The sequence below is a fragment of the Cellulosimicrobium sp. GQ32 genome, from assembly GCF_059758455.1.
The window spans coordinates 1-229,513 of record NZ_JCAXEP010000007.1 but is presented as its reverse complement, the minus strand read 5'-3'; the positions used below and the strand labels follow the sequence as shown (position 1 = coordinate 229,513).

The following is a 229,513-nucleotide window of genomic DNA, read 5'->3' as shown; positions in this document are numbered from 1 at the left end:
CCGCCCCGCATCGTCGGTGAGGACGCTGCCGCCGTCGGGACGGCGTCCGGCACCGGAGCGGCCCAGGCCGCGGCCTCGGCACCCGCACGACCCTAGGCTGGGGCCATGCACGCGATCGTGGCCCGCGCGGCGGGCGGCCCCGAGGTCCTCGACTACACCGAGCTGCCTGACCCCTCGCCGGGTCCCGGAAAGCTGCTCGTCCGGTCCGCCGTGGCGGGCGTGAACTTCATCGACACGTACAAGCGCTCCGGCGTGTACGCGATGGAGTACCCGCACGTCGTGGGGAGCGAGGGGGCGGGCATCGTCGCCGGGCTGGGCGAGGGCGTCGAGGGCTTCGCCGTCGGCGACCGCGTCGTGTGGACCGAGGCGCCCGGGTCGTACGCGGACCTCGTCCTCGTGGACGCGGCGCAGGCGCTGCACGTCCCCGACGCCGTGTCGCTCGAGGACGCGACCGCCGTCGCGCTCCAGGGACTCACGGCGCACTACCTGTGCACGTCGTCGTACCCCGTGCGCCCGGGCGACCGTGTGCTCGTGCACGCGGGCGCGGGCGGCGTCGGGCTGCTCCTGACACAGATGCTCGTGGCGCGGGGCGCGCACGTGATCTCCACGGTCTCGACGCCCGAGAAGGCGGAGCTGTCCCGCGGCGCGGGCGCCGAGCACGCGATCCAGTACACGGCGTTCGCCGACCTCACCGCCGAGCTGCCCGAGGTCGTGCGCGGGCTCACGGGCGGCGAGGGCGTCGCGGCGGTGTACGACTCGGTCGGCAAGGACACGTTCGACGCGTCGCTCGCATCGCTGCACCGCCGGGGCACGCTCGTGCTCTACGGCGGCTCGTCCGGGCAGGTCCCGCCGTTCGACCCGCAGCGCCTCAACGCGGGCGGGTCGCTCTTCCTCACGCGGCCCAAGCTCGCCGACCACACCGCGACGCGCGCCGAGCTCGTCGAGCGCGCGACCGAGGTGCTCGGCGCGGTCGCGGGCGGCACGCTGCACGTGCGCGTCGGCGCCACGTTCCCGCTCGCCGACGCCGCGGACGCCCACCGGGCGCTGGAGGGCCGCGCGACCACGGGCAAGGTCCTGCTCGTCCCCGACACCGCGTGAGCTGGGACTGGGTGCCCGCGAGGCCCGGCGAGGAGGACGGGTCCGACGGCGGACCCTCCCCCGCCCTGCGCCGCGCCGTGACGGTCCTCGCCGTCCTGCTCGCCGCGGCGCTCGCCGTGTACTGGGTGACGGTCGGGCTGCGCCAGCAGGCGGACGCGTGCGTCGCCGACCGCCCCGACGGCGTCGCGATCCGTGACGTCGACGCGCGGTGGCGCTGGGTCCCACCGGGCTACGAGTGCGTCTACGCGACGGCCGAGGAGGACGTGACGCGCGCCTGACCGACGTGACCGCTGCTCGCGCGCCGTCCGAGCGTCAGCGCGGCACGACGGGCGACGAGGCGTGCAGGTGGTCGACCGGGCCCCGGCCCGTCCCGACGCGCAGCGCCGCGCCGCCACGCAGCGCACCGGTGAGCCACTCCTTGCCCTCGCGCGCCGCGTCCTCCCAGCTCTCGCGCTGGGGCCGCAGGGCAGCGAGCGCCGCGGAGAGCGAGCACCCGGTGCCGTGCGTGTGGGGCGTGTCCACGCGCTCCGCGTCGAACGTCGTGACGGTCGGCACCCCGTCCGCCGACGGAGCAGACGGCACGACGAGGGCGTCCGGCGACGTCGCGCCGGTGAGGTGGCCGCCCTTGAGCAGCACGACGGCGCCGCTCGCCGTCGCGTAGGACGCGGCCTGCGCCAGCGCGTCGTCCCACGTCGTCGCGACGTCGCGTCCCGCGAGGACGGCGAGCTCGGGCAAGTTGGGCGTCACGACGTCGGCCCGGGCCGCGAGGTCGCGCACGGCCTGCTCCGCACCCGGGTCGAGCAGTCGGTGCCCCGACGTGGCGACCATGACGGGGTCGAGCACCACCCAGGGCCGCGGGACCCCGGCGTCGGACCGGGCCGCGGCGAGAGCGTCGAGCCATGCCCCGATCTCGCGCGCGTTCGCCTCGTCGGCGACCATGCCGATCTTCACGGCGTCGATCTCGACGTCGTCGGACACCGCGTCGAGCTGCGCGCGCAGGAACGCGGGGCCGGGAACGTGCACGGACCGCACGCCGTGCGTGTTCTGCGCGACGAGCGCCGTCGTGACGGCCATGCCGTAGGCGCCGTGGGCGGCGAAGGACTTGAGGTCCGCCTGGATGCCCGCCCCCCCGGTCGGGTCCGTCCCGGCGATCGACAGGACGCGCGGCCGCGAGGGCCGGGCGCCGGTGTCGACGTCCGGACCGGGCGTGCGGCCGGCCTCGGGCCGGGGGGCGCTGTCGCGCCGGGGAGCGGGGTCGTGCTGGGGCAGGGCGAGCGTCATCGCCGGACATCCCTTCGCTGGTACGAGCCAGAGCAGGTTCGACGGGTCTCATCTCAGCCCTCGGCGGGGCACCCCGTGTCGCGCGCCATGCTACGTCCTGCGCGCCCGAGGGTTTCACCCGGTCTCGCGCGCGAGAACGCGTGCGCGACCGCGTCCTCCTGGGTATGCCGCACCACCGACCTTCCCGCCGCCCCGTGCCGGGCTCCTCCGCGACGCCGCTGCGCCCTCCGGTCCCCGCCCGCTGGTCGACCGTCGACCGCCGCGGGCGCCGCGTCGTGCTGGCCGGCGTCCTGACGCACGACGACGGCGACCGCGTCGCGTTCGAGCACGTCCACCCCGTGCGCGGCGTGTGGCACGTCTGGGTCGACCGTGCGGCGGTCGTGCTCGACGCACCCTGACGGACGGGACGTCAGCCCTGGTGGATCGCCTCGCCCGCGATCTCGAGGCCGATCTTCTTGCCCACGAGGAACCCGCCGGTCTCGAGGAGCACGTTCCAGACGAGGCCGAAGCTCTCCCGGTCGATCTCGCCCGCGGCGTGGAAGCCGAAGATGTCCCGGCCGTACGGGTCGCGGCGCGCGCCCCCGTACTGCATCGAGAGGACGGTCCGGTGGGTGACGCCCCGGACGGTGAGCAGCCCGTGGACGAGGAACCGCCCCGACTGCGCGGCCCGGGGCTGCACGCGCTCCGGCGCGAGCTCCGCGCGCTCGGGCGAGCGGTTCCGCAGTCGCGCCCACGCGAGGATCTGGTCCTGCTGCTCGCCCTGCCAGTCGACCGAGGTGCTGCGGAACTCGATCGTCGGGTACGCGTCCACGTCGAGGAAGTCGGGGCTGCGCAGGTGCGCGTCGCGCTCCTCGTGGTGCGTCGTGAGGCTCGCGGTCTCGATGGTCGCGGAGACGGCCGACGCGCACGGGTCCGCACCGACCAGGATCGTCGCGCGCGCCCGGGTGAACTCCCCCGCACGGGCGACACCATCATGTGCATCCCGGTGAACCCGATGCGCTTGTGCGCCTCGTCGAGGGCGTAGGTGCCGGCCTCGGGGACGGTCAGGCCGTTCCACTGTCGGACAGGGCGTGCGGTCGTCATACGTCGCTCCCGGGCGTCGTCGAGCCGCGACGTCGGTGTCCGCCCGGTACTGGTCAGGTGTCCAGGACAGCATCCCCGATGACTGAGTGAAGCTTCAACTAGATGCCGGGTGATCTCCTCCTCGTGCCCGCGGTCCACGGCTCCGCAAGTCACCCCCAGGACGCGCGAGCGCCGCCCGACCGGTGAGGTCGGGCGGCGCTGCGGGTCCGGAGTGCGACGGGCCTGCGACGCGTCCGGTGCGCGACGCCGCGGAGCGTGCCACGACCGGTCGCCCAGAGGTCAGCGGGCCGGGAGCTCTCCCGGCATCGGGTCGTCCGCGCCCCAGCGGGTCACGCGCAGCCGGCGCGCGTCGGGGCCCGGCAACGAGTCCCCGCGGCGCGCGGCCTCGTCCGCCGCGGCCCGCAGGGACTCCGGAGAGTCGTGCGTCACGCGGACGAACGCGCCCGAGAACGCGTCGAGCTCGCCCCGGGCGATCGCGACGACCATCTCGACCGTGCGCTCGACCGGGGTCCACTCGGTGCGGCCCTCGTGCATGGCCATCGACGCGGTCATGTCGGTCTGCACCACGCCGGGCGAGACCTCGAACGTGCGCAGCCCACGCGCGTGGCCGGAGCGGTGGAGGTTCGCCCCCAGCCGGAGCAGCGCCGTCTTGCTCGCGTTGTACGCGCTCGCGCCGTCCATGTCGTGCGAGCCCGCGCCGCTGTTGAGGTCGACGACGCGGCCCCCGCCGCGCGCGAGCATCCCCGGCACCACGGCGCGCGCGAGGAGGAACGGGCCGCGCACGTTGGTCTCGACGATCGCCCACCACTCGTCGGGGTCGGCCTCCCAGAGCGGCACCTCGGCGTCGACCCGACCCGCGTTGTTGACGAGGAGGTCGACGCCCCCGAGCTCGCCCTCCGCCTCGGCGACGGCGGCCGCGACGGCCGCGGCGTCGGTGACGTCCGCCGTCACCACGACCGCACGCCCGGCACCGCTGCCGTCGAGCGCCGCGATCTCGTCGGCCACGCCCGCGAGCCGGTCCGCGTCGCGCGCGAGGAGCGCGACGTCGAGGCCGGCCGCAGCGAGACCGACGGCGATCGCGCGGCCGATGCCGCGCGACGCGCCGGTGACGAGCGCCGTCCGTGCGGCATCGACGGCGGCCGGGCCCTCCGCGCTCACGCCCGCAGCTCCGCGCCGACGCGCTCGCGCGCCGACGCCACGGCGCCCTCGCGGACGCGCGCGACGTCGTCGGCGGTGAGCGTGCGGTCCGCCGCGCGCAGCCGCAGCGAGAACGCCAGCGACTTGCGGCCCGCGCCGACCTGCTCGCCGGTGAAGACGTCGAAGAGCGCGATCTCCTCGACCAGGTCGCCGGCACCCTCGACGATCGCGTCGCGCAGCGCCTGCGCGGTCACGTCGGCGTCCACCACGAACGCGAGGTCCTCCTTGGCCGCAGGGAAGCCCGAGACGGGCTTCGCCTGCACCGGCGCGTCGGACGAGCCCTCCACGAGCGCGGTGAGGTCGACCTCGAACGCCACCGCACGCGCGGGAAGGCCCAGGTTCTCGACCACCTTGGGGTGCAGCTCACCCGCGTGCCCGACGACCGTCCCGTCCGCGAGCTCGAGGCGCGCGCAGCGCCCCGGGTGGAACGGTGCCCGCGCGGTGTCGGCGACCACGGTCACGTCCGCGTCGCCCCGGAGGCCCGCGCGTTCCACGACGCGTCGCGCCGCGGCGAGCGCGTCGGTCCAGTCCGCCGCGCGGCCCGGACCCCACCAGCCGGCACGCTCGCGGCGCCCGACGAGGACGCCGGCCACGTGGCGCGGCTGCGACGGCAGCGCGGCATCGATCGCAGCGAGCTCCTCGTCGCTCGGCCGGACACCGCCCGGCAGGGCGGGTGCGGCAGGCGCGTCGGGCCGCGGGTGCGTGACGAGGCCGATCTCGAAGAGCGCGACGTCGCCCAGCCCCCGGCCGACGTTGCGGCGCGTGGTCTCCAGCAGCGTGCTCAGCAGGTCCGTGCGCATCAGCGGGCGGTCGTCGGCGAGCGGGTTGAGCAGGCGCAGCGCACGTCGGCGGGCGTCGTCCGCGGGCAGGCGCAGCGCGTCGAGCTCCGCGGTGCCGACGAACGGGTAGCTCAGCGTCTCGACGAACCCGTCCTCCGCGAGCGCCCGCGCGACCGACCGTCGAACGCGCTGCTCGCGCGTGAGCCCGCGACCGCCGGGCGCCGCGGGCAGCAGGGACGGGATCTCGTCGTAGCCGACGAGGCGCGCGACCTCCTCCACGAGCTCGGCCGGCTCCGTGAGGTCGGGGCGCCACGACGGCGGGGTGACCACGAGCACGCCCGTGGCCTCCGTGCCGTCCGCGTCGACCGTGCACCCGATCGCGCCGAGCGTGCCGACGACCTGCTCCAGCGTGTACGGCACGCCGACGAGGCGCTCGGCCTCCCCGACCGGGAGGCGGATCGCGGTGGGCGCCGGGACCCGGTCGAGATCGCTCACCGCGTCGTCAGCCGTGCCGCCGCCGAGCTCGACGAGCAGGTCGACGACGCGCTGCGCCGCGACCGCGGGAAGGAGCGGGTCGACGCCGCGCTCGAACCGCTTCGCCGCCTCGCTCGACAGCTTGTGGCGGCGCGACGTGCGCGCGACCGTCACCGGGTCGAAGTGCGCGGCCTCGACGAGCACGGCCGTCGTCGTCGGGCCGACCTCCGAGGAGGCACCGCCCATGACGCCCGCGAGCCCGAGCACACGGGAGGCGCGCACGCCGTCGGGGCTGTCCGTGATGAGCAGGTCCTCGGGGTCGAGGGCACGGTCGACGTCGTCGAGCGTCGTGAGCCGCTCCCCCGACGCCGCGCGTCGCACGACGATCGGCGCCGCGACCTTCTCGAGGTCGTACGCGTGCAGCGGCTGGCCCAGGTCGAGCATGACGTAGTTCGTCACGTCGACCGCGAGTGAGATCGGGCGCATGCCCGACGCCGTGAGGCGGCGCTGCATCCACGCGGGCGTCTGCGCCGCGGGGTCGATCCCGCGCACGACGCGCGTCACGAAGCGGTCGCACCCGACGACGCCGTGGACCGGCGCCGCGTCGTCGACCTCGACGGGGAAGCCGTCGGGAGTCGCCGCGGGCGGCGGCGTGGACAGCGAGCCCGGCAGGCCAGGGTCCGTGAAGCGCGCGCCCGTCGAGTGCGAGAACTCGCGCGCGACACCACGGTAGGAGAACGCGTACCCGCGGTCGGGCGTCACGTTGATCTCGAGCACCTCGTCGCCGAGCCCGAGCAGCGCGACCGCGTCCTGCCCCGGGGACAGGTCCTCGGCCGCATACCCGAGCCGCGGCAGCACGATGATGCCGTCGTGGTCCTCGCCGAGCCCGAGCTCGCGCTGCGAGCAGATCATGCCGTCGGACACGTGCCCGTAGGTCTTGCGGCTCGCGATGGGGAACGGCCCGGGCAGCACGGAGCCCGGCAGCGCGACGACGACGAGGTCGCCCGGCGCGAAGTTGTGCGCGCCGCACACGATGCCGCGCGCACCACCCGTCGGCACCTCCGCAGGATCCACGCCCTTGATCTCGGCGGCGTTGTGCTCCGGGCCGACGTCGACCAGGCACCAGTTGATCGTCTTGCCGTTCTTCTGCGGCTCGGGCGTCATCTCCAGGACGCGCCCGACGACGAGGGGACCTGTCACGGCCGCGCCATGGATCGCCTCCTCCTCCAGGCCGACGCGGACGAGGTCGGCGGCGAGCCGCTCGGCGGTGAGCCCCGCGGGCAGCTCGACGTGGTCGCCCAGCCAGTCGATGGCGACGTAGGGCATCAGATCTCCGTTCCGAACTGGGCGGAGAAGCGCGCGTCGCCCTCCACCATGTCGTGCATGTCCGCGATCCCGTGGCGCAGCATGAGCGTGCGCTCGATGCCCATGCCGAACGCGAAGCCCGAGTACACGTCGGGGTCGACGCCGACGGACCGCAGCACGTTCGGGTTGACCATGCCGCAGCCGCCCCACTCGATCCAGCCGGGGCCGCCCTTCTTCTGCGGGAACCACAGGTCCATCTCGGCGCTCGGCTCGGTGAACGGGAAGTAGCTCGGGCGCAGGCGCGTGCGCGCCTCGGGACCGAACATGGCGCGCGCGAAAGCGTCGAGCGTCCCCAGGAGGTTCGCCATGGTCAGTCCCTCGTCGATCGCGAGCCCCTCGACCTGGTGGAAGACGGGCGTGTGGGTCGCGTCGAGCGCATCGGTGCGGAACGTCTTGCCCGGGCACGCGACGTACAGCGGCACGCCGCGCTCGAGCAGCGAGCGCGCCTGGACGGGCGACGTGTGGGTGCGCAGCACGAGGTTCGACGGCGCCGCAGCGCCCTCGGAGCCGCCCGCTCCGGCCACGTAGAACGTGTCCTGCATCTGCCGCGCCGGGTGGTCGACGCCGAAGTTCAGCGCGTCGAAGTTGAACCACTCCGCCTCGACCTCGGGGCCCTCCGCGATCTCCCAGCCGAGGCCGACGAAGAAGTCGGCCACGCGCTCCTGGAGCGTCTCCAGCGGGTGCCGTGCGCCCGACGGCACGCGGTCGACCGGGAGCGTGACGTCCACCGCCTCCTCGACGAGCACGCGCTCGTCGCGCTCGGCCTCGAGCTCGGCCTGGCGCGCGGCGAGCGCCTGGTTCACGCGGCCGCGGAGCGGACCGAGGAGCTTGCCGGCGGTCTTCTTGTCGGCAGGCGCGAGCGAGCCGATCTGGCGGTTCGCGAGCGCGAGGGCGCTGCGGTCCCCCGTGTGCTCAGTGCGCACGAGCTTGAGCGCGTCGAGGTCGCCGGCCCCGGCGATCGCGGCGAGGGCGGCGTCGAGCGCGCGCTGGAGCGCGTCGGCGTCGAGCGGGGAGGGAGCGGTCGGGGTGTCCGGGCCGCCGTCCCCCGTGACGGGGGTGACGACGTCGGCGTCAGGGCTGGACATGCGTGCCTTCCTGGCGAGGGCGGGACTGCGGGAGCGGGCGACGACCCGGGCAGGACCCTCAGGGGTGGCCTGGACCGGTGTCGCCTCGCGGGGCGCGACGCACGGGGCGCGCGCGGGCGCGCGCTCGTGCGCGCGTCGCGGTCATTCTAGGGCGCCCGTCCCGGACCGGTCCGTCCCGCCTCAGGCGGCAGGTGTGCACGCGTCAGTCGCGCGGGCCCGTGACGGGCCCGGGAAATCGACGACCACCGTGCATGCTCATGACCGCCATCCTCGCACAGCCGTCGTATGGGTGCCGGGCCGGTGCCCGCGCGGGTCCGGCTCTCGCGGAGACCGGTGTCGCCCTCCCGACGCCGTGGTCGTCAGCCGCGCGCGGCCGCCCCCGCCAGCGGAAAGGTCTCGACCGTGCGGTACACCCGCCGGCCCGACGTGTCACCGGGCAGGTCGCCGGACGTCGACTCGAGCAGCAGGAGCTCGTGAGCGGTCCAGTCAGGGCCCGCGTAGACGGACAGCGCCGCGGCCGGACCGGCGAGCGGGTCACCGGCGGTGCGGTCCATGATGCCTCCCCGGGAGGGTCGCACGCGTGCGCGGCGTCGGGCCTGCCGGGCCCCGGCGGCGGCGCGCGCGACGGTGAGGTGAGCGCGCTGCCGCGGACGGCAGTCCACGCGGACGCCGGCCTCCCCGGCCGCCTCGGCCACGGCCGTGCTGAGGTCACGGAGCGCGTCGGCGCCCACGCCTCCGACGCCGACCCACAGCACGCGTCGGTCGAAGACGCCGGCGCCGCGCAGGCGCAGCGAGAGCGGTGGCGTCTCGCGCGCCACCGACGCGAGCGCGGCGGCGAGGTCGGGCACCGTCCCGTCCGGAACTGGCCCGAAGAACGAGACGGTCACGTGCCACAGCTCCGGCGGGGTCCACCGCACCAGCGGCGCGCCGTCGGGCCGGCGCGCCTCCTGGGCCTGCGCGCCCGAGAGCGCGAGCGCGAGATGGTCGAGCGCCGCGGCGCTCGGGCGGAGCGCGGCGAACAGGCTCACAGGCCGGCGCCTCCTGCCGCGGCCGGACGCCGGGCGGGTCGGTGCGCCCGGCTCGACGCGTAGAGGCACACCGTCGCGGCGGTCGCGAGGTTGAGCGACTCGGCGAGCCCACGGATCGGGACGCGCACGACCGCGTCGGCGAGCGCCCGGTCCTGCTCGGGCAGGCCCCAGGCCTCGTTCCCGAAGACCCAGGCGGTCGGGGCCGCGAGGTCGACACGCCGCTGCCCGTCGTCGAGCACACCCTCGCCCGCGGGACCGGCCACGTCGAGCAGGTCGTCCAGGTCCAGGTCGCCCGCGCCGTCGGCGGCGAGCACGGTGAGCCCGGCATCGCGCAGCGCGGCCACCGCGTCCGCGAGGCTCACGCCCGTGACGACGGGCAGGTGGAACAACGAACCCGCGGTGGAGCGCACGACCTTGGGGTTGTGCACGTCCACGCTCTCGCCCGCGAGCACGACCGCGTCCGCGCCCGCCGCGTCGGCGGCCCGGATCACGGTCCCGGCGTTCCCCGGGTCGCGCACCGTCACGAGCACCGCGACGAGGGCGGGCCGCTCGCGGCCGGGACCGGTGAGCGTGGCGACGACGTCCTGGACCGTGGGCTCCTGCGTGCGGACCACCGCGAGCACGCCCTGCGCGTCAGGGCTCATCGCGGTGAGCACCTCGGCCGTCGCGACGTGGACGTGCAGACCCGCGGCGCGGGCGTCGTCGACGATCTCGGGGTGCCGCCCGCCGGCCGTGGGCGTCACGTACACGTCGCGGACGCGCTCGGAGGCGTGCCGCACGGCCTCGCGCACGCCTTGCGGCCCCTCGACGAGGAGCTGTCCGTGCCGGGAACGCGCCGGACGCCCGGCCAGCGCACGGACCGCCTTGACCCGGTCGCTGCGAGGGTTCGTCAGCGTGGGGTCGAGCGGGTCGTGCGCCGTCCGGGCGTCCGTGGCGCGAGGGGCGCTGGTCAGGCTGCGGCCTTCGGCGCGTTGACGTCCTCGGGGAGCGCGTCCTTGGCGACCTGGACGAGCGCGTTGAACGCGGCCACGTCGTTGACCGCGAGCTCGGCGAGCAGGCGACGGTCGACCTCGACACCCGCGGCCTTGAGGCCCTGGATGAGGCGGTTGTACGTCAGGCCCTGCGCGCGGGACGCCGCGTTGATGCGCTGGATCCACAGCTTGCGGAAGTCGCCCTTGCGCGCCTTGCGGTCGCGGTACGAGTAGACGAGGGAGTGGGTGACCTGCTCCTTCGCCTTGCGGTAGAGGCGCGAGCGCTGGCCGCGGTAGCCGCTGGCGCGCTCGAGGGTCGTACGGCGCTTCTTCTGGGCGTTGACCGCCCGCTTCACGCGTGCCACGTGATGCTCCTTGCAGTTCGGGGCTCAGGGGTGAGCCGGTCGGTGGCGGGTTCCGCCACCTGCCGGGTCACTTGCCGAGCAGCTTCTTGATGGTCTTGACGTCGGCGGGCGAGACCACCTGGTCCTGGGCGAGGCGGCGCTTGCGCTTGGTGGCCTTGTGCTCGAGCAGGTGTCGAGCGTTGGCCTGCTCGCGCATGACCTTGCCGGTACCCGTGATGCGGAAGCGCTTCTTGGCACCCGAGTGCGTCTTGTTCTTCGGCATGACTGCCGTCTCTCCTTGTGTCCGGTCAGCCGCCTCGCGGCGGCCGACGTGTTCGGGTCCTGGCCGGTGGGCCCGGACCCCGAGCAGGGTCGGTCTGTGCTGCCGGCCGTCAGCCGGCCTTGCCTCGCGGTGCCGGCTTGGGCGCGGGGCGCGGGGCGCTCGGCTTGGGCGCGGCAGGCTTGGGAGCCGCCGGCTTGGCGCCGGACGCCGGCGCGGACGGAGCCGCCGGTGCCGGACGGGGAGTGGCCGGGCGCGGCGCCGCGGGCTTCGAGTCCGCCGCCGGTCGGGCAGCGGGACGCGGTGCCGTGGCCGGGCGCGGCGCGGGAGTCGAGCGCGGGCTGGCAGTCTTCGGCGCGGGCGCGGCCTTCGGCGCCGGAGCAGCCTTCGGCGCGGGCGCCTCCTCGACCGGAGCCTCGACGGGCGCCTCGACCGACACAGCCGCCTCGGCGGGGGCCGGGGTGGCCTCGACGGCCGGAGCCTCGGCGACCTCCACGGTCTCGGGCGCGTCGACGTCCTCGCCCTCCGGGCCGTCGACCGTGCGCGCCGCGGCGCGCTGGGCGGACTTCGTCAGCCGAGGCTCGGCCTCCTGCGCCCGCTTGCGCTGCTCGCTCTTGGCGTCGGCCTTCTTCTTCACCGGGCCGAGCACCATGGTCATGTTGCGGCCGTCCTGCTTCGGCATCGACTCCACGAAGCCGAGCTCAGCCACGTCGTCCGCGAGGCGCTGGAGCAGACGCACGCCCATCTCGGGGCGGGACTGCTCGCGCCCGCGGAACATGATCATGACCTTGACCTTGTCGCCGGCGGCGAGGAAACGCTCGACGTGGCCCTTCTTGGTGCCGTAGTCGTGCGGGTCGATCTTCAGGCGGAAGCGGATCTCCTTGAGGACCGTGTTCGCCTGGTTGCGCCGCGCCTCACGCGCCTTCATGTCGGACTCGTACTTGAACTTGCCGAAGTCCATGAGCTTGGCGACGGGGGGCCGGGCGTCCGGGGCGACCTCGACGAGGTCGAGGTCCGCGTCCTGGGCAAGGCTCAGGGCAACCTCGGTGCGGACGACGCCGACCTGCTCCCCGCCGGGACCGATGAGTCGGACCTCGGGGACGCGGATCCGATCGTTGATGCGAGGCTCGCTGATGTGATGCTCCTAGGAAGTCGTCGGTAGACCACCCGGGACGAAGAAGGCCTCCGTCCCTGAGCGCAGGGCGGAGGCCATCAGGTCGGGACGTCGCACCGGGCGACGACCACGGCGGAACGCCCCCAGGAGGGCGCGTCCCGGACCAGGACCCGGCCTCTGTCGCGACGTTCGTCGGCGGTCGAGACCCGGGTGGGATGAGATCCACTTGCGCACTCGTACCCCTCCCGTCGCCCAGAACCGGACGAGGAGACGCGCACGAGTCGGTCAGCCATCAAGGATAGCAGAGGCGGACCGGAGCTCCGCACCTGGCGCGAGGACCGAACTCCGGATCGCCTCCATCATTGGAACTCTTCCAGTCTACGTGGTTAGAGTGGGGTCATGACGACAGCAGCGACGCCCGGCGCGGGGACGAGCCTCGACGACGGGCCGCGACGCGCCCGCCACGAGGGCGAGCTGCGCGAGCACGGCCTGCGCGTCACCGCCGCCCGGCTCGCCGTGCTCGACGCGGTCGAGCTCCAGCAGCACGCCGACGCCGACGACGTCCTGCGGGCCGCGCGCGCGTCGCTCGGCTCCGTCTCGGTCCAGGCGGTCTACGACGTCCTGCACACGCTCACCGACAAGGGGCTGGTCCGCCGGATCGAGCCCGCGGGCCACCCGGCGCGCTACGAGCGCCGCCTCGGCGACAACCACCACCACGTGGTGTGCCGGGGCTGCGGCGCCGTCGCCGACGTCGACTGCACGGTCGGCCACGCTCCCTGCCTGACCCCCTCCAGCACGTCGGGGTTCCAGATCGACACCGCCGAGGTGACGTTCTGGGGCCTCTGCCCCGACTGCGCGGACTGACTGACCACCCCCATCCCGCTCCTCGCACCTCGCGCATCCGGAGCGCGCCCTTTTTCTCACGAAGATCCCGGTATGAGAACACCCAACGGGCCGCGACCGCGGCCCACGGAAGGAGACCCATGACCGCCCCCTTCACCACCACGAACGCCGGTGCCCCCGTCGCCTCGGACGCCCACGCCCAGACCGTCGGCGCCGACGGGCCGATCGTCCTGCACGACCACTACCTCGTCGAGAAGCTCGCCCAGTTCAACCGCGAGCGCGTGCCCGAGCGCGTCGTCCACGCCAAGGGCGGCGGAGCCTTCGGGACGTTCACCGTGACGAACGACGTCAGCGCCTTCACGCGTGCCGCGCTCTTCCAGCCCGGCACGACCACCGAGATGCTCGCGCGCTTCTCCTCCGTCGCGGGCGAGCAGGGTTCCCCCGACACGTGGCGCGACCCGCGCGGCTTCGCGCTGAAGTTCTACACGACCGAGGGCAACTACGACCTCGTCGGCAACAACACGCCCGTGTTCTTCCTGCGCGACGGCATCAAGTTCCCCGACTTCATCCGCTCGCAGAAGCGCCTGCCCGGATCGAACCTGCGCGACAACGACATGCAGTGGGACTTCTGGTCGCTCTCCCCCGAGTCGGCGCACCAGGTGACCTGGCTCATGGGCGACCGTGGCCTCCCGTCGAGCTGGCGCCACATGGACGGGTTCGGCTCGCACACCTACCAGTGGATCAACGCGGCGGGCGAGCGGTTCTGGGTCAAGTACCACTTCAAGACCCAGCAGGGCATCGACAACCTCTCCGCCGACGAGGCCTCGCAGCTCGCCGGGTCGGACTCGGACCACCACATCCGCGACCTGTACGAGCACATCGAGTCGGGCGACTTCCCGCGCTGGACGCTCTCCGTCCAGGTCATGCCGTACGAGGACGCCAAGACGTACCGCTTCAACCCGTTCGACCTCACGAAGGTGTGGCCGCACGCGGACTACCCGCTGGTCGAGGTGGGCGTCATGGAGCTGAACCGCAACCCGGAGAACTACTTCGCGCAGATCGAGCAGGCGACGTTCGCGCCGAGCAACTTCGTGCCGGGCATCGCCACGAGCCCGGACAAGATGCTGCTCGCGCGCATCTTCTCCTACGCGGACGCCCACCGGTACCGCGTGGGCACCAACCACGCACAGCTCCCCGTGAACGCCCCGCACGCGGCGAGCGAGGGCGGCCACTCCTACGCGAAGGACGGCGCCATGCGCTACTCCTTCTCCTCCGCGACCACGCCGGTCTACGCCCCCAACAGCCAGGGTGGTGCCCACGCCGACCCGGCCCGCGCCGCGGAGTCTGCCGGCTGGGAGGCCGACGGCGAGCTGACGCGCTCCGCTGCGACGCTGCACCCGGAGGACGACGACTTCGGCCAGGCGGGCACCCTCTACCGCGAGGTCTTCGACGACGCCGCGCGCGACCGCTTCCTCGCAACGATCACCGGGCACGTCGGCGCCGTGCGCAGCGACGAGATCCGCGAGCGGGCGATCGCGTACTGGACGAACGTCGACGCCGGCCTCGGCGGCGCGCTGCGCGTCGCGCTCGCCGCCACGGGCGCACCCGTCGAGGGCGGCCAGCCCGGCACCGCGGCGGAGCCGGTGCGCGTCTGAGCCTGGGGTCCGGGGCGGTCACGAGCCGCCACCTGCCACGCCGGCCGTCGTCCCCTGCGGGGCGACGGCCGGCGTCGTCGTGGCACGCCCCGCACGGGGGCGCGCTCCGCCGTCGCCGGATGGAAAGATGGTCGCCATGAGTACCGAGAACGCCGCCGTGCCCGACCCCGCCGCCGACGCCGTGCGCGACATCGCCGACGTGGCCGCCGTGGAGGTCATCACGTCCGCGGCCGTCCACCTCATGAGCGCCGCGGCCGTCAAGTGCGGCCTGGCCGAGGACGCGCAGGAGCAGGGTCACCTGGACCTCGACGAGGCGCGCAAGCTCATCAACGCGCTCGCCGCGCTCGTCACGGCGAGCGCTCCCGACATCGGCAACCAGCACGCACGGTCGCTGCGCGACGGGCTGCGCTCGCTCCAGCTCGCGTTCCGCGAGGCGTCGGTCTACCCCGACGCCCCCGGCGAGGGCCCGGGCGAGAAGTACACGGGCGCCGTGAGTTGAGCATGCCCCCGGTGCCTCCGCCGCACGGCGGGTCCTCCGAGCCGCCGCCGGGTCCGCCGCCGTCGCCGACCATGCCGGACAGCGTCCCGCGGGGGACCACGCCGCCCGCGGTCCCGGGCGCTCCCTCGTCGGCCGGTGGACCGCCGTCGTTCACCCCGGCCTCCGCGGCGCCACACGTCACGGCATCGGGTGCTTCGCCTGGCACCGTCGGCGCGGGCGCGCCCCTCGGGGCCACGGTCACCCGGAGCGTGGGCGCACCCGGCACCGCTGCACCCGGACCGGACGGGGTGCCGTCCGCCGCCGTGAGCACGGCGCCGCGGCGGCGCCGCCGCGGCGCCGTGGTGGCGATCGTGGTGCTGTCCCTCCTCCTCGCGGCCGCCTTGGGGGTCGGCGCCTATCTGTGGCTCACCACGACCCGCTGGCAGGAGTCGAGCGCGGACTGGGAGGGCGAGGCCCGCGGCCTGGGCGAGGACGTCGCCCGGCTCCAGACCGAGCTCGACGGCGTGAACGCGGAGCTCGAGTCCGCGCGCACCCAGCTGACCGCCGCGCAGGACCGCATCAGCGACCTCGCCAACGAGAAGGCGCAGCTCGGCGACGAGAACGAGGCGTCCCAGCAGTACCTCGACTACCAGAGCCGGGTCTCCGAGGCGGCAGGCAAGGTCGCGGCCGCGCTCGGCCAGTGCACGACGGCGCAGACACAGCTCATCGGCTACCTCAACAACCGGGACGCGTACGACCCCGCGGACCTGGAGCGCTTCGCCGACCAGGTCGACCTGCTGTGCCAGGAGGCCACGGACGCCAACGCGCAGCTCCAGCAGGAGCTCGCCGGATGACCCGGCGCCGAGCCTGGCCGGCCGCCAGGGACGACTCCGGACGCCTCGTGCGCCGCCGCGTCGTCCGGTCGCTCGTCGGGTCGCTCGCCTCCGTGGCCGTGCTCGCCGGCCCGCTGGCGGCGTGCGGCGTCCTCCCGGAGCTTCCGGAGCCCGTGCCCGACTCGGTCGTGCCGTCCCTCGTCGCCCCCGACGACCCGGCGGGGTCCGAGAACCTCTCGCCCGATGGCTTCGACGCCGTCCGGCGCATGGCCGTGCGCATCCGGAACGTGCGCTGCGACGGCCTGTCGACCGGCTCGGGGTTCGCCGTGGACTCGCGCACGCTCATCACCAACAAGCACGTGGTCGACTCGTCGCGCTCGTTGCAGCTCCTCACCTACGACGGCCGCGACATCGCGGCCCAGACCGCGAGCGTGGCCGGCCTCGCGGACCTCGCGATCGTCCGGACGGCGGAGGACCTCCCGTCGGCCCCGACCCTCGCGGCGGCCGACCCGGCGCCGGGCGACCCGGTGACGGTCGTGGGCTACCCCGAGGGCGGCCGGCTCACGGTGACGCAGGGCTCGGTCATCGGGACGACGACGGATCCGCTGCACGAGAACCTCGGCGAGGTGCTGGTCACCGACGCGCCGGTCGAACCGGGGAGCTCCGGCTCCGCCGCGCTCAACGACGCCGGCGAGGTGATCGGCGTCGTCTACGCCAAGACGTCGACCGACAAGTCGCTGCTCGTCCCGGTGAGCACGCTCCAGACGATGCTCGGGGACGAGTCGGCGTTCACCGCCCTCCCGGAGTGCGACGCCTGACCAGTACCGTCGCGGTGGGTCGCGCGTCCTCGGCGCGACCCACCGAGCCGCCCCCGCGCGCACCCTTGACCCCGGGTCTACCCTTCCTGCCATGAGCACACACGCGAGCTCGGACACGCCCCCCGTCGACCCGGCGCACATCACCCACGCAGCGCGCGACACGCTCACGGTGCGTCGCGTCTTCGGGGAGTCCTACGAGCGTGACGGCACGCTCGTCATCCCCGTCGCGACCGTCTGGGGGGGCACCGGCTCGGGCTGGGGTTCCGGTGCGGGAGAGCTCTCCGGCAAGGGGGCCGCCGACTGGCGCCGCCGCGTCGGGGCGGTCGCGGCCCCGGAGGCCGAGCAGACGTCGACGACGACCGACGCGAGCGGTTCGTCCGACCCCGGGTCGGGCAACGCCGGCGGCGAGGCGGGCGGCGAGGGCTCGGGTGGCGGTGGCGGCTTCGGGGTCCGGGTCGTCGCCAAGGGCGTCTACGTCGTCGACGACCAGGGCGTGCGCTGGCAGCCCGCGCTGGACCTCAACCGCGTGATCCTCGGCGGGCAGGCCCTCGGCGCGGTCGTCGCGTTCTCGGCCGCGCTCGCGTGGGGTCTGAGCCGCCTGCGCCGTCGCTGAGCGACCCGTCACGCAACGGGACTGGTCAGTCGGCGCGACCGACCCGCAGCTCGAGCCCGTCGACGCGCTCCGACACGACGGCGTCCGTCGCGAGCGCGGCGTTGACCTGACCGAGTACGGCGTCGAGCCCCGCCCGGTCCAGCCCCGCGTCGATGCGCAGCACGACGGCCACCTCGGCGCGCCGTCCCGGCTCCGCCCAGACCCGCGCGACGTGCGGGATCCCGGCGAGGGCGCCCTGGACCGCGGCGACCACCTCGGGGACGACGGTCCCGTCGACGACCGCGGGCGACCAGTCCTTGCCCTGGGCGAGCGCCCACACGGCCGGGCGCGGCACGAGCGCCGTCACCGGTCCGCCCGGGTCGAGGACGAGCAGCGACCAGTCCTCGCTCACGGCGGACAGCGCCGCCCGCCGGGCGTCCACGGGCACGGGCCGCGCGCTCGCGCGCCACGCCGCCATCGCCGCGACGGACGTGAACACCGGGAGCGCGCGACGCCCGTCCGGTGCCTCGATCGCGACGACCCCCGCCGAGGCCTCCTTGTCGACCGTGTGCCCGTGCTCGCCCTCCCCCGCGCTGTCGAGCTCGGCGAGGATCGGCACGAGGACGCGCGTGTCGGCGAGCCGCGCGACGACGTCGGCGAGCGACGCCGATCCGCCGGCGTAGGTGTCGAGCAGCGCGGCCAGCGCCGGGTCGGCCGACCCGTCGTCGCCCGCAAACCCGGACGACGGCGGGAGCGCCTTGCCCGGGGAGTCCGGGCCCACCGTCACGGCCGGCCCGCGACGTCGAGCGCCTGGGGCAGCGTGAACGCGCCCGCGTAGAGCGCCTTGCCCACGATCGCACCCTCGACGCCCGCCGGGACGAGCGAGCGCAGCGCCTCGAGGTCGGCGAGGCTCGAGATGCCGCCCGATGCGACGACCGGCGCGTCCGTGCGCGCGGCGACGTCGCGCAGGAGATCGAGGTTCGGCCCGCGCAGCGTGCCGTCCTTGGTCACGTCCGTGACCACGTAGCGCGCGCACCCGGCGGCCTCGAGGCGGTCGAGGACCTCCCACAGGTCGCCGCCCTCCTGCGTCCACCCGCGCGCGGCGAGCGTGGTGCCGCGCACGTCGAGGCCGACGGCGATCGCGTCGCCGTGCTCCGCGATGACCTTCGCCGTCCACCCGGGGTTCTCGAGCGCCGCGGTGCCGAGGTTGACGCGGCGCGCGCCGGTGGCGAGCGCCCGCTCGAGCGACGCGTCGTCGCGGATCCCGCCGGAGAGCTCGACCTGGACGTCGAGGCGCGCGACGACGTCGGCGAGCAGCTCCGCGTTCGAGCCGCGGCCGAACGCGGCGTCGAGGTCCACGAGGTGGATCCACTCCGCACCGCCCGACTGCCAGTCGAGGGCGGCGGCGAGCGGGTCGCCGTACGAGGTCTCGGAGCCGGCCTCGCCCTGGACGAGGCGGACGGCCTGGCCGTCGGCGACGTCGACGGCGGGGAGCAGCACGAGGCGGTCGGTCACGAGGGTCTCCATCGGTGTAGGCGGTGGCGCGTCGCTCGCGCCGGGTGGTGCGCGCCGGGCGGTGTGCCTCGGTGCGCAGACGGTCAGAGCGAGCGGACCCAGTTCTCGAGCAGGGTCGCGCCGGCGTCGCCCGACTTCTCGGGGTGGAACTGCGTGGCGGACAGCGGGCCGTTCTCGACGGCCGCGACGAAGCGGCCGCCGTGGTCGGACCACGTGACGAGCGGTCGCCGGATCGGCGAGTCCGCGGGCAGGTCCTGACCCGTCGTGAAAGAGCGGGCCGCGTAGGAGTGGACGAAGTAGAAGCGCTCGTCCTCGACGCCGCGGAACAGCACGCTGCCCTCAGGGACGTCGACCGTGTCCCAGCCCATGTGCGGCACGACGTCGGCCTCGAGCCGGTCGACGAGGCCGGCCCACTCCCCCAGCCCGTCGGTCAGGGTGCCGTGCTCGTCGCCCTGCTCGAACATGACCTGCATGCCCACGCAGATGCCGAGCACAGGGCGGCCGCCGGCGAGGCGGCGGCCGACGAGCTCGTCGCCGCGGACGCCGCGCAGGCCCGCCATGACCGCGGCGAACGCGCCGACGCCCGGGACGACGAGGCCGTCCGCCTCCTGGGCGCGCGTGCGGTCCGCGGTGAGCTCGACGTCCGCACCGACGCGCTCGAGCGCGCGCACGGCAGAGCGGACGTTGCCGAAGCCGTAGTCGAGGACGACGACGGACGGGCGTCGTGCGCCCGACGTCTCGCGGGTCGCCGGCTCGCTCATGCGCCGTCCTTCCGGGCGCGGCGGGCCGCCGACGTGAGCAGGCGCATCGCCTTCCAGCGGGAGATCGACGAGCTCGCGACGACGCCGTCCTGGTCGGCGAGCGTCGTCGTGCCGGTGAGCAGGTCCTCCAGCGCCTCCGGCGCGCCGCCGAGCACGAGGCCCGGCGCGAGGCGGTCGCCCTGCGCGCCGTCCGCCCAGCGCGTCATCGTGAGCTGCTCGCCGCTGCGCTCGACGAGCACGAGCGGGACGCCCTTGACCAGCGTGGTCAGCGCGGCGGCGGCGTGCGCGGGCGCGTCACCGGCCGTGTCCCGCAGGACCGCGACGGCGCCCACGTCGGTCGGCACGACGTCCGCCTCGACCTGCGCGAGCGAGCACGCGGCGGCGAGGGGCTCGGCCCCGGCGATCTGCGTGATGAGCGCGACGAGGTCGGGCCGCGCCGGGCCGGTCAGGGACGAGAGGTCGTCCGGGATCTCGACGCCGTCCAGCGCGTCGTCGCCGTGCGTGCTCACAGGGCCCCCTTCGTGGACGGGACGCCCTCGACGCGTGGGTCGGGGGCCACCGCGGCGCGCAGCGCGCGGGCGAGCGCCTTGAACTGCGCCTCGACGATGTGGTGCGGGTCGCGACCAGCGAGGACGCGCACGTGGATGCAGATGCCCGCGTGGTGCGCGATCGACTCGAGCACGTGGCGCGTCAGGGACCCCGTGAAGTGCCCGCCGATGAGGTGGTACTCCTGGCCCTCCGGCTCGCCCGAGTGCACGAGGTAGGGTCGCCCGGACACGTCGACGACCGCGAGCGCGAGGGCCTCGTCGAGCGGGACCGTCGCGTCGCCGAAGCGACCGATGCCCGCCTTGTCGCCGAGCGCGACGCGCAGCGCCTCGCCGATCGTGATCGCGACGTCCTCGACCGTGTGGTGCGCGTCGATGTGCGTGTCGCCCGTCGCGACGACCTTGAGGTCGATGAGCGAGTGCTTGCCCAGCGCCGTGAGCATGTGGTCGTAGAACGGGACGGTCGTCGAGATCTCCGTCCGTCCGGTGCCGTCGAGGTCGAGCTCGACGAGCACGCTCGACTCGGACGTCGCGCGCTCGATGCGCGCGGTGCGCTTCACAGTCCTGCCACCTCCACGAGGGCCTGTCGGAAGGCCCGCATCTCCTCGCCGGTGCCGATCGACACCCGCAGCCAGCCGTCGGGACCAGTCTCCCGGATGAGCACGCCCCGCTCCAACATCGCCGACCAGACCGCGTGCCGGTCCTCGAACGTGCCGAACAGGACGAAGTTGGCGTCCGAGTCGGCGACGTCGAGCGGGCGGCCGTCCGGGTGCCGGAGCGACCGCAGCCACGCGACGGTCTCGTCGCGGCGCTCGCGCAGCTCCGAGACCTGTGCGAGCAGCTCCCCGGAGTGCGCGAGGGCCGCGCGCGCGACCGCCTGGGTCACGGCCGACAGGTGGTAGGGGAGGCGGACGACCCGGAGCGCGTCGACGAGCTCGCGCGACGCCGCGAGGTAGCCCACCCGGGCGCCCGCGAGCGCGAACGCCTTGGACATCGTGCGCGTCACCGCGAGGTTCGGGTACCGCTCGAGCAGCTCGAGCGCCGACGGCGTCCCGGTGCGGCGGAACTCGCCGTACGCCTCGTCGACGACGACGACGGCCGGCGCCTCCTGCCCGTCGGGCAGCGGGACGCGCACCGCGAGCGCCGCCTCGCAGACCGCCTCGACGGTCGCGGCGGGAAGCGCGGTGCCGGTCGGGTTGTTGGGGCTCGCGAGCAGGACGACGGAGGGCTGCTCGCGCGCGACCACCTCGCGCGCGTGCTCGGGGTCGAGCGTGAAGTCCTCGGCGCGGCGCCCGACGACCCACGCGGTGTGGGTGTCGCGCGCGTACTCCGGGTACATCGAGTACGTCGGCGCGAAGGAGACGGCGGTGCGTCCCGGGCCGCCGAACGCCTGGAGCACGTGGAGCATGATCTCGTTCGACCCGTTGGCGGCCCAGAGCTGGTCCGCCCCCAGCGCGACGCCCGACTCCGCGCCGAGGTACGCCGCGAGGTCGGCGCGCAGCCCGAGGAAGTCGCGGTCCGGATAGCGGTTCAGGCCCGCGGCGGCGTCGCGCACGGCCTGCGTGATCGTCGCGACGACGGCCTCGCTCGGCGCGTGCGGGTTCTCGTTGACGTTGAGCAGGACCGGGACGTCGAGCTGCGGCGCGCCGTACGGCTCGACGCCGGCGAGCTCGGGGCGCAGCGGGAGCAGGGGCCGTCCCGCGACGGAGGGTGGGGTCACCCGGACAGTCTACGAACCGCGCGCGCACCGACGTCCGTGACGTCCGGCACGCGGGCAGCGGCGCCCGCCGCCACACGCGGACCGCGCAGGCCCGGGTCGCCGCGTCAGGCCGAGGTGACCTCGCCGCCGTCGACCGTCACGGGCACCTCGGGCAGAGGCGACGGCGCAGGACCGCCGAGCACGGCACCGGTCGCGAGGTCGTAGCGGGAGGCGTGGCACGGGCAGAGGAGCTCGCCGTCCCCGGGCGCGACCGTGCACCCCTGGTGGGTGCAGATCGCGCTGAAGGCCGCGAACGTCCCCTCCTCGGGCTGCGTGACGAGCAGCGGCGCGCCGTCCACGCTGACCGCGAGCGCCCCGCCGACCGGGACGTCGTCGACGCTCGCGAGCGCCTTCCCGGGTCCGACGTCGGGCCCGCCGCCCTCGAAGCCCTCGCCGCCGCTCGTCCCGTCGCTCTGCGCCCCCGTGGGCCCGCCACCGCCGCACGCCGCGAGCAGCGCGAGCGCGGCACCCGCTCCCGACCCGGCGAGGACGACCCGTCGCGTCGGCGTCGCGCCGCGCGGGACGCGGAGGACCGGGCCGGGGCGCCGGACCCGGGTGGCGTCGAGAGTGCCGCCGCGGGTGTCGACCGCGTCGCCCGGGGGGACGGCGGGGTGCGGTGCGTCCATGTCCGGCCTCCTTGCGCGGTGCGTGGGCGGACGGGCCTCGACCCGCCCGGGCCGCCCGGCGTGCGGGACGTCGCCGTCGGGCGGTTCCAGTGAAGCACCGCGGTGCGGGGCACGCCCCCCGACCGCACCGGGCGGAGGCGACGACGACGATGTCCATGACCCCGGGGCCGCCGACACCACCCGTGCGCGAGGGCCGAGCGCTCGGTGCGTGGGTGCCGTGGGCTTCTTCGGCGTGCACGAGACCGTCGGGGGGACGCAGCGGGTCCTCGCTGCGGTGAGCGAGCGGGTCGTCGTGGTCGCCGGTCGCCCTCGTCGTGGAGAGGCGAAGGACGCGAGCCGCGCGGCCCTGAGTCGTCGATGCCGCCGCTCACCGTGCCGACCCTCCCCGGCGCGCGTAGCGTCGAGGACGAGGCAGGACCACCGGCACGGCCCGGCCGCCACTCTCCCCGAGAACCGAGGTGATCGTCATGCCCACCATGCGTGCCGCCGTCGTCCGCTCCTTCGCAGACCCGCTACGCGTCGACGAGGTCGAGGTCCCCACCCCCGGACCGCACGAGGCCCTGGTCAAGGTCGACTACACCGGCGTGTGCCACACCGACCTCCACGCCGCGCACGGCGACTGGCCCGTCAAGCCCGCACCGCCGTTCGTGCCCGGCCACGAGGGCGTCGGCACGGTGGTCGCGGTCGGTGACCAGGTGACGCGCGTCCAGGTCGGCGACACGGTCGGCAACGCATGGCTGTGGAGCGCGTGCAGCGAGTGCGAGTACTGCGAGACGGGGTGGGAGACCCTGTGCCCGAACCAGAAGAACGGCGGCTACTCGGTCGACGGCTCGTTCGGCCAGTACATGCTGGTCGACTCGCGCTACTGCCCGGTGGTCCCGGACGGGGTCGACCTCTCGGCCGTCGGCCCGATCCTGTGCGCCGGCGTCACCGTCTACAAGGGGCTCAAGGTGACGGACACGCAGCCCGGTGAGTGGGTGCTGATCTCCGGGATCGGCGGCCTCGGGCACATCGCGGTGCAGTATGCGCTCGCGATGGGCCGCCGCGTCGCCGCCGTGGACGTGGACGACGAGAAGCTCGCCCTGGCGCGCAAGCACGGCGCCGAGGTCACGGTCAACGCCGCCACGTCGCCCGACGCCGCGGCCGAGATCCAGGAGCAGACGGGCGGCGGCGTCCACGGCGCTCTGGTCACCGCCGTCAACGCGCACGCGTTCCCCCAGGCCGTGGGGGCGCTGCGCCGCGGCGGCACGGTCTCGCTCGTCGGGCTCCCGCCGGAGAAGTTCCCGCTCGACATCTTCACGACCGTCCTCTTCGGGCTGACCGTGCGCGGGTCGATCGTCGGGACCCGCAAGGACATGGCGGAGGCGCTCGACTTCTTCGCCCGCGGGAAGATCAGCCCGACGTACACGGTGCGCCCGCTCGACGACATCAACGCGATCTTCTCCGAGATGGAGGAGGGCAGGATCGACGGTCGCGTGGTCATGGACATGCGCTCCTGACGTCCTGCGCCCTCGCTCTTGCGGCCCGCGACCCCGTCCCCGGGGTCCGCGGGCCGCGGCCTGTGCACGACGACCCGAGGGTCGGCGGGTGCGCCTACGATCGTGCGGGTGAGCCCCACCGACCCGTACGCCGACCTGCCCTTCGACCCGGCCGACGAGCCGCCGCTCGACGAGCCCGCAGACCCGTTCGGCGACCCGTGGGCCGGGGCCGCTCCGTCGGGGCCCGCGCGGGAGACGGAGCAGCCCGCGGTCGCCGGGTCGCGCGCAGCGGCACCGGTCGACGGAGGTGCCCCCGCCGCGGCGCCCGACGGCGGGGAGGCCGCCAAGCGGGCCAAGCTCGCGATGCTGCGCGGCCTCCTCGACGGGCAGTCGCTGCGCGAGGACGCCGAGACCGCGCTGCGCGCGCTCGTCGGGCGCGACGGCGCGGTGCTGCGCGAGGACCAGTGGCGTGCGATCGAGGCGCTCGTGGCGTTCCGGCGCCGCGCGCTCGTCGTGCAGCGCACCGGGTGGGGCAAGTCCGCGGTGTACTTCGTGGCCACGCGCCTGCTGCGCGACCGCGGCGCCGGGCCGACCGTCATCGTCTCCCCGCTGCTCGCGCTCATGCGCGACCAGATCTCGGCCGCGGCCCGCGCGGGCATCAAGGCCGTGACCATCAACTCGGCCAACGTCACGGAGTGGGACGACGTCCACCGGGCGATCGCGGCCGGCGAGGTCGACGTGCTGCTCTGCTCGCCCGAGCGCCTGAACAACCCGGGCTTCCGCGACGAGGTGCTCCCCCGGCTCGCGGCCGACGCCGGACTCGTCGTCATCGACGAGGCGCACTGCATCTCGGACTGGGGTCACGACTTCCGTCCCGACTACCGGCGCATCCGCACGCTGCTCGCAGACCTCCCGCCGGGCATCCCCGTGCTCGCGACGACCGCGACGGCGAACGCGCGCGTGACCGCGGACGTCGCCGAGCAGCTGGGCGTGACGGCGGCGCACGCCGCCGGCGGCACGGGCGGCGAGGCCGGGCACGAGGACGTCCTCGTCCTGCGCGGCGGGCTCGACCGCGAGTCGCTCCACCTCGCCGTCCTGCGCCTGCCCGACCAGCCGACGCGCGTCGCGTGGCTCGTCGAGGCGCTCCAGGACGTCGACGGCTCGGGCATCGTCTACTGCCTCACCGTCTCCGCGGCCGAGCAGGTCGCGAGCCAGCTTCGCGCCGCGGGCCTCGCCGTCGCGTCGTACACGGGCCAGACGGACCCGGCCGAGCGCGAGCGCCTGGAGGAGGATCTCAAGGAGAACCGGGTCAAGGCGCTGGTGGCGACCTCGGCGCTCGGGATGGGCTTCGACAAGCCCGACCTCGCGTTCGTCGTGCACCTCGGAGCACCGAGCTCCCCCATCGCCTACTACCAGCAGGTCGGGCGCGCGGGCCGTGGCGTGGACTCCGCCGTCGTCGTGCTGCTGCCCGGCGAGGAGGACCGGCGCATCTGGGAGTGGTTCGCGTCGACCGCGTTCCCGCCGCAGGCGCAGGTCCGCACGACGCTCGACGCGCTGAGTGCGGGCGGGACGCAGTCCGTCGCGCAGCTCGAGACGCAGGTCGACCTCAAGCGGTCACGCCTCGAGGGCATGCTCAAGGTGCTCGACGTCGACGGCGCCGTCCGGCGCGTCAAGGGCGGCTGGGAGGCCACGGGCGAGCCGTGGACGTACGACGCGGAGCGCTATGAGCGCGTCGACGCGACGCGCACGGCCGAGCAGCAGGCGATGCTCGACTACGAGGCGACGGACGGGTGCCGCATGGCGTTCCTGCGCGCCGCGCTCGACGACCCGGAGCTCGAGGACGGGTGGCGGTGCGGGCGCTGCGACACGTGCGGCGGGGTGACCCTGCCCGCGCTCCCGGACGCCGAGGCCGTGGCCGCCGCCCGCGCCGACATGGACCGCCCCGGGGTGGAGGTCGTGGCACGCCGCCAGTGGCCGAGCGGCATGGACCGCCTGGGGCTCGACCTGCGCGGTCGCCTCGGCGCCGACGAGCTCGCGGAGACGGGGCGCGCCGTCGCGCGGCTCGACGGGCTCGGCTGGTCCGCCCCGCTGCGCGAGCTCTTCGCCCCCGCGACGCCCGACGGCGACACGCCCGTCGCGCTCCGGCGCGCAGCCGCACGGGTGCTCGACGAGTGGCCGGAGCTGTACGAGGCCGCCCCAGAGGTTGCGCCGGGTGCGAACGCCGACGAGGACGGCGCGGCGAGCGCGCCGGAGCGGCGGCTGCTCGTCGACGGCGTCGTCGCGGTGCGCTCCGTGACCCGCCCGCGCCTCACCTTCCACCTCGCGAACGGGCTCGCGAGCTATCTCGGCAAGCCCCTCATCGGCGCCGTCGGTCCCGTCCCCGGGCGCGAGGAGCCGGGGCGCCACGACGTGAACTCCGCGACGCGCCTCGCTGGTGTCGCCGGCCGCCTGCAGCTCGAGCTGTCGGACCCCGCCCGGACCGGGCTGGCCGGGCGCCGCGTGCTCCTCGTCGACGACTACACCGAGTCGGGCTGGACGCTCACGGTCGCGGCGCGCCTGCTGCGGCAGGCCGGCGCGGCGGCGGTGCACCCGTTCGTCCTCGGCGTGCGCTGAGGCGGCGAGGGCGCGTCACCACCGCAGGCGCAGCTCCGTGTAGGTCGTGTCGACGAAGCCCAGCGCGCGGTACAGCGACTCGCCGTCGGCCGTGGCATGGAGCGAGACCGAGTCGGCGCCGCTCGCGCGCGCCCAGTCGAGGGCCGCGACGACGCACGCGCGCGCGTAGCCCTGCCCCCGCGCTCCGGGCACCGTGCAGACGTTCGACAGGTGCGCCGTCGTGCCGTGCGGGTTCCGCGCGGACGGCACCGACCGGTGCAGCTCGACGAGCGCGCACGCCTCGACCTGGCCCGGTCCGTCGACGACGAAGGTCACGACGTCGTCCGAGCCGAGCATCCGGGCGAACCACTCCCTGGCCCGGTGCTGCCACACCGCGTCCTCGGCGTCCACCTCCCCCATCGCCCGCATGAGGTGGACGCGCAGGGCGACGAGGTCGTCGGCGTCGCGGGGGACCGCACGCCGCACCGGCGCACGGTCCTCGCGCGCGCCCGTCACAGGAACCGCGCCCGCACCGCCTCGCCGTGGGCCGGGAGGTCCTCGTCGTTCGCGACGGCGACGATCCGGTCGGCCAGCTCCTCGAGCGCTTCGCGGTCGTACTCGACGACCTGGACCGCCTTGACGTAGCTGTGCACCCCGAGGCCGCTCGAGAAGTGCGCGCAGCCACCGGTCGGGAGCACGTGGTTGGACCCGGCCATGTAGTCGCCGAGCGAGACGGGCGACCACGGGCCGACGAAGATCGCGCCCGCGCTCGTGACGCGCTCGGCGAGCGCCGCGGCGCCGTCCGCCTGGATCTCGAGGTGCTCCGCGCCGTAGGCGTCGACCACCTGGAGACCGTGCTCGAGGTCGTCCACGAGCACGATCGCGGACTGCGGACCGGCGAGGGACTGCGCGACGCGCGCGGCGTGCTTCGTGGCCGTCACGAGGTCCGCGAGGCGCGCCTCGACCGCGGCGGCGAGCTCGACGGACGGCGTGACGAGGACGGCCGCCGCGAGCGGGTCGTGCTCGGCCTGGCTGATGAGGTCGGCCGCCACGTGTCCCGGGTCGGCGGTACCGTCCGCGAGGATGGCGATCTCCGTCGGACCGGCCTCGGCGTCGATCCCGACGACGCCCCGGACGAGCCGCTTCGCCGCGGCCACGTACACGTTCCCCGGTCCGGTCACGACGTCGACCGGCTCGCAGAGCACGTCCCCGTCCTGCGGCTCGCTGCCCGCCGCGCCGTACGCGAACATCGCCACGGCTTGCGCGCCGCCCACCGCGTAGACCTCGTCGACGCCGAGCAGCGCGCACGCCGCGAGGATCGTCGGGTGCGGCAGTCCGCCGTTCTCCTTCTGCGGCGGCGACGCCACCGCGAGGCTGCGGACGCCGGCCTCCTGGGCCGCGACGACGTTCATCACCACCGACGACGGGTAGACCGCGAGCCCGCCCGGAGCGTAGAGCCCGACGCGACGCACCGGCACCCAGCGCTGGCGGACCTGCGCACCGGGCCCGAGCTCGACCGTGAAGTCCTGCGGGCGCTGGGCGGCGTGCACCAGCCGCACCCGACGGATCGCCTCCTCCAGTCCCGCCCGGACGTCCGGGTCGAGGCGTGCGAGGGCGTCGACGAGCGCGTCACCGGGGACGCGCAGGTGCTCGGGCCGCACGCCGTCGAACCGCTCGGCGTACTCGCGCAGCGCGTCCGCGCCGCGGGCGCGGACCGCCTCGACGATCGGGGCGACCCGATGCGCCGCGTCCTCGACGCCGAGCTCTGCGCGCGGCAGGGTCTCGACGAGCTCGCGGGCGGACAGGGAACGTCCTCGAAGATCGATGCGGGTGATCATGTGTCGAGTCTAGGAGCCCGCGCGACCCCGCGACGAGGCGTTTCGCCCACCGGTCGCACCGCGCAGGTCGCGGCACGCCACGTCGCGCCCACCCGGCGCGAGCGGGGAGAATGGGCGGCATGAACGCCCCTCACGACGCCCGCCCGGTCGAGATCTCCGACGACGTCATCCGCCTCGGGCAGTTCCTCAAGCTCGCCGGCCTCGCCGAGTCCGGCGCCGAGGCGCGCGAGCTCGTCACGGAGGGCGAGGTCCGCGTCAACGGCGAGGTCGACACGCGCCGTGGCCGCCAGCTGCACCGCGGCGACGTCGTCTCGGTCGACCACCCCCAGGGCACCGAGAGCGCGACCGTCGCCTGAGCGGACCGTCAGGCCATGTAGGTCGAGGCCATGACCTTGTCCGGCGTGAGCCGGAGCACGACGCGCTCAGGGTTCGGCGAGAGCGCCCGGTAGCGACGGCCGTACCGCACGACGGCGTCCGCGACCTCGTCCGGGTCGTCCACGACCTCGATCGTGCCCTCGAGCGTGATCCACCGGCCGCCCTCGACCTGGCACACCGCGGCTCTCGGGGCGCCGCCGTCCGCTCCCGGGAGGCGAGCGTTGCGGGCCTTGACCGACCCACGGTTCGTCGTGATGCGCAGCACGCCCGCGTCGGCGTCCCACGTGAAGGCGACGGGCACGACGTGCGGCGTGCCGTCGGCGCGCAGCGTGGTGAGGGTCGCCAGGTGGCGCTCGGTGACGAAGACGAGCTGTTCGGGGTTGAGGCGGATCACGGCGTCGAGCCTACGGCTTCGTCGCCGGGCGCCGCAGGCGCCCGGCCACCGGACCCGGTGCGTGCGCGGCCGGTCGCCCGGTGTCAGGCGTCGAACCCGAAGGTCATGACCGGCGGCACCACGCCCGCACGCAGCGCCCGCAGGACGTGAAGCTCGTGCGGGACGACAGGCTCCGGAAGCTCGTCGAGCGTGAACCACCGCAGGTCGGCCGCCTTGTCCCGCTCCTGGAGCACCGCGTCGCCGTCCCAGGCCTCGGCCGTGAAGAAGAAGTCGGCGCGCTGCTCGAGCGCCGGCCCTCCGGGCACACCGCGGTGCAGCACGGTGAGGGGCAGCAGGTCGGCGGGGGCGATCTCGACGCCCAGCTCCTCCCGCGCCTCGCGCGCCGCGGCGGCCACGACCGACTCCCCGGGCTCGACGTGGCCGGCCGCCGCCGCGGCCCAGTACCCGTCCCGGTAGCCCGTGCCCCGCCGGAGCTGGAGCAGCACCTCCCCGCCCCGGCGCAGCAGCACGTACGCCGCGGGGACGACCCGGAACCGGTGCGACGCCGAGCCGTCGTCCCACGACCTCCCAGCGGGGCGGTCGACGGCCTCCCTCGTCATCTGCCTCAGCCGACCAGGCACGACGGCCCGAGCAGGGCCTTGAGGTCGCCGAACAGCGCCGGAGACTTCTCGACCCGCAGCCCGTCGCCCGCGCGCACGACGGTCGTCTTGCCGGGCTCGAGCACCTGCACGTGCACCTCCGCCGACCCGGGGTGGGTCGCGAGCACCTCCCGCAGGCGGAGGATGATCGGCTCCACGCAGCGCGTGTGCGACACCTTCACGGCGAGCGGCGACTCCGCGCCCACGGTGATGTCGGGCAGCGACACCTCCATGGCCTGGAGCTGCATCGTGTCGTCCCGACGCCGCACGCGCCCGCGCAGCACGACCACCTGGTCCTCGGCGAGGATCGTGGAGTAGGCGAGGTACGTCTCGCCGAAGAACATGACCTCCACGGCGCCCTCGAGGTCCTCGATGGTCACCGCCGCCCACGGGTTGCCGTTCTTGCTCATCTTGCGCTGGAGCGACGTCACCAGACCCGCGATCACGACCGTCGACCCGTCCGGGCGCCCCTCGTCGGCGAGCAGGTTCGCGATGCCGGTGTCCGCCGCCCGCGTGAGCACGTGCTCGAGCCCGGAGAGCGGGTGGTCCGAGACGTACAGGCCGAGCATCTCGCGCTCGAACGCGAGCCGCTGCTTCTTGTCCCAGTCGGGGAGGTCGGGCACGTCGACGGAGAACGACATGCCGTCCTCGGCGTCGCCGCCGAAGTCGGCGAACAGGTCGAACTGCCCCTCGGCCTCCTTGCGCTTGACGCTGATGACCGAGTCGACGGCCTGCTCGTGCACGACGAGCAGCGCGCGCCGGGGATGACCGAGCGAGTCGAACGCGCCCGCCTTGATGAGCGACTCGATCGTGCGCTTGTTGCAGACGACGGCCGGGACCTTGTCGAGGAAGTCGGTGAACGACGTGAACGCGCCCTTCTCCTCGCGCGTCCGGATGATCGCGTCGACCACGTTCGCGCCGACGTTCCGCACGCCCGTGAGGCCGAAGCGGATGTCGTTGCCCACGGCCGTGAACTTCGCCGCCGAGTCGTTCACGTCGGGCGGGAGCACCGTGATGTGCATGCGCCGGCACTCGTTGAGGTACAGGGCGAGCTTGTCCTTGTCGTCCCGCACGCTCTGCAGGAGCGCCGCCATGTACTCGGTCGGGTAGTTCGCCTTGAGGAACGCCGTCCAGTACGCGACGAGGCCGTACCCCGCCGAGTGCGCCTTGTTGAACGCGTAGCCCGCGAACGGGACCAGCGTGTCCCACACCGCCTGGATCGCGCCGTCGGAGTACCCGCGCTCGCGGCAGCCGGCCTGGAAGGGCACGAACTCCTTGTCGAGGATCTCCTTCTTCTTCTTGCCCATCGCACGCCGCAGCAGGTCGGCCTGGCCGAGCGAGTACCCGGCGAGGATCTGCGCGGCGCGCTGCACCTGCTCCTGGTAGACGATGAGCCCGTAGGTCTCGTCGAGGATCTCCGCGAGCGGCTGCTCGAGCTCGGGGTGGATCGGCTCGATCTTCTGGAGGCCGTTCTTGCGCAGCGCGTAGTTCGTGTGCGAGTTCATGCCCATGGGGCCGGGGCGGTACAGCGCGATGACGGCCGAGAGGTCGTCGAACTTGTCCGGCTTCATCTGGCGCAGCAACGCGCGCATCGGCCCGCCGTCGAGCTGGAACACGCCCAGCGTGTCGCCGCGCGCCAGGAGGTCGTAGGACGCCTTGTCGTCGAGCGTCAACGACTCGATCTCGATCGGGTCCTTGCCGTTCATCTCGATGTTCTCGAGCGCGTCGTCGAGGATCGTCAGGTTGCGCAGCCCGAGGAAGTCCATCTTGATGAGCCCGAGGCCCTCGGACGTCGGGTAGTCGAACTGCGTGATGACCGCGCCGTCCTGCGGGCGGCGCATGATCGGGATGATGTCGATGAGCGGGTCGCTCGACATGATGACGCCGGCGGCGTGCACCCCCCACTGCCGCTTCAGGCCCTCGATGCCGCGCGCGAGCTCGACGACGCGCTGCGCCTCCGGGTCGGTGTCGTGGAGCTGGCGGAACTCCGCGGCCTCGGGGTAGCGCTCGTGCTTCGGGTCGAAGATCCCCGACAGGGGGATGTCCTTGCCCATGACGGCGGGCGGCATCGCCTTGGTGAGCTTCTCCCCCATGGCGAAGGGGAAGCCCAGCAGGCGTGCCGAGTCCTTGAGGGCCTGCTTGGCCTTGATCGTGCCGTAGGTGACGATCTGGGCGACGCGGTCGTCCCCGTACTTCTCCGTGACGTACCGGATGACCTCTCCACGCCGACGCTCGTCGAAGTCGACGTCGACGTCGGGCATCGACACGCGCTCGGGGTTGAGGAACCGCTCGAAGATCAGGCCGTGCTCCAGCGGGTCGAGCTCGGTGATCCCCATGAGGTAGGACGCCATCGACCCGGCCGCCGAGCCACGGCCCGGCCCGACGCGGATGCCCTGCTCCTTGGCCCAGTTGATGAAGTCGGCGACCACGAGGAAGTACCCCGGGAAGCCCATCTGGATGATGACCTCGGTCTCGTACTGCGCCTGCTTGCGCGACGCGTCCGGGATCCCGTTCGGGTACCTGCGGTGCAGCCCGCGCTCGATCTCCTTGACGAACCAGCTCGTCTCGTCCTCGCCGTCGGGGACGGGGAACCGCGGCATGTAGTTCGCCTTCGTGTCGAACGACACCTCGCACTGCTCGGCGATGAGCAGCGTGTTGTCGCACGCCTCGGGCAGCTCCGCGAACACGCGGCGCATCTCCGCCGCGGACTTCACGTAGTAGCCGGTCCCGTCGAACTTGAACCGGTCCGGGTCGTCGAGCGTCGAGCCGGAGTTGATCGCGAGCAGCGCCTCCTGGCTCGACGCGTCCTCCTCGCGCACGTAGTGCAGGTCGTTCGTCGCGACGAGCCGCGCACCGATCGTCTCCGCGAGGCGCAGCAGGTCCTGCGTGACCCGGGTCTCGATGTCGAGACCGTGGTCCATGAGCTCGACGTAGAAGTTCTCGCGCCCGAAGACGTCCTGGAGCTCGCCCGCCGTCCGGACCGCCTCGTCCCACTGGCCGAGGCGCAGGCGCGTCTGGATCTCCCCCGACGGGCAGCCGCTCGTCGCGATGAGGCCCTTGCCGTAGGTCTGGAGGAGGTCCCGGTCCATGCGGGGCCACTTGCCCATCTGCCCGTCCAGCGACGCCAGCGACGACGCCCGGAACAGGTTGTGCAGCCCCTCGTTGTCCTTGGCGAGGAGCGTCATGTGCGTGTACGCACCCCGCGCGGAGACGTCGTCGGACTCCTGCCCCTGCTGCCCGAACCGCACGCGCGTCTGGTCGAACCGGCTCGTCCCGGGCGTGATGTACGCCTCGACGCCGATGATGGGCTTGATGCCCTTGGCCTGCGCACGGGACCAGAACTCGAACGCCCCGAACACGTACCCGTGGTCCGTCGTCGCGATCGCCTTCTGGCCCAGCCGCTCGACCTCGTCGAACAGGTCCCCGATCCGCGCCGCGCCGTCCAGCATCGAGTACTCGGTGTGGACGTGGAGGTGGACGAAGTCCTCTGCGGCGGTCGGCATGCACCGATCCTAAGTCGCCCCACCCACGCCCTCGGGCACCTTCGGCGCTCTCCGGTGTGCCACGTCGCACAGCCGTCGTCGGCAGCCTCGACCGGTTCGGGGTCCGCGTCCGCGAGGCGTGTCAGAAGTCGGTCGTGAGGGTCTTGGCGGCGTCGCGGTGGTCGATGCCCGCGTCGAGGTAGACAGGACCGGACACGGCGTAGCCGAGCCGCTCGTAGAAGCCGATCGCCTGGACCTGGGCGGAGAGGAGCACGCGCACGGCGCGGCGTCCGTCCGGTCCCGGGACCGCGTGCTCGACGAGCGCGATCTCCTCCAGCGCGCGCATCACCACGGCGCCCGCACCGGCGCCTCGCGCGGTCGCGGACACCGCCACCCGGCCGATGTGGACCTCGCCCGGGTGCGCCGGGTCCGTGAGGAGCCGACCGGTGCCGACGACCGCACCGTCCTGCTCGCGGTCGCGGACGAGGACGTGCGTCGTCGTCGCCGCGGTGTCGAGGTCGTCGATCTCCTCCTCGACAGGCACGCCCTGCTCGTCGACGAACACGGCGAGCCGCAGCGCGTGCGCGGCGGCCAGCCCGGCGTCGTCGACCACGCGCTCGACGACGAGCCGGCGCGTGCGCGTTCCGGGGACGTCGTCGCTCACGCGTACGCCCCCCGCAGGACCTCGAGCGCGTGCGCGAGGTCGTCGGGGTACTCGCTCGTGAGCTCGAGCCACTGCCCGGTCGTCGGGTGCTCGAACCCGAGGCGGACGGCGTGGAGCCACTGGCGGGTGAGGGCGACGCGCGAGGCGAGCACCGGGTCGGCGCCGTACGTGAGGTCGCCCACGCACGGGTGGCGCAGCGCCGAGAAGTGGACGCGGATCTGGTGCGTGCGCCCCGTCTCGAGGTGTACCTCGACGAGCGACGCAGCCGGCAGCATCTCGAGGACCTCGTAGTGGGTGACCGACGGCTTGCCCTCTGCGGTCACCGCGAACTTCCAGTCGGCGCTCGGGTGACGCCCGATGGGCGCGTCGATCGTCCCGGTCGTCGGCTCGGGATGCCCCTGGACGAGCGCGTGGTAGACCTTCTCGACCGTGCGCTCCTTGAAGGCGCGCTTGAGCGCCGTGTACGCGACCTCGCTCTTCGCGACGACCATGAGGCCCGAGGTCCCGACGTCGAGGCGGTGCACGATGCCCTGGCGCTCGGCGGCGCCGGACGTGGAGATCCGGTAGCCCGCCGCGGCGAGCGCGCCGACGACGGTCGGGCCGGTCCACCCCGGCGAGGGGTGCGCCGCCACGCCGACGGGCTTGTCGACGACCACGACGTCATCGTCGTCGTAGACGATCCCCATGCCCGGCACGGGCTCGGCGACGACCTCGACCGCCGCCGGTGCGGCGTCGGGCACGTCGACCTCGAGCCACGCCCCCGGGACGAGCCGGTCGGACTTGCCGACCTCCCGACCGTCGAGGCGGACCGCGCCGTCCGCCGCGAGCTCCGCCGCGCGCGTCCGGGAGAGGCCGAGCAGGCGCGACAGTCCGGCGTCGACCCGCTCGCCCGCGAGGCCGTCCGGGACCGGGAGGGAGCGCAGGCTCACCGATCCTCCTCGTCCTCGGCGCGCGCCGTCGTCGGGGTCGCCTCTGCCGCCGACCGGGTGCCGGTGTCGCCCTCGGGCGCCTCGTCGCCCCCGTGGCGCGTCCCGTCGATCCCGATGCCGAGGATCGAGAGCACGGCGATCATCACCGCGGCGGCGACGATCGCGATGTCCGCGACGTTGCCGACGAACCAGTTCGCGTAGGCGATGAAGTCGACCACGTGGCCGCGCGCGAAGCCGGGCTCCCGGAAGAACCGGTCCACGAGGTTCCCCAGCGCCCCGCCGAGGAGCAGCCCGAGCGCGACCGCCCAGGCGCGCGAGCCGATCCGGCTCACCATGCGCACGATCACGACCACCACGGCGACGACGACGATCGTCAGGAGCCAGGTCATCCCCGTCGCGATGGAGAGCGCCGCACCGGGGTTGTAGATGAGCCGGAGTCCCAGGAGGGAGCCCAGGAGCGGGATCGTGTCGTCGCCGAGCGTCAGGCTGGACTCGGCCCACCACTTGGTGAGCTGGTCGAGCACCAGGACGAGGGCGGCGAGGACGACGGTCCAGACCACCAGCACGCGCCGCGGACCGCGGTGTGCCGTGCTGGTGTCGGTGCTGGACGCGGTGCCGGGATCGGTGCCGGCGACGGCGTCAGCGGGTTCGGTGGGCTCGGGGCGCGCGGAGGTGGACATCGGCGGCAAGTCTGCCACGTCGGCCCCGTCCTCGGCGCGCCCCCTGCCCGACCGACGGGAGGACGGAGCTCAGCGGCGCTCGGCGCGCTGCTTCGCCTCGACGGAGAGGTTGGCCCGCGGGAACGCCTGGAGGCGTGCCTTGCCGATCGGCAGGCCCGTCTCCTCGCACGTCGCGTAGGTTCCCGCCGCGATGCGGTCCAGGGCGTGCGACGTCTGCGCGAGGAGGTCCCGCACGTTGTTGACGAGGGTCAGCTCCTGCTCGCGCTCCAGGGCGCTCGAGCCGGAGTCCGCCTGGTCGTCGCCCGCCCCGTCCCCGGAGTGTCGCAGCAGGTTCGAGAGCTCCTCGTCGGCGGAGGCCAGCTCCCCCTCCAGGCGCTCCTTCTCCGAGAGGAGCTCGGCGGCGAGCTCCTCGACCTCCCGCAGGGTCCAGGGCTCCTCCCCGTCGCGGACGGGGAAGGACTTGACGTCCTTCGCGAGGTTCGGGAATCGGTCGCGCACGGCCGTTCGGGCCGCGGTGGTGAGCTTGGTCATGTCGCCCCTCCAAGTTCGAGTCACGCGAGAGTAGACGCAGCGGCCGGTACGCACAACACACCACGCCGGACCGCCGAGGCGGGAAGACGCAGGTGCGAGGCGTACCGGCCGCTGCCGGACGGTCGACGCTGGTGCTAGATGCCGGGTGCGAGGTCGCTCGTGCGGCTCGCCCCGCCGACGTTGCTCCGCGGCGGGAGGGCGCTGCCCCGGTTGTCCAGGTCGCCCAGCAGGTTCTGGAGGTAGCTCTTCAGGCGCGTGCGGTAGTCGCGCTCGAAGATGCGGAGCTCGTCGATCTTGCGCTCCAGGAGCGAGCGCTCCTGCTCGAGCTGCGACAGCGTGCGGTGCGAGGTCTCCTCGGCCTCGCGCACGATGCGCGAGCCCTCCTCCTTCGCCTCTGCGATGAGCCGGTCGCCCTCCTCCTGACCCGAGCGCACGTAGTCGTCGTGCAGCTTCTGGGCGAGCTGGAGCATGCCGGTCGCCGACTCGGGCTCGGCGCCGTTCTTCGCGACGACGGCCTGCGAGATCGGTGCGACCGGAGCGGGCTCCGGCTCGGGCGCCTTGGGCGCCTCGACGACGGCGGGCTGCACCGCAGCGCTGGACGCGTCGGCCCGGCTGAGCTCGGCGATACGACGCTCCGCGGCAGCGAGCTTCGACTTGAGGTCCTCGTTCTCCTCCTGCACGGAGTTGAGGGTCCTCACCACCTCGTCCAAGAAGTCGTCGACCTCTTCGACGTCGTAGCCCTCGCGGAACTTCGTCGCCGAGAACTTCTTGTTCAGGATGTCCTCTGCAGTGAGCAGTGCCATCGGTTCACCTCATAGCGTTTGCGTGTCGGTCCGGGCGACCTCGCGATCACCAGAGTCCAAAGTAGCGGAGATTGCCCGTGGGGGCCGGGAGCGGCCGTGCGTTCGCGCGCCGCGCGCCCGTGTGGATGACGTGACGGTCCGGCGTCGGGCCGGTCGTGGTCGGGGCGAACCGGACGTAGCGCACCACGGTCGGCGGGGCGCACGCCCAGGGCGCGTGACGTGCGTCTCAGAGCGACGAGACGACCTGCGCGGCGATCGTCACCGCGAAGAAGAGGATGATGAACGCCAGGTCGAGGCGCACCTGCCCCAGCGAGAGCGGCGGGATGAGACGGCGCAGCGCACGCAGGGGCGGGTCGGTCGCCGAGTAGATCACCTCGGCGACCACGAGCATGACGCCTCTCGGTCGCCAGTCGCGCGCGAAGAACTGCACCCAGTCGAACACGAGCCGACCGATGAGCAGCAGCAGGTAGAGCCAGAGCAGGAATCCGACGATCCCTGTGATGAGGTCCCAGATCACGGGTCAACTGTGCCAGACGTACGTCCCGCGTCCGGGCACGGGACACGCACCTCCCGTGCGCGCAGCAGAAGAGGGACGGACGTGTCGCCACGTCCGTCCCTCTCTGCCGTGCGCGGGGCGCGTGCTCGGCGGGCGCGGCGCGCCCCGCACGTCGTCAGCTCTGGTTGTAGAACCCGGCGCGCCCGGGAGCCGGCGCGGCGGCCTGCTCCTCGCCGGTGATCTCCACGTGCTCGGGCGAGAGCAGGAACACCTTGTTGGTGACGCGCTCGATGGCTCCGTGGAGCCCGAAGATCAGGCCCGCGGAGAAGTCGACCAGGCGCTTCGCGTCCGCGTCGTCCATGTCCGACAGGTTCATGATCACGGGCGTGCCACCGCGGAACGCCTCCCCGATCACGCGCGCGTCGTTGTAGGAGCGCGGGTGCACCGTCGTGATCCTGCGCAGCTCGGCGGCCGACATGCTCGTCTGCGGCACCTCGCGCGGCCCGAGCGCGCGGTGCAGCGGCGTCACCTGGGCCTGGTAGTCGTGCGACACGTCCGCCCCCGTCTCGTCGAGCTCGTCGACGTACTCGTCCTGCTCGTCCTCGCCGCGATCATCAGCGAGGCCCAGATACAGCATGGTCTTGCGCAGCGCTCCCGCCATGGGCCTTGCTCCGTCCTCGATCGATCCGTCGGTCCACCGGCCGTCGGACCGGTGCGTTCACGCTAACCGAGGGCGCCGGACGATCCGGGGACGACACGCCCGGGGTCCTCAACCTCACCCGGAGGTCGAGACCGGGACGGTCACGCGGCGGACAACGCCACCAGCCCGGCGAAGCGACCGGTCGTCGTCCCGCCGCGAGCGGCGCGCCGGTGCGAGAAGAACCGGTCGTCCTCGATCGTGCACGCGTCGACGTGCACGACGTCCTCGACCCCCGCTGCGAGCAGGTCGGCGACCACGCCCGCCGGCAGGTCGAGCGCGGGGGTGCCCCACGAGGTCGTGGACCGCGTGGCCGGCCGCGCGAGCGCGACGTCGTCGCGCATCGTCGCGGGGACCTCGTAGCACCTCCCGCACGCGCTCGGCCCGACGGCGGCCCGGACGTTCCCGGTCCGGGCTCCCGCCTCCCGCATCGCCTCGAGGACCGCCGGGACGACGCCGTGCGCGAGCCCGCGTCGTCCGGCGTGCGCGACCCCGACGACACCCGCGTCGGCGTCCGCGAGGAGCACCGGCACGCAGTCGGCCACGAGCACACCGAGCCCCACGCCCGGCGCGGTCGCGACGATCGCGTCGGCCTCGCCCACCGAGTCGACGGGCGCACCGTCAGCGTCCCGGGGCGGGGAGCCGAGCCGCACGACGTCCGTGCCGTGCACCTGGGAGGAGAAGGCGACCGGAGCCCTGAGCCACGCGGACGCGCGCGCACGGTTGCTCCGGACGCGCGTCGCGTCGTCGGTCACGTTGAGGCCGAGGTTGAGCGAGTCCCACGGCTCCGGTGAGACACCACCGGTGCGAGTCGTGAACCCGGCACGCACGCCGGGACCGAGATCCACCTCGAGTACGACGGGAGGGGCGGCGTCGAGGACGCCATCCCTCCCGCCGGACGCGGGCCGGGTGCTCATCGGGATCGGCCCTGGGTCAGCACCGGGTCACTTGAGGAAGTCGGGGACGTCGAGCTCCTCGACCTTGCGGCGCGCGGGCTCCTCGTCGAAGATCCGCGGCGGCACCTCGACGCCCGCGTTCTGGCCGCCCGGCACCGCGTCGGCGTTCTGGTTCGCCGCGTCGCCCGAGCCGACCACCGTGAACGTCGGGGCGGGCGTCGGCTGGACCGGCACCGGGCCCGAGCCGCCGTCGAGCGTGACGGGCACGTCGTCGGCCTCCGGCTGGATCGGCACCACCGGACGGGGCAGCGTGTGCGCGCCCGTCGTCGGTGCCGGCGCCGGCGGCACCGGGCGGGCCGCCGGGACGACCGGGATCGCGCTCGTCGCCGGGCGCTGCGGCCCGGCCACCTGGCCGAGCGCGCGGGCGTCGCCCCGGACCTGCGGCGCTCCGCCGTCGAAGCCCGCGGCGATGACCGTGACGCGCACCTCGTCGCCCAGGGCGTCGTCGATCACGGCGCCGAAGATGATGTTCGCCTCGGTGTGGGCCGCCTCGTGGACGAGGCGCGCCGCCTCGTTGATCTCGAAGAGGCCGAGGTCGGAGCCGCCCTGGATCGACAGGAGCACGCCGTGGGCGCCGTCGATGCTGGCCTCCAGCAGCGGCGACGAGATCGCCATCTCGGCGGCCTGGACCGCACGGTCGTCGCCGCGCGCGTTGCCGATGCCCATCAGGGCGCTGCCCGCTCCCTGCATGACCGACTTCACGTCGGCGAAGTCGAGGTTGATGAGGCCCGGCGTCGTGATGAGGTCCGTGATGCCCTGCACACCGGAGAGCAGCACCTGGTCGGCCTGGTGGAACGCCTGGAGCGCGCTGACGTTGCGGTCGGACATCGACAGGAGGCGGTCGTTGGGGATGACGATGAGGGTGTCGACCTCGTTGCGGAGGTTCTCGATGCCCTGGTCGGCCTGGACGGAGCGGCGGCGACCCTCGAAGGTGAACGGCCGGGTCACGACGCCGACGGTGAGCGCGCCCAGCGAGCGCGCGATCCGCGCGACGACGGGCGCGCCGCCCGTACCGGTGCCACCACCCTCGCCCGCGGTGACGAAGACCATGTCCGCGCCGCGCAGTACGTCTTCGATCTCCTCGGCGTGGTCCTCGGCGGCCTTCTTGCCGACCTCGGGGTCCGCGCCGGCACCGAGCCCGCGCGTCAGCTCGCGGCCGACGTCGAGCTTGACGTCGGCGTCCGACATGAGGAGCGCCTGCGCGTCCGTGTTGATGGCGATGAACTCGACGCCCTTGAGGCCGACCTCGATCATCCGGTTGACGGCGTTCACGCCCCCACCGCCGATGCCGACCACCTTGATCACTGCTAGGTAGTTCTGCGGAGTTGCCACGTCAATGCCTCTCGATCGGTCAGCCCTGAACCTTCACCCTCAACTAGAGGGTTATAGTTATGTCAGGTCGTTCATGGGTCGACCGTAGGTGTCGACGTGCCCATCATCAACGACCGCCTCGCGCGTGTCGGGTATCGCCGTCCACGGCGCTCTCTTGCTGCTCATCGCGTCACCGGCATCGTGGGTGCCGAGACGTCGTAGAGCGTCACGCCTGCGTTCTCCGGGACCGCCCGCAGCGTCTGGAGGACGCGCACCTTGAGCGCCGCCTCCTCCGCGCTCCCCCACTCAACCACGACGCCGTCCCGCAGCGTCATCCGGACCGCGTCGCGCGTCGGGGCCGAGACCTCGGCGACCTGCGCGTGGAGGTCCGCGGGGAGCGCGTTGAGGAGCACGAGCGCCGCGTCGAGCGCCTTCGCCCCGCGCTCGTCGAGCGGGGCGTCGATCTCCGGTAGGCCCTCGGGGACCGCGGGGTCGGTCCGGACCTGGACGCCGTCGGCATCGAGGAGCGCGAACCCCCCGTCCACCGGGACGGCGACCACGGGCTCGCGCGACTCGAGCAGCACGCTCAGCCCCGTGGGCCAGGACCGGCGGATCTCGACGTCGCGGACGCCGTTGAGGGACAGGACCCGCTCGCGCAGCGCGACCGTGTCCAGCCGCGGCAGCGGCACCCCGGCGGACTCCGCGACGACGGACTCGACCTGGGCCGGGTCGATCACCGTCCCCTCTCCCGAGATCGTCACGTCCTCCGGGTCGAGCCCGAGCACCGACGAGAAGAAGGCGACCCACACGAGCGCGGCCACGACGAGGACGCCCGTCGCCCACCCCAGGACGCGGGTGCGCACCCGGTGCCGACGCATCGCGTCGCGCTCGGCCAGGCGCTCGGTCATCCCGTGCGAGACGACGCCGACCGGAGCCGTCGGTGTCCCGCGCGGCGCGGTCGGCGTCCTGGCGCTGCCGCTCCCGCGCCCCCCGCCGCTCCGCGGGCCTGTCGACCGGCCCGTTCCGGGACGCTCGGCGGTCGACGGCACGAGCTCGCGCCCGGACGCAGCCACCCGCCGGACCGGTCGCGTGGGGGTCTCCTCGGCAGGAGCCCGGGGAACCGGCGTCGAGGTCCCGGATCGCGACGTCCCCGGAACCGGCTGCCGCGCGGCACGCTCCCCCGCGCCGGACCGGTCCGGTCGGGGCGCGGCGGGTCGGGGCCGGGGCGGCGGACGCATCAGGCCTCGCCCCCTCCGGAGGTCCCCGCGCCGGCGGCCCGCTCGGCGATCCGGGCGAGGACGACCGTGCCGAGCTCCGTCACGTCGCCCGCGCCGACCGTGAGGACGAGGTCGCCCGGCCGCGCGGCGTCCGCGACGCGGTGCGCGGCCTCGACCCGGTCCTCCACGGCCGCCACGACCACGTCGGGGGCGCCCATGAGGTCGGTGATCGTGCGCGGGCCCACCTCCGGGTCGGGGTCCTCGCGCGCCGCGTAGACCCCCGTCACGACGACCTCGTCCGCAGCGCCCAGCGCCTCGGCGAACTCGCGCGCGAACGTCGCGGTGCGCGAGTACAGGTGCGGCTGGAAGAGCACCAGCACCCGGCCGCCCGCGGCGACCGGTCGCGCGGCGGCCAGCAGCGCCGCGACCTCCGTCGGGTGGTGCGCGTAGTCGTCGACGACGCGCACCCCGCCGGCCTCCCCGCGCGCCTCGAACCGGCGCCCGGTGCCGAGGAAGCCGTGCGCCGCCGCGACCGCGGCCGACGCGTCCACGCCGAGCACGACCGCCGTCGCGACCGCGGCCGTGGCGTTGAGCGCGTTGTGGTGGCCGGGCACGCGCAGCCGGAGCTCCAGCCCGTCGAGAGCCGCGGTGCCGACGGCCCCCGTCAGCGACGCACGCACGCCCGGACGCCCGTCGTCGGTGGTCGGGCGCACGTCGGACACGCGGAGGTCGGCGTCGGCGGACGTGCCGTACGTGACGACCGCGCCCCCTCCCTCGGTGTGGGTGGCCGCGAGCGCCCGGGCCCCCGCGTCGTCGGCGCAGACGACGAGCGTCCCGCCCGGCGCGATCCGCGCCGCGAAGTCGACGAACGCCTGCTCGAACGCCGTGCGCGAGCCGTAGTGGTCGAGGTGGTCCGGCTCGACGTTCGTCACGACGGCGACGTCGGGCGCGTAGTTGAGGAACGAGCCGTCGGACTCGTCCGCCTCGGCCACGAGGACGTCCGACCCGAGGTGCCCCCCGGCGACGGGACCGTCCGCCGTGAGCACCGTCCCGCCGATCGCGAACGACGGGTCGAGACCCGCGCCGCGCAGGACCGTCGCGATCATCGCGGACGTCGTCGTCTTGCCGTGCGCGCCCGCGACCGCGACCGCGCGGCCGCGCACCATGAGCGACGCGAGCGCCTGCGAGCGGTGCAGCACGCGCAGCCCAGCGGCACGTGCGGCGGTGAGCTCGGGGTTCGACTCGCGGACCGCGCTCGAGACCACCACGGTGTCGGCGTCCGCGACGTGGGCCGCGTCGTGCCCCGCCCAGACCCGCACGCCGTCGGCCCGGAGCGCGGCGAGCGTCTCGCTCTCGCGCGCGTCCGAGCCCTGCACCCGGACGCCGTGGCCGGCGAGGAGCCGCGCGACCACGGACATGCCGGCGCCGCCGACCCCGACGAGGTGGACGGTGCCGAGCTCCTCGAGCGGGACCGGGGCGGCAGCGCCGTGGGTCGTCACGAGCGTGCCCCGGTCTGGCCGGCGGCGGCGACCGCCTCGGCAACGAGGTCGGCGACGCGCGCAGCACCGTCTCGCACCCCCGCACCCGCCGCCGCGCGCGCCATCGCGTCGAGCCGCCCCGGGTCGCCGAGCAGCGCCGGGACCTCGCGCGCGACCCAGGCAGCGTCGAGCTGCGCGTCGTCGACGAGCAGGCCCCCGCCCGCAGCGACGACCGGGCCGGCGTTGAGCCGCTGCTCGCCGTTGCCGATCGGCAGCGGGACGTACACGGCGGGGATCCCCAGCGCCGCGAGCTCGCCCACGGTCCCGGCGCCCGCACGGCACACGACGAGGTCCGCGACGGCGAGCGCGAGCTGCATCTCGGCGAGGTACTCGCGCACGTCGTACCGCGCACCGGGGCGCGCGGCGACGGCGGCGGCGGCCGCGTCGCGGACGCCTGCGTCCTTGCCCTTGCCCGTCAGGTGGAGCACCTGCGCGCCCGCGCCGAGGAGCGCGTCGGCCGCCCCGGAGACGGCCTCGTTGAGGCTCTGCGCCCCGAGCGAGCCGCCCGTGACGACGAGCGTGCGTCGACCCGGGTCGAGCCCGAGCCGCGCCGCGGCGTCCGCACGCACGGCTCCGGCGTCGGCCGCCCGGGCGGCCACGAGGTCCTGGATCTCGCGGCGCAGCGGCAGGCCGGTCACCACGCCGCCCTTGAGCGGCGTGCCCTCGAACGTCACGCCGACGCGCGCGGCCCACCGGGCACCGAGCCGGTTGGCGAGCCCGGGCCGCGCGTTCTGCTCGTGGATCACCACCGGGACGTCACGGCGGCGCGCGGCGAGGTAGGCGGGGGTCGAGACGTAGCCGCCGAAGCCCACGACGACGCGTGCGTCCGTCTCGTCGATCACGGCGCCCGCGGCGTCCACCGCCGACTTGAGCCGCCCCGGGAGGTTGACCCACTCGGCGCTCGGACGCCGCGGGAGCGGGACGCGCGGCACGTGCCGCAGCGGGTAGCCGCGCGCGGGCACGAGGTCGTCCTCCAGCCCGCCCGCGACCCCGAGCGCGGTCACCACCACGCCGGGCTCACGCGCCCGCAGCTCGTCCGCCACCGCCAGAAGCGGGTTCACGTGCCCCGCCGTCCCGCCGCCTGCGAGCACCACCGAACCGATCGTCGTCACGTACCTCGTCGTCCTTCCCTGCGGCGGCTGCCGCGTCCTTGCTGTGGTCTGAAGCTGTGGGCCACCCGGCCGGGCGTCGCCCGGTCCCCGGGCGAGGTCATCGCGTCCGGCGCCGGGGCCGCGCCGCCCGGCCGACGACCGCGAGCGAGCGCCGTACGACGCTCCCTCGCGCCGCCAGAGCCTCGGCCGCGCCGGGCTCGGTGCGCGCGAACGAGATCACGACGCCGAGGGCGGCCATGGTCGTCACGAGCGCCGTGCCTCCGGCGGAGACGAGCGGCAGCGGGACGCCGATCACGGGCAGGAGCCCGATCACGACGCCGATGTTGATGAAGGCCTGCCCGACGATCCAGCAGCCGATGGCGGCCGTCGCGATCTTGACGAACGGGTCAGGGTGGCGCCGCACGATCCTGCTCATCGCCAGTCCGAGGACCACGAACAGTCCGAGGACCAGCAGCGTCCCGAAGAGCCCGAGCTCCTCGCCGATCACGGCGAAGATGAAGTCGTTGTGCGCCTCGGGCAGGTACAGCCACTTCTCCCGGCTCGCGCCGAGCCCCACGCCCGTCAGCCCTCCGGTGCCGAGCGCCCACTGCCCGTGCAGGGACTGGTAGCACTCGCCGAGCGGGTCCGTGCACTCCCCGTACGCCGACGCGATCCGGCCGAGCCGGTCGCCGCCCTCCTGGAGGTAGATCAACCCGTAGCCCACGGCGAAGGCCGCGACCGCCGCACCCAGCCCGAGCAGGCGGCCGCTCGCCCCGGACACGACGAACGCACCGGCCGCGAGCATCATGATGACGAGCGCCGTGCCGAGGTCGTGGCCGGCGAGGACGAGGCCGACGACCGCGAGCGCCCCCGGCACGGCGGGCACGAGGACGTGCCGCCACTCGCCGAGCAGCCGCTGCTTGCGGCCGAGGACCACCCCGAGCCAGAGCGCGAGCGCGAGCTTCGCGAGCTCGGAGGGTTGGAACCGGAACCCACCGATCGGGAGCCAGTTCTGGTTGCCGCCGGTCGCGTCGCCGAACACGACGACGGCGGCGAGCAGGCCGACGGCGACGACCAGGCCGGGCCAGGCGAGTCGCTTGTACCAGCGGACGGGGACGCGCGTGGCGATCAGCAGGACGGGAAGACCGATGAGCGCGAACCGCGCCTGCTCGACGAACGCGTCGAACGGCGACTTGCCCGCCGCGATCTGCGTGACGGCGGAGCTCGAGAACACCATGACGAGCCCGATGATCGTCAGCAGCGCGGTCGCGCCGACGAGCAGGTAGTAGCTCGTCACGGTGCTGTTCCACTGCCCGAGCCAGGGCCGCTCGGTCGGGACGGCGGTCGTGCGCGGGCGCGCCTCGCGGCCCGTCGGCGACTTCGCCCGGCCATGCGTCGTGCTGCGGCCCGCGCCCGTGCGAGGGGTCGTGCGCGCCGACGGCGCCCCTCGTCCGTTCGCGGTCTGTGTCATGGCCGGACCGGCCTACCCGTGGTCGGGGCGCAGCGCGCGCGCCGCGTCGGCGAACGCGTCGCCGCGCGCGGCGTACGAGCGGAACTGGTCCATCGACGCACCGGCCGGGGCGAGCAGCACCGTGTCGCCGGCCTGCGCGAGGCGGCGGGCGGAGTCGACGGCGCGGGGCATCACGGTCCCAGTGTCGCCAGGATCGACCCGGACCACCGGGATATCGGGCGCGTGTCGGGCGAGCGCGCCCGCGAACGGCTCCGCGTCGACGCCGATGAGCACCACGGCGCGCAGCCGGTCGGCGCGCGCGGTGACGAGCTCGTCGAACGAGGCGCCCTTGGCGAGACCGCCCGCGACCCACACGACCGTGCCGGGCGCGAACGACGCGAGCGACGCGGACGCGGCGTGCGCGTTCGTCGCCTTGGAGTCGTCGACGTAGGCCACACCGTCGACCGACGCGACCTGCTCGATGCGGTGCGAGCCCGTCCGGAAGGCGCGCAGCCCGTCGCGCACGGCCACGGCGGGCACGCCGTGCGCCCGGGCCAGGGCGGCCGCGGCGAGGGCGTTGGACACCACGTGCGCGGGCACGACGCCGTCGGCACCGGCCAGGTGGGCGAGGTCGCCGAGCGTCGCGAGCTCGGCGGCGTGGGTGTGCCGGTCGGGAGCGTCCGCGGGCGCGTGGAACGCGCGGTCCACGAGCACGTCCTCGATGACGCCGAGCTGGCCGCGGGCGGGGGCGCCGAGCGTGAAGCCGACGGCGCGCGCGCCCTCGACCACGTCGGCCTCGCGCACGAGCGCCTCCGTGCGCGGGTCCGCGGCGTTGTAGACGCACGCGACCTGGGCGTCCTCGAAGACCCGGCCCTTGTCCGCCGCGTACGCGTCGAGGCCGCCGTGCCAGTCGAGGTGGTCCGGCGCGACGTTGAGCACCGCACCCGCCTCGGGCGACGTCGTGTGCGTGAAGTGGAGCTGGAAGCTCGAGAGCTCGACGGCGAGCACGTCGAGCGTCAGGTCGAGCGCCGCCTGCACGACCGGCGTCCCGACGTTGCCCACCGCCGCGGCGCGCAGGCCCGCGGTCCGCAGGATCGTCTCGAGCATCTCGACGGTCGTGGTCTTGCCGTTCGTCCCGGTCACGGCGAGCCAGGGCGCGGGCCGACCGGACGGGCCGTCGACGCGCAGCCGCCACGCGAGCTCGACCTCGCTCCACACCGGTACGCCCCGCTCACCCGCCGCGACGAGCAGCGGGTGGGACGGCGGCCAGCCGGGCGAGACGACGACGAGGTCGGTCGCCGCGAGGTCGACCTCGTCCGCGTCGCTCAGGTCGGCGTCCGCGGCGCGGTCGTCGAGCGTGACGACGGTGGCGGCACGGGGCGCGAGCGCTGTGGCGGCGGCCCGGCCCGAGACGCCGAGGCCGGCGACGACGACACGCGCCTCCTCGAGCGGGACCGCGAGGTCGTGACGGTCGCGTGCCACTAGCCGACCACCCACTCGGCGTAGAAGATGCCGATGCCGAGCGCGGCGAACAGCCCGGCGATGAGCCAGAAGCGGATGACGATCGTGACCTCGCCCCAGCCGGACAGCTCGAAGTGGTGGTGCAGAGGGGCCATCTTGAACACGCGCCGGCCGGTCATCTTGAAGAAGCCGATCTGGATGACGTCGGAGAGCACGATGATGACGAACAGGCCGCCGATGATGAGCGCGAGGAACTCGGTCCGCGTGAGGATCGACAGGCCGGCGAGAGCGCCACCGAGGGCGAGCGAGCCGGTGTCGCCCATGAAGATCTTCGCCGGGCTCGCGTTCCACCACAGGAAGCCGAAGCACGCGCCGACGATCGCCGCGGCCACGATCGCGAGATCCTGCGGGTCTCGTGTCTCGTAACAGCTCGGGCCCGCCGAGGCGAGCCGCTGGCACGTCTGGTTGAGCTGCCAGATCCCCACGAGGACATACGAGCCGAACACGATGAGCGAGACGCCCGTCGCGAGTCCGTCGAGGCCGTCGGTGAGGTTCACCGCGTTGGACCACGCCGTGATGAGGAAGTTCGCCCAGATCACGAACAGGATCAGACCGACCGTCGCACCCGCGAACGCGAGGTCGAGGTTCGTGTCGCGCAGGAACGAGATGCGCGTGGACGCGGGCGTCCGACCGTGCTCGTTGGGGAACTGGAGCGCGAGCACCGCGAACGCGATGCCGACGGCCCCCTGGCCGATGATCTTGGCGCGCGCCGTGAGCCCGAGGCTGCGCTGCTTGCGGATCTTCGTGAAGTCGTCGAGGAACCCGACGATCCCGAGCCCGGTCATGAGGAACAGCACGAGCAGGGAGGACACGCTCGGGAACCGCCCTGAGACGACGTACGACATCGCCCAGCCGAGCAGCGTCGCCCCGATGATCACGACCCCGCCCATGGTGGGCGTCCCACGCTTGGTGAAGTGCGCCGTCGGGCCGTCCTGGCGGACGAACTGCCCGTAGTTGCGGTGGACGAGGAACCGGATGAACAGCGGCGTCCCGAAGAGGGCGACGAGCAGGGAGACGCCCGCCGCGACGATGATCGCGATCATGCGCGGTCACCTCCGGACGCGTCGCCACCGGCCGCGGCCAGCTCGTCGCCGAGCCGCCACAGCCCGGACCCGTTCGAGGCCTTCACGAGCACGACGTCCCCTTCCCGCAGCTCGTCGCGCAGCAGCGCGGACGCCGCCTCCACGTCGGGGACGAACCGGGTCTCGTCGCCCCACGACCCCTCCTGGGTCGCGCCGTCGTGGATCCCGCCGGCGCCCTCGCCGACCACGACGAGCAGCTTGACGTTCAATCGGACCACGAGCCGGCCGAGGTCGTCGTGAGCGACGCGCGAGTCCTCGCCGAGCTCGAGCATCTCGCCGAGCACGGCGACCGAGCGCCGGTCGCGCCCCGCCATCACGGCGAGCGCCTTGAGCGCCGCCCGCATGGAGTCGGGGTTCGCGTTGTACGAGTCGTCGATCACCGTGATGCCGTCCGGCCGTTCGGTGACCTGCATCCGGTGCGGGCTCAGCGCGCGAGCGTCGGAGAGCCGCGCGGCGACGTCGGGCAGCGCGACACCGAGGCGCAGCGCCGCCGTCGCGGCCGCGAGGGCGTTCGTCACGTGGTGCTCGCCCACGAGGCCGAGGGTCACGCGCGCGCTCGTGCCGCCGCCGTGCGTGGCGTCGCCCGACGCGCCGGGGCGCACGCGCAGCGTGAAGGACGCCCGGCCGGTGCGGTCGATCCCGAGGTCCTCGGCGCGCACGTCGGCGGCGGGGATGGTGCCGAACGTGACGACCTCGCCCGGCGCGCGGTCGGCCATCGCAGCGACCCGGAGGTCGTCGGCGTTGAGCACCGCGACCCCGCCCGGCGCGAGCCCCGTGACGAGCTCGGACTTGGCGCGGGCCACGGCCTCGATCCCGCCGAACTCCCCGAGGTGGGCGCTGCCCACCACGAGCACGACCGAGACGTCGGGGGGTGCGATGCGCGTCAGGTAGGTGAGGTGACCGACGCCGCTCGCACCCATCTCGAGCACCAGGAACCGCGTGGACTCGTCCGCCTCGAGCACCGTGAGCGGGAGCCCGATCTCGTTGTTGAACGAACCGCGCGGCACGACCGTCTCGCCCTCGGGCCGCAGGAGCTGACCCAGCAGGTCCTTGGTCGTCGTCTTGCCGACCGAGCCGGTCACGGCCACCACGCGCAGGTTGCCGCGCTCGCGCAGCGTCGCGAGCACGTGCCGGGCGAGCTCGCCGAGCGCGGTCTGCACGTCGTCGACGACGACGCACGGCACGTCGAGCTCGCGCGCGGCGAGGACGAGCGTCGCGCCCGCCTCGACGGCACCGGCGGCGTAGTCGTGCCCGTCGACGTGCTCGCCGGGCAGCGCGACGAAGAGCGATCCCGGCGCGACCCTGCGCGAGTCGACGACGACGGGCCCCCCGACCCGCACCTCCGGGTCGGCGGACAGCCGTCCGCCGGTCGCTGCGGCCACCTGCGCCGCAGTGAGCTCGATCATGCGTGGTGCTCCTTCAGGTCGGGGGTGTCGTGAGGCGGCGTCGTCGCCGGGCGCTCCTCGAGGGCTGCTCGCGCCTCGACGCGGTCGTCCAGGGCATGGTCGACGCCGGCGATCTCCTGCCACACCTCGTGGCCGCGGCCTGCGACGAGCACCGTGTCTTCGGGGCCGGCGGCAGCGATCGCCTCGCGGATCGCCCGGGCGCGCGGCGCGACCTCGAGCACGACGACGTCGCGCGGCTCGGGAGCGGCGGCAGCCGCCTCGCGCGCGGCGTGCGCGCCCGGCAGCACCTCCGCGCGGATCGCGGCCGGGTCCTCGCCGTGCGGGTCGTCGTCCGTCACGACGACGACGTCGGCCCCCTCGACCGCGACGCCGCCCATCGTGGGCCGCTTGCCGCGGTCGCGGTCGCCCGTGGCGCCGAACACGACGACCAGGCGACCGCCCGTCGTCGGGCGCAGCGCGTCGAGGGCGAGAGCCAGCGCGTCCGGGTTGTGGGCGAAGTCCACGACCACGCGCGGGCGGTGCGGCGGGCGCGAGACGAGCTCCATGCGCCCGGGCACGGCCGGCGCGAGCCCGCCGGCCGCCTCGAGCGCCGCCTCCACGTCGCGCGGGTCGTTCCCCGCCTCGAGCACGAGCGCGAGGGCGAGGGCCGCGTTGGCGACGTTGAACGCACCCGGCAGGACAGTCGTCGTGCGCACGCTCCGGCCGTCGCGGTGCCGCAGCGTGAACGTGGAGCCGCCCGCTGCCGAGGGCTCCACGTCGTGCACGGTCCAGTCGGCGACGGGCTGCTGGTCCGCCGCGCCCCGCGCACCGACGCGCAGCGTCGCGACCGGGATCCGGGCGGCCGCGACCATGCGCTCGCCCCACGCGTCGTCGACGACGACGACACCGCGGCGGGCGTGCTCGGGCGTGAACAGGAGCGCCTTCGCCTCGAAGTACTCCTGGAGGTCACCGTGGAAGTCGAGGTGGTCCTGGCTGAGGTTGGTGAAGCCCACGACGTCGAACACGAGCCCGTCGACGCGGTGCAGCGCGAGCGCGTGCGACGAGACCTCCATCGCGAGGGTGCGCACGGCGTCCTCCCGCATCGCCGCGAGCAGCGCCTGGAGGTCGGCGGCCTCGGGCGTCGTGAGCCGGCTCGGCAGGACGCGGTCGCCCGACCGCATCTCCACCGTGCCGATGAGCCCGCCCTTCCAGCCGAGCGCACGCAGCGCGTGGTCGACCAGGTAGGTGGTGGTGGTCTTGCCGTTCGTGCCGGTCACTCCGAACGTCGTGAGGTCCTGCGCCGGGCTGCCGTAGACCCACGCGGCGACCGGGCCGAGCAGCGCACGCGGGTCCGCGGCGACGAGCACGGGGACCTCGAGGCCCGCCTCGGCCACGAGCACGGCGCCCTGCTCGTCCGTGAGGACGGCGTGCGCCCCGCGCGCGACGGCGGCGGGCGCGAAGCGCGCCCCGTGCGCGCGGGCGCCGGGTAGGGCGACGAAGAGGTCGCCCGCGTCGGCCGCCCGGTCGTCGGACGCGACGGACCACACCTCGACGCCGCCCGGTGCGGGCGAGCCGTCGGGCCCGCCACCTGCGCGGACGTCGAGACCGAACCGTGCTGCCAGGTCCTCGACCGACCGACGGGTGGTCGCGGCAGGACGAAGGCGGTCGATCGGGGATGTCACGTGTAGAACCTACCGTGCCGCGACGGGCACCCTCGCAAGCGGTGGCGCCCCGGACGCCACGCGGGAGCGCGCTTCACCGGACCTTCACCGACGGCGCGCCCCGGCTCCCGCGACCTGGTGAGGTTCACCACGTCGTCGGGAGCGGCACGTACGGCTCCGTGCTCGGCTGCACGCCCTCGTGCTCGAGCGTGAAGCCCATGATCTCGCTGAACACGGGCGCCGCCACGACGCCGCCGTAGATCGACGAGTGGGGGTTCTTGAGGAACACCGACACCGTGTAGCGAGGGTCGTCCGCGGGGGCCACGCCGATGAACGACGCCATGATCCCCGACAACCGGCCGTCGTCCCCGGCGGCCTCCGCGGTCCCGGTCTTGCCCGCGACACGGTAGCCGGGTACCGCCGCGCTGGACCCCGTGCCCTCCTCGACGACGGACTCCATCATGTGCAGCACGGTGTCCGCGGTCGCCTGCGAGACGACACGCACCGGGTCCGGACGATCCGCGGGCACGAGCTCGCCGCGCTCGTCCGTCGTGCCCGCGACGATGCTCGGCGTCGCGCGGACGCCGCCGTTGGCGATCGTCGAGAAGACGCTCGTTGCCTGGATGGCGTTCACCGACACGCTCTGGCCGAAGAGCACGGCGTACTCGGTGCGCCCGTCCCAGGCGTCGGCGGGGTGCAGGATCCCGGCGGACTCACCCGGCAGGCCGAGACCGGACTTCTGCCCGAAACCGAACTTGTGCAGGTAGTCGTAGCGCACCTGCTTCGGGATCTTCTCCCCCACCTGGACCGTGCCGGTGTTCGAGGACTCGGCGAGGATCCCCGCGAGGGTGAGGCGCTGCACCGGGTGGTCGTGCGAGTCCTTGAACGTCTGTCCGTTGGGCGTGGTGTAGCGGTCGGGCACCTCGAACTGCGTGCCCGCGTCCGCGTAGCCGCCCTCGATCGCGGCGGCCATCGTGACCACCTTGCCCGTCGACCCCGGGTCGAAGACGTTCGACACGGCCCGGCTGGGCCGGGCGACGGCGTCGGTCGTGCGGTCGTTCGGGTTCACGGTCCCGGAGTCCGCGAGCGCGAGGACCTCGCCCGTCCGGACGTCCTGCACGACGGCGATCGCGTACTCCGCACCCGTCTCGCTCACCGCGCGGTCCACCGAGTCCTGCGCCTTCCACTGCACGTCGCGCGCGATCGTGAGCTGCACGTTCCGCCCGGGCACGGCGTCCACGACGTCGCACCGGCCGGTCGGGATGACCTGGCCGCCCAGCCCGGCCTCGCACTCGCGCGACCCGGAGACGCCTGCGAGGACGTCGTCGTAGGACGCCTCGACACCGCCGCCCCCCGCCTGCTCCTCGTTGACGAACCCCACGAGGTTGCCCGCGACCGTCCCCGCCGGGTACGTCCGCTCGCTCGTCATGGTGGTGCGCACGTAGGCCGAGAGCTGGAGGTCCGCGATCTGGCGCTGCACCTCGGGCGTGACGTCCTTGGCGAGGACGACGTACCGCGACGTCCCGTTGAGCTGCGCGGCGAGCTCCGGGGAGGACTTCCCGAGGATCGGGGCGAGCAGCTTGGCGACCCCCACGGCGCCGCCTTCCTCGAGCGGCTCGCCGTCGACGAGGTCGGCGCTGCGGGGCTTGAAGTCGGCGATCGTCTTCGGGTCTGCTGCGACCGTGTACCGGTCCACGGACGTCGCGAGCACCACGCCGTCGGCGTCGGTGATGTCGCCGCGGTGGGCCAGCAGGGTCGAGCTGCGCGTGCGGTCGGCGCGCGCGTCGGCAGCGAGCGCCGGCCCGCGCAGCACCTGGACGTTGACGAGCTGGCCCACGAAGACCGCGGTGATCACGCCCGCGACCACGATGAGCCAGCGCTGGCGCCGCTCGGGTCGTCCCGGCTCACGGGTCCCCCGGGCGGGGCGCGCGGGCGGGCGCCCGCCGCTCCTCGGCGCGCGGGGCACCGTCGTCCGAGGCGAGCGGGCGGGTGCGGACGCGGCGCGCGTACCGGTCCCTCGCGCGGTCGCGGCGGCTCGCGTGCCCGAGCCGGCACCCGTTCCGGCGGCCCCACGAGCGGCACCGGAAGCACTGCGACCTCCCGGCGCGGGCCGGGAGGTCGTGGGGGTCGGACGCGACTTCTGCGTGCTCGCGACCGGACGGGACCGGCCGGCTCGTCCTGCTCCGGTCTCTCGCGTCACTGCCCGGCCTCCTCCTGCGCGCCGCCGAGGACGGTGCCGTCGGACAGCCGGACCATCGCGGGGTCCTCCGCGGGCACCATGCCGAGCGAGGCAGCGGTGTCCGGCAGCGAGGTCTCCTGGGCGTCGACCTGCGCCTGCAGGCTCTGCGTGTCCTGGGCCACGCGGCTCACCTCCCGGCGCAGCTCCGACATCTCGTAGGAGTTGCGCGCCATCGTCGTGTTCACCAGGAGAGCACACAGGAGCGCGGCACCGAGGATCGACATGCAGACGACGAGGAACGGGATCTTGGACCGTGCCTGGAGCGGCGCCCGGACGAGCTCGAGACGCGAGCGGAGCGCGCGCTCGGACGCGCCGCCGGGCAGCGCCGTGAGCGACGGGCGCGCAGCGGGCGTCGGGCGCGCCGGGCGCGGGAGCGGGCGGGCGGCGGTCGACCTCTGTGCGCTCATCGTGTCCTCTCCCCCGGGTCGTGCGGTCGGTCGGTCGGTCGGTGCGTCGGGCGGCGGTGCGGCGGCGTGGGCCGGGTGCGCTCGGCGGCGCGGAGCCGCACCGACGCCGAGCGCGGGTTGGACTCACGCTCGGTGGCCGACGCCTCCTCCGCGCCCCGGGTGAGGAGCCGCAGGTACGGCTGGTCCTCCTCGGGCACGACGGGCAGCCCGGGCGGCGCGCTGATCGTCGCCCCCGCAGCGAGCACGCGCTTGACGATCCGGTCCTCGAGCGAGTGGTACGACTCGACGACGAGGCGGCCGCCCACGGCGAGGACGTCCACGGCGGCAGGGACCGCGCGCTCGAGCACCTCGAGCTCGCCGTTCACCTCGATCCGCAGCGCCTGGAAGGTCCGCTTGGCCGGGTTCCCGCCGGTCGTGCGCGTCGCGGCGGGGATCGCGCCGCGCACGACCTCGACCAGCTCGGCGCTGCGCTCCCACGGGCGCTGCTCGCGACGGCGGACGATCGCCCGGGCCACGCGCTGCGCGAACCGCTCCTCGCCGTACTCGCGCAGGATCCGGGTGAGCGCGCGCTCGTCGTAGGTGTTGAGGACGTCGGCGGCGGTCGAGCCGGTCGTCGGGTCCATCCGCATGTCGAGCGGCGCGTCGTGCGCGTAGGAGAACCCGCGGTCGGCCTCGTCGATCTGCAACGAGGACACCCCGAGGTCCATGAGCACGCCCTGGACCGGCCCGCCGACGACGTCGGTCACGACCTCGCCGATCTCGTCGTACACCGCATGGACCGCGCGGAACCGGTCGCCGAACCGCTCGAGACGGCGCGACGCGCGGGCGATGGCCTCGGGGTCGCGGTCGATGCCGACGACGCGCGCCGTCGGGACCTGCTCCAGGACGGCCTCGGTGTGCCCGCCCATGCCGAGCGTGCAGTCGACGAGGACGGCGCCGGGCTCCGCGAGCGCGGGGGCGAGGAGGTCGACGCACCGCTGGAGGAGGACCGGGACGTGCCGCTCGGCGGCGTCGTCGGGGGTGCTCGTCATGTCCGTCCTCCTCTCCGTGCTGGTCGTGGCCGGGTCGTGCCGTCCGGTGCTGCGCCTCGTCCGACCGGTCCCCGTACGGTCAGGTCTCCCTCCGCGTCCTTTCTGGCGCCGGGGAAGTGCGTCAGACCGGGCGGGAGGAGGCCTCACCGTGCGGGAGCCGTGGGTCGCGCTCTAGAAGCGCAGGTCAGGGAACACCTCCTCCGCGGTGTCGGAGTACGCCGACTCCTGCTCCGCGAGATACGTCTCCCAGGCCTGCGCGTCCCAGATCTCGACCCGCGTGCCGGCGCCGATCACGGCGACGTCGCGGTCGAGCCCCGCGTACGCCCGCAAGGGCGCGGGGATCGAGACACGTCCCTGCTTGTCCGGGATCTCGTCGCTCGCCCCCGAGAGGAAGACGCGCAGGTAGTCCCGGGCCTGCTTGCTCGTCACCGGCGCCTGCCGGATCTGGTCGTACATGCGCCGGAACTCGTCCATCGGCAGCAGGAACAGACAGCGCTCCTGCCCCCGCGTCATGACGAGACCCGGTGCGAGCCGCGACCGGAACTTCGCGGGGAGGATGAGCCTCCCCTTGTCGTCCAGACGTGGCGTGAAGGTGCCCAGGAGCAGGCCGGAGGAACCACCGAGCACGTCGTCCATGAAGCCGGACATGCACCTGGCACCTCCCCTCCTGCTCCCTTCTCCTCCACGGTACTCCACTTCCCTCCACCGCTCTCGGTGAATCCACGGGCTTTCACCCGCCTTCGCAGGATCTCCGCAGGTCACGCCGGGTGGAGCTGGGTGGAGGGGAGCACTCCCCATGGCGCGTCGCGACGTCCGTCCGGGGCGAGGCGCGCGTGACGGCCGTACGGCTCGCGGGGCGTCCGGCGGTCGCGCCTGTCCTCGCGCCGGCGCTCGGCGCAGGGCCGGCGGTCCACTAGGCTCTTCCCACCCGCGGTCTCCCTGGTCCGCGGCACTGCGCCACCGACGACGGAGGTCTCCGTGCTCCCCGACATCGCCCCTGTCGCGCCCTCCGGCGAGCCCGGGGGCGACGCCCTCGCCGGCCTCGACGAGCTGGTCGAGACCACGGGCCGGATCCGCTCCGGCATCGAGTCCGTCGTCACGGGCCGTCCGGACCTCGTGACCGTCACCGTCGCCGTCCTCCTCGCCCAGGGCCACCTGCTCATCGAGGACGTCCCCGGCGTCGGCAAGACGACGCTCGCCAAGGCGCTGGCCCGCACGATCGACTGCAAGGTCGGCCGCATCCAGTTCACGCCGGATCTCCTGCCCAGCGACCTCACCGGCGTCAACATCTACCGTGCGGCGAACCACGAGTTCGAGTTCCGTCCAGGACCGGTCTTCTCCAACATCGTCATCGGCGACGAGATCAACCGCGCATCCCCCAAGACGCAGTCGGCGCTCCTCGAGTGCATGGAGGAGGGCCAGACCACGGTCGACGGGACGACCCACCCGCTGCCGAGCCCCTTCCTCGTCGTCGCGACGCAGAACCCCGTGGAGATGGAGGGCACCTACCCGCTCCCGGAGGCGCAGCGCGACCGCTTCATGGCACGCCTGACCGTCGGCTACCCGGACGTCGACGCCGAGCTCCGGATGCTCGACCGGCAGGAGTCGGACAACCCGCTGGCCCACCTCCGCCCCGTGACCACCGGCGCGGCCGTCCTGCGGTTCGCCGAGGTCGCGCGCGCCGTCTACGCGTCGACCGCCGTCAAGCGGTACGTGCTCGCCCTCGTCACCGCGACGCGCGAGCACCCCGGCCTGCGGCTCGGGGCGTCGCCCCGGACGACGCTCCAGCTCCTGCGTGCGGCGAAGTCCCTCGCGGCGATGGCGGGGCGCGACCATGTGCTGCCCGACGACGTGCAGTACCTCGCCGTCCCCGTCCTCGCGCACCGGCTCGTCATCACGACCGAGGCCCGGCTCTCGGGCCAGGACGCCGAGGCCGTCGTCGCATCGATCGTGGCGCAGACGCCGATCCCCGCCCTGGACGCGACCGAGCGTCGCTGACGTGCGCGCCCCGTCGTTCCTCGCACGGCTCCGCGGCAGGGGCAGGAGCCTCGCCAGCGCGCGCCTGACCCGCCGCGGCACGGCCGTGCTCGGCGCCGGCGTCGCGCTCGCCGTCCTGGGCGTGACGCTCGGGCTGCCCGACCTCGTCGGGCTCGGAGTCGCCGGGGCGCTCGCCGTCGGCGCCGCCTGGTGCTGGATGGCCGTCCGCCGGATCGACCGCGGCCGTGGCGCCCTGCACGTGACGCGCCGCGTCCAGCCGAACCCCGCCGTGCGCGGGCAGTTCACGACGGCACGCCTCACGGTCGCGGCCGCGCGGGCGACGTCGTCCACCGCCACGACGCTCGCCCGCCTGCGGATCAGCGAGCAGGCGGCGCACGAGCTGTGCGACCAGGGCTCCCTGCGGGCACAGGTCGCGACGGTGGGCGACCACATCGCGGTCCGCTACCGCCTGCGCCCGCTCCGCCGCGGCCGGTGGCCGCTCGGCCCGCTCCTCACGACACGGGTCGACCTCTTCGGCCTGGTCAGCGCGACCCAGGAGCTCGGCGACCCCACCGCCGTCGCGGTGTGGCCGCGCACGGTCGAGCTGCCCGTCCGCGGTTCGCGGGCGTTCGGCGAGCACGAGCGCTCCGCGTCGGGTGCTCGGCTCGCGTCGAGCGACGACTCGGTGCTGCGCGACTACGTCGCCGGCGACGACCCGCGGCGCGTGCACTGGGCCAGCGCGGCCCGGCACGGACAGCTCATGGTCCGCGCGGACGAGAGCGCGGGCCTGCCGCCCGTCAGCGTCCTCCTGGACCGCGGTCTTCTGCCCCACCCGGAGCTCGCCGCCTCGAGCCCGCGCGCCCTCGCCGACGGCGAGTGGGCGGTCGAGTGCGCGGCGTCGATCGGCGTGTCGCTCCTCCAGGCAGGTCACCCCGTCCGGCTCGTCCCGACGTCGCTCGCGCCGGTCGTGTCAGGCACCGGCTTCCGCGTCAACCGCTCGGGCGAGGGGCCCGCCGACCTCTTGGACGCCACCGTCGACCTCCACGGGCACCACGTGGTCGCGGACGCCGACCGCTCCGTCGTCGCAACCTCCGAGGCGCTGCGGCGGGACCGGCGCCCGGGCGAGATCACCGTCGCGGTGCTCGGCCCGCTCGGCTCCGTCGCCCGGCACACGGTCGCGGCCATGGCCGGGGACGGCCTGCACCGCGCGCTCGTCGTGAGCGCCCGGCCCTGGGCGCCCGAGCACGCCGACGCGGTCGAGACAGTGGCCGCCCTGCGGTCCACCGGGTGGCACGCGGCGCTCGTCGACCCGTCGGCGTCCCTGGAGCACGCCTGGACCCTGCTCGTGGAGGGCTCGCGATGACCACGTCCCGACCGGACCCCTCGACCGCCGTCGCCTTCCGCGTGCTCGCGACGAGCGGGCTCGTCGCCGTCGCCGTCGTCGCGTCGACGTACGCGCTCGGGAGCGTCATCGGGCCGGGTGGCTGGACCGGCACCGCCGTGCGCACCGTCGCGGTCCTGGCGCTCGTGACCGGGATCTCGCGCTACGCCCTCGAGCGGGGCCACGCCGCACGGGGCGAGGTCCTCGCCCCGCCGGCAGCGCTGCTCCCCTCGCTCGCGGGTCTCGTCGTCGGCCTCTGGGCCCTGCTCGGGCTCTACGGGGGCCCGACCGACCGCTTCTCGCTCCTCATCGGCCTCTCCAACGTCGACCGGGTCCTGTCCCGGCTCTCCACCGCGCGGGACCTCACGCTCGCGGAGGTCGCCCCGATCGACCCGAGCCTGCCGATCGCGCTCATGGCGGTCGGGGGCGCGGTCGTCGTCTTCCTCGTCGCCGACCTCATGGCGGGCGGGCTGCGCCTGAGCGCCGGGGTCGCGCTGCCGCTCCTCGCTCTGTGGGTCCCGGGGCTCGTCATCATGGGCGAGATCCCGCCCCTGGCGTTCGTCGTGACCGTGGTCGCGCTCGTCCTGCTCCTCGCGGTCGACAACCCGCACCGCACCGTGCGGCGCGGCGCGTCCGCGCGCCGCGCGGAGGACCGTGCGGCCGGCGGCCTGCGGGCCGCCGGCGCGCTCGTCGTGGCGGTCGCCGTCGCGGTCGTCGCCCTGGGTCTCGGTTCGGCGAGCGCCTCGCTCCCCGAGGTCGCGTCCGCGTCGTGGTCACGCCTGTTCTCCTCGACCGGGCAGACGGTGCGGCTCTCCGACGACCTCGACATGCGGCGCGACCTCGCGGAGCGCTCGGGCGAGGTGGTGCTGCGCTACCGGACCGACGCGGGCGAGGTCGGCCCGCTCCGCGTGTTCACCCTCACGGGCTTCGACGGGACGAACTGGCGGCGCGGCGCGGACCGCGACGGCACCCCGATCGAGGGCGCGGACCAGGTGCTGTGGCCCACCGACCCGGCCGGGCTCGAGGAGCCCGCGTCGGTGCGCGTCACGCTCGAGTCGCTGCGGGACACCAGGCTCCCCGTCCCGACCGAGCCCCGCGCGGTGGACATCGACGGCGACTGGTCGTACGACGACGTCCGCGACGAGGTGCTCGGGGACCGGCCCACGGGCGCGGGCACCGCGTACGAGCTCGCGGTCTTCCCCCGCCCGCTGGACGCGGCGACGCTGCGCGGGGCGACCGGCGCGGACCCGGACGACCCCAACTATCTCGACGTGCCCGCGACGGAGCACGAGCAGGACATCCGCGACCTGGCCACCGCCGTGGTCGACGGAGCGCCGACGCGCTACGACCAGGCGCTCGCCCTGCAGACCTACTTCCGTGACGTCTCGCAGTTCACCTACTCGACCGAGGTGCCGCCGGGCGACTCCGGCGACGCCGTCTGGGACTTCCTCCAGGACCGGACGGGATACTGCGTCCAGTTCGCGACCTCGATGACGATGATGGCGCGGACCCTCGGCATCCCGGCACGGCTCGGCGTCGGCTTCCTGCCGGGCGAACGCGTCGACGACGCAAGCTTCCAGGTCACCGGTCGTGACTCCCACGCCTGGCCGGAGCTCTGGTTCCCGGGGCAGGGCTGGGTGCGGTTCGAGCCGACCCCGGCCCAGCAGACGGGCCCCACCCCGCGGTGGGCGACGCCCGTGGCCGTGACGCCGGGGGGCCCGGGAGACCCGGGCAACGTGCCGACGCCGGGCGCGACGACCGCGGCGCCGTCCGCGCCCGCGAGCCCCGTGCCCACCACGCCCGGCACGGGCGGGACGACCGGCGGCTCTCAGGACGACGGGGCACCCTGGCCGCTCGTCGTGGGAGTCGCGCTCCTCGTCGCGATCGCCGTCGGCGGGGCGCTGTGGCTCGCGCTCCGTCGCCGGTCCGAGACGCAGAGCCTGCGGGACGCCGAGGACGCGTGGGCGGAGCTCACCGACCGGCTCGGGGCGCTCGAGGTCCGGTGGCCGACGTCGACGACACCCCGGCGCGTTCCCGCGGCGGTCGTCGCGGCGCTGCAGGCCCGTCGCGGGCAGCACCCGCGCGACGAGGACGTCGCCGAGGCCGTTGCCGGGCTGGCGTCGGCCCTCGAGGCCGAGCGCTACGCCCCGGAGCCGCGGACGGTCACCCGCCCCGACCGGCTCCAGGAGCTCGTCGACGCGGCGGTCGACACCGTCGAGGAGTCGCTCAGCGACCGTCCTGCTCGCGCCGACGGTCCCAGCGCTCTTCCAGTCGGCTGAGGAGCGGCTTGCGGGAAGGCTTGCTCGGCGCGGCCGGGCGGACGGTGCCGTCCGCCTCGACGGTCCCCACCGGTCCCTTGCGCGACGAGCGCGGAGACTGGAAGACCAGGACGACGCCCCCGAACATGAGGACGAAGCCGATCACCCCGAGCCAGGTCTGCGAGAGCGCAGCACCCAGCACGAGGAGGAGGAGACCGCCGACGACGCCGACTCCGGCCAGGACGTAACGCAGCGCCGAACGTCGCCGTGGCGCCTGGAGCGTGTTGGCCAACCGCGGATCGTCCGAGGTGAGCGCGCGCTCCATCTGCTCCAATACCCGCTGCTCGTACTCAGACAGAGGCATGAGCACCCCGTTTCTCCACGTGGTCGTGTGTCACCCTCAGGATAGATCGACATCCGCGGGGGTGGTAGTCGAGCGGGCCCTCGCCGGCCCCATGGCGATGGATCTCACCCCGAACCGCCCTCGGACCGCGTCGACCGCCTCCTCCACCCGACGCCGGACCGCGCCCGCCTCCTCGACGGCTTCCTCGAGCGTGGGCTGCACGACGGCCTCCGCACGCGGTTCGAGACCCTCGGCACGGACGCCCACGAGCCGGACGGCGAGGCCGCGCAGGTCGACGCTCGCGACGAGCTCGCGCGCCACGAGGTAGATCTCGCGCGCGACGTCCGTCGGGGCGCCGAGGGTCCGCGCTCGGGTCACGGTGCGGAAGTCGCTCGTCCGGACCTTCACGCTCACGGTGCGCGCGACGAGACCCTGGTGACGCAACCGGCCGGCGCACCGGTCCGCGAGCTCCAGCACGCGCGCCTGGACCGCCGTGAGGTCGCGCAGGTCGTGCGCGAACGTCGTCTCGGCACCGATGCTCCGCTCCGACCGCTCCGGCTCGACCGGCCGGGGGTCGCGCCCCCACGCGAGGTCGTGCAGGTGCGCTCCCGCGACCTTGCCGACCGCCGTCTGGAGCGACGCCACGTCCGTGTCGGCGAGCTCGGCGACCGTGCGGATGCCCCACTGCGCGAGCACGCTCTCGGTCCGCTCCCCCACGCCCCACAGCGCGCCGACGGGCAGCGTGCGCAGGAACGGGACGGTGGCGGCCGCCGGCACGAGGAGCACGCCGTCGGGCTTGGCATGCGTCGAGGCCAGCTTGGCGACGAACTTGTTCGTCGCGATCCCGACCGAGCAGGTGATGCCGTGCTCGGCCCGCACGCGACGCCGGAGCTCGGCCGCGATCCGCGTCGGGGGCCCGAGGCGCCGCCGCGCCCCGCTCACGTCGAGGAAGGCCTCGTCGACGCTCACCTGCTCCACGAGCGCGGTGATCTCGCCGATCGCCGCCATGACCGCGCGGGAGACCTCGTAGTAGCGCGTGTGGTCCGGCGGGACGACGATCGCCTGCGGGCACAACCGGCGCGCGGTCACCATCGGCATCGCCGAGTGGACGCCGAACGCCCGCGCCTCGTACGTCGCCGCGAGGACGACGCCTCGTTCCGCGCCGCCGACGATGACCGGTCGTCCCACGAGCTGAGGCCGCCGGGCGAGCTCGACGGACGCGAAGAACGCGTCCATGTCGACGTGGAGGATGGAGCACCCGTCCTCGTCGTCGCCCCAGTCGCGGCGGACGACCGCGCGCGGCCCCCGGCTCATCGCCGCCTCATCGGGCGTTCGACGCAGGCGGCGCCACGGTCACGACGCCACCGTCCGCAGACCGGGCAGCCGGACGAAACCGGCGTCCGGGTCGACGAGCATCGCGACCTCGTCGCGAAAGTCCTCCGCGCACGCCATGAGCTCGTCGGCCCGGCGCGGGTCGACGGCGTCGAACCGACCCGCGTCGACGGCAGCGCGGACGCGCGCCCCGCTCGCGAAGTAGCCGGACCAGGCTGCGAGCGACGGCTCGGCGTCCGCGAGCTGGTCCCACACTGAGCGGGCCCGTCCACGGCGCACCGGCCGGGCGCGCAGGGCGACGACCGCCGCCGCGGCGCGCAGGGCACCGAGGTGGGCGTGCACGAACCGCTCGCCCGCGTCCTGCGCGATCGCCGCCGCGACGAGCTCCGCGTCCGCGCGGTCCAGCAGCCGACGGACCTCGGCGGGGACGGCGACCGCCCCCCTCGCGCCTGCTTCGTTCGACATCGCGCACCTCCTCCTCCACTATCGAACACCTGTTCGATCCTGTCAACGCCGGGCGGCCTCCAGCCCGTACGGTGGGCACATGGCTCACCGCACCTCCCGACGCTCCTCAGGGTCCTCCGCGCCACCCACACCGTCCCGGCGGCGGGGAAGCGGGGGCCGCGGCGGGGCCGCCGGGACGGAGCTCCCGACCAGGCCCGTGCCGACGTCGACGGGGACCGCGTACGTCGAGCGCGACCCCGACCTCCCGTCGGCCGTCACGCTCTTCGTCAACGGCGTCCCGAGCTCGTACCTCGACCTCGACGACCCCGGAATGCTCGCGTTCGAGTACATGCAGCAGATGGCGGCCGTCATGGACGAGCTCGGCCCGGCGCCCCTGCGCGCGCTGCACCTCGGCGCGGCGGGGTGCAGCCTGCCCCGCTGGGTCGAGCACACCCGGCCGGGGTCGACCCAGCTCGGGGTCGACCTCGACGCCCGTCTGCTCGAGCTGGTGCGCACGTGGTTCGACCTGCCGCGGGCACCGCGCCTCCGGCTGCGTCCCGACGACGCGCGGCACGCGGTGGCGAGCCTGCCCGACGCCTCGTACGACGTCGTCGTGCGCGACGTGTTCGACGGCGACCGCACCCCCGACCACCTCACGACCCTCGGCATGGCGGTCGAGGTGCACCGCGTCCTGCGCCCGGGCGGCGTCTACCTGGTCAACTGCGCCGACCGTCCGCCGCTCACGACGGCACGCCGCGAGGCCGCGACCCTCGCGGCAGCGTTCGGGGAGCCGTCCGCCGCGGAGGGCCGGGTCGCGGCGATCGCGGAACCCGCGCAGCTCAAGGGCAGGCGCTACGGCAACGTCGTGCTCGCCGCGGTCCGTGCCGGGTCAGGCGCGCCGAGCCTGTCGAGCACGACGCTGGCGCGCGCCGTCCGCTCGCTCGCCGTCCCGGCGCGCGTCGTCACGGGCGACGAGCTCCGCGCGTTCGTGGGCACCGCGCCGGTGCTCGACGATCCCGAGGAGGTGGCGACCGGCGGCACCGTGGCAGAAGGGTCGTGAGACGCGACAGGAGCCGCGCCCGAGGGGCGCGGCTCCTGCACTGCTGCGACGACCGGGTGGCCCGGCCGTCAGACGTCGTGGACGTCAGAGCGGACGAACCTTCTCCGCCTGCGGGCCCTTCGGCCCCTGGGTGATCTCGAACTCGACCCGCTGCGCCTCGTCGAGCGTGCGGTACCCGTTCGACTCGATCGCCGAGTAGTGCACGAAGACGTCGGCACCGCCGCCGTCCTGCGCGATGAAGCCGTAGCCCTTCTCGGCGTTGAACCACTTCACAGAACCCTGCGCCATGCTCTTCCTCTGACCTTCTGTCCATCCGGGGACATCAGCGAGCGGACCCTTCGTCCACCCCCGTGCGCCGCAATGCCATGTCCCACGTCCTTCGCCGGCGCCCCGGCCGTGTGCGGCCGGCAGGCCCGACGCCGGACCACCCCGCCGGGCGGACCCACGTGCCGGCCCTGCACCGGGTCGTGCGCAAGTACGTCACTGCAACGGGTGACAGTGTGGCACGGACCACGTCCGGTCCGCCATGGAACTCGCCACCTCTCGTGGTGATTTTTGGGGACATTCCACCCCGGTCCGCGAGACCGGGGTGGACCGGGTCGACGCGGCTCAGTCTCCCGACTGCTGGGCGAGGAAACGCTCGAACTCGGCACCGAGCTCGTCCGCCGTCGGGATCGGCGCGGACTCCGCCAGCAGGCTCGTTCGCCCGACGGAGCGCGCGAACGCGTCGTACTGCTCCTCGAGGGCGCGCACGACCGCGGCGACCTCCTCGGAGTCGCGCACCTGCCGCTCGACCTCGGTCGTCGCGTCCTGCACGGCCTCCGCGAGCCCGCTGGTCGCGAGGTCCAGGCCGGTGACGCGCTGCACGTGCTCGAGCGCGACCACAGCAGCCGGAGGGTACGACGACTGCGCCAGGTAGTGCGGCACGTGCACGGTGACGCCGAGCGCGTCGTGCTCCGCCCGGCCGAGCCGCAGCTCCAGCAGGGCCGCCAGGCTGGCCGGCACCTTCACCGTGCCGAACCACGACGTGTGCTCCCCCAGCAGCTCCGGCCGCGTCGCGTGGGCGGTGACCGACAGGGGTCGCGTGTGCGGGATCCCCATCGGGATGCCGTGGAAGCCGACCGTGAGCGACACGCCCAGGCGCTCGACGACGTCGCGCACCGCGGCGACCACGCGCTCCCACTGCACGTCGGGCTCGGCGCCGTGCAGCAGGAGGAACCCCGTCCCCTCGGCGTCGCGCACGTGGTCGATCACGAGGTGCGGCTCGTCGTAGTCGGACCAGCGGTCCGTGCTGAAGGTCATCGTGGCGCGCTTGGATCGGTAGTCGAGGAGCTGGTCCACGTCGAACGTCACCACACGGGTGACCTCGCCGATCCCCAGCAGGTGGTCGACCGCGACCTCGCCCGCGCTGCCCGCGTCGACGAACCCCGCGACCGCGTGCAGCAGCACGGGCCCCGCGCCCGGCTCGGGCGGCGTGGGCCACAGGCGTGCCACGGCCTGCTCGTCGAGCTCGTAGATCCCGCGAGGGTCCAGCATGCATCCTCCTCGTGACGTCCTTCGCCCGTGCGCTGCCGACGGCGCGCGACGGGCCTGACGAGGACAACACGGCTCGTCCCGCGGTTCTTCCCGACCCGGCGAGACCGGCTCGTGCTCTCGGAGGGTCCCCGGACCGGCCCGCGCCCGGGTCAGCGACCGGGCAGCCGCACCACGGAGACGAAGAAGTCGTCGATCTGGCGCACGACGTCGATGAAACGATCGAAGTCGACCGGCTTGGTCACGTAGGCGTTGGCGTGCAGCGAATAGCTGCGCACGACGTCCTCCTCGGCCTCGGACGTCGTCAGCACGACGACGGGGATCTTGCGCAGTGCCTCGTCCGCCTTGAGCTCGGCGAGGACCTCGCGCCCGTCCATCCGGGGCAGGTTGAGGTCGAGCAGGATGAGGTCCGGCGTCGGGGCGCCCTCGTGCTCGCCCTCCTTGCGCAGGAACTGGAGCGCGCTCACCCCGTCGGAGACCACCGAGAGCCGGTTGGTGACCTTGTGGTCCTCGAACGCCTCGCGCGTCATGAGCACGTCGCCGGGGTCGTCCTCCACCAGGAGGACGTCGATCGGCTTGCTGCCGTGGCTCATGCGGGGTTCTCCTCGTCGTCGTGGCGCGCGCGGGCCGTGCCGCCCAGGGGTCGGTCAGGTGTCACTGCTCCGCGCCGTCGTGGTCGGAGCGAGCGTAGCCGACCTGCGCGTGCACGTACGCGTGGGCGAGCGTGAAGCGGATCGTCGTCCCGCCCTCGCGCGGCTCGATCCAGATCCGGCCGCCGTGGTACTCGACGATGCGCTTGCACAGGGCGAGGCCGATCCCGGTGCCCTCGTACACGTCCTTGGCGTGCAGCCGCTGGAAGATGACGAACACGCGCTCGGCGTACTGCGGGTCGATCCCGATGCCGTTGTCCTCGACCGAGATCTCCCAGTGCGTGTCGCGTGCGAGCACGCCCACGTGCACGACCGGCGGCCGGTCGGGGTCGCGGAACTTCAGCGCGTTGCCCACGAGGTTGGCCAGGAGCTGGTGCAGGAGCGCCCGCTCGCCGACGACGACGGGCAGCGGGTCGTGCGTGATGCTCGCCCCCGTCTCCGCGATCTTCTCGGACAGGTCCTCGAGCACGCCCTCGAGCTCCTGCTCGAGGTCCACGTCGACGCGCTCGTTGCCCGTCCGACCGACCCGTGAGAAGCCGAGCAGGTCCTGGATGAGCCGCTGCATGCGCTTGGCGCCGTCGACCGCGAAGTCGATGTACTGGTCCGCGCGGTCGTCGAGCTCGCCCCCGTACCGCTTCTTGAGGAGCTGCGTGAAGCTCGCGACCTTGCGCAGCGGCTCCTGGAGGTCGTGGGACGCGACGTAGGCGAACTGCTCGAGGTCGCGGTTGGACCGCTCGAGCTCGCGCGCCTGCTCCGCGAGCAGCTCGTGCGAGCGGGCCGCGTCCTCGTGCGACGCCTTGATCTCGGCGACCTGGTTGACGAGCTCGACGCGCATGTGCTCGACGTCCTGGGCGAGGTCCGCGATCTCCGCCGGGCCGGAGGTGACGACCGGCTCGTCGAGGCTCCCGGAGCTCACGAGCCGCACGCGGTGCGCGAGCTCGGCCATCGGCTCGGTGACCCAGCGCTTGAGGCACACCCAGAGGATGATCCCGACCGCGAGCGCCGAGCCCACGAGGACGAGGACGCTCCCGAAGAGGGCCCGGCTCCAGCGGTCGAGCGTGTCGAGCCGCTCGATGCGCTCGGCGCGGATCGCGTCGACGTACCGGGCGGTGTCGGCCCGTGCGTCGGCGAACAGCTCGGCCCCGTGCGCCTGGTCCACGGCGCGCACCCGCCCTGGGCCGTCGTCCTCGGTGGTCGCGATCGCGGGCTCGGCGTAGTCGGTGACCCAGGCGCGCACGGACGCGTCGGCCTGGGCGAGCGTCGCCGCCTGCTCCTCGTCGAGCCCGAGCAGGTCCACGAGCGCGGGGCCCGGGACGACGCCCTCGGCATCCCTCCCGACCGCTCGGGTGTAGGCCTCGAGCGCCGTGTCGTCCCCGGTCGCGACGTACGCGCGCACCGCCACCTCGGCGTCGAGCAGGCCCACGTACGCGGCGTCCGCCTCGGTCACCGCGTCGAAGAACGGCCCGGTGACCTCCCCCTGGGTGGTCAGCACGCGCGAGAGCGCGATGGCCGACGTCGCGAGCACGCCGAGCAGGATCACGCCCGCGACGACGAGCGCCCACCCGAGCCGGCGGCGCAGGGTGGGGGCGCGCCGACGCCCGGCGTGCCCCGTGCTGGTCGTCTCGCTCACCGCCGGCGTCACCGGGCCCACTCGTCCGAGTCGGCGAGCGTCGCCGTGCGCTCGCCGGGGGTGCTCTCGTCCCCGCCCCAGCCGAGCACGAGGAGCGCGGCATCGTCCGCCAGCGGCCCGCCGTGCAGGTCGCGCACGCGGCGGAACACGCGCTCCACGACCCCCTCGACGCCCTGCTCGAGCGCGCGGTCGACGGCGCGGCGCAGGCCGTCGACGCCGACGCGCTCGGGGCGGGCGCGGGACCCCGCGGTGGTCCCCGGCCGGGCGACCGTCGCCTCGACGAGCCCGTCCGTGTAGAGCATGAGCGCCCAGCGCTCCCCGAGGTCGACGGACTGCGACGTCCACCCTCCCTGGACGGGGATCCCCAGAGCGCGGCCGCGCGCCGTGGGCGTAATCTCGGTCGCGGTGTCGCGCAGCAGGAGCGGCGCGAGGTGCCCCGCGAGGTAGACCTCGGCACGACGGCGGTCTGCGGACACGAGGACCTGGCAGAGGGTGACGAAGACCTCGGGGCGGGCGCGCTCGGGCACGAGGACCCGCTCCAGGAGCGGGAGGATGCCCTCCGGCTGGGTGTCGGAGAGCACGATGGTGCGCCAGGCCGTGCGCAGCGTCGCGCCCAACGCCGCCTCGTCCGGACCGTGGCCCGCGACGTCGCCGATGACGCACAGCACCGTCCCGTCCGGGCGCTCGACCGCGTCGAAGAAGTCGCCGCCCAGGAGACCGTTGCCGCCGGGGACGTAGCCCACCATGACGTCGAGCCGGTCGTCCTGGACGAGCGGCGTGGGCAGGAGCGCGCGCTCCAGGCGAGCGGTCTCGGCCGCCCGCACCTCGCTGCGGTACAGCGCGCGCTGCTGCTCGACGGACATGCGCCGCTGCACGGCGTAGCGCACCGACCGGCCCAGGAGGTCGCCGTCGACCTCGCCCTTCACCAGGTAGTCGTCGGCGCCGGCCGCGACGGCCTGGACGCCGAGGTCGATGCCCGAGTGCCCGGTGAGGACCACCAGGGCGGGCGGGTGGGCGCCGGTCCGCACCCGCTCGACCGCCGACAGCCCGACGGAGTCGGGCAGCCCGAGGTCCAGCAGGACGCAGTCGACGTGCCGCGAGACGAGCATCTCGAGCGCGGCGTCGAGCGTCGTCGCACGATGGAGCTCGACCGTGAGGTCGCCGTCCGCCAGCAGCTCCTCGACGAGGATCGCGTCCCCGTCGTCGTCCTCGACGAGGAGGATGCGCAGCTCGTCCGTGGGGGCGAGGACCGCGCGCTCGGACAGCACCTGGTCACGCGCGCCGGCCTCGTCGCCCCGCGCAGAGGGTCGCGCGGGGACCTGCCGGTCGGTCCCGGTCACGACGCCCGCTCCCCTCTGGTCGCCATGGCCCACGATCCTAGCGTCAGCCGCGCGTCGAGCCCGGTCACGGGTGCGGGACGCGCCGAGGACCGGACCGGGACCGGGCGCCCGTGGGCCATAATGGACGGCCGTGTCACGGGCGGGCGCTCGGGCGCGACGCCCGACCGAGGGAAGGGACAGCGTGGGACGCAACGACGAGCTCCGGCTCGAGCAGGAGGTCGTGGACACCCTCTACGCGCGCCTCGACGAGCTGCGTGCCGCCGCCCGCGCGCGGCTCGACGGCGTCCGTCGGTCCGGACCGTCCGGCTCGCCGCAGAACCGGAGCGAGCGCGACGCGTTCGCGACGCTGTACGAGGACCGTGTCGCACAGCTCGACGCGGTCGAGGACCGGCTCGCGTTCGGTCGGCTCGACCTCGACGACGGCACGCGCCGCTACGTCGGGCGCATCGGCCTGACCGACGCCGAGCACACGAGCCTCCTCACCGACTGGCGTGCGCCCGCGGCGCAGTCGTTCTACCGCGCGACGGCGGCCCACCCCGACGGCGTCGTCCGACGGCGCCACCTGGTGACGCGCGGGCGCGACGTCACGGGCCTCGAGGACGAGCTCCTGGACCTGGACGCGCCCGAGGCCGTGACCGGGACGACGCTCTCGGGCGAGGGCGCGCTCCTCGCCGCGATGGCCGCGGGACGCACCGGGCGCATGGGCGACATCGTCGCGACGATCCAGTCCGAGCAGGACGCGATCATCCGGTCGGGGCTGGCCGGCGCGCTCGTCGTGCAGGGCGGCCCGGGCACGGGCAAGACGGCCGTCGCCCTCCACCGCGCCGCGTATCTTCTCTACGCGCACCGGAGGGTGCTGGAGCGCTCGGGGGTCCTCCTCGTCGGTCCGAGCCACTCGTTCCTGCGCTACATCGACCAGGTGCTGCCGTCGCTCGGCGAGACGGGGGTCGTCAGCACGACGATCGCCGACCTCCTCCCCGGGGTCGTCGTCGACGGCGCAGAGGACCCTCGCGTCGCGCGCGTCAAGGGCCGGGCCGTCATGGCCCGGGCGGTGCGACGCGCGGTGCGCGCACGCGAGCGCGTGCCCGCGGCGGACGTCCCGGTGCGCCTCGACGGCCACGACCTGCTGATCCGGCGCCGCGACGTCCGCGACGCGATCGCCAAGGCCCGGCGCACGCACAAGCCGCACAACCTCGCGCGCGTCACCTTCGTCCGCGAGATGCTCTCGCGGCTCGTCGACCAGTACGGCCGCCAGCTCGGCGAGCCGCTCGTCGGCGAGGACCGCGCGCTCGCCCTCGAGGACCTGCGCTCCCACCGCGACGTGCGCGTCGCGCTCAACCTCGCGTGGCTGCCCCTCACGCCCGAGCGCCTGGTCGAGGACCTCTGGACCAAGCCGCACCGGCTCGCCGAGGCGGCGCCCGAGCTCTCGCCGGCCGACCGCCGCCTGCTGGAGCGGCCGAAGGGCTCGCCGTGGACGCCGGCGGACGTCCCGCTCCTCGACGAGGCCGCCGAGCTGCTCGGCGAGGACGACCAGGCGGAGCGGGCCGAGGCCGCCGCACGGGCGGCGCAGCGCGCGCAGGACCTGGAGTACGCACGGCAGGTGCTCGAGTCGTCGGGCGCCGGCGGCGGGATCGTCGGTGCGGACGTGCTGGCCGAGCGCTTCTCGGCGAGCGGCCCGCGCCTCACGACGGCCGAGCGCGCCGCGCAGGACCGCACGTGGACGTACGGGCACGTCGTGGTCGACGAGGCGCAGGAGCTCTCGGCGATGGCGTGGCGCATGCTCGTGCGCCGGTGCCCGACGCGCTCGTTCACCGTCGTCGGGGACGTCGCGCAGACGTCGTCGCTCGCGGGCGCGCGCTCGTGGAAGGGCATGCTCGACCCGGTGTTCCGCGACGCGTGGCGACTCGCGGAGCTGACCGTCAACTACCGCACCCCGGCCTCGGTGGCCGACACCGCACGGCGCGCCGCCCTCGCCGCCGGGCTGCCGGTCTCGCCGCTGACGTCCGCGCGCGACGTGGAGGACGCGCTGCGCGTCGTCGAGGCGACGCCCGCCGACCTCGCCGCCCTGGTCCGGGCCGAGGCCGAGGCCGCACGCGCGGAGTTCGTCGCCGCGGAGTCGGGGCGCGTCGCCGTCGTCGCCGCAGCGCCGGCGGTCGCGGAACTGCGCGTCGCTCTCGGCCTCGAGGACGCCGGTCCGGACGCACCGGTCACGGTGCTCGACCCGGTGCAGGTGAAGGGCCTGGAGTTCGACGCCGTCGTGCTCGTGGAGCCTTCCGACATCGCGACCGGCCCGTCGGGCGCGTCGGACCTCTACGTCGCCATGACCCGCCCGACCCAGCGCCTGGTCGTCGTGCACGCTCGCGCGCTCCCCGCGGGCGTCGCCGGCACCGGACCGGGTGCCGAGACGCGAGCGAGCACCCCCACGAGCACGCGGGCGAGCACGGACGCGGACGGCGGTGCGCGCGTCGCCCCGTGACGCGGCGGTCCGGGCCGCGCGGGTCGGGCGTTCACCTCGTCCCGAGGGTCAAGACCCGTTTGGTCCGGACCGCGGACCGGGCGCACCATGGGAGCGTGCTACGCGCCCTCCTCCTTGAAAACCTGCACCCTCTCGCTGCCTCGAACCTCGAGGCGGCGGGGATCGACGTCACCGTCCGCACCGGCGCCCTCGACGAGTCCGAGCTGATCGAGGCCCTCGACGGGGTCCACCTGCTCGGCATCCGGTCCAAGACGAACGTCACCGCGAACGTGCTCGAGAACGCCCCCGACCTGGTGGCGCTCGGCGCGTTCTGCATCGGCACGAACCAGATCGACCTGCGCTCGGCCGCGACGCAGGGCGTCGCCGTGTTCAACGCGCCGTTCCAGAACACGCGCTCCGTCGTCGAGCTCGCGCTCGCCGAGATCATCGCGCTCACGCGCCGCCTCACCGAGCGCGACCGCGCGCTGCACGAGGGCCGCTGGGACAAGTCGGCGGAGGGCGCGCACGAGGTCCGTGGCCGCACGCTCGGCATCGTCGGCTACGGCAACATCGGCACGCAGCTCTCCGTGGTCGCCGAGAATCTCGGCATGTCGGTCGTGTTCTACGACACGGCGGAGAAGCTCGCGCTCGGCAACGCGCGCCGCATGGACACGCTCGACGAGCTGCTCGAGCAGGCGGACGTCGTCACGCTGCACGTCGACGGGCGCCAGGGCAACGCCGGGCTGTTCGGCGCCAAGCAGTTCGCCCGCATGCGCCAGGGCTCGATCTTCCTCAACCTGTCGCGCGGGTTCGTCGTGGACTACGGCGCGCTGCGCGAGGCGATCGTCGAGGGGCGCGTCTCCGGTGCTGCCGTCGACGTGTTCCCGCACGAGCCGAAGCGCAAGGGCGACGCGTTCGACTCCGAGCTGCGCGGCCTGCCGAACGTCATCCTCACCCCGCACATCGGCGGCTCGACGGAGGAGGCGCAGGAGGCGATCGGCCAGTTCGTGTCGGCCAAGCTGCGCGACTACCTCACGACGGGGTCGACGACGCTCAGCGTCAACGTGCCGAACCTCGCGCTCGAGCAGACCACCGGGATCACGCGCATCACGCACCTGCACCGGAACACGCCGGGCGTCCTCGCGGCCGTCAACGCGACGCTCGCGGAGCACGGCACGAACATCGAGGGCCAGCTGCTCGCCACCCGTGGCGAGATCGGCTACGTCGTCACCGACGTCGGCTCGCGCGTCGAGCCCGCCGTCATCGGCGCGCTGGCGGCGATGGAGCAGACGATCGCCCTGCGCGTCCTGGACTGACGCCCCCGCGAGCGATCTCGCCGCGTGCGCCGGTCGCCCGGCGCACGCGGCGAAGGTCCTCGGGCGGCATGACCTTCGCCGCTGAGCGCCCCGTCCGCGTCGGTGCCACGATGAGGCATGACCGGATACACGCACGACGGGCCGCAGATCCTCGACGCCGACGCGTCGTGGGACCTCGTGGAGGGGACCCACGTCGCACGCCTCGCCGTGAGCGTGCGGGGCGAGCCGGACATCTACCCCGTCACGGTTCGGGCGCACGAGCGCACGCTCGCGTTCCGCACCGTGCCGGGGACCAAGCTCGCGACCCTCGCGACCAACGAGCGCGTCGCGCTCGAGTGGGACCACGTCGACGACGACGGGGCGTGGAGCGTCGTCGCCCGCGGGACCGCGCACCGCGTCCGGAGCGAGCACGAGGTGGACGCCGTCCAGGACGGTGCGGACCCGCTGGTCCCCACGGTCGACGTGCCGACCGAGGAGTGGGTCGTGGTCGAGGCCCGCGAGCTCACGGGGCGGCGCTTCGCCCGCTCGGAGGACTGACCCCAGACACGCGTCGTCCGGTCGCCCCGTGCGGGGCGACCGGACGACGGGACGGAGGTCAGCCGGACTTGCGGCGGAACGTGCGCTGGACCGGACCGACGGTCTCGGAGCCGTGCACCGACCCGGTGTTGGACTCGCCGTCGGCCGTCCGGTGGCGCGCCGCGTTCTTCCGGTCGAGCGCCTCCCGGAACTTCGCCTTGGCCTCGTCGGTCGGTGCGGTGTCTGCAGCGGATCGCTGCTGGTCGGACGCCATGGCGGTCTCCTCGTCGATGGGGAACTCTGTCGTGCACTGCCGTCGGCCCGACGGTGCGGGCACCTCGCCAGCCTCCCGCACCCTGTCGCCGGACGCCACCTGATTTGTCCCCCGGTCCGTCGGCTCTCCGACGGGCCGTCGGACGGCGTCGGGTAGCGTCGGCACCGTGCCGCCCGACGCCTCCCCTGCTCCCGCCGCCCGCCCGGCCGCGCCGCCGTCGCCCACCGGCCGCGCCTCGCTGCCGCACCGCCGTCTCGGTCGTTCCGGGCTCGCGCTGCCGACCGTCTCGCTGGGGCTGTGGCAGAACTTCGGCGACGCCGACCCCCGGGCGACCCAGCGGGAGATCGTGCTGCACGCGGTCGACCGCGGGGTGACCCACCTCGACCTCGCGAACAACTACGGCCCGCCGGGCGGAGCGGCGGAGGAGTCGCTGGGACGCCTGCTCGCGCGCGAGCTGCGGTCGGTCCGCGACGAGCTCGTCGTGACGACCAAGGCCGGCTACCGCATGGGGCCCGGACCCTACGGCGAGGGCGGCTCGCGCAAGTACCTGCTCTCGTCCCTCGACGCGTCGCTGCGCCGGCTCGGCCTCGACCACGTCGAGATCTTCTACTCCCACCGCTTCGACCCGACGACGCCGCTCGAGGAGACCGTCGGCGCGCTCGCCACGGCGGTCCGCTCGGGACGCGCGCGGTACGCGGGCATCTCCTCCTACTCCGCGCGCCGCACCCGGGAGGCGCTGCGCGTCGCGGAGCAGCTCGGCGTCGACCTCGTCGTGACCCAGGTGTCGTACTCGATGCTCAACCGGTGGGTCGAGGAGCCCGACCCGCACGATCCCGCAGGGGCGTCCGTGCTCGACGTCGCCGGGGCCGAGGGCCTCGGCGTCGTGGCCTTCTCTCCTCTCGCCCAGGGGATGCTCACCGACCGGTACCTGCGCGGGGTCCCGGACGACTCCCGCGTGGCGCGCGGCGGGCCCCTGCGACCGACGTTCCTCTCGGACGCGAACCTCGACCACGTGCGCAGGCTCGACGGCCTCGCCCGCGCCCACGGGCGCAGCCTCGCGACGACGGCGATCCTCTGGGCGATGCGGGACGAGCGCGTCACCTCGGTCCTGCTCGGCGCGAGCTCGACGCGCCAGCTCGACGAGAACCTCGCCGCGCTCGATGCGCCCGGGCTCTCCACCGAGGAGCTCGCGGCCGTCGACGCGCTGCCCGCGGACACGGGCATCAACATCTGGGCGTCGCGGTCCAGCGACCTGTAGCACCGCGGACGCGGTCCGGGGTCCGGGGTCCGCGACGCGGGAACGACGACGAGGCGCTGCGGCGCCGCCTCAGGCGTGCGGCGCGGGCTCCTCGCTCACGTCCCCGACGGGAGAGGCGCCGTCAAGGACCTCGGCCCGTGCCGCCGACTCGCGCTCCTCGCGCTCGACCCGGAGCGAGGTGATCGCGCTCTCGAAGTCCTCGAGCGAGTCGAACGCCTGGTAGACGCTCGCGAAGCGCAGGTAGGCGACCTCGTCGAGCTCGCGCAGCGGCCCGAGGATCGCGAGCCCGATCTCGTACGCGTCGAGCTCCGCGCTGCCGCTCGCCCGGATCGTCTCTTCGACGCGCTGAGCGAGCACCGCCAGGTCGTCCTCGTTGACGGGGCGCCCCTGGCAGGCCTTGCGCACGCCGTTGACGATCTTCTCGCGCGAGAAGGGCTCCGTGACGCCCGAGCGCTTGACCACGGACAGGCTCGCGGTCTCGATCGTCGTGAAGCGGCGGTTGCACTCGGGGCACTGGCGACGCCGACGGATCGACGCGCCGTCGTCCGAGGTGCGCGAGTCGACGACGCGGGAGTCCGCGTGGCGGCAGAACGGGCAGTGCATGACGGGCTCCTCCGCGGGTTCGCGCCGACGGGTCGGCGCGACGAACGTATGCCGTCGCGGCGGGGCGGTGCAACACGCCTCCAGCGCGGAGGCCCCGCGGAGGTCGGGACGACGGCATCAGGCTCCCGCCCGTGGACAGCAGAACGGGGGCGGTCGTGGTCGACCGCCCCCGTCGGGACGCCCCCGTCCCCATCTCACGCGTGACTCGCCTCACGCGCGACGACGTGCACAGGAGTCGCGGTGGACCGCGCGCTCCTCGCCTCGTCCGCCCAGCCCCCCAGCCGGCGTTGTGAGGTGAGACTAACTTAGGCTGACCTAATCGGAGATGCAACCCCTGCGACCCGGCGCACGAGGATCTGCTGCCGTGTCCTGCGTCACAACGAAGCCCGGCGCGCCGACGACGAGCGGCGCAGCCCTAGGCAGATGCCGGAAGAAGGATCTTCTGGCCGGCCTGGAGGCCGGACGACGAGAGACCGTTGAGCTCGGCGAGCCCGCTCACGACGTCCCGGAGATCCTCGCCCGGAGCCGCCACGCCCCGCGCGAGCTCCCACAGCGTCTCCCCCGCGGTCACGACGTGGACCCGGACCTCCACGGGCTCGCCCGGCGCGCTCGCGACGGCGACGCCCACGCGCGCGGCGAGCAGGAGCACCACGGCCGCCAGGAGCACGAGGACCACGCGGCCCCGCCGGGTGAGTCGCAACGGCCGCTCGCCCGCGCGCTCCGGCGCCGCGGCCCCGCCCGCGCGGCCGAGAGGCCCGACCGTCGAGATCGCCATCGCATCCATGCCTGCTCCGTCCCGGCCCGCGGGCCCGATCGCCTTCCCCGGTCGATCGGACGCCGCGAGCCCTTCGCCTCCCGCGCCGACCAGATCGGTCGAACACGTGTACGTAGAACATCTGTACGAAGGTCTATCACGAACCGCCGACAGAGTCGAGACATGCTCGAACAGGTGTTTGATTCGTGTCGCAACCTCCCCTAGCCTGGGGTCAGGTCGGTTCGCCGGACATGTCCGCTCGGACCTGGTGGAACGACCGAGGTCCCGGGGCGCACGCACCGGGAGGGGAGGCCGCAGGCCGGGAGGCGTCGGCGGCCGCGACGGACGAAGGCGGAGCGACCATGGCGGCACGAGGCACGGACAGGGCACGGGGGCTCGCCGAGGTGCGCGAGCTCCCGGACGGGTCGGCGGGGGGTGACGGACTCACACCGCGGCAGCGTCTCGTGCTCGAGACCATCCGCGCGTGCGTCGAGCAGCGCGGCTACCCGCCGAGCATGCGGGAGATCGGCGAGGCAGTCGGCCTGACGAGCCCGTCGTCCGTGAAGCACCAGCTCACGACGCTCGAGCGCAAGGGCTTCCTGCGGCGCGACCCGAACCGCCCCCGCGCCATCGAGGTCGTCCAGCCGGACGACGCGCGCCGCGCGACCTCGCTCGGGACCGCGGGCGCCGTGCCCCAGCTCCCGTACGACGAGGCGCACCCCGCGCCGTCGTACGTGCCGGTCGTCGGACGCATCGCGGCCGGTGGACCGATCCTCGCGGAGCAGGTCGTCGAGGACGTCTTCCCGCTGCCCCGCCAGCTCGTCGGCGAGGGCGAGCTCTTCCTCCTGCGGGTCCAGGGCGACTCGATGATCGACGCCGCGATCTGCGACGGCGACTGGGTCGTCGTGCGCCGCCAGCCGGTCGCGGAGAACGGCGAGATCGTCGCGGCGATGATCGACGGCGAGGCCACGGTGAAGTCGCTGCGGCGCGCGGACGGCCACGTGTGGCTCATGCCGCACAACGCCGCGTACGACCCGATCCCGGGAGACGACGCCCAGGTCCTCGGGCGCGTCGTCTCCGTGCTGCGCAGCCTCTGAGCGACCGAGGCCCCTCCCCTCAGCACGCCGAGAGCCGGGTGGTCGTCGACCACCCGGCTCTCGCGGTGCTCGGGCCGCTCGGTCAGAGACCGAAGCGGCGGTCCCGGCCGGTCAGAGACCGAAGCGGCGGGCGACGGCGCGCAGCGACTCGGCGGACGACCGCAGGCCGGCGAGCTCCGCGTCGGCCAGCGGTACCTCGACCCGCTCGGCGGCGCCCCGCCGGTCGACCAGCGTCGGCAGCGAGAGGCACACGTCGTCGAGCCCGTACGCGCCGTCCAGGAGCGTCGAGACGGGCAGGATCCGGTGCTCGTCGTCGAGCACGGCCTCGATGATGCGCGTGCCCGCGAGCCCGACGGCGTAGTTCGTCGCGCCCTTGCCCTCGATGATCCGGTAGGCCGACTGCACCACCTCGCGCGCGATGTCGTCACGCACCTCCGCGGTGAGGGGCCCCCTCCCGCCGAGGCCAGGCCATTCCAGGAGCGGCACGCCGCCAATGGTCGCCGAGCTCCACAGCGGGATCTCGCTGTCGCCGTGCTCGCCCGCGACGTACGCGTGGACGTTCTGCACCGCGACGCCGCAGTGCTGGGCCACGAGGAAGCGCAGGCGCGACGAGTCGAGGACCGTGCCGCTGCCGAAGAGCTGCGTCGGCGGCAGCCCGGAGAACTTGAGCGCCGCGTACGTGACGATGTCGACGGGGTTGGTCACCATGACGTAGACCGCGTCCGGGGCGACCTCCACCAGCCCGGGCAGGATCGTGCGCATGAGGCCGATCGTGCCCTCCGCGAGGTCGAGCCGTGTCTGGCCGGGCTTCTGCTTCGCCCCGGCCGTCACGACGACCACGTCCGCCCCGGCGCAGACCGCGACGTCGTCCGAGCCCTCGACCCGGGCCATCGGCATGAACTGGATGCCGTGCTGGAGGTCGAGCACCTCCGCCTCGACCTTCGCCTTGTTGACGTCCAGGAGCGCCACCGTGCGCGCGGCGCCGCGCATGAGGGCCGCGTACGCGAGCGTCGACCCGACCGCGCCGGCCCCGACGATCGCGAGCTTGGTCGTCCGCGCTCCCCCTCCCGGACCGCCCGTGGTCGCGTCGCCGGTGCCCTGCGGGGACGTGCTCGTCGTCATCTCGCCTCCGTGAAAGTTCGCTGGATTCCCTGATGCTCGCGGGAAGGACTCAGCCTAGGGCGGCGAGGCGCCGTAGCGCAGCGGTAGCGACGTCGCGCTCCGTCGTCTGCCAGAACCCCGGCATGGACCGCGTGAGGAACGTGCCGTAGCGCGCGGTCACGAGGCGCGGGTCGAGGACCGCGACCACGCCTCGGTCGGCCGTGGACCGCACGAGCCGGCCGGCGCCCTGCGCCAGCAGGAGCGCTGCGTGCGTCGCGGAGACCTGCATGAACCCGTTGCCGCCTGCGGCCTCGACCGCACGTGCCCGAGCCGACTTGACCGGGTCGTCCGGGCGCGGGAACGGGATCCGGTCGATGAGCACGAGCTGGCACGACGGCCCCGGGACGTCCACGCCCTGCCAGAGCGACAGGGTGCCGAACAGGCACGTCGCCGGGTCGTCGGCGAACTCCCGCACGAGCGTCGGGAGCTGGTCGTCGCCCTGGCACAGGATCGGCACGTCGAGCCGCTCACGCATCGCCTCCGCCGCGGCGACCGCGGCGCGGCGTGACGAGAACAGGCCGAGCGTGCGCCCCCCGGCAGCCTCCACGAGGGCCGCGATCTCGTCGAGCTGGTGCTCCGTGGATGCCTCCCGGCCCGGCGTGGGCAGGCGCTTGGCGACGTAGAGGATGCCCTGCCGCGCGTAGTCGAACGGGCTCCCGACGTCGAGCCCGCGCCACCGCGGCGCGTCGGCGTCGCCGCCCTCACCGCCGTTCCCGAGGCCGAAGGTGCGCGCCACGGCGTCGAAGCTCCCTCCGAGGGCGAGCGTCGCGGACGTGAACACCCCTGTCCGCTCGGCGAGCAGGTGCGTCCGGATGAGGCCGGCGACGCCGAGCGGGGCGGCGTGCAGCCGGCTCGCGCCCTCGCCGAACCGGTCGGCCGACCAGCCGCCCTCGCCGGGCCGGGAGCACCAGAGCACGTCGTGCCCGGTCGGGTCGGCGGCCATGCGCTCGGCGACCTCGAAGAGCTGGAGCATGGTCGACTGGGCCATCTTCAGCCCGGAGTCCGGCTGGGCGGGCTTGGTGACCCCGGTCTCGGGCTTGAGCGTCGAGAGGACCTCGCGCGCGGCGTCGCGCACCGCGGCGACGGCCGAGCGCGCGCCGTCGGGCAGCCCGTCCGGGAACCGCTCGGCGGGCAGCGCGCCCACGACCGTCCCGAACGCCGCCGACGCCGCGTCGAGCGCGTCCGTCGTGACGCCGCCGTGCCGGCGTGCGAGCCGCGCCGCGCTCTCGATCGCCGGGACCGAGAGGTCGACCGTCGCGGCCGCCGTGACGCGGTCCGCGAGCTCGTGCGCCTCGTCGACGACGAGCACGTCGTGCTCGGGCAGCACGCCGGGCGACCCCATCGCGGCGATGCCGAGCATCGCGTGGTTGGTCACGACGACGTCCGCCTCGCGCGCCGTCGCGCGCGCCTTCTCGGGGAAGCACTCGGCGAGCATCGGGCATCGCTGACCGAGGCACTCGAGGGCGGTGACCGAGACCTGCCGCCACGCCTTGTCGCTCACGCCGGGCACCAGGTCGTCCCGGTCGCCGGTCGACGTCTCGTCGGCCCACTCCCGCAGCCGCACGACCTGCTCGCCGAGCGCGACCGCGCTGCTCCCTCCGCGTGCGGCGGGGTGGTCGGCGGCGCCCGCGGACTCGCCCGGCAGGTCGAACAGCGTCGGCTCGTCGGCCGGGTACCCGCCCGCGATCTTGTGGACGCACAGGTAGTTGTGCCACCCCTTGAGCAGCGCGATCGTGGCGGGCCGCGGGAGACGGTCCGCCACGGCGTCGGCGACGAGCGGCAGGTCGCGCGTGATGACCTGACGTTGGAGCGCGAGGGTCGCCGTCGAGACGATCACCCGTTCGTCCGTCGCGACGGCGTGCCGCACCGCCGGCACGAGGTACCCGAGCGACTTCCCCGTGCCCGTGCCCGCCTGGACGACGAGGTGCTCCGAGCTCTCGATCGCCTCGGTGACCGCGCGCGCCATCGCGTGCTGGCCGTCGCGCCGAGCACCACCCAGCCGCGTGACGGCGACGTCGAGGAGCGCGTCGACCGCGGGCACGTCGCCGCTCGAGGTGCCGGCCGTCGTGCCCGGCCCCTCGGCGTCGACACGGTCGGGGGCGGGTCGTGTGGAGGGGGGCACCTGCCGAGTCTACGGTCGGGCACCCACGGGCCGGCCGTCCTGTGGACGGCGGCGCGGGTACGGCACGACCCCGCACGGCGCAGGCCGTGCGGGGTCGTGGAGGGGCGTCGGGCGGCAGACCCGTCGAGGCGCGCTCAGCCCTGGGCCGAGGCGCCGACGAGCTCGGTCGCGAGCGCCTGGGCGACACGACCGCGCAGGAGCGTGCCCTCGGGCGTGTGCTCCTCGTGGTCGATCTCGCCCTCGGTGTGCACGCGGTGCACGAGGTCGCCACGGTGGTAGGGCACGACGACGTCGATCTCGACGTCGGGCCGGGGCAGCTCGTGCGCGATGAGCTCGCGCAGGTGCTCGATCCCCTCGCCCGTGTGCGCCGACACGACGACCGTGCGCCGCTCGCGCAGCCGGATCCGCGCGATCGTCTCCGGGTCCGCGAGGTCCGCCTTGTTGAGGACGATCACCTCGGGCACGTCCTCGACGCCCGGGATGTCGGCCAGGACGTGCCGGACCGCCGCGATCTGGCCCTCCGGGTCGGGGTGCGACGCGTCCACCACGTGGAGCAGCAGGTCGGCGTCGCCGACCTCCTCGAGCGTCGAGCGGAACGCCTCGACGAGCTGGTGCGGCAGCGCCCGCACGAACCCCACGGTGTCGGCGAGCGTGTAGACGCGGCCGTCCTCGGTGCGCGTGCGGCGCACCGTCGGGTCGAGCGTCGCGAACAGCGCGTTCTCGACGAGCACGCCCGCGCCGGTGATCGCGTTGAGCAGGCTGGACTTGCCCGCGTTCGTGTACCCGGCGATCGCGACGGACGGGATCGCGTGCCGCTTGCGCGACGCACGCTTGGTCTCCCGGCCCGGGGCCATCGCCTGGATCTCGCGGCGCAGCTTCGCCATGCGGTTGCGGATACGGCGGCGGTCCAGCTCGATCTTCGTCTCACCGGGGCCGCGCGATCCCATGCCCGCACCGGCGCCGCCGACCTGGCCGCCGGCCTGCCGGGACATCGACTCGCCCCACCCGCGCAGGCGCGGGAGGAGGTACTCGAGCTGGGCGAGCTCGACCTGGGCCTTGCCCTCCCGGGACTTGGCGTGCTGGGCGAAGATGTCGAGGATCAGCGCGGTCCGGTCGATCACCTTGACCTTGACGATGTCCTCGAGCGCACGCCGCTGGGAAGGCGCGAGCTCGCCGTCGATCACGACCGTGTCCGCGCCGCTGGCTGCGACGACGTCGGCGAGCTCTGCCGCCTTGCCGGAGCCCAGGTACGTGCCCGGGTCGGGCTTCGCGCGGCGCTGGATCACGCCGTCGAGCACCTGGGAGCCCGCCGTCTCGGCGAGGGCCGCGAGCTCGCGCAGCGAGATCTCGGCCTCCTCCGCGGACGAGGGCGCGCCGTCCTCGCGCGGGTCGGAGCCGGGGCTCCACAGCCCGACGAGCACGACCTTCTCGAGGCGCAGCTGCCGGTACTCGACCTCGGTGACGTCCTCGAGCTCGGTCGACAGGCCGACCACGCGGCGCAGCGCGCTGCGCTCCTCGAGCTCGAGCTGCTCGCCGTCGTGCCGTGCGTGGACCGTGCCGCCCTCGGCACGCGCCGTCCCGGCCCGAGCGAGCACCCGCGCCACGACGTCGTTCGCGATGTCCCGCGTCGCGCCGGTCGGCTCGTCCTGAGCCGAGGTGGGGTTCGCCGGTGTGTTTGCCGGGGTAGCGCTCATGTGCCGCCTTTCGTCGGGGAAGGGCGCTCGTGCGCCCTGTTACCAGAACAAGCGTGGCACGGGAAAACGTCCCGAGGCCAGTGGATAAGCGGGTGAGGCCCGGCCGGACGGGCCCGGCCGCCGTCGTCCGCGCGCCTGCCCGCGTAGGATCGGCCGACGTGACCGAGGACCAGGACCCCGTCGCCGACCCCGCGCAGGACGGCACGCACGACCACTACTTCACCGCGAAGCCGGCGTCCGCCGCCGAGCGCCGCACGATCTCCGTACGCCTGGCAGGCCGTGACGTCGAGGTCGAGGTCGCGTCCGGCGTCTTCTCCCCCGGTCGACTCGACCTCGGCACGCAGGTCCTGCTCCGCACCACCCCGCCGCTCGACGAGGTCGTGGCGGCACGCGCCGGCGCCGGCCCGGCGCACGTCCTCGACCTCGGCTGCGGTTGGGGCCCCGTCGCGCTGACGATGGCGCTCGAGGCCCCGGACGCGACCGTGTGGGCCGTCGACGTCAACGAGCGAGCGCTCGACCTGGTGCGGCGCAACGCGGAGCGGCTGGGCCTGTCGAACGTCCGTGCCGTCGTCCCCGACGCCGTGCCCGACGACGTCGCGTTCGCCGCGCTGTGGTCCAACCCGCCGATCCGGGTCGGCAAGGACGTCCTCCACGCGATGCTGCTGCACTGGCTCCCGCGCCTCGCGCGGGGCGCGAGCGCGCACCTCGTCGTGCAGCGCAACCTCGGGTCGGACTCGCTCCAGCGCTGGCTTGCCGATGCGCTGCCGCCCCTCCTGCCGGGCGCGGTCGTCGAGCGCGCCGCGAGCGCGAAGGGCTTCCGGGTCCTGGAGGTCGTGGCGCCGGCCTGAGCCGGACCGACGCGTCGCGACCGGACCGATGCCGACGGCGCGGCCGTCCGTCAGACCGCGGTGCGCTCCGCGTCCGGCGTCCCGTCGGGGGCGCCCTCATCGGTGTCGGCGCGCGGGGCGCCCTCCGACCCGTCGTCGCCCTCGGGTGCCGCGTCGTCGGCGCCCTCGGCCCGCGCCGTGGCGGGGGCGGGCAGGAACGACGCGAGGTCGACCTCGCCCGCGTACACGAGCTCTGCCGGCCCCGCGAGCTCGACGCGGTCCCCCTCGAGCGCCCGCACGCGGACGGTCCCGCCCGGGACGTCGACGAGCCAGGTGTCCGGCGCGTCCGGGCCACCCCAGACGCGGACCGCGAGCGCCGCGGCGCACGCGCCGGTGCCGCACGACGGCGTCTCCCCGACCCCGCGCTCGTGCACGCGCATGCGGACGCGCCCGACGAGCGTGCCGTCGTCGGCCGTCGTCTCACCCAGCGGCACCACGAGCTCGACGTTCGTCCCGTGCGTCGGGTGCGGCTCGACCACGGGCGCCTCGGTGAGGTCGGCGTGGTCGAGCAGGTCCTCGCGCGCGACGGCGAGCACGGTGTGGGGGTTGCCGAGGTCGACGCTCAGCGCGGGGCGCGGGACCTCCCAGCCGCGCACGACCACCGTCGCGTCGTAGCCGTCGTGCAGCGCGGGACGGCCGCCGGGCAGGAACCAGCGGCCCATGTCGACCGCGAACCAGCCGTCGGCCTCCTTGCGCACGCGCTTGACGCCCGCGCGTGTCCCGACGGGCACCTCGGTCCCGCCCGCGAAGCTCACGAGCCCGAGCCGCTCGGCGAACGCGGCGAACACGCGCACGCCGTTGCCGCACATCTCGGCCACCGAGCCGTCGGCGTTGCGGTAGTCCATGAACCAGATGGCGTGCGGGTCCTCGGCGAGCACCTCGCGCGACTCCGGCACGAGCGCCGTCGGGACGAGACGGATGACGCCGTCGCCACCGATCCCGCCGCGGCGGTCGGCGAGCGCGCGCACGAGCTCGGGCGTGAGGTCGAGCTCGCCCTTCGTGTCCGCGAGCAGCACGAAGTCGTTGCGGGTGCCGTGGCCCTTGGTGAAGCGGGTGCGCGTCATGAGCCCAGACTACGGCGCACGGGGGCGTCGCTGTCCGCTTCGTCCGGCTCGGGGACGTCGCCCCGCGCGACGGCGTCCGCGTGCTCGTCCGCCCGGGCCACGAGGGTCAGCGCGTCCTCGACGCGGGTCGGGGACTGCGCGTCGAGCCAGTGCACGCGCGGGTCCCGGCCGAACCAGCCCATCTGCTTGCGCGCGAGGCGCCGCGTGTTCGCGGTGACCGCCTCGCGCGCCGCGTCCTCGGTCGTCTCCCCGTGGAGCGCGGCCAGCACCTCGGCGTACCCGACGGCGCGACGCGCAGTGCGACCCATCCCCTGCGCCTCGACGCGGCGGACCTCGTCGACGAGCCCCTGCGCCCACATGTGCTCGACCCGTCCCGCCACGCGTGCGTCGAGGACCTCGCGGTCGCAGTCGAGACCGATCTGGACGGTCGGGCGCACGTACGCCTGCCGCGGGAGGTTCGCCGTGAACGGCTCGCCCGTGAGCTCCATGACCTCCAGGGCGCGGACGATCCGCCGCGTGTTGGCAGGGCCGATGCTCGCGGCGGCCGCGGGGTCGCGCCGCGCCAGCTCGTCGTGCAGCGCGCGCGTCCCCTCGGCATCGGCGCGCGCCTCGAGCGCCGCGCGCACGGCGGGGTCGGTACCGGGGAACCGCATGTCGTCGAGGAGCGCGCGCACGTACAGGCCGGACCCGCCCACGACGACGGCGCGCGCCCCGCGCGCGGCGATCTCGTCGAGCACGCGCCGGGCCTCGGCCTGGTAGCGCGCGACCGACGCGTCCTCGACGGGGTCGATCACGTCGAGCAGGTGATGACGCACGCCGCGGCGCTCGTCGACGGGGACCTTCGCGGTGCCGACGTCCATGCCGCGGTAGAGCTGGTAGGCGTCGGCGTTGACGATCTCCGCCGGCGCCCCGGGGACGGACAGCCGCTCGGCCAGGTCGAGGGCGAGGTCCGACTTGCCCGTGGCGGTCGGCCCCACGACGGCGACGACGACGCGGCGGCCGCGCCGGTCGCCCCCGTCCCGCGCGCCGGTCGGGTCGTGCTCGGTTTTCACCCGCGCAACGGTACCGGCCGGGTAGCCCGGACCTGGGTCCTGTGGGCGGTGGTGCGTAGTGTGTCCGGTGGACGGTCCGCCTGCTCGCGGGCCCGCCACCCACCCCGTCACGTGCCCCGGCCTGCCCTCTCGCGGGCGGCGCACGGACCCTGACACCGACGACAAGGACTCGAGACATGGGTTTCTTCACCAAGCCGGACGCCGCCCCGACGAGCCAGAACGCGCCGCTGACGCGCGAGCGGGTCGAGGCGTTCCTCAAGAGCCGCGACTGGAAGTACTTCGTCGACTCCGACGGGGACCTCGGCGGCAACTGGGACGGCAAGGTGTTCTTCTTCTTCCTCATGGGCGAGAAGCAGGAGATCCTCCAGGTCCGAGGCCGGTGGAACCGGACGCTGCCTGCCGCCGCGGAGGCGCAGGTCGTGCTCGTCGCCAACGAGTTCAACCGCGACAAGATCTGGCCCAAGGTCTACACGCGGGTCGAGGACGACCAGGTCGCCGTGTACACCGAGGTCGCGACCGACCTCGAGTTCGGCGCGGCGGACGACCAGCTCGGCCAGCTCGTCGAGTGCGGCCTGTTCACGGGCCTCCAGTTCTTCGACGCTCTCGACGAGCGCTTCCCCGACACGGCGGCGCAGGGCGTGGTCCCCGGCGGCCCCGCCGACGTCGAGGCGCGGTGAGCGCGGCGCACGAGCGCACGGACGGGAGCCACCCGCCCGGCACGGCCCCGGGCGGGGACGCGACCGCGGCGTTCCAGGTCGACCTGCGGGGCGTCGTGGACCTCCTCGCCCGGCACCTGTACTCCAGCCCACGCGTGTACCTGCGCGAGCTCCTGCAGAACGGGGTCGACGCGATCACGGCGCGCGTCGCCCTGGAGGGCCCGGAGTCCCCGAACCGCGTCCTGCTGCGCCCGCTCCCCGACGGTGGTCTCGAGGTGCACGACTCGGGCGTGGGCCTGACCCGCGACGAGGCGCAGGAGCTGCTCGCCACCATCGGGCGCAGCTCCAAGCGCGACGTCGAGCTGGGCTCGGGCCGTGAGGAGTTCCTGGGCCAGTTCGGCATCGGGCTGCTCTCGGCTTTCATGGTCGCCGACGAGATCGAGCTCGTGTCGCGCTCCGCCCGCCCGTCGCCCTCGGGAGGCCGGGCGGCCCCCGTCCGCTGGCGGGGCCGGGCGGACGGGCGGTACGAGCTCGTCGAGCTCGGGCCGGACGACCCGGACGCGCCCGCGGAGCCGGGGAGCGTCGTGCGGCTGCGCCCGCGCCGGGACACCGAGCACTGGCTCGCACCGGAGACGGTGGTCGCGCTCGCGCAGGACTTCGGCTCGCTGCTGCCGGTCGAGCTGCTCGTCGAGACCCGGCTCGACGGCGAGGCGGCGGACGGCGCGGACGCCCCCGTCGTGCTGCGCCGGCTGAGCGGCGACGAGCTCCCCTGGCGGGCCGCGCACCCGACGACTGCCGCGCGCGACGCCGCCCTGACGGGCTACGCCGAGCGGACGCTGGGATTCGGCCCGCTCGCCCGGATCGACCTCGACCTGCCCCTCGCGGGCCTGTCCGGCGTGGCGTACGTGCTCCCGGCCGCGGTCGCGCCGACGACCACGGCGCGGCACCGGGTCTACCTCAAGCGCATGCTGCTCGGCAGCGCGGTCGACGACCTGCTCCCCCCGTGGGCGTTCTTCGTCCGTTGCGTCCTCGACGCGTCCGTGCTGCGGCCGACCGCGTCGCGCGAGGGCCTGTACGAGGACGAGGTCCTGCTCGCGACCCGGGACGCGCTCGGCGCGCAGGTCCGCCGGTGGCTGCTCGAGACGCTCGCGGAGGACACCGTCCTCGCGCGACGCTTCCTGGAGACCCACCACCTCGCGGTCCGGGCCCTCGCGCTCACCGACGACGAGATGCTCGACGTCGCGGCGCGCGTGCTGCCGTTCGAGACGACCGCCGGGACCGGGACGCTCGCCGACCTCGCGGAGGCGCACCCGGAGGGCCGCCTGCTCTACACCTCGAGCGTCGAGGAGTTCCGCCGCATCGCCCCCGTCGCGGCCGCTCAGGGCCTGGCCGTCGTCAACGGTGGGTACGTCTACGACGCGGACCTGCTCGAGCGCGTCGCGGCGCGGTTCCCGCAGTGGCGGCTGTCGCCGGTCTCCGCCGCCGACGTCGCGCACGTCCTCGCCGAGGTCGAGCCCCTGCGCGAGCTCGAGGTCGCGGAGGCGCTCGCGTCGGTCGACGCCGCGCTCGCCGAGCAGGACTGCGACGTCGTGCTGCGCCGGTACGAGCCGGACGCCCTGCCCGCGATGCTGCTGCACGACCGCGACGGCGACCACGCGCGCGAGGCGGCCCGCGTGGCCGAGACGGACGACCTGTGGGGCGAGATCCTCGCGGGTCTCAGCGGCCCCGCCCGCCCTCGTCGGCTGGTCCTCAACGACGCGAACGACACGGTGCGCGACCTGCTCGCGAGCCCCGACGCCGAGGTCCGTGCCGCGGGGGCCCGGTCGCTGTACGTCACCGCGGTGCTGGCTTCGGGCAAGGCGCTCCAGCCCGTCGAGGCCGCGCTCATGAACGACTCGCTGTCGCTCCTCCTGGCCCGCGCCCTCGCGAACCCTCGCCACCACCAGCACACCGACCAGCACACCGACGAGGAGAACCGATGACCCGGTCCGTGGACCAGGTGAACGCCGCGCTGTACGACGTCCGCCGCATGCCCTACGGCCTCGCCCGCTCCACGGCCGCCGCGGCCGAGGTCGAGCGCGTCGAGGCCGAGGGTCCGGACGGGGCGCGCGCGTACGCGCTCTTCGTCCTCGTCGAGTCCTTCGTCTGGGGCGGCGAGGTCACCAAGGCCTACCTGCCGTTCACCAAGATGCTCCGCTGGTGGGACGAGCACCCCGAGCACTTCGACGCGGAGGACGCGCACTCGCTCTTCTGGTCGTTCAAGTGGATGGTCGGGCATCTCATGGAGTTCCCCACCGTCCCCGCCGCGCAGATCGAGCGCACGCTCGACGACATGGCGCGGCGTTACGCGCTCGCGGGGAACGGGACGAACGCCGTCGAGCTGGAGCGCTTCGAGTGGGCCCGCGAGCGGGGCGGCGCGGACGTCGAGGACGCCTATCGCGCCTGGGTCGCGACCCCACGGGACGAGTATTCCCAGTGCGAGGCGTGCGAGCCCGGCGACCGCGCCGCGTACCTCTTCGAGACCGGGCGTCACGAGGAGGGCATCCGGCTCCTCGAGCAGGTGCTCCAGGGGTCGCCCTCGTGCGCCACCGAGCCCGGTGACATGCTCTCCCACCTCCAGCTCGCGTACGTGGAGGTCGGCGATGCCGAGGCCGCCGCCCGCACGCACCGGCGCGGCCTGCGACACCTCGACACCGGGGTGTCGATGACGGGGCCGAAGGGCCGGCACGTCGAGTTCCTCGCGCGCACGGGCAACGCCTCGCGCGCGCTGCGCCTGCTCGGCGAGCACCAGGCGTTCCTCACCGAGGCCGACTCGCCGGGCGACCGCCTCGGCTTCCTCACGAGCGTGGGCGTCGCCACAGGCGTGCTGCGGGCCGAGCACGCGGACGCGCCGCTCGCCCTGCGCGACGTGCCCGCGACGACCGTCGCGGAGCTCGACGACTGGGTCCGCCGGGAGGCGGCCGACCTCGCATCCTCGTTCGACGCCCGCAACGGCACGCCTGCCGCGTCCGAGCGTCTACGGGCCGCGTGGGACCAGGGAGCCCGCACGCTCCCCGTCGACCTCGCGGTCCTGTCGCCCGCGCCGGAGCCCGGCGCGGGCGACCCGGCCGGTCTCGCCGTGGGCGACGACGGCGCGGCGGACGACGGGGCGACGTCCTCGCCGGGCGGCGCGACACCGTCGCTCCCCGGCGGCGCGACCGGTGCGGACGTCGGCACCGAGCACGGCTCCGGGCACGTCGGGCACGCCGCGGACGAGCCCACCGACACCGAGGGGCTCCTCAGGCTCGCCGACGAGATCGCGCACGAGGACCCGGTGCGCGCGGCGCAGCTCCTGCGGCGCGCGTCGGCGCTGCTGGAGTCGGCGGGCCACCTCGACCGGGCCGGGTTCGCGCTCGCCGAGGCGGCCCAGCTCGCCGCGGTCGAGGGCGACGACGAGGGCGCCGCCCCGGCGTTCGTGCACGCCCTTGCGCTGGTGCGCGCGGGTGGGGTCGCACCCCGGTTCGTCGGCCCCGTCGTCCGTGCGTACGCCCGGCTGGAGGCCGGGCGCGGCGACGTGACCGGAGCGCTCGCGCAGCTCCAGCGGACGCTGGACGACCTCGACGCGGCAGGTTCCGACGTCGCCGATCAGGTCCCCCGTGCTGCCGACCTCGTCGAGCGGGACGCGGCGGCCGACGAGCAGGAGCGCCGCGACCTGCGGGACACCCGAGCCCGGCTGCTGGCGACCGCGGGAGAGCTCGACGCTGCCGCCACGCTCGCCGAGGCCGTGGCGGAGGAGTTCGCGCGCGCGGGACAGGTCGGCGACGCGGCCCACGCGTTCTGGCTCGCGGGGCGCTCCCGCTGCGAGGCCGGTGCCGACGCGGAGGCCGTCGACCTCCTCGAGTCCGCGATGGAGGGCTTCGCGATCGTCCACGACCGAGACGCCCGGACGCTGGTCGCCAACGAGCTCGTCGCGACCCTGCGCCGCCTCGGCCGGGAGCAGGACGCGGCGGAGGTCGGCGCGGGGCTCAGCGGCTGACGGAGCTGCCGGCCGGGGTGGCGGGGCCGACGTCGTCGTACCAGCGCACCTCGTAGCGACGCTGCTCGTACTCCCCCGTCGCGACGTGACGGTGCCCGGCGTCAGGCGCGGCGCCGAACCCGGCGAGCACCGCCTCCGGCGCCGCGCTCCGCGGGTCGTGCACGACGACGAGGCGAGCGCCCTGCCGGGCGAGGGTCTCGCCGAGCGCGTGCGCGGCGGGCGCGTCGGCGTCGTCGAGCTCGACCACGTCGACCGCGCCCGTCCAGCCCGCGCCGGCCAGCGCGAGGAGTCCCACCGACGCGGCCGTCCCCGCCACGGGGCGGTCCCGGGCGCCTGGACGTGTCGCGACGGCCCACGTGGCGTCGAGCCACGCGTCCGCGACGCCTGCCGCCGCGAGCGACGCCCGCGCCGGACCCCGCGTCGGCGCGGCCCCCGGCGCGACGACGACCACGGGCGCCGTCCCGTCCCCCTGCGCGGAGCGGACACCGTCCACGAGTCGGCCCAGCGCCGCGAGCGCCGCGGCGCGCGTGTCGTCGAGCAGCGTGGTGTCGCCCGCGGCGCCGGGGACGAGGAGCGGGGTACCGGGCAGGACGACGGCGCGGACGGTCACGGGCCCACCGTAGCCGCCGTCGGCACGGCGTCGGGTCACCCCGGAAGCCAGCGACGGACGGCGGCAGCCGACGGCACCACACGGGGTGCACCCGGCGATGCAGCGGGAACGCGCCGTGCCGACGTCGCGCGCAGCGGCCGGCGCCACCCGGGTGCGCTGCCGAGGGCGGCCGCGCGCGGGGTCCGCGATGCGACGTCCGGGGGCGCGCGCGAGTACGGTGGGTGGGTGAGGTTCTTCGGGGCGCGGGACGACGACGACCGGCGGGACGGTGATCCCGGCGAGGCTCCGGACGGCGGGGCGGCACCCGGCCGCGCCGGGGACGAGCTCCAGTCGCAGGTCGAGGACCTCCTGGCGCGAGAGCTGGGACAGGTCGCGACCGACGTGCTGCGTCCCCCGACCCCGCTGGCGCTCTCCCGGGTCGTCGAGTGGATCACGGACAGCGGCTACAGCTACTTCGTCGACTCCGACGGCGACGTGGGCGGGCTGTGGCACGGTCGGCTCTTCTACTTCCTGCTCTTCGGCCACGGCGACGAGATCCTCCAGGTCCGCGGTCAGTGGAACCGCGACCTCGCGCTCGAGCGGCTGGAGGAGATCCTCGAGTTCTGCAACGAGTGGAACGCGGACCGGATCTGGCCCAAGACCTACACGCGCGTGCGCGACAACGGGATGATCCAGGTCTTCACCGAGGTGACCGTGGACCTCGAGCACGGGGTGACGGACGACCAGCTCGACCAGCTCCTCCAGTGCGGGCTGAGCACCGGGTCGATGTTCTTCGACGCCCTCGACGAGTTCTACCCCGACCCCGCGAGGCAGGCGCCATGACGCAGGCACGCACCAACTGGTTCACGCGCCTGTTCGGCAACCGCCGGCCGAAGGCGCCCGACTCGCTCCCGCGCGAGGAGGAGCTGCCGCGCGCGCTGTCGATGACGCGCATCGGCGACCACCTCACGCGGCGGGGGTACCACTTCCGGGTGGACGACGACGGCGACATCACCGGGACCTGGGACGGGCACCGGTTCTGGTTCCTGCTGCTCGGCGACCGGTCCGAGATCCTCCAGGTCCGGGGCCGCTGGTCGACGTCGCTCCCGCTGGAGTCACGGCTCGTGACCCTCCAGGCCGTCAACGACTGGAACCGCGAGCGCATCTGGCCCAAGGTCTACGTCCGCGAGGAGGCGGGCCGGCTCGCGCTCTACGCGGAGGTCTCCGTGGACCTCGAGCACGGTGCGACGGACAGCCAGCTCGCGCAGACCGTCTCGTGCGGCCTCGGGACCGCCGTGCAGCTCTTCCACGCCATCGGCGCTCAGCTCCCCCCGGGAACGCTGGACGGCTGACGTCGGCCGTCGATGTCGGCTCACGAGCGCGGCTCTGACGCCCGGTCGCGCTCGTCGCCGACCCACCCGTCCTGCCTGACCCGCCCGCTCTCGACGTCGGACGTCCGGGGGCTCAGGCGCGGAGCGTGGGGAGGCCCAGGACGACGGGGCCGGACGGGGCGCCGCCGCCGTGCGCGTGCCCGTGGTCGTCGTCGCCACCACCGAGGCGGGCGCGCTCGCGCGCCGCCCACGCGTCACCGGATCGGGTGCGGCGCACCGCGAACGCGCCACCCGCGAGCGCCGAGTCGGCGATGAGGTGGTGCGGCGCCGAGCGCGTGACCTCGACCGTCACGACGTCGCCGGGCCGCGGCAGGCGGGCATCGAGGTCGTCCGCGAGGCGCGGGTCCGCGGACCCGGGCGTCGCGGCGGGCGACGGCACGGCGTCGTCGGGCGTCGTGGGCACGACGTCCGCGGGGAGCGCGAGGTGCACGAGCCGGTTGTCGGGCGCGCGGCCGGTCACACGGTGCGTCGCACCGTCCTTGCGTCCCGCGCCCTCGCCCACGAGGACGTCGATCGTCCGGCCGATCTGCCGAGCCGACTCCTCGCCCGCGATGCGCTCCTGGAGCGCCTGGAGCCGCTCGAAGCGCTCCTGCACGACCTCCTTGGGGAGCTGGCCGTCCATCGTCGCGGCGGGCGTCCCGGGGCGGGGCGAGTACTGGAACATGAAGGCCGAGGAGAAGCGGGACGCCTCGACGACGCGCAGCGTCTCCGCGAAGTCCTCCTCGGTCTCCCCGGGGAAACCGACGATGATGTCCGTCGTGAGGGCGGCGTCGGGCATGGCGGCCCGCACGCGGTCGAGGATGCCGAGGAAGCGCTCGGACCGGTAGGAGCGGCGCATGGCGCGCAGGATCCGGTCGGACCCCGACTGGAGCGGCATGTGGAGCTGGGGCATGACGTTCGGCGTCTCGGCCATCGCCGCGATGACGTCGTCGGTGAACGCGGCGGGGTGCGGCGACGTGAAGCGGACGCGCTCGAGGCCCTCGATCGTCCCGCAGGCGCGCAGGAGCTTGGCGAACGCACCGCGGTCGCCGAACTCGACGCCGTAGCTGTTGACGTTCTGGCCGAGCAGGGTGACCTCGATGGCTCCGGCCTCGACGAGCGCCCCGACCTCGGCGAGGACCTCGCCCGGGCGGCGGTCGCGCTCCTTGCCGCGCAGGTGCGGGACGATGCAGAACGTGCACGTGTTGTTGCAGCCGACGCTGATCGAGACCCAGCCGGCGTAGACCGACTCGCGCTTGGTCGGCAGCGTGGACGGGAAGACCTGGAGCGACTCGGCGATCTCCACCTGCGCGGCCTCGTTGTGGCGCGCCCGCTCGAGCAGCACGGGCAGCGCGTCGAGGTTGTGCGTGCCGAACACGACGTCGACCCACGGCGCCTTCTCGACGATCGTGCCGCGGTCCTTCTGCGCGAGGCAGCCGCCGACGGCGATCTGCATCCCGGGCCGGGCCGCCTTGACCGAGGCGAGCTGGCCGAGGTTCCCGTAGAGGCGCGTCGCGGCGTTCTCCCGCACCGCGCACGTGTTGATCACGACGACGTCGGCGCGGTTCGCGGCCTCGTCGTCCGCGCTCGCGCGCGTGTATCCCGCCTCCTCCAGCATCCCCGCCATGTGCTCGGAGTCGTGGACGTTCATCTGGCAGCCGAGCGTGCGGACGACGTAGGTGCGCGGGTGCGCGTCGTCGACCGGAGCACCGGGGGTGGCGCGGGGCGCGAGTGCGGCCGGGACGGGGGCGGGGGCGATCGTGGACATCACCGTCCAGGGTACGGCGCCGGGTGCCGTGTTACTGAACTGTTGCCCGACTGTTGCCGGATGAGGTGGCACCGTGCAACAGAAGGGACATAGTGTCCAGGAATGGCCGACGAAACCTCTTCGCCGTCCGACGCGCAGCGCAGCGCGCAGGACGCTCAGCACCTCCCCGCCGAGCAGGGCCTCGGTGAGCCGCTCGTCGAGCTGCGCGACGTCAACAAGCACTTCGGGGACCTGCACGTGCTGCGGGACATCAACCTCACGGTCCGGCGCGGCGAGGTGCTCGTCGTCATCGGTCCGTCGGGCTCCGGCAAGTCGACGCTGTGCCGCGCGATCAACCGGCTGGAGACGATCGACTCCGGGGAGATCCGCGTCGACGGGCAGCCCCTGCCCGAGGAGGGCAAGGAGCTCGCCCGCCTGCGTTCCGACGTCGGCATGGTCTTCCAGTCCTTCAACCTCTTCGCGCACAAGACGATCCTCGACAACGTCACGCTCGGCCCGGTCAAGGTGCGGCGCGAGAAGGGGAAGGTCGCGAAGGACCGCGCGCTCGCGCTGCTCGACCGCGTCGGTGTGATGAACCAGGCGCAGAAGATGCCCGCCCAGCTCTCCGGCGGCCAGCAGCAGCGCGTCGCCATCGCCCGCGCCCTCGCGATGCAGCCCAAGGTCATGCTCTTCGACGAGCCCACCTCGGCGCTCGACCCCGAGATGATCAACGAGGTCCTCGACGTCATGGTCGCCCTCGCCAAGGAGGGCATGACGATGATCGTCGTCACGCACGAGATGGGCTTCGCCCGCAAGGCCGCGAACCGGGTCGTCTTCATGGCCGACGGCCAGATCGTCGAGGAGGCCCACCCCGAGGAGTTCTTCACGGCGCCCAAGAGCGACCGCGCCAAGGACTTCCTGTCGAAGATCCTCACCCACTGAATCCCGCCGGGCGCCTACGGGCCCGGCCCGACAGCCCCAGAACCCGGTCGACCGTCGAGGCACACCTTCGACGGGCGGCCACCACTCACGAAGGGTAGGAACGATGCGCACACGACACGCAGGTGCTGCCGTGCTGGCCGCTCTCACCGCGCTCACGCTCGCGGCGTGCGGCGGCGGCGAGGTCGGCGGCGAGGACACCGCGACCGACGGAGCCACCGACTCGGGCGACACCGGCGGCGGCGCCGAGGGCTCGATCAAGATCGGCATCAAGTTCGACCAGCCGGGTCTCGGGTACCAGGACGGCTCCACCTACACGGGCTTCGACGTCGACGTCGCCACGTACGTGGCGGGCGAGCTCGGGTACGGCGAGGACCAGATCGAGTGGGTCGAGGCGCCGTCCGCCCAGCGCGAGACGATGCTCCAGACCGGTCAGGTCGACATGATCTTCGCGACCTACTCCATCACCGACACGCGCAAGGAGACCGTCGCGTTCGCCGGGCCGTACTTCGTCGCCGGGCAGGACCTGCTCGTCGCCGAGGACAACACCGACATCACCGGTCCGGAGTCGCTCGAGGGCAAGAACCTGTGCTCCGTCACGGGTTCGACGTCCGCGCAGCGCATCAAGGACGAGTACGCCGCCGGCGTGCAGCTCCTCGAGCGCCCCGGGTACGCCGAGTGCGTCACCGCGCTCACCGCGGGCCAGGTCGACGCCGTCACGACCGACGACATCATCCTCGCGGGCCTCGCCGCCCAGCCTGCCAACAAGGGCAAGGTCAAGGTCGTCGGGGCGCCGTTCTCGACCGAGCGCTACGGCGTCGGGCTCCCGCAGGACAACGACGTCTGCGAGGACGTCAACGCCGCGATCGAGAAGATGATCGAGGACGGCTCCTGGGAGGAGTTCGTCACCAAGAACACCGAGGGCACCGGGTACACGCCCAACGCCAGCGAGAACCCGCCGACGGTCGACCCCTGCGCCTGACCGTCCACGGTCGGGGGAGCCGCGCGCCGGTGCGCCGCTCCCCCGGCCGCCGGGCCGTCGACTCGGCCCGGCACGTACCCTCCCGGAGGACCACCAACCGTGGGTGACTACCTGTCGCAGACCTGGGCGCTCGCCCGGGAGTACGACGTGCTCGGCGCGTTCTGGGTCAACATCCAGCTGACGTTCTGGGCCGCGATCCTCTCGCTCGTGCTCGGCACGGCGCTCGCGCTCATGCGGATCTCCCCCGTACCGAGCCTGCGCTGGGCGGGGACCGCGTACGTCAACGTGTTCCGCAACACGCCGCTGACGATCATCATGACGTTCATGGTGCTGGGCCTGTGGGGGCAGCTCAACGTCACGCTCGCCCCCGACTTCGCGGCGAACTTCTTCCGGCTCGCCGTCGTGGGCCTGGCGATCTACCACGCCGCGTTCGTGTGCGAGTCGATCCGGTCGGGCGTGAACACGGTGCCGATCGGCCAGGCGGAGGCGGCGCGGGCGATCGGCCTGTCGTTCCTGCCCGCGGCGCGGCTCATCATCCTGCCGCAGGCGTTCCGCGGCTCGATCGCGCCGCTCGGCAACACGCTCATCGCGCTGCTGAAGAACTCCACCGTCGCGGCCGCGGCGAGCGTCACGACAGAGACCTCGAGCCTCATGAAGACCATGATCGAGTTCAACTCGAACTACATCTACGGGATCTTCCTGACGTTCGCGATCGGCTACGTCATCCTCGTCATCCCCATCGGCCTGCTCACCACGTCCCTCTCCAACCGACTGGCGGTCCGCCGATGAGCACCCAGCAGTCCGTCCTCTTCGACGCCCCCGGTCCCCGCGCGCGCCGCGCGATCCTGCTGGGCAACATCGTCGGCGCCGTCGTCGTCCTCGGGATCGCCGCGCTCGTGCTCGTGGCGCTCGGCAACAAGGGCCAGCTCGCCCCGGAGCTGTGGTCGTCGCTGTTCACGGCCGACGCCTGGCAGTACTACTTCATCCCCGGCCTCCAGAACACGCTGCGGGCCGCCGGGTTCGCCATCGTGGGCGCGCTCGCGTTCGGGCTCCTGTTCGGCACCGGCCGGCTCTCGCACCTGCGCGCCGTGCGCGTCGTGAGCGGCATCGTGGTCGAGTTCTTCCGGGCCGTGCCCGTCCTGCTGATGATGATCTTCTTCTGGCTGCTGCTCGGTCTCAGCAAGGTCGACGACGCGCCGTTCCTCGCCGTGGTCTTCGCGCTCGTGCTCTACAACGGCTCCGTCATCGCCGAGCTCGTGCGCTCCGGCGTCGGGAACCTCCCGAAGGGTCAGAGCGAGGCCGGGCTTGCGATCGGGCTCACCCAGGGTCAGACGCTGCGCTCGGTCCAGCTCCCCCAGGCGCTCATCGCGATGCTCCCCGCGCTCGTCTCGCAGCTCGTCGTCGTCCTCAAGGACTCCGCGCTCGGCCAGATCATCACGTACAACGAGCTCCTGCGGGCCGCTCAGCTCTACGGCGTGGGCAACGGCAACATCCTCCAGTCGCTCGTGCTCGCCGCGGTGATCTTCATCGTCATCAACTGGCTGCTGACCCTCGTGGCCCGCTGGCTCTCCCGCTTCCTCAGCGGTCGCACCGCGGGGGCGACCGCCGCCGGCCCGGGGATCGGCAACCCCACGGTCGTCGCGGGCGGTCCGACCGAGGACGCACCTGCGGTCTCCGCTACCCGCTGACGCCCTCAGTCGAGCGCGGATCCTGCCGCCTCGGCATCGAGCTCTCGCTGGACGATCTCGAATGCCAGCGACGGGCTGTGGCCCTTGCGGGCGAGCGCCCCGACGGTCCTGCGCACCCGTACGTCGCGGTCGAGGCCACGCGTGCGGGCGAGGCGCGTGCGGGCGAGCTCCCGGGCCGCGTCGGCCTCGGAGTCGTCGTCGACCTGCTCGAGCGCCGCGGCGCCGACCTCGCCGTCGATGCCGCGCCGCCGCAGCTCGGTGGAGATCGCGCGGCGTGAGAGCCCGCGCTCGGCGTGCCGGGTGCGGACGATCATCTCGGCGTACTGCGCGTCGTCGACGAGGCCGACCTCCTCGAACCGATCGAGGATCGGCAGCACGACGTGCTCGGGGTAGCCCTTGCGCGCGAGGGACTGCTCGAGCTCGGCGCGACTCTTGGGTGCGGCCGTCAGGATGCGCAGCACCGTCTCCCGCGCACGCTCGGCGAGGTCGGCGTCGCTGATCTCGCCGCGTTCCACGAGCTCGTGCAGGGTCGGGCGCGGGCGCCGCCCGGCCTTGCGGCCGGAACGACGCCCGTCGTGCTCCTCAGGCGGGCCCGACGGCTCGAAGCCGTCCTCCCCGTCGCGCTCGTCGATCAGAACGGCGACTTCTTCCCCTTGGCGGCCGCGGCCGGAGCCTTGGCCGCGGCGGGCGCGGCAGCGCCGTCGGCCGGGACCGTCACGCCTGCGGCCGGATCGGCCGGCGCGTCGATCTTGGCCCCGACGCCGAGCTTCTCCTTGATCTTCTTCTCCAGCTCGTTGGCGAGGTCCGGGTTGTCGCGCAGGAACGAGCGCGCGTTCTCCTTGCCCTGACCGAGCTGGTCGCCACCGTAGGTGAACCACGACCCGGACTTGCGCACGAACCCGTGCTCCACGCCCATGTCGATGAGGCCGCCCTCGCGCGAGATGCCGACGCCGTAGAGGATGTCGAACTCGGCCTGCTTGAAGGGCGGGGCCATCTTGTTCTTGACGACCTTGACGCGGGTCCGGTTGCCGACCGCGTCGGTGCCCTCCTTGAGCGTCTCGATGCGACGGATGTCCAGGCGGACGGACGCGTAGAACTTCAGCGCCTTGCCACCGGTCGTCGTCTCGGGCGAGCCGAAGAACACGCCGATCTTCTCGCGGAGCTGGTTGATGAAGATCGCGGTGGTCCCGGAGGCGCTGAGCGCACCCGTGATCTTGCGCAGCGCCTGCGACATGAGGCGGGCCTGGAGACCGACGTGGCTGTCGCCCATCTCGCCCTCGATCTCCGCCTTGGGCACGAGGGCCGCGACGGAGTCGATGACGATGATGTCGAGCGCGCCCGAGCGGATCAGCATGTCCGTGATCTCGAGCGCCTGCTCGCCGGTGTCCGGCTGGGAGACCAGGAGCGCGTCCGTGTCCACGCCGAGCTTCTTGGCGTACTCCGGGTCGAGGGCGTGCTCGGCGTCGATGAACGCCGCGATGCCGCCCGCACGCTGCGCGCTCGCCACCGCGTGCAGCGCGACGGTCGTCTTGCCGGAGGACTCCGGGCCGTACACCTCGATGACGCGACCGCGCGGCAGACCGCCGATGCCGAGCGCGATGTCGAGCGCGATGGAGCCCGTGGGGATGACCTCGACAGGGGCGCGGCCCTCCTCGCCGAGGCGCATCACGGAGCCCTTGCCGAAGCTCCGGTCGATCTGGGCGAGGGCTGCCTCGAGCGCCTTCTCGCGGTCTGCGGGTGCGGGCATGTCAGTCCACCTTCGGTTCGACGTTCATCTGTTCGTTGTGGCCCGACGCTACGGGCAGCCACCGACACGCGGCTCCGGCGACCCTCGAGCCTGTGGACCGTCGTGCCGGACCGGCGTCCTGGACCCGCCGGAGCGCGCCCTGTGCACAACTCTAGCCGAACACGTGTTCGATCCTGGAACGCGCCCCTCGGCGTGTCACGACCGCGCCGCTCACACGTCGTCGGACGACGACCACGACTCCCCGGGGCGCAGGACCACGACGTGCGTCGCGGGCGCCTCGCGCTGCGCGGCCGCCTCGAACGCCGCGCCCGCGTGGTCCATCCAGCCGCGCGGGAGGTGCCGCCCGCCCGGCGCGTGGAGCGTGCCCCAGTGCACCGGGATCGCGACGCCCACGCCCACCTCGGCGCACACCCGCGCCGCCTGCACAGGGCCGAGGTGCCCGCCCGAGAGCCGGGGTCCCCACCCGCCGACCGGCACGAGCGCGACGTCCACCGGACCGCCCGCGAGCGCCGGCAGGTGGACCATGTCCGGGTAGTGCTCGGTGTCCCCGACCACCCACACGCGCACCCCGCCGGCGCGCACGAGGTGCCCGTTCGCCGCATTGGGCCGGTGCGGCATCGGGCGGTGCCCGTGCACCGCCGCGACGAGGCGCACCTCGACCCCCGCCGCGTCGGCCCCGACCGCGTGCCACGCGTCGTCGAGCCCGACCCCGCGCAGTCCCCTGGTACGCAGCCAGCGCGCGTTCGCCGGGGCCGTGAGCACGGGCGCGTCGCCGAGGAGGCGCAACGAGCGCAGCTCCGCGTGGTCGTGGTGCAGGTGGGACAGCAGGACGGCGTCGCTGTCCTGCCACACCGCGGCGGGTCGCTCCCCGCGCCGCCGCAGCATCCCTGCGTGCCTGTGCAGGAGCGGGTCGGTGACGAGGCGTACGTCCGGCACCCCCGCGCGTCGGGACCGCACGTCGAGGACGACGCTCGAGTGGCCGAGCCACGTCACGCGGACGCTCACGGCTCGCCCACCCGCCGCCCCGCGCCGTCCGCCGCCGGGGCGACGGACCGCACGCCGAGGTCGACGAGCCACGCCACGAGGCGCCGGTGCACCGCCTCCGCGCCGACGAGCATCGGCGTGCCGTCCACGTCCTCGAGCTCGTCGTCGGGCAGCCCGAGGTGCGCGGGGTGCAGCAGGACGGCCTCGTTCTGGGCCCCGCCGAGGCCGCCGTGCGACCCGACCAGTCCCTCGAACGCGTGCACCATCCCGACCTCGTCCACGCGCGAGACGAGCACGAGGTCGCCCGCGTCCTCCAGCCCTGCCACGCGCAGCAGGTCCGCCGCGGCGCGTGACCCGTAGCCCGCGAGCGGGTCGTCCCCCACGACCTCCCCGGTCCGCAGGTCGCGCGAGCCGCCGCGGCCGTGCGCCCGCACCTCCCCGCCCGCACCGCGCTCGACGACGACGCCGACGGCCGGGTTCGCGACGAGACCCGGGAGCAGCCGCGGCCACCGCTCGCGGACCTCGTCGCCCGTGAGCCGGCGGGGCTCGCGAGGGAACCAGACCATGCCCAGGTTGCCCGACCCCACGACCGCGACCTCCGGCAGCTCGGGCAGCGCGGCGTCCTGGGCGTCGGGGCGCCGCTCGCTCCGGTCCGGACCGACCATCATGCGCCCGTGGCCCGGACGAGCACCGTCGTCCTCGCCCGACGTCCCGCGTCGCAGCGCGTTGAGGGCGGTGTTCGCCGGGCCCCACGACTCGCTGTCCGGCGACGTGGCCCGACGGCGTCCCTCGGCCCGGGCGTCCTCCTCGCCGCGACGCACGCCGGTGCGCGGACCGGGCCCGGGTGCCATGAGACGCCGGACCTCGTCGAGGAAGGACCGGCCGTCGACCTGCTCGAACGTGGAGCCGAGCGACTGCCCGTGGTCGGACAGCACGACGACGTCGTAGCGGCGGGGCGCGACGGCGGCGACCTGCTCCCAGAGCCCGACGACCCGGTCGAGGCCCTCCAGCGCGCGCAGCGACTCGGGGCGCAGCGGCCCGGCGTGGTGGGCGATCTCGTCGTAGTCGACGAGGTCGACGCACACCACCGGCGCACCGCGCACGAGCTGCTCCGCGACGAGCGTCGTGTTGAGGTCGCGCAGCACGACGTTCGTGACCGCCCGCAGCACCGGGTACCACCCGAGGCGCGACACCCGGGGCTCCACGCCTCGCGCGGCCTGCTGCCAGCCCTGGTAGAGCTCCTTGAAGAACTCCCCCAGCGCGACGACGACCGCACGCACGAGCACGAACGGGCTCGCGAAGAAGCGCACGAACATCTGCCCGGGCCCGAGCCCCTCGCGCGCCCGGCTCATGACGAGCAGGCTCGTCGCCGCGTCGCCGGAGAACATCGTGGAGACGGCGACTCCCCCGCCCGCGAGGAGTCCGGAACCGTCGCTCGTGCGCGCCTCGACCGCGGCCGCGTCGGCGGGGCGGTTGGTCACGACGAGCCGGCCGAGGTCGCGCGACCACCAGCGGAACGCTGGCACGTGCTCCGTCGAGCCGTGCAGGAGCCCGATCGTGGAGGCGGGCGTCGTCGCGGGCACGCGCGCCCACCACGTCGTGAGGTGGTGGCTCCCGCTGCCCAGCCAGCGCGCGAGCGTCGGGGCGAGCCCGGCCTGGAGCGCGTAGTCGAGCGTGGGGCGCGCGACGCCGTCGAGCAGGACGACGAGCAGTCCCGCCGGGCGCTCGGTCGCACCCGCGCTCCCCGGGCCGCGTCGCGGCACGCCGGCCTGCCGGCGCGCCCGCCGGAGCAGGTCGCCGAGGACGTACTCGTTGTCGCTCGCCCCGACCACCCAGCGCCCGAGCGCCATGAGGACGGCCGCGAGCACGAGCACCACGAGCACGTCGACCCACGAACCGCTCCGGAACCCCGGCAGGTACGTGAGCGCCGCCCACGCGACCGCGAGCTGTGCCACCGCACCGGACACCAGCGCGCCGACCACGCCGAACCGGTGCGCCAGACGCCGGAGCAGGGGGCGCACGAGCACGTCGCCGAGCCCGACCGCGAGCGCCGCGAGGACGAGCGACCACGGGTTGGTGACCTCGACCCCGGGGACGAACCAGATCGCGAGCCCGAGGCCGACGGCCGTCGAGACGAGCGACCAGACGGCTCCGCGCACGTCGGCCGCGGTCACGCGGACCGCGGCACGGCCTCGGGCGGGAGCGCTCATGCCGCCATCATCGTGGCCCGCGGCCCGTCGCGCCCCTCGGCGGTCCTCGCCGACCGGCGCGGCGAGCTCAGCGGCGCGGCGGGGCCTGGCGGTGGTCGTCGTGGCCCCAGCGCCGCGCGTCGGGCACGTCGAGCGCGTCGCACAGGGCGTGCCAGACGACGCGCGGCTCGACGCCGTCCTCGAGCGCCTGGGCGGCCGTCCGGTCGTCGAGCGCGGACAGCACCTGCTCGCGGACGTAGGCGCGTCCCAGGGACGCGCCGAACACCTCGTCGACCAGCTCGGAGAACTCGCGGTAGCGCACGGCACCAGCCTCCCACGCCGCGCGCCCTCTCGGTCCGCACGGCCGAGCGCTCGCGCGGGCGGGCCGCCGGTCTCCCGTCGCGCGGCGCGTGTGGGTGGTCGCGGCGAGAATGGGCCGGTGACCACCGACCCGCTCGCGCGCTTCGCCGCGCCCACGCGCGCCTGGTTCTCCGGCGCGTTCGACGCCCCGACCGCGGCGCAGGCGGGCGCGTGGGACGCGGTGTCGAGCGACCGGCACGCGCTCGTCGTGGCGCCGACCGGGTCGGGCAAGACGCTCGCGGCGTTCCTGTGGTCGCTCGACCGGATCATGAGCGCGCCCGCGGCCGGCGAGGTCGCGCGCGATCAGCGCTGCCGCGTCGTGTACGTCTCGCCGCTCAAGGCGCTCGCCGCGGACGTCGAGCGCAACCTCCGCTCCCCGCTCGCGGGCATCCGCCAGGCGGCGGTGCGGCTCGGGCTCGAGGTGCCGGACGTCGTCGTCGGCACCCGCACGGGCGACACGCCCACGAGCGAGCGCCGCCGCCTGGCGACGCACCCGCCGGACATCCTCATCACCACGCCCGAGTCGCTGTTCCTCGTGCTGACCTCGCAGGCGCGCGCGGGGCTCGCGGGCGTCGAGACCGTGATCGTCGACGAGATCCACGCCGTCGCGGGCACCAAGCGCGGCGCGCACCTCGCGGTGTCGCTCGAACGTCTCGACGCCTTCCTCGAGGCACAGGACCGCCCGCCCGCGCAGCGCATCGGGCTCTCGGCGACCGTCCGGCCCGTCGAGGCGGTGGCGACGTTCCTCGGCGGCCACCGCCCGGAGGCGGAGGCGGGCCGCGAGGTCGTCGTCGTGCAGCCCCCGGCGACCAAGCGCATCGAGGTCGACGTCGTGGTGCCCGTCCCCGACCTCGCGGACCTCGGCACGGCCGCGCTGGTGCCCGACGCCGGAGCGCGCCCGGGCGAAGAAGCGCTCGGGGGGCGGGGCGCGGGTCGCGGAACGGCGGACGGGGACGTGCTGCCGCCCCTGCCGCCGGGCGAGCGGGACCTCTCCGGGCCCGCGACGTCCCGCCCGACCGGGGCGCCGGAGGTCCGGCCGCAGCGCCCGTCGGTGTGGCCGCACGTCGAGGAGCGGGTCGTCGACCTCGTCGCCGACCACCGCTCGACCCTCGTGTTCACGAACTCCCGCCGCGGCGCCGAGCGCCTCACGGCACGCATGAACGAGGTGTGGGCGGAGCGCCAGGGCGAGGACGTGCTCGACCCCGGGACGATCACCGCGGCCCAGGTGCAGGCGCAGTCGGGCGCGAGCTCCGGCGTCGAGCCGGTCATCGCCCGCGCGCACCACGGGTCGATGAGCCGGGCCGAGCGCACGCGCACGGAGACCGAGCTCAAGGACGGCCGCCTGCCCGCGGTCGTCGCGACGTCGAGCCTCGAGCTCGGCATCGACATGGGCGCGGTCGACCTCGTCGTGCAGGTCGGCGCCCCACCGTCGGTCGCCTCCGGGCTCCAGCGCATCGGGCGCGCCGGGCACCAGGTGGGCGCGGTGTCGCACGGCGTCGTGTTCCCCACCCACCGGGGCGACCTCGTGCCCTCCGCGGTCGTCGCCGAGCGCATGCGCACCGGGGGCATCGAGGAGCTCCACGTGCTCGCGAACCCGCTCGACGTGCTGGCGCAGCAGGTCGTGGCCATGGTCGCGGTCGACGAGTGGACGGTCGCGGAGCTCGCCACCGTGGTACGGCGCAGCGCGCCCTACGCACACCTGGGCGACGCCTCGCTGCACGCGGTGCTCGACATGCTCGCGGGACGGTATCCGAGCGAGGACTTCGGCGAGCTGCGCGCGCGCATCGTGTGGGACCGCGCGTCGGGCCGGCTCACGGGGCGGCCGGGCGCGCTGCGGCTCGCGGCGACGAGCGGCGGGACGATCCCCGACCGCGGGATGTACGGCGTCTTCCTCGCCACGGACGCCGCGACAGGAGGTGTGGCGGGCGACCCGGACACGGCGGGCGGGCGTGCCCCGCGCGGCGGCAAGCGCGTCGGCGAGCTCGACGAGGAGATGGTCTACGAGTCGCGCGTCGGCGACACGTTCACGCTCGGGTCGAGCACGTGGCGCATCGAGGACATCACGCCGGACCGCGTGCTGGTCACCCCCGCGCCGGGCATCCCCGGACGCCTGCCCTTCTGGAAGGGCGACTCCCCCGGGCGGCCCGCCGAGCTCGGCCGGGTGCTCGGCGCCTGGGTGCGCGAGACCGACGCGCTCGCGGCCGACGACCACGACGCCGCTGCCGACCGGCTCCGCGCCGCCGGGCTCGACGCGTGGGCGAGCGACAACCTCCTCGCGTACCTCCGTGAGCAGCGTGACGCGACCGGGCGCGTGCCCGACGACAAGACGGTCGTCGTCGAGCGGTTCCGCGACGAGCTCGGCGACTGGCGCGTCGTCGTGCACTCGCCGTACGGGGCCAAGGTCCACGCGCCGTGGGCTCTCGTGCTCGCCGCGCGGCTGCGTGAGCGGTACGGGGTCGACGCCGCGGCGATGCACGCCGACGACGGCATCGTCCTGCGGCTCCCGGACACCGGGGACTCGTGGCTCGAGGGAGCGACCGACGGCTCGGGCGGGCTCGGCGGGGACGCGCCCGTCGTCGGCGTGGAGGAGCTGCTGCTCGACCCGGACGACGTGCTCGACGCGGTGCGCGACGAGCTCGGCGGGTCGGTCATGTTCGCCTCCCGGTTCCGCGAGGCGGCGGCCCGCGCGCTCCTGCTCCCGCGGCGCCGTCCGGACCGCCGCCAGCCGCTGTGGCAGCAGCGCCAGCGCTCGGCCCAGCTCCTGTCCGTGGCGTCCGAGTACCCCGAGTTCCCGATCGTGCTCGAGGCGGCGCGCGAGTGCCTCCAGGACGACTTCGACGTCGCCGCGCTCACCGACCTCATGCGTGACCTGGCCGCCGGGCGCGTGCGCCTCGTCGAGGTCACGACCCCGACGCCGTCGCCGTTCGCACAGTCGCTCCTGTTCGGCTACACCGCGCAGTTCCTCTACGACGGCGACGCCCCGCTCGCGGAGCGGCGGGCGGCGGCGCTGTCGCTCGACCCGACCCTGCTCGCGGAGCTGCTGGGCGGCGACGGCGTCGCGGCACAGCTCGCCGACCTGCTCGACCCCGCGCAGATCGAGCGGACCGAGGCCGAGCTCGGCGCGCTCGCGCCCGAGCGGCAGGCCCGGCACGCCGAGGACGTGTGGGACGTGCTGCGCCGGCTGGGACCCCTCACGGACGCCGAGGTCGCGGCCCGCGCGCGCGAGGACGTGCGCGACGGCGCGGCCGGCTGGCTCCGCGAGCTCGAGGCCGCGCGCCGCGTGATGCGCGTCCGGCTCGCGGGCGTGGACGCCGACCGGGCGCAGCAGTGGGCCGTCGTCGAGGACGCGGGGCGCCTGCGCGACGCGCTAGGTGTCGCGCTGCCCGTCGGTATCCCCGAGGTGTTCACCGAGCCCGTCCCCGACCCGTTGGGCGACCTCGTGCGCCGCCACGCGCGTACGCACGGCCCGTTCACCGCCGTCGACCTCGCCGCACGCCTCGGCCTGGGCGTCGCCGTCGTCGTGCAGACGCTCGAACGGCTCGAGGCGGCACGGCTCGTCGTCCGGGGGCGCCTGCGGCCCGAGTCGATCGGCGGCACCGGCGACGACTGGTGCGACGCCGAGGTGCTGCGCGTGCTGCGGCGCCGCTCGCTCGCGGCGCTGCGCGCCGAGGTCGAGCCGGTCCCCGCAGAAACCCTCGGCGTCTTCCTGCCGCGGTGGCAGGGGCTCGGGGCGCTGCGCGGGACCGACGGCCTGCTGCGCGTCGTCGAGCAGCTCTCGGGCGCGGCGGTGCCCGCGTCGGCCCTCGAGACGCTCGTCCTGCCGTCCCGCGTCACCGACTACACGCCGACCATGCTCGACGAGCTGACGACGACCGGAGAGGTCGTCTGGTGCGGTCATGCGGCTCTCCCGGGGTCCGGTGGGGGCGACGGGCTCGTCAGCCTGCACCTCGCGGAGTGGGCACCGCTCACGCTCCCCGACCCGGGTCCGGCGCCCGAGGCCGGGCTGCACGCGACCCTCCTCGACCTGCTCGACGGATCGGGCGGGTACTTCCTCCCACGCCTCGCAGAGCGGGCGGGCGCGGACGTCGGCCCGACGCTCGAGGCGTTGTGGGACCTCGTGTGGTCGGGCCACGTGACGAACGACGGGGTCGGCTCGTTGCGCGCCCGGCTCGGTGCCGGGGGCGGCGCCCACCGCGCCCCGCGCGCGCCGGCGCGCGCGCGTCCGGTCGGGCGCGGGCGGTTCGCCGGGCTGCGCCCTCCGGTCTCCCCCGACACGACCCTGCGCGGGGGTGCGGGCCGCTGGTCGGCGCTGCCCGCGCGCGAGCCCGACCCCACCCGCCGGGCGCACGCGCTCGCGCGCGTCCTGCTCGACCGGCACGGCGTGCTCACGCGCGCCGTCGCGCCCGCCGAGGGAGTCGCAGGGTCCTTCCGCGCGGTGTACCGCGTCCTCAGCGAGCTGGAGGCGACCGGGGCCGCGCGGCGCGGGTACTTCGTCGAGCACCTCGGCGGCTCGCAGTTCGCGCTCCCGGGCGCGGTCGACCAGCTCCGGACCGACGGGCAGGACCGCGAGCGCGCGCTCGAGGCGGCCGCAGCCCGCGGGATGCGCCGAGCACCCGGTGACGGTCTCGCCCCGGCGTCCGGCGACCCGATGCTCGACGACCCGAGGCTCGGTGACCCGGGGCCCGGCGGCCACCGGCCCGCGCGCGGCGGTCCGCGCCCGGGCGCCGTCCTCCTCGCCGCGACCGACCCCGCCAACCCGTACGGCGCGGCGCTGCCGTGGCCGGCGCGACCGTCCGCCGTCGGGCCGGGTGCCGCGACCACCACGACCGTCGCGTCGCACGCCGGCGGCGGTGCAGCGCCGTCGGACCGCGCGACGACCGGTGCCGACGCGTCACGCGGGCATCGTCCCGGGCGCAAGGCCGGGGCCGTCGTCGTGCTGAGCGACGGCGACCTCGCGCTGTACGTCGAGCGCGGGGGCCGGTCCGTCCTGTCGTTCGTCGACGGCCCGCGGCTCGCGGAGGCGAGCGCCGAGCTCGTCCGCGCCGTGCGAGCGGGTCGGCTGGGCAAGGTCGTCGTGCAGCGGGTGGACGGCGTCGAGGCGCTGGCCGGCGCGGGCACGACGGCCACCCCCGCCGACGACGCGGTACGTGCCCTCCTCGACGCCGGCTTTCGCGCGACGCCACGCGGGCTGCGGGCGGCCTGAGGTGGCGACCGACGGCGGGGGACACGCGCGCCGCCGCCCCCTCGCGACCACCTGGGGGTGCGGCCGTGCCCGAGGGTGACATCCTGCGCCTCGTGTCCGCGCGGCTCGACGAGGCACTCGCCGGGCGCGTCCTCGTGCGCGCGGAGCTGCGCTGGCCGAGCGCCGCCGAGGTCGACCTGACCGGCCGGACCGTCGTCGAGAACGTCCCGTACGGCAAGCACCTCTTCACGCGCCTCGACGACGGCCGGTCGCTGCACACCCACCTGCGCATGGAGGGGTCGTGGCGCATCGCGCGCACGGGTGCGCGCGATGCGCGCGGCACGGAGCCGAACGTACGCGTGGTGCTCGCGAACGAGTGGTGGACGGCGGTCGGGAACCGGATCGGCATGGTGCACGTGCTGCGCACCGCGGACGAGCGGGTGGTCGTCGGTCCCCTCGGACCCGACGTGCTCGGCGACGACTTCCCGGAGACCGGCCTGCCCGAGGCAGTGGCGCGCATGCGGGCCGACGACGCGACGGGCGGGAGCGGCCCCCGGCACCGGCCGGAGCGGGCCGCGACCGGTGTCCCCGTCGCGGAGGCTCTTCTCGACCAGCACCTCGTCGCGGGGATCGGCACGATCTACACGGCCGAGTCGCTCTTCGCCGAACGTGTCTACCCCTGGACGCCCGTGCGCGACGTCGAGGACCTGGAAGGACTCCTCCTCACGGCCCGCGCGCTCATGCAGCGCACCGTGCGGCACGGGTTCGACCCGCGCGCCGGCGTCGTGCGCCACGTGCACGGGCGCACACGAAAGGCGTGCCACGTGTGCGGCACGCCTGTCGTCGAAGGTACGGCGAACGAGCCGCCGTACGACCGTCCGGTCTTCTGGTGTCCCTCGTGCCAGGCGCCGCCCGCGAGCGGGTGAGTGCGGGCGTCGCTGCCCGGCACCCGCTCGTCGGGTGGCCCCGGCGTGACCGTCAGCCGACGGGCTGAAGGTCCTCTCGTCGTGCCGTGCCCTCGGGGTTCTGCCGTCCGAGCACCGCGGTCGCGAAGTCGGCCGGGATCGTGTCCGGGATGAGCAGACCCTCGGCGACGGCGACCCGGTCGCTGACCTCGCGCAGCACCAACGACATCGGGATGTCGAGCGCCTCGCAGATCGAGCCGAGGAGCTCTGACGACGCTTCCTTCTGACCGCGCTCGACCTCGCTGAGGTAGCCCAGCGAGACCCGTGCGGCGGAGGACACCTCTCGCAGGGTGCGCCCCTGTCGCTGGCGAGCGTCTCGCAGCACGTCCCCGATCTCTCGTCGAAGAACAATCATCTGGCGACCCCCTTCCGTGTCCCGTGCGCCCCCGGGTGCCGGTGAGGCCCCGACCTGGGTGCGCGAACTGCTCGTGCCGGTCTTCCTGTTCACTGCCCCGCGTGACGGGGTCGTCCTACCGTACCCCGCCCGCGGTCCGCTCACGTCTCCGGTCCGGCGTGCCGGACCGGCCGTCGGCGCGTTGTCCGTGCGGCCCACCGGTCGGTTGACGGTCCTGTTGGCGATCACGTGCTGTGCAACGTCCCGACGTGGGGGCTTGTTCCCGCGCCCGCCTGCCCGGCGAACCCCCCGCGGCACGTTCACGACCTCTCCACGCGCCGCACCGGAGTCGGCGGTCGCCCGGCCCGGGCGGTCGCGGATCACCCGCCGATTTCACCCGGCCCGCCGTCGTCGGCAGGCCCGTCTACCACGGTACGGACGAGGTCGATCGCCGCAGCGACCGTCCCGGCGCGGACGGCCGCGCGCTCGCCGGCGAGGTGCAGCCGCTGCACGCGCGTCCCTCGTGGACTGCTCGCCGCGACGAACACCGTGCCCGGTGGCTGGCCGTCCTGCGGGTCCGGTCCCGCGACGCCCGTGGTCGCGACCCCGACGTCCGCACCGAGCACCTCCCGCACCCGCTCCGCCATCTGTCGCGCGACGTCCGGGTGGACGGCCCCGTGGGCGGCGAGGAGGCCGCCGTCGACCCCGAGCACGGACTGCTTGACGTCCGTCGCGTAGGCGACGACCGCGCCCCGGAGCACGCGCGACGCCCCGGGTACGTCGACGATAGCCGCAGAGAGCAGTCCCCCGGTGAGCGACTCGGCCGTCGCGAGCGTCCACCCCCGCGCCTCGAGCGTGGCGAGGAGGCCGACGACGTCCGGTCGCGTGGCGGGGACCATCGCCCCCTCGGGCTCGCGCGCCGCCCCGGTCACGAGGCCGACGCACCGTCCGGAGCTGCGCCGCGCTCGGCGAGGCGGGCCGTGCGGATCGCGTCGCGTCGCAGACGCCAGCCCTGGTAGGCGTACTCGAGCCCCGTCACGACCGTGACGAGGATCGCCGCGGCGAGCACGACCCAGGCGACGACGCCGATCCACGCCGGCAGGTGCGACAGGGGCAGGAGGAAGAGCGTGATGGCGACGGTCTGGAGCACCGTCTTGAGCTTGCCTCCGCGCGACGCGGGCATGACGGCGTACTTGAGGACCGCGAACCGCAGGAGCGTGACGCCGAGCTCGCGCACCAGGACGACCACGGGGACCCACCACGGCAGCTCGCCGAGCGGCCACGCGAGCAGGACGAGCGCGGTGCCGACGAGCAGCTTGTCCGCGATCGGGTCCAAGAGCTTGCCGAGGTCCGTGACGAGGTCGTACTTGCGCGCCAGGTAGCCGTCGAGCCGGTCCGACGTCGCGGCCAGCACGAAGATGCCCGTCGCGACGAGCCGCCAGGTGACGGACTCCCCACCGTCGACGAGGAGCGCCCACGCGAAGAACGGGACGAGCAGGATCCTCGCCATGGTGACGAGGTTCGCGGAGTTCCACGGCGAGGGGACGGCAGTGACCACGTGACCAGCCTAGGGGGTCGTCGGGGGTGCCCCGCGCGCTCGTCCACCGCCGCGACCGTCCGGCCCGTGCCGGCTCCGGGCGAGCCCGGTGGCAGCTCGGGGCCCGCTCAGCACCCGGTCAGCGCCAGCCCGACTCCACGTCGGCACCGTCGTGGTAGTCCGTCGCCACCGGCGGCATGTGCCCGTCGGTGCCCTCGCCGTAGTCGTGCCCCGCGCCGCCACCCGGCGCCGCAGCGGGCGCGGGCGCCTGGCCGTCGAAGACGTCCTGCGCCGGCTCGCCACGGATCAGCGCGAGCGCCGACGGCAGCTCTTCCGGCGTCACGAGCACCTCGCGCGCCTTGGATCCCTCGGACGGGCCGACGATCTCGCGCGACTCGAGGAGGTCCATGAGGCGACCCGCCTTGGCGAACCCGACGCGCAGCTTGCGCTGGAGCATCGACGTCGAGCCGAACTGGGAGGTCACGACGAGCTCCGTCGCCTGGAGGAGCAGGTCGAGGTCGTCGCCGATGTCCTCGTCGACCTGCTTCTTCGCGGCAGTCTGCGTGACGTCCTCGCGGTAGACCGGCTTGAGCTGCCCCTTCACGTGCTCGACGACCGAGTGCACCTCGGACTCGGAGACCCACGCGCCCTGGACGCGCATGGGCTTCGCGGCGCCCATCGGGAGGAACAGCGCGTCACCCTGACCGATGAGCTTCTCGGCGCCCGGTTGGTCGAGCACGACGCGCGAGTCCGCGAGCGAGGAGGTCGCGAACGCGAGCCGCGACGGCACGTTGGCCTTGATGAGGCCGGTGACGACGTCGACCGACGGTCGCTGCGTCGCGAGCACGAGGTGGATGCCCGCGGCGCGCGCGAGCTGCGTGATGCGCTGGATCGACGCCTCGACGTCGCGCGGGGCGACCATCATGAGGTCCGCGAGCTCGTCGACGACCACGAGCAGGTACGGGTACGGCGCGATCTTGCGCTCCGAGCCCGGCAGCGGCTTGACCTTGCCCGAGCGCACGGCTGCGTTGAAGTCGTCGATGTGCTTGTACCCGAACGCGGCGAGGTCGTCGTACCGGGCGTCCATCTCCCGCACGACCCAGTCGAGGGCCTCGGCGGCCTTCTTCGGGTTGGTGATGATCGGCGTGATGAGGTGCGGGATGCCCTCGTAGATCGTCAGCTCGACGCGCTTGGGGTCCACGAGCACCAGGCGCACCTGCTCGGGCGTCGAGCGCATGAGGATCGACGTGATCATGGAGTTGATGAAGCTCGACTTGCCGGCGCCCGTCGCGCCCGCGACGAGGATGTGCGGCATCTTCGCGAGGTTCGCGACGACGTAGCCGCCCTCGACGTCCTTGCCCACGCCCATGACCATGGGGTGCTCGGTCCGCCGCGCCGCCGACGAGCGGAGCACGTCGCCCAGCACGACCGTCTCGCGGTCGGTGTTGGGGATCTCGATGCCGATCGCCGACTTGCCGGGGATCGGCGCGAGGATGCGCACGTCCGCGCTCGCCACCGCGTAGGCGATGTTGTTCGAGAGCGACGTGATGCGCTCGACCTTGACCTTCGGACCGACCTCGACCTCGTAGCGTGTGACCGTCGGTCCGCGCGTGAAGCCGGTGACCTTCGCGTCGACCTCGAACTGCTCGAACGTCTGGGTCAGCGCCTCGACGACGCGGTCGTTCGCGGCGGAGCGCACCTTGTGCGGCGCGCCCTTGACCAGGGAGTCCTCGTTGGGCAGGAGGTACACCGTGTCGCCCTCGAGCATCGGCTGCACGCCGCGCGGCAGGGGGCTGCTCGGCGGGGGCGGCGGCACGCTGCCCACGCCGTCCCCGGGGGCGGGGGCGACGGCGCCCATCGCGGCTGCCGCCGTGTCCTGCGCGGTGCCCTGCCCGACGGCGGGCACCGCCTCGGTCGGCGCGGTGCCGGGCGCCGGGTCCTCCCCGCGGCGCTTCTTGCCCCTGCCGCGAGGGGAGTCGTCCTCGTAGTCGAGGAACGCCGCCGTCTCGAACGCCTCGTCGCCCGAGAACCCGCCCTCGGGCTTCTCGATCTCGGCGGCCTCCGCCGCGCGCTGCGCCTTGGTCTTCCGGGGCTTGCGCGGGCGACGGCCCGCCGGCACGTCCGTACCGTCGTGGCGCGAGACACCCTCCGCGAGCGCGAGCCCGTCGGCGTCCGGCTCCTCGCCGTCCGCGCGGTGGTTGCCCGTGAGCACGTCGTAGAGGCCGCGCAGCCGGCTCGGGATCCGGTGCACGGGGGTCGCGGTGACGACGAGGAGCCCGAAGAAGCCGAGCAGCAGGAAGATGGGGACGGCGAACCAGGGCGTGAGCCCGGTGGTCACGGGCGTCGCGGCGAGGTAGCCGACGATCCCGCCCGCGTCCTGCACGGCGTCGAATCCGTCGCGCGGCGCCGGGAGGTCCTCGGAGATGTGCACGAGCGAGCACACCGACACGACGATGAGCGTGAGCCCGATCGCGACGCGCGAGTTCGCCTGCGCGCGCTCGGGGTGGCGCATGATGCGCACCGCGAGCCAGAGCAGCAGGACGGGCACCGCGACGCCCGCGAGGCCGAACGTGCCCGCGACGACGGCGTGGACGACCAGGCCGAACGTGCCCTGGATGCCCCACCACTCGCGGGCCGCGACGACGACCGCGAGGGCGATGAGGAAGAACGCGACGCCGTCGCGCCGGTGTGCCGGGTCCAGCTCTCTTGCTCCCTTTCCGATGGTGCGCACGAGCGCCCCGAGGCCGTGCGCGGCGCCGAGCCAGACCGCCCGCACCGCGCGGACGGGCCACGGCGGCCCCGCCGCCGGGCGCCGGGCGGGCCGGCGCGCGCCGCTGGAGGTGGACCGCCCGCGACCTGCACCGGCGCGCGACGTGCCGCGGGCCGAGGACGAACCGCCGCGCGCCGAGGTACGGGGCGCTGGCGTGCGGTTGCTCGCGGTCCGACGTGCCTGCGGGGACGTGCGGGTCGCCATAGTGGTCCTAACCTACCTGCGAGGGACGACACGGACGCGGACCCGGCATCGCGTGTCCCCGCCGGAGTGCTGCCGGACGGACGGCGACCCCGCGACCGATGCCCGTGATCGACGACCCGTGAGCCACCAGGACCGGAGGACCCGTGCACGAGCCCACGCAGCAGCGGAACGACGTCCCGAGCGACGCACCGGGCGGCGGACCGAGCGAACCACCGACCGACCGGGCCACCGCCGCCGCGGTCGGGTCGGCGGCCGCACCGCGAGCGCGCGATCTCGTCGAGGCGGTCCCGGGGGTCTGGGTCGCGACGGCGGAGATCTGGACGACGACGTCGACCGTCGTCACCACGCCGGACGGCGAGGCGCTCGTCGTGGATCCGGCGGTGACGGTCGCCGAGGTCGAGGGGCTCGGCGCCGCGGTCCGGGCGCGCGGCTGGCGCGTGACCGCCGGGTTCGCGACGCACCCGCACTGGGACCACGTGCTGTGGTCCCCCGGGCTCGGCGACGCGCCCCGCTGGGCGACGGCGCGCACGGCCGACGCGACGCGGCGACGGCGGACCGCGGTGCTCGCGTCGGCCGAGGCCGCCGCGCCCGGCCACGACCCCGCGCTCGTGGGCACGCTGACCCCGCTCCCCCGCGGCGCACGCCGGCTCCCCTGGCCCGACGCCGCTCCGACCGACCCGAGGACGGTGACCGTCGTCGAGCACGACGCTCACGCGCCGGGCCATGCCGCGCTGGTGGTGCGCACGCCGCACGGGTGCGTGCTCGTGGCGGGCGACATGCTCTCCGACGTCGAGGTACCGCTCGTCGACACCGACAGCCGCGACCCGATCGGGGTCTACCGCGGCGCGCTCGACGCGCTCGAGCTCGCCGCGCGCGACGTGGACGTGCTCGTCCCGGGTCACGGGAGCCCCGCCGTCGGACGTGCCGCGGTCTGCGCGCGGTTCGCGGCCGACCGCGCCTATCTCGACGCACTGGACGCAGCACTCCGCGGCGGGACCGTGCCCGACGACCGTCGGCTCACGGGCTACGTCGCCGAGTGGCACGACGCGCAGCTCGAGGCGTTGCGCTCGCGCTGAGCCGCCCGGCCCCGTCCACGCACGGTGCGGGCCGCGACCCGGAGCGCGGCCGACGCAGGTCGCCCGGCTCAGTCGTCGAGCCCGAGCTCCACGGACCGGGCGAGCGCCGCGTCGAGCTCCTGCGCGTCGGTGACCAGGCGGTGCAGGTGCCGTGCCGCGGCGTGCAGGGCGCCGAGGTCCGACCCGTAGACGCTCACCGTGCCGCCCTCGGGGTCGAACCCGACCGCGTCCAGGACGCTCGGCTCACGATCGGTCAGCGTGGCACGGAGCGCGCCGGTGAAGTCGTACCCGGACCCCTCGATGCCGTGCCGCTCGAGCGCGCTCCTGTGCTGGTGCCACTCCGGGCCGCCGGGCGAGTAGATGATGCTCCACCCCTGGGCCTGGGTCACGAGGCGGACGGGTTCGAGCGGGGCGAAGTCCTCGGCGTTCGTCATGCGGGAACCGTAGCGGTGACCACCCACGGCCCCGCGGCCGACCTCCGGGGACGCCGGCCGAGCCCGGGCCGCACCGTCGTCAGCCGAGGAAGAGCCCGACCGCGAGCGTCACGACGCCCGCGGCGAGGACCACCCCGCCGGCCGGGAGCAGCACGACGGCCCGGTTCGGTGCCTCGCGCCCCGAGCCTGCGGCGGAGAGGAAGAACCCAGCGGGCAGGAGGATGGCGGCGACGAGCACCCCGGTGGCGGCGAGCCACCGCCAGAAGCCCGCGAGCGAGGTGGCCTCTGCGAGCAGCAGGCACACGAGCCCCAGGACGACGAGCACGCCCGCGTGCGCGTGCCCGGCGCGGAAGAAGGAGGTCTGGAAGCCCGTCGCCGGCACGCGGCGCGTGACGACCTTGACGAGGAACGCGCCGCCGGACTCGATGCCGACGACCGTGAGGAGGACGATGCCCGCGGTGATGCGGGCGGCGTCGGTGAGCTCGAGCACGGGACCTCCTGAGCTGGCGGGACACTCGGCGCACGGCACGCCGCGAGTTTTCGAACACCGTTATAGAACAGCGTTCGCAAACCCGTGTCAAGCCCTCTAGACTCGTCGCGTGGCACGACCTCGACTGCACGACGAAGCCCTGCGCGACCGCCTCCTCGACGTGGCGTCCCGAGCCATCTCCGAGCACGGCGAGGGTGCCGTGACGGTCCGTTCGGTGGCGACGGCCGCGGGGACGAGCCCGTCGGCCGTGTACGCGCTCTTCGGCAGCCGCGACGAGCTCGTGGCCGCCGTGTCGGAGGAGGGCTTCCGGCGGTTCGCGGCCCACCTGGCGGCCGTCGGGCGGACCGACGACCCGGGTGCCGACCTCGCCGCGCTCGGCGGCGCCTACCGGGGGTTCGCCCTCGCGGACCCGCACTTCTACGCCGTGATGTTCGCGCGCGGGGTCCGGCCCGCCGCGGACCGTCCGCGTGCCGTCGAGGAGCCGACGTTCCTCGTGCTGCGCGACGCGGTCGCACGGCTCGTGCCGGACGCGACGACCGCCGACGACGTCGCCCTCGGGCTGTGGGGCCTTGTGCACGGCCTCGTCTCGCTCGAGCTCGCCGGCCTCGTCCCCGGCGACGACGCGGAGCGCACCGCACGCTACGGCGCGACGCTCGGCGCCGTCGGCCCCGGGCTGGTCCGGCGCACCGGGACGTGACGGCCGCCGGCCCGGTCGCGCGGGCCCATCCCGAGACGTGAGAAGTGGCCCCCGCCAGACCGACGGCAGGGGCCACTTCTCGCTTCTCGAACTGGCGCATCCCCCTGAGGGGTCCGCCGGCGCCGACGTCGTCGGTCAGGCCTCGACGACCACCGGGACGATCATCGGGCGGCGCCGCAGGCGGTTGGAGACCCACCGCCCGATGACGCGGCGCATGACCTGCTGGAGCTGGTGCGTGTCGGTCGCTCCGCCCGCGATCGCGTCCTCGAGCGCCTTGACGACCTCGGGCTGGATGTCCTGGAACACCTTGTCGTCCTCGGCGAACCCGCGCGCGAGGATCTGCGGGCCGGCGAGCACCTTGCCGGTCGCGGAGTCCACGACGGCGAAGACGGACACGAAGCCCTCCTCGCCGAGGATGCGCCGGTCCTTCAGCTCGGCGTCGGTGATCTCGCCGACGCTCGACCCGTCGACGTACACGTACCCGCACGGGACCGCGCCGACCACGGACGCCTTGCCGTCGACGAGGTCGACGACGACGCCGTCCTCGGCGAGCACGACCCGGTCGGCGGGCACGCCCGTGCGGACCGCGAGCGCCCCGTTGGCGACGAGGTGGCGGACCTCGCCGTGCACCGGCATGACGTTCTTGGGCTTGAGCACGTTGTAGCAGTAGAGGAGCTCGCCCGCGCTCGCGTGCCCGGACACGTGCACCTTGGCGTTGCCGCCGTGCACGACCCTCGCGCCGAGGCGCGTGAGCCCGTTGATGATGCGGAAGACGGCGTTCTCGTTGCCCGGGATGAGCGACGACGCGAGGATCACCGTGTCGCCGTGGCCGACCTGGACCTTGTGGTCGCCGTTGGCCATGCGCGACAGCGCCGCCATGGGCTCGCCCTGGGAGCCGGTGCACATGAGCACGATCTCGTCGTCGCGCAGGGAGTCGACCTTCTTGAGGTCGATGAGCACGCCCTCGGGCACGTGGAGGTACCCGAGCTCTGCCGCGATGGTCATGTTGCGGACCATCGAGCGTCCGACGAGCGCGACGCGGCGCCCGTGGTGGTGCGCGGCGTTGAGGACCTGCTGCACGCGGTGCACGTGCGAGGAGAACGACGCGACGATGATGCGCTTCTCCGACGCGGCGAAGACGTTGTCGAGCACCGGGCCGATCTCGACCTCGGGCGTGACGAACCCGGGGACCTCGGCGTTGGTCGAGTCGACCATGAACAGGTCGACGCCCTGCTCGCCGAGCCGCGCGAACGCCCGCAGGTCCGTGATGCGCCCGTCGAGCGGGAGCTGGTCCATCTTGAAGTCGCCCGTGTGCAGCACGGTCCCGGCGCCGGTCGTCACGGCGACCGCGAGCGCGTCGGGGATCGAGTGGTTGACCGCGACGAACTCGCAACGGAACACGCCGAGCTGCTCGACCTGCCCCTCCTTGACCGCGAGGGTCACGGGCGAGATGCGGTGCTCCTTGAGCTTCGCCTCGACGAACGCGAGCGTGAGCTGCGACCCGACGAGCGGGATGTCGCGGCGCAGGCGCAGCAGGTACGGGACGGCGCCGATGTGGTCCTCGTGGCCGTGCGTGAGGACGATCGCCTCGATGTCGTCCAGACGGTGCGCGATGTAGTCGAAGTCCGGGAGGATGAGGTCGACGCCGGGCTGGTTGTCCTCGGGGAAGAGGACGCCGCAGTCGATGACGAGCAGGCGCCCGTCGTACTCGAGGACGGCCATGTTGCGGCCGACCTCACCGAGACCGCCGAGGGCGACGATGCGCAGCCCTCCGGCGGGGAGCTCGGGAGGCAGGGAGAGTTCGGGGTGGGGATGGCTCACGGGGCCTCCTGTCGTGGCTGAGCCGGGGGTTTCGAGGGCTCCTGCCCTCGCTAGTTCGTGGGTGCGGCAGCGCCTGCCGCGGTGGTCGCGCCCGCGAGCACGCCCGCGGCGGCGAGGGCGTCGCGCACGAGCGCGACGTCGTCCTCGGTCGCCGCGACGTTCGGCAGGCGCAGGAAACGGTTGTCGGTGAGGCCGAGCAGCTCGACGGCGGCCTTGGCCATGACGGCCTGGAAGCCGGCACCGTTGAGCGCGTCGATGACGGGCGTCGTGGTGAGGAAGACCTCGAGCGCGCCCGCCGGGTCGCCGGCGTCGAAGCGGCGCACGACCTCCGCGAACTGCGGCGCGACGGCGTGCGCCGACACGGAGACGATACCCGCGGCGCCGTGCGCGAGGAACGGGAGCAGCAGCCCGTCGTCGCCGCTGTAGAAGGCGAGGCCCGTCGAGGCGGCGAGCTTCGCGGCGGCGTAGACGTCGCCCGTCGCGTCCTTGCTCGCCACGACCCGCTCGTGCGCCGCGAGGCGCGCGTAGGTGTCGGGCGCGACGCGCACGCCGGTGCGGCCGGGGACGTCGTACAGCATGACGGGGAGGTCGGCCGCGTCGGCGATCGCGGCGACGTGGCGGTAGACACCTTCCTGGCTGGGGCGCGAGTAGTACGGGGTGACGACGAGGAGCCCGTCCGCCCCGGCCTCGGCGGCCTGCTCGGCCATGCGCAGCGCGTGGTCCGTGTCGTTGGACCCCGCGCCGGCGAGGACGGCCGCGCGGTCCCCGACCGCCTCGACGACGGCGCGCACGAGGTCCTGCTTCTCGGGGGCGTGGGTCGTGGGCGACTCGCCCGTGGTCCCGCTCAGCACGAGGCCGTCGTTCCCGTCGTCCACCAGGCGCTTCGCGAGCCGGGCCGCCGCCGCGAGGTCGACGGCGCCGTCGGGCGTCATCGGGGTGACCATGGCCGTGAGGACGGCACCGAACGGGCGCGCGGGGGTGGCAGGAAGGACCATGTGCACAAACTACCGTGCGGCGGGTCCCCGTACCGCGCCCGTCCGGGCGCGGGGCCGCCCCGCGACCGCCGCCCGGGTGCGGCCCCGCGACCCCGAGGGCGATACTCGGAGCATGTCCCGCCCCGCCTCGACGTCGAACCTCTCCCCCGCGCTCGTCGCGCACGTGCCCACGGGGCTGCTCGTCGACGGCCACTGGGGAGCGGCCGAGGGCGGACGGACGTTCGAGGTCGAGGACCCGGCGACGGAGGAGTCCCTCTTCGACGTCGCGGACGCGAGCCCCGCCGACGCGCTGCGCGCCCTCGACGCCGCGCACCGGGCCGCGCCCGCGTGGCGCGCGACGCCCCCACGCGAGCGGGGCGAGGTCCTGCGTGCCGTCTACGACCGGGTGGTCGCGCGGGCCGACGACGTCGCCGCGCTCATCACCGCCGAGTGCGGCAAGCCGCTCGCGGAGGCGCGCGCCGAGGTGCTCTACGGCGCCGACTTCCTGCGCTGGTACGCCGAGCAGGCGGTGCGGGCCGAGGGCCTCGCCCGCACGGCCCCGGCCGGGGGCAACCGGCAGCTCGTCTTCCGCCGGCCCGTGGGCCCGGCGCTGCTCGTCACGCCGTGGAACTTCCCCATCGCGATGGCGACGCGCAAGATCGGCCCGGCGCTCGCGGCCGGTTGCACCGTCGTGATCAAGCCGGCACGGCTCACACCGCTGACGACGGCGCTCGTGGCCGAGGTCATCCGGTCCGAGCTCGCCGACCGCGGGCTGCCCACCGGCGTCGTCAACGTCGTCCCGTCCTCGCGCGCCGCGGACGTCACCGAGCCGCTCCTCGCCGACGAGCGCCTGCGCAAGCTGTCGTTCACGGGCTCGACGACCGTCGGCCGCACGCTGCTCGAGAAGGCGGCGTCCCAGGTGCTGCGCACCTCGATGGAGCTCGGCGGCAACGCGCCGTTCCTCGTCTTCGCGGACGCCGACCTCGACGCCGCGGTCGAGGGCGCGCTCGTCGCGAAGCTCCGCAACGCGGGCCAGTCCTGCGTCGCCGCGAACCGCTTCCTCGTGCACGACGCCGTCGCGCGCGAGTTCGCCCAGCGCCTCGCCACCGCGTTCGACGACCTGCGCGTCGGCCCGGGCGCGCAGGACGGGACGCAGGTCGGCCCGCTCATCGAGGCGAAGGCCGTCGACAAGGTCGCCGAGCTCGTCGAGGCCGCGGCCGACGGCGGGGCCCAGGTGCTCACCGGCGCGGAGCGGCCCCGCTCCCCCGGCTACTTCTACTCCCCCACCGTCCTGTCGGGCGTCGACCCCGACGCGCGCGTCGTCACCGAGGAGATCTTCGGTCCCGTGGCGCCCGTGGTCGCGTTCGGCGACGACGACGAGGGCCTCGCGCTCGCGAACGCCACCGAGTACGGGCTGGCCGCCTACGCGTACACGTCCTCGCTCGACCGCGCCGTGCGCGTGTCCGAGGAGGTCGAGGCGGGGATGATCGGCATCAACCGCGGCATGGTGTCCGACGCGAGCGCGCCGTTCGGGGGCGTCAAGCAGTCCGGCCTCGGCCGCGAGGGCGGCGAGGCGGGCCTCGAGGAGTACCTCGAGACGGTCTACGTCGCACTCTGACGCCCGTCGCTCGCGCTGCTGCGGGCGTGACCGGCGTCGTCGGGCCGTCACCCGGCGTTGGTAGCCTGACGCTCCCCTGCCACCGACTCCCGGAGAGCCCACGCCCGTGACCTCGTCGCCCGCGTCGACCATCAGCCCGAACGTCCCCTCGCCCAGCGCCCGCGTCACGACCGTCGGGTACATGATCTTCGCGTCCCGCTGGCTCCAGGCACCTCTCTACTTCGGCCTCATCGTGGCCCAGGTCGTCTACGTCTGGCAGTTCCTCAAGGAGCTGTGGCTCCTCATCGTCGGCGGCTTCACCGGCCGGGCGATGGACCACTCGACGCACGAGGTCGTGGACTTCGGCGCCGAGGAGATCATGCTCGCCGTGCTCGGCCTCGTCGACGTCGTCATGATCTCCAACCTCCTCATCATGGTCATCGTCGGCGGCTACGAGACGTTCGTGTCGCGCATCCGGCTCGACGGCCACCCGGACCAGCCCGAGTGGCTGAGCCACGTCAACGCGAACGTGCTCAAGACCAAGCTCGCGATGTCGATCATCGGGATCTCCTCCATCCACCTGCTGCGGACGTTCATCGACAGCGCGCGGTACACCCCGACACAGCTCATGTGGCAGACGCTCATCCACCTCGCGTTCGTTGTCTCGGCGCTCGCGCTCGCCCTCATCGACCGCATGTCCCTCACCGCGCACCAGCGCGCGGCCAACGCCGCCGCGGCGGGCGAGGGCCCGGCCGACCCGCACGCATGAGCCGGCCCGACGACGTCGCGCGCCCCGACGCCGAGCCCGACGCCCCGGCGACGCTCGACGCCGAGGTGACCGTCGCCGTCGAGCATGCCGTCGAGGACGAGGTCCGCGTCGCGGTGCGCCAAGCCGTGTCGGTTTCCGTCGCGACGGGGCTGTACGGGATCTCGTTCGGGGCGCTGTCGGTGGTCGCGGGGCTCGACGTCGCGCAGACCATGGCACTGAGCCTGCTCATGTTCTCGGGCGGCTCGCAGTTCGCGCTCATCGGCGTGGTCGGTGCGGGCGGCGCGCCGACCGCCGCCGTCGCCACCGCGGGGTTCCTCGGGGTCCGCAACGCCCTGTACGGAGCCCAGCTCGGCCCGCTGCTCGCCCTGCGGTCGTGGCACAAGGTCGTCGCGGCGCAGTTCACGATCGACGAGTCGACGGCGGTCGCGACGGCCCAGCGCTCGCGCCGCGCCGTCCGGGCGGGGTTCTGGTGGACGGGCGTCGGCATCTTCGTGCTGTGGAACGCCATGACTCTCGTCGGGGCGCTCGCCGGGGACGCGCTCGGCGACCCGCGCGCGTGGGGGCTCGACGCCGCCGCGGCGGCCGCGTTCCTCGCCCTCCTGTGGCCCCGTCTGGCGGCGCGGGCGATGCAGCTCACCGCGGCGGCGGCCGTCCTCGTCGCGGTCCTGCTGATCCCGGTCGCGCCGGGCGGTGTGCCGGTGCTCGCCGCGGCCGCCGTCGCGATCGTCATCGGGCAGGTGGACACGCGGCGCCGTCGTGACCCGTCGGGCGGGTCGTCGGCACCGCCCGTCGACGGGCGCCCCGGGAAGGAGTCGTCATGACGCCAGCGTCCGTCTGGGTCGTCGTGCTGGTCGCGTCCGCCGTGTGCTTCGCGCTCAAGCTCGCCGGTCACCTCGTGCCCGAGCACTGGCTCGCCGACGAACGCGTCGCGCGCACGGCGGCGCTCGTGACCGCCGCGCTCCTCGCCGCGCTCGTCGCGGTGCAGACGGTCGGCGACGGGCAGGCGCTCGTCGTCGACGCGCGCCTGCCTGCGCTCGGCGTCGCGGCGGTCGCGCTCGCGCTGCGCGCGCCGTTCATCGTCGTCGTGGTCCTGGCTGCGGCCACCGCCGCCGGCCTGCGGGCCCTCGGCTGGGGCTGACCTCCGGCCCGAGGTGTGGCCCACGTCTCGTAGGGTGAACCCGTGAGCCTCTTCCGCGAGACCGCCGACGTCTCCGTCCGCCCTGCCGTGCCCGGCGACGACGTCGCGATGACCGCGATCCAGGTGGGCGCGTGGCGCTCGTCGCACGAGGCGGTCCTCGGCGAGGACGTGCTCGACGCGCTCGACACCGTGCGGATGCGCGAGCAGTGGGCCGCTGCCATCTCCTCCCCTCCGGGGCCGGGCTTCGGCGTGCTCGTCGCGTGCGTCGGCGCCGACGTCGTCGGGTTCGCCGCCGTGGCGCCCGGGCAGGTCCTCGCGCTCGAGGTGGAGCCGCGGCACCAGCGCGGCGGGCACGGGTCGCGTCTGCTCTCCGCCGCGGTCGACCGGCTGCGCCGCGACGGCGCGGAGGAGGTCGTCACCTGGGTGCTCGACGGAGACACGGCGCGCGAGACCTTCCTCGCCGGGGCCGGGCTCGGGCCCGACGGGCGCACCCGCACGCTCGCTACCGGGGTGCGCGACGTCGTCGAGCGGCGCTGGACGGCCGAGATCTGAGGGATCGCGCGACCGTTCGTCGCGCAGCCGTGACACCGCCGTGACCCGTTCGCGCGCCTGACCTGCGAGGATCGACCGCCATGGGCATCCTCACCGACTACTTCTCCGCACCCGACGACGCACAGGCCGGGCGCGCGGCGCGTCAGGGCCCGAGCAGCCCAGACCCCCTGACGAACCAGCCGGTGTTCCCCACGGTCGAGCTCAAGGGCATCGACCCGTTCGTCGTGCTGGGCACGCTCGCGGGCCTCCTCACGGACCGCCCGTACGCCGAGGCGAAGAGCGACCCCCGGCACGGGGAGCTCGTCGCGAGCGCGGGAGACGAGGGCCCGTGGGTCGTCGCGGTCACCGCGGAGCTCGTCACGGCGCTCGCCGCGGCCACACCGACCGATCTCGACGCCGTCGCCGTGCGCTGGGCCGCCACCGAGGAGCTGGAAGGCTCCGACCCCGCCGACCTGGCCGGTGCCCTGCGCCGGCTCGCGACGCTGTGCGTCCGGGCGGACGACGCGGGCCACCGGCTCTACTGCTGGACCAGCCTCTGAGCCGCCGACGCGTTCCACCAGGTGTGAGGTCGCCCATGAAGCGCGCTACCTCGGGCGTGGTGGACCGCCCCCGTCACCGACGGGCACGGTAGAGCGCCGCAGCCTTGCGCAACGCCTCGCGCGCCCGACGGCGGTCGCGCGCCGCGTCGTAGGCGAACGCGAGGTGGTACCAGGCCTCCCAGCTCTGCGGGTCGGCGTCGACAGCGTCGCGGTAGGGACCGAACGCCGCGTCGGCGGCGTCCCGGTCGATGCGCCCGCCGGGCGAGCGCGGCAGGTCGTCGACCGGCAGCCGACCCTGGGCGGCGAGGTCGTCCGCCATGCGCTGCACGGTGCCGGCGAGCAGGAACTCGCGCCCGACCAGCCCCACCACGAGCAGGGGCAGGACGAGCACGCCCGCGCCGATCACCATCGCGACCGGCTCGCCCGTGCCGAGGAGCGCGGCGGCACGCCCCGCCACCTGCCACACGTAGAGCGCGAGCAGGAGCGTCACGAGCACCGCGCCGACGATCGCCTTCCACGGCCGGGCGGCGCGCGACCGCCCGGTCGTCCCCTCCGGACGGCCGTCGTCGCTGCCGCCGTCGGCGTCAGGACCGACCGGACCGTCGGGCGCGCTCACGCCAGGTCCAGCACGTTCTCGAGCCCGACGGTCAGGCCCGGCCGGCCGACGACCTCGCGGACGGCGAGCAGGACGCCCGGCATGAAGGAGACGCGGTCGAACGAGTCCTGCCGGATGACGAGCTGCTCACCCGTGTTGCCGAACAGGATCTCCTCGTGCGCGACGAGGCCGCGCAGGCGCACCGCGTGCACGCGCACGCCGTCGACGTCGGCGCCGCGCGCCTCCCAGCCCGTCTCCGTCGCGTCGGGGCTCGGCGCGACGCCCGCGTCGGCGCGCGCCGCGGCGATCGCCGCGGCAGTGTGTCGCGCCGTGCCGGACGGCGCGTCGACCTTGTCCGGGTGGTGCAGCTCGATCACCTCGGCCGACTCGAAGTACCGCGCGGCCTTGGCGGCGAACGTCATCGCGAGGACGGCGGACAGACCGAAGTTGGGTGCGATGAGCACGCCCAGCCCGGGCGCGCCTGCGGCGGCGGCGCGACCGAGGTGCGCGACGACGCGCCCGCGGCTCTCCTCCGTCCAGCCCGTGGTCCCGACGACGGCGTGCACGCCCGCGTCGATCAGCGCGTGGACGTTGGCTTCGGTCGCCGACGGGACGGTGAAGTCGACGGCGACGTCCGCGCCGCCGAGCGTCGAGGCGGCGACCTCGTCGCCCGCGTCGAGGCGGGCGACGAGCTCGAGGTCCGGCGCGCCCTCGACCGCGGCGCAGACGGTCGCGCCCATGCGCCCGGCGGCACCCAGGACGGCGACCCGCAGCGGGCTACCCGGCTCGTTGCCGGGGGCGGTCGGGGCGGGATCGGGCGCGGGGATGCTCTGGTCGCTCACGCCCGTCACCCTATCGCCGGTGCGCGGGCAGACCGGTGCCGCGTCCGCCTCCCCGGGCAGTGGGTCTGCCCACAGCACGACGGCGGCCGCCCTCCGTGAGGAGGACGGCCGCCGTGAGACGCCGTGGGAGGCGAGAGATCAGCCGCCGAACGGTCCGACGCGCACGACGGACCGTGGTCGCGAGGCGAGCTCGCCGGCCAGCTTCTGCACGTCGTCGGCCGTGACCGAGCGGACCGCGTCGAGCGACTCCTCGACGCTCAGGAGCTCGCCGTAGACGAGCTCGGCCTTGCCGAGCCGGCTCATGCGCGAGCCGGAGTCCTCGAGCCCGAGCACCATGCCGCCGGAGAGCTGGCCGATGCTGCGGTCGAGCTCCGCGCCGGTGATGCCGTCGTCCGCGAGCCGGTCGAGCTCGGAGTGGAGCAGGGCCGTGACCTCGTCGACCTTCGACGGCGCGCACCCGGCGTAGAGGCCGAAGGTGCCGATGCCGCCGTGGCCGGACGCGAACGAGTACGTCGAGTACGCGAGGCCGCGCTTCTCGCGGATCTCCTGGAACAGGCGCGAGCTCATGCCGCCGCCCAGCACCGCGCTCAGCACGGAGAGCGTGAAGCGGCGGTCGTCGGTCGCGGACAGGCCCGTTCCGCCGATGACGACGTTCGCCTGCTCCACGGCCCGGTGCACCGACAGCTCGACGCCCGCCGTCCCGACGCCCGCGAGGGCGGGGTCGGCCGGGTCGCGCCGCGCGCGCGGTGCGCTGCCCGCGTCGAGCGACCAGCCGCCGTCGAGCAGCGCCTGGCCCACCTGGGCGACCAGCGTGTCGTGGTCGACGCCGCCCGCCGCCGCGACGACGAGCGTCTCGGGGCGGTAGTGCCAGCGGTAGTGCTCCCAGACGGCGTCGCGCGGGACCGCGTTGATCGTGTCCGGGGTGCCGCCGATGGGGCGGCCGAGCGCGTGGCCGCCGAGCACGGCTGCCGCGAACTCCTCGTGCACGACGTCCGAGGGGTCGTCGTCGTTCATGGCGAGCTCTTCGAGGATCACGCCGCGCTCGGTCTCGAGCTCGTCGGGGTCCAGGCGCGCGGACGTCACCATGTCGGCGATGACGTCGACCGCCATGGGCAGGTCGGCGTCGAGCACGCGCGCGTAGTAGCACGTGTGCTCCTTGCCGGTCGCGGCGTTGGCCTCGCCGCCGACGGCGTCGAACGCCTCGGCGATGTCCATCGCCGAGCGGCGCGCGGTGCCCTTGAACAGCAGGTGCTCGAGGAAGTGCGTCGAGCCGAAGTGGCCGTCGGTCTCGTCGCGCGAGCCGACGCCGACCCACGCGCCCATCGTCGCCGAGCGCAGGCCCGGCATGGACTCGGTGAGCACGCGGACCCCGCCGGGCAGGACGGAGCGACGGATCGTCGCGCCGTCCTGCCCGGCGGTCAGCTCGGCCCCGGCGTCACCCGCCGGGACGAGCGGGAGGTCCCAGGGCACGTCAGGCGTCCGCGCCCTCGGTCGCGGGAGCGTCGGCCGGAGCCTCCTCCTCGACCACCGCGTGCAGCGAGAGCTTGCCGCGCGGGTCGATCTCACCGATCTCGACCTGGACCTTCTGGCCGATGGACAGCACGTCCTCGACGTTCTCGACGCGCTTGCCGCCCACGAGCTTGCGGATCTGGCTGATGTGCAGCAGACCGTCCTTGCCCGGGGAGAGCGAGATGAACGCGCCGAACGACGTCGTCTTGACGACCGTGCCGACGAAGCGCTCGCCGATCTCGGGGACGTGCGGGTTGGCGATCGCGTTGATCGCCGCGCGGGCGGCCTCGGCCGACGGGCCGTCGGTGGCGCCGATGTACACGGTGCCGTCGTCCTCGATGGAGATGTCCGCGCCCGTCTCCTCCTGGATCTGGTTGATCATCTTGCCCTTGGGGCCGATGACCTCGCCGATCTTGTCGACCGGCACCTTCACCGAGATGACGCGCGGGGCGTTCGGGGACATCTCGTCGGGCACGTCGATGGCCTCGGCGAGGACGTCGAGGATCGTCAGGCGCGCGTCGCGCGCCTGGGTCAGCGCACCGGCGAGCACCGAGGCGGGGATGCCGTCGAGCTTGGTGTCGAGCTGGATGGCCGTGACGAACTCGCGCGTGCCGGCGACCTTGAAGTCCATGTCGCCGAACGCGTCCTCGGCCCCGAGGATGTCGGTGAGCGCCGCGTAGCGGGTCTCACCGTCCACCGTGTCGGAGATGAGGCCCATCGCGATGCCCGCGACGGGGGCGCGCAGCGGCACGCCCGCGTTGAGGAGCGACAGCGTCGAGGCGCACACGGAGCCCATGGACGTCGAGCCGTTGGAGCCGAGGGCCTCGGACACCTGACGGATCGCGTACGGGAACTCCTCGCGGCTCGGGAGCACCGGCACGAGCGCACGCTCGGCGAGCGCGCCGTGGCCGATCTCGCGGCGCTTGGGGCTGCCCACGCGGCCGGTCTCGCCGGTCGAGTAGGGCGGGAAGTTGTAGTTGTGCATGTAGCGCTTGCGCGTCTCCGGACCGAGCGAGTCGATCTGCTGCTCCATGCGGAGCATGTTCAGCGTGGTGACGCCCATGATCTGCGTCTCGCCACGCTCGAAGAGCGCGGAGCCGTGCACGCGCGGCAGCACCTCGACCTCGGCCGACAGGGTGCGGATGTCCGCGAGCCCACGACCGTCGATGCGCACGCCGTCGGTGAGCACGCGCTGGCGCACGAGCTTCTTCTGGAGCGCGCGGTACGCGGCGGAGAGCTCCTTCTCGCGGCCAGCAAAGGCACCGGAGCCGGCCTCCGTCAGACTCCCCACCATCTCGTTCTTGATCTCGTCGAGACGGTTCTCGCGGTCCTGCTTGTCCGCGATGGCGAGCGCCTCGCGCAGGTCCGCCGCGACCTCGGCCTCGACCGCGGCGAACGCGTCGTCCTGGTAGTCCAGGAAGACCGGGTACTCCTTGACCGGCTTCGCGGCCTGGGCCGCGAGCGCCGACTGCGCGTCGCACAGAGCCTTGATGAAGGGCTTGGCCGCCTCGATGCCCTCGGCGACGACCTCCTCGGTCGGCGCGGCGACGCCCTCGTCCTTGACGAGGCCCCAGGCGCCGTCGGTGGCCTCGGCCTCGATCATCGCGATCGCGACGTCGTCGCCGACGACGCGACCGGCCACGACCATGTCGAAGACCGCGCGCTCCTTGTCGGAGTACTTGGGGAACGCGACCCACTGGCCGTCGACCAGCGCGATGCGGACCGCGCCGACCGGGCCGGAGAACGGCAGGCCGGAGATCTGGGTCGACGCCGACGCGGCGTTGATCGCGAGCGTGTCGTACGCGTCGTCCGGGTGGAGCGCGAGGACCGTGATGACGACCTGGACCTCGTTGCGCAGGCCCTTGACGAAGAGCGGGCGCAGCGGGCGGTCGATGAGGCGGCACGCGAGGATCGCGTCCGTCGAGGGACGGCCCTCGCGGCGGAAGAACGAGCCGGGGATGCGGCCCGCGGCGTACATGCGCTCCTCGACGTCCACCGTCAGCGGGAAGAAGTCGAACTGGTCCTTGGGGTGCTTGCCGGCCGTCGTGGCCGACAGGAGCATGGTCTCGTCGTCGAGGTACGCGGCGACGGAGCCGGCGGCCTGACGGGCGAGGCGCCCGGTCTCGAACCGGACGGTGCGGGTGCCGAAGCGACCGTTGTCGATCGTGGCCTCGGCGAACTGGATCTCGGGACCCTCCACGGGTGCCCTCCCTTTCTCGAAGCGCCGCCCGGGTAGCCCCTGTCGAGGGTTCCGGTCCGCGCCCCGGCGCGCGTGGCGCGGGGGCTCCGGTCGCACTCGACGCTCGGCGGTCTTCGATCGAGGTCCACGGCGGTTCCCGCACCGGTCCGTACGAGACGGGGCCGTGGGGGTCCGTGAGCCACTACCGAGGACCGAACGAGAGGCCGGCGGCGCGGTGTGGGTGGTGTCGGCTGAAGGTGTCAGCCGGGGTGTGACAGGTACATCACACCAGACCAGCCCGGTCCCCGCAGGGACCGGGCTGGCGGTGTCGTGTCAGCGACGCAGACCGAGGCGCTCGATGAGGCTGCGGTAGCGGTTGATGTCGACCTTCTGCAGGTAGCCGAGCAGGCGACGGCGCTGGCCGACGAGGAGGAGCAGACCACGACGGCTGTGGTGGTCGTGCTTGTGCTCCTTGAGGTGCTCGGTGAGGTCCTTGATGCGCTGCGTGAGGAGCGCGACCTGGACCTCGGGCGAACCGGTGTCGCCCTCGCTCGTCGCGTACTCGGTCATGATGCGCTGCTTCGTGGCAGTGTCGAGCGGCACGGTTCTCCTTCGGGTTCGTTGCGCGGTGCGCCGGGGACGGTTCTCCCGGGCTCTCTGGATCCGCGGCCGGTCAGACGGCGCATCCATCGTACCAGCGCGCGACCGCACCGCTGGCGACGGGCGGTGCGGCAGCCGTCCGGACGCACCTGCGCCGCAGGGCGGCCGCACCGCCCGCAGCGCTCAGGCCCCGTCGTGCCCGGCCGTCCCGTCGCCGCGGAACCGGCCCGCCGCGTCGGGCAGCACACCCGCGAACCGGAGCAGGTCCGGCAGGGTGAGGACGAGGGACCCGTCCTCGAAGTGCACGCCCTGCGCCGGCGTCCAGTGGTTGCTCGCGCGGACGTACGACGTGTCGTCCTGGCGCAGCAGGTACACGAACGTCTCCGCGAGCACGCGGCTGCCGACCTCGCCGAGGAAGCTCCCGTTGCCCTGGAGCTCGGCCTCCTTGAGGACGTAGTACCACAGCGGGGTGCCGCCGTGGTCGCCGTCGCGCAGGGCCGCGAGCGCCTGCTTCACGTCGTCGCCGGCCCGGTCCTCGAGCTGGGCCGGGGTGAGCGGGGTGACGCCGAGCGCCGTGGCGACGGCCTCGCCCGTGGGCAGCGCCAGCATGTAGCCGCGCAGCAGGTTGCGCTGCGCGAGCTGCTTCTGGAGCGCGCTCGCCACGAGCTGGGCCGGCGTGTGCGCAGGCGGCTCGGGCGGCAGGTTCCCCTCCTTCACGAGGTCGCCGAGGCTCGGCGCGAGGAACGTGTCGATCTTCTCCGCGGCCCGGAACGGCGAGGGGTCGCCCTTGTCCACGAAGCGGGCCCACTCGATCGGCCAGTTGGACGGCAGCGCGGGGTCGCCCGCCGGCCCGGGGCGCAGGCTGCCGCCGTTGCCCGTGAACTGGAAGAGCTGGACCAGGCTCGCGTTCCGGGGCGGCGGCCCCGTGAAGTTGACGTTGTAGTCGTACGAGTCCCGGATCATCGAGTGCCCGAACCGGAACGCCGCGACGGCGAACTCGAGGGGCATCGAGACCGGGTAGCGGGGCCGGAAGAACGACGTGTCGCGCAGGAGCGTCGCGTCGAGCACCCCCGGCTTGGTGAGGGTGCGCAGGTAGTCGTTGACCACGAGCCACTGGTAGTGCCAGCGCACGAGCTGGCTCGCGCGCTCGAAGACGCCGCGCTCCCCGCCCGTGAGCCGCGTCCACGGCTCGACGTCGTCCACCCAGTCCACGACGGCGTTGTGGAAGCGGATCATCGCGAGGTGGAACTGGGCGACGACGAGGTTCTCGTCGTTGCGCCCGTCCGGGACGAGCGGTGCGCCCTGCGCGTCGCGCGGCAGGTCGCGCTGGGCGTCGCCGCCGGGTTCGACGAGCGAGAACGACGGCCCGCCCGGGATCACGAGCGGCTCGGTCGAGATGCGACCGAGCCGGAGCTTGGCGGACCCCGGGACGTAGGACGCCTCGCTGCGGGTGGTCCGGTAGCCGCGCTCCCCCGCGAACACGGGCCCGCTCCCGTAGAGCGAGTCGAGGTTGAGCGCGGGGTGCCGCCCGTTGTGGAGCGAGCGCACGACGACGCGCGGCGCGAAGACCTGGAACGGCACGGCGTCGACGTCGCCGAGCGCCTGGTCGCCGTCCCGGCCGGCCGTCGTGTCCGGGCCGTTCGTGTTGAGCGTGATGTCGTGGTCGACGAACTGGCCCCAGTACGTGTACACCGCCGGCACGTGGGAGTTGAGGTCCCGCGGTGGCTGCCCGGGCGGGGTGACCGGTCGGGCGACCATGGACGCGCCGAGTGCCTTGAGCGCCTCGACGGTGCCCGTCGTCACGCCGTCGCCGACCGGCAGGTGGAACGCGGGGAAGCTCTCCGCGAGCTCCGGGAACAGGTAGTCGAACGCGGTCGTGGAGTCGTAGCGGTGGAGCTCGTGGTCCCGGGCGACCGCGGCCTCGGCCGCGGGCAGGAGCGGGGCGTTCGACTCCGCGGGGTCCACGTCCGCGTGCGCGTCCGTGTCGAGCACGGCGTCGTCGGGTGCGACGGCCGCGCCGTGACCGACGCTCCGGACGGTCCGGCCGACGGGGGTCGACGCCTGGTCGACCGCGTCGGGGGCGACGTCGTCGACCACCGTCTCGGCGATGGTGTCGGCGCCCGGTGTCGCCGCGTGCTGCTGAGCCTCCATGGCTCTGCCTCTCTGTGGGAGGTCGTCGTGCGGCCCGCGCGGGCGGGCCACCGGACGCCCCCGCGGGCGCTCGCGCTCGCGCAGGGGCGTGTGCGACCGCCCCCTGGACTGCGGCCCGGGGATCGCGCGGCCGCGACGGACGCCGTGCACGACGGCGCCGCTCACCCGGAGGGAGGGACCGCACCCGGTCCCGTGACACGTGGCGGACGCCGGCGGACTCACCGCCCGGCGCCCGCTACCCGCGCAGGAGGCCGCGCCGTCGGGCCTCGGCGACCGCCGCGGTGCGCGACGGCGCGCCGAGCTTGTCGTAGACGTGCACGAGGTGGGTCTTCACGGTCGCGCGCGAGAGGAACAGCGCGTGCGCGATCTCGTCGTTGGTGCGTCCCTCGGCGACGAGCGCGAGCACCTCGAGCTCGCGCGCGGTGAGCGCCGTGCCGGGGCTGCGCAGGCGCCCGAGCAGGCGCCGCTGGACGGCCGGACCGAGCGCGACCTCGCCCGCCGCGGCGGCGCGCACGGCGGCCACGAGCTCGTGCGTCGGCGCGTCCTTGAGGAGGTAGCCGCGAGCGCCCGCCTCGACCGCCGCCAGGATGTCGGCGTCGGCGTCGTAGGTCGTCACGACGAGCACGGCCGGGCCGTCGGTCGCGACGATCTCCCGGACCGCGTCGACCCCTCCGAGCCGGCCGGGTCCGAACTGGAGGTCGAGCAGCACGACGTCGGCCTGCAGCCCGCCGCGGAGCCGCGCGAGGAGCTCCTCGGCCGAGCCGACCTCGGCGACGACCCGCACGTCCGGCTCGGCCTCGAGCACCGCGCGCAGGCCCGTGCGGACGACCGGGTGGTCGTCCGCGAGGACGACGTCGACGACGGCGGGACCGGTCATCGCCCCTCCTCGTCCTCGGCGGGTGCCAGCGGCACCCAGGCTGCGACCGCGGTGCCCGCGCCCGGCGCGGACTCCACGGACAGCGTGCCACCGAGCTCGGCGAGCCGCGCACGCATCGCCACGAGGCCGAACCCTCCCGACGGCCCCGGCACGTCCTCGGAGCGGCCGGAGAGGCCGTCGGGGTCGAAGCCGCGCCCGTCGTCGACCACGTCGAGGGCGACGGCCTCCTCCCCCGGCGCGACACCGGCCAGGAAGCTCAGCGTGACCGCGACGCGCGACGCGTCCGCGTGCTGCTCCACGTTGGCGAGCGCGGACTGGGCGACGCGCAGCAGCGCCGCCTCGACGTCCGTCGGCAGCGCCACGGGGTCGCCGCTCACCTGCACGACGACGTCCGGACCTCCGTCCCCGTGCGCCGCGATGCGGGACGCCGTGCGCGCCGAGGTACGGCGCAGCGCGTCGACGAGGTTCGACGACGCGAGGTCGGCGGGCGCGAGCGCACGCACCACGCGGCGCGCCTCGGCGAGGTTGTGCCGCGCGACGTCCCGCGTCTGCTCGACGTACCCGCGCGCGGTGACCACGTCGCCGTCGTCGAGCGCGGTCTGCGCGGCGCGCAGGAGCAGCTCGGCCGAGGAGAAGCCCTGGGCGAGCGTGTCGTGGATCTCGCGTGCGAGGCGTTCGCGCTCGCCCGCGACGGCGCGCTCGCGCTCGGCCGTCGCGAGCTCGTCGCGCGCACGGACGAGCTCGTCGAGCGTGCGCTGGCGCTCCTGCGACTCCCGCACGACCGCCTCGAGCGCGAGCACGACGACGACCGCGACGGCCCCGCCGATCGCGGGACCCAGCACGAACGGCAGCGCGAGGACGTTCCCGGTGATCGCGACCATGACCGCGACCACGAGGAGCACGATCACGCCGACGGCGACCGGGCCGCGCCGCGGGCCGAGCACGTGCATCGCGACGAACATGAGCGGGAACGCGACCCACACCGCCGTGACCGAGGTGAGGCACAGCGCGACCCACAGCACGACGAGCCCGGTCACCCACGCGCCCGCGGGCCACCAGGCACCCCGGGGCGCTCCGACGTCGTCCGGGAGCGGCAGGCGGCGCCGGCCCAGCACGTAGAGCGCGAGCAGCGCGGCGCACAGCACGACGGCGACGACGCCCCGCGCCGTGCCCGCCGTGGCAAGGGCACCGGCGAGCGACAGAGCGAGCAGACCGACGAGGAGGACGTCCAGGCCGCGACGCAGCCACCGGGTGGCCGCAGGCACGACGCGCGCACCGTGCCCGGCGGGCACGGCGGGGGTGAAGGCCGCGGCAGGGATCACGGCGACACCCTAGCCACGCCGTCCCGGCCCGGCATCGTCCGAACGGTCGATGCCGAGCTCCACCCCGCGGCGACGCAGGACCGACCGCTGCGGCGATCCGGGGCGCGCCCTGCCGCGAGACCGTGGACGGGACGTCGGGACGCCCACGGCGCGACCTGTTCGCGCTCGCCGCGCGGCGGCCCGCCACCTGCACCCACCGACCCAGGAGGTCCTTCGCGTGTTCCTCGCCCTGCGCGACCTGCGCCACGCCCGCGGGCGCTTCGCGCTCATGATCACGGTCGTCGCGCTCATCACGTTCCTCGTCGCGTTCCTCGCGGCGCTCACCGCCGGGCTCGGTCGCGCGAGCACGTCGGCCGTGACGGAGCTGCCCGTCGACCGCCTCGCCTTCGCGCCGCCGGCCGAGGGCGCCTCGCCGACCTTCACCGAGTCCGAGGTCACGGCCGACCAGCAGGATGCGTGGACCGACGTCCCCGGCGTCCGGTCCGCGGAGCCGCTCGGCGTCGCGACCGTGCGCGCGTCCGGCGAGAGCACGGCCGCCGTCACCGCGTTCGGCGTCCGGCCGGGCTCCGGCCTGGTCCCAGGGGCGGACGACGGGGGCGCCGACGTCTCCGCCGGGACGGTCGTGCTCTCGCGCGGCGCCGCCGACGCGCTGGGCGCGGACGTCGACGACCAGGTCGGAGCCGGTCCGCTCGACCTGCGCGTCGCCGCGGTCGAGGACGTCGAGGCCGACTTCGCCCACACGCCCGTCGTCTGGGTCTCCCTCGACGACTGGCAGACGGTCGGCGCGCGCGGCGGCGCCGCGGGCGACGCGCAGGACGGCCCGACCGCGACCGTCGTCGCGCTCCGGTTCGGCGACGACCCGCCGACGGCGGGCGCGCTCGCCGCGGCCGACGCGGAGCTCGGGACCGTCACCGCGACGCCGCGCGAGGCGCGCTCGGCCATCTCCTCGTTCACCGCCGAGAACCTCTCGCTGACGCTCATGCAGGTGTTCCTCCTCGCCATCTCCGCGCTCGTCGTCGGCGCGTTCTTCACGGTCTGGACCATCCAGCGCGCCGGAGACGTCGCCGTGCTGCGGGCGCTGGGCGCCTCGACGCGCTATCTCCTGCGCGACGCGATCGGGCAGGCGGGCGTCGTGCTCGGCGTCGGCGTCGGGCTCGGCACGGCGCTCGCGGCCGGGGCCGGCCTGCTCGCGGCACGCGTCATGCCCGTCGTCGTCGACCTCTCGACGACGCTCGTCCCCGCCGTCGTGCTCGTCGCGCTCGGCGGGCTCGGGGCGGTGCTCGCCGTGACGCGCGTCGCGCGCGTGGACCCGCACGCCGCCCTCGCCGCGCGCTGACCCGCGTCCGGCCACCCTCGGCCCCACCCGAGACCGTCCCCCGACATCCCCAGACCCGAGACCCCAGGAGCACCCCGTGGACCTCACGCTCGACCGTATCCGCCTCGCCTACCCCGACGGCGACGGCGTCCTCGTCGCCGTGGACGACGTCACGCTCACCGTGCCGTCGGGCACCACCACGGCGCTGCTCGGCCCCTCCGGTGCCGGCAAGTCCAGCCTGCTCGCCGTGGCCGCGACCCTCACACCGCCCACGTCCGGCGTCGTGCGGGTCGGTCATGACGTCGTCAGCGCGCCGGTCGACGCGCCCGACGACGCCACCGGTGCGCCGCGGGCCGGTCGCGGGTCCCGCCGTCGGGCGCGGCGTGCCGCCGACCGGGCGGCGGCCCTGCGCCGCGAGCGCATCGGGATCGTGTTCCAGCAGCCGCAGCTCGTGGCGTCCCTCACCGTGCTCGAGCAGCTCGAGCTCATGAGCCACCTGCGCGGCCGACCCGCCGCGTCACGCCGCGCGCACGCGCTCGCCCTGCTCGACGCGGTGGGCGTCGCGGACCGCGCGGACCGCCGGCCGGAGCACCTCTCGGGCGGCCAGCGCCAGCGGGTGGCGATCGCACGGGCCCTCATGAACGACCCGCAGGTGCTCCTCGTCGACGAGCCCACGTCGGCGCTCGACCACGAGCGCGGCGTGCAGGTCGTGGAGCTCGTCGTGCGGCTCGCGCGCGAGCTCGACGCCGCGACGCTGCTCGTCACGCACGACGAGGCGACCCTCGACCCGGTCGACGCCCGCGCGCACCTGGCGGACGGCCGGCTCGTCGAGGCCCCGGTCGTCGCCTGACGTCTCCCCGGCCGGCGACCGCGGTCAGCGCGCCGCGCGCACGTGGGTCGCGACCGCGAGCGCCACCGCCGCCGCGAGCGCCTGCGCGACGACCGCACCCCAGCCGGGAGCGCCGACGAGGAGCGCCACGCCCAGCGGCACCGCACCGAGGACCGCGACGTCCGGTCCCTTGCGCAGCACCGCGGCGGCGCCCGTGGGCAGTCCGCCCGCGGGCGTCGCGAGCAGCGGGCCGCCCCAGTTGGGCGGCTCGCGGTACGCGCTGCGCACGGCGGCCGCGCCGTGCACGACGGCTGTGAGCGCGCCGAGCGCGACCCACCGCGCGTCTCCCGTCCCGACGACCAGCGGCGCCGAGCCCGCGAGGAGGCACACGGTGGCCGTGAGCGTGGGGACGACGGCGCGCGCGAGCCGGGTCCAGCGCGCGGCGAGCGGGACGAGGGAGTCGACGACGGGCGCCATCTCCGCGGTGCGCGCCCCCTCGGCGCCGAGCACCGCGGCGCCGAGGCCCGCCACGACCAGCACCGCGAAGAGGCCGAACCCCGAGCCGAGGCCCGGAACCTGCTGGGCGACGACCGTCAGCGCGCCGAGGCCGACGAGCTGCGCGAGGACGGACGGGCTGCGCCCGAGGAGGACGAGGTCGGCCGTCACGACCGCGCCGAACGCGCCGCGCACCGCGCCGAACCGGCGCGGTCGCCGGACGCGCACCCGGGCAGCCCCGGCACGACGCAGGGCGCGGCCGAGGTCGCGCGTGTCGAACGAGAGCACGGCGCCGCCCACCTGGTCCGCGACCGAGCTCTGCGCGCGCAGGACGGTCGCGCCGAGCGACTCCAGCCCGCGCCACCAGCGCAGCACGAGCACCGCGGCGACCGCGAGGAGCCCGACCGCGACGAGCGGCGGCGCGGCGAGCGCAGGCAGCCCGGAACGGCCTGCGACGACGAGCACGAGGCCCGCGACCGGCACGGCCGCGACGGCGACGTCGCTCGCGCGGGCGAGCGCCGCCGCCGCGCGGGGCGACGGCTGGACGAGGCCGGCGACCGAGACGAGCAGGAGGCCGAGGGCGCCGCCCGTGAGCACGCCCCGCAGCGCCGGGCCGGCGTCGAGCCCCGCGGCGATCGCGACGACGGCCGTCCCGACCGCGCCGACGACCCCGCCGAGCAGCACCGCTCGCACGAACGACGGCGCGACGAGCCCACGCCGGTCTGCCGGGGTGGGGACCCACCAGCGGACTCCCCCGCTGCCCGCGCCCACCGGACCCAGGCGCACGGCCGTCCCCGCGAGGAACGCGAGCAGCGCGGCAGTCCCGAGCGCCTGGATCCCGCCCGGACCGAGCACCCGCTCGGAGCCGGTCGCGGCGCCGGTGTCCAGCGACGAGCGCAACATGGTGGCCAGGCCCACCACCCAGACCGTCGCGAGCGCGACGGAGACGACGGCGTAGGCGACGTCGACGACGATCTCGCCCGGACCGGCGTCGGCCCGCGCCGCCGCGGCGCGCGCCGTCAGGCGCCGCAGCTCACGGCCGGTGAGCAGCTCGTCGGGGTCGGTGCGCAGCCCGTCCACCGCGCCGTCGGGACCGTCGTCGCGACTCGCGCGGCGAGTCTCCCCGGGACGTTCGTCGGGGTGCGCGCCGGTCACCGTCAGCGCACCGCCAGGAGCGCGTCGTGCGCGTCCGCGGGATCCAGGGCGACGCACGCGTCGTCGCCGACGAGCAGGCCACGGGCGCCGGTCCGCGCGACGAGGTCGGGGTCGTGCGTCGCGAGGACCACGGCGACGCCGCTGCGCGCGTCGTCGACGAGCAGGCGCGCGAGTCGTTCGCGCATGCCGGGGTCGAGGCGCTGCTCGGGCTCGTCGAGCACGAGCAGCTCACGGGGCCGCACGAATCCGGAGGCGAGGAGGAAGCGGCGACGCTGGCCCGACGAGAGCGCCGACGGCAGCGACGCGGCCTGCTGCGCGATGCCGAACCGGTCCAGGAGCGCGTCCACGGCCGCCCCCGCGCCGACCACGCCGTGCCCGCGCGCGACGAGGACGAGGTGCTCGCGCACCGTGAGCGCGGGGAAGAACGCGTCGTCGTCGAGCACGCCCGCGACGCGCGCGCGGAAGTCCCGCTCGCGCTCGTCGACCGCACGGCCGAACGCCCGCACGGCCCCGCCGAGCGCGGGCTGGAGGCCCAGCACCGTGCGCAGGAGCGTCGACTTCCCGCTGCCGTTCGCGCCGATGACGACGACCAGCTCGCCCGGCTGCACGGTGAGGTCCACCGGGGCGCACACGGCGACGTCCGCGTAGCCGACGCGCAGCGCGCGCGCCTCGAGCACCGGGGCAGGTGCCGGGGTCGGGGCCACCACGGTCAGGCCCCCGGGGTCGTCGCGACCGGCTTCCCGTCCGCGCCGGCGAGGATCTCGCGGGCGCGGGCGACGTCGTCGTGCATCTGCGCGACCAGCGGCTCGATGCCGTCGAAGCGCAGCGTCGGGCGCAGGCGCTCGACCAGCTCGAGGACCACGTCCTCGTCGTACAGGTCGAGGTCGGCGCGGTCGAGGACGTACGCCTCGACCCGGCGCTCGAGGCCGTCGAACGTCGGGTTGGTGCCGATCGAGATCGCGGCCGGGAGGCGGACGTCGGCGTGCTCGGGGTCGGCGCCCGCGAGCTGTGGCCGCTCCAGCCACCCCGCGTACACGCCGTCGGCCGGGACCATGCCGCTGATCGAGCCGAGGTTCGCCGTCGGGAAGCCGAGCTCGCGGCCCCGGGCGTCGCCGTGCACGACCGTGCCGCGCACGCGGTGCGGCCGGCCGAGGATGCGCGCTGCCTCGCGCACGTCGCCCGCCGCGAGCAGGGCCCGCACGCCCGTGGAGGACCAGCGCACCTGCGAGTCCCCCGGCGCGGCCTCGTCCGTGACGGGCACGCCCTGGTGCTGCCCGACGTCGTCGATCGCCACGACCTCGAAGCCGAACCGCGACCCGAGCTCGACCATGGTCTCGATCGTCCCGGCGTTGTCGCGGCCGAAGCGCACGTCGTGCCCCACGACGACGGTCCCGACCCGGAGCCCGTCGACGAGGTACGTGCGCACGAACTCCTCCGGGGTCTGGCGCGCGAACTCGAGCGTGTACTCCACGAGGAGGACGGCGTCCAGGCCCGTCGCCGCGAGCAGCTCGACCCGGTCGGCGATGCCCGTGATGAGCTCCGGTGCGCTCTCGGGGCGGTGCACGACCGCCGGGTGCGGGTGGAACGTCACGGCGACCGCCCGCGCGTCGCGCGCGCGGGCGAGGTCGACGATCCGCCCGAGCACCTGGGCGTGGCCACGGTGGACGCCGTCGAAGTTGCCGATCGTCACGACCGACGGGCCGAAACCCGGGGGAACCTGGCTCAGGTCCGTCCACAGGTGCACGCGAGAACTCCTCCGGTGAGGGGGTGGGTCGGGCGCGCCGGCGGGGAGTCGTCGGCGCCGCTGGACAAGACTGCCACGCCCCGGCCCCGACGCCGAACCGAGGGCGTCAGGCGGGCGCCAGGACGAGCACGGGCCTCGCGAGGTCGGCGCCGCCGCGGCGCGTGTCCTCGACGAGGGCGACGAGCTCGCCGGCCGGGGAGATCGCCGCCGTGGTCCCGGGCGCCCCGGTCCCGGGGATCCACTGCCCGTACGACAGCGCCGTGGCCTCCTGCGCCGTGAGGTCGCGCACGGGGAACGTCGCGCGCGCGGCCTCGGCGAGCGGCAGCGTCGCGAGGACGCCGTCGCGGTCGGCCTGTGCCTCCAGCTCCTCCAGCGTCGAGGCGACGTCGAGCCCGTACCCGCCGACGCGCGTACGCCGCAGGGCCGTAAGGTGCCCGCCGACGCCGAGCGCAGCGCCGAGGTCGCGCGCGAGCGCGCGCACGTACGTGCCCGACGACACGGTCACGGCGACGTCCACGTCCAGGACGGGAGGCGCGCCCTCGGGCGTCTCCCCCGCCCCCACCGGGCGCACGTCGAGGACCTCGAACCGCGAGACGACGACGGGGCGCGCCGCGAGCGCGACCTCCTCGCCCGCGCGGGCGCGGGCGTAGGCGCGCTTCCCGTCGACCTTGATCGCGCTCACCGTGCTCGGCACCTGGAGGATCTCGCCCGTGAGGTCGGCGATCGCGCGGTCGAGGTCGGCGCGCCCGACGCCGGACGCGTCCGCGGACGCGACGAGCTCACCCTCGGCGTCGTCGGTCGTCGTGCTCGCGCCGAGCCGGATCGTCGCGTCGTAGTCCTTGTCCGCGCCGACGACGTACGTGAGGAGCTTCGTCGCCCGGCCGACCCCGAGCACGAGCACGCCCGTCGCCAGGGGGTCGAGCGTGCCGGCGTGCCCGACCTTGCGCGTGCCGGCGAGCCGGCGCCCGCGGCCGACGACGTCGTGGCTCGTCCAGCCCCCCGGCTTGTCGACGACGACCAGGCCGTCGGGCGCCGTCGGGCGACGTGGTGCCTGGTCGCGCTGACGCTCGGTGCGTGCCGCGGTCATCGGGTCGCCTCCGTCGCCGCGCGGCCGGGGCCGTCCGTCGGGTCGACCGTGCACCGGACGAGCACCGCGAGCGCCGGGTCGTCGTCGGCGTGGGACGGGGCCTCGACGGCGAACAGCGTGTTGAGCAGCATCCCGCGCGCCACGAAGTCGCGCGCCTCCTCGTCGCTCGCGCCGGCGCGCGTGCGGTAGAGGTCGAAGGCCTGCGCCAGCACTGCGCGCGCCCGGGTGCCGAGCACCGGGTCGGCGCCGAGCACGAACCCGTGCATGAGGACGCGGAGCTGGTCCGGGTCGGCGATGAGCCGCGTGTACGCCTCGCCCATCGCGGCCTTGGCGTCCGGGCCGGGCGGGACGGCCTCGAACCGCGCGACGATCTCGCTCGCGACGCGGTCGAACACCTCGCGGAACAGCTCCTCCTTGGTCCCGAACAGCCGCACCACGTACGGCTGGGACACGTGCGCGGCCCGCGCGACCTGGTCCGTGCTGGTGCCTGCGTAGCCGCCCTCGGCGAACACCGCGGTGGCGGCGTCGAGGATCTGCTCGCGGCGCTCGTCGCGCGTCATGCGCCGGGCAGGCGCTTCGGAACTCATGGTTGACAGGTTATCAGTCGATTACTAGCGTCGGTCAGGTAGTAATCAATCAATGCTTACCTCTGCCTCGGAGGCACGACCATGCCACTCCCCTCGACCGAACCCCCGGCCACCGCCACGACCGACCACCTGCCCGACGACCTGCCCGACGGTCCGCCCCGCGCCCGCACGACCGTCGCGGACGCGCCGGAGCGGCGCCCGCCCGCCCCACGGGAACCCGGCCACACCCCGGAGCCCACGGCACGGCGCGCGCGCCCCGTCGCCCTCGCGCTCGTCGCCGCGTCGCTGCCCATGTTCATGGCGACGCTCGACAACCTCGTCGTCACCGGGGCGCTCCCCGTGATCTCGGAGGCGCTCCGGCCGACCGTCGAGCAGCTCCAGTGGTTCGTCAACGCGTACACGCTCGCGTTCGCGACCCTCATGCTGCCCGCGGCCGCGCTCGGCGACCGCCTCGGCCGCCGCCGGGTGTTCGTCGGCGGGATCGCCCTCTTCACGCTCGCGTCGGCGGCCGCCGCCCTCGCGGACACCCCCGCCGCGCTCGTCGCGGCCCGCGCCGTCCAGGGCGCCGGAGCCGCCGCGATCTTCCCGCTGTCGCTCACGCTGCTCGTCGGCGCCGTCCCGGCCGCCCGGCGCGCGCTCGCAATCGGGGTCTGGGGCGGCGTGTCCGGCCTCGGCATCGCGCTCGGCCCGCTCGTCGGCGGCGCCGTCGTCGAGGGCCTGAGCTGGCAGGCGATCTTCTGGCTCAACGTCCCGGTCGCCGTCGTCGCCGTGCCGCTCGTCCTCGCGGCGCTGCGCGAGTCGTTCGGGCGCCGGCAGCCGTTCGACGTGCCGGGGCTGCTCCTCGCGGGCGGCGGCGTCCTGCTCGCCGTGTGGGGGATCGTCGACGCCGAGCGACGCGGCTGGGACTCGGCCGCCACGATCGCGACCCTCGCCGCCGCGGCCGCCCTCCTCGTGCTCTTCGTCGTCCAGGAGGCCCGCACCGCGCACCCGCTCGTCCCGCTGCGCCTGTTCCGCTCGAGGAGCTTCAGCGCGGCCAACGTCGCGAGCCTCGCGTTCGCCGTCGGGATGTTCGGCGCGGTCTTCCTGCTCACGCAGTTCCTCCAGGTGGGCCAGGGCTACTCCCCCCTCGAGGCGGGGGTGCGGACCCTGCCCTGGACCGCCGCTCCCATGGTCGTCGCACCCCTCGCGGGTGCGCTCGCGTCCCGCGTCGGCGTGCGTCCCCTCGTCGCCTCCGGCCTCGCCCTCCAGACGGTCGCGCTCGGCTGGATGGCCTACCTCGTGGACGCGGACCCGACCGTCTACGGTGCGCTCGTGCCGGCGTTCGTGCTCGCCGGCGTCGGCACGGGTCTCACCTTCGCGCCCGTCGCGACCGCGGTGCTCGCCGAGGTCGCGGACACCGACCACGCGACGGCGAGCAGCGTCAACGCGACGCTGCGGGAGGTCGGCGTCGCGCTCGGCGTCGCGGTGCTGACCGCCGTCTTCCTCGCCGCGGGTGGCGCGCTGACGCCGGCCGCCTTCGCGACCGGGCTGGTACCTGCCCTCGCCGTCGGTGCCGCCGTGCTGGCGGTCGCCACCGCAGCCGCGCTCTTCCTCCCCCGGGGCACGGGTCGCTGACCACGCCCGCCGGGCGAGGGCTCTCTGTCGCCCGGTCCGTCCGTCGGAACGACCGAGGGCCGGTGGCGGCACGCGTCGCGTGTCGCCACCGGCCCTCGGCGCGGTGCGAGATCGGAGGTCAGCGCTCGGCCGACTCCTCGTCCTCGGCCGTGCGGTACGGGTCCGCGTCCCCGGCGAAGGCCTTGCCCTCGCGCAGGGCGGCGAGCTCGGCGTCGCGACGACGCGCCTCGACGAGCGCGGCGTCGAGGTGCGCCGCCGTCTCGGGGACGGAGTCGAGGTGGAACTCGATCGTCGGCGTCAGGCGGATCCCCGTCTGCTTGCCGACCTCGGACCGGATGAGGCCTTTCGCGCTCTCCAGCGCAGCGGCCGTCCCGGCCCGCTCCTCGTCGGTGCCGTACACGGTGTAGAACACGGACGCGTTCTGCAGGTCACCGGTGACGCGCACGTCCGTCACCGTGACGAACCCGAGACGCGGGTCCTTGATCCGCGTGTCGAGCAGCTGCGCGACGATCTCCTTGATGCGGTCGGCGAGCTTCCTCGCCCGAGGGTGATCGACCATGGCTTCTTCCTTTCGTGCCGAGCGTTCCGGCTACGGTCCCGACGACCGTACGCCGAACGGCCCCCGTCGGCCGGGCGGGACGGGAGACGAACGCCCGGGGGCGGCCACGAACCGTGACCGCCCCCGGGCGTGACGAGCGTCAGGAACGCGGCTTCTCCCGCATCTCGAACGTCTCGATGGTGTCGCCGACCTGGAGGTCGTTGAACGAGCCCAGTCCGATACCGCACTCGAAGCCCTCGCGGACCTCGGTGGCGTCGTCCTTGAACCGCTTGAGCGACTCGACCGTGAGGTTGTCCCCCACGACCTTGCCGTCGCGCAGGACGCGCGCCTTGGCGTTGCGGCGGATCTCGCCCGACCGGACGATCGAACCGGCGATGTTGCCGAACTTCGAGGAGCGGAAGATCTCGCGGATCTCGGCCGTGCCCAGCTGGGCCTCCTCGTACTCCGGCTTGAGCATGCCCTTGAGCGCGGCCTCCACGTCCTCGATCGCCTGGTAGATGATCGAGTAGAAGCGGACGTCGACGCCCTCGCGCTCGGCCAGGTCCTCGACGCGCTCGCCGTACTTCACGTTGAAGCCGATGATGATCGCGTTGTCGACGGTCGCGAGGTTGACGTCGTTCTGCGTGATCGCACCGACACCGCGGTGGATGACGCGCAGCTCGACCTCGTCGCCCACGTCGATCTTGAGCAGCGCGTCCTCGAGGGCCTCGACGGCACCCGACACGTCGCCCTTGAGGACGAGGTTGAGGGTCTCGACCTTGCCCTGCTGGAGCGCCTGCGTGAAGTCCTCGAGGCTGATGCGCTTGCGGCGCTTGGCCAGGAGGGCTGCGCGCTCGGCAGCCTCGCGCTTCTCGGCGATCTGGCGGGCCGTGCGCTCGTCGGGCGCCACGAGGAACGTGTCGCCCGCGCTCGGCACGGACGCGAGCCCCAGCACGAGGACCGGACGGGCGGGGCCAGCCTCGGTCACGGCGTTGCCGTGCTCGTCGAACATCGCCCGGACACGGCCGTGGGCCGTGCCGGCGACGATCGCGTCACCGACGCGCAGCGTGCCGGACTGGACCAGGACGGTCGCGACGGCGCCGCGGCCCTTGTCGAGGTTCGCCTCGATGGCGACACCGCGCGCGTCCTTGTCCGGGTTCGCGCGCAGGTCGAGCGAGGCGTCGGCCGTGAGCAGGACGGCCTCGAGGAGGTCGTCGATGCCCATGTTCTGCTTGGCCGACACGTCGACGAACATGGTGTCGCCGCCGTACTCCTCGGCGACCAGGTTGTACTCGGTGAGCTGCTGGCGGATCTTGGCGGGGTTGGCCCCCTCCTTGTCCACCTTGTTGACCGCGACCACGATCGGCACGTTCGCCGCCTGGGCGTGGTTCAGCGCCTCGATGGTCTGCGGCATCACACCGTCGTCCGCGGCCACGACGAGGATCGCGATGTCCGTCACCTGCGCACCGCGGGCACGCATGGCGGTGAACGCCTCGTGACCCGGGGTGTCGATGAAGGTGATGGCACGCTCGGTGCCCTCGTGCTCGTGACGCACCTGGTACGCACCGATGTGCTGGGTGATGCCGCCGGCCTCGCCCGCGACGACGTCCGTCTGGCGGATCGCGTCGAGGAGCTTGGTCTTTCCGTGGTCGACGTGACCCATGACGGTGACGACCGGCGGACGAGCCGTGAGCTCGTCGTCGCCCTCGGCCTCGAGCTCCGCGTCCAGGTCGATGTCGAAGGACCCGAGCAGCTCGCGGTCCTCCTCCTCGGCCGAGACCATCTCGATGACGTAGCCGAGCTCGGCCGCGAGCGTGCCGAACGTGTCCTCGTCGAGCGACTGGGTCGCGGTCGCCATCTCACCGAGGTGGAACAGCACCGTGACGAGGCTCGCGGGGTTCGCGTCGATCTTGTCGGCAAAGTCGTTGAGCGACGAGCCGTGACGCAGGCGGACGACGGTCTTGCCGTTGCCGCGGGGAACCTGCACGCCGCCGAGCGACGGCGCCTGCATCTGCTCGAACTCCTGGCGCTTCGCGCGCTTCGACTTGCGGCCACGGACCGGACGTCCGCCGGCGCGCCCGAAGGCACCCTGCGTGGAACCACGACCCGCGCCGCCACGGCCGCCACCACCGGGGCGACCGGCGAAGCCGCCGCCACCACCGGGGGCGCCACCGCCGCCGGGGCGACCGGCGAAGCCGCCGCCACCACCGCGACCGCCGCCGCCACCACCGGGACGACCGCCGGGAGCAGGACGCTCACCGGGGCGACCGATCGAGGTGCGACCGGGCATCATGCCCGGGTTCGGGCGCGGGCCGCCGGGGCGCGGAGCGGGACGGGGACCACCCGGACGGGGGCCGCCCGGACGCTCGCCGGACGCCGCCGCGGCACCCTCGGTGCGCTCGGGACGCGAACCGGGCCGGGGCATGCCCTGGCTCGGCGCGAACGGGTTGTTGCCCGGGCGCGGGGCACCCGGACGCGGTCCGCCGCCCTGCCGGGGCATGCCCTGGCTGGTGGCGAACGGGTTGTTGCCCGGGCGCGGGGCGCCGGGACGAGCGCCCGAGCCACCCGGACGGGGAGCAGGCGCGTTGGTGCCGCCACCCGGCTTGGGCGTGGCGGTGGGCTTCTGGGCCGGCGCGGGGCGCTCGGCCGCGGGGGCCTGGGGCGCCGGTGCCTTCGGTGCCGGCGCCGCGGGTGCCGGAGCCTGGGGCCCCTTCGCGGGCTCGGCCTTCGCCGGGGCGGGTGCCGCCGGCTGGGGCGCGGGCGCCTCCGCCTGGGGTGCGGCCGGAGCGGCCTTCACCTCGGGCTTCGGGGCCGGCTTGGGCGCGGCCGGACGCGCGGGGGCGGGTGCCGCCGCGGGCTTGCTCGCGCCGCCGCCCCCGGCGGGGAAGGCGTCGCGCAGCTTGCGGACCACCGGTGGCTCGATGGTCGAGGATGCCGAGCGGACGAACTCACCGAGCTCCGTCAGCTTGGTCATGATGGTCTTGCTCTCCACCCCGAGCTCCTTCGCGAGCTCGTAGACGCGGACCTTTGCCACAACTCTCCTGTCTCGGCCCGCCCCGGACAGGGAGGACCGTCGTTAGTGCTGGGTGCTCATCGCTGGGTACTCATCGGGTGCCCATCGGCTTCTAACCCGCTTCCTTGTCGACGTGTCGTGCAGTGCGGCCCCGGGAGGGGCCGTGACGCATGGCTCAGACCTGCTCTCCCGGCGGCGCCTCGATCGCGGTGCGGACCGCGGCGAGGTCGAGGGGCCCGGCGACGCGCAGGGCCCGCGGGACGGCCCGCCGGCGTTCCGCCGTCTCGAGGCACCGGGTCGACGCGTGGAGCCACGCACCGCGACCCGGCAGCGACCGTCCGGCGTCCACCACGAGCCGGGGCTCGTCGGTGCTCGCACCGGACCGGTCGAGGACCAGACGGAGGAGAGCTGACCTCAGGTCGCGCTCCCGGCATCCGACGCACGTGCGGACAGGACCCGAGCCCGTGTCGACGGGGCGGGTCGTGGTGTCCGGGGGCATGGTCGAGGTGCGGGCGCGCGGCCCGGTCGAGGACAGTCTACCGCGCCGTCCCGTCATCCGTGACCGTCCCACTCCCGACGACTACCGGTCTCCGGCGCGGGGACCTGCGGCGGCGTCGCGGTCTGCCCCCTCCGCGGGGGCGCCACCCTCGTCCGAGCGGATGTCGATGCGCCACCCCGTGAGCTTCGCGGCCAGGCGGGCATTCTGCCCCTCCTTGCCGATCGCGAGGGAGAGCTGGAAGTCCGGGACCACGACGCGCGCGGCGCGCGCCACCTCGTCGACGACCGTGACCGACGACACACGAGCCGGCGACAGCGCGTTCGCCACGAACTGCGCCGGGTCGTCGCTGTGGTCGACGATGTCGATCTTCTCGCCGTGCAGCTCCGCCATGACGGCGCGCACGCGCGAGCCCATCGGCCCGATGCACGCGCCCTTGGCCCCGAGGCCCGGGACGCGCGACCGCACGGCGACCTTGGTCCGGTGCCCGGCCTCGCGCGCGATGGCGGTGATCTCGACCGATCCGTCGGCGACCTCCGGGACCTCGAGCTCGAACAGCTTGCGCACGAGGTTCGGGTGCGTCCGGCTCAACGTGATCTGGGCGCCCTTCATTCCCCGGGCGACCTCGAGCACGTACGCGCGCAGGCGCTCGCCGTGCACGTACTCCTCCGTCGGCACCTGCTCGTGCGGCGGGAGCACGGCCTCCGTGCCCCCGACGTCGACCAGCACGACGCGCGGGTCGCGCCCCTGCTGGATGACGCCCGCGAGGACCTCGCCCTCCTTGCCGCGGAACGTGCCGAGGATCTGGTCGTCCTCGGCGTCGCGCAGGCGCTGGACGATGACCTGGCGCGCGGTCGACGTCGCGATCCGGCCGAAGTCGGCGGGCGTGTGGTCGAACTCCGGGCCGTACTCGACCGGGCCGCGCGGGGCGTCCTCGTCGTCGGTCTCGGGAGCGGGCAGCTCCTCGCGCGCCCACACCGTGACGTGCCCGGTCTTGCGGTCGAGCTCGACCCGGGCGCGCGTGTACGCGTCCGGCGTGCGGTGGTAGGCCGACAGCAGGGCCTGCTCGATCGCGGCGACCAGGACGTCGAGGCTGATGTCCCTCTCGCGCTCCAGCAGGCGCAGCGCGCTCATGTCCACGTCCATCGTCAGGCCTCCTCGTCGCGGGCGGTCGTGTCGTCGGTCTCGTCGAGCTCGGGCAGGTCCGCCTCGAGGGCGCGCTTGAGCTCCACCTCCACGTGCCCGCGGACCACGTCGGCCAGCGGCACGACGCGCTCCGTCACGGCACCGCGTGTGCCGGGCACGTCCAGGACCAGGTCGGGGTCGACCTCGGACCCGGCCCGCAGGCGCCCCTCGACCGTGCCGCCGTCGGCGAGCTGGAGGCGCACCAGACGACCACGGGCGCGCCGGAAGTGGCGGGGCTCGGTGAGCGGTCGGTCGGTGCCGGGCGTCGAGACCTCGAGCGTGTACGCACCGTGGAGCGGGTCCACCGCGTCGAGCGCCGTGGAGATCGGGCGCGTCGCCTCCGCCACCGTGTCGAGGTCGAGGTTCCCCTCGACGTCGTCGGGGAGGTCGAGCACGACGCGCACCACGGACCGGGCGCCGGCGCGCGACACCGTGACGTCCTCGAGGTGGAGACCCGCGTCCACGACCGCCGGCTCGATGGCCTCGCGCACGCTCTCGCGGAGCGCGTGCGTGGCCGCGTCGCCTCCGGGTGCCTTGCCGGGCTGACCGCCCGCCTGCCCTGCCATGACTCAGCTCCTGTCCGTGTCCCACGCCGGGTACGGAAGACGACCGGTGTGTTGTTGTCTCGGGATCTCCCGACGATCCGCTCGTCGGGACGTTCGACCGGGGACCAGCCTAACGACTCACGGGCCCCGGACGTGACATCATCGCCCCCGATGAGTCCCCACGCGACCGCGGTCCCCGCCGCGACCCGTTCCCGCCCGCGCCGGACGCCCCGGCCCGGCGGGCGGCTGCTGGCGGCCGTGACGGTGCTCGCGACCGGCGTCCTGGCGGCCGGGTGCGGCGTCCGGCTGGAGACCCCGCCCCCCACCGAGCCCTCACCCGACGCCGTCGAGGTGCTGCGCGCCGGCGCGGTGGACGACGCCCTCGCGGTCGCCGACGTCGTGGCGGACGTCACGCCGGGCGTGACCGACCCGGCCACGCTCGCGGCGCTCGAGCAGGCCGCCGCGTTCGCCGAGCAGCACGCGGACGCCCTCGGCGGGGTCTACGACTCCGGCCTGGACGACCTCGACCTCCCGACCGGCGACCCGACGTCGCCTGCCCCGGCGGACGTCCCCGACGAGCCGGCCGACGACGCCGCCGGCACCGAGGAGGACGGCACCGCAGAGGACGACGCCGCGACGGACGAGTCCGGTGACGGCGTCGCCACGACCGACGACGTGGTCGCCGCGCTCGTCTCGGCCGCGCAGCGCACGGGCGCCTCGGCCGACGCGGCGACGGACGCCGGGCTCGCCCGGCTCCTCGCGTCCGTCGCCGCCTCGGAGCACGTCTCCGCGCTGCGCCTCGCCGCGCTCACCGGGTCGAGCTCCGCGGACGTGCTCGTGACGACGGCCCCGCCCGTCGAGGAGGCCCCGGCCGGGATCGGCGCCGCGGACCTCGCGACGCTCGTCGAGACGGAGGACGCCGCGGGGTACGCCTACGAGGTGCGCGCTGCGCAGTCCGAGGGCGACGCGCGGACGGCGGCGGTCGCGCGCGCGGCCGAGCACCGGGCCCGCGGCCAGGCCTGGGCCCTCGCGGCCGGGACCGACGGCACCGCCCAGGACCCCCGTCGCGTCGCCTACGTGCTGCCGGACGACGCGGACGTCGCCGCCGTCGCGCGCCAGGTCGAGTCGGGCCTCGCGCAGACGTACGCGAGCCTCGTCGCCACCGCCGCGCCCACGTCGCGGGCCGAGGCGGTCGCTCTCCTGGTCGACTCCTGGGCGAGCGCGGTCGCGTGGGGCGAGGCCCCCGTCGCCTTCCCCGGCCTCCCGGAGCAGGCGGCCGACTGAGCCTCCCTCGCGTCCCAGCCGGACGGGCGCGGCTCGGGGTCCCGGTCCCGCACGCGGTCCGCGCAGGTCGCCGATCCTCTCCCGACGACGAGGCGCCCCCGGCCCGTGACCCGGACCGGGGGCGCCGACGACGCTGCGTCGTGTCAGCCGAGGAGCTCGGCCACCTGCGCGGCGACGTGCTCGACGGCGTCCGTGGCCGCCACCTGGACCGCCTCGCCCGCGCGCGGGCGCACCTCGACGACGCCGTCGGCGAGACCCCGGCCCACGACGAGCAGCAGCGGCACGCCGAGCAGCTCGGCGTCCTTGAACTTCACACCGGGCGAGACCTTGGGGCGGTCGTCGTAGACCACCTCGACACCCCGGGCGGCGAGCTCGGTCGCGAGGCGCTCGGCCTCGTCGAACACGCTCGCGTCCTTGCCCGTCGCGACGACGTGGACGTGCGCGGGCGCGACGTGCGCGGGCCACGCGAGCCCGGCGTCGTCGTGGTTGGCCTCCGCGAGCGCCGCGAGGACGCGCGTCACCCCGATGCCGTACGACCCCATGGTCACGACGACCTGCTTGCCGTTCTCGTCGAGCACGGTGAGACCGAGAGCCTGCGCGTACTTGCGGCCGAGCGCGAAGATGTGGCCGATCTCGATGCCGCGGGCCAGCTCGAGCGGGCCCGAGCCGTCGGGCGCGAGGTCGCCCGCGCGCACCTCGGCGGCCTCGACCGTGCCGTCGGCGGAGAAGTCCCGCTCGGCGACGAGGTCGAACACGTGCCGGCCCGGCTCGTTCGCTCCGGTGATCCAGCGCGTGCCCGCGACGACGCGCGGGTCGAGCAGGTAGCGCACGGAGTGCCGCTCGGGCACCTCGCCCTCGGCGACGTCGGCGGGCACGTCGCGGCGGACGTTCGGGCCGAGCGCCTGCGGGCCGATGTAGCCCTTGACGAGCTCGGGGTGCGCGGCGAAGTCCGCGTCCGTCGCGGGCTCGACCTCGGCCGGCTCGAACGCCGCGCCGACACGCTTGAGGTCGACCTCGCGGTCGCCGGGCAGCCCGACGACGACGACCTCGCGGCGGCCGTCGGGGTGCGTGAGGGCGAGCACGACGTTCTTCAGCGTGTCCGCGGCCGTCCACGCACGGTCGGGACGCGGGAAGCGCGCGTTCGAGAGGGCGACGAGCGAGTCGATCGTCGGGGTGTCGGGGGTGTCCTCGACGTGCGCCGCGGGCGCGTCGGAGTAGTCGACGTCCTCCGGGACGGGTGTGACGACCGCCTCGACGTTCGCCGCGTACCCGCCGGGCGAGCGCACGAACGTGTCCTCGCCGATCGGCGTCGGGGTGAGGAACTCCTCGGAGCGCGAGCCGCCCATGGCGCCCGACGTCGCGGCCACGATCACGTACTCGAGCCCGAGCCGGTCGAAGATGCGCCGGTACGCCGCGCGCTGCGCCTCGTACGAGCGCTCGAGGCCCTCGTCCGTCGTGTCGAACGAGTAGGCGTCCTTCATGACGAACTCGCGGCCGCGGATGAGCCCGGCGCGGGGTCGCGCCTCGTCGCGGTACTTGGTCTGGATCTGGTAGATCGTCAGCGGCAGGTCCTTGTACGACGAGTACAGGTCCTTGACGAGGAGCGTGAACATCTCCTCGTGCGTCGGCGCGAGGAGGTAGTCGCCCTCCTTGCGGTCCTTGAGCCGGAAGATGTTGGGCCCGTACTCCGTCCAGCGGCCCGTCGCCTCGTACGGCTCCTTGGGCAGCAGCGCCGGGAAGTGCACCTCCTGCGCGCCCGCCGCGGCCATCTCCTCGCGGACCACGTCCTCGACCTTGCGCAGCACGCGCAGCCCGAGCGGGAGCCAGGTGTAGATGCCGGGGGCGGCACGGCGGATGTAGCCCGCTCGCACGAGGAGCTTGTGGCTCGCGACCTCGGCGTCGGCCGGGTCCTCGCGCAGCGTCCGGACGAACAGGGTGGACAGGCGCAGGAGGTCGGCGCCCCGGACGCGGGTGGAGGCCGCGGCGGGCGCGCCGGACGTGACGGAAGACATGCGCCCCACCCTACCGGCGGGGAGGATGTCCCCATGCCCGAGCTGCCCGAGGTCGAGGCCCTGGTCCGGTTCCTCGACGACCGCGCGACCGGCCGCACCGTCGTCGCCGCCGACGTCGCTCAGATCGCCGCGCTCAAGACGTTCGACCCGCCCGTCGGCGCGCTCGTCGGGCGCGTCGTGACGGGTGCACGACGGCACGGCAAGTGGCTCGACCTGATCCTCGCGCAACCCGTGGGCGGCCCGCCCGCGCCCGGGCCGGACGACGAGGTCCACCTCGTCTTCCACCTCGCCCGGGCGGGGTGGCTGCGCTGGTCGGAGAAGGCGCCGACGACGCCTGTGCGGCCCCGGCTCGGCGGCAGCGGCGGCGGGAAGGCCGCGGTGCTCGCGCTGCGCGTGCGGTTCGACGACGGCTCGGGCTTCGACCTCACGGAGGCAGGGACGCGCAAGCGGCTCGCGGTGCACGTCGTGCGACACCCCGAGGAGGTGCGGGCGATCGAGACGCTCGGCATCGAGCCGCTGGACCCGGCGTTCACGCCCGAGGCGCTGGGCGCGCTCATGGCGGCGCGCAACCAGCAGGTCAAGGGCCTGCTGCGCGACCAGTCGTCGATCTCCGGGATCGGGAACGCCTACTCCGACGACATCCTCCACGCGGCGCGGACGAGCCCGTTCAAGCTCACGCGCTCGTTCACGCCGGACGAGGTCGCCCGGGTGCACGCCGCCGTCGGCGAGGTGCTCGCCGAGGCCGTCGCGGCGTCGTCGGGCAAGCCCGCTGCGGAGCTCAAGGACGCCAAGCGCGCGGGGATGCGCGTGCACGGGCGCACCGGGCTGCCGTGCCCCGTGTGCGGGGACACCGTACGGGAGGTGAGCTTCGCCGACCGCAGCCTGCAGTACTGCGCGACCTGCCAGACGGGCGGGCAGGTGCTCGCCGACCGCCGGATGTCGCGCCTGCTCAAGTAGCGGACCGGTCGCGGGTCGTCAGAAGAGGACGGTGGCGTACGTGCCGACCTGCTCGAAGCCGACGCGGCGGTACGTCGCGAGGGCGCGGGTGTTGTAGTCGTTGACGTACAGCGAGACGACGGGCGGCGCGGCACGGCGGGCGGCCTCGGCCGGGGCGCCCTGGCGGGCGAGGTGCACGACGGCGGCCATCCCCGGCGCGGCCAGGCCCTGGCCCCGGTACCGCGGGTCGACCCAGACGCCCTGCACCTGCGCCACGAGCGGCGTGACCGCGCCGAGCTCGGCCTTGAAGACGACGTGCGGCGCGCCGTCGCGCTCCCCGGCGAGCCGGACGAACGACCGCCCGGCGAGCACGAGCGACCGCACGCGCTCCTCGTACGCCCGCCCGCCGCCCTCGACCGGCGAGTAGCCCACCTCCTCGGTGAACATGCGCACGCACGCCGGCAGGACGACGGGCACCTCGGCCGGCACGGAGCGCCGCACCCCCGGGTCGGGCTCGACGTCGGGCTCGCGGTCGATCGCGAGCGAGGGCTGGTTCGCCCGGATCTCGCGTGGGGAGGGCCAGTGCGGCGCGAGCAGCTCCCAGAGCGCGAGGACGGCGTCGCGCTCGCCCACGACCGACGACGACCGTCGCCCCGCGTGCCGCGCGAGCTCGGCGAACGCCGCGACCGCCGCTCCCGCGCGCGACGCGTCGAGCGAGGCGGGCACCACCGGGACGAGGTTCGCGCCCGCCCAGCACACCGCCTCGAGCGGCCCGACGGCCGGGAACCCCCACGCCTGGCCACCCGCCGCGTGCAGGCCCGCGTGCTGCGCGACCGCGAGCCGCGCGGCCGCGAGCGTCGACGCGACCGGGTCGCCCGCGCACACGGCCAACGCCTCCGGGACGTCCGCGTCGACGAGCACGCGCGCCCGTGGCCGACCGCCGTGCCCGGCCTCGCCCCGCGCCCGAGGTCGCAGGGCCGGGACGGACGGGCGCCAGCGGCTCACGAGGGCGTCAGCCGACCGTGACGACCGGCGGGCCGGCCTGCGCGTCGTTCTCCGGCGTCATGGTCTCCGCGATGCGCAGCGCCTCCTCGATGAGGGTCTCGACGATGAGCGCCTCGGGGACCGTCTTGACGACCTCGCCCTTGACGAAGATCTGACCCTTGCCGTTGCCCGACGCGACGCCGAGGTCCGCCTCGCGCGCCTCGCCCGGGCCGTTGACGACGCACCCCATGACCGCGACGCGGAGCGGCACCTCCATGCCCTCGAGCCCGGCGGTGACCTTCTCCGCGAGCGTGTACACGTCCACCTGGGCGCGACCGCACGAGGGGCACGAGACGATCTCGAGCTTGCGCGGGCGCAGGTTGAGCGCCTGGAGGATCTGGTTGCCGACCTTGACCTCCTCGACCGGGGGCGCGGACAGCGAGACGCGGATCGTGTCGCCGATGCCCTTGCTCAGCAGCGCGCCGAACGCCGTCGCCGACTTGATCGTGCCCTGGAAAGCCGGGCCGGCCTCGGTCACGCCGAGGTGCAGCGGCCAGTCCCCCGCCTCGGCGAGCAGCTCGTACGCCCGGACCATGACGACCGGGTCGTTGTGCTTCACGGAGATCTTGAAGTCGTGGAAGCCGTGCTCCTCGAACAGCGACGCCTCCCACACGGCCGACTCCACCAGCGCCTCGGGCGTCGCCTTCCCGTACTTCGCGAGCAGGCGCGGGTCGAGCGAGCCGGCGTTGACGCCGATGCGCAGCGACACGCCCGCGTCGGAGGCCGCCTTTGCGATCTCCTTGACCTGGTCGTCGAACTTGCGGATGTTGCCCGGGTTCACGCGCACCGCGGCGCAGCCCGCGTCGATCGCGGCGAACACGTACTTGGGCTGGAAGTGGATGTCCGCGATCACCGGGATCTGCGACTTCTTGGCGATCGCCGGCAGCGCCAGCGCGTCGTCCGCGCTCGGCACCGCGACGCGCACGATGTCGCAGCCCGACGCCGTGAGCTCCGCGATCTGCTGGAGCGTCGCGTTGATGTCCGTCGTCGGCGTCGTCGTCATCGACTGGACGCTGATCGGGGCGTCGCCGCCGACGTCCACCTTGCCGACCTTGATCTTGCGGCTCTTGCGTCGCGGCGCGAGGACCGGCGGCGGGGCGGCAGGCATTCCGAGACTGATGGGTACGCTCACGCCCCTAGTATCCCCCGACGACCGTCCGACGCCGCACGTCGGACCTGTCCGGGTCGTCACCTTCCCGCTCGGTCCAGCAGATCTTCGCGGCCCCTCCACGCGCGCCACGCCGAGGTCGAGCCAGCGGTCGCGAGAGAGAGCTCGCCGCGCGCTACGTCGCGACCGGGGATCTCCCCTCTCGGACGGCTCGCGGACTATGTCAGGCGGACGGGGTCGACGATGTCGGCGAGGATGAGGAGAGCGCCGACGCCGACGAGGACGACGAACATGACGTACGCGACGGGCATCATGCGCGCGAGGTCCGCCGGGCCGGGGCGCGGGAGCCCGCGGACGCGCGCCACCGTGCGCTTGGCCCCCTCGTAGAGGGCGTTGACGACGTGACCGCCGTCGAGCGGCAGGAGCGGGATGAGGTTGAAGACGAACAGCGCGACGTTGAGCGCCCCGAGCAGGAGCAGCATCTGGACGAGGCGGTCAAGGACCGGGTTGTCCGCGCCCGCGACGTCGACCGCGACACGCCCGACGCCGACGACGCTCATGACCGAGTCCTGCTCGCGCGGGGCGTCGGTGAACGCGGCCTCCGCGGCCTCGTAGACCTTGACGGGCAGGGTCGCGATGATCCCCACCGTGCCGCTGACCTGCTGCCACGTGGCATCGAGAGCGTTCCCCACGGTGCCTCGCGCGCGCTCCTGCACGGGGACGAAGCCGACGGCCCCCGCCGGCTCGGTCACCGGCCGGCCCTCGTCGTCGACCACGGGGGCGCCGTCGTCGCCGATGACCTGGCGCTGCACCTCGGTGGGCGTGATCGTCAGATCGACACGCTCACCGTCGCGCTCGACGACCATCGGTACCGTCTCGTCGGCCGACCCACGGATCAGGCCCGAGAGCTGCTCCCACGAGGTCACGTCCTGGCCGTCGTACGCGACGACCGTGTCGCCGGCCTCGAGCCCGGCGGCGAGCGCGGGGGACGCGTCCGCGCCCTCGGCGCACCGCGTCTCCTCGGTGGTGATGCTCGTGGCGAGGCAGGGGTTGACGCTCGCGACCGTCGTCGTGACGGCGCCGCCGGGCAGGCCGATGCCGACGAACACGACGAGGAAGAGCACGGCCGCGATGACGAGGTTCATGAAGGGTCCGCCGAGCATGACGACGACCTTCTTGGGCGCGGAGAGGTTGTAGAACGCGCGGTGCTCCTCGCCCGGGCGGATCTCCTCCGTGCTCGCGTCGCGCGCGTCGGCCACGACCTGCGAGAAGAAGCCGTTGCCTCGCGGCCGGGCGCCGGGGGGTGCGGGCGGGTACATGCCGACGAGGCGGACGTAGCCGCCGAGCGGGATCGCCTTGAACCCGTACTCGGTCTCGCCCTTGGTCCGCGACCACAGGGTCGGGCCGAACCCGACCATGTACTGGCTCACCCGGACGCCGAACCTCTTCGCGGGCACCATGTGCCCGACCTCGTGCAGCGCGATCGAGACGACGATCCCGACCACGATCACGAGGATGCCGATCAGCGTCGCCATCGTTCCCTCTGCTCCTTCTCGGCCCGGGTGCTCGACGCGCCCGGACGGTTGCTCGTCACCGGCGGTCCAGGATCTCGTGCGCGCGGGCGCGCGCCCAGGCCTCTGCCTCCGCCACGTCGTCCAACGTCACGGCGTCCGCCGGGGTTCCGTCGTGCGCCGCGACCACGCGCTCGACCGTCGTCACGATGTCACCGAAACCTGCGCGTCCGCTGAGGAACGCCGCCACGGCCTCCTCGTTGGCCGCGTTGTACACGGCCGGGTGGGTCGCGCTCGCCGCGACGGCCGCGCGCGCGAGGTGCACGGCCGGGAACGCGGCGTCGTCGAGCGGCTCGAACGTCCACGACGTCGCGGCCGTCCAGTCGCACGGCGGGGTCACCGGGTCGAGCCGGTCGGGCCACGACAGGCCCAGCGCGATGGGCAGGCGCATGTCGGGAGGCGACGCCTGGGCGATCGTCGAGCCGTCGACGAACTCGACCATCGAGTGCACCACGGACTGCGGGTGCACGACGACGGTGATGTCGTCGGCCGGGACGTCGAACAGCAGGTGCGCCTCGATGAGCTCGAGGCCCTTGTTCATGAGGCTCGCCGAGTTCACGGTCACGACCGGCCCCATGGCCCAGGTGGGGTGCGCGAGCGCCTGCTCGACCGTCGCCCCCTTGACCGCGTCCGCGTCCCAGCCGCGGAAGGGACCGCCCGAGGCGGTGAGGATGAGGCGCCGCACCTCGGCGCGCGTCCCGGAGCGCAGGCACTGCGCGATCGCCGAGTGCTCGGAGTCCACAGGGACTATCTGCTCGGCGTGCTGCTGCGCCGCGCGCACCAGGGCGCCCCCGGCGACGAGCGACTCCTTGTTCGCGAGCGCGAGCGTGGACCCCGCGCGCAGCGCGGCGAGCGTCGGGCCGAGCCCGACGGAGCCCGTGACGCCGTTGAGGACGACGTCGCTCCCCCGGCCGGCGAGCTCGGCCGCCGCGTCGGGGCCGGCGAGCACCTCGGGGACCTCCCCGCGGCCGGGCACGGCGCCTGCCAGCGCGGCCTCGAGCGCCGCCGCCCTGCTCTCGTCCGCGACCCCGACCGCGCGCACCCCGAGCTCCACGGCCTGGCGCGCGAGCAGGTCGACGTCGCCGCCGCCCGCCGAGAGCGCGTCGATGCGGAACCTGTCGGGGTGGGCCCGGACGACGTCGATCGCCTGCGTGCCGATCGACCCGGTCGAGCCGAGGATCGTCACGGTACGGGGGGCGCGTGCGGGACTGTCGAGCATGGCTCCCATCCTTCCAGGCCGCGGACGGTGCACGGGCACCGGGCCGGCCGTGGCCAGGTCAGCGCGGGGCGGTCCACTCGAGCGTGTACCGGAAGAAGAGCCGACGGCGCACGCGCACCCCGGGCAGGTGCGCCCGTGCCGTGCGCGCGACCTCGTCGACGGAGTGCCGCGGGTCCCGCACGGGCATGCCCGGCGCGTCGGGACCGGCGTCGCCGGGCCGGGCTCGGCGGGGGTGCTTCACGAGGCCCACGAGCGGGTTGAGGAACGCAGACGCGACGTCGACCGCGAGATCGCGCGCCGACGCCACGCGCGCGAGGCCGACGACGAGCAGGCGCCCGCCCGGGGCGAGCAGGCCACGGGCGTGTCGGAGCGCCTCGTCGAGGTCGAGGTGGTGCAGCACCGCGACCATCGTCACCGCGTCGTACCCACCGCCTCCAGGGCCGTCCAGAACGTCTGGCCGTCGCCGTGGGCCCGACCCGTCGGGCCCACGGACGCGGTCTGGTGCGCGGACGTCGCCGGGCGTACGGACGTCGTCGAACCTCAGCAGCCGCACGGTGACGGCGGGGTCCGCGGCGTGCCGCGCGCGAGCCTGGGCGACCATGCCCGCGTCGGCGTCGATCCCGTGGACCTCGTCCGCCCGACGACGGAGCCTGCCGAGGAGGACGCCCGCACCGCAGCCCACGTCGAGCACGACCCGGGCGTCGGGGGGCACGCGCCGCACGACCCAGCCGTGACAGTGCTCGTTGTGGTTCCAGGGGTGCCGGGCGTTGACGTCGCTCAGCCACGACGCCGCACCCCGGACCAGCGGGTTCGACGAGGTCCGGGGATCGAGGCTCACGCGCGTCGGGGAGAGCGGGACGTCGTCACTCGACGCCGAGCAGGACCTCGATGGCGCGGGCGAAGAACGCGTCGACCGGCCCTTCCGCGTAGCCGTCGCGACCACGCGCGCGGCCGAACGTCGCGGAACGGATCTCCGCCGCGGTGATCGGCACCTGACGGTCGAAGTAGGCGACGAGCCGGTCGCACAGGTCGTCCACGTCGTCGACGTCGTACGCGGGCTTGCCGCGCTCCGCCAGTGCGAACTTCTCACCGTCCGGGCGGCCCAGGCGGCCGTAGAGCGAGCGGGCACGCTCCGCGAGCGCGTTCATCCAGGCCTGCTGGCCGTGCGCCGCGACGTACTCGGCGCGCTGCCGCGCGATGAACGCGCCCTCGAGCCGGTCGAGCGCGGCGTCGACCTCGTGGGTGTTGTACCCGCCCCGCACCAGGTCGAAGACCGACGCCTGGATCTCGGTGCTGGTCAGCCGGTCCGACACCCGGCCCTCGTACACGTCGCGCGCGTGCTCGAAGAAGTCGTCGACCTCCTCGGGGTCGTACCCGTTCCGGGTCTTGCCGACCGTGGTGAACAGCGAACTCACTCGTCCTCCTCTGCAGCGAGCTGCCCGCAGGCGCCGTCGATGTCGCTGCCGCGGGTGTCACGGATCGTCGTCGGGATCCCGTGCCCGCGCAATCGTGCCACGAACTCCGCCTCGACGGCAGGGTCGCTGGCCGTCCAGATCGAGCCGGGCGTCGGGTTGAGCGGGATCGGGTTGACGTGCACCCAGCCGCGGCCGCGCGCGTTGAGCTTCTCGCCCAGCAGGTCGGCGCGCCACGCGTGGTCGTTCATGTCCTTGATGAGCGCGTACTCGATGCTCACGCGCCGGCCCGTGACCTCGAAGTAGTGCCGTGCCGCGTCGAGAGTCTCGTCGACGCTCCACCGCGTGTTGATCGGCACGAGCTCGCTGCGCAGGTCGTCGTCGGGAGCGTGCAGCGACAGCGCGAGCGTCACCGGGATCCCCTCGTCGGCGAGCTTGCGCATCGCCGGGACGAGCCCGACCGTCGAGACCGTGATGTTGCGCGCCGACATGCCGAGACCGTCCGGGGCCGGCGCCACGAGGCGGCGCACGGTGCCCATGACGGCCTTGTAGTTGGCGAGCGGCTCACCCATGCCCATGAACACGAGGTTGTTGAGCCGGGTCGGGCCGCCGGGGATCTCCCCGTCCGCGAGCGAGCGGGCCGCGGAGCGCACCTGCTCGACGATCTCCGCGACGGACAGGTTGCGCGTGAGGCCGAGCTGCCCGGTCGCGCAGAACGGGCACGCCATGCCGCAGCCCGCCTGGCTCGACACGCAGAGGGTGGAACGCTGCGGGTACCGCATGAGCACCGACTCGACCTTGGCGCCGTCGAAGAGGTGCCAGAGCGTCTTGACCGTCGTCCCGCCGTCGGCCTCCATGCGGCGCGCCGCGGTGAGCAGCGGCGGGAAGAGCGCGTCCGTGAGCACGTCGCGCGTCGCCTTCGGCAGGTCCGTCATCGCCTCGGGGTCGCGCGTGAGGTGCGCGTAGTAGTGCGTCGCGAGCTGCTTGGCCCGGAACGGCTTCTCCCCCAGCTCGACGACGACGTCGCGCACCTCCTCGGGTGCGAGGTCGGCGAAGTGGCGCGGCGGCTTGCCGCGCCGGGGCGCGGTCATGACGAGCGGGAGCGGCTTCGACTCCGCGGACGGGCGGACGGAACGGACGGTCATGAGGAGGTCCAAGCGTGGGGGGTCGTGCGGACGGTTCGCACCGCGGTGCGAGCGGGTCGTCGGACGGCTGTCAGACGGCGAGCGCGAGGAGCACGTACACGAACGGGGCGGTGAGGAGCATGGAGTCGAGCCGGTCCAGGATGCCTCCGTGACCGGGCAGGAGCGACCCCATGTCCTTCAATTCTAGGTCGCGCTTGATCATCGACTCGGCGAGGTCGCCGATCGTGGCGGTGAGCGGGGCGAGGACGCCCAGCGCGACGCCCAGGAGGGGGCTCGCTCCGAGGCCCACCACGGCCCCGACCACGCCGACCGCCGTCGCGAGCACGAACGAGCCTGCCAGTCCCTCCCAGGACTTCTTGGGGCTCACCGAGGGAGCCAGCGGGTGGCGCCCGAACAGGACGCCGGCGACGTACCCGCCGACGTCGTTCGCGACGGCGAGCAGGATGAAGATCAGGACGCGGACGCGTCCGTCGGGCGCAGCGAGCATGAGCATGACGAAGCCCGCCATGAACGGCAGGTACGCCGCCGCGAACGTCGCCGCTGCGGCGTCGCGCACCGCCGCGGTCCCCGACCCGTCGATGACCCGCCACACGACCGCGCCCGCGACCGTGAGCATGAAGGAGACGAGCAGCGCCTCCGGGCCCGAGTAGAACGAGGACACGAGGATGCCCACCGTGCCCACGAGGAGCGGGAGGAGGGGGAGGTGCAGCTCGCGGCGCTTGAACGCCTGGGCGAGCTCCCACAGCGCGGCGCCGACCGCCACGGTCGCGAGCAGCACGAAGAACTCGGGCCGGAAGGCGAGGCTCGCCGCGACGAGCGCGAGCAGGCCGAGGCCCACCGCGATCGCCACGGGGAGGTTGCGGCCCGCCTTGGGGGCGCGCGCCGCGGAGGTGCTGTCGCCGGCGGCCGTCGAGGAGGTGTCGGTCATCGGTGCGTGGAGGAGCTCGCCGGAGGAGGTGCTCAGACCTCGAGCAGCTCGCTCTCCTTGCCCGCGAGCAGCACGTCGACCTGGTCCACGTGCGCCTTGGTGAGGGACTCGAGCTCCTTCTCGGCGCGCCCGACCTCGTCCTCGCCGGCCTCGCCGTCGCGCGCGATGCGGTCCAGCTCCTCCTTGGCGCGACGACGCACGTTGCGGATCGCGACGCGCGAGTCCTCGGCCTTCGACTTCGCGAGCTTCACGAAGTCACGGCGACGCTCCTCCGTGAGGGCTGGCAGCACGACGCGGATGACGTTGCCGTCGTTGGACGGGTTCACGCCGAGGTCGGAGTCGCGCAGCGACTTCTCGACCGCCGCGATCGAGCTCTTGTCGAACGGCGAGACGAGGATCGTGCGAGCCTCGGTCACCGTGAACGACGCGAGCTGCTGCAACGGCGTCGGCGCACCGTAGTAGTCGACCGTGATCTTGTTGAACATCGCGGCGTTCGCACGGCCCGTGCGGATCGCGGCGAAGTCCTCCTTGGCCACCTCGACGGCCTTGTCCATCTTCTCCTCGGCCTCGAGGAGGGTCTCGTCGATCACCAGTGCTCCTTCGTCGTTCGTCGTGGGTCGGTCCGTGCGGTCGCGGCCGGGGTCACCGGCGTCGGCGCACCGATGTCAGTCGGTCGTGACCAGTGTGCCAATATTCTCGCCGACCAGGGCACGCGTGACGTTGCCCGGCTCGCCCATGCCGAAGACGCGCATGCGCACGTCGTTGTCGCGGCACAGGCTCAGCGCCGTCGCGTCCATGACGCCGAGGTCGTTGACGAGCGCGTCGGTGTACGTGAGGTGGTCGAGCTTCGTCGCCGACGGGTCCTTGCGCGGGTCGGCCGTGTAGACGCCGTCCACGCCGTTCTTGCCCATGAGGACCTCCTGGCAGTGCGTCTCGAGGGCGCGCTGCACGGAGACCGTGTCGGTGGAGAAGTAGGGCATGCCGGCGCCGGCGCCGAAGATGACGACGCGGCCCTTCTCGAGGTGGCGGATGGCCCGCAGCGGGATGTACGGCTCGGCGACCTGGCCCATGGTGATGGCGGTCTGCACGCGCGTCTTCACCCCCGCCTGCTCGAGAAAGTCCTGGAGGGCGAGGCAGTTCATCACGGTGCCGAGCATGCCCATGTAGTCGGCACGCGCGCGGTCGAGCCCCCGCTGCGAGAGCTCGGCGCCGCGGAAGAAGTTCCCGCCGCCGACGACGATGGCGACCTGGACGCCCTGGGCGACCGCGTCCGCGATCTCCTGGGCGACGCGCTGGACGACGTCGGGCGCGAGACCGATCTGCCCGCCGCCGAACGTCTCGCCCGACAGCTTGAGGAGCACTCGCCGGTGCTCGGTCCCCTCGCGGGGCGTGGTCTGCTCGCCTGCCGTCACTGTCGACACCTGTCCTTCGTCCTGGCCCGGTGGGGCGGGGTGGTCCTGCTCCGCCGTCGTCCCACCCGATGGTGCGGCACGACGCCGGTCGTCGCGCGCCCGGGGCCGGGTGCGCGGTCGGCCCGGTCCCACCGCCTCGCGGGCGACGGGACCGGGCCGACGGGGGCGTCAGGCGCCGACGCGGTACCGCACGAACTCCGTGATGGTGCCGCCGGCCTCGGAGACGACCTGGCCGACCGTCTTCTTGGGGTCCTTCGCGAGCGGCTGGTCGACGAGGACGACGTCCTTGAAGAAGCCGTTCAGGCGACCCTCGACGATCTTCGGGAGCGCGGCCTCGGGCTTGCCCTCGTTGCGCGAGGTCTCCTCGGCGATGCGGCGCTCGTTCTCGACCGTCTCGGCCGGGACCTCGTCGCGCGACAGGTACGTCGGGGACATCGCGGCGACGTGCTGCGCGACGTCCTTCGCGACGGCCTCGCCCGCGGCGTCCGTGGCGACGACGACGCCGATCGACGGCGGCAGGTCGCGCGCGGTGCGGTGCAGGTACGCCGTGACGCGCTCGCCCGCGACGCGGGTCACGCGGCGCAGGACGATCTTCTCGCCGAGCGTCGCGGCCTGGTTGTCGATGACCTGCTGGACGGTCTCGCCGTCCGCGTCGGCGGCGAGCGCCGCGTCGGCGTCGCGCGCACCGGCGTCGGCGGCAGCCTTGAGGACGCGGTCCGCGAGGGAGATGAACGTGTCGTTCTTGGCGACGAAGTCCGTCTCGGAGTTGAGCTCGATGAGCGTCGCGACCTGGCCGCCCTCGGTGTCGCGGATGTCGACGGCGATGAGGCCCTCGGAGGTCGAGCGGCCCTCGCGCTTGGCGACGCCCTTCAGACCCTTGACGCGGATGATCTCGAGCGCCTTCTCCGCGTCGCCGTCCGCCTCGTCGAGAGCCTTCTTGACGTCGAGCATGCCGGCGCCGGTGCGCTCGCGCAGGGCCTTGATGTCAGCGGCGGTGTAGTTCGCCATGGTGGTTCCTCACTCGTGGTTCGTCACGGGTTCTTCGTCACGGGTACGTGCAGGGGGCACCGTGGCGGTGCCCGGTGTGCGCCGTTGGGACGGCACGGGGTGCGCAGCGGTCGCCCGCCGCGCACCCCGGGACGTCACTTGGTCTCGTCGGCCTCGGCGTCGGCGACCACGGCCTCGGCGTCGGCGACGACGGCAGCCTCGGCGGCGGCCTCCTCGACGACCTCGGCGGTGGCGTCACCCGGCTCCTCGGCGGCGACCTCGGCAGCAGCCTCGGCGACGCCCTCGGCAGCAGCGGCCTCGACGTTCGCCTCGGCGGCGGTCTCGTCGGCCTCGAGCTGCTTCTCGGCACCGGCCAGGAGCTCACGCTCCCACTCGGCGAGCGGCTCGGCCTCGGCGCCCGCCTCGGCCTCGGCGCCCGAGCGGCCGGAGTGGCGCTGGAGCAGACCCTCGGCGGCGGCGTCCGCGATCACGCGGGTGAGCAGCGTGACGGAGCGGATGGCGTCGTCGTTGCCGGGGATCTTGTAGTCCACGACGTCGGGGTCGCAGTTGGTGTCGAGGATCGCGACGATCGGGATGTTGAGCTTGCGCGCCTCGTCGACCGCGAGGTGCTCCTTGTTCGTGTCGACGATCCACACGGCGGAGGGGACCTTCGCCATGTCGCGGATGCCGCCGAGCGTGCGGGCGAGCTTGTCCTTCTCGCGGCGCAGGACGAGGAGCTCCTTCTTGGTCAGGCCCGAGCCCGCGACGTCGTCGAAGTCGATCTCCTCGAGCTCCTTGAGGCGCTGGAGACGCTTGTGCACCGTGGTGAAGTTGGTGAGCATGCCGCCGAGCCAGCGGTGGTTCACGTAAGGCATGCCGACGCGCGCGGCCTGCTCGGCCACGGGCTCCTGGGCCTGCTTCTTGGTGCCGACGAACAGGATGGAGCCGCCGTGCGCGACGGTCTCCTTGACGAACTCGTACGCGCGGTCGATGTACGACAGCGACTGCTGGAGGTCGACGATGTAGATGCCGTTGCGCTCGGTGAAGATGAAGCGCTTCATCTTCGGGTTCCAACGGCGGGTCTGGTGCCCGAAGTGGACACCGCTCTCGAGGAGCTGGCGCATGGTCACGACGGCCATGACACGTCCTTTCGCCGTGCGGCCCGGGATCCACCCGGTGCGCGCACGCTTCTGGCGGCCCCTCCCGGAGGACGGACCGCGGTGCGGTTGTCGGTGACGACCCTGGTGGTCGCACCCCTGGCGCCACCCGTGCCGACGCCTGCGGCGCACCGTTCGAGCAGGTGCGGGCAGGACCGACGCCGGACGCGGCCCCGCCCGGACCGGCAGAGCCGGGAGGATGGGCGAGGACGTGACGCGCGAAGTCGACCGGCTCCGTCCTCGGCCGAGATGATCTTCTCGGGCCGGGCACGGCGAACGCGCCGGTCGCAGCGGCAAGTCTACCCGACGGCAGGGCCGACCACAGCCGCCGGCCGTAGGCGCCGCCGGGGCCCGCCGTCCACAGGCAGCAGCGCCTGGCCCGCCGAGGCGGGCCCGCGTCGGGCACTCTGGCGCGATGGCTCACGACCGTACCCCTGCGACGACCCGACCCCCTGCGGTCGCCCTCGCGCTGTCCGCGCTCCTGCTCGTCCTCGCCCCGGTGGCGTCCGCCGCGCCGGGCGGGAGTCCCGAGGTCGCCCCGGTGACGTCCCCCGGCTGGGTGCCGCCGCTCGACCGCCCACCCGGCGCGCTGGGTGTGCTCGCGCCGTTCGACCCGCCCCTGCACGACTGGCTGCCCGGCCACCGGGGCGTCGACCTCGCCGCCGTGGCCGGAGAGCCCGTCCTCTCCCCGGCGGCCGGGGTCGTCACGTTCGCCGGTCCCGTCGCGGGCCGCGACCTGGTCGTCGTCACGCACGACGACGGCCTGCGCACGTCGCTCGAGCCGGTCACCGGCTCGGCACCTCGGGGGACGCGCGTCGCCGCCGGGGACGTCGTCGGGACCGTGCAGGGCTCCGACGGCGAGGTCGTCGCGAGCCACTGCGCGGGCGCCTGCGTGCACTGGGGCGTGCGGCGGGGCGAGCGGTACGTCGACCCGCTCGCGCTGCTCGGCGAGCGGCCCCCGATCGTGCTGCTCCCGCTCGGGGAGCCGTGACCGGACGACGACGGCCCAGGGCTCAGGCGCGCGGGAAGGCCTGCTCGAACGAGCTGCGCAGCCGCTCGGCGGTCACGTGGGTGTAGCGCTGCGTCGTCGCGAGCGACGAGTGCCCGAGGATCTCCTGCACGCTGCGCAGGTCCGACCCGCCGGCGAGGAGATGCGTCGCGGCGCTGTGCCGCAGGTCGTGCGGGGCGACGTCGTCGACCCCGGCGGCGAGCGCGAGGCGGTGCACGACGTCGCGCACCTGCCGCTGCCCCCACCGACCGCCGCGGTCCCCGACGAGGAGGGCCGCGCCCGACCGCTCCGTGACGAGTGCCGGCCGCCCCAGGTCCAGCCAGCGGGTCACGGCCCGAGCCGCCGGGACGCCGAACGGCACGACCCGCTCCTTGTCCCCCTTGCCGAGCACCCGGACGACCCGCTGCGACAGGTCCACGTCGTCCACGTCGATCCCCGCGAGCTCGCCCACGCGGATCCCCGCTCCGTACAGCAGCTCGGCGGCCGCCCACTCACGCAGCCGGGCCGGCTCGCCCTCGCCCGCCGCCTCCCGGGCCGCGTCGAGCAACCGGCCGGCCGCGTCGGCCGTGAGCACGGTCGGCAGGGTGCGCGGGACGCGCGGGCTCGCGAGGCGTGCGGCGGGGTCCACCGAGACGCGACCGGTCCGGCGCGCCCAGTCGAAGAACGCCCGTGCGGCGGCACCGCGCCGTGCGAGCGTGGCACGGGCGAGCCCACGCTCCGACTGCTCCGTCAGCCAGGCACGCAGGGCGGCGAGGTCGACGTCCTGCGGTGACGTCGCGCCGTACCGTGCGGCATGGACCAGCAGCGCCTCGACGTCGCCCGTGTACGCACGCACCGTGTGCGCGGACGAACCTTCCGCGACCTCGAGATGGGTCCCGAAGTCCGCGAGCGCCGCGTCGAGCGCCGGCGGCAGGGCGTCGGGCCGGCGCTCGTCCGGCAGGTCGGCGGAGTCGTCGGGACGGGTCGAGCGGCTCATTCCACCAGTCTCGCGCGCGAGACCGCAGGACCGCCGGAGGCGCTCCGGCCGTCGCCCTCCGCCAGCCGCCGCCATGACCCGCCTCACCGGCCTCCTCACTCCGTGCGCACGCGCCGCCATCCGCCGGGCGTCCGCTCGGCGAGTCCGCGGATCTCGAGCCGCCCGAGGGCACTGACGGCCTCCGAGACGGCGAGCCCGGCCGACCGCGCGATCGCGTCCGTCGGTGCGCCCGAGCGCAGGGGCAGGGCGTCCCACGTCCGGGTCTCGACGGCGTCGAGCCCGTCGTACGCAGCGTCGCGGGGCGCCCGGAGCGTCCCCGCAGCCGGCGCCGCCGGCGCCGCGTCCCGCGCGAGCGCCCCGGCCAGCTCCGCCACCTCGTCGGCGTCGGTGACGCACACGGCCGCACCGTCGCGCAGGAGCCGGTGGCAGCCGGTCGACGCCATGGAGGTCACAGGCCCGGGGACGGCGCCGACCGGCCGGGAGAGCTCGGCGGCACGGACCGCCGTGCTCAGCGACCCGGAGCGCCAGGCCGCCTCCACGACCACGGTCGCTCCCGCGAACGCCGCGATGAGGCGATTGCGCAGGAGGAAGCGGACCCGGCTGGGCACGGAGCCCGGTGGGACCTCCGACACCACGGCGCCGCCGGCGCCCACGACGGCCCGGAGGAGCTCCGTGTTGCCGACCGGGTAGAGCCGGTCCACCCCGCCCGCGAGGAACGCGACCGTCGGTCCGGACGACACCATCGCGGCGCGGTGGGCCGCCGCGTCGATGCCGTACGCCCCTCCGGAGACGACCGTGAACCCGCGCGCCGCGAGTCCCGAGGCGATCTCCCCCGTCACGTGGCGTCCGTAGTCCGTGCAGGCACGCGCCCCCACCACCGCGACGGACCGTGCTGCCAGCTCCGCGAGGCGGTCCGACCCCCGGACCCACAGCGCGAGCGGACGGCCCGCCCCGAGATCGTCGAGCGCCGTGGGCCACCCCGGGTCGCCCGGGACGACGAGCGCGCCGTCGAGTCGGTCCAGGACGTGGAGCTCCCGGCGCGGGTCGAGACCGTCGAGCCGCGGCGCCCAGCGCGCGACGGCGCGCAGAAGCCGAGCCACGGGGCCGCTCCGTGGGTCGCGGGCGGGGGCGCGCGGGTCGCCGGTCGGCACCGCGGCACCGGTCCCGGTCACCCCGAGCAGCCCGTGCAGCCCCTCTCGGTCGCCGGAGCCGTCCACGAGCCCGACGAGCTCCCGGCGGGCTCGAGCGGGGTCGTCCACCGCCTCGACGAGCCAGGCGAGCGCGGCCCCGGCCCCGAGCTGGTCGACGAGCGCGACCGCGACCTCGTCCCCCGGCTCCGCCAGGCGCGACCACGCCGCCCGCGCGAGCCGGTCGTCGGTGACGTCGAACACGAGGCGCACGGGCGTCGTCGGACCCGCCCGGCGCTCACCCACGGTAGCCCCGCGTCCGGAGCGCGAGCCCGGCCCCGACGTCGGCGCGCGTGGGCGCGGCGTGCCCGGCGAGGTCGGCGACGGTCCATGCGAGACGCAGGACGCGGTCCGCTCCCCGCAGGCTCAGGGTGCCGCGGTCGAGCGCGGTGTCGACGTCCGTCAGGAGGCCTGGATCTGGCCCGAGCCGGTCGCGCAGCCAGGTGCCGGGCACCTCGGCGTTCGTCCGCCACGGCGTACCCGTCAGGCGCGTGGACGCCGTCTCCCGGGCGGCGGCGACGCGCCGCGCGACCGCGGCGCTCGACTCCGGCCGCCCCGCGCCCGCGCGCTCGACCCGCGTGACGGGCCGGACCTCGACCTGGACGTCGACCCGGTCGAGGAGCGGACCGGACAGCCGGCCGAAGTAGCGGCGCTGCGCGACGGGCGAGCACGTGCACTCGAGCCCCTTGCCGACGCCCTTGCCGCACGGGCACGGGTTCGCCGCGAGGACGAGCTGGAAGCGCGCGGGGTACCGCGCCGTCCCGCCGGCGCGGTGTATGACGAGCTCGCCGTGCTCGAGCGGCTGGCGCAGGGTCTGGAGCACGCGCGCTCCGAACTCGGGCGCCTCGTCCAGGAACAAGACCCCACGATGGGCGCGCGACGCGGCGCCGGGCCGGGGCAGGCCGCTGCCGCCCCCGACGATCGCCGCCGGGGTGGCCGTGTGGTGCGGGTCCTCGTACGGCGGCCGGCGCACGAGACCGGCCCCGGGATCGAACACCCCGGCCACCGAGTGGACGGCCGTCACCTCGACGGCCTCGCCCTCCGTGAGGTCGGGCAGGATCCCGGGCAGCCGGGACGCGAGCATCGTCTTGCCCGCGCCCGGAGCCCCGACGAGCAGCAGGTGATGGCCTCCCGCGGCCGCGACCTCGAGCGCGTGCCGCGCCTCGTCCTGGCCTACGACGTCCGCGAGGTCGCCCGGCTGCGGGCGCAGCGCGGCGGGCCGCGGTACCAGGACCGGGGTCGCGGCACCACCCGGGTCGGCGAGGGACGCACCGTGGAGCCGGGCGACGTTCGCGAGGGTCGTCGCCCCCACGACGCGCGCACCGGGGACCAGTCGAGCCTCCTCGACGTCGGCCGCAGGCACGACGACCTCCCGGAACCCGGCGGCGACGGCCGCCGCCACCGCAGGCAGGACGCCGCGCACGGGCTGGAGGCGGCCGTCGAGGCCCAGCTCGCCGAGGTGCACCACGTCTTCCACCGCGCGCACCGGGACGACCTGGGCGCCGGCGAGGAGCGCGACCGCGATCGCGAGGTCGAAGCCGGTGCCGGACTTGGGGAGCGCGGCGGGCGAGAGGTTGATCGTGACCTTGCGCTGCGGCCATGGGATGCCCGACGACGTGACGGCCGCACGGACGCGGTCCCTCGACTCGCTGAGCGCCGCGTCCGGGAGCCCGACGAGCACGAACCCGGGCACCGAGGCCGCGAGGTGCGCCTGCACCTCGACGACGTGGCCCGACAGCCCGACGAGCGCGACGGCCCGGGTCGTCCCGAGGCCCATCAGGCGCTCACCCCGACGAGGTGCTCCACCTGCGCGGCGCCCGCCCGCGCCACGAGCACGGCGACGACGTCGATGCGGACCGACCGCGCGCGCACGTCGTGGGTCGCGAGCCACTCCCCCGTGAGCCGCCGCAGGCGACCGAGCTTCGCGGGCGTCACGGCCTGGGCGGGGTGCCCGAAGCCGGTGCCACGACGCGTCTTCACCTCGACCGTGACCAGCACGTCCCCGTCGAGCGCGACGACGTCGAGCTCGCCACGCGTCCCGCGCCAGTTGCGGTCGAGCAGGGTCCATCCCGCCTCGACCAGGTGGGCCGCGGCCACCCTCTCCCCGTACCGCCCGACGGCGTCCTTCGCTCCCATGGGCTCACCTCCGCCGCCCACCGTGGGCGACGGGGTGGGCGCGGCGCCAGAAACCCGCGATCACCTGTGGAGGGGACCGTCGGGATGCCGTCCTGTGGACGGCCAGGACCGTGGTCAGAGCTGGAGCTCAGCCTTTGCGAGCTCCTCGACGTTGACGTCCTTGAAGGTCACGACGCGCACCGACTTCACGAAGCGTGCCGACCGGTACACGTCCCACACCCACGCGTCGGCGAGCCGCAGCTCGAAGTACACCTCGCCCGCGGCGGAACGCACCTGGAGGTCCACCTGGTTCGCCAGGTAGAAGCGACGTTCGGTCTCCACCACGTACGAGAACAGGCCCACCACGTCGCGGTACTCGCGGTACAGCGCGAGCTCCATCTCGGTCTCGTAGTTCTCGAGGTCTTCGGCGCTCACGCCTCCATCATGGACCATCGAGCGCTCCGCGCCCGCCTCAGCTCGTGGGCAGGGCGGCGTCCGGGTCGAGCTCGAGGACGTCCACGGGCTCCCCGTACGCCGGGGTGTCGAGACCCTCGTCCCCCCGCTCGGGCAGCCGCCAGGACCGGCGGTGCTGCGGCGTCGGGCCGTGCTCGCGCAGGGCCTCGACGTGCGCCGCCGCGCCGTAGCCCTTGTTCTGGTCCCACCCGAAGGCGGGGTACTGCCGCGCGAGGCTGGTCATGAGACCGTCGCGCTCCGTCTTCGCGAGGACGCTCGCCGCGGCGACGGAGGCGCACTGGAGGTCGGCCTTGACCAGCGTGCGCACCCGCGGGTCGACGACCCGCTCGTCGTCGTGCGGGTCGAGGTCGAACGCCTCGAAGAGGTCCACGGCCGAGGGGCGGCTGAGCCAGTCGTGCTTGCCGTCCAGGAGGACGGCGTCGACGTCGCCGACCGTGCGACGCACCTGGGCGAGCGCCCGGCGGCCCGCGAGGCGCAGCGCACCGACGATGCCGTGCGCGTCGATCTCGGCGGGACCGGCGTGGCCCACGGCCCAGGCGACGGACCATGCGCGCGCGAGCGGCACGAGGGCCTCGCGCGCGGTCGCGGTGAGGAGCTTGGAGTCGGTGAGGCCCGGCGGGCAGGGCTTCGTCGCGAGGTCGACGACCACGACGCCCACCGAGACCGGTCCGGCGAGCGCTCCGCGACCGACCTCGTCCATGCCGGCGACGAGCCGGGCGCCCTCGCGGAGCATCGCGCGCTCCTGCCGGAGGTCCGGGCGGCGCCGCGCAGGGGCACGACGCACGCGCGCCGGGGCGGCGGCCGCGGGCGCGCCGGGCGCCGAGGTCGGCACCGGACCGGCGGGACGAGCGACCGCGTCCAGCGTCACGGCTCCACCTCGGGCACGTCGGCGAACACGTCGCCGGGGTTGCGCAGCAGGCCCAGGTGGGACAGCGGCCAGACCTTGACGAACGCCGTCCCCACGACGTTGCCCATCGGCACGAACCCGCCCCCGGGCTTGCCCGTGTTGTAGCGCGAGTCCGCCGAGTTCTGCCGGTTGTCGCCCATGACGAACAGCATGTCCTCCGGCACCGTCCGGTCGAACGGGTCCTGGCTGGGGATCGAGCCGGGCTTGATGTACGTCTCGTCGATCGACACCCCGTTGACGCTCACCCGCCCCTCCGCGTCGCAGCACACCACGTGGTCGCCCGGCGTGCCGATCACCCGCTTGATCAGGTGCTCACCGGTGTCCTGCGGCAGCAGGCCGACGAACGTCAGCGCCGCGCGCACCGCCTCCGACACCGGGCTCTCGGCCTGCGGCACCGGCGGCGGCAGCCACCCGCCCGGGTCCTTGAACACCACGACGTCCCCCCGGTGCACGTCGAACGCGCCCGGCACGAGCCGCGACACCATCACCCGGTCGCCCTCGACCAGCGTGTCCTCCATCGACGCGCTGGGGATGAAGAACGCCTGCACCAGGAACGTCTTGATGAGCAACGACAGCACCAGCGCGCTGACCACGATGATCGCCGTCTCGCGCAGCAACGAGGACTTCCGCGCCGGGCGCTCCCCGGACGCGCGACCCGACCGGTGCTCGCCGGAACCCGCGAGATGCTCCCCGCGCGAGGTCTCCTCGTCTTCCCGAGGACCGAGCGCCGCGCGCTCGGTGCCGGCGTCGGGATGCGGGCCGCGGGGCGGGGCGCTGTCGGTCACGCGTTCACAATGCCACCTTCTGCCGACTTCCGAGAAACGGACCGGCCCTCGGACCGCGCGTCCGGGGACGACGACGGCGGCCGCCCCGAGGGGACGGCCGCCGTCGTTCGAGCGGAGCGGCAGTACCTGCCGACAGCCGATCAGCGAGCGGGCGCGGTGTCGCGCTTCTCCTTGATCTTCGCCTTCTTGCCGCGCAGCGCGCGGAGGTAGTACAGCTTGGCGCGGCGCACGTCACCGCGCGTCACGACCTCGACCGACTCGATGGACGGCGAGTGCACGGGGAACGTGCGCTCGACACCCACACCGAAGCTGATCTTGCGGACCGTGAACGTCTCACGGACCCCGCTGCCCTGACGGGCGATGACGACGCCCTGGAACGCCTGGACGCGAGAGCGGTTGCCCTCGACGACCTTGACGTTGACCTTGAGCGTGTCGCCGGGGCGGAAGTCCGGGACGTCGCTGCGCAGCGATGCTGCGTCGACGCTGTCCAGCGTGTGCATGGTGCTTCTCCTCGTCCGCCACAGGTCGGACGCGTGCTCGTGGCCCGGGCGCGCCGGGCCGTCGTCGTCTGTCGGTGGGGTGTGCCGTGCTGCGCGTGGACGGTCGATCTCCTCGCGGTCGTCGACCCGTCGTGCAGTCCGCCCGAGGATCCGGGCGCGGGCTCCCCTGTGGCAGAGGTTCCGGGGCGGCACACACCGATCGACTATTCTGCCACACGCCGGTGACCGGCGGCAGCCGGGCCCGGCGCCCGACCCCCACCCGTACCGCGGCGGATCAGGAGGCGTCGTGCCCGACGCGGTCGAGGCGGTCGTCGACGACGGACCACCCGGCCTCCGCGAGGACCTCCAGGTCGTGCCGGTCGAGCGTGGCGACGTCGAGCGCGCGCACCATGTCCGGCCGCCGCACGGCGGTCCGGCGCAGGGCCTGGTCGCGGCGCCAGCGGTGGATGCGCGCGTGGTGGCCCGAGAGCAGCACCTCGGGCACCTCGAGGTCGCCCCAGGCCGGCGGCTTCGTGTACACGGGGTACTCGAGCAGCCCCGCGGCGCCGTGCGACTCCTCGACCAGCGACTCGGGGTTGCCCACGACGCCCGGGAGCAGCCGCCCGACCGACTCGACCATGACGAGCGCGGCGACCTCTCCCCCGTTGAGGACGTAGTCCCCGATCGACAGCTCGCTGACCCGCATCCCGGCAGACCGGTAGTGCTCGGCGACGCGCGCGTCGATCCCTTCGTAGCGCCCGCAGGCGACGACGAGGTGCCCCTCGGTCGCGAGCGCCTCCGCGGTGCGCTGCGTGAACGTCTCGCCCGACGGCGTCGGCACGATCAGGTGCACCGCGCCCGCCGCGTCCGGCGTCGCCGACGAGAGGCCCGCCACGTCGTCGATCGCGCGGCCCCACACGTCGGGGCGCATGACCATGCCCGCCCCGCCGCCGAACGGCGTGTCGTCCACGGTGCGGTGCCGGTCCGTCGTCCAGTTCCGCAGGTCGTGGACGCGCAGGTCGAGGATCCCCGCGGTGCGCGCCTTGCCCACGAGCGACAGGTCCAGCGCCGCGAGGTAGTCGGGGAAGATCGTGACGACGTCGATGCGCACGGTCAGGCCTCGCCGTCGCGCGGGTCGTCAGGCTCGCTCGCGGCGGAGCCCGACGTCCCGCCGCCGTCCGGGCTCGCCACCTCGAGCCGGTCCGCGTCCGACGCGAGCAGCCCGCCCGGCGGGTCGAGCACGACCCGGCCCCCGGCCACGTCGACGTGCGGGACGATCTGCCGCACGAACGGGACGAGCGTGCGGGCGCCCCCGGTCTCGCGCAGCACGAGCACGTCGTGCGCGGGCAGGTGCTCGAGGCCGTCGATGCGTCCGAGGACCTGGCCGTCCAGGTCCTCCGCGCGGAGCCCGACGAGCTCGTGCGGGTACCACGCGTCCTCCTCGTCCGACGCATCGACCTCGACCACGAGCTCGACGCCGCGCAGGGCCTCTGCGGCAGTGCGGTCGCGGACGCCCTCGAAGCCGACGAGCCACCGCCCCTGGTGCACCCGCACGGTCCCGACCGTGAGCGGCCCCGCCGTCGCGGGGCGCGTCTCCAGGCGCTCCCCGACGGCGAGGCGCACCTCGGGATCGTCGGTGCGCAGGTCGAGCGCGACCTCGCCACGCAGTCCGTGCGCCTTGCCGACGCGCGCGACGGTCAGCTCCATGGTCGTCACTCCTCCGGTGGTCCTGGTCGGGTGGTGCCGGTCCGGCACCTGGTCGGGCGGACGGAACAGGAAGGCCCGGCCCGCCGGTCGGCGGGCCGGGCCTTGCCCGTGGCCCCTCGCGGGGCACGATGTGCGGGCCTCAGCGGCGGTCGACGTCCACGACGTCGACGCGGACCGGCCCGTCGGTCGCGAGCGCGCCGATCACCGTGCGCAGGGCACGTGCGGTGCGTCCGCCACGACCGATCACGCGGCCGAGGTCGTCCGGGTGCACCCGGACCTCGAGCAGGTCACCGCGACGCAGCGTCTTCGCGTTCACCCGGACGTCGTCCGGGTTGTCCACGATGCCGCGCACGAGGTGCTCGAGCGCCTCGGCGATCATCAGGCCTGCTCGTCGGCAGCGGCCTCGTCGGCCGTGTCGGCGGGCTCCTCGGCCGGAGCCTCGGTCTTCTTCTCGGCAGCCTTGGCCTTGACCTTCTCCGCGTCCGCGGCGGCGGCCTCGATCGCGGCGGCCGGGTCGACCTTCTCGCCCTTGACCTTGAGCGTGCCCTCGGCCCCGGGCAGGCCCTTGAACTTCTGCCAGTCGCCCGTGATCTTGAGGAGCGCGAGCACCTGCTCGGTCGGCTGTGCGCCGACGCCGAGCCAGTACTGGGCGCGGTCCGAGGTGATCTCGATGAACGAGGGCTCCTCGGTCGGGTGGTACTTGCCGATCTCCTCGATCACGCGACCGTCACGCTTGGTGCGCGAGTCCGCGACGACGACACGGTAGTACGGCGCACGGATCTTGCCGAGACGCTTCAGACGAATCTTGACGGCCACAGTGGTGGTCTCTCCTGGTTCTGGTTCGGGCGAACCCGGACCCGTCCCGTGGGGACAGGACGAGGAAGGGGTTCAGGACACGGCACGCGCCGGAGAGAGGGGCCGGGGCACGCCGAGTACCGGGACATTGTGCCAGACCGGACCGGCCGGGACCAACCTGCGCGTAGGACCCTCAGCCTGCGTGCGGGGCGACGATCTCGCCGCGGAGCACGATCGCCGTCGGCGCGCGCAGGACGCCGACGTCCTCGCGCGGGTCCTGCGGGTACACGACGAAGTCCGCCGACGCGCCCTCGACGAGCGACGTGTAGCCGAGGTACTCCCGGCCCTGCCAGCTCGCCGCTGCGACGACCGCCGCGTCGGGGATGCCGGCGGCCACGAGCTCGGCGCACTCGTCCGCGAGGCGGCCGTGCCCGATCGTCCCGCCCGCGTCCGTCCCCACGAGGATCTGGATGCCCGCCTCGTACAGCGCCCGGGCCTGCTCGTACCGTCGCTCGTGGAGCCGTCGCATGCGTGCCGCGAACACCGGGTACTTCTCGTCGGCCTGCCGGGCGATCGCCTCGAACTGGCCGATCTGCAACAGCGTGGGGGTGACCGCGACCCCGCGCTCGGAGATCTCGTACATCAGGTCGGGGTCGATCCCCGTGCCGTGCTCGATCCCGTCGACGCCCGCGGCGAGCAGGGACGGGATCACCTCCTCGGAGAAGGCGTGCACGGTGACGCGCGCGGCCTCGGCGTGCGCCGCGGCGACGGCCGCGGCGAGGACGTCGTCGGGCCACAGCGGCCGCAGGTCGCCCTCGGCCCCGAGGTCGCGGTCGATCCAGTCGCCCACGATCTTCACCCAGCCGTCGCCCTGGCGCGCCTCGCGCCGCACGGCCTCGGGGAGCTGCGCGACGTCGTCGAGCTCGAGCCCGTAGCTCCGCAGGTAGCGCTTGGGGCGCGCGAGGTGCCGTCCGGCCCGCACGAGCCGTGGCAGGTCGCGCCGCCCGTGGACCCACCGCGTGTCGAGCGGCGAGCCCGCGTCGCGCACGAGGAGGACGCCGCTGTCGCGGTCCGTGACGGCCTGGTCCTGCGCCGTCGCCGCGTCGACCGCGCCCTGCGCACCCAGGCCGACGTGGCAGTGGACGTCGACGAGGCCCGGCAGGACCCACCCCTCGAGCTCGACCATGTTGGTGCCCTGCGCCGACGGCCGCGTGAGGCTGATCCGCCCGTCCTTGACCCACAGGTCGCCCACCTCGCGGTCGTCACCGACGACGACGTGGCCGCGGACGTGCAGCGTGGGGCCTTCCAGCGCGGACATGCGGCTCCTGGGTGAGGACGGTCAGGACGGTGGGCCCGGTTCGCGGGCACGGGGTGGCACCGGGCAGGTACCACGGACATAACCTAGCGCCCGGGCGCCCCCGGGACGCACCCGAGACACGAGTGCGTGCGGAAGGGGGACGTCGGCCCGGTCAGCGGCCGAGCAGCTTCTCGAACCCGGGCGGGAGCTGGAGGTCGTCCGACGACGGCTGTGCGGGCTCCTGCGCCCGGCCCATGCCGAACGCCGAGCCGGCGGGTGCTGCGGGGCCCGTGGCCTCTCCCGCCGCCCGCGCCGCGGCCGCGCGCTCCTGGGCGGCGCGCTTGGCCGGGTTGCCCGACTTGCCCTTGACCTTGCGCTGCGGCGCCTGGCGCCCCCGTGCCTTCTTGCCGCCCATGCCCGGGAGGTTGCCCATGCCCGGCATCCCCGGCATCCCGCCGCCACGGCTCATCTGCCGCATCATCTTCTGCGCGCCCGCGAACCGCTCCAGGAGCTGGTTGACGTCGCTCGTCGTCACGCCGGAGCCGCGCGCGATGCGCGCCCGGCGCGACCCGTTGATGATCTTGGGGTTGTCGCGCTCAGCGGGGGTCATCGAGCGGATGATCGCCTCGATGCGGTCGACCTCGCGCTCGTCGAAGTTGTCGAGCGCCTCGCGCATCTGGCCCATGCCCGGGAGCATCCCGAGCATCTTCTTCATCGAGCCCATGTTCTTCATCTGCTGCATCTGCACCAGGAAGTCCGCGAGCGTGAAGTCCTGCCCCGTGGCGACCTTCTCCGCCATCTTCGCGGCCTGCTCGGCGTCGAACGCCTTCTCGGCCTGCTCGATGAGCGTGAGGACGTCACCCATGTCGAGGATGCGCGACGCCATGCGGTCCGGGTGGAACGCCTCGAAGTCGGTGAGCTTCTCGCCCGTGGAGGCGAAGAGGATCGGGCGGCCGGTGACCCCGCGGACGGAGAGCGCGGCGCCGCCGCGCGCGTCGCCGTCGAGCTTGGTGAGCACGACGCCCGTGAAGTCGACGCCCTCCTCGAAGGCCTTCGCGGTCGCGACGGCGTCCTGGCCGATCATCGCGTCGATGACGAACAGGACCTCGTCGGGCTGCACGGCGTCACGGATGTCCGAGGCCTGCTGCATGAGGACGGCGTCGAGGCCGAGGCGGCCCGCGGTGTCGACGATGACGACGTCGTGCTGGCGCTGCCGCGCCGTCTCGACACCCTCGCGCGCGACGGCGACGGGGTCGCCGATGACGTCGTCGACCTCCACCCCGCTCTGGTTGCCCGGGTGCGGGGCGAACACCGGCACCCCGGCGCGCTCGGCGACGACGCTGAGCTGGGTGACCGCGTTCGGCCGCTGGAGGTCCGCGGCGACGAGGAGCGGCGTGTGCCCCTGCTCGCGCAGGTGCAGCGCGAGCTTTCCGGCCAGCGTCGTCTTGCCCGCGCCCTGGAGGCCCGCGAGCATGATGACCGTCGGCGGCGTCTTGGAGAACCGCAGCCCGCGGCTCTCGCCGCCGAGGATGCCGACGAGCTCCTCGTTGACGATCTTCACGACCTGCTGCGCCGGGTTGAGCGCGCCCGAGACCTCGGAGGAGAGCGCGCGCTCGCGCACGGTCGCGCTGAACTCGCGCACGACGGGGACCGCCACGTCGGCGTCGAGCAGCGCGCGTCGGATCTCCCGGATCGTCGCGTCGATGTCCGCCTCGGACAGCCGGCCCTTGGAACGCAGGTTCTTGAAGGTCGATGTCAGTCGGTCCGACAGCGTGTTGAACACCGCGTCATCCTCACCAGTCGTCGGAAGTCTCGTCCGCGGCGGCGCTCCCGCCTGCCGTCGCCCGAGGCCGGGCACGGGCTGGCAGAGGACGGGCCGTCCGCGAAGGACCAGCCTACCCGGCGGCGCCCGGGTCTCTCGGCACGTCCTCCCGTACGGCGACCAGCGCCCGCAGCGTCTCCCCCACCAGGTCGTCGACGAGCCTCGCCCGCCACGCGGTCCACGCGCTCGGCCCGAGCGACGACGCGTCCGCCTCGGTCAGCGCGCGCAGCACGCGGAGGAGGTCCGGCCGGTGGTCGACGGCGTCGGCGAGCTCGGCGACCGTCGCCGGGTCGTCCGGGTCCTCGCTCACCGCGAGCCGCGACAGCGTCAGGTGGTGGCGCACGAGGCGCTCCACGTCGGCCACGACCTCAGGCTCGAACCCCATGCGGCCGAGGATCGCGGGCACCAGGCGCGCGCCCTCGACGGAGTGGTCGACGGCGCCCGCGCGCTTGCCGATGTCGTGCAGCACCGCGGACAGCAGGAGCAGCTCCGGTCGCTCGACGTCCTTGCGGTCCCGGGCCGCGCGCGCGACCACCTCCACGAGGTGCCGGTCGACGGTGTGCCGGTGCACGGCGGCGCGCTGCGGACGGTTCCGCACTCCCGCCCACTCGGGGATCCACGTGGTGACCACGCCGGCGAGGTCGAGCGCCTCCCACACGGCGACCTGGGCCTGCCCCGAGCCCAGCAGCGAGAGGAACGCCGTCCGCGCCGCCCGCGGCCACGGCTCGGGCAGCGGCGGGCACTGGGCGAGGCTCGCGACCGAGACCGGGGAGAGCGTCAGGCCCGTCCGGGCGGCGGTGGCGGCGGCGCGCAGCGACAGGAGCGGGTCGGACGCGGGGTGGGCGTCCACCGCGAGCACGAGCTCGCCGTCGTGCTCGACGAGCCCGTCGCCGACGGGCCGCAGCCTCGGTGCAGCCCGGCGGCCCCGGACCAGGACCGGCCGGCGGGCGATCGACGGCCGCTGGAGCGCCTGGCGGGCGCGGCGGACCGTCGTGTCGAGCGCGTACGAGACCTCGCGGCCGGCCGCGGCGAGGCTCGCGAGCAGCTCGTCGGGGTCGTCGAAACCGGACAGTGCAGCGACCTCGTCGAGATCGGCGAGCAGGAGCCGGCTCGTGTGCCGACCGGTGACGACCTGCACGGTGTCGCGCACGTCCAGCAGGTGCGCGTACGCGCGGTCGACCGACCCGTGCGGACGGTCCGTGAGCCACGTCGCGGCCAGGGCCGAGAGCACGACCGCGTCTCGGATCCCGCCGCGCGACTCCTTGAGGTCGGGCTCGATGAGGTAGGCGAGCTCGCCGGAGCGCTCGGCGCGCTCGCGCGTCGAGGAGAGCAGGTCGGGCAGGCGGCGGCGCGACGCCGACCGCCAGTCGGTGAGGACCGCTGACGACGCCCGGTGCACGACGACCGCGTCACCTGCCACCGCACGCACGTCGAGCCAGCCGACGGCTGCGGGGACGTCCTTGGACGCCACCTGGCGGCACTGCGAGAGCGAGCGCACCGAGTGGTCGAGGTCGACCCCGGCGTCCCAGAGCGGGTACCACAGGCGCTCGGCGACCCGCGCGACGTCCTCGGCCGCGTGGCTGCGGCCGTCGTGGACGAGGACCAGGTCGAGGTCGCTCGCGGGTCCCATGTCGCCTCTGCCGAGGCTGCCCACGGCAGCGAGCGCGATGCCGTCGGGCGCGACGCCGTCGGTCGCCTCGCGCCACAGGCCCTGGAGGGAGGACGTCACGAGGTCGACGACGGCGGCCCGGCGCGCGACCCCGCTGCGGCCGGGGCCGCTCATGGACCGCGCGACGTCGAGCATCCGCGCGCGGAGGCCCCGCACCCCCTCGGGGTGCGGGACCTCAGTGTGCTGCTCGCCCGGCTGCTGCCCGAGGCGCCCCGCCGATCCCCCTGCGACCCCGCCCGTGGTCGGGGTGTCGGCGTGGTCGGTCATCCGATGGTCCGTCGCCTCACAGGGCGCCGGGGCCGTGCTCGCCCGTGCGCACGCGGGCGACGTCGTCCACCGGGACCGTCCAGACCTTGCCGTCGCCGATCTTGCCGGTCTGCGCGGCCTTGACGATCACCTCGGTGACCACGGTCGCGTCGGCGTCGTCGACGAGGACCTCGATGCGGACCTTGGGCACCAGGTCGACCGTGTACTCCGCGCCGCGGTAGACCTCGGTGTGGCCCTTCTGGCGCCCGTAGCCGCTGGCCTCGCTGACCGTCATGCCCCGCACGCCCGCGGCCTCGAGCGCCGACTTCACGTCGTCGAGCCGGTGCGGCTGGATGATTCCCGTGACGAGCTTCATGCCCGCACCTCCTTGATGACGCTGCCCTGCTGGATGGACTCGTACGCCGTCTCACCGTGGACCGCGAGGTCGATGCCGCCGACCTCGGCGTCCTCGCTGACCCGCCAGCCCATGGTGACCTTGAGGATCAGGCCGATGACGAGCGTCGTGGCCGCCGAGAACACGATGGCGACGAGGGCGATGAGGATCTGCACGACGAGCTGCTGCGCGCCGCCGCCGAAGAACAGGCCCGAGTCGGTGGCGAGGAAGCCGATCGCGACGGTACCCCAGAGGCCGGACACCAGGTGGACGCCGACGACGTCGAGCGAGTCGTCGTAGCCGAACCGGTACTTGAGCCCGACCGCGAGCGCGGAGAGAGCGCCGGCGACGAGGCCGAGGACGATCGACGTGACCGGGTTGAGGGCCCCCGCGGCCGGCGTGATCGCGACGAGGCCCGCCACGACGCCGGACGCCGCACCGAGCGACGTCGCGTGACCGTCGCGGATCTTCTCCGTGAGGAGCCACCCGATGATGCCCGCCGCGGTGGCGCTCGTCGTGTTGACCCAGGCGAGGCCTGCGGTCTCGTTCGCCCCGAAGGCCGAGCCCGCGTTGAAGCCGAACCAGCCGAACCACAGGAGGGCGGCGCCGAGCATGACGAACGGCAGGTTGTGCGGGCGCATCGGCTCCTTGCCGAAGCCCTTGCGCTTGCCGATGAGGATCGCGAGCACGAGGGCCGCGACACCGGCGTTGATGTGGACGACCGTGCCGCCCGCGAAGTCGATCGGCGCGACCGTGGCGGCGCCGTCGGTCACCCCGAAGATGCGTGCCGCGAGGCCGTTCTCGTTGCCCGAGAGGAAGCCGCCGCCCCAGACCATGTGGGCGAGCGGGAAGTACGTCACGGTGACCCAGATCGCCGTGAAGGTGAGCCAGGTACCGAACTTCACGCGGTCGGCCAGCGCACCGGAGATGAGCGCGACCGTGATGATCGCGAACGTCACCTGGAACGCGATGTCCACCACGTTCGGGTAGTTGCCGAGCGTGCTCGCCACGGCGCTGCCGTCGGCGTCGGTGATCGCGCCCGAGAGGCCGAACTGCGCGAACGGGCTCGCGACGAGGCCGCCCGTCCCGGCCTCGCCGTACGACATCGACCAGCCCCACAGCACGTAGACGACGCCCACGACGGCCATCGCGCCGAACGACATCATCATCATGTTCAGCACGGACTTGGCGCGGACCATGCCGCCGTAGAAGAACGCCAGTCCGGGCGTCATCAGGAGCACGAGGGATGCTGAGGTCAGCATCCACGCGGTTGCCCCGGTGTCCCACTCCATCGGATCATCTCCCCTCGCCAGCCGGGCGGCCGGTCGGGGACTACGGTGGTGCGGACGGGTTTCCCCCGCGGTGTCGCCGTGTTACGCGGGTGTGACAAGCGTTCCTCGGACGTAAACGTTCCGTTTCCCCCTCGTGCGGGGCCCGCGCGGCGTCCGGATCGCGACACGCTCGTGATCGCTCCGTGACACGATCGTGACCCGCGGCGGGGCGCCCGTCAGTCGCCGAGGAGCCCGTCGACGAACTGCTCCGGGTCGAACGGGGCGAGGTCGTCGGGGCCCTCCCCCAGCCCGACGAGCTTGACCGGGACGCCCAGCTCGCGCTGGACCGCGACGACGATGCCGCCGCGAGCGGTGCCGTCGAGCTTCGTCAGGACGATGCCCGTCACGCCCGCGACCTCCCCGAAGACGCGCGCCTGGTTGAGCCCGTTCTGCCCCGTGGTCGCGTCGAGGACGAGGAGGACCTCGGAGAGCGGCGCCTCCTTGGTGATGACGCGCCGGATCTTGCCCAGCTCGTCCATGAGGCCCTGCTTGTTCTGGAGCCGGCCGGCGGTGTCGACGAGCACGACGTCCACACCCTCGGCGCGGCCGCGGCGCACGGCGTCGAACGCCACCGCGGCGGGGTCGGCACCGTCGCGGTCGGACCGCACGGTCGGGACGCCCACGCGCGAGCCCCAGGTCTCGAGCTGGTCCGCCGCCGCGGCGCGGAACGTGTCCGCCGCGCCGAGCACGACGCTGCGGTCCTCCGCGACGAGCACGCGCGCGAGCTTGCCCACCGTCGTGGTCTTGCCCGTGCCGTTGACGCCGACGACGAGCACGACGGCCGGGACCGGGGCGCCGTCGTCCCCCGTGGTGGGCGACGTCGCGAGCGAGCGGTCGAGCGACGGGTCGACGAGCGCGACGAGCTCCGTGCGCAGCAGGTCCCGCACGCTCGCGGCGTCGCGGACGCCGAGCACGCGGACCTTGGTGCGCAGCGCGTCGATGAGCTCGCCGGCCGGCCCGGCACCGACGTCCGCGAGCAGGAGGGTCTCCTCGAGCTCGTCCCAGTCGTCCTCCGAGAGGTGGTCGCGCGAGAGCACCGAGAGCAGGCGAGCGCCCAGGGGGGACCCGGATCGGGCGAGCCGCTCGCGCAGGCGGACCAGTCGGCCGCCGACGGGCTCGGGTCGCTCGATCGTGGGAGCGGTGGCGGCGGCAGCCGGCTCCTCGGCCTCGGGCGGGGCCTCGACCGACACGGTCCCGGGCGGAGCCGTGCCGGTGTCGGGTGTCGTCGGAGGCGCGGCGGGCACGGCGGACGGCGGCTCGAGGACGTCGCGGCGAGGTCGCCGACGGACCGCCACGGTCCCGACGGTGGCGAGGGCGACGAGGAGGACGACGCCGAGGACGATCCAGAGCGGGAGGAGGTCGTTCACCCCGGAAGTCTCTCAGACGAGGGCGGCGGTCACGCGGTGGTGACGGTCACGCGACGGTACGCGCGGCTAGGCCTGGGGAGGACGCTCCCCCGTGTGCAGCGGCCGCACGCGCTCGCGCGCGCGGTGCAGGACGTCGGTCAGCTCCTCCGCGTCGACGTACGCGTTCGACGTCACCTCGGTCGCGGTGAAGAAGTCGTCGATGCTCGTGTCGACCGGCCGGGGCATGCGCACGGTCCCGACGTGGTGCGCGTCGAGGCTCCCGCGGCGACGCCGCCGACGCAGACCCGAACGGAAGTCGCGCCAGAACGCGCGCATCCCCTGGTCTGCGGACCGGTCCCCCTGCGCGGCCGACGACTGGGCCTCCGAGCGCGCAACGACGCTCGCGAACAGGAACACGACAGCGGCGACGCCGAGCGTGAGCCCCAGCCACACGAACATCCAGACCATGACGACCAGTATCCGGGTCCCCGCACGGGGCGCGACCGGTGCCACGCCGAGCTGCCCGATCGGCACCACATCTTCACAAGGCGCGGAATTCCAACGTTTCTCCAGCATAGGCCCAGGTCCCGGACGTGCCCGGACCCGGCATGAGGCGCCTCACACCGAGACGTCCTCGCGCGCCTCGTTCATCCGCTGACTGATCACGGTCGTCACGCCGTCACCGCGCATCGTCACCCCGTAGAGCGCGTCCGCGATCTCCATCGTGCGCTTCTGGTGGGTGATGACGATGAGCTGCGAGTCCTCCTGGAGCTCCCGGAAGATCTCGAGGAGGCGGCCGAGGTTGACGTCGTCCAGGGCCGCCTCGACCTCGTCCATGACGTAGAACGGCGACGGGCGGGCCTTGAAGATCGCCACGAGCAGCGCGACCGCCGTGAGCGAGCGCTCGCCGCCGGACAGCAACGAGAGCCGCTTGACCTTCTTGCCCGCCGGGCGCGCCTCGACCTCGATCCCGGTCGTGAGCATGTCGTCCGGGTCCGTGAGCACCAGCCGCCCCTCACCGCCGGGGAACATGCGCGCGAACACCCGCTCGAACTGCTCGGCGGTGTCGCGATAGGCGTCCGCGAACACCCGCTCGACCCGCTCGTCGATCTCTCTGACGATCTCCAGAAGGTCGGCACGCGACTTCTTGAGGTCGGCGAGCTGGTCCGCGAGGAACTTGTGCCGCTCCTCGAGCGCCGCGAACTCCTCGAGCGCGAGCGGGTTCACCTTGCCGAGCCGGCCCAGGTCGCGCTCGGCGGCACGCAGCCGCTTCTCCTGGGCCGCACGGTCGTAGGGCACGGTGCGCGGCTCGTCGTCGTCCGACGGGACCGGGACGTCGCGGTGAGGACCGAGCTCCTCGACGAGGACCGCCGGGTCGAGGCCGAGCTCCTCGACGCTGCGCGCCTGGAGCTGCTCGATCCGGAGCTGCTGCTGGGTGCGCGCCACCTCGTCGCGGTGCGCGACGTCGGTCAGCTCGCGCAGGCGAGAAGCGAGGTCGTCGACCTCGCGCCGGGCAGCGGTCACGGCGGCGTCACGCTCGGCGCGCGCCGCCTCGGCGGCCGCGCGCTCCTCGCCCGCGCGGGCGAGCGACCGATCGACAGCGCCGAGGGCGCGCGCCGCACCTTCGCGCACGGCCGACGCACGCTCGGCCTGGCGCACCCGGGCGGCCTCGCGCCGGGCGGCCCGCTCGCGCGCCTCCCGCTCCGCCGCGGCGGCCCGAGCGAGGGACTGCGCCCGGCCGGCCACCGCCCGCGCGCGCTCCTCGCTCGTGCGCAGGGCGAGGCGAGCCTCCGTCTCCGTGGTCCGGGCCGCCGACGCGAGCGCGAGGAGGCGGTCACGCTCCGTGGTCGCCTCGGCGACGGCCTCCTCCGACTGCTCCGGCGCCGCCTCCGCGACGTCGAGCCGCTCGACGAGGCCCGCGAGTGCCTCGCGCGCGTCGTCGAGCCCCTGCGACGCCCGCTCGAGCGAGGCACGCACGCGCTCCGCCTCTGCGGCCGCCGAGCGCGCCGTCGCACCGAGGTGGCCGAGCTGCTCCGCGACCGCCGCGAGCTGTGCGTCCGACTCGTTGAGCCGGTCGAGGGTGTCGTCGTAGCGGGCGCGCGCCTCCTGCGCGGCGTCGCGCGCACCCACGAGGGCGAACCGCGCGCGCTCTGCCCGGGCCGCCGCGTCGTCGTGGGCGGTGCGCGCCTCGTCGAGCGCGGACTGGAGGTGCAGGACGCTCGGCGCCGAGGCCGAGCCGCCCCACGCGCGCGTCGCCGCCAGGAGGTCTCCCCCGCGCGTCACGACCGCCACGCCGGGGTGCCGCGCTACCAGGGTGCGCGCCTGCGCGAGGTCGTCGACGACGGCGACGTCCGCAAGCAGGGCCCGCACGGCGTGGCCGACGCCCCCGCCCGCCGTCACGACGTCGACGGCCCAGCGCGCGCCGTCGGGCAGGGTGGCCGCGTCGCGCCCGCCCCCGTGCGCCGCATCGACCGCGACGACGAGCCCTGCCCGGCCGGCGTCCTCGGTGCGCAGGTAGCGCAGCGCGTCGACGGCGGCGTCGACCGACTCGACCGCGACGGCGTCCGCGGCGGGGCCGAGCGCCGCGGCCACGGCGTCCTCGTACCCGGCCTCGACACCGAGCAGCGCCGCGAGCGACCCCACCACGCCGACGCCGTCGGCGGCGAGCAGCGCACCGGCACCGTCCTTGCGGTCGAGGCTCAGCTCGAGCGCCTCGATGCGCGCGCTCCACGTGGCGCGCTCCTGATCTGCGGCAGAGGCGTCGTCCTCCAGCTCCCGCACGACCGACGTCGTCCGCTCGACCTCGTCGGCCGCGGCCTCGTGCTCGGCGTCGAGGCCCTCCTCGCCCTCCTCGGCGCCGACCACCTGGGTCTCCAGCACCGCGAAGTCCGTGCGCGCCTGGGTGCCCCGGTGCTCGGCCTCCGCCAGCGACTCGCGGAGCCGCCCGATCTCCGCCTCCGCGGCCTCCACCCGGGTGCGCTGCGCGGCGACCTGGCCCGCGAGGCGCGCGAGGCCCTCCCGGCGGTCGGCGGCACCGCGGAGCAGGGTCGCGACCGCGCGCTCGGCCTCGCCCGCCGACCGCTCGACGTCCTCACGGTCCGCGACGGCCGCCGCGAGCGCATCCCGTGCGCGCTCGACCTCGGCCTCGAGCTCGGCCTCGGTCGCGCGCACGCGCTCCGCCTGAGCCTCGAGCTCGTCGGGATCCTGCCCGCGCTGGGTGGGCTCCGGGCGACCGAGCAGGCGCACGCGCTCCTCCGCGAGCGTCTGCGTGCCCCGGAGGCGCTCGCGCAGGGACGACAGCCGGAACCACACGTCGGTCGCCGCACCGAGCGCGGGAGCCGCCTCCGCGGCCTCGCGCTCGAGCCTGCCGAGCCCGTCCCGGGCCGTGGTGAGCGCCCGCTCGACCTCAGCCTGCTGCGCGCGCAGGGCCGCCTCGTCCGCGATCTCCTGCTCGAGGGTCGCGGTGAGCTGCGCGAGGTCGTCCGCGAGCAGGCGGGCCTTGGCGTCGCGCAGGTCCGCCTGGATCGTCGCGGCCCTGCGGGCGATCTCGGCCTGACGGCCCAGCGGCCCGAGCTGGCGCCGGATCTCCGTCGTGAGGTCGGCGAGCCGGGTGAGGTTGGCCTGCATCGCGTCGAGCTTGCGGAGCGCCTTCTCCTTGCGCTTGCGGTGCTTGAGGACGCCGGCGGCCTCCTCGACGAAGCCGCGGCGGTCCTCGGGCGTCGCGCGCAGGACGGCGTCGAGCTGGCCCTGCCCGACGATCACGTGCATCTCCCGGCCGAGCCCGGAGTCCGAGAGGAGGTCCTGGATGTCGAGCAGGCGGCACGCGGAGCCGTTGATCGCGTACTCGGAGCCGCCGCTGCGGAACAGCGTGCGGGAGATCGTCACCTCGGTGTAGTCGATCGGCAGCGCGCCGTCGGTGTTGTCGATCGTCAGGGAGACCTCGGCGCGCCCGAGCGGCGGCCGCCCGGACGTCCCCGCGAAGATGACGTCCTCCATCTTGCCGCCGCGCAGGGTCTTGGCCCCCTGCTCCCCCATGACCCACGCGAGCGCGTCCACGACGTTGGACTTGCCCGAGCCGTTCGGCCCTACGACGCACGTGACCCCGGGCTCGAAGCTCAGCGTCGTCGCGGACGCGAACGACTTGAAGCCGCGCAGCGTCAGGGTCTTGAGGTGCACGGACCCGAGCCTAGTGGCGGCCCCCGACGAACCCGCGGATCTGCGCCCCGCGCGGCCGGGCGCCGTCGCCGGAGGTGCCGGGACGCGCGACGCCCCGCCCCGGCCGGTGCGGCCGGGGCGGGGCGCGGTGCTGCGTGCCGGTGGGTCAGCCCAGCTCGGGGAACCAGAGCGCGATCTCGCGCTCGGCGGACTCGGGCGAGTCGGAGCCGTGGACGAGGTTCTGCTGGACCTTGAGGCCCCAGTCGCGGCCGAGGTCGCCGCGGATGGTGCCGGGGAGCGCCTCGGTCGGGTTCGTGGCGCCCGCGAGGGAGCGGAAGCCGGGGATGACGCCCTGACCCTCGGCGACGACCGCGAGCACCTTGCCCGACAGCATGAAGTCGACGAGCGGCTGGTAGAACGGCTTGCCCTCGTGCTCGGCGTAGTGCGCCGCGAGCAGCTCGGGCGTCGCGTCGAGCAGACGCACGGCGGCGAGCGTGTAGCCCTTGGCCTCGACGCGGCGCAGGACCTCGCCGGACAGGCCGCGGCGGACGCCGTCGGGCTTGACGAGGATGAGGGTGCGCTCGATGGTCTCGGTCAGTGCGGGTGCGACGTCGGTCATGGTCGCCGAGCCTACCGGCCGCACCGGCGTGCCGGACGCCGTGACCACCCGCGCGAGGGCGCGGGCGCGCCTCACCTCAGTCGGCGTTGGGCGCGGTCTCGGGGTGCTCGGCGTCGTACGCCGCGCGCTCGCGGTCGATGCGCCCGCCGAGCCGGATCGAGACGACCCACAGCACGACGAAGAGGCCGCCGACGACGAACATCATCGGCACCACGAGCCCGAAGGCCAGGACCGGCACCTGGACGACCGACCCGGCGACGTAGCCGCCCGGCGTGCCGACCATGCGGGAGAGGACCACGAGCACGACGGCGAGGACGCCGCCCACGAGCCAGATCGACGTCGCGCTCGGCAGCTCTAGCGGACCGCGCGAGTAGGGCACGTCCCGCAGGCCGTAGGCGACGAGCGTGGCGAACACCACGAGGAAGGCCTCGAGCAGCAGCGTGGTCGACGCGAACTGGACCTTCGCGGGCTTCTTCGGCTTGATGCGGTCGCCCGGGGACGGGCGCACCGGGCCCGCCGCGCGGCCGTGGCGGGACGGCTGCGCGGCGGGCTGCGACGGCGAGGTGCTCACCCGGTCAGGATACCGGCGCGGCGTCGCGGCCCCGGTCTTCCGGGTGGTCACCGACCGCTCCGGAGGCGCCCGCGGTCACGACGGCCGCGTCGGTACCCGCGTCCTGCGCAGGAGCGTCCTCGACGAGGTCGCCGTGGTCCGCGACCGCCTCGCCGCGCGCGACCATCCCGGCGACGTCGGAGAGCTTGACCTCGCGCAGGAAGAGCGCGAGGACGAACCCGACGAGCACGAGCGGGACGAGGTACCAGAAGGCCGGGGCGAGCGCGTCGGTGAACGCGTCGACGACGCCGGTGTGGATCGGCTCGGGGAGCTGCTGCACCATCTCGGGCGTGAGCGACGACCCCTCGACCCCGGCGGGCGCGGAGCCGGCGGGCAGCCCCGCGAAGACGCCCTCGAGGTTGTCGGCGAGGCGCGACGTGAAGATCGTGCTGAACAGCGCCGTGCCGACGGCCGCGCCGATCTCGCGGAAGAAGTTGTTCGCGCTCGTCGCCGTCCCGATCTCGTGCGGGTCGACCGAGTTCTGCACCGCGAGGACGATCGTCTGCATGACGAGGCCCATGCCGGCGCCCATGACGAAGATCATCGCGCCGAAGAGCCACATCGACATGTCGCCGGTGATGCGCGTGAGCCAGACCATGCCCGCGGCGGTGATCGCGAGGCCGAGGACCGGGTAGATCTTGTAGCGGCCGGTCTTCGTGATCGCGATGCCCGAACCGATCGCCGTGATCATGACGCCGACCATCATCGGCAGCATGAGGAACCCGGACTCGGTGACCCCCGCGCCGGTGGACATCTGGAGGAACGTCGGCAGGAAGGCGAGCGCCGAGAACATGCCCATCCCGAGCACGAGGCCGATGAGGGTCGCGATCGTGAACGTCCGGTTCTTGAACAGGTGCAGCGGGAGCAGCGGCTCCTCGGCGCGGTTCTCCACGATGACGAACGCGGCGACCGAGACGATCACTGCGGCCACGAGGCCCAGGAGCCACGGGTCCGACCAGTCGTAGCCGCGCGAGCTGGTCAGCGACTCCCAGCTCGTGACGAGCACGATCCCGGACGTGGCCACGACGAGGAAGAAGATGCCGGCGACGTCGATCGTGCGGCCCGAACGGTGCGACGGGAGCTTGAGCGCGACCCACGCGACGACGAACGCCGCGACGCCGATCGGGACGTTGATCCAGAACGCCCAGCGCCAGCCCGGGCCCTCGGTGAACCAGCCGCCGAGGAGCGGGCCGATCACGGCCGCGATGCCGAACAGGGCGCCCATCGGGCCCATGTACTTGCCGCGGTCCTTGGCGGGCACGATGTCGGCGATGATCGCCTGCGACAGGATCATCAGACCGCCGCCGCCGAGGCCCTGCACGCCGCGCCAGGCGACGAGCTCGGGGAACGACTGCGCGAAGCCCGCGCCCGCCGACGCGACCGTGAAGAGCCCGATCGCGACGAGGAACGGCCACCGACGACCCCAGAGGTCGCCGAACTTGCCGTACAGGGGCATGACGATCGCGATCGCCAGGATGTAGGCCGTGATGACCCAGCCCTGGTGCTCGACGCCGTGGAGCTCGCCGACGATCGTCGGCATCGCGGTACCGACGATCGACTGGTCGAGCGAGGACAGGAACATCGACGCCATGAGCGCGCCGAAGATCACCCACACGGTGCGCGGGGTGAGCACGACGAGCGGCTTGGTGCCGTCGACGGGCGGTGCAGCGGTGGAGGAGGCCATGAGGATCCGGTTCGGTCAGGACGGGCGGGGGCGCGCCGACGGGCGCGGCCCGTCGTCGGGTGGTGGGGAGGGTGGAGCGGCGGGACCGGCGGCTAGCCGGCCGCGGGACCGGGGGCGTGCGTGTCGGTGAGCAGTGCGCGGAGCTGCCGGACGACGGTCGGCAGGTGGTCTACCGGCTCGCCCTCGCGGTCGTGCTGCTGCCACTCGAGCGTGCTCGCGCGCAGCAGGCTCATGACCACGAGGGCCAGGAGCTCGGGGTCGGGGACGAAGGGCCGCACGGCGCGGCGTGCGAGGAACATGTCGACGAGCTCGGCCCGGTGTCCCTCGACCCAGGCGACGTGCCGCGTGACGAGGTGCGGCTCGCGCTGGACGAGCTCGAGCGTGCGGGCCATGCGCTCGGGCGTGACGATCTGCTGCGCGAGCACGTCGGCCACGACGACCTCGAGGTCGTCGAGCAGCGCCCCCGTGGGACCGCCCCCGACGAAGGTCGCCACGATCTCGGGTCGCACGGCGAGGTCCTCGAGGCCGAGCACGGCGTCGTCCTTCGACGGGAAGTAGTTGAAGAACGTGCGCGGCGAGACCCCGACCTCGGCGCAGACGTCCTCGACGGTCACCGCGTCGAAGCCGCGCTCCAGCACCAGCGTCTGCGCCGCCTCGACGAGCGCCTCGCGCCGGGCGCGCTTCTTGCGTTCCCGCAGACCGCCGGGTGACGGCGCCAGGCATGCCGCGGCCCGCTCGGCCGACGAGGGGCGAGCGGGCATTTCAGGGAGAGTCGTGGGCACGAGGAGCATTCTTGCATCCTGTGCAAATTTGCATCAACTGCAACCCCAGTGACGACGGTCACACGTCCCGGCTCAGACCTCGCCGAAACCGCCCTCCACGGCCTCGACGACGGCGGCCACCGCGTCGGCGGCCTGCGGCCCCTCCCCCGTGACGGTGAGCTCCTGGCCGCCGGTCGCGCCGAGCTTCATGAGCTCGAGCACGCTCGCCCCGTTGACGCCGTCGATCGCGACGCTCGCGTCGAAGCCCGCGACGAGGCGCGCCAGCACCGCCGCCGGGCGCGCGTGCAGGCCGAGCGGGTTGCGCAGCGTGACGACGGCGCGCGCAGCGCCGTCCACGGTGGGCGCGCCGTCGACGACCGGCCCCCCGCCCTCGGGAGCGGCGCTCGCGACCGCGAAGGTCCCGCCCGCGTGCTCGGCGGACGCGAGCACCTCCGCGACGTCCCCACCGCCGTGGGCGGTCACCGCCGCCGCGACGGCCCCCTCGACGAACGGGGCGTCCGCGAGCCGGACCCTCCCGTCGAACCCGTCCTCCATGTCGAGGACCGACTCGACCGTCATGACGGCCGAGCCCAGATCGGCGAGCACGACCACGCCGTCCGCGACGCCGAGCGCCTCGTCGAGCGCCCCGGACACGCGGTCGTAGCTGGTCCCGAGCCCGCCGTCGTCGGTACCGCCGGCCGCGAGCAGCAGCACGCCGGGAGCCATCTGCGCAGACAGCTCGACGGCGCCCTCCGCGAGGCGCTGCGAGTGCGAGACGAGGACCAGCGCGACGCGGGCCCGCGCCCCGGCCGTGCCGCTCACGCGGTCGCCGCGTCGCGCGCGGCCTCGAGCAGGATCGCGGTCGACGTCGCGCCCGGGTCCTGGTGGCCGGCGCTGCGCTCGCCGAGGTAGCTCGCGCGGCCCTTGGTGGCGACGAGCGGGATCGTCGCCTCGGCGCCCGCGCGCGCCGCCGTCGCGGCCGCGGCGAGGACGTCGGCGGTCGACGCCCCACCGTCGGCAGCCCCCTCCGCCGCGTCCACGGCGGGCTGCCAGGCGTCCACCATCGTCTTCTCGCCGAGCTGAGCCTTGCCGCGCGCGGTGATGCCCTCGAGCGCGCCCTCGAGGAGCGCGACGACTCCGTGCGCGTCGAGCTCCTCGAGCCCGGTCACCTTCGCTGCCCGGAGGTACGCCGTCCCGTACAGAGGACCCGAGGCGCCGCCGACGGAGGACATGAGCGTCGTGGCCACCAGCTTGAGCACGTCGCCGATCTGGCCCGGCGGCTGGTCACCGGCGGCCGCCCCGTCGAGCTTGGCGACCACCGCGCGGAACCCCCGGTCGAGGTTCTCCCCGTGGTCGCCGTCACCGATCTGGCGGTCCAGCTCGGTCAGCTCGTCCCGTGCCGCCGCGATGCGCTCCGCGCTCAGCCGCGTCCACCGGTCCGCCCAGGCCACGTCCAGCGTCATGCCCCACCTCTCCTCGCCGTCGAGCCGACGGTCCGCCGGCTCTCGGAGACTGCACGAAAGGGCACCGCCTCACCAGCGCAGCGCAGCCGTGCGGACGGGAGCGTCCCACAGGGCGGTGAGCTCGTCGTCCAGGCGCAGCACGGTGACCGACGCACCCTGCATCTCCAGCGACGTGACGTAGTTGCCGACGAGCGAGCGCGTCACCCGTACGCCGCGCCCCTCGAGCAGCCTCCTCGCCTGACGATAGACGACGTACAGCTCGGACAGCGGCGTACCGCCCATTCCGTTAACGAACAGCAACACGTCCTCGCCGTCGGTGAGGCCCAGGTCGTCCGCCACCGGGTCGACGAGCCGCTGCGTGATCTCGTCGGCCGACGCGAGCGGGATGCGGTGGCGTCCGGGCTCGCCGTGGATGCCGATCCCGATCTCGACCTCGTCGTCGCCCAGGTCGAAGCTCGGCTTGCCGACGTGCGGGACCGTGCAGGCGGTGAGCGCGACGCCCATCGAGCGCACGTTCGCGACGACGCGACCCGCGATCTCCGTCACGGCGCCGAGGTCGTCGCCCCGCTCGGCCGCGGCACCGGCGATCTTCTCGACCGCCACCGTGCCCGCGACGCCGCGCCGGCCGGCGGTGTACAGCGAGTCCTCGACCGCGACGTCGTCGTTGACGAGGATGCTCGTGACCTGCGTGCCCTCCGCCTCGACGAGCTCGACCGCCGTCTCGAAGTTCAGCACGTCACCCGTGTAGTTCTTCACGATGGCGAGGACGCCGGCGCCCGAGTCGGCGCCGAGGATCGCCGGGACGATCTGGTCCGGCGTCGGCGAGGTGAAGACCGCGCCGGGGACCGCGGCGTCGAGCATGCCCGGGCCGACGAAGCCGGCGTGCAGCGGCTCGTGGCCGGAGCCGCCGCCGGAGACCAGCCCGACCTTCCCGGGGACCGCACCCCCGGCCCGCGAGACGTAGGGGGGCGCGACGTGCACCTCCACGAGGTCGGCGTGCGCCTGGCCGAACCCCTCCAGGGACTCCGACACCGCGTCCTGGGGATCGTTGAGCAGCTTCTTCACCGGTCATCCCTCCATCGGTCCGTGCGCCCGGTGCTCCGGACGCTGACGACCCCCGCCCGGCGTGCCGTCGCCGTCGTCGCCTCCATCAAACACCCGGGCGCAGCAGGTCGCGAGGTGTCCCCCGCGCACGAGGCACTCCACCGGGCGGGGCGCCTCGTGCGCGCAAGGACAGCTCGCGCCCGGGCGGGAGCGTCAGCCGCGACCGAGGAGGACGCGAGCGTCGGCGACCGTCACGACCGAGCCCGTGACGAGCACGCCCGAGCCCGTCCCGACTCCCACCGCGTCGTCCCGCTCTGCGAGGTCGACCGCGACCTGGAGCGCCTCGTCGAGCCGCTCGGTGCTGTGCACGCGGTCCTCGCCGAACACGTCCGCGGCGAGCTCGGCGAGGTCGGTCGGGTCGGCAGAGCGCTCCGAGCTGTTGCGCGTCACGACCACCTCGGACAGCACCGGTTCGAGCGCCGCGAGGAGCGGCTCGGCGTCCTTGTCCGCCATGATCGCGACGACCCCGACGAGGTGGCGCAGGTCGAACGCCTCGCCGAGCGCGACCGCGAGCGCCTCCGCGCCCGCGGCGTTGTGCGCCGCGTCGACGAGGACGGTCGGGCTGGACCGCACGACCTCGAGCCGGCCGGGCGACGTGACGTCCGCGAACGCGGTCTCCACCAGCTGCCCGTCGAGCGCGCGGCCGCCGAGGAACGCCTCCACCGCGGCGAGCGCGAGGAGCGCGTTGTGCGCCTGGTGCTCGCCGTGCAGCGGGAGGAACACCTCGGTGTAGAGCGCCGCGGGCGTGCGCAGGTCGAGGAGCTGCCCCCCGACCGCGACCTGCCGGGCCGCCACGTCGAGGTCGACGCCCTCGCGCAGCAGGCGCGCGCCGACGCGCTCGGCGCGGGCACGCAGCACCTCCTCCACCTCCGGGCGCTGCGCGGCGGAGACGACGGTCGCGCCGTCCTTGACGATGCCCGACTTGACCGTCGCGATCTCCTCGAGCGTGCTGCCGAGCCACCGCTCGTGGTCGAGCGCGACCGGCGTCACGACCGCCACCTCGGCGTCGACCACGTTGGTCGAGTCCCACTCGCCGCCCATGCCGACCTCGACGATCGCGACGTCGACGGGCGTGTCCGCGAACGCGGCGAACGCCACACCCGTGAGCACCTCGAAGAAGCTGAGCTGCGACTGCCCGGTCTCCGCGAGCTCGGCATCGACGACCTGCACGTACGGGTAGACGTCCTCCCACACCTCGACGAACCGGCGCGCCGAGAGCGGCTCGCCGTCGACGACGATCCGCTCCGTGACGCTCGTCAGGTGCGGGCTCGTGAACAGGCCGGTGCGCAAGCCGTGCTCGCGCACGAGGCGCTCGGCGACGCGCGCGGTGCTCGTCTTGCCGTTGGTCCCGGTGAGGTGGATCGTCCGGAACGCGTGCTGCGGGTCGCCCAGCAGCTCGAACAGTCGCCGCACCCGGTCGATCGTCGGGTCGAAGTCGTGCTCGGGGGCACGGGACACGATGTGCTGGTAGACGCGCTCGAGGTCCGCCTGCGCGGCGGCGTCCTCCGCCGCCGCGCGGGCGTCCTTCGCGCTCTGCCGGCGTGCGGCCCCGGGGTCCTTGCGCGCGGCGCTCACAGGATCACCGCCGTGTCCGGAACGGTGCCGTCGGCCTTCTCGACGCGCACGGAGCGCACGTCGGTCGGCGACGTCTCGACGACGACCTCGACCGCGAGCGTCTCGCGCGCGACGAGGTCACGGTGCTCCTCCACAGCGACGAGCCACTCGCCCGGCACGTCGAGCGACAGCCGGATGCGGTCGGCCACGTCGAGGCCGGCGGCCTTGCGCGCGTCCTGCACGTCGCGGATCACGTCGCGGGCGTAGCCCTCGGCGAGCAGCGCGTCGTCGAGCACGAGGTCGAGGACGGCGAACCCGCCGCCCGCGAGCACCGCGGCGGCGACGCTCGGCGCTTCACCCTCGGCGACGCCGCGGTCGGCGACCACCGTCGTCAGCTCGTACTCCGCCGGCAGGAGCGCGACGTCGCCGTCGTCCGTCGTCACGACGACGTCCCCGGCGTCGTCCACGCGCCACGCCCCGGCCTTCGACGCCTTGATGACGGCCTGGACCCCGCGGCCCAGGCGCGGACCGGCGGCGCGCGCGTTCACGGCGAGGCGCTGGGTGATGCCGAACCGGTCCGCAGCGTCGGAGTCGGTCGACTCGAGCTCGACGGCCTTGACGTTGAGCTCGCGCGCCAGCAGGTCCGTGTACGGCGCGAGCGCCCCCGGGTCGTCCACGACGACCGTGAGCCTCGCGAGCGGTTGGCGCACGCGGAGCTGGTGCGCCTTGCGCAGGCCGAGCGCGGCCGACGCGACGGCACGGACCTCGTCCATCGCGGCGACGAGCGCCGGGTCGGCGACGAGGGACGCGTCCGGGACCTGGTGCACGGACACGGCGTACGAGCCGTCCTCGCCGACGAGCCGCTCGCCGACCTCCTCGGTGGACGCCGGCCAGTCGGTGAGGTGCACCGAGCGCCCGCCCGTCAGGCCGCGCCACACCTCCTCCGCGAGCAGCGGGGCGAGCGGCGCCATGACGCGCGTGAGCGTCTCGAGCGCGGTGTACAGCGTGTCGAACGCGTCGGCGTCCTCGGCCCAGAACCGGTCGCGCTGCGTGCGCACGTACCAGTTCGTCAGGACGTCGAGGTGCTCGCGCACGGTCTCGCACGCGCCCGCGATGTCGTACGCGTCGAGCTGCCCGGTCACGCGCACGACGAGGTCGTGCGTGCGCGCGAGCAGGTAGCGGTCGAGCGCCGGGAGCCCGGCCACGCGCTCGGGCGTGACGCGCTGCGCGACGTACCCCGCCGGCTCGCCGGGTTCGCCCGCCCGAGCCTGCGCCTTCGAGGAGTTCGCGTACAGGGTGAAGAAGTAGTACGTGCTCCACAGCGGCAGGAGGACCTGGCGGACCGCGTCCCGGATCCCGTCCTCGGTGACGACGAGGTTGCCTCCGCGCAGGATGGGCGAGCTCATGAGGAACCAGCGCATCGCGTCGGAGCCGTCGCGGTCGAAGACCTCGTTGACGTCCGGGTAGTTGCGCAGCGACTTGCTCATCTTGCGACCGTCGGAGCCCAGCACGATGCCGTGCGAGACGGCCGAGCGGAACGCGGGGCGGTCGAACAGCGCGGTCGCGAGCACGTGCAGCGTGTAGAACCAGCCGCGCGTCTGGCCGATGTACTCGACGATGAAGTCGCCCGGGTTGTGGTGCTCGAACCAGTCGGTGTTCTCGAACGGGTAGTGCACCTGCGCGTAGGGCATGGACCCCGAGTCGAACCAGACGTCCATGACGTCCTCGACCCGGCGCATGGTCGAGCGGCCCGTCGGGTCGTCGGGGTTCGGCCGGGTGAGTCGGTCGACGAACGGTCGGTGCAGGTCCGGCTCGCCCTTCTCGTTGCGGGGCAGCGTGCCGAAGTCGCGCTCGAGCTCGGCGAACGACCCGTAGACGTCGACGCGCGGGTGCTGCGGGTCGTCGGAGCGCCACACCGGGACGGGGCTCCCCCAGAACCGGTTGCGCGTGATCGACCAGTCGCGCGCGTTCTCGAGCCACTTGCCGAACTGGCCGTGCTGGATGTGCTCGGGCGTCCAGGAGATCTGCTCGTTGAGCTCGACCATCCGGTCCTTGAACTTCGACACCGCGACGAACCACGACGACACGCCCATGTAGATGAGCGGCTTGCGGCAGCGCCAGCAGTGCGGGTAGGAGTGCGCGTACGACTCGCGGCGCAGCAGCACCGTCCCGGGGCTCGTCGCGCCGAGCGCGAGGTCCGGCGTCTGCTCGCCCGCGGCGACCGCGGCGTCGTGGCGCGTGCGGCCCTTGAGGTGGTCGATGATGAGCGCGTTCGCGTCGAAGACCTGGAGGCTCTCGTAGTCGACGACGGGGAAGACGAACTTGCCGTCGGACGCGACCGGGAGGACCGGCTCGACCCCTTCGCGGTCGGAGACGACCTTGTCCTCCTCGCCGAACGCGCCGGCGTTGTGCACGAGGCCGGTGCCGTCCGTCGTCGTGACGAAGTCCGCCTCGACCACGCGGTGCGCCCCGGCGTGCCCGGCGAAGTAGGAGAAGGGCGGCGTGTAGGAGCGCCCGACGAGGTCGGCGCCCGTGAGGCGCTCGACGACCTGCGTCGTCACGTCCTCGACGCCCTCGTCGGCGAGCTCGCGCGCGTACGCCGCGAGGCGCTCGGCGGCGATCACGTAGCGCTCCTTGACGCCCGTGAACGACGACTCCACGACGACGTACTCGACGTCGGGGCCGACCATGACGAACAGGTTGGACGGGAGCGTCCAGGGCGTCGTCGTCCAGATGAGCGCGAGCTCGCCCGTCTCGAGCCGGAAGCCGACGGTGACCGCCGGGTCCTGGCGGACCTGGTAGACGTCGTCGTCCATGCGCAGCTCGTGGTTGGACAGCGGCGTCTGGTCGTTCCAGCAGTACGGCAGCACGCGGAAGCCCTCGTAGACGAGGCCCTTGTCGTAGAGCTGCTTGAACGCCCACAGGACCGACTCCATGAACGTGGGGTCGAGCGTCTTGTAGTCGTGCTCGAAGTCGACCCAGCGCGCCTGGCGGGTCACGTAGTCCTGCCACTCGCTCGTGTACTTGAGCACCGACGCGCGGCACGCGTCGTTGAACCGCTCGATCCCCAGCTCGAGGATCTCCTCCTTGGTCTTGATCCCGAGCTGGTCCATCGCCTCGAGCTCGGCGGGCAGGCCGTGCGTGTCCCAGCCGAAGCGGCGCTCGACGTGCTTGCCGCGCATGGTCTGGTAGCGCGGGACGACGTCCTTCGCGTACCCCGTGAGCAGGTGCCCGTAGTGCGGCAGGCCGTTGGCGAACGGCGGGCCGTCGTAGAAGACGAACTCGTTGCTGCCGTTCTCGCCGGCGGGGTTGCGCTCGACCGAGGCGCGGAACGTGTCGTCCGCGTCCCAGTAGGCGAGCACCTCGCGCTCGATGGCGGGCAGGTCCGGGGAGGCGGGGACGCCGAACGCGGCTCCGGGGTGCGAGTCGGCGGACGAGGGTGCGCGGTGCAGCGGATAGGCCATGGTCTCGAGGACTCCGGTGGGTAGCGGTCGGCGGGTTCGTCCGCCGTGGTGGTACGGGTCGGTCGTGCTCTCCTGCGAGGACGACTCCCCCACCCAGGGGCGGGCTCGCCGCGGTACCACCTCGCTTGCCGGCGTCGTCCCCCGGTGCCCGACGCCGTCGGGCCCGGCGGGCGGTCACCGACCGCTCGTCGCAGGCTGTGACGGGCCCACCCGTCCGGTTCTAGTGAGGACCTGGCCGCGGGCCGTCAGGCCTGCCCGACGGCGCGGGTCCCGTTCTTCCGGAGGCTCGCCGGTGATGGCCGGGTCGACGCCTGTGCGTCCATGGTAGCCGCCGCCCGGCGACGCGCGGTGTAGGCGTCGATGTCCCGCGCGACGAGCCACTCGAGCGTGAGCGGCGGGCGGGCGTCGTGACCGACGGCGGTCGTCGCCGCGGGCGAGCGGGCGGCCTCACGCGACGGCGCGGCGAGCGACGTCGTCGGGCGGTAGCGGGGAAAGCTCGGGGGAACGTACATGGTGGTCTCGCGTCCTGTGCTCGGCGGGCGTCCGGAGGTGCAGACCCGGGTGTCGCGCGGGACTCATCGATGAGCCCGTGGCACGAGACCGGCGACCGTCACGCCCCTTCGTCAGGAGGGAGGGGCGGGAGGCTGCTCGCGGACACCAGGTCGAGGCTGCGCAGGGCGCCGCGAGCCCTCAACAACAGGTGACGGCGGAGACCCGCGGGCGCGCGAGGACGAGCGAGCTGCTCGTGGGGCGCGGGGAGGTCACGCGGACATGGTGCCAGGACGGGCCCGGGGCGGACAACCCCGGGTCCACAAGCCGGACGTGGTCCCGTCAGTCGACGCGGACCGCGACCTCGTGCCAGCCGGACGCGCCGTCGGGTGCGGGCGGGGCGACGTCCGCGGTCTGCGTGCGCCCGTCGGCGTCGGTCGCGCGGACCGTCAGGCGGTGCTCCCCCGGCGTCGCGTCCCAGACGTACGACCACTGTCGCCACGTGTCCGGGCCCACGGTGTCGGCGAGCGTCGTGGCGCGCCACGTGCCGTCGTCGACCCGGACCTCCACGCCCGCGATCCCCGTGTGCTGCGCCCACGCCACGCCCGCGACGGTCACGACGCCCGCCGCGACCGGCGCTCCCGCGCGCGGCGTGTCGACGCGCGACGCGAGCTTGATCGGGCCGCGCTCGGACCAGCCGCGCGTCGACCAGTACGCGACGTCGTCGGCGAACGTCGTGATCTTGAGCTCGGTGACCCACTTGGTCGCCGACACGTAGCCGTACAGGCCCGGGACCACGAGCCGCGCGGGGAAGCCGTGCTCCGCGGGCAGCGGCTCGCCGTTCATCCCGACCGCGAGCAGGCACGCCCGGTCGGGGTCGGTGAGCACGTCGAGCGGGGTGCTCGCGGTCCAGCCGTCGGCGCTCGTGGACAGGACCATGTCGGCGCCGTCGCGGACCCCGGCACGCGCGAGCAGCTCGCGCACGGGGTAGCCGAGCCATCGCGCGTTGCCCACGAGGTCGCCGCCGACCTCGTTCGACACGCACGTGAGCGTCACGTGGTGCTCGGTGAGCGGGAGCGCGAGGAGCTCGTCGAGCGTGAGCTCGAACGGCTCGTCGACGAGACCGGTCACGCGCAGCGTCCACGAGTCGGGGTCGACCTGGGGCACGCGCAGCGCGGTGTCGATCCGGTAGAAGTCGCCGTTGGGCGTCACGTACGGCGCAAGGCCCGGGACGCGCAGGTCCGCCCCGGCGGGGACGGCCGGCGCCGGGGTGGCCGGGGACGGCAGCCGCAGCGCCTCGCGCGCGGCCGTGACGGCGCGCGACCCGGCCGACACCGCGCGGGACGTCGCGAGCGCGACGACGCCCGCCGCGGCGGCGAGGCCGGTGACGAGGAGGAAGCGCCGCCGGTCCATCGACGCCCGTGCGGAGCCGGTGCCCGCCGCGTCGCTGTCCAGGCTCGCACCGGCGAGAGTCGCCTCCGCGGGCCCGCGCAGCGGGGCGAGCGACGCGCGCAGCAGCAGGATCGCGACGCCCACCCCGACGAGGGACGGCAGCGCCCACGCCACGCTCGCGCCCGGCCGGGCCGCAGCCACGACGGCACCTACGAGGCCCACGACGCCCAGCAGCACGGACCCCCACGGCGGACGGCGCAGCTCGAGCCAGCCCGCGAGCGCCGCGCCCGCCGCGAGGACGACCGCCATGCCGCCGAGCAGGACGGCCTTGTCCGCCGTGCCGAACGTCGCGACCGCCCACTCCTTGACCGGCCCGGGCACGGCGTCGACCACCCCGGCCCCGGCGGCGAACAGCGGGCTGGATCCCGGCCCGACGAGCGCCGCGACGAGCTCGGCGACCGCGAACCCGACGGCCGCCGACACGACGCCGGCGACCGCCGCCCACGCGCCTGCCCGCGCCGTCGGTCTTTCCTCGCTCCTCATGGTGACCAGGGTGCGCCGGGTCGGCGCTCCAGGTCCAGCGGCCTCAGGTGCCGTCGACGAGCCGCGCATGCCCGGGGCGCGAGGCGTCCGGCGCCACGACGGCGGTGCTGCTCAGCAGCGTCCGGTAGTCGCCCGTGAAGACGTCCGGGGACGTGACGAGGAGGCGTACCACCTGTCCCCCGTCCCGGAAGACGAAGAGGTCCGTGCCGCCGGTGAACCGCTCCTTGTCGATCCCGGTCTCGCCCACGACGCTCTCGATGTCGTCGACCGTCGTCCCCTCGTGGAACAGCGCGACCTCGTCCCAGGAGAAGTCCGCCGCGTCCGCGAGCGCCAGCTCGGTCCCCCCTTGCGCGGCCTCGATGATCGCCTCGTCGAGCGCCTCCGGAGCACCTTCGATCGTCGGCATGTCGGCTTCCTCTCCGCTGCACCCCGCAGCGACCAGGACGAGGGCGGCGCTCAGGAGCAACGAACGACCGGCGCGCGTCACGAGTCGGAGCTCTCGTCGTTGAACTGCGGGTCCTTGCCCGGCAGGGGGTCGGCGGGGCGAGCGTGCCCGGTCTCGCCGACCGCGACCTCGTTGGAGTAGGCGAGGTTCCCCTCCGGGTCGACGACGACCGTCTCGCCGTCACGGACCGCCTTCTCGACGAGGTCGGCGAGCTGGTACACGTCCGCGTCGGGGTTCTGGGCGGCGATCCGCCGCCCGACCTCGTTGTTGTACAGGTCCATCGCCTCGCGGGCAGGGGGGTTGCCGGGGATCTGCTCGTGCGCCGTCGCGTAGTCCTCGGCCCACGCCTCGCCGTACTTGCGCGTCATGAGCGCGTTCCAGTACGCGTGCCGGAAGGCGTCGTTGTGGTTGTCGTTCTGGTCGCCCGGCTCGAACCGCTCGTCGGCGAACTCGAAGGCGCGGTCGTGGATGTCCTGGAAGGACTTCAGGGACAGGAGGCTGAGATCGTTGAGCATCGAGGCCTCCTTCTCCGTGATCTGCGGCAGCGGGTCGGTGAACATGCTCGCCGGCCAGTCCGGCTCCCAGTTCTTCAGGACCTTCCCGTCGCTCACCTGGTACCCGGTGAGGATTTCGTCCGGCGTCGCTCGGGCGTCGCCGGGCGCGTGCGCGACGACCGCCATCGCCTGTGGCGACGGAACGGCCGCTAGGGTCGTCGAGTCGCGTCCGGGTGCGGGCGACGACCCGGCGTCCGGACCCTGGGCTCCCCCGCCCGAGGTCCCTCCCGCGGCGCTCGCCCGCTCCTGCTGGTCCGCCTGGCGGCGCACGTCGAGCCCCGTCTCACGGACGAGCTCGGTAGCGCGCGCGAGGTGGCGGCGCAGCTCACCCTCCCACGACGCGGTGAACGACGCCCCGTCGGGACCCTGCCAGGCCGCGGACCCGACGACGCGGTCGAGCTCCGCCCGCGTCGCGGCGAGGCTCTCTCCGGCCGACTCGAAGGCCTCCCCCAGGCGGCGCAGCGCCGCGACATCCGCTCCGACCAGCACGTTCTCCCCCTCCGACGTGGTCTCGGCCGCTCAACCTACCAGCGGGAGAGGGCCTGTCGGCAGGTCATCCCGCGCGCTTCGGCTCGAGCGGGGCGCGCCACAGGGAGTACGTGGACGCCTGGGCGACGGGACGCAGGACCAGCGAGTCGATGTTGACGTGGTGCGGGCGCGTCACGGCGAAGGTCACGACGTCCGCGACGTCGTCCGCGGTGAGCGGGTCGACTACCCCGGCGTAGACCGCGTCGGCCCCGGCCTGGTCCCCGTGGTAGCGGTTGAGCGAGAACTCCGGCGTGTGCACGAGGCCGGGGGCGATCTCGATGACGCGGATCGGCTCGCCGACGAGCTCCAGGCGGAGCGTCTTCGCGACCCCGAGCAGCGCGTGCTTGGACGCGACGTAACCGGACCCGCCGACGTACGTGTCGTGGCCGGCGGTCGACGTCATGAGCACGATGTCGCCGCGGCGCGACGCGCGCAGGAGCGGCAGGAACGCCTTCGTCACGCGCACGGTGCCGAGCACGTTCGTCTCGTACATCGCGCGCCACTCGTCGATCTTCGCCTCGTCGACGTGGTCGACGCCGAGCCCGAACCCGGCGATGTTGAGCAACGCGTGCACCGGCCCGCGCGCACCGGCCTCCGCGACGAGGCGTGCGACGTCGTCGTCCGACGTGACGTCCCCGACGACCGGGTGGGCGCCCGTGCGCTCCGCGACCTCGGCGAGCCGGTCCGCGCGCCGCGCGAACGCCACGACGTCCCACCCGCGGGCGCGCAGGAACCGCACGCACGCCTCGCCGATGCCCGACGACGCTCCGGTCACCACCGCGCGCAGCGGTGCGGTCGAGGGGCTCTGGGCAAGCAGGTTCGATGGCTCCGTCACGACGGACACTCTGCCACGACGGACCGCGGGAAGGACTAGGCTGGCGGAGGACCACGGGCCCCGCACTGGCCCGTCCGGGCGGCACGGGTCTGTGCCGCGGGTCCGCGCGACGCGAGATGACGCGTCGGTCCCGGCCGGCGCTCGCCGGTCGGCATCGAGAACGCCCCGCCGCAGCGGCGTGCCCGCCGAGAGCACGCCGTACCGCGCCCGACCCCCGGAGACCTCGCCCGTGCCCTCCTCCCGCGCCGTGCACCGCCAGACCGTCCGCCGCGCCGTCCTCGCGCTCCCTACCGCCACGTTCGCCCTGCTGCTCGCCGCCTGTTCCTCTGGCACGACGCCCGGCGACACGCCGACCGGCGACACCTCGCCGTCGGGCACCGCGACGGCGACGACGTACCCGCTCACGCTCGACGACTGCGGGTTCGAGGTGACGTTCGACGCGGCGCCGGAGCGCGTCGTGACGATCAAGTCGAGCACCACGGAGATGCTGCTCGCGCTCGGGCTGGGCGACCGCATCGTCGCGAGCGCGTTCGCGGACGGCCCGGTCCCCGAGTCCTTGGCCGACGTCGCGGCGGACGTCCCAGCGGTGGCAGAGCCGCTCTCGGACCAGGTCCCCGGTGCCGAGGCGGTCCTGGAGACCGAGCCCGACCTCGTTTACGCGGGCTGGGAGTCCAACCTCACGGCCGAGGGGACGGGCGACCGCGAGACGCTCGCCCAGCTCGGCGTCGCGACGTACGTCTCCCCCGCCGCGTGCAAGGCACCGGAGTACATGCCCGACCCGCTGACGTTCGACGACGTGTTCGCCGAGATCACCGAGGTCGGCACGATCTTCGACGCGCAGGACGCCGCCGCCGACCTCGTCGCCGAGCAGCGCGCGACGCTCGACGGCGTCGCCCGGGACGAGCGCGGGCTCACGGCCCTGTGGTACTCGTCCGGGGACGACATCCCGTACGTCGGCGCGGGCATCGGCGCGCCGCAGATGATCATGGACGCCGTCGGGCTGGAGAACGTCGCGGGCGACGTGCACGACACCTGGACCGCGTTCGCGTGGGAGGAGGCGATCGCCGCCGACCCCGACGTCCTCGTCCTCGTCGACGCCACGTGGAACACGGCCGAGGCCAAGATCGAGCGGCTCGAGTCCAACCCGGCGACGGCCGAGATGACCGCGGTGCGCGAGGGCCGCTACCTGACGATCCCGTTCCCGGCGACCGAGGCCGGGGTGCGCAACGTCGATGCCGTCGTGGACCTCGCGGCACAGCTGGAGGCGCTCGGCCTGTGACCACGCTGCGCACCCGCCCCGCACCCGCGCCGCCCGCCCGACGGGTCGGCGCGGAGGCCGGGGCGCGCCATGGTGCGGGCTGGTGGGTGCCGGTCGGCGTCGGCGCGCTCGTCGTGACGGTGTTGATCACGGTGACGATCGGCCCGGCGGACCTCGCGGTCGGCGACGTGTGGCGCTCGGTCGCGACGCACCTCGGGCTCGGCGGGCTGCTCGGGCTCGAGCCCCTCGGGTCGCTCCAGGACGGCATGGTGTGGCAGCTCCGCCTCCCCCGCGTGCTCACCGCCGCGGCCGTGGGCGCGGGTCTGGCCGTGTGCGGCGTGGTCATGCAGTCCCTCACGCGCAACCCCCTCGCAGACCCCTACCTCCTCGGCCTGTCCTCGGGCGCGTCGCTCGGCGCGGTGCTCGTGCTCGTCGCCGGGTGGACCGTGCTCCTGCCGGTCGCGGCGTTCGGGGGCGCCGTGCTCGCGCTCGTCGCGGCGCTCGGCCTCGCGGGCGCGCTCGGCGCGCTCACGCCCACGCGGACCGTGCTCGCGGGCCTCGCGGTGAGCCAGCTCGCCGCGGCCGCGACGAGCTTCGTCATCTTCTGGTCCGCGACCGGCGACTCCTACCGCGAGATCCTCTCGTGGCTCATGGGGTCCGTCGCGGGTGCGACGTGGACGTCCGTCGCGGTCGCGGGCGGCGCGACCCTCGTGCTCGGGACGCTGCTCGGCTCGACCGGCTCCGTGCTGGACGCCTTCACGTTCGGCGACACGGCGGCGTCCACGCTCGGGGTCGACGTCGCGCGCGTGCGCTGGACGCTGCTCGTGGGCGTCGCTCTGCTCACCGGGGCGCTCGTCTCGCAGTCGGGGTCGATCGGGTTCGTCGGGCTGATCCTGCCGCACGCGGTCCGGCTCCTCACGGGTGCGCGGCACCGCCTCCTGCTGCCCTTGTCCGCGCTGTTCGGCGCGACGTTCCTCGTCTGGGCGGACACGCTCGCGCGGACCGTGTTCGCGCCGCGCGAGCTGCCCGTCGGGATCGTCACCGCCGCGATCGGCGCGCCGGTGTTCGCGCTGCTCCTGTGGCGCGGGAGGAAGTCCGCATGAGCGAGGCGACGCGCACGACGACGCACGAGGGCCCGACGGTCGGCCCCCACACCGTGCGGGACCGACCCGGCGACGCGGCGGCGCGGAACCCGTCCGGAGAGCAGGGCGCGGCGGGGCTCGACGCCGCGCGCGTGTCGTGGTCCGTCGACGGTCGCCTGATCCTCGACGGCGTCGACTGCACCGCCCCGGCCGGCGCGGTGAGCGGGCTGCTCGGCCCCAACGGTTCCGGCAAGTCGACGCTCCTGCGCGTCCTCGCGGGGGTCCGCGCGCCGTCCACGGGACCCGACGACGTCGCGCACGCACGCTTCGACGGCGCGGACCTGCTGAGCATGCCGCGGCGGCAGCGCGCGCGCGTCCTCGCGCTCGTCGAGCAGGACGCGACGACCGACCTCCCGCTCTCCGTGCTCGACGCCGTCCTGCTGGGCCGCATCCCCCACCGCTCGCTCCTCGCGGGCGACTCCGCGCACGACCGCGAGGTGGCGACCGCGGCGCTCGCCCGCGCGGGCATGGCCGCGTTCGCCGAACGGGAGGTCGCGACGCTCTCGGGCGGCGAGCGCCAGCGCGTGCACCTGGCGCGCGCGCTCGCCCAGGAGCCCACGCTGCTCCTGCTCGACGAACCGACCAACCACCTCGACATCGCCGCGCAGCTCGACACGATGCGCGTCCTGCGCGACCTCGCCGACGACGGCGTGACCGTCCTCGCCGCGCTCCACGACCTCAACCTCGCGGCGCAGACGTGCGACCACGTCGTCGTGCTGGCGGACGGCCGGGTCGTCGCCGCGGGCGACGTGCGCGAGGTCCTGGTCCCCGACGTGCTCGACCCGGTCTACGGCGTGCGGTGCGAGGTGCTCACGCACCCGCGCACCGGTCGACCCGTGCTCACGTTCACCCCGAGGAACCCCGATCCGGCCCGGTGACGAACGTCCTGCCCGGCCGGTGGGGCGCGTCCGCCCACGCTCGTCGGCGACCGGTCGCGCACCCGCCGGGCGGTGGGCGCCACCACGTTCCGGCGCCCACCGCCCGCACGGGGCTGCGGCTACCCGCAGCTCACCGCGTCGTACGCCACCTCCACGGTCGACGAGCGGTCCGCGATCGTCGCGCTGACGCTCACCGTGCCGGCGTCGAACGCCTCCTGGCGCGAGCCGAACGCCTGGTAGGCGCTCGTGCCGACGGCGACCTCGTCGAACTGACGGCTGCCGTACGGCGTCGTCAGCTCGACGGTGGCCGGTGCCTCGTCGGTGTTGAGCGCGCGCACCGCGAGGTATGCCCGTCCGGCGAGGCACCGCGCCCGTACCTCCACGTCCAGCGAGACCTCGACGGCCGTGGACGCGGTGTCCTCGGACGCTTCCAGGATCCCGTAGCCGAGGAACTCGGCCCGGACGATCTCCTCGCCTGCAAGGTCGGTCGGCAGGGTCGCCGATGCGACGCCGTCGTCCAGGTACGCGGTCTGCGACCAATCCCCCGCGGTGAAACGGACCTGACCCCCGGTCTGGAAGTTGTCCTCCGCCCGGACGGTGGCCGTGACCGTCGCCGGACCACCCTGGTCGGGCGAGTCGACCGTGAGCTCGGTAGTTGTGGGCACGTCGCTGTTCGCGATGCCCCGGATGTCGTTCCACTCCCGCAGGGTGATGGGGATGACGGTGCCGTGGCGCGGGCGCGGCACGCCCGCGTTGGTCATCGTGATCTCCCGCGCGTCCCACGTCGGAGCCTCGATGTCCTCGCTGCACGCGGCCTGGTAGCCACCACCGTTCGTGTACCGGTCCGCCCAGAGGTAGAACTGGTCCGGGCAGGCGGTGTCACCGGGGTTCGCCCGGAACACGATCGGACCCTCGTAGCCCTGGTCCGGCGCCCAGGTGGTGCGGCCCAGCGCCGGGGCGAGAAGCTCCCAGTCCTCGATGTCGCTGTCGAGGAACTCGGTGTGCTTCTCGGAGAAGACGTCCGATCCCGCGTTGCCGGCCTCGTTCTTGGTGAAGCGGTAGTACTCCTCACCGACCTTGATCGCGGTGGTGTCGATCCGCGACAGCGGGAACGGGTCCTGCCAGACCTGCGGTTCGGAGAACGTCTGGAAGTCGCGCGTGGTGTTGTACCACATCTGGGCGTTTCCCTGACCGGTCCGGTTCACCGGGTCGTCCCACAGCGACTGGGCCCAGAAGACCGCGTAGGCGCCGATCTCCTCCACCCACAGCGACTCCGGCGCGAAGGCGTTGCCCGCGTCGTCCGGTGCGACCTTCACGTGTCGCTGCGGCGTCCAGTGCACGAGGTCGTTGGACTCGAACACCTCGATGTGCTGGGTGTCGTTGATCGCGTAGCCTCCCTGGTCGTACCAGTTGAGGTCGGTGGCGATCATGTAGAAGGTGTCGCCGTCGGGCGAGCGGACGATGTGCGGATCGCGCAGGCCTTGGTCTCCCAGCTGAGAGATCAGCGACGGTCGACCACCGGTCAGCCCGGTCCAGTCCAGCGCCGTGTTCCCGTTGGAGGTGGCGAACATGATCTGCTCGCCGTCGGCGATGTTCTCCCCCTTGAAGTAGCCCATGAAGTAGCGCTCGTGCTCCTCCGCGCGCGGCAGCGGTCTGATCGTGAGGTCGAACGACCTGGTCTGCGACTCCGCACCCCGAGAGATCGTGGCCGTCAGCGTGGCCGAGGCGTCGGGATGCCCGTACGGAGGGCGGGTCACCTCACCGGTCGGGGTGACGAGATCCGAGGTCGAGTCCCACGTGATCGTCGATCCGAACTCGCCCTCGGCAGGCAGGGTGATGTTGCCCCGCACGTCGTCCGCGTCGTAGAGATCCAGGTCGAGGCTGTCGCGCTCGACAGCCTCGGCGTCGTCGAACTCTGCCTCGACCGTGACGACGATCTCGCGCGTCGTGACCTCCGTCCCCTTGCGCAGCGTCGCGGTCAGCGTCGCGGTAGCGTCTGCCTCGCCGCGCGCCGGTCGCGTGATCCGACCGGTCACCGGGACCTTGGGAGCGGACGCGGGCGGGGTGTAGATGTCGACGACGGACGGGTCCGAGCTCTCCCACGTGATCGCCGACCCGGCCACCGAGCCGATCTCCGGCAGCTCGACGTCCTGCACGATCGCGCGTGTCCGGCCGAGGTCGATCGCCTGGGCGTCGGCCATGACGCCGGTCGCGTTCGTCTCCGCGGCCAGGTCGAGCACCTCGTCGACGTCCACCGCTCGGTCGTACACGCGGAAGTCGCTGATCGTGCCGCGGAACGAGTAGTCCCCCGGATTCTGCGACCGGGCGAGGAAGTTGCAGTTCGTGCCCGCGCCCGGGTTCACGGAGGGCGGGGTCGTGAGATCAGTGACCTGGGCGTGCTGCACGCCGTCCACGTAGAGCGTGCCGGTCCAGGTCAGACCGCCCTCGTCCAGAGACTGGGTGTAGGTCACGTGCTGCCAGGCGCCCTCGGGCAGACGCTCGCTCCGCTGGACGTCCGTCGCGCCGACGCGGACACGGAAGTGGTCTCCTGGGCGACGTGCGGCGTTGTTCGAGGCGAAGATGGAGCCCTGGAGGCCCGTGCCGGCGTCGCACCCTCCCGACGTGCTGCCGAAGCTCCACATCTGGTGGTTGCCGACGTTCGCCGGGTCGACCCACACGTCGTAGTCGACCGTCATCTCTGACATGCCGGCGGTGAGATCGTCCGGCAGATCGACGTATGCCCCGTCCAATGCGCCCTGGTACGACTCCGGGTTGAACCTCACGCCCGCACCCGTCAGGGCCGCCTTGTCCGGGTTGACCAGGATCGCGTTGGCTGCGGGGCCCGCGCTCCCGGAGTTGGCCAGGACCGTCCCGCTGGTCTCGTCGAGGCGGAAGTGATGCACGAGGCCGTCCGTGACGTCCGCGTGCGCCGTGGTGACACCGACCGTGCCGACACCGCACGTGGCGAGGATCGTGGCGATGCCGAGGAGTCGGACGCGCCTCGACCTTCGTTCGCTGGCTGTTGAGATCATGCGATCGCGCACTCCTTTGTGGTGGTCGTGACCTGCAGCGCGAGACACCGCTCGAAGCAGCCGTACCTCGGACCAGCTCGGAGCCGAGGCGGCGATCTCGACGAACCGTACGGTCATCGTCGACCGAAAGGTGAGTCCGAGCGCTCGCTCTGACCCTGAAGTGTGTGCGTTAACATTTTCGGTGTCAAGCGTCACGAGGGCCCCGACGGCGAGGGCACGACGGCGTGCTCGAGCGGCGGAGCACGACGTACCGGACCGACACCAGCGCCTCGTGATGCCGACGGGAGACGCGCCGTACAGTGCTCAGCCGGCGTTGCGGAGCTTCGCGGTGCGGGGCTCGCTCTCGACGACGACGCCGTCCGCGCCGTCCCACCAGGACAGAACGGGCTTCGGCTGCGGTGTGCCGTGCGGGTCGACGGTCACGAGCCACAGGGCTCGCTCGTCCGTGAGCCGTGCGGCCACCCGCGAACCGAGAGTGGTGGTCGTCGGGTCGACCACCGGCATCGTCAGGCCTCCTCGACGGTGCGGACGCCGGCTCGCGCGCCGAGCCGCGGGAGCTCGATCGCGGGGCAGCGGTCCATGACCATGTCGAGCCCGGCCTCACGGACGCGGCGGGCGGCGTCCTCGTCGATCACGTCGAGCTGGAACCAGACGGCCTTCGCACCGATCGCGACGGCCTGGTCGGCGACGTCGCCCGCGAGCTCGGAGCGCACGAACACGTCGACGACGTCGACGGGGAACGGGACGTCGGCGAGCGTCGCGTAGCCCTGCTCGCCGTGCACGGTCTCCGCGGACGGGTGGACGGGGACGATGCGCTTGCCGTGCTGCTGGAGCACGCGCGCCACGCCGTACGCGGCGCGCGACGTGTTGTTCGACAGGCCGACGACGGCCCAGGTCTCGGTGCCCTCGAGCACTCGACGGACGGTCTCCTGCTCGTCGGCCGGCACGGCCGCTGTGACGTCGCTCATGTCGTGCGCAACCGGGCCCCCGCCGCTGCTATTCCGCGACGGGGGCCCGGCGCACCGGCAGGTCAGACGAGCGCGCCCGCGAGCAGCGCGGTCGCCGCCGCGCCGGCGACGGTCCGCACGTGGTTCCACGCGAGCCAGCGCGGGAGGAACGCGCCCCACGCGGCGGCGAGGTCCTCGGGCCGCGCCGCCGCCGCGTCGAGGCGCTCGTTGAGGGGGACGTTGCCCACGGCCGTGACGCCGAGGACCCCGACGACGGAGACCACCGCGCCCGCGAGCGCCCATCCCGCGCCGGACGCCCCGCCGACCAGGCCGACGACGGCCGCCGCCGCGGGCACGAGCACGCTCGCCGCGAGCAGGAGCATGAGCGGCGGCCGCAGCGCGTCCCGGTTGATCGCGACCATGGCCGCGGCGCCGTCGGCGGCGGGGAGGCGGCGCAGGCCGCCCAGGACGAACGTGGAGAACGCGAAGAGCACCCCGCCCGCGAGCCCTGTCGCGACCGCGCCCCCGACCACGAGCGCTGTGAAGACGCTCATGACGTCTGCCCGGCCGTCGACGGGACCGTCGCCGACCAGGTCGCTGCCTCGCGCGCCGCGAACTCGCGGAAGCCGCGCGGCTCGCGGCCCAGCGCCTGCCGGACGCCGTCGGCGACCGGGGTCCCGCGCCCGTCGAGCACCTCGGTGAAGAGGTAGCGCATGAGGCCCACGACGTCGTCGGGCAGCCCGATCGCCCGCAGCCCCGCGACGAACTCGTCCATGGTGATCGGCACGAACCGCACGTCGCGCCCGCTCGCGGCCGCGATCTCCGCCACGGCCTCGCCGAACGTGATCGCGCGCGGCCCGGTGAGCTCGTAGACGCGGCCGGCGTGCGCGTCGTCGACGAGCGCCGCGACCGCGACCTCGGCGACGTCCTCGAGGTCCACGAACGGCTCGGCGACCTGGTCCACCGGCAGGGCGAGGACGCCGTCGAGCACGGGCTCGAGCAGGAAGCTCTCGCTGAAGTTCTGGTCGAAGAACGCGCACCGGACCACGGTGCGGCCGGGGAACGCGTCGGCGACGAGCGCCTCCGCGCGCTGCGCCTCGACCTCGCCGCGACCCGAGAGCAGGACGAGCCGGCGCACGCCCGCCTCCCGGGCGAGGGCCGCGAACCGGGCGACGGTCTCCGGGGAACCCGGGATCGCGAGGTCGGGCACGTACACCACGTACGCCGCCTCCGCCCCGTCGACGGCGGGGCCCCACGTGGTCTCGTCCTCCCAGTCGAAGCGGACGGCGCCGGAGCGGGAGGCGCGCCGCACGGCGATCCCGAGCGCGTCGAGGCGGTCGGCGACCCGGCGGCCGGTCTTGCCCGTCGCACCGAGGACGAGGACCGGGCCGGGTGCGGGGGCGTCGGTCGGGCTGTCTGTCGGGTGCGGTGTCGTGGCGCTCATGACGTCTCTCCTGTCGAGGATTCGTGCGGGGACGAATGACAGTCAACCGGGCACCGGCGAGACGCGACATGGCTCTGACGCTCGTCTCCATACGCGATCGTCTCAGGCCACGGCGCTCCCTCCGTCGCTGGTCGGGAACGCGGTCCGTGCGTACCCTGACCGGATGGACGTCGTCGCCGGGCTCCTCGACGGGCCGCGCGCCCGCGGCGCCTTCCTCCTGCGCAGCCATCTCCGCGCCCCGTGGGGCATGCGCATCGAGGACGAGGCGCCGCTGACGATCGTGCCCGTGCTGCGCGGCTCGGGCTGGGTCGGGCCGGTCGTGGGGAACGACGGCGCGGACCCGGGCGAGCACGTCGGGGCGGGGGACGTCGTCCTGCTGCGCGGCCCCGACCACTACGTCGTGGCGGACGCACCGACGACCGCGCCGCAGGTCGTCGTCGGGCCCGAGTCCGACATGTGCCGTGCGGTCGACGGCGGGCCCTCCCCCATGACCGTGCTGGGCGTCCGCTCGTGGGGCAACGACCCCGGCGGCGAGACCGTCATCATCACGGGCACCTACCCGCTGGACGGCGAGGTGGGCCGCCGGGTCCTGCGCGTGCTGCCGCAGCGCGTGGTGCTGCGCAGCGGCGACGTCGACGGGACGCTCGTCGAGATGCTCGCACGCGAGGTCGTGCAGGACCTGCCCGGGCAGGAGGCGGTGCTCGACCGCCTGCTCGACCTGCTCCTCATCTCCTGCCTGCGCACGTGGCTCTCGCGCGACGACGCCCCGGGCTGGTACCGCGCCGACGCGGACCCGGTGGTCGGCGCGGCCCTGCGCCTCATCCACCACGACCCGGCCCGCGCCTGGACCGTCGACTCCCTCGCACGCGAGGTCGGGATCTCGCGCGCTGCGTTCTCGCGCCGCTTCACCGCGCTCGTCGGCGAGCCCCCGATGAGCTATCTCACAGGCTGGCGCCTCGACCTCGCCGCCGACCTCCTGCTGGAGCCCGACGCCACGCTGACGTCGGTCGCACGGGCGGTCGGGTACGCCTCGCCGTTCGCGCTGAGCGCCGCGTTCAAGCGCGTGCGCGGCGTGAGCCCCGCCACGCACCGGGCGCGCGCGAGCGCTGCCTGAGGCGGCTCAGCGCGGCACCGGCACGAGCGCGACGTCCCGGAGCACGCCGTCGTCGACGACGGCCGTGAGGACGGTGCCGACCGGCTGACGACGGCGGTCCGTCGGCGACCCGGGGTTGAGCAGCCGCAGCCCGCCCGGCGACGTCGTGTCCCAGGGGACGTGGCTGTGCCCGAACACGAGGACGTCCGCGTCGCCGAACGCCGCGTCGGCGCGACGCTCGCGTCCTTGCTTCGGCCCCGTCTCGTGGACGACGGCGAACCGGATCCCGTCGACCGTCGTGCGCGCCACCTCGGGCAGGCGCGCGTGCAGCTCGGGGCCGTCGTTGTTCCCCGCGACGCCGACCAGCCGGTCGGCCCGGGACTCCAGGGCGTCCAGCAGGTCGACGCTCACCCAGTCGCCCGCGTGCACCACGACGTCGGCGTCGTCGACGGCGCGCCACACCTGGTCCGGGAGCGCCCGCGCCCGGGCGGGGACGTGGGTGTCGCTCAGCAGGAGCAGGCGGGTCGGCACGGGTCTCACGATAGGTCGCGCGGGCGGGCCGCGCCGGGCCACGATGGGGCATGCCGATCCCTCGCTGGGTGACCCGCAGCAACAAGCGCATCCTCAACCCCGTGATGCTCCGCGTCGCGACGGGCGTCGGGCCGATGGCGGTGGTCCGGCACGTCGGCAGGCGCAGCGGCCGCGTCTACCGCACGCCCGTCTTCGCGTTCGCGTACCGCGCCTCGCCGACCGACCCGGTCCGCGTCGTCCTCGCGCTCACGTACGGGCCGGACGTCGACTGGGTGCGCAACGTCGACGCCGCGGGCGAGTTCGTGCTGGAGCGCCGCGGCGAGGAGTTCCGCGTCGAGGACGTGCAGCGCGTCACGGGCGAGGACGGGCTGCGCCTCCTGCCCGGCTGGACGAGCGCCGTCCTGCGCCGCACGGGAGTGGACGAGTTCCGGACCGGACGCCTGCGCCGTGCGCTGCCATGATGGGGTCATGACCGACCAGCTCTGGATCACCGGCGACCCCGACGCGGACGCGCTCCTCAGCGACGACGCCTTCGCCCTCCTCGTCGGCATGCTCCTCGACCAGCAGTACCCCATGGAGCACGCGTTCGCCGGACCCCGCAAGATCCGCGACCGCCTGGGCTCCATCGACCCGCGCGCCGTGGCGGAGGCGGACCCCGACGCGTTCGTCACGCTCGCCACGACCCCGCCGGCGATCCACCGCTACGGGCGCTCGATGGCGGCCCGGGTGCAGGACCTGGCGCGCGTCGTCGTCGACGAGTACGACGGCGACGCGACCCGGATCTGGACCGCGCCCGGGTCCGGTGACGACGGTGCGGCAGCACCGACCGGCGCCGAGGTCCTCGACCGGCTGCGCGCGCTGCCCGGGTACGGCGACCAGAAGGCCCGGATCTTCCTCGCGCTGCTCGGCAAGCAGCGTGGCGTGCAGCCCGTGGGGTGGCGCGAGGCGGCGGGCCACTACGGGGAGGAAGGGTCGCGCCGGTCCATCGCCGACGTGACGAGCCCGGAGTCGCTCGCGGAGGTCCGTACGTTCAAGAAGGCGCAGAAGGCCGCCGCGAAGGCCGCGAAGGCCTGACCGCGCGGGCACGTCGCCGGGCGCACCGCGACGGACGCCCGGGTGCGCGAGGTCGTCCGGCCGCTATCGTCGGCGCGTGACCACGACGACGCCGCGCGCCCCGGCGCTGCCTCCCTCCACCCGCACGCTCCTGGCGCTCGCCGCGGGCGTGGTCGTGCTCGCGGGCGTCCACGCGGCCCGGGAGGTGCTCGCACCGATCCTCCTCGCGGCGGTGATCGTCATCATCTGCCACCCCGTGCGGTTCCCGCTCGAGCGCCGGGGCTGGCCCCGGTGGGCAGCCACGACGGCGGTCGTCGCCGTGGCCTACCTCATCCTCGCCGCGCTCGTCGCGATGCTCGTCTTCGCGGGCTTCCGGTTCGCCGACCTGGTGCGCGAGTACCTGCCGGCGCTGGTCCGCTCGGTCGAGGACGTCGTCGACCAGCTCTCCGCCGTGGGGATCGACACGGACGTCGCGGAGGCGGCGACGTCCTGGCTGGAGCCCGCCCGGGTCCTCAGCCTCGCCGGGAACGTGTCGGGCATGGCGCTCGGCATCGCGACGGCCTTCTTCTTCGTCCTCGCCTACGCGATCTTCATGGCGGCGGACGCCGCGCGGTACTCGACCGCGACGACCGTCTTCGGCACCGAGCGCGCCGCGACGATCGACCGCGCGTCCCGGTTCAGCGGCGGGGTGCGGCGCTACTTCGTGGTCAACGCGTCGTTCGGCGCGGTCGTGGCGATCGTCGACGGCGTCGCGCTGTGGCTGCTCTCGGTCCCCGCGCCGACGGTGTGGGCGATCCTCGCCTTCGTCACGAACTTCATCCCGAACATCGGCTTCGTGCTCGGCCTCGTCCCACCCGCGATCATGGCGTTCGTCGTCGGCGGGTGGCAGCTCGCGCTCGCCGTCGTCGCGGTCTACTGCGTCGTGAACGTCGTGCTCCAGGTGCTCGTCCAGCCGAAGTTCGTGGCGGACGCCGTGAACCTCAGCCTGACCCTCAGCTTCGTCTCGGTCGTGTTCTGGACGTTCGTCATCGGGCCGCTCGGGGCGATCCTCGCGATCCCGCTCACGCTGCTCGTGCGCGCGCTCGTGCTCGAGCCCGACCCCGGCTCGGGCTGGCTGCGCTGGCTCTCCGGCGACGACGTGCTCCCGTCCGAGACGACGCAGGTCCTCACCCCGGACGCCGCACCGGTGAGGACGGCGGACCCGGCCGCACCGGACGGTGAGACGGCCGACCGGCCGGTGCCCGAGCCAGAGCCAGAGCCTCAGGTGCAGCCTGAGAGTTCGGTGACCGGCGACCCTGCCGCCACGGAGAGGGCTTAGCGCGCACACCCTGTTGCACCGGTGCCGGTGGTCCTTAGGCTGGCAGACGGCGGGTGTCCGCCCGTCACCGGTACGGGGAGGAACCATGGTGCACGGAGACATCACCCACATCGACATCCCGGTGAGCGACAGCGGCAGAGCCACGCAGTTCTACGGCGAGCTGTTCGGCTGGCAGATCGCGGAGGTCCCCGGCTTCGAGGGCTACCCGATGTGGCAGGCACCGAACAAGATCAGCGGTGGCGGCCTCGCGCCGCGGTCCGAGGGGTTCACGACCCCACGCAGCTACGTCGAGGTCGACTCGATCGAGGACACGCTGGCGAAGGTGCGCGAGCTCGGCGGGCGCGTGGTCCTGGAGAAGTCCGAGATCAGCCCGACGTCCTGGTGGGCGGCGTTCGAGGACGCCGACGGGAACCAGATCGGCCTCTACGAGGGCACGACGGACGCCGGCTGACCGTCCCGGGAGCGCTCCCGGGCGGTCGCGACGGTCAGAGCGACAGCACGCGACCGTCCGGGTCGTCCGGCCGGCGCGGCCGTAGCGTGGGCGGGGGCGGCCACGGGAGGTCATAGCGCTGGACGGGGACGTCGATCGCGCCGAAGTCGTCGGTCTGCACGACCACGCCGTCCGGCGTGACCTCCACGAGCCGGACGCGCAAGGGCGGCGCGTCCTCCTGCTCCAGCATCCAGACGTCGGCCAGCCACGCGAGGCTGACCTCGTCGAGCGCGGCCTCGGCCTCCAGCCAGTCCACCGGCCCGGTCAGCTCGCGCCCGAGGAGCGAGACCGCGACCCAGGCGTCACCGTCGGGACGGATCCAGCCCACGTGCTCGCGGTCGTCGGGGCGGCGGTGCGGGATCCACTCGGCGGGCAGCATCCCGGCAGGCTAGCCGCCCGCCGCCCCGAGAGCCACGGGATTGCCGGCCCACCACGTGCGCCCGCTCAGTCGACGGGGACCTGCTCGTCCCCCGACCCCTCGCGGAAGCCCTCGCCGAACCCGTCGCGGTAGCCACGGTCGTAGGCCTCGGCGCTCCCCTCCCGGAAGAGGTCGTCGGCCGAGGGCCGCACGAGCGCGCGCGCCCCCGGGCCGTCGTCGTCGCCCACGTAGCGGCCGAGCCCCCGCACGACCGCGACGGGCCTCCCCGCCGTCTTGCCGCGCACCAGCTCGCTCGCGGACGCCACCTCGTCGGCGACGGCGGTCACGGTCACGGAGAGGGGCCGCCCGTGGGCGTCGAGGCCGCCGCGCAGGTCCTCGGCCACGGCGATCCCCGCCGCGCCGATCGCGACGTCGACCAGCCCGTCGCGCCACGCGCGCCCTGCCGTGTCCGTGACGACGACGCCGAGGCGGGCGAGACCGAACCGCTCGCGCAGCGCGTCCCGCAGCGCCCGGGCCGAGCCGTCCGGGTCGAGCGGGAGCAGCAGCACCGTCCCCTCGGGCGTGTTGGACGCGTCGACCCCGGCCGCGGCCATGACCAGGCCCAGGTGGTTCTCGACGATGCGCAGCGGCGGCTGGCCCGGGCGCTCGCGCGTCGCGACGACGCGGACCGTCTCGTCCGTGATCGCCTGCTCGCGGTCCGCGGCCGCGACGACGCGGCCCTCCGCCTTGGACACGACCTTGCTCGTCACCACGACGACGTCGCCCTCCGCGAGCGCGTCGCCCGCCGCGGCCGCGGCGAACAGGTCGCCGACGAGCGCGGCGAGGTCGTCGCCCGGGCGCACCTCGCCCAGGCCCGACGGCGCCCACACGGACAGTCGCGCGTCGTCTCCCCCGCCGCCGACGGGCACGCCCGCGCCCCCGGAGGTCATCGCGCCAGCTTGGGGAGGACCTCGCGGCCGAAGACCTCGACCCACTCCCGCTGGTTGCGGCCCACGTTGTGGAGGTAGATCCGGTCGAAGCCGAGGTCGACGAACTTCTGGATGTACGCACGGTGCTCGTCCGGGTCGGCCGAGATCACCATGCGGCCCTCGAAGTCCTCGGGGCGCACGAGCTTGGCCATCTGCTCGAAGTCGTGGGGCGAGCGGATGTCGGCCTTGGGGAACTTCATGCCGCCGTTGGGCCACTCGGTCATCGCGTTCGCGAGCGCCTCCTCGTCGGTCGCGGCCCAGGACAGGTGGAGCTGGAGCACCTTGGGCATCGCGTGCGGGTCGCGGCCGGACTCGCGCACGCCGTCGTCGAACTTGCCGAACAGCATGGAGATCTTCTCGAGCGGCGCACCCACGGTGATGAGACCGTCGGCGTGGCGGCCCGCGCGCTTCGCGGTCACGGGACCGGCGGTCGCGACGAGGATCTCCGGCGGGACGTCGGGCATGGTCCACAGGCGCGTGGACTCCATCTTGTAGAACTGCCCGGAGTGCTTGACGTCCTTGTTGTCCAGCCCGGACTGGAACAGCTTCTTGATGACGTCGATGGCCTCGAACATGCGGTTGATGCGCTCGGGCGCCTCGGGCCAGTAGCCCGCGACGACGTGCTCGTTGAGCGCCTCGCCCGAGCCCAGCCCGAGCCAGTGCCGGCCGGGGTACATCGCGGCGAGCGTCGCCGACGCCTGCGCGACCATCGCGGGGTGCCACCGGAACGTCGGCGCCGTCACGCCGGGCCCGAGGTCGCCCGTGGTGCGCTCGCCGAGCGCGGTGAGCACGTTCCACACGAACGACGACTCGCCCTGCGCCGGGACCCACGGCTGGAAGTGGTCGGCCGCCATGGTGCCGGAGAAGCCGTGCTCCTCCGCATAGGCCGAGAGCGCGACGGCCTCGGTCGGGTGGAACTGCTCCAGCATGGCGGCGTAGCCGATCGTCAGACCCATGCTCCGACCCTAGTACGCGGCGGGCGACGTCTCGCCAGAGCGGGCCGGGGCCGCCTGCTGCGACGGTCCCGGCCGTGCGCCGCGCTACACGTAGACCGGCGTCAGCGCCGCGTACTCCTCGACGGAGCCGTCGCGCAGGCAGACCTCGATGATCTGCCGACCCAGCGGGTCGAGGTCCTCGGTGAGGAACTGCCGGAGCTCGCTGGCGAAGAAGTCCGTGATGATCCGCGCTCCGGCGTCGTAGGCCTCGACCCCCACCTGGGACTGCAGCTCGGGGCGCAGGAACGTGGGCCGCACGAGCTGGCCGTCGATCTTCATCTCGGTGAGCGTGTACCCGAAGAGCGGGCAGCGGGCGGGCGTGAGCTCCTCGGGGCGCAGGCGCCCGCCGCCGCGTCGCGCGAGGTACTCGCGGGTGAGCCACTCGGCGGCGAAGTCGACCTTGTACGCGCCGATGTGCTGGTTGGGCGTCAGGACGTACCGGGTCCGGTCCGTCTCCACGAGCTGGCGCAGCAGGAGGTTCGCCGCCGCGACCTTGGTCCCGGTCGCGAACGGCCAGTACGACCCGACGCCCTCCGCGACCATGCCCCCGTGGGCGAGCGCCTCCGTCGCGGTGCGCGACTCCCCGATCGACGGGTTCTTGTCGCCGCGCGGCGCGACGAGCCGCCAGATCCACGCGAGCGAGGCCGGCACGACGTGGGTCATGCCCATGATCCCGTACGTGGGGCGGTCCCGCGTGCAGGCCGGCATCCGGGCGCCGAAGGTCCGGACGTCGACCTCTGCCGGGCCCGCGACGTCGGTGAGCAGGTGACGGGGCACCACGACGCGCGGGTTGGGGCACCGCCGACCGTCCGAGTCGAGGGAGTGCTCCCAGGGCAGCACGGTCGCGTCGGGCACGCCGTCGATGTTGAAGAAGACGAGCGGGACGTCGGGGTGGATGCACGCGCGCTCCAGGTGCGCGTCCTGCCCGTAGCCGGTCAGGTTGTCGACGCGCACGAACCAGCCTTCCTCCGCGTCCGTCACGACGAGGCGGCCGTCGCCGGTCTGGAGCCCGGCGTGGCACAGCGTCATGTCGTCGGTGACGGGGGCGAGCGCGCTCGTCTCCCCGAGCGTGATGACGTACGGCTCGTCGGTGACGACGTTCGTGCCGAGCAGGATCCGGCCGTCCTCCTGGCGCCGGATCTCCTGGCACATCTCGGACTTGCCGCCGCCCGACGCGCCCTCGTGCATGACGACGGTCTCGTTCTCGTACGGCGTGGTGACGCGGACCGACGACGCGTGGGCCGTGACCCAGCCCTCGCGCTCGCCCACGTCGAGCAGTACCGAGAACACTCCCTTCTTCGCGCTCGGACCGGGGTACAGGTTGTAGGCGAACACCTCGTGCAGCGTCTCGGAGCGGTCGTGCACGACGACCTGGCGCCCGTCGAAGCGGGTGTGGCGGAACGGCGGGGCGACGTAGAGGATCGAGCGCGGCTCGAACGGGCCGAGATCCTCGAACGTGACCCAGCCCTGGAGGTCGACGAGCGCGAGCGCGAAGAACGCCGCGTTGAGGGGGCAGACCGCGAGGGACGGGTAGCCGTGGGTCCGCCCGCCGGCGCGGAACGGCACGACGACGAGCTCCTGGGTCCCGAGCCACGCGAGCGTCTCGTCCTTGACCGGGCCGAACCCGGTCCCGAAGACGTCGCGGTAGCGCGGCTTGTCGGTGGGCAGGTCGTCGGCGATGCGCATGCAGTCCGGGTCCCGCCGGCGCATGTAGTCCTCGGGGTAGTTCACGGCGATCCCGTTCCGGCACCGCACGACCTCCGCCTCGGGCACGAGCGTGCCGTCGGCGTCGTACTCGACGACGAACCGCGGACCGCCGTCGGGCCCGAGCGCGAGGCGGTACAGCTCGTCGCGCGAGGACGGCACGACGACGCCCGGGCACGCCGCGAGCGCCGCGTCGAGGTCGTGCGGGAGGACGACGCCGGGTGGCAGCGCCCCGGTCGTGCGCGCGCTGTCGGTGGTCGTGAGGGTCATGGCTGCTCCCAGGTGGTCGGCGCGAGGATCAGATCGAGGTGCGCCCACGAGCACCCGTACCTTTGCGTGCAGGTTACGAGTCGATGACCAATCACCCCCAGGGACTTTGGACCCGTGATGGCGCGGGCCCGTCACCGACACGCCCGCTCGCCGTCCGGGACGACGGCCGGACCGCTCCCACCAGACGACCGTTAGCCTCTCGTGGTGAGCACCGTTCCCCCGGCTCCCGCACGCCTCGACACGCGAGCCCTCGTCGAGCCCCTCGACCGTGGTGCGGCGCGCGCGCACCACCGCTCCCTGCGGCAGCAGGCCAGGGACGCACGGACGCGTCCTTCGACACCGGTCGCCCTCCAGGTGCTCGGTCTCGTGCTGCGCGGCGTGCTCGTCGCGTTCCTGGTGGCCGTCGCCGCGCTGTGCGTCACCGTGGTCTACGGCTTCCTCGCCTTCGGTCTGACGGCCCTCGGCGCCGGGCGCCCGCTCGTCGTCCTGGTGCTGGCAGCCGTCACGGCCCTCGCCGTCCTGCTCGTCGTGCGCGGGGCTCGTCGTTCGTCGCAGGAGGGTCGGGAGCTGGCGCACCGGCTGAGCCGGTTCGCCGCGGCGAACGGCTTCGACGTCGAGCCGCGGGTCGAGGAACCCGAGCTGCCCAGCGGAGCGTTCCACCTGGGCATCCTCCGCGTCGCCCGGAACGTGGTCCGCACCCGCGGTCGCCGCCCCGTCGAGATCGCGACCTACACCTACAGCGCCGGCTATCGCAACGGTGAGCCCTTCGCGTTCACCTATGCGATGGTCACGCTCGACCGCACCCTGCCGCGCGTCGTCGTGGAGACGCTGCCCGCCCGGGGGGTGCGGGGTGCCCGGGCTCCGCGCGGCGTCGAGCGCGTGTGGGAGCTACCGGTGGACGGTCCTTTCGCTGAGCGCCACCGCGCCTACGGACCCGTGCGGTCCGGGACGGGCACCGCGCGCGCGGTCTTCACGCCGGAGATCGTCGAGACGCTCGTCCGCGGCCCGCTCCCGCTCGCGGCCGAGGTGTCCGGGGACCGGCTCTTCCTCTTCAGCGAGCGCGCGCTCGACCTGCTCGACCCCGCGGTCTGGGAACGCCTCCTGGGGACGGCCACCGACCTGGCCGCACGGCTGTCCCGCGCGGCCGGGCCGGGCGGTCCGGGCGCCGCGCCCGGCGCCCGGTGACCACCGCGGCCGGGACGCGAGACGCCGTCGGGAGCGGCCCCGAGATCTGGGAGAATGGGCGACCATGAGCGACTTCCCGACGAACGCGCCGACGGGCGCGGCCGAAGCCACTGCTGCAACGACCTCCTCCACCGGCCGCGTAGCCGGCGACGTCGTCCGCGCGGTGGTCGCGGGAGTACCCGACCGGGTGAGCCTCGACGGGCTCGAGGAGACGTACGACGCGCGCTGGGCCGAGCAGGGAACGTACGCGTTCGACCGCTCGAAGACGCGCGAGCAGGTCTTCTCCATCGACACCCCGCCGCCGACGGTCTCCGGGTCCCTGCACGTGGGCCACGTGTTCTCCTACACGCACACCGACGTCGTCGCGCGGTTCCAGCGCATGCGCGGCCTCGAGGTGTTCTACCCGATGGGCTGGGACGACAACGGCCTGCCCACCGAGCGCCGCGTGCAGAACTACTACGGCGTGCGCTGCGACCCGACGCTCCCCTACGTCGAGGGCTTCGAGCCCCCGCACGAGGGCGGCGAGGGCAAGTCCGTGAAGGCCGCCGACCAGGTGCCGGTGAGCCGCCGCAACTTCATCGAGCTGTGCGAGCGGCTCACGGCCGAGGACGAGAAGCAGTTCGAGGCGCTGTGGCGCCGGCTCGGGCTCTCGGTCGACTGGGCGCAGCACTACCAGACCATCGACGCACGGTCGCGCACGGCCGCGCAGCGCGCGTTCCTGCGCAACCTCGGCCGTGGCGAGGCCTACCAGGCCGAGGCGCCGGGGCTGTGGGACGTGACGTTCCAGACCGCCGTCGCGCAGGCCGAGCTCGAGGCGCGCGACTACCCGGGCCACTTCCACAAGGTCGCGTTCCACCGCGTCGCACCGGGCACGCCCGACGACGGCGCGCCGGTCTACATCGAGACGACGCGCCCCGAGCTGCTCGCCGCGTGCGTCGCGCTCGTCGCGCACCCGGACGACGAGCGCTACCAGCACCTGTTCGGCACGACGGTGCGCTCGCCGCTGTTCGACGTCGAGCTGCCCGTCCTCGCCCACCCCGCCGCCGAGCGCGACAAGGGCGCGGGCATCGCGATGTGCTGCACGTTCGGCGACCTCACCGACGTGCAGTGGTGGCGCGAGCTCCAGCTCCCGACCCGGTCGATCATCACGCGCGACGGTCGCATCACGCGCGAGACCCCGGACTGGATCACGTCGCACTCCGGCCAGGCCGTGTTCGCCGAGATCGAGGGCAAGACGACGTTCTCCGCGCGCCAGGTCGTCGTCGACGCCCTGCGGGACGCGGGCGACCTCGACGGCGAGCCCGTGCCGACCCAGCGCAAGGCGAACTTCTTCGAGAAGGGCGACAAGCCCCTCGAGATCGTCACGTCGCGCCAGTGGTACATCCGCAACGGCGGCCGCGACTGGACGACGGCCGACGGCACGACCCGCGACCTGCGCCAGGAGCTGCTGAACCGCGGCAAGGAGCTCGCGTTCCACCCCGACTTCATGCGCGTGCGCTACGAGAACTGGGTCGGCGGCCTCAACGGCGACTGGCTCATCTCGCGCCAGCGCTTCTTCGGCGTCGCGATCCCGCTGTGGTACCCCGTGCTCGAGTCGGGCGAGGTCGACCACGACCACCCGATCGTGCCGTCCGAGGACGCGCTGCCCGTCGACCCGTCGTCCGACGTGCCGACCGGGTACACCGAGGACCAGCGCGGCGTGCCGGGCGGCTTCGTGGGCGAGAACGACATCATGGACACCTGGGCCACGTCGTCGCTCACGCCGCAGATCGCGGGCGGCTGGGAGGTCGACCCCGACCTGTTCGAGCGCGTGTTCCCCATGGACCTGCGCCCGCAGGGCCAGGACATCATCCGGACGTGGCTCTTCTCGACCGTGGTGCGCTCACACCTCGAGTTCGGCTCGCTCCCGTGGAAGAACGCCGCGATCTCGGGCTGGATCCTCGACCCCGACCGCAAGAAGATGTCGAAGTCCAAGGGCAACGTCGTCACGCCCATGGGCCTGCTCGAGGAGCACGGGTCGGACGCCGTGCGGTACTGGGCGGCGTCGGCCCGCCTCGGCACGGACGCGGCGTTCGAGGTCGGCCAGATGAAGATCGGCCGTCGCCTCGCCATCAAGATCCTCAACGCGTCGAAGTTCGCGCTGTCGTTCGGGGTCGACGCCGAGACCGGGACGGGCGAGATCGTCCTCGACCCGGCGCTCGTCACCGAGACGCTCGACCGCGCGATGCTCGCGGGCCTCGCAACCGTCGTCGAGAAGGCGACCGAGGCGTTCGAGGCGTACGACCACACGCGCGCGCTCGAGACCACGGAGACGTTCTTCTGGACGTTCTGCGACGACTACCTGGAGCTCGTCAAGGACCGCGCGTACGGCGCCGGTGCCGCGGCGTCCGACGTCTCGCCCGAGACCCGGTCCGCTCGCGTCGCGCTCGCGATCGCGCTCGACACGCTCCTGCGCCTCTTCGCGCCGTTCGTGCCGTTCGCGACCGAGGAGGTCTGGTCGTGGTGGCGGGCGTCGGAGGGCTCGATCCACCGTGCGCCGTGGCCGACGTCCGACGTCGCGCGCACGGCGGCCGGCGACGCCGACCCCGCCGTGCTCACGGCCGCGGGCCACGCGCTCGCCGCGCTGCGCAAGATCAAGTCCGAGGCGAAGGTCTCGATGCGCACGCCGATCCTCGCGGCGCGGGTCGCCGTCCCCGCCGAGTCGCTCGCCGGTGTCGAGGCGTCGGTCGTCGACGTCCGCAACGGCGGCCGCGTCACCGGCACGCTCGACCTCGTCGCGGCCACGGAGGGCCAGGGCGACCCGGCCGTCCAGGGCGGGATCGTCGTCGTCGCCTCCGAGCTCGGCGAGCCCGAGGCCCGCAAGAAGGCCTGACCCCACCCGTTGTGGGCATGGAATGGGCCCGGTTCTGCGGTCAGAACCGGGCCCGTTCCATGCCCACAGCAGCGGGCGGGTCAGATGATCTCGCCGCGCAGCCGCGCGTCGTCGCCGGACATCGTCGCCGCGACCTCGCGCGGCGTGCCCTCGTCGGCCCAGCGCAGGGTCGCGCCGACGCCCTCGATGAGCTCGACGCTGCCCTCGGGCGCGAACGTCAGCCCGGCGTCCTGGCCGATCGCGGCGCGGACCAGCGCCACCGTCGCGGGCAGCTTCTCGAGGCCGTCGGTGACCCCCAGGTCCTGGATCTCCTCCTTCGTCGCGGCGATGTGCATCGGGCTGGGCCCGATCCACAGCGAGCGGCCGTCGAGCGCGGCGTCCTGCCCGTACTCGTCGGCCAGGACGAGCTCCTTGACCTGCCCGCGCGCCAGGACCGCCACGACGTCCTCGACGGACGTCACAGCGCCCGACTCGCGCCCCTGCTCCTGGCGGAACTCCGCGAGGACCCTCTCTCGCCGCCGCTCGCGGAAGCTGTCGAGCGCGTCGGCGACGTTCGACTCGAACGCGGCCTCGTTGATGCCCGGGCCGCGGCCGCCGCCCGGGACCTCGACGACGAGCTCCGCCGTCGCGCGGCCCAGCGCACCGCGGACGAGGGGCACCGCGCGCACGTCGCCGGTGAGGAGCACGAGCTCGGGGCGGTACTCCGCCGCCTGGCGCTCGAGCTCGGCCGCGACCGCCTCGGCGTTGCGCTCCCACGAGTCCTCCGCGCGCGACTCGATGCGCTTGTGGGACAGGCCACCGGTCCGGACCTTGTTGATGACGTCGTGGCCGCCCTCGACCGACTCGGGCTCCGCGTAGGGCAGGTGTCCGCCCGCGACGGACCACGTGAGGTCCGCGCCCTGACGGTCGACGACGACGCGCACGTAGTCGACGGACTCGTCCGCCGCGCGCGCCGCCTGGAGCAGCGCGGGAACAGGTCCCCACGACCCCTTGGTGAGCGCCGGCGGGTCCTTGACGACGCGGTCGACGAGCACGCCCGTGTCGTCGGCGATCAGCACGCGCCCGTGGGTGCCGCCGACCCGCGTCGGCCGCAGCACCACCTCCTCGAGGTCGTCGAGGACGGCGTCGGGCGCGCCCTCCTGGCGCAGCGTGCGCCGCACGCCCTTCCAGCGGTTCTCGACCTCGCGGTCCCCGGCCTCGTTGGCCCGCGTGGCGTCGATGTACACCGTCGCGAAGGGGCCCGGGTGGCCGAGGAGGGGCTTGAGCCAATCGATCTTCATGCGAACACCTCTAGCGTCCGTCGGCGTGGCGGGCGGGCCGCCCGGCGCGCACGTCGTACCGACGCCGGGGCCCACCCTGGGACCCCTCCAGGGTCGGTCAGATCGACCCGCGTCGCCACCGCGCGTCGGAACGGCTCCCGCGCGGCGCGGCGCGTCAGGAGTAGGTGTCGAGGACGGGCGTGCCCTCGCCCGACGCGGCGTGCTCCGCCGCGATCCGCTCGTGGTGGCGGATGACCTCGCGGACGATGAACTCGCGGAACTGCTCCGCGAACTCCGGGTCGAGGCCCGCGGCACCGGCGATCCCCGTGAGGCGGGCGATCTGCTGCCGGTCCCGGTCCGGGTCTGCCGGGGGCAGCCCACCCTGCGCCTTGAGCTCCCCGACCCGGCGCGTGAACTTGAACCGCTCGGCGAGCAGGTGCATGAGCGCCGCGTCGATGTTGTCGATGCTGTCGCGCAGCGTGAGGATCTCGGCGGGGACGGCGGGCTGGCCGGGCTGGTTCGTCACCCGACGATCCTAGGCGCGCCCGGCGACCCTCGAGGAACGCGATACTCGGAGTACGGAGTAAAGTGTCACGCCGTCCCTACCTGCCGTCCCACTCAGCGGAGAGTCCCATGACGGAACACGCGTCGCCGAGCCTCGTCGAGGTCTCCCCCACGGCGACCATCAGCACCCTCCTCACCGACCGCGTCGCCCGCGGCCCTCACGCGACGCTCGTCGAGCGCCGGACCACCGCGAACGGCCCCTGGGAGCCCGTCACCGCGCAGGAGTTCGAGGACGACGTCGCAGCCGTCGCGCGCGGCCTCGTGGCCCGCGGCATCGAGCCCGGCGACCACGTCGCGATCATGTCCCGCACGCGCTACGAGTGGACGCTGCTCGACTTCGCCACGTGGGCCGTGGGTGCCGTACCCGTGCCCGTCTACGAGACGTCGTCGGCCGAGCAGGTGCACTGGATCCTGTCGGACGCCGCCGTCCGCCTCGCGGTCGTGGAGACCGCGTCCCACGCCGCCGAGGTGGCGTCCGTCCGCGACCGCCTCCCCGACCTGGAGGACGTGCTCGTCGTCGAGGACGGCGCCCTCGACACCCTGCGCGCCGCCGGCGCCGACGTCACCACCGAGGAGATCGACCGCCGTCGTGCCGCCCAGCGGGTCGACGACCTCGCGACGGTCATCTACACCTCCGGCTCGACCGGGCGGCCCAAGGGCGTCGAGCTCACGCACCGGAACTTCGTGCACCTCGCGCTGAACGGCCGCGCCGGCCTCGCCGAGATCCTCGACTCCGACGGCGCCCGCACCCTCCTCTTCCTACCGCTCGCCCACGTCTTCGCGCGCTTCATCCAGGTCGTCGTCGTCGCGTCGAACGCCGTGCTCGCGCACTCGTGGGACACCAAGAACCTCGTCGCCGACCTCGGGACGTTCCACCCGACGTTCCTGCTCGCCGTGCCGCGCGTCTTCGAGAAGGTCTACAACACCGCCGAGCAGAAGACCGGGACGGGCGCCAAGCGGAAGGTCTTCCACTGGGCCGCGAAGGTCGCCATCACCTGGTCGCGCGCGCTCGACGCCCCGGGCGGGCCGTCGTTCGGGCTGCGCGTGCAGCACGCCGTCGCCGACCGGCTCGTCTACTCGACGCTGCGCGGCGCGATGGGCGGGCGGCTCACGTACTCGATCTCCGGCGGCGCGCCGCTCGGCGAGCGGCTGGGCCACTTCTACCGGGGCGTCGGGCTGCGGATCCTCGAGGGCTACGGCCTCACCGAGACGACGGCCCCGACCGCCGTGAACCTGCCCGGCCTCACCAAGATCGGCACGGTCGGGCCGGCGTTCCCCGGTACGTCGCTGCGCATCGACGAGGACGGCGAGCTGCTCGTCAAGGGCGACCACATCTTCCGTGGGTACCGCAACCAGCCCGAGCTCACCGCCGAGGCGCTCCAGGACGGCTGGTTCCGCACCGGCGACCTCGGCGCGTTCGACGACGACGGCTACCTGCGTATCACCGGCCGCAAGAAGGAGATCATCGTCACCGCCGGCGGCAAGAACGTCGCCCCCGCCGTGCTCGAGGACCGCCTGCGCGCGCACCCGCTCGTGAGCCAGGTCGTCGTCGTGGGCGACCAGCGCCCCTTCATCGGCGCGCTCGTCACGCTCGACGCCGAGATGCTGCCCGGCTGGCTCTCGACGCACGGGCTGCCGCCCATGGACGTCGACACCGCTGCGCAGGACCCCGACGTCCTCGCCGCGCTCGACCGCGCCGTCGCGCACGCCAACGAGGCCGTCTCCCGCGCCGAGTCGATCCGCAAGATCACCGTGCTCACGACCGACTTCACCGAGCAGAACGGCTATCTCACCCCGTCCCTCAAGGTGAAGCGCGGCCTCGTCATCAAGGACTTCACCGACACGATCGACACCCTCTACGGCGCCAAGGTAGGCGCCGACGCCTGACCGAGCCCCGCAGCCCCGATCCTCCGAGGTAGAGCCGTAGTCCGCCGAGGTAGAGCCGTGGTCGCGCGAGGTAGAGCCGTGGTCGCGCGAGGTAGAGCCGTGGTTGCGCGAGGTAGAGCCGTGGTCGCGCGAGGTAGAGCCGTGGTTGCGCGAGGTAGAGGCGTGGTTGCGCGAGGTAGAGCCGTGGTCCTTGTGCCCGACGACGCGTGTCGGCCTGGGTGGTCGGGGTGGGTGGTGGTGCCGCGTCTACCATCCGCCGCTCGTTCCTCGCGGCTCCCGCGTTCTCGGTCGGGATCGTCCTGCGTTCGCCAGCTCACTCCGGACGATCCCTCGTTCCAGGCCCGCCACGACGCGGCACCACCACCCACCCCGCCCTACGTCGTCTCACCCTGGTCGGCCCTCACCCCGGGCGACCGCCCGCGGGGTGGGTTCGGCCCGCGTCGCGCGACCGGCCGGGTCGCGTGACCGGCCGGGTCGCGTGACCGGCCGTGTCGACGCACCGTCGCGCCCGGAACGGTCGCCGGCCGCGGTGCCGTCATGTCGAGCAAGTGGTGCGGGCGCGTCTGGCGCGCCGGACGAAACCTCGTCGCCTGGTCGACCCACCAGGACGGCTTGGTCGGCCTCGTGCCGAGCCGCCACGGGCACTCTGCTCCGGCGGGCCATCCGATGGTCGCGAGCGGCGACCGACGTCCCCGGGCGAGACGCTCGCCGAGCGGTGGGGGTGGGCTCGGATGCGAAGGGGCGTCAGAGCGGCGCTCCTCGAACCCACGGCCGAGGGACCAGGGTGACGGCGCCGCAGCCCCGAGCACCGAGACCACCCCCGCCGCGGACCCGACCCCGCTCGCCCAAAACACGACCACGGCTCTACCTCGCGCAACCACGGCTCTACCTCGCACAACCACGCCTCTACCTCGGCGGACCACGCCTCTACCTCGGCGTCAGGCGGACTTCTCGCGCGGGGTACGGCTGCGCGCGGTCGAGGTGCGCGGCACGATCGTGGGGTTCACGTTGTCCAGCACGACCTCACGCGTGATCACCACACGCTCCACGTCATCG

The 229,513-nt window shown here is 74.4% G+C and carries 210 protein-coding genes and 1 riboswitch (1 of these 211 cut by a window edge); of the genes, 59 read left to right on the top strand and 151 right to left on the bottom strand.

Annotated features, from left to right (window positions below):
* The 3 genes in view from AC6CH9_RS13660 to AC6CH9_RS13650 are tightly spaced (at most 11 nt apart) and all read left to right on the top strand, a layout consistent with a single transcriptional unit that may run on beyond the window.
* Positions 1-96, top strand: the 3' portion of a protein-coding gene (locus tag AC6CH9_RS13660; protein WP_498155362.1) for an ABC transporter ATP-binding protein. 789 nt of this gene lie to the left of the window's left edge; 96 of the gene's 885 nt are visible here — the last part of the coding sequence; its start codon lies beyond the left edge, outside the window; it ends in the stop codon at positions 94-96.
* Between the two features lie 9 nt (positions 97-105).
* Positions 106-1,098, top strand: coding sequence for a quinone oxidoreductase family protein (locus AC6CH9_RS13655; protein WP_498155361.1), 993 nt, complete (start codon positions 106-108; stop codon positions 1,096-1,098).
* An 11-nt stretch (positions 1,099-1,109) separates the two neighbouring features.
* On the top strand, positions 1,110-1,376 hold the full coding sequence (locus AC6CH9_RS13650; RefSeq protein WP_498155360.1) for a hypothetical protein: 267 nt from the start codon (positions 1,110-1,112) through the stop codon (positions 1,374-1,376).
* Between the two features lie 34 nt (positions 1,377-1,410).
* On the opposite strand, the gene thiD is transcribed toward AC6CH9_RS13650, so the two are convergent.
* On the bottom strand, positions 1,411-2,379 hold the full coding sequence (gene thiD / locus AC6CH9_RS13645; RefSeq protein WP_498155359.1) for a bifunctional hydroxymethylpyrimidine kinase/phosphomethylpyrimidine kinase: 969 nt from the start codon (positions 2,377-2,379) through the stop codon (positions 1,411-1,413).
* A riboswitch (TPP riboswitch) is annotated at positions 2,372-2,465 on the bottom strand. Its footprint overlaps the gene before it by 8 nt.
* Before the next feature lie 108 nt (positions 2,466-2,573).
* Between thiD and AC6CH9_RS13640 the strand changes: the two genes are divergently transcribed.
* The gene (locus AC6CH9_RS13640; RefSeq protein WP_498155358.1) at positions 2,574-2,777 is read left to right on the top strand and encodes a hypothetical protein; all 204 of its coding nucleotides are present in this window, start codon (positions 2,574-2,576) and stop codon (positions 2,775-2,777) included.
* 11 nt (positions 2,778-2,788) lie between these two features.
* On the opposite strand, the gene AC6CH9_RS13635 is transcribed toward AC6CH9_RS13640, so the two are convergent.
* The 9 genes from AC6CH9_RS13635 to infC form a co-directional block, all read right to left on the bottom strand.
* A complete protein-coding gene (locus AC6CH9_RS13635) occupies positions 2,789-3,535 on the bottom strand; it encodes a YceI family protein (protein WP_498155357.1) in 747 nt (248 codons plus the stop codon).
* Positions 3,536-3,741: 206 nt separating this feature from the next.
* Complete coding sequence (locus AC6CH9_RS13630; protein WP_498155356.1) at positions 3,742-4,620, bottom strand: SDR family oxidoreductase; 879 nt, start codon at positions 4,618-4,620, stop codon at positions 3,742-3,744.
* Positions 4,617-7,238, bottom strand: coding sequence for a phenylalanine--tRNA ligase subunit beta (gene pheT, locus AC6CH9_RS13625; protein WP_498155355.1), 2,622 nt, complete (start codon positions 7,236-7,238; stop codon positions 4,617-4,619). The genes AC6CH9_RS13630 and pheT overlap by 4 nt, the downstream gene beginning before the upstream one ends.
* Positions 7,238-8,362 carry a phenylalanine--tRNA ligase subunit alpha gene (gene pheS, locus AC6CH9_RS13620; RefSeq protein ID WP_498155354.1) on the bottom strand — a complete coding sequence of 375 codons (1,125 nt, stop codon included), beginning with the start codon at positions 8,360-8,362 and terminating at the stop codon, positions 7,238-7,240. Before pheS ends, pheT begins: the two co-directional genes overlap by 1 nt.
* A gap of 359 nt (positions 8,363-8,721) precedes the next feature.
* A complete protein-coding gene (gene thpR, locus AC6CH9_RS13615) occupies positions 8,722-9,390 on the bottom strand; it encodes an RNA 2',3'-cyclic phosphodiesterase (protein ID WP_498155353.1) in 669 nt (222 codons plus the stop codon).
* Positions 9,387-10,283: a TrmH family RNA methyltransferase gene (locus AC6CH9_RS13610; protein WP_498155381.1), complete on the bottom strand. Its 897-nt coding sequence runs from the start codon at positions 10,281-10,283 to the stop codon at positions 9,387-9,389. The genes thpR and AC6CH9_RS13610 overlap by 4 nt, the downstream gene beginning before the upstream one ends.
* 56 nt (positions 10,284-10,339) lie before the next feature.
* Positions 10,340-10,726 carry a 50S ribosomal protein L20 gene (gene rplT, locus AC6CH9_RS13605; RefSeq protein ID WP_024840664.1) on the bottom strand — a complete coding sequence of 129 codons (387 nt, stop codon included), beginning with the start codon at positions 10,724-10,726 and terminating at the stop codon, positions 10,340-10,342.
* Positions 10,727-10,793: 67 nt separating this feature from the next.
* Complete coding sequence (rpmI, locus tag AC6CH9_RS13600) at positions 10,794-10,988, bottom strand: 50S ribosomal protein L35 (protein ID WP_047233980.1); 195 nt, start codon at positions 10,986-10,988, stop codon at positions 10,794-10,796.
* Between the two features lie 109 nt (positions 10,989-11,097).
* Positions 11,098-12,069, bottom strand: a complete 972-nt coding sequence (gene infC / locus AC6CH9_RS13595) for a translation initiation factor IF-3 (RefSeq protein WP_498155380.1) — start codon at positions 12,067-12,069, stop codon at positions 11,098-11,100.
* Between the two features lie 429 nt (positions 12,070-12,498).
* Here infC and AC6CH9_RS13590 point away from each other — a divergent pair, with 429 nt between their 5' ends.
* The 6 genes from AC6CH9_RS13590 (at position 12,499) to AC6CH9_RS13565 (ending at position 17,339) form a co-directional block, all read left to right on the top strand.
* Complete coding sequence (locus AC6CH9_RS13590; protein ID WP_498155352.1) at positions 12,499-12,963, top strand: Fur family transcriptional regulator; 465 nt, start codon at positions 12,499-12,501, stop codon at positions 12,961-12,963.
* Positions 12,964-13,082: 119 nt separating this feature from the next.
* Positions 13,083-14,597 (top strand): catalase, encoded by a 1,515-nt coding sequence (locus AC6CH9_RS13585; RefSeq protein WP_498155351.1) that lies wholly within the window; start codon positions 13,083-13,085, stop codon positions 14,595-14,597.
* Positions 14,598-14,724: 127 nt separating this feature from the next.
* Positions 14,725-15,096 (top strand): DUF1844 domain-containing protein, encoded by a 372-nt coding sequence (locus AC6CH9_RS13580; protein ID WP_371861946.1) that lies wholly within the window; start codon positions 14,725-14,727, stop codon positions 15,094-15,096.
* 248 nt (positions 15,097-15,344) lie between these two features.
* A complete protein-coding gene (locus tag AC6CH9_RS13575) occupies positions 15,345-15,929 on the top strand; it encodes a hypothetical protein (RefSeq protein WP_498155350.1) in 585 nt (194 codons plus the stop codon).
* Positions 15,926-16,726, top strand: coding sequence for a S1C family serine protease (locus AC6CH9_RS13570; protein ID WP_498155349.1), 801 nt, complete (start codon positions 15,926-15,928; stop codon positions 16,724-16,726). Before AC6CH9_RS13575 ends, AC6CH9_RS13570 begins: the two co-directional genes overlap by 4 nt.
* A 91-nt stretch (positions 16,727-16,817) precedes the next feature.
* Entirely contained in the window at positions 16,818-17,339 is a 522-nt protein-coding gene (locus AC6CH9_RS13565; RefSeq protein ID WP_498155348.1) for a hypothetical protein, read from the top strand.
* 25 nt (positions 17,340-17,364) lie between these two features.
* Here the strand turns inward: AC6CH9_RS13565 and AC6CH9_RS13560 are convergent, their stop codons facing one another.
* From AC6CH9_RS13560 to AC6CH9_RS13530, 7 genes are all read right to left on the bottom strand, one after another.
* Positions 17,365-18,105, bottom strand: coding sequence for an SseB family protein (locus AC6CH9_RS13560; protein WP_498155347.1), 741 nt, complete (start codon positions 18,103-18,105; stop codon positions 17,365-17,367).
* A complete protein-coding gene (gene priA, locus AC6CH9_RS13555) occupies positions 18,102-18,833 on the bottom strand; it encodes a bifunctional 1-(5-phosphoribosyl)-5-((5-phosphoribosylamino)methylideneamino)imidazole-4-carboxamide isomerase/phosphoribosylanthranilate isomerase PriA (RefSeq protein WP_498155346.1) in 732 nt (243 codons plus the stop codon). Before priA ends, AC6CH9_RS13560 begins: the two co-directional genes overlap by 4 nt.
* An 83-nt stretch (positions 18,834-18,916) precedes the next feature.
* Positions 18,917-19,594 (bottom strand): imidazole glycerol phosphate synthase subunit HisH, encoded by a 678-nt coding sequence (hisH, locus tag AC6CH9_RS13550; protein ID WP_498155345.1) that lies wholly within the window; start codon positions 19,592-19,594, stop codon positions 18,917-18,919.
* Complete coding sequence (locus tag AC6CH9_RS13545) at positions 19,591-20,103, bottom strand: hypothetical protein (RefSeq protein WP_498155344.1); 513 nt, start codon at positions 20,101-20,103, stop codon at positions 19,591-19,593. The genes hisH and AC6CH9_RS13545 overlap by 4 nt, the downstream gene beginning before the upstream one ends.
* A complete protein-coding gene (gene hisB, locus AC6CH9_RS13540) occupies positions 20,100-20,699 on the bottom strand; it encodes an imidazoleglycerol-phosphate dehydratase HisB (RefSeq protein ID WP_047233989.1) in 600 nt (199 codons plus the stop codon). The genes AC6CH9_RS13545 and hisB overlap by 4 nt, the downstream gene beginning before the upstream one ends.
* Positions 20,696-21,859: a histidinol-phosphate transaminase gene (locus AC6CH9_RS13535; RefSeq protein ID WP_498155343.1), complete on the bottom strand. Its 1,164-nt coding sequence runs from the start codon at positions 21,857-21,859 to the stop codon at positions 20,696-20,698. The genes hisB and AC6CH9_RS13535 overlap by 4 nt, the downstream gene beginning before the upstream one ends.
* A 104-nt stretch (positions 21,860-21,963) precedes the next feature.
* Positions 21,964-22,524, bottom strand: a complete 561-nt coding sequence (locus AC6CH9_RS13530; protein ID WP_498155342.1) for a Rieske (2Fe-2S) protein — start codon at positions 22,522-22,524, stop codon at positions 21,964-21,966.
* A 467-nt stretch (positions 22,525-22,991) separates the two neighbouring features.
* Here AC6CH9_RS13530 and adhP point away from each other — a divergent pair, with 467 nt between their 5' ends.
* Positions 22,992-24,023, top strand: a complete 1,032-nt coding sequence (gene adhP, locus AC6CH9_RS13525) for an alcohol dehydrogenase AdhP (protein WP_498155341.1) — start codon at positions 22,992-22,994, stop codon at positions 24,021-24,023.
* 342 nt (positions 24,024-24,365) lie between these two features.
* Positions 24,366-26,615: a RecQ family ATP-dependent DNA helicase gene (locus AC6CH9_RS13520; RefSeq protein ID WP_498155379.1), complete on the top strand. Its 2,250-nt coding sequence runs from the start codon at positions 24,366-24,368 to the stop codon at positions 26,613-26,615.
* A gap of 15 nt (positions 26,616-26,630) precedes the next feature.
* On the opposite strand, the gene AC6CH9_RS13515 is transcribed toward AC6CH9_RS13520, so the two are convergent.
* Both AC6CH9_RS13515 and hisD read right to left on the bottom strand, forming a co-directional pair.
* Positions 26,631-27,080 carry a GNAT family N-acetyltransferase gene (locus AC6CH9_RS13515; protein WP_498155340.1) on the bottom strand — a complete coding sequence of 150 codons (450 nt, stop codon included), beginning with the start codon at positions 27,078-27,080 and terminating at the stop codon, positions 26,631-26,633.
* A 26-nt stretch (positions 27,081-27,106) separates the two neighbouring features.
* Positions 27,107-28,432, bottom strand: a complete 1,326-nt coding sequence (gene hisD, locus AC6CH9_RS13510; RefSeq protein WP_498155339.1) for a histidinol dehydrogenase — start codon at positions 28,430-28,432, stop codon at positions 27,107-27,109.
* Between the two features lie 119 nt (positions 28,433-28,551).
* On the opposite strand from hisD, the gene AC6CH9_RS13505 reads away from it, so the two are divergent.
* A complete protein-coding gene (locus AC6CH9_RS13505; RefSeq protein WP_053371706.1) occupies positions 28,552-28,788 on the top strand; it encodes an RNA-binding S4 domain-containing protein in 237 nt (78 codons plus the stop codon).
* 8 nt (positions 28,789-28,796) lie between these two features.
* Here AC6CH9_RS13505 and AC6CH9_RS13500 read toward each other — a convergent pair whose 3' ends face one another.
* From AC6CH9_RS13500 to mraZ, 24 genes are all read right to left on the bottom strand, one after another.
* Complete coding sequence (locus AC6CH9_RS13500) at positions 28,797-29,201, bottom strand: pyridoxamine 5'-phosphate oxidase family protein (RefSeq protein WP_498155338.1); 405 nt, start codon at positions 29,199-29,201, stop codon at positions 28,797-28,799.
* An 83-nt stretch (positions 29,202-29,284) separates the two neighbouring features.
* Positions 29,285-29,800 carry an NUDIX domain-containing protein gene (locus AC6CH9_RS13495; RefSeq protein ID WP_498155337.1) on the bottom strand — a complete coding sequence of 172 codons (516 nt, stop codon included), beginning with the start codon at positions 29,798-29,800 and terminating at the stop codon, positions 29,285-29,287.
* Between the two features lie 5 nt (positions 29,801-29,805).
* Entirely contained in the window at positions 29,806-33,342 is a 3,537-nt protein-coding gene (gene dnaE / locus AC6CH9_RS13490; RefSeq protein ID WP_498155336.1) for a DNA polymerase III subunit alpha, read from the bottom strand.
* A gap of 121 nt (positions 33,343-33,463) precedes the next feature.
* A complete protein-coding gene (locus AC6CH9_RS13485; protein ID WP_498155335.1) occupies positions 33,464-33,985 on the bottom strand; it encodes a GNAT family N-acetyltransferase in 522 nt (173 codons plus the stop codon).
* A complete protein-coding gene (locus AC6CH9_RS13480) occupies positions 33,982-34,914 on the bottom strand; it encodes an RluA family pseudouridine synthase (protein WP_472864370.1) in 933 nt (310 codons plus the stop codon). Before AC6CH9_RS13480 ends, AC6CH9_RS13485 begins: the two co-directional genes overlap by 4 nt.
* Positions 34,911-35,594 carry a signal peptidase II gene (locus AC6CH9_RS13475; protein WP_498155334.1) on the bottom strand — a complete coding sequence of 228 codons (684 nt, stop codon included), beginning with the start codon at positions 35,592-35,594 and terminating at the stop codon, positions 34,911-34,913. The genes AC6CH9_RS13480 and AC6CH9_RS13475 overlap by 4 nt, the downstream gene beginning before the upstream one ends.
* A 69-nt stretch (positions 35,595-35,663) precedes the next feature.
* On the bottom strand, positions 35,664-36,125 hold the full coding sequence (locus AC6CH9_RS13470; RefSeq protein ID WP_047233998.1) for a TraR/DksA family transcriptional regulator: 462 nt from the start codon (positions 36,123-36,125) through the stop codon (positions 35,664-35,666).
* 134 nt (positions 36,126-36,259) lie between these two features.
* Complete coding sequence (locus tag AC6CH9_RS13465) at positions 36,260-36,928, bottom strand: DivIVA domain-containing protein (RefSeq protein WP_498155333.1); 669 nt, start codon at positions 36,926-36,928, stop codon at positions 36,260-36,262.
* A 226-nt stretch (positions 36,929-37,154) separates the two neighbouring features.
* The gene (locus tag AC6CH9_RS13460) at positions 37,155-37,445 is read right to left on the bottom strand and encodes a YggT family protein (protein ID WP_498155332.1); all 291 of its coding nucleotides are present in this window, start codon (positions 37,443-37,445) and stop codon (positions 37,155-37,157) included.
* Between the two features lie 154 nt (positions 37,446-37,599).
* Positions 37,600-38,085, bottom strand: a complete 486-nt coding sequence (locus AC6CH9_RS13455) for a cell division protein SepF (RefSeq protein WP_047234000.1) — start codon at positions 38,083-38,085, stop codon at positions 37,600-37,602.
* A 140-nt stretch (positions 38,086-38,225) separates the two neighbouring features.
* A complete protein-coding gene (gene pgeF, locus AC6CH9_RS13450; RefSeq protein ID WP_498155331.1) occupies positions 38,226-38,969 on the bottom strand; it encodes a peptidoglycan editing factor PgeF in 744 nt (247 codons plus the stop codon).
* 96 nt (positions 38,970-39,065) lie between these two features.
* Positions 39,066-40,409, bottom strand: a complete 1,344-nt coding sequence (gene ftsZ, locus AC6CH9_RS13445) for a cell division protein FtsZ (protein ID WP_498155330.1) — start codon at positions 40,407-40,409, stop codon at positions 39,066-39,068.
* A gap of 161 nt (positions 40,410-40,570) precedes the next feature.
* On the bottom strand, positions 40,571-41,296 hold the full coding sequence (locus AC6CH9_RS13440; protein ID WP_498155329.1) for a cell division protein FtsQ/DivIB: 726 nt from the start codon (positions 41,294-41,296) through the stop codon (positions 40,571-40,573).
* 329 nt (positions 41,297-41,625) lie between these two features.
* Positions 41,626-43,023 (bottom strand): UDP-N-acetylmuramate--L-alanine ligase, encoded by a 1,398-nt coding sequence (gene murC, locus AC6CH9_RS13435; protein WP_498155378.1) that lies wholly within the window; start codon positions 43,021-43,023, stop codon positions 41,626-41,628.
* A 77-nt stretch (positions 43,024-43,100) separates the two neighbouring features.
* The gene (murG, locus tag AC6CH9_RS13430) at positions 43,101-44,255 is read right to left on the bottom strand and encodes an undecaprenyldiphospho-muramoylpentapeptide beta-N-acetylglucosaminyltransferase (RefSeq protein WP_498155328.1); all 1,155 of its coding nucleotides are present in this window, start codon (positions 44,253-44,255) and stop codon (positions 43,101-43,103) included.
* Positions 44,256-44,352: 97 nt separating this feature from the next.
* The gene (gene ftsW / locus AC6CH9_RS13425) at positions 44,353-45,705 is read right to left on the bottom strand and encodes a putative lipid II flippase FtsW (protein WP_498155327.1); all 1,353 of its coding nucleotides are present in this window, start codon (positions 45,703-45,705) and stop codon (positions 44,353-44,355) included.
* A 12-nt stretch (positions 45,706-45,717) separates the two neighbouring features.
* Positions 45,718-47,166: a UDP-N-acetylmuramoyl-L-alanine--D-glutamate ligase gene (gene murD, locus AC6CH9_RS13420; RefSeq protein ID WP_498155326.1), complete on the bottom strand. Its 1,449-nt coding sequence runs from the start codon at positions 47,164-47,166 to the stop codon at positions 45,718-45,720.
* Complete coding sequence (gene mraY / locus AC6CH9_RS13415) at positions 47,166-48,248, bottom strand: phospho-N-acetylmuramoyl-pentapeptide-transferase (protein WP_047234006.1); 1,083 nt, start codon at positions 48,246-48,248, stop codon at positions 47,166-47,168. The genes murD and mraY overlap by 1 nt, the downstream gene beginning before the upstream one ends.
* The gene (locus AC6CH9_RS13410) at positions 48,245-49,693 is read right to left on the bottom strand and encodes a UDP-N-acetylmuramoyl-tripeptide--D-alanyl-D-alanine ligase (protein ID WP_498155325.1); all 1,449 of its coding nucleotides are present in this window, start codon (positions 49,691-49,693) and stop codon (positions 48,245-48,247) included. Before AC6CH9_RS13410 ends, mraY begins: the two co-directional genes overlap by 4 nt.
* The gene (locus AC6CH9_RS13405; protein WP_498155324.1) at positions 49,690-51,354 is read right to left on the bottom strand and encodes a UDP-N-acetylmuramoyl-L-alanyl-D-glutamate--2,6-diaminopimelate ligase; all 1,665 of its coding nucleotides are present in this window, start codon (positions 51,352-51,354) and stop codon (positions 49,690-49,692) included. The genes AC6CH9_RS13410 and AC6CH9_RS13405 overlap by 4 nt, the downstream gene beginning before the upstream one ends.
* Positions 51,355-51,478: 124 nt before the next feature.
* Positions 51,479-53,188 carry a peptidoglycan D,D-transpeptidase FtsI family protein gene (locus tag AC6CH9_RS13400; RefSeq protein ID WP_498155323.1) on the bottom strand — a complete coding sequence of 570 codons (1,710 nt, stop codon included), beginning with the start codon at positions 53,186-53,188 and terminating at the stop codon, positions 51,479-51,481.
* A 341-nt stretch (positions 53,189-53,529) separates the two neighbouring features.
* Positions 53,530-53,979, bottom strand: a complete 450-nt coding sequence (gene ftsL / locus AC6CH9_RS13395; protein ID WP_498155322.1) for a cell division protein FtsL — start codon at positions 53,977-53,979, stop codon at positions 53,530-53,532.
* On the bottom strand, positions 53,976-55,010 hold the full coding sequence (gene rsmH / locus AC6CH9_RS13390; protein WP_498155321.1) for a 16S rRNA (cytosine(1402)-N(4))-methyltransferase RsmH: 1,035 nt from the start codon (positions 55,008-55,010) through the stop codon (positions 53,976-53,978). The genes ftsL and rsmH overlap by 4 nt, the downstream gene beginning before the upstream one ends.
* A 171-nt stretch (positions 55,011-55,181) precedes the next feature.
* Positions 55,182-55,616: a division/cell wall cluster transcriptional repressor MraZ gene (mraZ, locus tag AC6CH9_RS13385; protein WP_031316739.1), complete on the bottom strand. Its 435-nt coding sequence runs from the start codon at positions 55,614-55,616 to the stop codon at positions 55,182-55,184.
* Positions 55,617-55,988: 372 nt separating this feature from the next.
* On the opposite strand from mraZ, the gene AC6CH9_RS13380 reads away from it, so the two are divergent.
* The 3 genes from AC6CH9_RS13380 to AC6CH9_RS13370 are packed head-to-tail and all read left to right on the top strand — an operon-like array spanning position 55,989 to position 60,647.
* Complete coding sequence (locus AC6CH9_RS13380; protein WP_498155320.1) at positions 55,989-57,008, top strand: AAA family ATPase; 1,020 nt, start codon at positions 55,989-55,991, stop codon at positions 57,006-57,008.
* A 1-nt stretch (position 57,009) separates the two neighbouring features.
* Positions 57,010-58,350 (top strand): DUF58 domain-containing protein, encoded by a 1,341-nt coding sequence (locus AC6CH9_RS13375; protein WP_498155319.1) that lies wholly within the window; start codon positions 57,010-57,012, stop codon positions 58,348-58,350.
* Positions 58,347-60,647 carry a transglutaminase TgpA family protein gene (locus AC6CH9_RS13370; RefSeq protein WP_498155318.1) on the top strand — a complete coding sequence of 767 codons (2,301 nt, stop codon included), beginning with the start codon at positions 58,347-58,349 and terminating at the stop codon, positions 60,645-60,647. The genes AC6CH9_RS13375 and AC6CH9_RS13370 overlap by 4 nt, the downstream gene beginning before the upstream one ends.
* Here the strand turns inward: AC6CH9_RS13370 and AC6CH9_RS13365 are convergent.
* From AC6CH9_RS13365 to AC6CH9_RS13355, 3 genes are read right to left on the bottom strand one after another with little or no spacing between them, the layout of a single operon-like run.
* The gene (locus AC6CH9_RS13365; protein WP_498155317.1) at positions 60,595-60,990 is read right to left on the bottom strand and encodes an SCO2097 family morphological protein; all 396 of its coding nucleotides are present in this window, start codon (positions 60,988-60,990) and stop codon (positions 60,595-60,597) included. The genes AC6CH9_RS13370 and AC6CH9_RS13365 overlap by 53 nt on opposite strands.
* Positions 60,991-61,026: 36 nt before the next feature.
* Entirely contained in the window at positions 61,027-62,283 is a 1,257-nt protein-coding gene (locus AC6CH9_RS13360; protein WP_498155316.1) for a DNA polymerase IV, read from the bottom strand.
* A gap of 39 nt (positions 62,284-62,322) precedes the next feature.
* Positions 62,323-62,766 (bottom strand): SAV_6107 family HEPN domain-containing protein, encoded by a 444-nt coding sequence (locus tag AC6CH9_RS13355; protein WP_498155315.1) that lies wholly within the window; start codon positions 62,764-62,766, stop codon positions 62,323-62,325.
* 196 nt (positions 62,767-62,962) lie between these two features.
* Here AC6CH9_RS13355 and AC6CH9_RS13350 point away from each other — a divergent pair, with 196 nt between their 5' ends.
* Complete coding sequence (locus AC6CH9_RS13350; protein ID WP_498155314.1) at positions 62,963-63,805, top strand: spermidine synthase; 843 nt, start codon at positions 62,963-62,965, stop codon at positions 63,803-63,805.
* 84 nt (positions 63,806-63,889) lie between these two features.
* On the opposite strand, the gene AC6CH9_RS13345 is transcribed toward AC6CH9_RS13350, so the two are convergent.
* The 5 genes from AC6CH9_RS13345 to AC6CH9_RS13325 all read right to left on the bottom strand — a co-directional run bounded on the left by AC6CH9_RS13345 (position 63,890) and on the right by AC6CH9_RS13325 (position 68,958).
* Complete coding sequence (locus AC6CH9_RS13345; protein ID WP_034655075.1) at positions 63,890-64,093, bottom strand: cold-shock protein; 204 nt, start codon at positions 64,091-64,093, stop codon at positions 63,890-63,892.
* A gap of 321 nt (positions 64,094-64,414) precedes the next feature.
* Positions 64,415-65,341: a proteasome assembly chaperone family protein gene (locus tag AC6CH9_RS13340; RefSeq protein ID WP_498155313.1), complete on the bottom strand. Its 927-nt coding sequence runs from the start codon at positions 65,339-65,341 to the stop codon at positions 64,415-64,417.
* 149 nt (positions 65,342-65,490) lie between these two features.
* Positions 65,491-65,931, bottom strand: coding sequence for a response regulator (locus AC6CH9_RS13335; protein WP_047233762.1), 441 nt, complete (start codon positions 65,929-65,931; stop codon positions 65,491-65,493).
* Between the two features lie 61 nt (positions 65,932-65,992).
* Positions 65,993-67,618, bottom strand: coding sequence for a sensor histidine kinase (locus AC6CH9_RS13330; RefSeq protein ID WP_498155312.1), 1,626 nt, complete (start codon positions 67,616-67,618; stop codon positions 65,993-65,995).
* 8 nt (positions 67,619-67,626) lie between these two features.
* Positions 67,627-68,958: a PP2C family protein-serine/threonine phosphatase gene (locus AC6CH9_RS13325; protein WP_498155311.1), complete on the bottom strand. Its 1,332-nt coding sequence runs from the start codon at positions 68,956-68,958 to the stop codon at positions 67,627-67,629.
* A gap of 181 nt (positions 68,959-69,139) precedes the next feature.
* Here AC6CH9_RS13325 and AC6CH9_RS13320 point away from each other — a divergent pair, with 181 nt between their 5' ends.
* The 3 genes from AC6CH9_RS13320 (at position 69,140) to AC6CH9_RS13310 (ending at position 73,266) form a co-directional block, all read left to right on the top strand.
* Complete coding sequence (locus tag AC6CH9_RS13320) at positions 69,140-71,434, top strand: HelD family protein (protein WP_498155310.1); 2,295 nt, start codon at positions 69,140-69,142, stop codon at positions 71,432-71,434.
* Between the two features lie 95 nt (positions 71,435-71,529).
* Positions 71,530-72,729: a phosphoglycerate dehydrogenase gene (gene serA / locus AC6CH9_RS13315; protein ID WP_498155309.1), complete on the top strand. Its 1,200-nt coding sequence runs from the start codon at positions 71,530-71,532 to the stop codon at positions 72,727-72,729.
* Positions 72,730-72,846: 117 nt separating this feature from the next.
* Entirely contained in the window at positions 72,847-73,266 is a 420-nt protein-coding gene (locus AC6CH9_RS13310) for a pyridoxamine 5'-phosphate oxidase family protein (RefSeq protein WP_378232503.1), read from the top strand.
* 58 nt (positions 73,267-73,324) lie between these two features.
* Here the strand turns inward: AC6CH9_RS13310 and AC6CH9_RS13305 are convergent, their stop codons facing one another.
* The gene (locus tag AC6CH9_RS13305; protein ID WP_047233781.1) at positions 73,325-73,519 is read right to left on the bottom strand and encodes a DUF5302 domain-containing protein; all 195 of its coding nucleotides are present in this window, start codon (positions 73,517-73,519) and stop codon (positions 73,325-73,327) included.
* A 166-nt stretch (positions 73,520-73,685) separates the two neighbouring features.
* Between AC6CH9_RS13305 and AC6CH9_RS13300 the strand changes: the two genes are divergently transcribed.
* Complete coding sequence (locus tag AC6CH9_RS13300; RefSeq protein ID WP_498155308.1) at positions 73,686-74,777, top strand: aldo/keto reductase; 1,092 nt, start codon at positions 73,686-73,688, stop codon at positions 74,775-74,777.
* Positions 74,778-74,846: 69 nt separating this feature from the next.
* Here the strand turns inward: AC6CH9_RS13300 and nrdR are convergent, their stop codons facing one another.
* Positions 74,847-75,380, bottom strand: coding sequence for a transcriptional regulator NrdR (gene nrdR / locus AC6CH9_RS13295; protein WP_498155307.1), 534 nt, complete (start codon positions 75,378-75,380; stop codon positions 74,847-74,849).
* A 415-nt stretch (positions 75,381-75,795) separates the two neighbouring features.
* Positions 75,796-76,164 (bottom strand): LysM peptidoglycan-binding domain-containing protein, encoded by a 369-nt coding sequence (locus AC6CH9_RS13290; RefSeq protein WP_498155306.1) that lies wholly within the window; start codon positions 76,162-76,164, stop codon positions 75,796-75,798.
* Positions 76,165-76,496: 332 nt separating this feature from the next.
* Between AC6CH9_RS13290 and lexA the strand changes: the two genes are divergently transcribed.
* On the top strand, positions 76,497-77,231 hold the full coding sequence (gene lexA, locus AC6CH9_RS13285) for a transcriptional repressor LexA (RefSeq protein WP_498155305.1): 735 nt from the start codon (positions 76,497-76,499) through the stop codon (positions 77,229-77,231).
* Between the two features lie 111 nt (positions 77,232-77,342).
* Here lexA and AC6CH9_RS13280 read toward each other — a convergent pair whose 3' ends face one another.
* From AC6CH9_RS13280 to hflX, 3 genes are all read right to left on the bottom strand, one after another.
* Positions 77,343-78,353: an L-lactate dehydrogenase gene (locus AC6CH9_RS13280; protein WP_498155304.1), complete on the bottom strand. Its 1,011-nt coding sequence runs from the start codon at positions 78,351-78,353 to the stop codon at positions 77,343-77,345.
* 49 nt (positions 78,354-78,402) lie between these two features.
* On the bottom strand, positions 78,403-80,514 hold the full coding sequence (locus AC6CH9_RS13275; protein ID WP_498155303.1) for an ATP-dependent DNA helicase: 2,112 nt from the start codon (positions 80,512-80,514) through the stop codon (positions 78,403-78,405).
* A 134-nt stretch (positions 80,515-80,648) separates the two neighbouring features.
* Positions 80,649-82,208: a GTPase HflX gene (gene hflX, locus AC6CH9_RS13270; protein WP_498155302.1), complete on the bottom strand. Its 1,560-nt coding sequence runs from the start codon at positions 82,206-82,208 to the stop codon at positions 80,649-80,651.
* 158 nt (positions 82,209-82,366) lie between these two features.
* Here hflX and AC6CH9_RS13265 point away from each other — a divergent pair, with 158 nt between their 5' ends.
* Positions 82,367-83,056 carry a class I SAM-dependent methyltransferase gene (locus tag AC6CH9_RS13265; protein WP_498155301.1) on the top strand — a complete coding sequence of 230 codons (690 nt, stop codon included), beginning with the start codon at positions 82,367-82,369 and terminating at the stop codon, positions 83,054-83,056.
* Positions 83,057-83,106: 50 nt separating this feature from the next.
* Here AC6CH9_RS13265 and dapF read toward each other — a convergent pair whose 3' ends face one another.
* Complete coding sequence (gene dapF / locus AC6CH9_RS13260; protein WP_498155300.1) at positions 83,107-84,159, bottom strand: diaminopimelate epimerase; 1,053 nt, start codon at positions 84,157-84,159, stop codon at positions 83,107-83,109.
* Complete coding sequence (gene miaA, locus AC6CH9_RS13255) at positions 84,156-85,211, bottom strand: tRNA (adenosine(37)-N6)-dimethylallyltransferase MiaA (RefSeq protein WP_498155299.1); 1,056 nt, start codon at positions 85,209-85,211, stop codon at positions 84,156-84,158. The genes dapF and miaA overlap by 4 nt, the downstream gene beginning before the upstream one ends.
* A gap of 176 nt (positions 85,212-85,387) precedes the next feature.
* Between miaA and AC6CH9_RS13250 the strand changes: the two genes are divergently transcribed.
* The 3 genes from AC6CH9_RS13250 to AC6CH9_RS13240 are packed head-to-tail and all read left to right on the top strand — an operon-like array spanning position 85,388 to position 89,882.
* Positions 85,388-85,888 (top strand): type III secretion system chaperone family protein, encoded by a 501-nt coding sequence (locus tag AC6CH9_RS13250; RefSeq protein ID WP_498155298.1) that lies wholly within the window; start codon positions 85,388-85,390, stop codon positions 85,886-85,888.
* Entirely contained in the window at positions 85,885-87,849 is a 1,965-nt protein-coding gene (locus AC6CH9_RS13245) for an HSP90 family protein (protein WP_498155297.1), read from the top strand. The genes AC6CH9_RS13250 and AC6CH9_RS13245 overlap by 4 nt, the downstream gene beginning before the upstream one ends.
* Positions 87,846-89,882: a hypothetical protein gene (locus tag AC6CH9_RS13240; protein WP_498155296.1), complete on the top strand. Its 2,037-nt coding sequence runs from the start codon at positions 87,846-87,848 to the stop codon at positions 89,880-89,882. The genes AC6CH9_RS13245 and AC6CH9_RS13240 overlap by 4 nt, the downstream gene beginning before the upstream one ends.
* On the opposite strand, the gene AC6CH9_RS13235 is transcribed toward AC6CH9_RS13240, so the two are convergent.
* Positions 89,872-90,492: a hypothetical protein gene (locus AC6CH9_RS13235; protein WP_498155295.1), complete on the bottom strand. Its 621-nt coding sequence runs from the start codon at positions 90,490-90,492 to the stop codon at positions 89,872-89,874. The two genes, AC6CH9_RS13240 and AC6CH9_RS13235, sit on opposite strands and share 11 nt — an antisense overlap.
* A 225-nt stretch (positions 90,493-90,717) precedes the next feature.
* Between AC6CH9_RS13235 and AC6CH9_RS13230 the strand changes: the two genes are divergently transcribed.
* Both AC6CH9_RS13230 and AC6CH9_RS13225 read left to right on the top strand, forming a co-directional pair.
* Entirely contained in the window at positions 90,718-91,314 is a 597-nt protein-coding gene (locus tag AC6CH9_RS13230) for a type III secretion system chaperone family protein (RefSeq protein ID WP_378232484.1), read from the top strand.
* The gene (locus AC6CH9_RS13225; RefSeq protein ID WP_498155294.1) at positions 91,311-91,823 is read left to right on the top strand and encodes a type III secretion system chaperone family protein; all 513 of its coding nucleotides are present in this window, start codon (positions 91,311-91,313) and stop codon (positions 91,821-91,823) included. The genes AC6CH9_RS13230 and AC6CH9_RS13225 overlap by 4 nt, the downstream gene beginning before the upstream one ends.
* Positions 91,824-91,935: 112 nt before the next feature.
* Here the strand turns inward: AC6CH9_RS13225 and miaB are convergent, their stop codons facing one another.
* On the bottom strand, positions 91,936-93,609 hold the full coding sequence (miaB, locus tag AC6CH9_RS13220; protein WP_498155293.1) for a tRNA (N6-isopentenyl adenosine(37)-C2)-methylthiotransferase MiaB: 1,674 nt from the start codon (positions 93,607-93,609) through the stop codon (positions 91,936-91,938).
* A gap of 102 nt (positions 93,610-93,711) precedes the next feature.
* Here miaB and AC6CH9_RS13215 point away from each other — a divergent pair, with 102 nt between their 5' ends.
* The 4 genes from AC6CH9_RS13215 to AC6CH9_RS13200 all read left to right on the top strand — a co-directional run bounded on the left by AC6CH9_RS13215 (position 93,712) and on the right by AC6CH9_RS13200 (position 97,197).
* Positions 93,712-94,530, top strand: a complete 819-nt coding sequence (locus AC6CH9_RS13215) for an amino acid ABC transporter ATP-binding protein (RefSeq protein ID WP_389272801.1) — start codon at positions 93,712-93,714, stop codon at positions 94,528-94,530.
* A gap of 103 nt (positions 94,531-94,633) precedes the next feature.
* Positions 94,634-95,509, top strand: a complete 876-nt coding sequence (locus AC6CH9_RS13210; RefSeq protein WP_053371634.1) for a glutamate ABC transporter substrate-binding protein — start codon at positions 94,634-94,636, stop codon at positions 95,507-95,509.
* A 99-nt stretch (positions 95,510-95,608) separates the two neighbouring features.
* On the top strand, positions 95,609-96,298 hold the full coding sequence (locus tag AC6CH9_RS13205; RefSeq protein WP_047233748.1) for an amino acid ABC transporter permease: 690 nt from the start codon (positions 95,609-95,611) through the stop codon (positions 96,296-96,298).
* Entirely contained in the window at positions 96,295-97,197 is a 903-nt protein-coding gene (locus AC6CH9_RS13200; RefSeq protein WP_498155292.1) for an amino acid ABC transporter permease, read from the top strand. Before AC6CH9_RS13205 ends, AC6CH9_RS13200 begins: the two co-directional genes overlap by 4 nt.
* 5 nt (positions 97,198-97,202) lie before the next feature.
* Here the strand turns inward: AC6CH9_RS13200 and AC6CH9_RS13195 are convergent, their stop codons facing one another.
* From AC6CH9_RS13195 to AC6CH9_RS13175, 5 genes are all read right to left on the bottom strand, one after another.
* Positions 97,203-97,712 (bottom strand): regulatory protein RecX, encoded by a 510-nt coding sequence (locus AC6CH9_RS13195; RefSeq protein ID WP_498155291.1) that lies wholly within the window; start codon positions 97,710-97,712, stop codon positions 97,203-97,205.
* A gap of 116 nt (positions 97,713-97,828) precedes the next feature.
* The gene (recA, locus tag AC6CH9_RS13190; protein WP_141389653.1) at positions 97,829-98,944 is read right to left on the bottom strand and encodes a recombinase RecA; all 1,116 of its coding nucleotides are present in this window, start codon (positions 98,942-98,944) and stop codon (positions 97,829-97,831) included.
* Between the two features lie 210 nt (positions 98,945-99,154).
* Complete coding sequence (locus tag AC6CH9_RS13185) at positions 99,155-99,949, bottom strand: MBL fold metallo-hydrolase (protein WP_498155290.1); 795 nt, start codon at positions 99,947-99,949, stop codon at positions 99,155-99,157.
* The gene (locus tag AC6CH9_RS13180; protein WP_498155289.1) at positions 99,946-102,138 is read right to left on the bottom strand and encodes an alkaline phosphatase family protein; all 2,193 of its coding nucleotides are present in this window, start codon (positions 102,136-102,138) and stop codon (positions 99,946-99,948) included. The genes AC6CH9_RS13185 and AC6CH9_RS13180 overlap by 4 nt, the downstream gene beginning before the upstream one ends.
* Positions 102,139-102,205: 67 nt before the next feature.
* On the bottom strand, positions 102,206-102,439 hold the full coding sequence (locus AC6CH9_RS13175) for a DUF3046 domain-containing protein (RefSeq protein ID WP_087471778.1): 234 nt from the start codon (positions 102,437-102,439) through the stop codon (positions 102,206-102,208).
* A gap of 117 nt (positions 102,440-102,556) precedes the next feature.
* Here AC6CH9_RS13175 and AC6CH9_RS13170 point away from each other — a divergent pair, with 117 nt between their 5' ends.
* Both AC6CH9_RS13170 and AC6CH9_RS13165 read left to right on the top strand, forming a co-directional pair.
* Positions 102,557-107,680, top strand: coding sequence for an Lhr family helicase (locus AC6CH9_RS13170; protein ID WP_498155288.1), 5,124 nt, complete (start codon positions 102,557-102,559; stop codon positions 107,678-107,680).
* Positions 107,681-107,745: 65 nt separating this feature from the next.
* On the top strand, positions 107,746-108,585 hold the full coding sequence (locus AC6CH9_RS13165) for a DNA-formamidopyrimidine glycosylase family protein (RefSeq protein WP_498155287.1): 840 nt from the start codon (positions 107,746-107,748) through the stop codon (positions 108,583-108,585).
* A 52-nt stretch (positions 108,586-108,637) separates the two neighbouring features.
* Here the strand turns inward: AC6CH9_RS13165 and AC6CH9_RS13160 are convergent, their stop codons facing one another.
* The 4 genes from AC6CH9_RS13160 to AC6CH9_RS13145 all read right to left on the bottom strand — a co-directional run bounded on the left by AC6CH9_RS13160 (position 108,638) and on the right by AC6CH9_RS13145 (position 113,469).
* Positions 108,638-108,979, bottom strand: coding sequence for a helix-turn-helix domain-containing protein (locus AC6CH9_RS13160; RefSeq protein ID WP_047234712.1), 342 nt, complete (start codon positions 108,977-108,979; stop codon positions 108,638-108,640).
* A 359-nt stretch (positions 108,980-109,338) separates the two neighbouring features.
* Entirely contained in the window at positions 109,339-109,857 is a 519-nt protein-coding gene (locus AC6CH9_RS13155) for a CinA family protein (protein ID WP_498155377.1), read from the bottom strand.
* Positions 109,858-109,886: 29 nt separating this feature from the next.
* Positions 109,887-110,516, bottom strand: coding sequence for a CDP-diacylglycerol--glycerol-3-phosphate 3-phosphatidyltransferase (gene pgsA / locus AC6CH9_RS13150; protein WP_498155286.1), 630 nt, complete (start codon positions 110,514-110,516; stop codon positions 109,887-109,889).
* A 118-nt stretch (positions 110,517-110,634) separates the two neighbouring features.
* Entirely contained in the window at positions 110,635-113,469 is a 2,835-nt protein-coding gene (locus tag AC6CH9_RS13145; RefSeq protein WP_498155285.1) for a DNA translocase FtsK 4TM domain-containing protein, read from the bottom strand.
* Between the two features lie 143 nt (positions 113,470-113,612).
* On the opposite strand from AC6CH9_RS13145, the gene AC6CH9_RS13140 reads away from it, so the two are divergent.
* The gene (locus tag AC6CH9_RS13140) at positions 113,613-114,545 is read left to right on the top strand and encodes an MBL fold metallo-hydrolase (RefSeq protein ID WP_498155284.1); all 933 of its coding nucleotides are present in this window, start codon (positions 113,613-113,615) and stop codon (positions 114,543-114,545) included.
* Between the two features lie 68 nt (positions 114,546-114,613).
* On the opposite strand, the gene AC6CH9_RS13135 is transcribed toward AC6CH9_RS13140, so the two are convergent.
* Positions 114,614-114,979, bottom strand: a complete 366-nt coding sequence (locus tag AC6CH9_RS13135) for an Imm51 family immunity protein (protein WP_498155283.1) — start codon at positions 114,977-114,979, stop codon at positions 114,614-114,616.
* A 79-nt stretch (positions 114,980-115,058) separates the two neighbouring features.
* On the bottom strand, positions 115,059-115,469 hold the full coding sequence (locus AC6CH9_RS13130; protein WP_498155282.1) for a hypothetical protein: 411 nt from the start codon (positions 115,467-115,469) through the stop codon (positions 115,059-115,061).
* A 109-nt stretch (positions 115,470-115,578) separates the two neighbouring features.
* Between AC6CH9_RS13130 and AC6CH9_RS13125 the strand changes: the two genes are divergently transcribed.
* Complete coding sequence (locus tag AC6CH9_RS13125) at positions 115,579-116,166, top strand: TetR/AcrR family transcriptional regulator (protein WP_498155281.1); 588 nt, start codon at positions 115,579-115,581, stop codon at positions 116,164-116,166.
* Positions 116,167-116,301: 135 nt separating this feature from the next.
* Here AC6CH9_RS13125 and AC6CH9_RS13120 read toward each other — a convergent pair whose 3' ends face one another.
* Together AC6CH9_RS13120 and dapA are read right to left on the bottom strand one after the other, a co-directional pair.
* Positions 116,302-117,987 carry a ribonuclease J gene (locus AC6CH9_RS13120; RefSeq protein ID WP_498155280.1) on the bottom strand — a complete coding sequence of 562 codons (1,686 nt, stop codon included), beginning with the start codon at positions 117,985-117,987 and terminating at the stop codon, positions 116,302-116,304.
* Positions 117,988-118,037: 50 nt separating this feature from the next.
* Positions 118,038-118,982 carry a 4-hydroxy-tetrahydrodipicolinate synthase gene (dapA, locus tag AC6CH9_RS13115; RefSeq protein WP_498155279.1) on the bottom strand — a complete coding sequence of 315 codons (945 nt, stop codon included), beginning with the start codon at positions 118,980-118,982 and terminating at the stop codon, positions 118,038-118,040.
* A 112-nt stretch (positions 118,983-119,094) separates the two neighbouring features.
* On the opposite strand from dapA, the gene AC6CH9_RS13110 reads away from it, so the two are divergent.
* The 6 genes from AC6CH9_RS13110 to AC6CH9_RS13085 all read left to right on the top strand — a co-directional run bounded on the left by AC6CH9_RS13110 (position 119,095) and on the right by AC6CH9_RS13085 (position 123,556).
* Positions 119,095-120,579: an NAD-dependent succinate-semialdehyde dehydrogenase gene (locus AC6CH9_RS13110; protein WP_498155278.1), complete on the top strand. Its 1,485-nt coding sequence runs from the start codon at positions 119,095-119,097 to the stop codon at positions 120,577-120,579.
* A 106-nt stretch (positions 120,580-120,685) separates the two neighbouring features.
* Complete coding sequence (locus AC6CH9_RS13105) at positions 120,686-121,327, top strand: TIGR00645 family protein (protein ID WP_498155277.1); 642 nt, start codon at positions 120,686-120,688, stop codon at positions 121,325-121,327.
* The gene (locus tag AC6CH9_RS13100) at positions 121,324-122,148 is read left to right on the top strand and encodes an AzlC family ABC transporter permease (protein ID WP_498155276.1); all 825 of its coding nucleotides are present in this window, start codon (positions 121,324-121,326) and stop codon (positions 122,146-122,148) included. The genes AC6CH9_RS13105 and AC6CH9_RS13100 overlap by 4 nt, the downstream gene beginning before the upstream one ends.
* A complete protein-coding gene (locus tag AC6CH9_RS13095) occupies positions 122,145-122,465 on the top strand; it encodes an AzlD domain-containing protein (protein ID WP_237842392.1) in 321 nt (106 codons plus the stop codon). The genes AC6CH9_RS13100 and AC6CH9_RS13095 overlap by 4 nt, the downstream gene beginning before the upstream one ends.
* A gap of 42 nt (positions 122,466-122,507) precedes the next feature.
* On the top strand, positions 122,508-123,017 hold the full coding sequence (locus AC6CH9_RS13090; protein WP_498155275.1) for a GNAT family N-acetyltransferase: 510 nt from the start codon (positions 122,508-122,510) through the stop codon (positions 123,015-123,017).
* 80 nt (positions 123,018-123,097) lie between these two features.
* Positions 123,098-123,556, top strand: a complete 459-nt coding sequence (locus tag AC6CH9_RS13085; protein WP_498155274.1) for a hypothetical protein — start codon at positions 123,098-123,100, stop codon at positions 123,554-123,556.
* A 73-nt stretch (positions 123,557-123,629) separates the two neighbouring features.
* Here the strand turns inward: AC6CH9_RS13085 and AC6CH9_RS13080 are convergent, their stop codons facing one another.
* The 8 genes from AC6CH9_RS13080 to AC6CH9_RS13045 form a co-directional block, all read right to left on the bottom strand.
* A complete protein-coding gene (locus AC6CH9_RS13080) occupies positions 123,630-124,064 on the bottom strand; it encodes a hypothetical protein (protein WP_498155376.1) in 435 nt (144 codons plus the stop codon).
* A 104-nt stretch (positions 124,065-124,168) separates the two neighbouring features.
* Positions 124,169-124,924, bottom strand: coding sequence for a 4-hydroxy-tetrahydrodipicolinate reductase (gene dapB / locus AC6CH9_RS13075; protein ID WP_498155375.1), 756 nt, complete (start codon positions 124,922-124,924; stop codon positions 124,169-124,171).
* Positions 124,925-125,131: 207 nt separating this feature from the next.
* Positions 125,132-126,463: a M16 family metallopeptidase gene (locus tag AC6CH9_RS13070; RefSeq protein ID WP_047232677.1), complete on the bottom strand. Its 1,332-nt coding sequence runs from the start codon at positions 126,461-126,463 to the stop codon at positions 125,132-125,134.
* Position 126,464: 1 nt separating this feature from the next.
* Positions 126,465-128,702, bottom strand: a complete 2,238-nt coding sequence (locus AC6CH9_RS13065) for a polyribonucleotide nucleotidyltransferase (RefSeq protein ID WP_498155273.1) — start codon at positions 128,700-128,702, stop codon at positions 126,465-126,467.
* Positions 128,703-129,014: 312 nt separating this feature from the next.
* Positions 129,015-129,284 carry a 30S ribosomal protein S15 gene (rpsO, locus tag AC6CH9_RS13060; RefSeq protein ID WP_021479897.1) on the bottom strand — a complete coding sequence of 90 codons (270 nt, stop codon included), beginning with the start codon at positions 129,282-129,284 and terminating at the stop codon, positions 129,015-129,017.
* A gap of 180 nt (positions 129,285-129,464) precedes the next feature.
* Entirely contained in the window at positions 129,465-131,432 is a 1,968-nt protein-coding gene (locus AC6CH9_RS13055) for a peroxidase family protein (RefSeq protein WP_498155272.1), read from the bottom strand.
* A gap of 235 nt (positions 131,433-131,667) precedes the next feature.
* A complete protein-coding gene (locus tag AC6CH9_RS13050; protein WP_498155271.1) occupies positions 131,668-132,309 on the bottom strand; it encodes a response regulator transcription factor in 642 nt (213 codons plus the stop codon).
* Positions 132,306-133,631: a sensor histidine kinase gene (locus AC6CH9_RS13045; RefSeq protein ID WP_498155270.1), complete on the bottom strand. Its 1,326-nt coding sequence runs from the start codon at positions 133,629-133,631 to the stop codon at positions 132,306-132,308. Before AC6CH9_RS13045 ends, AC6CH9_RS13050 begins: the two co-directional genes overlap by 4 nt.
* Before the next feature lie 217 nt (positions 133,632-133,848).
* Here AC6CH9_RS13045 and AC6CH9_RS13040 point away from each other — a divergent pair, with 217 nt between their 5' ends.
* Positions 133,849-134,967, top strand: a complete 1,119-nt coding sequence (locus AC6CH9_RS13040; RefSeq protein WP_498155269.1) for an ABC transporter permease — start codon at positions 133,849-133,851, stop codon at positions 134,965-134,967.
* A gap of 76 nt (positions 134,968-135,043) precedes the next feature.
* The gene (locus AC6CH9_RS13035; RefSeq protein WP_498155268.1) at positions 135,044-135,796 is read left to right on the top strand and encodes an ABC transporter ATP-binding protein; all 753 of its coding nucleotides are present in this window, start codon (positions 135,044-135,046) and stop codon (positions 135,794-135,796) included.
* A 24-nt stretch (positions 135,797-135,820) separates the two neighbouring features.
* On the opposite strand, the gene AC6CH9_RS13030 is transcribed toward AC6CH9_RS13035, so the two are convergent.
* The 5 genes from AC6CH9_RS13030 to AC6CH9_RS13010 form a co-directional block, all read right to left on the bottom strand.
* Positions 135,821-137,350: a DUF6297 family protein gene (locus AC6CH9_RS13030; RefSeq protein ID WP_498155267.1), complete on the bottom strand. Its 1,530-nt coding sequence runs from the start codon at positions 137,348-137,350 to the stop codon at positions 135,821-135,823.
* 77 nt (positions 137,351-137,427) lie between these two features.
* Complete coding sequence (locus tag AC6CH9_RS13025; protein ID WP_498155266.1) at positions 137,428-138,132, bottom strand: ABC transporter ATP-binding protein; 705 nt, start codon at positions 138,130-138,132, stop codon at positions 137,428-137,430.
* Between the two features lie 2 nt (positions 138,133-138,134).
* A complete protein-coding gene (locus AC6CH9_RS13020; protein ID WP_498155265.1) occupies positions 138,135-139,169 on the bottom strand; it encodes a bifunctional riboflavin kinase/FAD synthetase in 1,035 nt (344 codons plus the stop codon).
* 106 nt (positions 139,170-139,275) lie between these two features.
* Entirely contained in the window at positions 139,276-140,256 is a 981-nt protein-coding gene (gene truB / locus AC6CH9_RS13015; RefSeq protein ID WP_498155264.1) for a tRNA pseudouridine(55) synthase TruB, read from the bottom strand.
* Positions 140,253-140,843: a TetR/AcrR family transcriptional regulator gene (locus tag AC6CH9_RS13010; RefSeq protein ID WP_498155263.1), complete on the bottom strand. Its 591-nt coding sequence runs from the start codon at positions 140,841-140,843 to the stop codon at positions 140,253-140,255. The genes truB and AC6CH9_RS13010 overlap by 4 nt, the downstream gene beginning before the upstream one ends.
* 81 nt (positions 140,844-140,924) lie before the next feature.
* Between AC6CH9_RS13010 and AC6CH9_RS13005 the strand changes: the two genes are divergently transcribed.
* Positions 140,925-142,457: an MFS transporter gene (locus tag AC6CH9_RS13005; protein ID WP_498155262.1), complete on the top strand. Its 1,533-nt coding sequence runs from the start codon at positions 140,925-140,927 to the stop codon at positions 142,455-142,457.
* Between the two features lie 118 nt (positions 142,458-142,575).
* On the opposite strand, the gene rbfA is transcribed toward AC6CH9_RS13005, so the two are convergent.
* The 5 genes from rbfA to rimP form a co-directional block, all read right to left on the bottom strand.
* Positions 142,576-143,016 (bottom strand): 30S ribosome-binding factor RbfA, encoded by a 441-nt coding sequence (rbfA, locus tag AC6CH9_RS13000; RefSeq protein ID WP_498155261.1) that lies wholly within the window; start codon positions 143,014-143,016, stop codon positions 142,576-142,578.
* 139 nt (positions 143,017-143,155) lie between these two features.
* Positions 143,156-146,029: a translation initiation factor IF-2 gene (gene infB / locus AC6CH9_RS12995; RefSeq protein WP_498155260.1), complete on the bottom strand. Its 2,874-nt coding sequence runs from the start codon at positions 146,027-146,029 to the stop codon at positions 143,156-143,158.
* Between the two features lie 154 nt (positions 146,030-146,183).
* Positions 146,184-146,507: a YlxR family protein gene (locus tag AC6CH9_RS12990; protein ID WP_047232667.1), complete on the bottom strand. Its 324-nt coding sequence runs from the start codon at positions 146,505-146,507 to the stop codon at positions 146,184-146,186.
* An 81-nt stretch (positions 146,508-146,588) separates the two neighbouring features.
* Positions 146,589-147,650 carry a transcription termination factor NusA gene (gene nusA, locus AC6CH9_RS12985; protein ID WP_498155259.1) on the bottom strand — a complete coding sequence of 354 codons (1,062 nt, stop codon included), beginning with the start codon at positions 147,648-147,650 and terminating at the stop codon, positions 146,589-146,591.
* A 2-nt stretch (positions 147,651-147,652) separates the two neighbouring features.
* A complete protein-coding gene (gene rimP, locus AC6CH9_RS12980) occupies positions 147,653-148,255 on the bottom strand; it encodes a ribosome maturation factor RimP (protein WP_498155258.1) in 603 nt (200 codons plus the stop codon).
* Positions 148,256-148,405: 150 nt separating this feature from the next.
* Here rimP and AC6CH9_RS12975 point away from each other — a divergent pair, with 150 nt between their 5' ends.
* Positions 148,406-149,518 carry a DUF4439 domain-containing protein gene (locus tag AC6CH9_RS12975; RefSeq protein ID WP_498155257.1) on the top strand — a complete coding sequence of 371 codons (1,113 nt, stop codon included), beginning with the start codon at positions 148,406-148,408 and terminating at the stop codon, positions 149,516-149,518.
* A 143-nt stretch (positions 149,519-149,661) separates the two neighbouring features.
* Here AC6CH9_RS12975 and AC6CH9_RS12970 read toward each other — a convergent pair whose 3' ends face one another.
* A complete protein-coding gene (locus tag AC6CH9_RS12970) occupies positions 149,662-151,530 on the bottom strand; it encodes a proline--tRNA ligase (protein WP_498155256.1) in 1,869 nt (622 codons plus the stop codon).
* A gap of 33 nt (positions 151,531-151,563) precedes the next feature.
* Between AC6CH9_RS12970 and AC6CH9_RS12965 the strand changes: the two genes are divergently transcribed.
* On the top strand, positions 151,564-152,487 hold the full coding sequence (locus tag AC6CH9_RS12965; protein WP_498155255.1) for an Fpg/Nei family DNA glycosylase: 924 nt from the start codon (positions 151,564-151,566) through the stop codon (positions 152,485-152,487).
* A gap of 18 nt (positions 152,488-152,505) precedes the next feature.
* On the opposite strand, the gene AC6CH9_RS12960 is transcribed toward AC6CH9_RS12965, so the two are convergent.
* The 12 genes from AC6CH9_RS12960 to rpsB form a co-directional block, all read right to left on the bottom strand.
* Positions 152,506-153,441 (bottom strand): GNAT family N-acetyltransferase, encoded by a 936-nt coding sequence (locus AC6CH9_RS12960; protein ID WP_498155374.1) that lies wholly within the window; start codon positions 153,439-153,441, stop codon positions 152,506-152,508.
* A gap of 37 nt (positions 153,442-153,478) precedes the next feature.
* Positions 153,479-154,618, bottom strand: a complete 1,140-nt coding sequence (gene ispG / locus AC6CH9_RS12955; protein ID WP_237843615.1) for a flavodoxin-dependent (E)-4-hydroxy-3-methylbut-2-enyl-diphosphate synthase — start codon at positions 154,616-154,618, stop codon at positions 153,479-153,481.
* A 218-nt stretch (positions 154,619-154,836) separates the two neighbouring features.
* A complete protein-coding gene (locus AC6CH9_RS12950) occupies positions 154,837-156,153 on the bottom strand; it encodes a M50 family metallopeptidase (protein WP_498155254.1) in 1,317 nt (438 codons plus the stop codon).
* Positions 156,154-156,208: 55 nt separating this feature from the next.
* Positions 156,209-157,408: a 1-deoxy-D-xylulose-5-phosphate reductoisomerase gene (gene dxr, locus AC6CH9_RS12945; protein ID WP_498155253.1), complete on the bottom strand. Its 1,200-nt coding sequence runs from the start codon at positions 157,406-157,408 to the stop codon at positions 156,209-156,211.
* Positions 157,409-157,466: 58 nt separating this feature from the next.
* Positions 157,467-158,246: a class I SAM-dependent methyltransferase gene (locus AC6CH9_RS12940; RefSeq protein WP_498155252.1), complete on the bottom strand. Its 780-nt coding sequence runs from the start codon at positions 158,244-158,246 to the stop codon at positions 157,467-157,469.
* Between the two features lie 25 nt (positions 158,247-158,271).
* Entirely contained in the window at positions 158,272-158,823 is a 552-nt protein-coding gene (locus AC6CH9_RS12935; RefSeq protein WP_047232661.1) for a DivIVA domain-containing protein, read from the bottom strand.
* A complete protein-coding gene (rlmN, locus tag AC6CH9_RS12930; RefSeq protein ID WP_087472902.1) occupies positions 158,820-159,965 on the bottom strand; it encodes a dual-specificity RNA methyltransferase RlmN in 1,146 nt (381 codons plus the stop codon). The genes AC6CH9_RS12935 and rlmN overlap by 4 nt, the downstream gene beginning before the upstream one ends.
* Positions 159,966-160,035: 70 nt before the next feature.
* Positions 160,036-160,893: a phosphatidate cytidylyltransferase gene (locus AC6CH9_RS12925; protein ID WP_472864449.1), complete on the bottom strand. Its 858-nt coding sequence runs from the start codon at positions 160,891-160,893 to the stop codon at positions 160,036-160,038.
* Between the two features lie 32 nt (positions 160,894-160,925).
* Complete coding sequence (gene frr, locus AC6CH9_RS12920) at positions 160,926-161,483, bottom strand: ribosome recycling factor (protein ID WP_498155251.1); 558 nt, start codon at positions 161,481-161,483, stop codon at positions 160,926-160,928.
* A 75-nt stretch (positions 161,484-161,558) separates the two neighbouring features.
* The gene (pyrH, locus tag AC6CH9_RS12915) at positions 161,559-162,314 is read right to left on the bottom strand and encodes a UMP kinase (RefSeq protein ID WP_498155250.1); all 756 of its coding nucleotides are present in this window, start codon (positions 162,312-162,314) and stop codon (positions 161,559-161,561) included.
* Between the two features lie 159 nt (positions 162,315-162,473).
* Positions 162,474-163,313 carry a translation elongation factor Ts gene (tsf, locus tag AC6CH9_RS12910; RefSeq protein WP_498155249.1) on the bottom strand — a complete coding sequence of 280 codons (840 nt, stop codon included), beginning with the start codon at positions 163,311-163,313 and terminating at the stop codon, positions 162,474-162,476.
* Between the two features lie 134 nt (positions 163,314-163,447).
* Positions 163,448-164,431, bottom strand: coding sequence for a 30S ribosomal protein S2 (gene rpsB / locus AC6CH9_RS12905; protein WP_047232656.1), 984 nt, complete (start codon positions 164,429-164,431; stop codon positions 163,448-163,450).
* A 433-nt stretch (positions 164,432-164,864) separates the two neighbouring features.
* Between rpsB and AC6CH9_RS12900 the strand changes: the two genes are divergently transcribed.
* Positions 164,865-165,440, top strand: coding sequence for a M23 family metallopeptidase (locus AC6CH9_RS12900; RefSeq protein ID WP_498155248.1), 576 nt, complete (start codon positions 164,865-164,867; stop codon positions 165,438-165,440).
* 22 nt (positions 165,441-165,462) lie between these two features.
* On the opposite strand, the gene AC6CH9_RS12895 is transcribed toward AC6CH9_RS12900, so the two are convergent.
* From AC6CH9_RS12895 to AC6CH9_RS12730, 34 genes are all read right to left on the bottom strand, one after another.
* Positions 165,463-166,434 (bottom strand): tyrosine recombinase XerC, encoded by a 972-nt coding sequence (locus AC6CH9_RS12895; protein WP_498155247.1) that lies wholly within the window; start codon positions 166,432-166,434, stop codon positions 165,463-165,465.
* Between the two features lie 95 nt (positions 166,435-166,529).
* A complete protein-coding gene (gene dprA, locus AC6CH9_RS12890; protein ID WP_498155246.1) occupies positions 166,530-167,834 on the bottom strand; it encodes a DNA-processing protein DprA in 1,305 nt (434 codons plus the stop codon).
* Between the two features lie 25 nt (positions 167,835-167,859).
* Positions 167,860-169,398 (bottom strand): YifB family Mg chelatase-like AAA ATPase, encoded by a 1,539-nt coding sequence (locus AC6CH9_RS12885; protein ID WP_498155245.1) that lies wholly within the window; start codon positions 169,396-169,398, stop codon positions 167,860-167,862.
* Positions 169,398-169,757 (bottom strand): YraN family protein, encoded by a 360-nt coding sequence (locus AC6CH9_RS12880; protein WP_277515644.1) that lies wholly within the window; start codon positions 169,755-169,757, stop codon positions 169,398-169,400. The genes AC6CH9_RS12885 and AC6CH9_RS12880 overlap by 1 nt, the downstream gene beginning before the upstream one ends.
* Before the next feature lie 114 nt (positions 169,758-169,871).
* The gene (locus AC6CH9_RS12875; RefSeq protein ID WP_024840525.1) at positions 169,872-170,171 is read right to left on the bottom strand and encodes a DUF2469 domain-containing protein; all 300 of its coding nucleotides are present in this window, start codon (positions 170,169-170,171) and stop codon (positions 169,872-169,874) included.
* 37 nt (positions 170,172-170,208) lie between these two features.
* Positions 170,209-170,943, bottom strand: a complete 735-nt coding sequence (rnhB, locus tag AC6CH9_RS12870) for a ribonuclease HII (protein ID WP_498155373.1) — start codon at positions 170,941-170,943, stop codon at positions 170,209-170,211.
* A 131-nt stretch (positions 170,944-171,074) separates the two neighbouring features.
* Entirely contained in the window at positions 171,075-171,902 is an 828-nt protein-coding gene (gene lepB, locus AC6CH9_RS12865; RefSeq protein ID WP_498155244.1) for a signal peptidase I, read from the bottom strand.
* 140 nt (positions 171,903-172,042) lie between these two features.
* The gene (gene rplS, locus AC6CH9_RS12860; protein ID WP_498155243.1) at positions 172,043-172,402 is read right to left on the bottom strand and encodes a 50S ribosomal protein L19; all 360 of its coding nucleotides are present in this window, start codon (positions 172,400-172,402) and stop codon (positions 172,043-172,045) included.
* 274 nt (positions 172,403-172,676) lie between these two features.
* Entirely contained in the window at positions 172,677-173,492 is an 816-nt protein-coding gene (trmD, locus tag AC6CH9_RS12855; protein WP_498155242.1) for a tRNA (guanosine(37)-N1)-methyltransferase TrmD, read from the bottom strand.
* Positions 173,493-173,494: 2 nt separating this feature from the next.
* Entirely contained in the window at positions 173,495-174,088 is a 594-nt protein-coding gene (rimM, locus tag AC6CH9_RS12850; protein ID WP_498155241.1) for a ribosome maturation factor RimM, read from the bottom strand.
* Positions 174,089-174,227: 139 nt separating this feature from the next.
* Entirely contained in the window at positions 174,228-174,467 is a 240-nt protein-coding gene (locus AC6CH9_RS12845) for an RNA-binding protein (protein ID WP_024840519.1), read from the bottom strand.
* The gene (gene rpsP / locus AC6CH9_RS12840) at positions 174,467-174,904 is read right to left on the bottom strand and encodes a 30S ribosomal protein S16 (RefSeq protein ID WP_047232648.1); all 438 of its coding nucleotides are present in this window, start codon (positions 174,902-174,904) and stop codon (positions 174,467-174,469) included. The genes AC6CH9_RS12845 and rpsP overlap by 1 nt, the downstream gene beginning before the upstream one ends.
* Positions 174,905-175,076: 172 nt before the next feature.
* Entirely contained in the window at positions 175,077-176,201 is a 1,125-nt protein-coding gene (locus AC6CH9_RS12835) for an amidohydrolase family protein (protein WP_498155240.1), read from the bottom strand.
* A 151-nt stretch (positions 176,202-176,352) separates the two neighbouring features.
* Positions 176,353-177,963, bottom strand: a complete 1,611-nt coding sequence (ffh, locus tag AC6CH9_RS12830) for a signal recognition particle protein (protein ID WP_498155239.1) — start codon at positions 177,961-177,963, stop codon at positions 176,353-176,355.
* Between the two features lie 112 nt (positions 177,964-178,075).
* Positions 178,076-179,938 carry a [protein-PII] uridylyltransferase gene (locus AC6CH9_RS12825; RefSeq protein ID WP_498155238.1) on the bottom strand — a complete coding sequence of 621 codons (1,863 nt, stop codon included), beginning with the start codon at positions 179,936-179,938 and terminating at the stop codon, positions 178,076-178,078.
* A gap of 16 nt (positions 179,939-179,954) precedes the next feature.
* The gene (locus AC6CH9_RS12820) at positions 179,955-180,293 is read right to left on the bottom strand and encodes a P-II family nitrogen regulator (RefSeq protein ID WP_047232645.1); all 339 of its coding nucleotides are present in this window, start codon (positions 180,291-180,293) and stop codon (positions 179,955-179,957) included.
* Positions 180,290-181,603, bottom strand: a complete 1,314-nt coding sequence (locus AC6CH9_RS12815) for an ammonium transporter (protein ID WP_498155237.1) — start codon at positions 181,601-181,603, stop codon at positions 180,290-180,292. Before AC6CH9_RS12815 ends, AC6CH9_RS12820 begins: the two co-directional genes overlap by 4 nt.
* Before the next feature lie 215 nt (positions 181,604-181,818).
* Positions 181,819-183,009, bottom strand: a complete 1,191-nt coding sequence (gene ftsY / locus AC6CH9_RS12810; RefSeq protein WP_498155236.1) for a signal recognition particle-docking protein FtsY — start codon at positions 183,007-183,009, stop codon at positions 181,819-181,821.
* Positions 183,010-183,075: 66 nt separating this feature from the next.
* Positions 183,076-183,522: a hypothetical protein gene (locus AC6CH9_RS12805; RefSeq protein ID WP_498155235.1), complete on the bottom strand. Its 447-nt coding sequence runs from the start codon at positions 183,520-183,522 to the stop codon at positions 183,076-183,078.
* Between the two features lie 84 nt (positions 183,523-183,606).
* Positions 183,607-187,164, bottom strand: a complete 3,558-nt coding sequence (gene smc, locus AC6CH9_RS12800) for a chromosome segregation protein SMC (protein WP_498155234.1) — start codon at positions 187,162-187,164, stop codon at positions 183,607-183,609.
* A 145-nt stretch (positions 187,165-187,309) separates the two neighbouring features.
* Positions 187,310-187,762 (bottom strand): nucleoside-diphosphate kinase, encoded by a 453-nt coding sequence (gene ndk / locus AC6CH9_RS12795; RefSeq protein WP_498155233.1) that lies wholly within the window; start codon positions 187,760-187,762, stop codon positions 187,310-187,312.
* Between the two features lie 76 nt (positions 187,763-187,838).
* Positions 187,839-188,333: a DUF4233 domain-containing protein gene (locus AC6CH9_RS12790; protein WP_313663571.1), complete on the bottom strand. Its 495-nt coding sequence runs from the start codon at positions 188,331-188,333 to the stop codon at positions 187,839-187,841.
* Positions 188,334-188,337: 4 nt separating this feature from the next.
* Positions 188,338-190,056 (bottom strand): MDR family MFS transporter, encoded by a 1,719-nt coding sequence (locus tag AC6CH9_RS12785; RefSeq protein WP_498155232.1) that lies wholly within the window; start codon positions 190,054-190,056, stop codon positions 188,338-188,340.
* Positions 190,057-190,148: 92 nt separating this feature from the next.
* Complete coding sequence (locus tag AC6CH9_RS12780; RefSeq protein WP_498155231.1) at positions 190,149-190,817, bottom strand: TetR/AcrR family transcriptional regulator; 669 nt, start codon at positions 190,815-190,817, stop codon at positions 190,149-190,151.
* Between the two features lie 93 nt (positions 190,818-190,910).
* Complete coding sequence (gene dhaM, locus AC6CH9_RS12775) at positions 190,911-191,639, bottom strand: dihydroxyacetone kinase phosphoryl donor subunit DhaM (protein WP_498155230.1); 729 nt, start codon at positions 191,637-191,639, stop codon at positions 190,911-190,913.
* Positions 191,636-192,280 (bottom strand): dihydroxyacetone kinase subunit DhaL, encoded by a 645-nt coding sequence (gene dhaL / locus AC6CH9_RS12770; protein WP_375810497.1) that lies wholly within the window; start codon positions 192,278-192,280, stop codon positions 191,636-191,638. The genes dhaM and dhaL overlap by 4 nt, the downstream gene beginning before the upstream one ends.
* A gap of 69 nt (positions 192,281-192,349) precedes the next feature.
* Positions 192,350-193,345, bottom strand: coding sequence for a dihydroxyacetone kinase subunit DhaK (gene dhaK / locus AC6CH9_RS12765; protein ID WP_498155229.1), 996 nt, complete (start codon positions 193,343-193,345; stop codon positions 192,350-192,352).
* A 192-nt stretch (positions 193,346-193,537) separates the two neighbouring features.
* On the bottom strand, positions 193,538-194,959 hold the full coding sequence (locus tag AC6CH9_RS12760; protein ID WP_498155228.1) for a bifunctional folylpolyglutamate synthase/dihydrofolate synthase: 1,422 nt from the start codon (positions 194,957-194,959) through the stop codon (positions 193,538-193,540).
* Positions 194,956-198,402 carry an isoleucine--tRNA ligase gene (ileS, locus tag AC6CH9_RS12755; RefSeq protein ID WP_498155227.1) on the bottom strand — a complete coding sequence of 1,149 codons (3,447 nt, stop codon included), beginning with the start codon at positions 198,400-198,402 and terminating at the stop codon, positions 194,956-194,958. The genes AC6CH9_RS12760 and ileS overlap by 4 nt, the downstream gene beginning before the upstream one ends.
* 245 nt (positions 198,403-198,647) lie before the next feature.
* On the bottom strand, positions 198,648-198,914 hold the full coding sequence (locus AC6CH9_RS12750) for a hypothetical protein (RefSeq protein ID WP_498155226.1): 267 nt from the start codon (positions 198,912-198,914) through the stop codon (positions 198,648-198,650).
* A gap of 319 nt (positions 198,915-199,233) precedes the next feature.
* On the bottom strand, positions 199,234-200,826 hold the full coding sequence (locus AC6CH9_RS12745; protein ID WP_498155225.1) for a molybdopterin-dependent oxidoreductase: 1,593 nt from the start codon (positions 200,824-200,826) through the stop codon (positions 199,234-199,236).
* Positions 200,827-200,869: 43 nt separating this feature from the next.
* Positions 200,870-201,232 carry a hypothetical protein gene (locus AC6CH9_RS12740; RefSeq protein ID WP_498155224.1) on the bottom strand — a complete coding sequence of 121 codons (363 nt, stop codon included), beginning with the start codon at positions 201,230-201,232 and terminating at the stop codon, positions 200,870-200,872.
* Positions 201,233-201,309: 77 nt separating this feature from the next.
* On the bottom strand, positions 201,310-202,314 hold the full coding sequence (locus tag AC6CH9_RS12735; protein ID WP_498155223.1) for a DUF6973 domain-containing protein: 1,005 nt from the start codon (positions 202,312-202,314) through the stop codon (positions 201,310-201,312).
* A gap of 64 nt (positions 202,315-202,378) precedes the next feature.
* The gene (locus AC6CH9_RS12730) at positions 202,379-203,188 is read right to left on the bottom strand and encodes an SDR family oxidoreductase (RefSeq protein ID WP_498155222.1); all 810 of its coding nucleotides are present in this window, start codon (positions 203,186-203,188) and stop codon (positions 202,379-202,381) included.
* Positions 203,189-203,417: 229 nt separating this feature from the next.
* Between AC6CH9_RS12730 and AC6CH9_RS12725 the strand changes: the two genes are divergently transcribed.
* Genes AC6CH9_RS12725 through AC6CH9_RS12715 form a run of 3 tightly spaced genes read left to right on the top strand, consistent with a single transcriptional unit; the run spans position 203,418 to position 206,466 of the window.
* Positions 203,418-204,467 (top strand): putative F420-0 ABC transporter substrate-binding protein, encoded by a 1,050-nt coding sequence (locus AC6CH9_RS12725; RefSeq protein WP_498155221.1) that lies wholly within the window; start codon positions 203,418-203,420, stop codon positions 204,465-204,467.
* A complete protein-coding gene (locus AC6CH9_RS12720; protein ID WP_498155220.1) occupies positions 204,464-205,549 on the top strand; it encodes a putative F420-0 ABC transporter permease subunit in 1,086 nt (361 codons plus the stop codon). Before AC6CH9_RS12725 ends, AC6CH9_RS12720 begins: the two co-directional genes overlap by 4 nt.
* Positions 205,546-206,466: a putative F420-0 ABC transporter ATP-binding protein gene (locus tag AC6CH9_RS12715; RefSeq protein WP_498155219.1), complete on the top strand. Its 921-nt coding sequence runs from the start codon at positions 205,546-205,548 to the stop codon at positions 206,464-206,466. Before AC6CH9_RS12720 ends, AC6CH9_RS12715 begins: the two co-directional genes overlap by 4 nt.
* Positions 206,467-206,585: 119 nt before the next feature.
* On the opposite strand, the gene AC6CH9_RS12710 is transcribed toward AC6CH9_RS12715, so the two are convergent.
* The 5 genes from AC6CH9_RS12710 to AC6CH9_RS12690 all read right to left on the bottom strand — a co-directional run bounded on the left by AC6CH9_RS12710 (position 206,586) and on the right by AC6CH9_RS12690 (position 211,889).
* The gene (locus AC6CH9_RS12710; protein ID WP_498155218.1) at positions 206,586-209,498 is read right to left on the bottom strand and encodes an immunoglobulin-like domain-containing protein; all 2,913 of its coding nucleotides are present in this window, start codon (positions 209,496-209,498) and stop codon (positions 206,586-206,588) included.
* A 303-nt stretch (positions 209,499-209,801) separates the two neighbouring features.
* A complete protein-coding gene (locus AC6CH9_RS12705; protein WP_498155217.1) occupies positions 209,802-210,002 on the bottom strand; it encodes a PNPOx family protein in 201 nt (66 codons plus the stop codon).
* 2 nt (positions 210,003-210,004) lie between these two features.
* Positions 210,005-210,466, bottom strand: a complete 462-nt coding sequence (locus AC6CH9_RS12700) for a CoA-binding protein (RefSeq protein WP_498155216.1) — start codon at positions 210,464-210,466, stop codon at positions 210,005-210,007.
* A gap of 62 nt (positions 210,467-210,528) precedes the next feature.
* Complete coding sequence (locus tag AC6CH9_RS12695) at positions 210,529-210,999, bottom strand: anthrone oxygenase family protein (protein WP_498155215.1); 471 nt, start codon at positions 210,997-210,999, stop codon at positions 210,529-210,531.
* Complete coding sequence (locus AC6CH9_RS12690; protein WP_498155214.1) at positions 210,996-211,889, bottom strand: Rossmann-fold NAD(P)-binding domain-containing protein; 894 nt, start codon at positions 211,887-211,889, stop codon at positions 210,996-210,998. The genes AC6CH9_RS12695 and AC6CH9_RS12690 overlap by 4 nt, the downstream gene beginning before the upstream one ends.
* Positions 211,890-212,052: 163 nt before the next feature.
* On the opposite strand from AC6CH9_RS12690, the gene AC6CH9_RS12685 reads away from it, so the two are divergent.
* On the top strand, positions 212,053-213,003 hold the full coding sequence (locus tag AC6CH9_RS12685; RefSeq protein WP_498155213.1) for an AraC family transcriptional regulator: 951 nt from the start codon (positions 212,053-212,055) through the stop codon (positions 213,001-213,003).
* Positions 213,004-213,009: 6 nt separating this feature from the next.
* Here AC6CH9_RS12685 and AC6CH9_RS12680 read toward each other — a convergent pair whose 3' ends face one another.
* A complete protein-coding gene (locus AC6CH9_RS12680) occupies positions 213,010-213,513 on the bottom strand; it encodes a metallophosphoesterase family protein (protein ID WP_498155212.1) in 504 nt (167 codons plus the stop codon).
* 50 nt (positions 213,514-213,563) lie between these two features.
* Between AC6CH9_RS12680 and AC6CH9_RS12675 the strand changes: the two genes are divergently transcribed.
* The 4 genes from AC6CH9_RS12675 (at position 213,564) to AC6CH9_RS12660 (ending at position 216,335) form a co-directional block, all read left to right on the top strand.
* Positions 213,564-213,974: a PNPOx family protein gene (locus AC6CH9_RS12675; RefSeq protein WP_498155211.1), complete on the top strand. Its 411-nt coding sequence runs from the start codon at positions 213,564-213,566 to the stop codon at positions 213,972-213,974.
* A 7-nt stretch (positions 213,975-213,981) separates the two neighbouring features.
* A complete protein-coding gene (locus AC6CH9_RS12670) occupies positions 213,982-214,587 on the top strand; it encodes an HhH-GPD-type base excision DNA repair protein (protein WP_498155210.1) in 606 nt (201 codons plus the stop codon).
* 76 nt (positions 214,588-214,663) lie between these two features.
* A complete protein-coding gene (locus tag AC6CH9_RS12665) occupies positions 214,664-215,884 on the top strand; it encodes an AI-2E family transporter (RefSeq protein ID WP_498155209.1) in 1,221 nt (406 codons plus the stop codon).
* 85 nt (positions 215,885-215,969) lie between these two features.
* Positions 215,970-216,335, top strand: coding sequence for a VOC family protein (locus AC6CH9_RS12660; RefSeq protein ID WP_498155208.1), 366 nt, complete (start codon positions 215,970-215,972; stop codon positions 216,333-216,335).
* Positions 216,336-216,369: 34 nt separating this feature from the next.
* Here AC6CH9_RS12660 and AC6CH9_RS12655 read toward each other — a convergent pair whose 3' ends face one another.
* The 4 genes from AC6CH9_RS12655 to AC6CH9_RS12640 all read right to left on the bottom strand — a co-directional run bounded on the left by AC6CH9_RS12655 (position 216,370) and on the right by AC6CH9_RS12640 (position 220,690).
* The gene (locus AC6CH9_RS12655; protein ID WP_498155207.1) at positions 216,370-216,753 is read right to left on the bottom strand and encodes a hypothetical protein; all 384 of its coding nucleotides are present in this window, start codon (positions 216,751-216,753) and stop codon (positions 216,370-216,372) included.
* Positions 216,754-216,818: 65 nt separating this feature from the next.
* Positions 216,819-217,682: a coenzyme F420-0:L-glutamate ligase gene (gene cofE, locus AC6CH9_RS12650; RefSeq protein ID WP_498155206.1), complete on the bottom strand. Its 864-nt coding sequence runs from the start codon at positions 217,680-217,682 to the stop codon at positions 216,819-216,821.
* Complete coding sequence (locus AC6CH9_RS12645) at positions 217,679-218,677, bottom strand: TIGR03557 family F420-dependent LLM class oxidoreductase (RefSeq protein ID WP_498155205.1); 999 nt, start codon at positions 218,675-218,677, stop codon at positions 217,679-217,681. Before AC6CH9_RS12645 ends, cofE begins: the two co-directional genes overlap by 4 nt.
* An 84-nt stretch (positions 218,678-218,761) precedes the next feature.
* Positions 218,762-220,690 (bottom strand): DUF4914 family protein, encoded by a 1,929-nt coding sequence (locus AC6CH9_RS12640; protein ID WP_498155204.1) that lies wholly within the window; start codon positions 220,688-220,690, stop codon positions 218,762-218,764.
* A 204-nt stretch (positions 220,691-220,894) separates the two neighbouring features.
* On the opposite strand from AC6CH9_RS12640, the gene AC6CH9_RS12635 reads away from it, so the two are divergent.
* Both AC6CH9_RS12635 and valS read left to right on the top strand, forming a co-directional pair.
* The gene (locus tag AC6CH9_RS12635; RefSeq protein WP_498155203.1) at positions 220,895-221,875 is read left to right on the top strand and encodes a hypothetical protein; all 981 of its coding nucleotides are present in this window, start codon (positions 220,895-220,897) and stop codon (positions 221,873-221,875) included.
* 64 nt (positions 221,876-221,939) lie between these two features.
* Positions 221,940-224,747 (top strand): valine--tRNA ligase, encoded by a 2,808-nt coding sequence (gene valS / locus AC6CH9_RS12630; RefSeq protein ID WP_498155202.1) that lies wholly within the window; start codon positions 221,940-221,942, stop codon positions 224,745-224,747.
* An 80-nt stretch (positions 224,748-224,827) separates the two neighbouring features.
* On the opposite strand, the gene AC6CH9_RS12625 is transcribed toward valS, so the two are convergent.
* Both AC6CH9_RS12625 and AC6CH9_RS12620 read right to left on the bottom strand, forming a co-directional pair.
* Positions 224,828-226,027, bottom strand: coding sequence for a baeRF2 domain-containing protein (locus AC6CH9_RS12625; protein WP_498155201.1), 1,200 nt, complete (start codon positions 226,025-226,027; stop codon positions 224,828-224,830).
* A 154-nt stretch (positions 226,028-226,181) separates the two neighbouring features.
* On the bottom strand, positions 226,182-226,532 hold the full coding sequence (locus tag AC6CH9_RS12620; RefSeq protein WP_498155200.1) for a chorismate mutase: 351 nt from the start codon (positions 226,530-226,532) through the stop codon (positions 226,182-226,184).
* Positions 226,533-226,639: 107 nt separating this feature from the next.
* On the opposite strand from AC6CH9_RS12620, the gene AC6CH9_RS12615 reads away from it, so the two are divergent.
* Positions 226,640-228,457, top strand: coding sequence for an AMP-dependent synthetase/ligase (locus AC6CH9_RS12615; protein ID WP_498155199.1), 1,818 nt, complete (start codon positions 226,640-226,642; stop codon positions 228,455-228,457).
* Positions 228,458-229,513: the final 1,056 nt, after the last annotated feature.

Bases quoted from the DNA above. Each gene is read 5' to 3' on its own strand.
- AC6CH9_RS13005 (WP_498155262.1), top strand. From the start codon at position 140,925: ATGCCACTCCCCTCGACCGAACCCCCGGCCACCGCCACGACCGACCAC.
- pheS (WP_498155354.1), bottom strand. From the start codon at position 8,362: ATGTCCAGCCCTGACGCCGACGTCGTCACCCCCGTCACGGGGGACGGC.
- AC6CH9_RS13475 (WP_498155334.1), bottom strand. From the start codon at position 35,594: ATGTCCACCTCCGCGCGCCCCGAGCCCACCGAACCCGCTGACGCCGTC.
- dhaL (WP_375810497.1), bottom strand. From the start codon at position 192,280: ATGACGCTGGACGTGGCCTGGGCGGACCGGTGGACGCGGCTGAGCGCG.
- AC6CH9_RS12950 (WP_498155254.1), bottom strand. From the start codon at position 156,153: ATGGCGACGCTGATCGGCATCCTCGTGATCGTGGTCGGGATCGTCGTC.
- AC6CH9_RS12740 (WP_498155224.1), bottom strand. From the start codon at position 201,232: ATGCCGACGATCGAAGGTGCTCCGGAGGCGCTCGACGAGGCGATCATC.
- nusA (WP_498155259.1), bottom strand. From the start codon at position 147,650: ATGGACGTGGACATGAGCGCGCTGCGCCTGCTGGAGCGCGAGAGGGAC.
- AC6CH9_RS12660 (WP_498155208.1), top strand. From the start codon at position 215,970: ATGGTGCACGGAGACATCACCCACATCGACATCCCGGTGAGCGACAGC.
- AC6CH9_RS12785 (WP_498155232.1), bottom strand. From the start codon at position 190,056: ATGGCCTCCTCCACCGCTGCACCGCCCGTCGACGGCACCAAGCCGCTC.
- hflX (WP_498155302.1), bottom strand. From the start codon at position 82,208: ATGAGCGCTACCCCGGCAAACACACCGGCGAACCCCACCTCGGCTCAG.
- mraY (WP_047234006.1), bottom strand. From the start codon at position 48,248: ATGATCGCGATCATCGTCGCGGCGGGCGTCTCCCTGCTCGTCGCCCTC.
- AC6CH9_RS13465 (WP_498155333.1), bottom strand. From the start codon at position 36,928: ATGGCACTGCTCACTGCAGAGGACATCCTGAACAAGAAGTTCTCGGCG.
- AC6CH9_RS13635 (WP_498155357.1), bottom strand. From the start codon at position 3,535: ATGCTGTCCTGGACACCTGACCAGTACCGGGCGGACACCGACGTCGCG.
- AC6CH9_RS13455 (WP_047234000.1), bottom strand. From the start codon at position 38,085: ATGGCGGGAGCGCTGCGCAAGACCATGCTGTATCTGGGCCTCGCTGAT.
- rplS (WP_498155243.1), bottom strand. From the start codon at position 172,402: ATGCACACGCTGGACAGCGTCGACGCAGCATCGCTGCGCAGCGACGTC.
- dxr (WP_498155253.1), bottom strand. From the start codon at position 157,408: ATGCTCGACAGTCCCGCACGCGCCCCCCGTACCGTGACGATCCTCGGC.
- AC6CH9_RS12925 (WP_472864449.1), bottom strand. From the start codon at position 160,893: ATGACCGACACCTCCTCGACGGCCGCCGGCGACAGCACCTCCGCGGCG.
- adhP (WP_498155341.1), top strand. From the start codon at position 22,992: ATGCCCACCATGCGTGCCGCCGTCGTCCGCTCCTTCGCAGACCCGCTA.
- AC6CH9_RS13280 (WP_498155304.1), bottom strand. From the start codon at position 78,353: ATGACGACGAGCACGTCCCCGCAGGGCACCGGCGACGCGACCACGGGC.
- AC6CH9_RS12710 (WP_498155218.1), bottom strand. From the start codon at position 209,498: ATGATCTCAACAGCCAGCGAACGAAGGTCGAGGCGCGTCCGACTCCTC.
- AC6CH9_RS13215 (WP_389272801.1), top strand. From the start codon at position 93,712: ATGGCCGACGAAACCTCTTCGCCGTCCGACGCGCAGCGCAGCGCGCAG.
- AC6CH9_RS12825 (WP_498155238.1), bottom strand. From the start codon at position 179,938: ATGACCGACCACGCCGACACCCCGACCACGGGCGGGGTCGCAGGGGGA.
- AC6CH9_RS13160 (WP_047234712.1), bottom strand. From the start codon at position 108,979: ATGATTGTTCTTCGACGAGAGATCGGGGACGTGCTGCGAGACGCTCGC.
- AC6CH9_RS12845 (WP_024840519.1), bottom strand. From the start codon at position 174,467: ATGATCGCCGAGGCGCTCGAGCACCTCGTGCGCGGCATCGTGGACAAC.
- AC6CH9_RS12695 (WP_498155215.1), bottom strand. From the start codon at position 210,999: ATGAGCGTCTTCACAGCGCTCGTGGTCGGGGGCGCGGTCGCGACAGGG.
- AC6CH9_RS13585 (WP_498155351.1), top strand. From the start codon at position 13,083: ATGACCGCCCCCTTCACCACCACGAACGCCGGTGCCCCCGTCGCCTCG.
- AC6CH9_RS13250 (WP_498155298.1), top strand. From the start codon at position 85,388: ATGGGTTTCTTCACCAAGCCGGACGCCGCCCCGACGAGCCAGAACGCG.
- AC6CH9_RS12670 (WP_498155210.1), top strand. From the start codon at position 213,982: ATGACCGACCAGCTCTGGATCACCGGCGACCCCGACGCGGACGCGCTC.
- AC6CH9_RS12690 (WP_498155214.1), bottom strand. From the start codon at position 211,889: ATGAGCGCCACGACACCGCACCCGACAGACAGCCCGACCGACGCCCCC.
- nrdR (WP_498155307.1), bottom strand. From the start codon at position 75,380: ATGCACTGCCCGTTCTGCCGCCACGCGGACTCCCGCGTCGTCGACTCG.
- AC6CH9_RS12990 (WP_047232667.1), bottom strand. From the start codon at position 146,507: ATGCCCCCGGACACCACGACCCGCCCCGTCGACACGGGCTCGGGTCCT.
- AC6CH9_RS12885 (WP_498155245.1), bottom strand. From the start codon at position 169,398: ATGGGCCTCGGGACGACCCGGGCCGTCGCGCTCGTCGGGCTGTCGGGC.
- AC6CH9_RS13470 (WP_047233998.1), bottom strand. From the start codon at position 36,125: ATGACCAAGCTCACCACCGCGGCCCGAACGGCCGTGCGCGACCGATTC.
- AC6CH9_RS12615 (WP_498155199.1), top strand. From the start codon at position 226,640: ATGACGGAACACGCGTCGCCGAGCCTCGTCGAGGTCTCCCCCACGGCG.
- rimP (WP_498155258.1), bottom strand. From the start codon at position 148,255: ATGGCAGGGCAGGCGGGCGGTCAGCCCGGCAAGGCACCCGGAGGCGAC.
- AC6CH9_RS13055 (WP_498155272.1), bottom strand. From the start codon at position 131,432: ATGGAGGCTCAGCAGCACGCGGCGACACCGGGCGCCGACACCATCGCC.
- ndk (WP_498155233.1), bottom strand. From the start codon at position 187,762: ATGACCGACGTCGCACCCGCACTGACCGAGACCATCGAGCGCACCCTC.
- valS (WP_498155202.1), top strand. From the start codon at position 221,940: ATGAGCGACTTCCCGACGAACGCGCCGACGGGCGCGGCCGAAGCCACT.
- rbfA (WP_498155261.1), bottom strand. From the start codon at position 143,016: ATGGTCGATCACCCTCGGGCGAGGAAGCTCGCCGACCGCATCAAGGAG.
- AC6CH9_RS13655 (WP_498155361.1), top strand. From the start codon at position 106: ATGCACGCGATCGTGGCCCGCGCGGCGGGCGGCCCCGAGGTCCTCGAC.
- AC6CH9_RS12715 (WP_498155219.1), top strand. From the start codon at position 205,546: ATGAGCGAGGCGACGCGCACGACGACGCACGAGGGCCCGACGGTCGGC.
- AC6CH9_RS13145 (WP_498155285.1), bottom strand. From the start codon at position 113,469: ATGGCGACCCGCACGTCCCCGCAGGCACGTCGGACCGCGAGCAACCGC.
- AC6CH9_RS13100 (WP_498155276.1), top strand. From the start codon at position 121,324: ATGAGCCGGCCCGACGACGTCGCGCGCCCCGACGCCGAGCCCGACGCC.
- hisD (WP_498155339.1), bottom strand. From the start codon at position 28,432: ATGATCACCCGCATCGATCTTCGAGGACGTTCCCTGTCCGCCCGCGAG.
- AC6CH9_RS13580 (WP_371861946.1), top strand. From the start codon at position 14,725: ATGGTCGCCATGAGTACCGAGAACGCCGCCGTGCCCGACCCCGCCGCC.
- ftsW (WP_498155327.1), bottom strand. From the start codon at position 45,705: ATGACACAGACCGCGAACGGACGAGGGGCGCCGTCGGCGCGCACGACC.
- AC6CH9_RS13520 (WP_498155379.1), top strand. From the start codon at position 24,366: ATGCTGCGCGGCCTCCTCGACGGGCAGTCGCTGCGCGAGGACGCCGAG.
- AC6CH9_RS13440 (WP_498155329.1), bottom strand. From the start codon at position 41,296: ATGACCGAGCGCCTGGCCGAGCGCGACGCGATGCGTCGGCACCGGGTG.
- AC6CH9_RS13240 (WP_498155296.1), top strand. From the start codon at position 87,846: ATGACCCGGTCCGTGGACCAGGTGAACGCCGCGCTGTACGACGTCCGC.
- AC6CH9_RS13370 (WP_498155318.1), top strand. From the start codon at position 58,347: ATGACCACGTCCCGACCGGACCCCTCGACCGCCGTCGCCTTCCGCGTG.
- tsf (WP_498155249.1), bottom strand. From the start codon at position 163,313: ATGGCGAACTACACCGCCGCTGACATCAAGGCCCTGCGCGAGCGCACC.
- AC6CH9_RS13290 (WP_498155306.1), bottom strand. From the start codon at position 76,164: ATGGATGCGATGGCGATCTCGACGGTCGGGCCTCTCGGCCGCGCGGGC.
- AC6CH9_RS13345 (WP_034655075.1), bottom strand. From the start codon at position 64,093: ATGGCGCAGGGTTCTGTGAAGTGGTTCAACGCCGAGAAGGGCTACGGC.
- lexA (WP_498155305.1), top strand. From the start codon at position 76,497: ATGGCGGCACGAGGCACGGACAGGGCACGGGGGCTCGCCGAGGTGCGC.
- AC6CH9_RS13305 (WP_047233781.1), bottom strand. From the start codon at position 73,519: ATGGCGTCCGACCAGCAGCGATCCGCTGCAGACACCGCACCGACCGAC.
- AC6CH9_RS12645 (WP_498155205.1), bottom strand. From the start codon at position 218,677: ATGGGTCTGACGATCGGCTACGCCGCCATGCTGGAGCAGTTCCACCCG.
- AC6CH9_RS13085 (WP_498155274.1), top strand. From the start codon at position 123,098: ATGGGCATCCTCACCGACTACTTCTCCGCACCCGACGACGCACAGGCC.
- pheT (WP_498155355.1), bottom strand. From the start codon at position 7,238: ATGCCCTACGTCGCCATCGACTGGCTGGGCGACCACGTCGAGCTGCCC.
- AC6CH9_RS13365 (WP_498155317.1), bottom strand. From the start codon at position 60,990: ATGCCTCTGTCTGAGTACGAGCAGCGGGTATTGGAGCAGATGGAGCGC.
- AC6CH9_RS12640 (WP_498155204.1), bottom strand. From the start codon at position 220,690: ATGACCCTCACGACCACCGACAGCGCGCGCACGACCGGGGCGCTGCCA.
- AC6CH9_RS13565 (WP_498155348.1), top strand. From the start codon at position 16,818: ATGAGCACACACGCGAGCTCGGACACGCCCCCCGTCGACCCGGCGCAC.
- miaB (WP_498155293.1), bottom strand. From the start codon at position 93,609: ATGTCCACGATCGCCCCCGCCCCCGTCCCGGCCGCACTCGCGCCCCGC.
- AC6CH9_RS12965 (WP_498155255.1), top strand. From the start codon at position 151,564: ATGCCCGAGCTGCCCGAGGTCGAGGCCCTGGTCCGGTTCCTCGACGAC.
- AC6CH9_RS12750 (WP_498155226.1), bottom strand. From the start codon at position 198,914: ATGTACGTTCCCCCGAGCTTTCCCCGCTACCGCCCGACGACGTCGCTC.
- rpmI (WP_047233980.1), bottom strand. From the start codon at position 10,988: ATGCCGAAGAACAAGACGCACTCGGGTGCCAAGAAGCGCTTCCGCATC.
- AC6CH9_RS12655 (WP_498155207.1), bottom strand. From the start codon at position 216,753: ATGCTGCCCGCCGAGTGGATCCCGCACCGCCGCCCCGACGACCGCGAG.
- AC6CH9_RS12780 (WP_498155231.1), bottom strand. From the start codon at position 190,817: ATGCCCGCTCGCCCCTCGTCGGCCGAGCGGGCCGCGGCATGCCTGGCG.
- ileS (WP_498155227.1), bottom strand. From the start codon at position 198,402: ATGGCCTATCCGCTGCACCGCGCACCCTCGTCCGCCGACTCGCACCCC.
- rlmN (WP_087472902.1), bottom strand. From the start codon at position 159,965: ATGACCGTCCGTTCCGTCCGCCCGTCCGCGGAGTCGAAGCCGCTCCCG.
- AC6CH9_RS13225 (WP_498155294.1), top strand. From the start codon at position 91,311: ATGACGCAGGCACGCACCAACTGGTTCACGCGCCTGTTCGGCAACCGC.
- AC6CH9_RS13495 (WP_498155337.1), bottom strand. From the start codon at position 29,800: ATGACGAGGGAGGCCGTCGACCGCCCCGCTGGGAGGTCGTGGGACGAC.
- AC6CH9_RS13095 (WP_237842392.1), top strand. From the start codon at position 122,145: ATGACGCCAGCGTCCGTCTGGGTCGTCGTGCTGGTCGCGTCCGCCGTG.
- AC6CH9_RS13050 (WP_498155271.1), bottom strand. From the start codon at position 132,309: ATGACCGGTCCCGCCGTCGTCGACGTCGTCCTCGCGGACGACCACCCG.
- AC6CH9_RS12815 (WP_498155237.1), bottom strand. From the start codon at position 181,603: ATGGAGTGGGACACCGGGGCAACCGCGTGGATGCTGACCTCAGCATCC.
- rimM (WP_498155241.1), bottom strand. From the start codon at position 174,088: ATGGAGCTGACCGTCGCGCGCGTCGGCAAGGCGCACGGACTGCGTGGC.
- dapA (WP_498155279.1), bottom strand. From the start codon at position 118,982: ATGGTCCTTCCTGCCACCCCCGCGCGCCCGTTCGGTGCCGTCCTCACG.
- dapF (WP_498155300.1), bottom strand. From the start codon at position 84,159: ATGACGCGCACCCGCTTCACCAAGGGCCACGGCACCCGCAACGACTTC.
- AC6CH9_RS12820 (WP_047232645.1), bottom strand. From the start codon at position 180,293: ATGAAGCTCGTCACGGGAATCATCCAGCCGCACCGGCTCGACGACGTG.
- AC6CH9_RS12700 (WP_498155216.1), bottom strand. From the start codon at position 210,466: ATGAGCGACGTCACAGCGGCCGTGCCGGCCGACGAGCAGGAGACCGTC.
- cofE (WP_498155206.1), bottom strand. From the start codon at position 217,682: ATGACCTCCGGGGGCGCGGGCGTGCCCGTCGGCGGCGGGGGAGACGAC.
- AC6CH9_RS13505 (WP_053371706.1), top strand. From the start codon at position 28,552: ATGAACGCCCCTCACGACGCCCGCCCGGTCGAGATCTCCGACGACGTC.
- AC6CH9_RS12895 (WP_498155247.1), bottom strand. From the start codon at position 166,434: ATGAGCCGCTCGACCCGTCCCGACGACTCCGCCGACCTGCCGGACGAG.
- AC6CH9_RS13530 (WP_498155342.1), bottom strand. From the start codon at position 22,524: ATGGACGCACCGCACCCCGCCGTCCCCCCGGGCGACGCGGTCGACACC.
- AC6CH9_RS12625 (WP_498155201.1), bottom strand. From the start codon at position 226,027: ATGAAGATCGATTGGCTCAAGCCCCTCCTCGGCCACCCGGGCCCCTTC.
- AC6CH9_RS12745 (WP_498155225.1), bottom strand. From the start codon at position 200,826: ATGAGGAGCGAGGAAAGACCGACGGCGCGGGCAGGCGCGTGGGCGGCG.
- AC6CH9_RS13155 (WP_498155377.1), bottom strand. From the start codon at position 109,857: ATGGTCCCCGCCACGCGACCGGACGTCGTCGGCCTCCTCGCCACGCTC.
- ftsL (WP_498155322.1), bottom strand. From the start codon at position 53,979: ATGAGCGCACAGAGGTCGACCGCCGCCCGCCCGCTCCCGCGCCCGGCG.
- dnaE (WP_498155336.1), bottom strand. From the start codon at position 33,342: ATGCCGACCGCCGCAGAGGACTTCGTCCACCTCCACGTCCACACCGAG.
- thiD (WP_498155359.1), bottom strand. From the start codon at position 2,379: ATGACGCTCGCCCTGCCCCAGCACGACCCCGCTCCCCGGCGCGACAGC.
- AC6CH9_RS13180 (WP_498155289.1), bottom strand. From the start codon at position 102,138: ATGAGCGCTCCCGCCCGAGGCCGTGCCGCGGTCCGCGTGACCGCGGCC.
- rsmH (WP_498155321.1), bottom strand. From the start codon at position 55,010: ATGACGAGCACCCCCGACGACGCCGCCGAGCGGCACGTCCCGGTCCTC.
- AC6CH9_RS12835 (WP_498155240.1), bottom strand. From the start codon at position 176,201: ATGTCCGCGCTGGAAGGCCCCACGCTGCACGTCCGCGGCCACGTCGTC.
- AC6CH9_RS13310 (WP_378232503.1), top strand. From the start codon at position 72,847: ATGACCGGATACACGCACGACGGGCCGCAGATCCTCGACGCCGACGCG.
- hisH (WP_498155345.1), bottom strand. From the start codon at position 19,594: ATGAGCGAGCCGGCGACCCGCGAGACGTCGGGCGCACGACGCCCGTCC.
- AC6CH9_RS13340 (WP_498155313.1), bottom strand. From the start codon at position 65,341: ATGCTGGACCCTCGCGGGATCTACGAGCTCGACGAGCAGGCCGTGGCA.
- AC6CH9_RS13210 (WP_053371634.1), top strand. From the start codon at position 94,634: ATGCGCACACGACACGCAGGTGCTGCCGTGCTGGCCGCTCTCACCGCG.
- AC6CH9_RS13200 (WP_498155292.1), top strand. From the start codon at position 96,295: ATGAGCACCCAGCAGTCCGTCCTCTTCGACGCCCCCGGTCCCCGCGCG.
- AC6CH9_RS12675 (WP_498155211.1), top strand. From the start codon at position 213,564: ATGCCGATCCCTCGCTGGGTGACCCGCAGCAACAAGCGCATCCTCAAC.
- AC6CH9_RS13110 (WP_498155278.1), top strand. From the start codon at position 119,095: ATGTCCCGCCCCGCCTCGACGTCGAACCTCTCCCCCGCGCTCGTCGCG.
- murC (WP_498155378.1), bottom strand. From the start codon at position 43,023: ATGTCCGTGGTCGCGCGGCTCCTCGCCGGCCACGGCGTCCGGGTGCAG.
- rpsB (WP_047232656.1), bottom strand. From the start codon at position 164,431: ATGGCCGTCGTGACCATGCGCCAGCTCCTCGAGAGCGGTGTCCACTTC.
- AC6CH9_RS12685 (WP_498155213.1), top strand. From the start codon at position 212,053: ATGGACGTCGTCGCCGGGCTCCTCGACGGGCCGCGCGCCCGCGGCGCC.
- AC6CH9_RS13590 (WP_498155352.1), top strand. From the start codon at position 12,499: ATGACGACAGCAGCGACGCCCGGCGCGGGGACGAGCCTCGACGACGGG.
- AC6CH9_RS12970 (WP_498155256.1), bottom strand. From the start codon at position 151,530: ATGTCTTCCGTCACGTCCGGCGCGCCCGCCGCGGCCTCCACCCGCGTC.
- AC6CH9_RS12900 (WP_498155248.1), top strand. From the start codon at position 164,865: ATGGCTCACGACCGTACCCCTGCGACGACCCGACCCCCTGCGGTCGCC.
- AC6CH9_RS13410 (WP_498155325.1), bottom strand. From the start codon at position 49,693: ATGATCGAGCTCACTGCGGCGCAGGTGGCCGCAGCGACCGGCGGACGG.
- AC6CH9_RS13135 (WP_498155283.1), bottom strand. From the start codon at position 114,979: ATGACGAACGCCGAGGACTTCGCCCCGCTCGAACCCGTCCGCCTCGTG.
- recA (WP_141389653.1), bottom strand. From the start codon at position 98,944: ATGCCCGCACCCGCAGACCGCGAGAAGGCGCTCGAGGCAGCCCTCGCC.
- AC6CH9_RS13570 (WP_498155349.1), top strand. From the start codon at position 15,926: ATGACCCGGCGCCGAGCCTGGCCGGCCGCCAGGGACGACTCCGGACGC.
- AC6CH9_RS13010 (WP_498155263.1), bottom strand. From the start codon at position 140,843: ATGAGTTCCGAAGCGCCTGCCCGGCGCATGACGCGCGACGAGCGCCGC.
- AC6CH9_RS12975 (WP_498155257.1), top strand. From the start codon at position 148,406: ATGAGTCCCCACGCGACCGCGGTCCCCGCCGCGACCCGTTCCCGCCCG.
- truB (WP_498155264.1), bottom strand. From the start codon at position 140,256: ATGACCGCGGCACGCACCGAGCGTCAGCGCGACCAGGCACCACGTCGC.
- rnhB (WP_498155373.1), bottom strand. From the start codon at position 170,943: ATGCTCCGCGAGGGCGCCCGGCTCGTCGCCGGCATGGACGAGGTCGGT.
- AC6CH9_RS12705 (WP_498155217.1), bottom strand. From the start codon at position 210,002: ATGCCGGTGGTCGACCCGACGACCACCACTCTCGGTTCGCGGGTGGCC.
- ispG (WP_237843615.1), bottom strand. From the start codon at position 154,618: ATGCCTGCCGCCCCGCCGCCGGTCCTCGCGCCGCGACGCAAGAGCCGC.
- AC6CH9_RS13355 (WP_498155315.1), bottom strand. From the start codon at position 62,766: ATGTCGAACGAAGCAGGCGCGAGGGGGGCGGTCGCCGTCCCCGCCGAG.
- AC6CH9_RS13335 (WP_047233762.1), bottom strand. From the start codon at position 65,931: ATGAGCCACGGCAGCAAGCCGATCGACGTCCTCCTGGTGGAGGACGAC.
- AC6CH9_RS13360 (WP_498155316.1), bottom strand. From the start codon at position 62,283: ATGAGCCGGGGGCCGCGCGCGGTCGTCCGCCGCGACTGGGGCGACGAC.
- AC6CH9_RS12880 (WP_277515644.1), bottom strand. From the start codon at position 169,757: ATGGGAGCGAAGGACGCCGTCGGGCGGTACGGGGAGAGGGTGGCCGCG.